The organism is Allobosea sp. GW822-FHT03F07, from assembly GCF_058801345.1.
In genome coordinates this window covers 277,525-499,275 of the sequence record NZ_JBXAND010000003.1, presented here as the reverse complement: position 1 = coordinate 499,275, position 221,751 = coordinate 277,525, and the positions used below count along the sequence as shown (strand labels likewise).

208 protein-coding genes and 1 pseudogene (2 of these 209 cut by a window edge) are annotated in these 221,751 nt (G+C 67.1%); 93 read left to right on the top strand and 116 right to left on the bottom strand.

The features are described from left to right. The 4 genes in view from AC1RMY_RS13735 to AC1RMY_RS13720 are tightly spaced (at most 32 nt apart) and all read right to left on the bottom strand, a layout consistent with a single transcriptional unit that may run on beyond the window. A protein-coding gene (locus AC1RMY_RS13735) for a phage major tail protein, TP901-1 family (protein WP_492865268.1) crosses the window boundary here: on the bottom strand, positions 1-233 show its 5' portion. It extends 178 nt beyond the left edge of the window; only the first 233 of its 411 coding nucleotides appear in the window; its start codon is at positions 231-233; its stop codon lies off the left edge, out of view. Positions 234-265: 32 nt separating this feature from the next. Further along, positions 266-676 carry a DUF3168 domain-containing protein gene (locus AC1RMY_RS13730; protein WP_492865267.1) on the bottom strand — a complete coding sequence of 137 codons (411 nt, stop codon included), beginning with the start codon at positions 674-676 and terminating at the stop codon, positions 266-268. Next, positions 673-1,017, bottom strand: coding sequence for a phage head closure protein (locus AC1RMY_RS13725; RefSeq protein WP_492865266.1), 345 nt, complete (start codon positions 1,015-1,017; stop codon positions 673-675). The genes AC1RMY_RS13730 and AC1RMY_RS13725 overlap by 4 nt, the downstream gene beginning before the upstream one ends. Before the next feature lie 3 nt (positions 1,018-1,020). Beyond that, entirely contained in the window at positions 1,021-1,590 is a 570-nt protein-coding gene (locus AC1RMY_RS13720) for a head-tail connector protein (protein ID WP_492865265.1), read from the bottom strand. A gap of 72 nt (positions 1,591-1,662) precedes the next feature. Between AC1RMY_RS13720 and AC1RMY_RS13715 the strand changes: the two genes are divergently transcribed. Further along, positions 1,663-2,433: a S1 family peptidase gene (locus tag AC1RMY_RS13715; RefSeq protein WP_492865263.1), complete on the top strand. Its 771-nt coding sequence runs from the start codon at positions 1,663-1,665 to the stop codon at positions 2,431-2,433. A 66-nt stretch (positions 2,434-2,499) separates the two neighbouring features. Then, complete coding sequence (locus AC1RMY_RS13710) at positions 2,500-3,342, top strand: S1 family peptidase (protein WP_492865261.1); 843 nt, start codon at positions 2,500-2,502, stop codon at positions 3,340-3,342. A 51-nt stretch (positions 3,343-3,393) separates the two neighbouring features. Here AC1RMY_RS13710 and AC1RMY_RS13705 read toward each other — a convergent pair whose 3' ends face one another. The 10 genes from AC1RMY_RS13705 to AC1RMY_RS13660 all read right to left on the bottom strand — a co-directional run bounded on the left by AC1RMY_RS13705 (position 3,394) and on the right by AC1RMY_RS13660 (position 12,449). Next, on the bottom strand, positions 3,394-4,638 hold the full coding sequence (locus tag AC1RMY_RS13705) for a phage major capsid protein (RefSeq protein WP_492865259.1): 1,245 nt from the start codon (positions 4,636-4,638) through the stop codon (positions 3,394-3,396). 29 nt (positions 4,639-4,667) lie between these two features. Continuing rightward, positions 4,668-5,183, bottom strand: coding sequence for an HK97 family phage prohead protease (locus AC1RMY_RS13700; protein WP_492865257.1), 516 nt, complete (start codon positions 5,181-5,183; stop codon positions 4,668-4,670). Next, complete coding sequence (locus AC1RMY_RS13695) at positions 5,180-5,377, bottom strand: hypothetical protein (protein WP_492865255.1); 198 nt, start codon at positions 5,375-5,377, stop codon at positions 5,180-5,182. Before AC1RMY_RS13695 ends, AC1RMY_RS13700 begins: the two co-directional genes overlap by 4 nt. Beyond that, positions 5,374-5,574, bottom strand: a complete 201-nt coding sequence (locus AC1RMY_RS13690) for a hypothetical protein (RefSeq protein WP_492865253.1) — start codon at positions 5,572-5,574, stop codon at positions 5,374-5,376. The genes AC1RMY_RS13695 and AC1RMY_RS13690 overlap by 4 nt, the downstream gene beginning before the upstream one ends. After that, positions 5,571-6,755, bottom strand: a complete 1,185-nt coding sequence (locus tag AC1RMY_RS13685; RefSeq protein WP_492865252.1) for a phage portal protein — start codon at positions 6,753-6,755, stop codon at positions 5,571-5,573. The genes AC1RMY_RS13690 and AC1RMY_RS13685 overlap by 4 nt, the downstream gene beginning before the upstream one ends. 108 nt (positions 6,756-6,863) lie before the next feature. Next, complete coding sequence (locus AC1RMY_RS13680; protein ID WP_492865250.1) at positions 6,864-8,150, bottom strand: DNA-packaging protein; 1,287 nt, start codon at positions 8,148-8,150, stop codon at positions 6,864-6,866. After that, a complete protein-coding gene (locus AC1RMY_RS13675) occupies positions 8,110-8,505 on the bottom strand; it encodes a hypothetical protein (RefSeq protein ID WP_492865248.1) in 396 nt (131 codons plus the stop codon). The genes AC1RMY_RS13680 and AC1RMY_RS13675 overlap by 41 nt, the downstream gene beginning before the upstream one ends. Positions 8,506-8,663: 158 nt before the next feature. Continuing rightward, the gene (locus AC1RMY_RS13670; RefSeq protein ID WP_492865246.1) at positions 8,664-9,245 is read right to left on the bottom strand and encodes an LOG family protein; all 582 of its coding nucleotides are present in this window, start codon (positions 9,243-9,245) and stop codon (positions 8,664-8,666) included. Beyond that, complete coding sequence (locus AC1RMY_RS13665) at positions 9,242-10,639, bottom strand: M20/M25/M40 family metallo-hydrolase (RefSeq protein WP_492865245.1); 1,398 nt, start codon at positions 10,637-10,639, stop codon at positions 9,242-9,244. The genes AC1RMY_RS13670 and AC1RMY_RS13665 overlap by 4 nt, the downstream gene beginning before the upstream one ends. A gap of 274 nt (positions 10,640-10,913) precedes the next feature. Continuing rightward, complete coding sequence (locus AC1RMY_RS13660) at positions 10,914-12,449, bottom strand: helicase HerA-like domain-containing protein (protein WP_492865243.1); 1,536 nt, start codon at positions 12,447-12,449, stop codon at positions 10,914-10,916. 157 nt (positions 12,450-12,606) lie between these two features. Between AC1RMY_RS13660 and AC1RMY_RS13655 the strand changes: the two genes are divergently transcribed. From AC1RMY_RS13655 to AC1RMY_RS13635, 5 genes are all read left to right on the top strand, one after another. Then, positions 12,607-12,993: a DUF2267 domain-containing protein gene (locus AC1RMY_RS13655; protein ID WP_492865241.1), complete on the top strand. Its 387-nt coding sequence runs from the start codon at positions 12,607-12,609 to the stop codon at positions 12,991-12,993. Between the two features lie 196 nt (positions 12,994-13,189). Beyond that, positions 13,190-15,169: a methylmalonyl-CoA mutase subunit beta gene (locus AC1RMY_RS13650; protein ID WP_492865239.1), complete on the top strand. Its 1,980-nt coding sequence runs from the start codon at positions 13,190-13,192 to the stop codon at positions 15,167-15,169. A 29-nt stretch (positions 15,170-15,198) separates the two neighbouring features. Then, positions 15,199-16,023 (top strand): bifunctional hydroxymethylpyrimidine kinase/phosphomethylpyrimidine kinase, encoded by an 825-nt coding sequence (gene thiD, locus AC1RMY_RS13645; protein ID WP_492865237.1) that lies wholly within the window; start codon positions 15,199-15,201, stop codon positions 16,021-16,023. Continuing rightward, on the top strand, positions 16,020-18,185 hold the full coding sequence (scpA, locus tag AC1RMY_RS13640; RefSeq protein ID WP_492865235.1) for a methylmalonyl-CoA mutase: 2,166 nt from the start codon (positions 16,020-16,022) through the stop codon (positions 18,183-18,185). The genes thiD and scpA overlap by 4 nt, the downstream gene beginning before the upstream one ends. Then, positions 18,160-18,741, top strand: a complete 582-nt coding sequence (locus tag AC1RMY_RS13635) for a DUF2199 domain-containing protein (RefSeq protein ID WP_492865234.1) — start codon at positions 18,160-18,162, stop codon at positions 18,739-18,741. Before scpA ends, AC1RMY_RS13635 begins: the two co-directional genes overlap by 26 nt. 49 nt (positions 18,742-18,790) lie before the next feature. On the opposite strand, the gene AC1RMY_RS13630 is transcribed toward AC1RMY_RS13635, so the two are convergent. The 5 genes from AC1RMY_RS13630 to AC1RMY_RS13610 all read right to left on the bottom strand — a co-directional run bounded on the left by AC1RMY_RS13630 (position 18,791) and on the right by AC1RMY_RS13610 (position 23,142). Continuing rightward, on the bottom strand, positions 18,791-19,060 hold the full coding sequence (locus AC1RMY_RS13630; protein ID WP_492865233.1) for a hypothetical protein: 270 nt from the start codon (positions 19,058-19,060) through the stop codon (positions 18,791-18,793). 101 nt (positions 19,061-19,161) lie between these two features. Next, positions 19,162-19,950: an ABC transporter permease gene (locus AC1RMY_RS13625; RefSeq protein ID WP_492865231.1), complete on the bottom strand. Its 789-nt coding sequence runs from the start codon at positions 19,948-19,950 to the stop codon at positions 19,162-19,164. Continuing rightward, on the bottom strand, positions 19,947-20,852 hold the full coding sequence (locus AC1RMY_RS13620) for an ABC transporter permease (RefSeq protein WP_492865229.1): 906 nt from the start codon (positions 20,850-20,852) through the stop codon (positions 19,947-19,949). The genes AC1RMY_RS13625 and AC1RMY_RS13620 overlap by 4 nt, the downstream gene beginning before the upstream one ends. Further along, positions 20,849-22,003, bottom strand: coding sequence for an ABC transporter ATP-binding protein (locus AC1RMY_RS13615; RefSeq protein ID WP_492865323.1), 1,155 nt, complete (start codon positions 22,001-22,003; stop codon positions 20,849-20,851). Before AC1RMY_RS13615 ends, AC1RMY_RS13620 begins: the two co-directional genes overlap by 4 nt. 26 nt (positions 22,004-22,029) lie before the next feature. Then, positions 22,030-23,142 (bottom strand): polyamine ABC transporter substrate-binding protein, encoded by a 1,113-nt coding sequence (locus tag AC1RMY_RS13610; protein WP_492865227.1) that lies wholly within the window; start codon positions 23,140-23,142, stop codon positions 22,030-22,032. Between the two features lie 131 nt (positions 23,143-23,273). On the opposite strand from AC1RMY_RS13610, the gene AC1RMY_RS13605 reads away from it, so the two are divergent. Continuing rightward, on the top strand, positions 23,274-24,032 hold the full coding sequence (locus AC1RMY_RS13605) for a DUF3750 domain-containing protein (protein WP_492865225.1): 759 nt from the start codon (positions 23,274-23,276) through the stop codon (positions 24,030-24,032). 216 nt (positions 24,033-24,248) lie between these two features. Further along, positions 24,249-25,190 (top strand): glycine reductase, encoded by a 942-nt coding sequence (locus AC1RMY_RS13600; RefSeq protein WP_492865224.1) that lies wholly within the window; start codon positions 24,249-24,251, stop codon positions 25,188-25,190. Positions 25,191-25,208: 18 nt separating this feature from the next. Here AC1RMY_RS13600 and AC1RMY_RS13595 read toward each other — a convergent pair whose 3' ends face one another. After that, positions 25,209-26,048, bottom strand: coding sequence for a lytic transglycosylase domain-containing protein (locus tag AC1RMY_RS13595; protein ID WP_492865222.1), 840 nt, complete (start codon positions 26,046-26,048; stop codon positions 25,209-25,211). Then, complete coding sequence (locus AC1RMY_RS13590; protein ID WP_492865220.1) at positions 26,045-27,328, bottom strand: cystathionine gamma-synthase family protein; 1,284 nt, start codon at positions 27,326-27,328, stop codon at positions 26,045-26,047. The genes AC1RMY_RS13595 and AC1RMY_RS13590 overlap by 4 nt, the downstream gene beginning before the upstream one ends. A gap of 144 nt (positions 27,329-27,472) precedes the next feature. Between AC1RMY_RS13590 and AC1RMY_RS13585 the strand changes: the two genes are divergently transcribed. Then, positions 27,473-27,931, top strand: a complete 459-nt coding sequence (locus AC1RMY_RS13585) for an Lrp/AsnC family transcriptional regulator (RefSeq protein ID WP_492865218.1) — start codon at positions 27,473-27,475, stop codon at positions 27,929-27,931. 3 nt (positions 27,932-27,934) lie between these two features. Here the strand turns inward: AC1RMY_RS13585 and AC1RMY_RS13580 are convergent, their stop codons facing one another. The 3 genes from AC1RMY_RS13580 to AC1RMY_RS13570 form a co-directional block, all read right to left on the bottom strand. Further along, positions 27,935-28,828 carry an alpha/beta hydrolase family protein gene (locus AC1RMY_RS13580; protein WP_492865217.1) on the bottom strand — a complete coding sequence of 298 codons (894 nt, stop codon included), beginning with the start codon at positions 28,826-28,828 and terminating at the stop codon, positions 27,935-27,937. Positions 28,829-28,895: 67 nt separating this feature from the next. Further along, a complete protein-coding gene (locus tag AC1RMY_RS13575) occupies positions 28,896-29,906 on the bottom strand; it encodes an alpha/beta hydrolase (RefSeq protein ID WP_492865215.1) in 1,011 nt (336 codons plus the stop codon). A gap of 127 nt (positions 29,907-30,033) precedes the next feature. Continuing rightward, positions 30,034-31,200, bottom strand: coding sequence for an alpha/beta hydrolase (locus tag AC1RMY_RS13570; protein ID WP_492865213.1), 1,167 nt, complete (start codon positions 31,198-31,200; stop codon positions 30,034-30,036). 118 nt (positions 31,201-31,318) lie between these two features. Between AC1RMY_RS13570 and meaB the strand changes: the two genes are divergently transcribed. From meaB to AC1RMY_RS13555, 3 genes are all read left to right on the top strand, one after another. Next, positions 31,319-32,305: a methylmalonyl Co-A mutase-associated GTPase MeaB gene (gene meaB / locus AC1RMY_RS13565; protein ID WP_492865211.1), complete on the top strand. Its 987-nt coding sequence runs from the start codon at positions 31,319-31,321 to the stop codon at positions 32,303-32,305. A gap of 34 nt (positions 32,306-32,339) precedes the next feature. After that, a complete protein-coding gene (locus tag AC1RMY_RS13560; RefSeq protein ID WP_492865209.1) occupies positions 32,340-32,960 on the top strand; it encodes a pyroglutamyl-peptidase I family protein in 621 nt (206 codons plus the stop codon). A gap of 66 nt (positions 32,961-33,026) precedes the next feature. Then, positions 33,027-34,418, top strand: coding sequence for a TIGR03808 family TAT-translocated repetitive protein (locus AC1RMY_RS13555; protein ID WP_492865208.1), 1,392 nt, complete (start codon positions 33,027-33,029; stop codon positions 34,416-34,418). Positions 34,419-34,421: 3 nt separating this feature from the next. Here the strand turns inward: AC1RMY_RS13555 and AC1RMY_RS13550 are convergent, their stop codons facing one another. Further along, the gene (locus tag AC1RMY_RS13550; protein ID WP_492865206.1) at positions 34,422-35,417 is read right to left on the bottom strand and encodes an asparaginase; all 996 of its coding nucleotides are present in this window, start codon (positions 35,415-35,417) and stop codon (positions 34,422-34,424) included. Positions 35,418-35,594: 177 nt separating this feature from the next. Between AC1RMY_RS13550 and AC1RMY_RS13545 the strand changes: the two genes are divergently transcribed. The 5 genes from AC1RMY_RS13545 to AC1RMY_RS13525 all read left to right on the top strand — a co-directional run bounded on the left by AC1RMY_RS13545 (position 35,595) and on the right by AC1RMY_RS13525 (position 41,996). Then, positions 35,595-36,419, top strand: coding sequence for an alpha/beta hydrolase (locus tag AC1RMY_RS13545; RefSeq protein ID WP_492865205.1), 825 nt, complete (start codon positions 35,595-35,597; stop codon positions 36,417-36,419). A 119-nt stretch (positions 36,420-36,538) separates the two neighbouring features. Next, complete coding sequence (locus AC1RMY_RS13540) at positions 36,539-36,775, top strand: Lrp/AsnC ligand binding domain-containing protein (RefSeq protein ID WP_492865321.1); 237 nt, start codon at positions 36,539-36,541, stop codon at positions 36,773-36,775. A gap of 229 nt (positions 36,776-37,004) precedes the next feature. Next, the gene (locus AC1RMY_RS13535) at positions 37,005-39,302 is read left to right on the top strand and encodes an NADP-dependent malic enzyme (RefSeq protein ID WP_492865203.1); all 2,298 of its coding nucleotides are present in this window, start codon (positions 37,005-37,007) and stop codon (positions 39,300-39,302) included. 130 nt (positions 39,303-39,432) lie between these two features. Beyond that, a complete protein-coding gene (locus AC1RMY_RS13530; protein ID WP_492865202.1) occupies positions 39,433-41,034 on the top strand; it encodes a peptide ABC transporter substrate-binding protein in 1,602 nt (533 codons plus the stop codon). 104 nt (positions 41,035-41,138) lie between these two features. Continuing rightward, positions 41,139-41,996, top strand: coding sequence for a D-amino-acid transaminase (locus AC1RMY_RS13525; protein WP_492865200.1), 858 nt, complete (start codon positions 41,139-41,141; stop codon positions 41,994-41,996). Positions 41,997-42,055: 59 nt separating this feature from the next. On the opposite strand, the gene guaD is transcribed toward AC1RMY_RS13525, so the two are convergent. After that, entirely contained in the window at positions 42,056-43,381 is a 1,326-nt protein-coding gene (gene guaD, locus AC1RMY_RS13520; protein ID WP_492865198.1) for a guanine deaminase, read from the bottom strand. Between the two features lie 117 nt (positions 43,382-43,498). Between guaD and xdhA the strand changes: the two genes are divergently transcribed. The 15 genes from xdhA to AC1RMY_RS13445 all read left to right on the top strand — a co-directional run bounded on the left by xdhA (position 43,499) and on the right by AC1RMY_RS13445 (position 59,733). Then, entirely contained in the window at positions 43,499-44,971 is a 1,473-nt protein-coding gene (gene xdhA / locus AC1RMY_RS13515; protein WP_492865196.1) for a xanthine dehydrogenase small subunit, read from the top strand. After that, positions 44,964-47,306: a xanthine dehydrogenase molybdopterin binding subunit gene (xdhB, locus tag AC1RMY_RS13510; protein WP_492865194.1), complete on the top strand. Its 2,343-nt coding sequence runs from the start codon at positions 44,964-44,966 to the stop codon at positions 47,304-47,306. The genes xdhA and xdhB overlap by 8 nt, the downstream gene beginning before the upstream one ends. Positions 47,307-47,544: 238 nt before the next feature. Next, the gene (gene xdhC / locus AC1RMY_RS13505) at positions 47,545-48,399 is read left to right on the top strand and encodes a xanthine dehydrogenase accessory protein XdhC (RefSeq protein ID WP_492865192.1); all 855 of its coding nucleotides are present in this window, start codon (positions 47,545-47,547) and stop codon (positions 48,397-48,399) included. Beyond that, positions 48,383-49,954, top strand: coding sequence for an ABC transporter ATP-binding protein (locus AC1RMY_RS13500; RefSeq protein ID WP_492865191.1), 1,572 nt, complete (start codon positions 48,383-48,385; stop codon positions 49,952-49,954). The genes xdhC and AC1RMY_RS13500 overlap by 17 nt, the downstream gene beginning before the upstream one ends. Then, complete coding sequence (locus AC1RMY_RS13495) at positions 49,947-51,011, top strand: ABC transporter permease (protein WP_492865189.1); 1,065 nt, start codon at positions 49,947-49,949, stop codon at positions 51,009-51,011. The genes AC1RMY_RS13500 and AC1RMY_RS13495 overlap by 8 nt, the downstream gene beginning before the upstream one ends. Before the next feature lie 193 nt (positions 51,012-51,204). Then, entirely contained in the window at positions 51,205-52,128 is a 924-nt protein-coding gene (locus tag AC1RMY_RS13490; protein WP_492865187.1) for an ABC transporter permease, read from the top strand. Between the two features lie 30 nt (positions 52,129-52,158). Beyond that, the gene (locus AC1RMY_RS13485) at positions 52,159-53,241 is read left to right on the top strand and encodes a BMP family ABC transporter substrate-binding protein (RefSeq protein ID WP_492865185.1); all 1,083 of its coding nucleotides are present in this window, start codon (positions 52,159-52,161) and stop codon (positions 53,239-53,241) included. Positions 53,242-53,527: 286 nt separating this feature from the next. Beyond that, positions 53,528-54,697, top strand: coding sequence for an ABC transporter substrate-binding protein (locus tag AC1RMY_RS13480; protein ID WP_492865183.1), 1,170 nt, complete (start codon positions 53,528-53,530; stop codon positions 54,695-54,697). A 207-nt stretch (positions 54,698-54,904) separates the two neighbouring features. Then, entirely contained in the window at positions 54,905-55,831 is a 927-nt protein-coding gene (locus AC1RMY_RS13475) for a branched-chain amino acid ABC transporter permease (RefSeq protein ID WP_492865181.1), read from the top strand. Continuing rightward, complete coding sequence (locus AC1RMY_RS13470) at positions 55,828-56,823, top strand: branched-chain amino acid ABC transporter permease (protein WP_492865179.1); 996 nt, start codon at positions 55,828-55,830, stop codon at positions 56,821-56,823. The genes AC1RMY_RS13475 and AC1RMY_RS13470 overlap by 4 nt, the downstream gene beginning before the upstream one ends. A 7-nt stretch (positions 56,824-56,830) precedes the next feature. Then, positions 56,831-57,580: an ABC transporter ATP-binding protein gene (locus AC1RMY_RS13465; RefSeq protein ID WP_492865320.1), complete on the top strand. Its 750-nt coding sequence runs from the start codon at positions 56,831-56,833 to the stop codon at positions 57,578-57,580. A 2-nt stretch (positions 57,581-57,582) separates the two neighbouring features. Further along, positions 57,583-58,281, top strand: a complete 699-nt coding sequence (locus AC1RMY_RS13460; protein WP_492865177.1) for an ABC transporter ATP-binding protein — start codon at positions 57,583-57,585, stop codon at positions 58,279-58,281. Positions 58,282-58,300: 19 nt separating this feature from the next. Beyond that, entirely contained in the window at positions 58,301-58,759 is a 459-nt protein-coding gene (locus tag AC1RMY_RS13455; protein ID WP_492865176.1) for a cupin domain-containing protein, read from the top strand. Positions 58,760-58,877: 118 nt separating this feature from the next. Beyond that, positions 58,878-59,189 carry a PilZ domain-containing protein gene (locus tag AC1RMY_RS13450; RefSeq protein WP_492865174.1) on the top strand — a complete coding sequence of 104 codons (312 nt, stop codon included), beginning with the start codon at positions 58,878-58,880 and terminating at the stop codon, positions 59,187-59,189. A gap of 181 nt (positions 59,190-59,370) precedes the next feature. Next, positions 59,371-59,733: a PilZ domain-containing protein gene (locus tag AC1RMY_RS13445; protein ID WP_492865172.1), complete on the top strand. Its 363-nt coding sequence runs from the start codon at positions 59,371-59,373 to the stop codon at positions 59,731-59,733. On the opposite strand, the gene AC1RMY_RS13440 is transcribed toward AC1RMY_RS13445, so the two are convergent. Continuing rightward, positions 59,734-60,978 (bottom strand): flavin-dependent oxidoreductase, encoded by a 1,245-nt coding sequence (locus tag AC1RMY_RS13440; protein ID WP_492865170.1) that lies wholly within the window; start codon positions 60,976-60,978, stop codon positions 59,734-59,736. It abuts the gene before it with no gap. Positions 60,979-61,267: 289 nt separating this feature from the next. On the opposite strand from AC1RMY_RS13440, the gene AC1RMY_RS13435 reads away from it, so the two are divergent. Further along, positions 61,268-61,540 (top strand): HU family DNA-binding protein, encoded by a 273-nt coding sequence (locus AC1RMY_RS13435; RefSeq protein WP_492865169.1) that lies wholly within the window; start codon positions 61,268-61,270, stop codon positions 61,538-61,540. Between the two features lie 83 nt (positions 61,541-61,623). Further along, positions 61,624-62,799 carry a vWA domain-containing protein gene (locus AC1RMY_RS13430; protein WP_492865167.1) on the top strand — a complete coding sequence of 392 codons (1,176 nt, stop codon included), beginning with the start codon at positions 61,624-61,626 and terminating at the stop codon, positions 62,797-62,799. 25 nt (positions 62,800-62,824) lie between these two features. Here the strand turns inward: AC1RMY_RS13430 and AC1RMY_RS13425 are convergent, their stop codons facing one another. Then, complete coding sequence (locus AC1RMY_RS13425; protein WP_492865165.1) at positions 62,825-63,220, bottom strand: nuclear transport factor 2 family protein; 396 nt, start codon at positions 63,218-63,220, stop codon at positions 62,825-62,827. 91 nt (positions 63,221-63,311) lie between these two features. On the opposite strand from AC1RMY_RS13425, the gene AC1RMY_RS13420 reads away from it, so the two are divergent. Beyond that, positions 63,312-63,914, top strand: coding sequence for a hypothetical protein (locus AC1RMY_RS13420; protein ID WP_492865163.1), 603 nt, complete (start codon positions 63,312-63,314; stop codon positions 63,912-63,914). A gap of 6 nt (positions 63,915-63,920) precedes the next feature. On the opposite strand, the gene AC1RMY_RS13415 is transcribed toward AC1RMY_RS13420, so the two are convergent. Beyond that, positions 63,921-64,343 (bottom strand): universal stress protein, encoded by a 423-nt coding sequence (locus AC1RMY_RS13415; protein WP_492865161.1) that lies wholly within the window; start codon positions 64,341-64,343, stop codon positions 63,921-63,923. Between the two features lie 228 nt (positions 64,344-64,571). Here AC1RMY_RS13415 and AC1RMY_RS13410 point away from each other — a divergent pair, with 228 nt between their 5' ends. Continuing rightward, entirely contained in the window at positions 64,572-65,810 is a 1,239-nt protein-coding gene (locus AC1RMY_RS13410; protein WP_492865159.1) for an MFS transporter, read from the top strand. A 7-nt stretch (positions 65,811-65,817) separates the two neighbouring features. On the opposite strand, the gene AC1RMY_RS13405 is transcribed toward AC1RMY_RS13410, so the two are convergent. Continuing rightward, positions 65,818-66,138: a 2Fe-2S iron-sulfur cluster-binding protein gene (locus AC1RMY_RS13405; protein ID WP_492865157.1), complete on the bottom strand. Its 321-nt coding sequence runs from the start codon at positions 66,136-66,138 to the stop codon at positions 65,818-65,820. A gap of 119 nt (positions 66,139-66,257) precedes the next feature. After that, positions 66,258-66,596 carry an Hpt domain-containing protein gene (locus AC1RMY_RS13400; RefSeq protein ID WP_492865155.1) on the bottom strand — a complete coding sequence of 113 codons (339 nt, stop codon included), beginning with the start codon at positions 66,594-66,596 and terminating at the stop codon, positions 66,258-66,260. Between the two features lie 265 nt (positions 66,597-66,861). Here AC1RMY_RS13400 and AC1RMY_RS13395 point away from each other — a divergent pair, with 265 nt between their 5' ends. After that, complete coding sequence (locus AC1RMY_RS13395; RefSeq protein WP_492865153.1) at positions 66,862-72,636, top strand: apolipoprotein A-IV repeat region-like domain-containing protein; 5,775 nt, start codon at positions 66,862-66,864, stop codon at positions 72,634-72,636. Between the two features lie 77 nt (positions 72,637-72,713). On the opposite strand, the gene AC1RMY_RS13390 is transcribed toward AC1RMY_RS13395, so the two are convergent. The 6 genes from AC1RMY_RS13390 to AC1RMY_RS13365 form a co-directional block, all read right to left on the bottom strand. Then, positions 72,714-73,112 (bottom strand): carboxymuconolactone decarboxylase family protein, encoded by a 399-nt coding sequence (locus tag AC1RMY_RS13390; RefSeq protein ID WP_492865151.1) that lies wholly within the window; start codon positions 73,110-73,112, stop codon positions 72,714-72,716. After that, entirely contained in the window at positions 73,048-73,476 is a 429-nt protein-coding gene (locus tag AC1RMY_RS13385; RefSeq protein WP_492865149.1) for a MerR family transcriptional regulator, read from the bottom strand. Before AC1RMY_RS13385 ends, AC1RMY_RS13390 begins: the two co-directional genes overlap by 65 nt. Before the next feature lie 145 nt (positions 73,477-73,621). Next, positions 73,622-74,227, bottom strand: a complete 606-nt coding sequence (locus AC1RMY_RS13380) for an ABC-type transport auxiliary lipoprotein family protein (protein ID WP_492865148.1) — start codon at positions 74,225-74,227, stop codon at positions 73,622-73,624. A 4-nt stretch (positions 74,228-74,231) separates the two neighbouring features. Beyond that, complete coding sequence (locus AC1RMY_RS13375; RefSeq protein ID WP_492865146.1) at positions 74,232-75,377, bottom strand: MlaD family protein; 1,146 nt, start codon at positions 75,375-75,377, stop codon at positions 74,232-74,234. A gap of 11 nt (positions 75,378-75,388) precedes the next feature. Then, entirely contained in the window at positions 75,389-76,216 is an 828-nt protein-coding gene (locus AC1RMY_RS13370; protein ID WP_492865144.1) for an ABC transporter ATP-binding protein, read from the bottom strand. Between the two features lie 16 nt (positions 76,217-76,232). Next, positions 76,233-77,381 carry an ABC transporter permease gene (locus tag AC1RMY_RS13365; protein WP_492865142.1) on the bottom strand — a complete coding sequence of 383 codons (1,149 nt, stop codon included), beginning with the start codon at positions 77,379-77,381 and terminating at the stop codon, positions 76,233-76,235. A gap of 310 nt (positions 77,382-77,691) precedes the next feature. Between AC1RMY_RS13365 and AC1RMY_RS13360 the strand changes: the two genes are divergently transcribed. Then, positions 77,692-78,639 (top strand): hypothetical protein, encoded by a 948-nt coding sequence (locus AC1RMY_RS13360; protein ID WP_492865141.1) that lies wholly within the window; start codon positions 77,692-77,694, stop codon positions 78,637-78,639. Positions 78,640-78,642: 3 nt separating this feature from the next. Here the strand turns inward: AC1RMY_RS13360 and AC1RMY_RS13355 are convergent, their stop codons facing one another. The 4 genes from AC1RMY_RS13355 to AC1RMY_RS13340 form a co-directional block, all read right to left on the bottom strand. Continuing rightward, on the bottom strand, positions 78,643-80,034 hold the full coding sequence (locus AC1RMY_RS13355; protein WP_492865140.1) for an FAD-binding oxidoreductase: 1,392 nt from the start codon (positions 80,032-80,034) through the stop codon (positions 78,643-78,645). 1 nt (position 80,035) lies between these two features. Next, complete coding sequence (locus tag AC1RMY_RS13350; protein WP_492865138.1) at positions 80,036-80,920, bottom strand: ABC transporter permease; 885 nt, start codon at positions 80,918-80,920, stop codon at positions 80,036-80,038. Then, the gene (locus tag AC1RMY_RS13345; protein WP_492865136.1) at positions 80,917-81,732 is read right to left on the bottom strand and encodes an ABC transporter ATP-binding protein; all 816 of its coding nucleotides are present in this window, start codon (positions 81,730-81,732) and stop codon (positions 80,917-80,919) included. Before AC1RMY_RS13345 ends, AC1RMY_RS13350 begins: the two co-directional genes overlap by 4 nt. A gap of 168 nt (positions 81,733-81,900) precedes the next feature. Further along, entirely contained in the window at positions 81,901-82,926 is a 1,026-nt protein-coding gene (locus tag AC1RMY_RS13340) for an ABC transporter substrate-binding protein (protein WP_492865134.1), read from the bottom strand. A 207-nt stretch (positions 82,927-83,133) separates the two neighbouring features. Here AC1RMY_RS13340 and AC1RMY_RS13335 point away from each other — a divergent pair, with 207 nt between their 5' ends. Both AC1RMY_RS13335 and AC1RMY_RS13330 read left to right on the top strand, forming a co-directional pair. Beyond that, positions 83,134-83,934, top strand: coding sequence for a creatininase family protein (locus tag AC1RMY_RS13335; RefSeq protein WP_492865132.1), 801 nt, complete (start codon positions 83,134-83,136; stop codon positions 83,932-83,934). A gap of 114 nt (positions 83,935-84,048) precedes the next feature. Further along, positions 84,049-84,813 carry an MBL fold metallo-hydrolase gene (locus AC1RMY_RS13330; RefSeq protein WP_492865130.1) on the top strand — a complete coding sequence of 255 codons (765 nt, stop codon included), beginning with the start codon at positions 84,049-84,051 and terminating at the stop codon, positions 84,811-84,813. A 14-nt stretch (positions 84,814-84,827) separates the two neighbouring features. Here the strand turns inward: AC1RMY_RS13330 and AC1RMY_RS13325 are convergent, their stop codons facing one another. Genes AC1RMY_RS13325 through otnK form a run of 3 tightly spaced genes read right to left on the bottom strand, consistent with a single transcriptional unit; the run spans position 84,828 to position 89,087 of the window. Continuing rightward, a complete protein-coding gene (locus tag AC1RMY_RS13325) occupies positions 84,828-86,375 on the bottom strand; it encodes a malonate--CoA ligase (protein ID WP_492865129.1) in 1,548 nt (515 codons plus the stop codon). 40 nt (positions 86,376-86,415) lie between these two features. Beyond that, positions 86,416-87,774, bottom strand: coding sequence for a malonyl-CoA decarboxylase (locus AC1RMY_RS13320; RefSeq protein ID WP_492865127.1), 1,359 nt, complete (start codon positions 87,772-87,774; stop codon positions 86,416-86,418). A 47-nt stretch (positions 87,775-87,821) separates the two neighbouring features. Beyond that, positions 87,822-89,087, bottom strand: a complete 1,266-nt coding sequence (gene otnK / locus AC1RMY_RS13315) for a 3-oxo-tetronate kinase (protein WP_492865125.1) — start codon at positions 89,085-89,087, stop codon at positions 87,822-87,824. Positions 89,088-89,362: 275 nt separating this feature from the next. Here otnK and AC1RMY_RS13310 point away from each other — a divergent pair, with 275 nt between their 5' ends. From AC1RMY_RS13310 to AC1RMY_RS13285, 6 genes are all read left to right on the top strand, one after another. Then, positions 89,363-90,868 carry an ABC transporter substrate-binding protein gene (locus AC1RMY_RS13310; protein WP_492865123.1) on the top strand — a complete coding sequence of 502 codons (1,506 nt, stop codon included), beginning with the start codon at positions 89,363-89,365 and terminating at the stop codon, positions 90,866-90,868. A 211-nt stretch (positions 90,869-91,079) separates the two neighbouring features. Beyond that, the gene (locus AC1RMY_RS13305) at positions 91,080-92,024 is read left to right on the top strand and encodes an ABC transporter permease (protein ID WP_492865122.1); all 945 of its coding nucleotides are present in this window, start codon (positions 91,080-91,082) and stop codon (positions 92,022-92,024) included. After that, positions 92,024-92,908 (top strand): ABC transporter permease, encoded by an 885-nt coding sequence (locus AC1RMY_RS13300; protein WP_492865120.1) that lies wholly within the window; start codon positions 92,024-92,026, stop codon positions 92,906-92,908. The genes AC1RMY_RS13305 and AC1RMY_RS13300 overlap by 1 nt, the downstream gene beginning before the upstream one ends. A gap of 169 nt (positions 92,909-93,077) precedes the next feature. Further along, the gene (locus tag AC1RMY_RS13295; RefSeq protein ID WP_492865118.1) at positions 93,078-94,877 is read left to right on the top strand and encodes a gamma-glutamyltransferase family protein; all 1,800 of its coding nucleotides are present in this window, start codon (positions 93,078-93,080) and stop codon (positions 94,875-94,877) included. A 28-nt stretch (positions 94,878-94,905) separates the two neighbouring features. After that, positions 94,906-95,634, top strand: a complete 729-nt coding sequence (locus AC1RMY_RS13290) for a DUF1028 domain-containing protein (RefSeq protein WP_492865116.1) — start codon at positions 94,906-94,908, stop codon at positions 95,632-95,634. A 31-nt stretch (positions 95,635-95,665) separates the two neighbouring features. Further along, positions 95,666-96,205, top strand: coding sequence for a hypothetical protein (locus tag AC1RMY_RS13285; protein ID WP_492865114.1), 540 nt, complete (start codon positions 95,666-95,668; stop codon positions 96,203-96,205). Positions 96,206-96,397: 192 nt separating this feature from the next. On the opposite strand, the gene AC1RMY_RS13280 is transcribed toward AC1RMY_RS13285, so the two are convergent. The 5 genes from AC1RMY_RS13280 to AC1RMY_RS13260 form a co-directional block, all read right to left on the bottom strand. Continuing rightward, positions 96,398-97,486: an alanine racemase gene (locus AC1RMY_RS13280; RefSeq protein ID WP_492865112.1), complete on the bottom strand. Its 1,089-nt coding sequence runs from the start codon at positions 97,484-97,486 to the stop codon at positions 96,398-96,400. Beyond that, positions 97,483-97,941, bottom strand: a complete 459-nt coding sequence (locus AC1RMY_RS13275; RefSeq protein ID WP_492865110.1) for a RidA family protein — start codon at positions 97,939-97,941, stop codon at positions 97,483-97,485. The genes AC1RMY_RS13280 and AC1RMY_RS13275 overlap by 4 nt, the downstream gene beginning before the upstream one ends. Before the next feature lie 32 nt (positions 97,942-97,973). Next, positions 97,974-98,507: a GNAT family N-acetyltransferase gene (locus AC1RMY_RS13270; RefSeq protein ID WP_492865108.1), complete on the bottom strand. Its 534-nt coding sequence runs from the start codon at positions 98,505-98,507 to the stop codon at positions 97,974-97,976. A gap of 179 nt (positions 98,508-98,686) precedes the next feature. Continuing rightward, positions 98,687-99,850 carry an amidohydrolase/deacetylase family metallohydrolase gene (locus AC1RMY_RS13265; RefSeq protein WP_492865106.1) on the bottom strand — a complete coding sequence of 388 codons (1,164 nt, stop codon included), beginning with the start codon at positions 99,848-99,850 and terminating at the stop codon, positions 98,687-98,689. A 22-nt stretch (positions 99,851-99,872) separates the two neighbouring features. Beyond that, entirely contained in the window at positions 99,873-100,808 is a 936-nt protein-coding gene (locus AC1RMY_RS13260; protein ID WP_492865104.1) for an N-carbamoyl-D-amino-acid hydrolase, read from the bottom strand. Positions 100,809-100,975: 167 nt separating this feature from the next. Between AC1RMY_RS13260 and AC1RMY_RS13255 the strand changes: the two genes are divergently transcribed. After that, complete coding sequence (locus AC1RMY_RS13255; RefSeq protein WP_492865102.1) at positions 100,976-101,275, top strand: antibiotic biosynthesis monooxygenase family protein; 300 nt, start codon at positions 100,976-100,978, stop codon at positions 101,273-101,275. Positions 101,276-101,295: 20 nt separating this feature from the next. Here AC1RMY_RS13255 and AC1RMY_RS13250 read toward each other — a convergent pair whose 3' ends face one another. From AC1RMY_RS13250 to AC1RMY_RS13230, 5 genes are all read right to left on the bottom strand, one after another. Then, entirely contained in the window at positions 101,296-102,204 is a 909-nt protein-coding gene (locus tag AC1RMY_RS13250; protein WP_492865100.1) for an ABC transporter permease, read from the bottom strand. Between the two features lie 2 nt (positions 102,205-102,206). Then, on the bottom strand, positions 102,207-103,148 hold the full coding sequence (locus AC1RMY_RS13245; RefSeq protein ID WP_158485966.1) for an ABC transporter permease: 942 nt from the start codon (positions 103,146-103,148) through the stop codon (positions 102,207-102,209). A 152-nt stretch (positions 103,149-103,300) separates the two neighbouring features. Continuing rightward, positions 103,301-104,899 carry an ABC transporter substrate-binding protein gene (locus AC1RMY_RS13240; RefSeq protein ID WP_492865098.1) on the bottom strand — a complete coding sequence of 533 codons (1,599 nt, stop codon included), beginning with the start codon at positions 104,897-104,899 and terminating at the stop codon, positions 103,301-103,303. Positions 104,900-105,170: 271 nt separating this feature from the next. After that, entirely contained in the window at positions 105,171-106,583 is a 1,413-nt protein-coding gene (locus AC1RMY_RS13235; RefSeq protein ID WP_492865096.1) for an amidase, read from the bottom strand. 124 nt (positions 106,584-106,707) lie between these two features. Beyond that, a complete protein-coding gene (locus tag AC1RMY_RS13230) occupies positions 106,708-107,937 on the bottom strand; it encodes a M20 family metallo-hydrolase (RefSeq protein ID WP_492865094.1) in 1,230 nt (409 codons plus the stop codon). Positions 107,938-108,180: 243 nt separating this feature from the next. Here AC1RMY_RS13230 and AC1RMY_RS13225 point away from each other — a divergent pair, with 243 nt between their 5' ends. Continuing rightward, positions 108,181-108,591 carry a globin family protein gene (locus tag AC1RMY_RS13225; protein ID WP_492865092.1) on the top strand — a complete coding sequence of 137 codons (411 nt, stop codon included), beginning with the start codon at positions 108,181-108,183 and terminating at the stop codon, positions 108,589-108,591. A 21-nt stretch (positions 108,592-108,612) separates the two neighbouring features. On the opposite strand, the gene AC1RMY_RS13220 is transcribed toward AC1RMY_RS13225, so the two are convergent. Further along, positions 108,613-110,628, bottom strand: coding sequence for a methyl-accepting chemotaxis protein (locus tag AC1RMY_RS13220; protein WP_492865090.1), 2,016 nt, complete (start codon positions 110,626-110,628; stop codon positions 108,613-108,615). A gap of 479 nt (positions 110,629-111,107) precedes the next feature. Here AC1RMY_RS13220 and AC1RMY_RS13215 point away from each other — a divergent pair, with 479 nt between their 5' ends. The 3 genes from AC1RMY_RS13215 to AC1RMY_RS13205 all read left to right on the top strand — a co-directional run bounded on the left by AC1RMY_RS13215 (position 111,108) and on the right by AC1RMY_RS13205 (position 114,260). Then, positions 111,108-111,878: a L,D-transpeptidase gene (locus tag AC1RMY_RS13215; RefSeq protein ID WP_492865088.1), complete on the top strand. Its 771-nt coding sequence runs from the start codon at positions 111,108-111,110 to the stop codon at positions 111,876-111,878. Between the two features lie 182 nt (positions 111,879-112,060). Further along, positions 112,061-113,365 (top strand): UDP-glucose dehydrogenase family protein, encoded by a 1,305-nt coding sequence (locus AC1RMY_RS13210; RefSeq protein ID WP_492865086.1) that lies wholly within the window; start codon positions 112,061-112,063, stop codon positions 113,363-113,365. 115 nt (positions 113,366-113,480) lie between these two features. Then, a complete protein-coding gene (locus AC1RMY_RS13205; protein ID WP_492865084.1) occupies positions 113,481-114,260 on the top strand; it encodes a DUF2076 domain-containing protein in 780 nt (259 codons plus the stop codon). 93 nt (positions 114,261-114,353) lie between these two features. On the opposite strand, the gene AC1RMY_RS13200 is transcribed toward AC1RMY_RS13205, so the two are convergent. Continuing rightward, positions 114,354-115,166, bottom strand: a complete 813-nt coding sequence (locus AC1RMY_RS13200) for a L,D-transpeptidase (protein WP_492865082.1) — start codon at positions 115,164-115,166, stop codon at positions 114,354-114,356. A 196-nt stretch (positions 115,167-115,362) separates the two neighbouring features. After that, positions 115,363-116,790: a lipopolysaccharide biosynthesis protein gene (locus AC1RMY_RS13195; protein ID WP_492865080.1), complete on the bottom strand. Its 1,428-nt coding sequence runs from the start codon at positions 116,788-116,790 to the stop codon at positions 115,363-115,365. 266 nt (positions 116,791-117,056) lie between these two features. Here AC1RMY_RS13195 and AC1RMY_RS13190 point away from each other — a divergent pair, with 266 nt between their 5' ends. Together AC1RMY_RS13190 and AC1RMY_RS13185 are read left to right on the top strand one after the other, a co-directional pair. Beyond that, complete coding sequence (locus AC1RMY_RS13190) at positions 117,057-117,557, top strand: GNAT family N-acetyltransferase (protein ID WP_492865078.1); 501 nt, start codon at positions 117,057-117,059, stop codon at positions 117,555-117,557. Further along, positions 117,554-118,396, top strand: coding sequence for a DMT family transporter (locus AC1RMY_RS13185; protein WP_492865076.1), 843 nt, complete (start codon positions 117,554-117,556; stop codon positions 118,394-118,396). The genes AC1RMY_RS13190 and AC1RMY_RS13185 overlap by 4 nt, the downstream gene beginning before the upstream one ends. Here the strand turns inward: AC1RMY_RS13185 and AC1RMY_RS13180 are convergent. Beyond that, entirely contained in the window at positions 118,393-118,872 is a 480-nt protein-coding gene (locus tag AC1RMY_RS13180) for a PaaI family thioesterase (RefSeq protein WP_492865074.1), read from the bottom strand. The genes AC1RMY_RS13185 and AC1RMY_RS13180 overlap by 4 nt on opposite strands. A gap of 68 nt (positions 118,873-118,940) precedes the next feature. Further along, a complete protein-coding gene (locus AC1RMY_RS13175) occupies positions 118,941-119,441 on the bottom strand; it encodes a MarR family winged helix-turn-helix transcriptional regulator (protein ID WP_492865072.1) in 501 nt (166 codons plus the stop codon). Positions 119,442-119,653: 212 nt separating this feature from the next. On the opposite strand from AC1RMY_RS13175, the gene groES reads away from it, so the two are divergent. The 3 genes from groES to AC1RMY_RS13160 all read left to right on the top strand — a co-directional run bounded on the left by groES (position 119,654) and on the right by AC1RMY_RS13160 (position 123,944). Beyond that, complete coding sequence (gene groES, locus AC1RMY_RS13170) at positions 119,654-119,941, top strand: co-chaperone GroES (protein ID WP_492865070.1); 288 nt, start codon at positions 119,654-119,656, stop codon at positions 119,939-119,941. Between the two features lie 45 nt (positions 119,942-119,986). Next, a complete protein-coding gene (groL, locus tag AC1RMY_RS13165; RefSeq protein WP_492865068.1) occupies positions 119,987-121,624 on the top strand; it encodes a chaperonin GroEL in 1,638 nt (545 codons plus the stop codon). Between the two features lie 223 nt (positions 121,625-121,847). Then, positions 121,848-123,944 carry an ABC transporter ATP-binding protein/permease gene (locus AC1RMY_RS13160; RefSeq protein WP_492865066.1) on the top strand — a complete coding sequence of 699 codons (2,097 nt, stop codon included), beginning with the start codon at positions 121,848-121,850 and terminating at the stop codon, positions 123,942-123,944. A 158-nt stretch (positions 123,945-124,102) separates the two neighbouring features. Here AC1RMY_RS13160 and AC1RMY_RS13155 read toward each other — a convergent pair whose 3' ends face one another. The 8 genes from AC1RMY_RS13155 to AC1RMY_RS13120 all read right to left on the bottom strand — a co-directional run bounded on the left by AC1RMY_RS13155 (position 124,103) and on the right by AC1RMY_RS13120 (position 133,674). After that, positions 124,103-124,588, bottom strand: a complete 486-nt coding sequence (locus tag AC1RMY_RS13155) for an META domain-containing protein (RefSeq protein WP_492865064.1) — start codon at positions 124,586-124,588, stop codon at positions 124,103-124,105. Between the two features lie 328 nt (positions 124,589-124,916). Then, on the bottom strand, positions 124,917-125,906 hold the full coding sequence (hisG, locus tag AC1RMY_RS13150) for an ATP phosphoribosyltransferase (RefSeq protein ID WP_492865062.1): 990 nt from the start codon (positions 125,904-125,906) through the stop codon (positions 124,917-124,919). Continuing rightward, the gene (locus AC1RMY_RS13145; RefSeq protein ID WP_492865060.1) at positions 125,903-127,027 is read right to left on the bottom strand and encodes an ATP phosphoribosyltransferase regulatory subunit; all 1,125 of its coding nucleotides are present in this window, start codon (positions 127,025-127,027) and stop codon (positions 125,903-125,905) included. Before AC1RMY_RS13145 ends, hisG begins: the two co-directional genes overlap by 4 nt. A 257-nt stretch (positions 127,028-127,284) precedes the next feature. Next, positions 127,285-128,835 carry a histidine--tRNA ligase gene (gene hisS, locus AC1RMY_RS13140; protein ID WP_492865059.1) on the bottom strand — a complete coding sequence of 517 codons (1,551 nt, stop codon included), beginning with the start codon at positions 128,833-128,835 and terminating at the stop codon, positions 127,285-127,287. Positions 128,836-129,027: 192 nt separating this feature from the next. After that, entirely contained in the window at positions 129,028-130,407 is a 1,380-nt protein-coding gene (glcF, locus tag AC1RMY_RS13135) for a glycolate oxidase subunit GlcF (RefSeq protein WP_492865058.1), read from the bottom strand. Positions 130,408-130,412: 5 nt separating this feature from the next. Next, a complete protein-coding gene (locus tag AC1RMY_RS13130) occupies positions 130,413-131,054 on the bottom strand; it encodes a DUF2585 domain-containing protein (protein ID WP_492865319.1) in 642 nt (213 codons plus the stop codon). Further along, positions 131,054-132,241 (bottom strand): FAD-binding protein, encoded by a 1,188-nt coding sequence (locus AC1RMY_RS13125; protein ID WP_492865056.1) that lies wholly within the window; start codon positions 132,239-132,241, stop codon positions 131,054-131,056. Before AC1RMY_RS13125 ends, AC1RMY_RS13130 begins: the two co-directional genes overlap by 1 nt. Beyond that, the gene (locus AC1RMY_RS13120; protein ID WP_492865054.1) at positions 132,238-133,674 is read right to left on the bottom strand and encodes an FAD-linked oxidase C-terminal domain-containing protein; all 1,437 of its coding nucleotides are present in this window, start codon (positions 133,672-133,674) and stop codon (positions 132,238-132,240) included. Before AC1RMY_RS13120 ends, AC1RMY_RS13125 begins: the two co-directional genes overlap by 4 nt. A gap of 117 nt (positions 133,675-133,791) precedes the next feature. Here AC1RMY_RS13120 and AC1RMY_RS13115 point away from each other — a divergent pair, with 117 nt between their 5' ends. Next, the gene (locus AC1RMY_RS13115; protein WP_492865052.1) at positions 133,792-134,697 is read left to right on the top strand and encodes a LysR family transcriptional regulator; all 906 of its coding nucleotides are present in this window, start codon (positions 133,792-133,794) and stop codon (positions 134,695-134,697) included. Here AC1RMY_RS13115 and AC1RMY_RS13110 read toward each other — a convergent pair. Further along, the gene (locus tag AC1RMY_RS13110; protein ID WP_492865330.1) at positions 134,670-135,203 is read right to left on the bottom strand and encodes a hypothetical protein; all 534 of its coding nucleotides are present in this window, start codon (positions 135,201-135,203) and stop codon (positions 134,670-134,672) included. The two genes, AC1RMY_RS13115 and AC1RMY_RS13110, sit on opposite strands and share 28 nt — an antisense overlap. A 77-nt stretch (positions 135,204-135,280) precedes the next feature. Beyond that, a pseudogene (locus AC1RMY_RS13105) lies at positions 135,281-135,625 on the bottom strand (DUF3313 domain-containing protein); the annotation flags it as partial. Positions 135,626-135,838: 213 nt separating this feature from the next. On the opposite strand from AC1RMY_RS13105, the gene AC1RMY_RS13100 reads away from it, so the two are divergent. Then, on the top strand, positions 135,839-136,777 hold the full coding sequence (locus AC1RMY_RS13100) for an SMP-30/gluconolactonase/LRE family protein (protein WP_492865050.1): 939 nt from the start codon (positions 135,839-135,841) through the stop codon (positions 136,775-136,777). A 97-nt stretch (positions 136,778-136,874) separates the two neighbouring features. Next, a complete protein-coding gene (locus AC1RMY_RS13095) occupies positions 136,875-138,464 on the top strand; it encodes an ABC transporter substrate-binding protein (RefSeq protein ID WP_492865048.1) in 1,590 nt (529 codons plus the stop codon). A 21-nt stretch (positions 138,465-138,485) separates the two neighbouring features. Here AC1RMY_RS13095 and AC1RMY_RS13090 read toward each other — a convergent pair whose 3' ends face one another. The 3 genes from AC1RMY_RS13090 to mscL all read right to left on the bottom strand — a co-directional run bounded on the left by AC1RMY_RS13090 (position 138,486) and on the right by mscL (position 141,555). Beyond that, complete coding sequence (locus AC1RMY_RS13090; RefSeq protein WP_492865046.1) at positions 138,486-139,550, bottom strand: AbrB family transcriptional regulator; 1,065 nt, start codon at positions 139,548-139,550, stop codon at positions 138,486-138,488. A 114-nt stretch (positions 139,551-139,664) separates the two neighbouring features. Beyond that, entirely contained in the window at positions 139,665-140,855 is a 1,191-nt protein-coding gene (locus AC1RMY_RS13085; RefSeq protein WP_492865044.1) for a pyridoxal phosphate-dependent aminotransferase, read from the bottom strand. Between the two features lie 280 nt (positions 140,856-141,135). After that, positions 141,136-141,555: a large conductance mechanosensitive channel protein MscL gene (mscL, locus tag AC1RMY_RS13080; protein WP_492865042.1), complete on the bottom strand. Its 420-nt coding sequence runs from the start codon at positions 141,553-141,555 to the stop codon at positions 141,136-141,138. Between the two features lie 154 nt (positions 141,556-141,709). On the opposite strand from mscL, the gene AC1RMY_RS13075 reads away from it, so the two are divergent. After that, complete coding sequence (locus AC1RMY_RS13075) at positions 141,710-145,279, top strand: hybrid sensor histidine kinase/response regulator (RefSeq protein WP_492865040.1); 3,570 nt, start codon at positions 141,710-141,712, stop codon at positions 145,277-145,279. 10 nt (positions 145,280-145,289) lie between these two features. Here AC1RMY_RS13075 and AC1RMY_RS13070 read toward each other — a convergent pair whose 3' ends face one another. Continuing rightward, on the bottom strand, positions 145,290-145,586 hold the full coding sequence (locus tag AC1RMY_RS13070) for a YciI family protein (RefSeq protein WP_492865039.1): 297 nt from the start codon (positions 145,584-145,586) through the stop codon (positions 145,290-145,292). Between the two features lie 68 nt (positions 145,587-145,654). Then, positions 145,655-146,461, bottom strand: coding sequence for an SDR family NAD(P)-dependent oxidoreductase (locus tag AC1RMY_RS13065; protein WP_492865037.1), 807 nt, complete (start codon positions 146,459-146,461; stop codon positions 145,655-145,657). A gap of 235 nt (positions 146,462-146,696) precedes the next feature. Here AC1RMY_RS13065 and AC1RMY_RS13060 point away from each other — a divergent pair, with 235 nt between their 5' ends. Beyond that, positions 146,697-147,839, top strand: coding sequence for an AraC family transcriptional regulator (locus AC1RMY_RS13060; RefSeq protein ID WP_492865035.1), 1,143 nt, complete (start codon positions 146,697-146,699; stop codon positions 147,837-147,839). 296 nt (positions 147,840-148,135) lie between these two features. On the opposite strand, the gene AC1RMY_RS13055 is transcribed toward AC1RMY_RS13060, so the two are convergent. Continuing rightward, complete coding sequence (locus tag AC1RMY_RS13055) at positions 148,136-148,738, bottom strand: thioesterase family protein (protein WP_492865034.1); 603 nt, start codon at positions 148,736-148,738, stop codon at positions 148,136-148,138. Between the two features lie 257 nt (positions 148,739-148,995). On the opposite strand from AC1RMY_RS13055, the gene AC1RMY_RS13050 reads away from it, so the two are divergent. The 6 genes from AC1RMY_RS13050 (at position 148,996) to AC1RMY_RS13025 (ending at position 153,442) form a co-directional block, all read left to right on the top strand. Further along, positions 148,996-149,508, top strand: coding sequence for a tyrosine phosphatase family protein (locus tag AC1RMY_RS13050; protein WP_492865032.1), 513 nt, complete (start codon positions 148,996-148,998; stop codon positions 149,506-149,508). Between the two features lie 147 nt (positions 149,509-149,655). Further along, positions 149,656-150,120, top strand: a complete 465-nt coding sequence (locus AC1RMY_RS13045) for an Lrp/AsnC family transcriptional regulator (RefSeq protein ID WP_066724416.1) — start codon at positions 149,656-149,658, stop codon at positions 150,118-150,120. A gap of 90 nt (positions 150,121-150,210) precedes the next feature. After that, positions 150,211-150,468, top strand: a complete 258-nt coding sequence (locus AC1RMY_RS13040) for an exodeoxyribonuclease VII small subunit (RefSeq protein ID WP_492865030.1) — start codon at positions 150,211-150,213, stop codon at positions 150,466-150,468. A gap of 258 nt (positions 150,469-150,726) precedes the next feature. Beyond that, on the top strand, positions 150,727-151,647 hold the full coding sequence (locus AC1RMY_RS13035) for a pirin family protein (protein ID WP_492865029.1): 921 nt from the start codon (positions 150,727-150,729) through the stop codon (positions 151,645-151,647). A gap of 20 nt (positions 151,648-151,667) precedes the next feature. Continuing rightward, a complete protein-coding gene (locus AC1RMY_RS13030; RefSeq protein ID WP_492865028.1) occupies positions 151,668-152,963 on the top strand; it encodes an SDR family oxidoreductase in 1,296 nt (431 codons plus the stop codon). Next, positions 152,963-153,442 carry a DUF2269 family protein gene (locus tag AC1RMY_RS13025; RefSeq protein ID WP_492865026.1) on the top strand — a complete coding sequence of 160 codons (480 nt, stop codon included), beginning with the start codon at positions 152,963-152,965 and terminating at the stop codon, positions 153,440-153,442. Before AC1RMY_RS13030 ends, AC1RMY_RS13025 begins: the two co-directional genes overlap by 1 nt. On the opposite strand, the gene AC1RMY_RS13020 is transcribed toward AC1RMY_RS13025, so the two are convergent. The 3 genes from AC1RMY_RS13020 to AC1RMY_RS13010 form a co-directional block, all read right to left on the bottom strand. Next, positions 153,429-154,643 carry an MFS transporter gene (locus AC1RMY_RS13020; protein ID WP_492865024.1) on the bottom strand — a complete coding sequence of 405 codons (1,215 nt, stop codon included), beginning with the start codon at positions 154,641-154,643 and terminating at the stop codon, positions 153,429-153,431. The two genes, AC1RMY_RS13025 and AC1RMY_RS13020, sit on opposite strands and share 14 nt — an antisense overlap. Positions 154,644-154,773: 130 nt before the next feature. Further along, complete coding sequence (locus AC1RMY_RS13015) at positions 154,774-156,186, bottom strand: amidase (RefSeq protein ID WP_492865022.1); 1,413 nt, start codon at positions 156,184-156,186, stop codon at positions 154,774-154,776. Positions 156,187-156,190: 4 nt separating this feature from the next. Continuing rightward, the gene (locus AC1RMY_RS13010; protein ID WP_492865020.1) at positions 156,191-157,831 is read right to left on the bottom strand and encodes an ABC transporter substrate-binding protein; all 1,641 of its coding nucleotides are present in this window, start codon (positions 157,829-157,831) and stop codon (positions 156,191-156,193) included. Between the two features lie 243 nt (positions 157,832-158,074). Between AC1RMY_RS13010 and dxs the strand changes: the two genes are divergently transcribed. Beyond that, entirely contained in the window at positions 158,075-159,988 is a 1,914-nt protein-coding gene (dxs, locus tag AC1RMY_RS13005) for a 1-deoxy-D-xylulose-5-phosphate synthase (protein WP_492865019.1), read from the top strand. Positions 159,989-160,007: 19 nt separating this feature from the next. Next, positions 160,008-160,733 carry a TlyA family RNA methyltransferase gene (locus AC1RMY_RS13000; RefSeq protein WP_492865018.1) on the top strand — a complete coding sequence of 242 codons (726 nt, stop codon included), beginning with the start codon at positions 160,008-160,010 and terminating at the stop codon, positions 160,731-160,733. Here the strand turns inward: AC1RMY_RS13000 and AC1RMY_RS12995 are convergent, their stop codons facing one another. Further along, the gene (locus AC1RMY_RS12995; RefSeq protein ID WP_492865016.1) at positions 160,734-161,237 is read right to left on the bottom strand and encodes a hypothetical protein; all 504 of its coding nucleotides are present in this window, start codon (positions 161,235-161,237) and stop codon (positions 160,734-160,736) included. Positions 161,238-161,322: 85 nt separating this feature from the next. On the opposite strand from AC1RMY_RS12995, the gene AC1RMY_RS12990 reads away from it, so the two are divergent. Beyond that, positions 161,323-162,084, top strand: coding sequence for an SOS response-associated peptidase (locus tag AC1RMY_RS12990; protein ID WP_492865014.1), 762 nt, complete (start codon positions 161,323-161,325; stop codon positions 162,082-162,084). A gap of 56 nt (positions 162,085-162,140) precedes the next feature. Here the strand turns inward: AC1RMY_RS12990 and AC1RMY_RS12985 are convergent, their stop codons facing one another. Together AC1RMY_RS12985 and AC1RMY_RS12980 are read right to left on the bottom strand one after the other, a co-directional pair. Further along, positions 162,141-163,529 carry an FAD-binding oxidoreductase gene (locus AC1RMY_RS12985; protein ID WP_492865317.1) on the bottom strand — a complete coding sequence of 463 codons (1,389 nt, stop codon included), beginning with the start codon at positions 163,527-163,529 and terminating at the stop codon, positions 162,141-162,143. Between the two features lie 39 nt (positions 163,530-163,568). After that, positions 163,569-164,849: a class I SAM-dependent RNA methyltransferase gene (locus AC1RMY_RS12980; protein ID WP_492865012.1), complete on the bottom strand. Its 1,281-nt coding sequence runs from the start codon at positions 164,847-164,849 to the stop codon at positions 163,569-163,571. Between the two features lie 101 nt (positions 164,850-164,950). On the opposite strand from AC1RMY_RS12980, the gene AC1RMY_RS12975 reads away from it, so the two are divergent. Both AC1RMY_RS12975 and AC1RMY_RS12970 read left to right on the top strand, forming a co-directional pair. Further along, positions 164,951-165,997: a cysteine synthase A gene (locus AC1RMY_RS12975; protein ID WP_492865010.1), complete on the top strand. Its 1,047-nt coding sequence runs from the start codon at positions 164,951-164,953 to the stop codon at positions 165,995-165,997. Positions 165,998-166,003: 6 nt separating this feature from the next. Further along, positions 166,004-166,507, top strand: coding sequence for an MOSC domain-containing protein (locus AC1RMY_RS12970; RefSeq protein ID WP_492865008.1), 504 nt, complete (start codon positions 166,004-166,006; stop codon positions 166,505-166,507). Positions 166,508-166,574: 67 nt separating this feature from the next. On the opposite strand, the gene AC1RMY_RS12965 is transcribed toward AC1RMY_RS12970, so the two are convergent. The 7 genes from AC1RMY_RS12965 to AC1RMY_RS12935 form a co-directional block, all read right to left on the bottom strand. Next, positions 166,575-166,715, bottom strand: a complete 141-nt coding sequence (locus AC1RMY_RS12965) for a hypothetical protein (protein WP_492865006.1) — start codon at positions 166,713-166,715, stop codon at positions 166,575-166,577. Between the two features lie 147 nt (positions 166,716-166,862). Then, positions 166,863-167,219 carry an HdeA/HdeB family chaperone gene (locus AC1RMY_RS12960; RefSeq protein WP_492865005.1) on the bottom strand — a complete coding sequence of 119 codons (357 nt, stop codon included), beginning with the start codon at positions 167,217-167,219 and terminating at the stop codon, positions 166,863-166,865. A 528-nt stretch (positions 167,220-167,747) separates the two neighbouring features. Next, positions 167,748-168,677: a lipid kinase gene (locus tag AC1RMY_RS12955; RefSeq protein ID WP_492865003.1), complete on the bottom strand. Its 930-nt coding sequence runs from the start codon at positions 168,675-168,677 to the stop codon at positions 167,748-167,750. A 22-nt stretch (positions 168,678-168,699) separates the two neighbouring features. Continuing rightward, a complete protein-coding gene (locus tag AC1RMY_RS12950) occupies positions 168,700-169,611 on the bottom strand; it encodes a dihydrodipicolinate synthase family protein (protein ID WP_492865001.1) in 912 nt (303 codons plus the stop codon). 355 nt (positions 169,612-169,966) lie between these two features. Continuing rightward, entirely contained in the window at positions 169,967-170,956 is a 990-nt protein-coding gene (locus AC1RMY_RS12945) for a magnesium transporter CorA family protein (RefSeq protein ID WP_492865000.1), read from the bottom strand. Between the two features lie 83 nt (positions 170,957-171,039). After that, positions 171,040-171,891, bottom strand: coding sequence for an SDR family NAD(P)-dependent oxidoreductase (locus tag AC1RMY_RS12940; RefSeq protein WP_492864999.1), 852 nt, complete (start codon positions 171,889-171,891; stop codon positions 171,040-171,042). After that, positions 171,888-173,663, bottom strand: coding sequence for an acyl-CoA dehydrogenase family protein (locus tag AC1RMY_RS12935; protein WP_492864997.1), 1,776 nt, complete (start codon positions 173,661-173,663; stop codon positions 171,888-171,890). Before AC1RMY_RS12935 ends, AC1RMY_RS12940 begins: the two co-directional genes overlap by 4 nt. Positions 173,664-173,883: 220 nt before the next feature. On the opposite strand from AC1RMY_RS12935, the gene AC1RMY_RS12930 reads away from it, so the two are divergent. Continuing rightward, a complete protein-coding gene (locus AC1RMY_RS12930) occupies positions 173,884-174,864 on the top strand; it encodes an L-threonylcarbamoyladenylate synthase (RefSeq protein WP_492864995.1) in 981 nt (326 codons plus the stop codon). 93 nt (positions 174,865-174,957) lie between these two features. Beyond that, a complete protein-coding gene (locus AC1RMY_RS12925; protein WP_492864993.1) occupies positions 174,958-175,863 on the top strand; it encodes a LysR family transcriptional regulator in 906 nt (301 codons plus the stop codon). A gap of 7 nt (positions 175,864-175,870) precedes the next feature. On the opposite strand, the gene acuI is transcribed toward AC1RMY_RS12925, so the two are convergent. Next, on the bottom strand, positions 175,871-176,857 hold the full coding sequence (gene acuI, locus AC1RMY_RS12920; RefSeq protein WP_492864991.1) for an acrylyl-CoA reductase (NADPH): 987 nt from the start codon (positions 176,855-176,857) through the stop codon (positions 175,871-175,873). A 91-nt stretch (positions 176,858-176,948) separates the two neighbouring features. Then, positions 176,949-178,193: an MFS transporter gene (locus AC1RMY_RS12915; protein ID WP_492864989.1), complete on the bottom strand. Its 1,245-nt coding sequence runs from the start codon at positions 178,191-178,193 to the stop codon at positions 176,949-176,951. A gap of 271 nt (positions 178,194-178,464) precedes the next feature. Here AC1RMY_RS12915 and AC1RMY_RS12910 point away from each other — a divergent pair, with 271 nt between their 5' ends. The 3 genes from AC1RMY_RS12910 (at position 178,465) to AC1RMY_RS12900 (ending at position 181,429) form a co-directional block, all read left to right on the top strand. Beyond that, on the top strand, positions 178,465-179,751 hold the full coding sequence (locus AC1RMY_RS12910) for a cell wall hydrolase (protein WP_492864987.1): 1,287 nt from the start codon (positions 178,465-178,467) through the stop codon (positions 179,749-179,751). A 131-nt stretch (positions 179,752-179,882) separates the two neighbouring features. After that, positions 179,883-180,476 carry a hypothetical protein gene (locus AC1RMY_RS12905; RefSeq protein ID WP_492864985.1) on the top strand — a complete coding sequence of 198 codons (594 nt, stop codon included), beginning with the start codon at positions 179,883-179,885 and terminating at the stop codon, positions 180,474-180,476. A gap of 359 nt (positions 180,477-180,835) precedes the next feature. Beyond that, entirely contained in the window at positions 180,836-181,429 is a 594-nt protein-coding gene (locus AC1RMY_RS12900; protein WP_492864983.1) for a hypothetical protein, read from the top strand. 307 nt (positions 181,430-181,736) lie between these two features. Here AC1RMY_RS12900 and AC1RMY_RS12895 read toward each other — a convergent pair whose 3' ends face one another. From AC1RMY_RS12895 to AC1RMY_RS12865, 7 genes are all read right to left on the bottom strand, one after another. Next, positions 181,737-182,006, bottom strand: coding sequence for a hypothetical protein (locus tag AC1RMY_RS12895; protein ID WP_492864981.1), 270 nt, complete (start codon positions 182,004-182,006; stop codon positions 181,737-181,739). An 8-nt stretch (positions 182,007-182,014) separates the two neighbouring features. Next, positions 182,015-182,287, bottom strand: a complete 273-nt coding sequence (gene infA / locus AC1RMY_RS12890) for a translation initiation factor IF-1 (protein WP_219185902.1) — start codon at positions 182,285-182,287, stop codon at positions 182,015-182,017. A gap of 75 nt (positions 182,288-182,362) precedes the next feature. After that, positions 182,363-183,829, bottom strand: coding sequence for a DEAD/DEAH box helicase (locus tag AC1RMY_RS12885; RefSeq protein ID WP_492864978.1), 1,467 nt, complete (start codon positions 183,827-183,829; stop codon positions 182,363-182,365). Between the two features lie 185 nt (positions 183,830-184,014). Beyond that, the gene (locus AC1RMY_RS12880; protein WP_066724499.1) at positions 184,015-184,224 is read right to left on the bottom strand and encodes a cold-shock protein; all 210 of its coding nucleotides are present in this window, start codon (positions 184,222-184,224) and stop codon (positions 184,015-184,017) included. Between the two features lie 274 nt (positions 184,225-184,498). Next, positions 184,499-185,116, bottom strand: a complete 618-nt coding sequence (locus AC1RMY_RS12875; RefSeq protein ID WP_492864976.1) for an Isoquinoline 1-oxidoreductase subunit — start codon at positions 185,114-185,116, stop codon at positions 184,499-184,501. Then, a complete protein-coding gene (locus tag AC1RMY_RS12870) occupies positions 185,116-187,269 on the bottom strand; it encodes a xanthine dehydrogenase family protein molybdopterin-binding subunit (RefSeq protein ID WP_492864974.1) in 2,154 nt (717 codons plus the stop codon). Before AC1RMY_RS12870 ends, AC1RMY_RS12875 begins: the two co-directional genes overlap by 1 nt. Positions 187,270-187,271: 2 nt before the next feature. Next, entirely contained in the window at positions 187,272-187,730 is a 459-nt protein-coding gene (locus AC1RMY_RS12865; protein ID WP_492864972.1) for a (2Fe-2S)-binding protein, read from the bottom strand. A 195-nt stretch (positions 187,731-187,925) separates the two neighbouring features. Here AC1RMY_RS12865 and AC1RMY_RS12860 point away from each other — a divergent pair, with 195 nt between their 5' ends. The 3 genes from AC1RMY_RS12860 (at position 187,926) to AC1RMY_RS12850 (ending at position 189,322) form a co-directional block, all read left to right on the top strand. Further along, positions 187,926-188,540, top strand: a complete 615-nt coding sequence (locus AC1RMY_RS12860; protein ID WP_492864970.1) for a TetR/AcrR family transcriptional regulator — start codon at positions 187,926-187,928, stop codon at positions 188,538-188,540. Positions 188,541-188,645: 105 nt separating this feature from the next. Continuing rightward, positions 188,646-188,942: a type II toxin-antitoxin system HigB family toxin gene (locus tag AC1RMY_RS12855; RefSeq protein WP_492865315.1), complete on the top strand. Its 297-nt coding sequence runs from the start codon at positions 188,646-188,648 to the stop codon at positions 188,940-188,942. Further along, entirely contained in the window at positions 188,942-189,322 is a 381-nt protein-coding gene (locus tag AC1RMY_RS12850) for a helix-turn-helix domain-containing protein (RefSeq protein WP_492864968.1), read from the top strand. Before AC1RMY_RS12855 ends, AC1RMY_RS12850 begins: the two co-directional genes overlap by 1 nt. A 29-nt stretch (positions 189,323-189,351) precedes the next feature. Here the strand turns inward: AC1RMY_RS12850 and ppdK are convergent, their stop codons facing one another. After that, positions 189,352-192,039 (bottom strand): pyruvate, phosphate dikinase, encoded by a 2,688-nt coding sequence (gene ppdK, locus AC1RMY_RS12845; protein WP_492864966.1) that lies wholly within the window; start codon positions 192,037-192,039, stop codon positions 189,352-189,354. Positions 192,040-192,363: 324 nt separating this feature from the next. On the opposite strand from ppdK, the gene AC1RMY_RS12840 reads away from it, so the two are divergent. Then, the gene (locus AC1RMY_RS12840) at positions 192,364-193,926 is read left to right on the top strand and encodes an ankyrin repeat domain-containing protein (RefSeq protein WP_492864964.1); all 1,563 of its coding nucleotides are present in this window, start codon (positions 192,364-192,366) and stop codon (positions 193,924-193,926) included. 27 nt (positions 193,927-193,953) lie between these two features. On the opposite strand, the gene AC1RMY_RS12835 is transcribed toward AC1RMY_RS12840, so the two are convergent. Then, positions 193,954-194,454 carry a YcgN family cysteine cluster protein gene (locus AC1RMY_RS12835; RefSeq protein WP_492864962.1) on the bottom strand — a complete coding sequence of 167 codons (501 nt, stop codon included), beginning with the start codon at positions 194,452-194,454 and terminating at the stop codon, positions 193,954-193,956. A 295-nt stretch (positions 194,455-194,749) separates the two neighbouring features. Here AC1RMY_RS12835 and AC1RMY_RS12830 point away from each other — a divergent pair, with 295 nt between their 5' ends. The 3 genes from AC1RMY_RS12830 (at position 194,750) to AC1RMY_RS12820 (ending at position 198,301) form a co-directional block, all read left to right on the top strand. Further along, entirely contained in the window at positions 194,750-196,978 is a 2,229-nt protein-coding gene (locus AC1RMY_RS12830; RefSeq protein WP_492864960.1) for a transglycosylase domain-containing protein, read from the top strand. A gap of 66 nt (positions 196,979-197,044) precedes the next feature. After that, positions 197,045-197,644: a DUF1214 domain-containing protein gene (locus AC1RMY_RS12825; RefSeq protein ID WP_492864958.1), complete on the top strand. Its 600-nt coding sequence runs from the start codon at positions 197,045-197,047 to the stop codon at positions 197,642-197,644. A 24-nt stretch (positions 197,645-197,668) separates the two neighbouring features. After that, positions 197,669-198,301: a DUF1254 domain-containing protein gene (locus AC1RMY_RS12820; RefSeq protein ID WP_492864956.1), complete on the top strand. Its 633-nt coding sequence runs from the start codon at positions 197,669-197,671 to the stop codon at positions 198,299-198,301. A gap of 4 nt (positions 198,302-198,305) precedes the next feature. On the opposite strand, the gene AC1RMY_RS12815 is transcribed toward AC1RMY_RS12820, so the two are convergent. Together AC1RMY_RS12815 and AC1RMY_RS12810 are read right to left on the bottom strand one after the other, a co-directional pair. Further along, positions 198,306-199,082: a hypothetical protein gene (locus tag AC1RMY_RS12815; RefSeq protein WP_492864954.1), complete on the bottom strand. Its 777-nt coding sequence runs from the start codon at positions 199,080-199,082 to the stop codon at positions 198,306-198,308. Further along, the gene (locus AC1RMY_RS12810; RefSeq protein ID WP_492864952.1) at positions 199,079-199,315 is read right to left on the bottom strand and encodes a hypothetical protein; all 237 of its coding nucleotides are present in this window, start codon (positions 199,313-199,315) and stop codon (positions 199,079-199,081) included. Before AC1RMY_RS12810 ends, AC1RMY_RS12815 begins: the two co-directional genes overlap by 4 nt. A 144-nt stretch (positions 199,316-199,459) precedes the next feature. Between AC1RMY_RS12810 and AC1RMY_RS12805 the strand changes: the two genes are divergently transcribed. Beyond that, the gene (locus AC1RMY_RS12805; protein ID WP_492864950.1) at positions 199,460-200,593 is read left to right on the top strand and encodes a hypothetical protein; all 1,134 of its coding nucleotides are present in this window, start codon (positions 199,460-199,462) and stop codon (positions 200,591-200,593) included. 23 nt (positions 200,594-200,616) lie between these two features. Here AC1RMY_RS12805 and AC1RMY_RS12800 read toward each other — a convergent pair whose 3' ends face one another. From AC1RMY_RS12800 to AC1RMY_RS12790, 3 genes are read right to left on the bottom strand one after another with little or no spacing between them, the layout of a single operon-like run. After that, a complete protein-coding gene (locus AC1RMY_RS12800) occupies positions 200,617-200,952 on the bottom strand; it encodes a DUF1491 family protein (RefSeq protein WP_492864948.1) in 336 nt (111 codons plus the stop codon). A 28-nt stretch (positions 200,953-200,980) separates the two neighbouring features. Continuing rightward, positions 200,981-201,571, bottom strand: a complete 591-nt coding sequence (locus AC1RMY_RS12795; RefSeq protein ID WP_492864946.1) for a hypothetical protein — start codon at positions 201,569-201,571, stop codon at positions 200,981-200,983. A gap of 15 nt (positions 201,572-201,586) precedes the next feature. Then, positions 201,587-203,392: a PAS domain-containing sensor histidine kinase gene (locus AC1RMY_RS12790; RefSeq protein WP_492864944.1), complete on the bottom strand. Its 1,806-nt coding sequence runs from the start codon at positions 203,390-203,392 to the stop codon at positions 201,587-201,589. Positions 203,393-203,731: 339 nt separating this feature from the next. On the opposite strand from AC1RMY_RS12790, the gene AC1RMY_RS12785 reads away from it, so the two are divergent. After that, positions 203,732-204,031 carry a hypothetical protein gene (locus tag AC1RMY_RS12785; protein WP_492864942.1) on the top strand — a complete coding sequence of 100 codons (300 nt, stop codon included), beginning with the start codon at positions 203,732-203,734 and terminating at the stop codon, positions 204,029-204,031. Positions 204,032-204,095: 64 nt separating this feature from the next. Further along, entirely contained in the window at positions 204,096-204,530 is a 435-nt protein-coding gene (locus AC1RMY_RS12780; protein ID WP_492864940.1) for a SufE family protein, read from the top strand. Between the two features lie 9 nt (positions 204,531-204,539). Here AC1RMY_RS12780 and AC1RMY_RS12775 read toward each other — a convergent pair whose 3' ends face one another. The 3 genes from AC1RMY_RS12775 to AC1RMY_RS12765 all read right to left on the bottom strand — a co-directional run bounded on the left by AC1RMY_RS12775 (position 204,540) and on the right by AC1RMY_RS12765 (position 206,325). Continuing rightward, the gene (locus AC1RMY_RS12775) at positions 204,540-205,352 is read right to left on the bottom strand and encodes a DUF6456 domain-containing protein (protein ID WP_492864938.1); all 813 of its coding nucleotides are present in this window, start codon (positions 205,350-205,352) and stop codon (positions 204,540-204,542) included. After that, on the bottom strand, positions 205,349-205,720 hold the full coding sequence (locus AC1RMY_RS12770) for a helix-turn-helix domain-containing protein (protein WP_492864936.1): 372 nt from the start codon (positions 205,718-205,720) through the stop codon (positions 205,349-205,351). The genes AC1RMY_RS12775 and AC1RMY_RS12770 overlap by 4 nt, the downstream gene beginning before the upstream one ends. Before the next feature lie 188 nt (positions 205,721-205,908). Next, positions 205,909-206,325, bottom strand: coding sequence for a Ros/MucR family transcriptional regulator (locus AC1RMY_RS12765; protein WP_492864934.1), 417 nt, complete (start codon positions 206,323-206,325; stop codon positions 205,909-205,911). Positions 206,326-206,666: 341 nt separating this feature from the next. Between AC1RMY_RS12765 and AC1RMY_RS12760 the strand changes: the two genes are divergently transcribed. Further along, positions 206,667-208,826, top strand: coding sequence for a S9 family peptidase (locus AC1RMY_RS12760; protein ID WP_492864932.1), 2,160 nt, complete (start codon positions 206,667-206,669; stop codon positions 208,824-208,826). A gap of 17 nt (positions 208,827-208,843) precedes the next feature. Here AC1RMY_RS12760 and AC1RMY_RS12755 read toward each other — a convergent pair whose 3' ends face one another. After that, positions 208,844-210,415, bottom strand: coding sequence for a hypothetical protein (locus AC1RMY_RS12755; protein ID WP_492864930.1), 1,572 nt, complete (start codon positions 210,413-210,415; stop codon positions 208,844-208,846). 320 nt (positions 210,416-210,735) lie between these two features. Here AC1RMY_RS12755 and AC1RMY_RS12750 point away from each other — a divergent pair, with 320 nt between their 5' ends. Beyond that, the gene (locus tag AC1RMY_RS12750) at positions 210,736-211,335 is read left to right on the top strand and encodes a superoxide dismutase (RefSeq protein ID WP_492864928.1); all 600 of its coding nucleotides are present in this window, start codon (positions 210,736-210,738) and stop codon (positions 211,333-211,335) included. A gap of 72 nt (positions 211,336-211,407) precedes the next feature. Here AC1RMY_RS12750 and AC1RMY_RS12745 read toward each other — a convergent pair whose 3' ends face one another. Further along, positions 211,408-213,102: a methyl-accepting chemotaxis protein gene (locus AC1RMY_RS12745; RefSeq protein ID WP_492864926.1), complete on the bottom strand. Its 1,695-nt coding sequence runs from the start codon at positions 213,100-213,102 to the stop codon at positions 211,408-211,410. 111 nt (positions 213,103-213,213) lie between these two features. Beyond that, the gene (locus AC1RMY_RS12740; RefSeq protein ID WP_492864924.1) at positions 213,214-214,041 is read right to left on the bottom strand and encodes a ChbG/HpnK family deacetylase; all 828 of its coding nucleotides are present in this window, start codon (positions 214,039-214,041) and stop codon (positions 213,214-213,216) included. A 162-nt stretch (positions 214,042-214,203) separates the two neighbouring features. Here AC1RMY_RS12740 and AC1RMY_RS12735 point away from each other — a divergent pair, with 162 nt between their 5' ends. Further along, complete coding sequence (locus AC1RMY_RS12735; RefSeq protein ID WP_492864922.1) at positions 214,204-215,229, top strand: glycosyltransferase family 2 protein; 1,026 nt, start codon at positions 214,204-214,206, stop codon at positions 215,227-215,229. Between the two features lie 142 nt (positions 215,230-215,371). Next, positions 215,372-216,898, top strand: coding sequence for a murein biosynthesis integral membrane protein MurJ (gene murJ / locus AC1RMY_RS12730; RefSeq protein ID WP_492864920.1), 1,527 nt, complete (start codon positions 215,372-215,374; stop codon positions 216,896-216,898). Positions 216,899-216,902: 4 nt separating this feature from the next. On the opposite strand, the gene AC1RMY_RS12725 is transcribed toward murJ, so the two are convergent. The 4 genes from AC1RMY_RS12725 to AC1RMY_RS12710 all read right to left on the bottom strand — a co-directional run bounded on the left by AC1RMY_RS12725 (position 216,903) and on the right by AC1RMY_RS12710 (position 219,906). Then, entirely contained in the window at positions 216,903-217,883 is a 981-nt protein-coding gene (locus tag AC1RMY_RS12725; RefSeq protein ID WP_492864918.1) for an NAD(P)H-dependent flavin oxidoreductase, read from the bottom strand. 6 nt (positions 217,884-217,889) lie between these two features. Continuing rightward, positions 217,890-218,756: a branched-chain amino acid aminotransferase gene (locus tag AC1RMY_RS12720; protein WP_492864916.1), complete on the bottom strand. Its 867-nt coding sequence runs from the start codon at positions 218,754-218,756 to the stop codon at positions 217,890-217,892. A 138-nt stretch (positions 218,757-218,894) separates the two neighbouring features. After that, the gene (locus AC1RMY_RS12715) at positions 218,895-219,212 is read right to left on the bottom strand and encodes an AzlD family protein (RefSeq protein WP_492864914.1); all 318 of its coding nucleotides are present in this window, start codon (positions 219,210-219,212) and stop codon (positions 218,895-218,897) included. Beyond that, positions 219,199-219,906 (bottom strand): AzlC family ABC transporter permease, encoded by a 708-nt coding sequence (locus AC1RMY_RS12710; protein ID WP_492864912.1) that lies wholly within the window; start codon positions 219,904-219,906, stop codon positions 219,199-219,201. Before AC1RMY_RS12710 ends, AC1RMY_RS12715 begins: the two co-directional genes overlap by 14 nt. A gap of 238 nt (positions 219,907-220,144) precedes the next feature. Here AC1RMY_RS12710 and AC1RMY_RS12705 point away from each other — a divergent pair, with 238 nt between their 5' ends. Next, positions 220,145-220,729 carry a 4'-phosphopantetheinyl transferase family protein gene (locus AC1RMY_RS12705; protein WP_492864910.1) on the top strand — a complete coding sequence of 195 codons (585 nt, stop codon included), beginning with the start codon at positions 220,145-220,147 and terminating at the stop codon, positions 220,727-220,729. An 11-nt stretch (positions 220,730-220,740) separates the two neighbouring features. On the opposite strand, the gene AC1RMY_RS12700 is transcribed toward AC1RMY_RS12705, so the two are convergent. Together AC1RMY_RS12700 and AC1RMY_RS12695 are read right to left on the bottom strand one after the other, a co-directional pair. Then, a complete protein-coding gene (locus tag AC1RMY_RS12700; RefSeq protein WP_492864908.1) occupies positions 220,741-221,481 on the bottom strand; it encodes a TerC family protein in 741 nt (246 codons plus the stop codon). A gap of 19 nt (positions 221,482-221,500) precedes the next feature. Further along, a protein-coding gene (locus tag AC1RMY_RS12695) for a TerC family protein (RefSeq protein ID WP_492864906.1) crosses the window boundary here: on the bottom strand, positions 221,501-221,751 show its 3' portion. 454 nt of this gene lie beyond the right edge of the window; 251 of the gene's 705 nt are visible here — the last part of the coding sequence; its start codon lies beyond the right edge, outside the window; it ends in the stop codon at positions 221,501-221,503.

The window sequence follows — 221,751 nt, the reverse complement described above, 5'->3', positions numbered from 1 at the left end:
ACCAGAGCATCCGACGCGTCGTCCTTGAAGATCCCGGCGCCGCTGATCGCCGCGCGCCGCATGCCTGCGCCAGCCAGCAATTCGCGCCAGCGGCCGACGGACTCCGAGTGGGTCACATCCACCGTTTCCGCATTGAAAGCGATCTGCCGGGCGCGCAGCCCCGCGACTGTGACGAAATCGCCCTCCGCATCCGCCGCCTTGAGCAGCAGATCCTTGCCTTTCTGAGCCGACATCCGGCGCCTCCCTGGTTCAGCGTTGACGAAATTCAGACAGTTTCGGTCACGGCGCGGAAGCGGATCGCGACGAAGGCGAGCCCCGTCATGCCGTCCCGCGCCAACCGGCTGGAACTCCAGCGCAGGTTGATGAGGCCGTGCCCGGCCGGCGCAAGCGGCGCCTCGTCCAGCGCCGCGACGACCAGCGCCGCCGCCTCCAGAGCCCGACGCGACGAAGAGCTCTCGCCGGCCCAGACGGTCAGGCCGAGATCCTGTTCGCAGCCGCGGTCGCTGCCGGTCGACCAGTCGCGCGCCTCGACATCGCCATGCACGACATAGACGCCGCTCGCCGCGCGAGGCGCCTCGTCATAGATGCGGCCGGAGCCGATCAGCGCGCTCAGCTCGGCGTCGGCCTCGAGTCGCACCTGGATCGCGGCGCGCAAGCTGAGGATCGCGTCGCTCATGGCGTGACCTCCAGAGCGTGACAGACGAGGCGGCGCCGGCTACCGTCGGGGTCGGCGACGGTGCGGATATCGAAGAGGCGCTCGCCATCGCGCAGGCGCTGGCCGGCATCGACTCCGTCGCGCCAGCGCATGGTGATGCGATGCGTCGCCGCCTGTTCCGGCCGCCCCCGACGCCAATGCTCGCTGCCCGCGAGCCATTCGACCTGTGCCCACAGCGCCGCAACGGTCTCATAGACCTGCGTCGTGCCCCCGACCCCGTCCGGCGTCGCGACGGTTGCCTCGAGTATGAGCCGGCGACGCAAGGTGCCGACGGGAGCGCGGCCTTGTTCCATGGACGCCATGGCTCAGAGCCTCGCGCGGCGGAACGGCGCGACCAGCGTCATGATCTCCGCCGGCAGCACCTGAGCATCGCGTCCGACGACATCGCCGCGCTGCTCGAACCAACGCGCCGCCAGCCGCAGGACCGCCTGTCGCAAGAGTGCCGGCACGGCCGCCGCCGTCGCGCCGAAGCCGGCGACGACGTCGATCTCGATGGCGCCACGGGCGCGGCCGATCTCGGGCACCTCTCCCACCAATCGAATGACCGGAGGATCGGCTGCCGCATCGAGTTGCAGCGCAGCCGGCGCCACAGGCTGCGCCGTTCCCAGCACGTCGTAGACGCGTGCAGAGGTAACCGCACTGACCGGCGAGAGCGGCAGGCGGATCTCGCCGCCGTCGGGCCAGCGATCGATGACGATGCGCCAGGCTTGATCGACCAGTAGCCGGCCGGACGCCGCCTCGACCATCAGGCGCGCTGCGGTGATCAGCGTGCCCAGCAGGTCGTCTTCCGCATGCTGTTCGAGGCGCAGGAACATCTTCGCTTCAGCCAGCGAAACCGGCTCCTGCGCCGGCGGGGTCAAGGCAAGCGGCGTCATGGTCGCTCCGATCTGGGGTTCAATTGCGGAGGCCGACGCGCTATCCAGCGCCTCCTGCCGTGGAGGAGCGCGATGCGCATCGGACGTTTGATCGGCCTGGCCGGTGGCCTGGCGCTGGCTGCGAGTTCAGCGGGCGCAGTGGTCGGCGGCCGCGATGGCGGGCCGGCTGCCGGCTCGACGCTGATGGTTCTCAATGCGCGCGGCGGCGTTTGTACCGGCATCGTGCTGTCGGCACGCGCGATCCTGACGGCAGCCCATTGCGCGGCCGGCGGCACCGAGCTGCGCATCCACTGGAAGGATGGTGGCGGCGAACCCGTGCTGATCGCACCGGCCTCCGTCGTCCTCCATCCCGAGTTCAAGGCCAACGCGGTCGCGGCGCGGCAGCGCTCCATCGACCTGGCGCTGGTGCGGCTGTCCGAGCCGCTTCCCGCGCGGTTCGCGCCCGCCATACTGATCGATGGCGCGCAGCCGCGCGCCGGCGCCCCGGTGGTTCTCGCCGGCTACGGCGTGTCGCGCGAGGGCGAGGCCCGCACCACCGGCGTCTATCGTTCCACGGAGCTGTCCGTGGTCGAGCCATACGGACCCGGTCGCGTCCTGCTGTGGGCGGCAAGTGATGCCGGTGGCGGCAAGCGTCCAGGCCCCGGCGCCTGCCAGGGCGATTCCGGCGGCCCGATGACCTCAGCCGATGGCGGCATCGTCGCGGTGACGAGCTGGTCGACCGGGCCTTCCGGCAAGAGCTGCGGCCTGCTGAGCCAAGGCGTCCTGGTCTCGCCGCAGCGCAACTGGATCGACGGCACGCTCGCGAAATGGGCCGAGCGCGTCTCCTGGACGAGCGGTCGCTGACGGAAAGGCTGGACTGCGCCGCCGCAGCCCATAGATTGAGGTGCCTTGGTTCACTTGGTCTGCATCATGACATTGCGTCGTCTCGCCCTGGTTCTCGCCACCGCCCTTGCCGTCGGTGCTTCGCCGGCGCTTGCCGTCGTCGGCGGCACGACATCGCAGGACGTCCGCGGGGCGCGCGCCTCCACGCTGCGTGTCGAGACCAGCCGCGGCGAGCTCTGTTCCGGAGCGGCGATCGCGCCGGAACTGGTGCTGACCGCGGCGCATTGCCTGATGGGCGGCGGCTCGGTCAGCGTGGTCAGCCTCGATTCACGCTTCCGGCCGCGCCGGCATGCCGTCATCGCCGTGCTGCCGCATCCGACCTTCGTGCCCGGCACTACGCCGCGGACCCAGCCCGGCACTGATCTGGCGATGCTGCGCCTGGGGGCCCCATTGCCGTCCGACATCCTGCCCGTGACGCTCGGCGGCGGGCTCTGGCAGGGCGAAGGCGTGACGATGGCCGGCTTCGGCCTGTCCATCGAGAACAACAAGAGCACGGCGCGGCGCCTGCGCGAGACCAGGCTGGTCAATGCCGGCAACTACACCACCCAGAACACCGTGAAGGTCGCCGTCGATGCCGATTCGCGCGGCGAGACCCCGGGCGCAGGCGCCTGCCGCGGCGATTCCGGTGGCCCTGTCCTGCGCGGCGACGTCCGCTCGCGTGACCTCGTCGGCATCGTCAGCTGGTCGAGCGGCCCGCTGAATGCGCGCGAGCGCCGCATCTGCGGCGGCTTCACCGCGATCACGCCGGTCGCCGAACATCGAAGCTGGATCTCGGAAAGCGCAGCGCGGCTGCTTGCTATGGGGCCGAATCCGCGCCCGCTCGAACCACAGCAGCCGTCGACCGGCTACAGTTGGTGGTTCTCACGCTGAGGACAGGGCACCAACGCCCCGTCCTCCGACCTCACTCACTCCCGGCGCGGGTCAGACCGCGAATCTCAGCCCCTTGATCGCGGCGAAATCCTGGACGCCGCCGCCGACGCGCTTGGTCGTGTAGAACAGCACATAGGGCTTGGCGGAGTAGGGATCGCGCAGGATGCGAACGCCCGCCCGGTCGACGACGAGATAGCCGCGCCGGAAATCGCCGAAGGCGAGCGAGACGGCGTTGTTGGCGATATTGGGCATGTCCTCCGCCTCGACCAGCGGGAAGCCGAGCAGTGTCGCAGGCGCCCCGACCGAAGCCGGCGGCTGCCACAGATACTGGCCGGTCGAATCCTTGAACTTGCGCACCGCGGCCTGTGTCTTGCGGTTCATCACGAAGGAGGCGTTCTGGCGATAGCCGGCCTTCAGCGCATAGACCAGATCGACCAGGACGTCGGAGGGGTTGGACGCGGTAAAGGCGCCGGCGACGCCCGTGTTCAGGACACCGATATTGCCCCAGCTCCAGCTCGCCTCGGCAACCGTCGGATAGGCCAGGAAGCCCTTGGGCTTGTCGATGCCGTCACCATTGACGAAGGCGGCGCCCTCCTGTTCGGCGAAGGCACTCTCCACCTCCTCGGCGATCCACTGGTCGATGTTGACGATGGCGTCGTCGAGCAGGGTCTGCGTCGCCGCAGGCATGGCGTAGAGTTCCATGGCCGGGAAGGAGAGTTCCGCCAGTGTCGGCGAGCCGGTCTGCGGGCGGGCGGCGGCTTCCGCGACCCAGCCGGAAGCGGGACCGGTCGTCGAGAAGGCCTTCTTGTAGGTGCCGGCCGAGATTGTTCTGACGGTGGCGATGGCGCGGATCGGGGAGACATTCGCCAGCCGGCGCAGGATTTCGGTCTCGACGCCGGAAGGGGCGAGATAGCCGCCATCGGGGCCGGATCCGGCCGACAGAGCCTTGCCTTCCAGCCGCTTCAGCCCGCCGGCCTCGCCACTGCGAATGTAAGATGCGAAGGCGGCCTTGTGCTCGCCGACCAGCGGGTCGCGCGGTTCGTCGCGACCGAGCGCCGGGCGGCCGCGATCGAGCGTCAGCCGGTCGATGCGGCGCATCGCATCGTCCAGCGCAGCGTCCATCCGCGCCATCTTCTCCTCGGTCAGCGGATCGGCGCCGCGCCGGGTCTCGATCTCGGCCAGGCGCTCGTCATTGCTGGCGCGATAGCTGTCCAGCATGTAGCGGAGGTCGTCGAAGGCCAGCGACAGGTCGGCGCCGGCCGCCTTGCTCTCGGGAGCGTGGTTGGCAGTGGTCATGGTCTCTCCTCGGGTGGAACGGTTCAGATTCAGGCGAAAGCCGGCGCGCAGCGCAGCGCCTTGACGGCGGAGACACGCGCCTGCGGCAGCATCGGGAAGGTGACGATCGAGATCTCCCAGAGATCGACCCGCTCCAGGCGGCGCAGGCCGCTGCGCGGTTCAGTCCGGGCCTTCTCGGAACGGAAGCCGATGGAGAGCCCGTCCACGGCGCCCTCGCGCATCAGCGCGTGGATTTCGCGGGCGCGAGCGACGGCCAGCGAGAGCTGCCCCCGCACGAAAAGCCCGCGCGCATCCTCGGCCAGGCGGATCCAGCGGCCGATCGGTTCGGCCGGGTCGTGCTGCCACAGCAGCTTGACCCCGCCCGGACCGCGCCGAACAAGGCTATCGCGGAAGGCGCCGGGCTCGACCACGTCCTTGCCGAGATCGGCGATGCCGAAGAGGCTGGCATAGCCCTCGAACAGGCCGTCGGGCCTGATCCGGGCCGGCGGCAGGGCCAGGAACTTGGATTCGCGCGCGAAGGGTCCCGTCGCGAAAGCGTTCCTCATCGGCCGCTCTCCGCGCCTTTTTCGGCTCCGGCCTTGCCGAGGCGGCCCGCGCCGACTTCCAGCCGGGCGAGGTTGCGGACGAAGCGACCGAAGGTCTCAGCGTTCGCCGACCCACGCCCCGGCTTCTGCGGCTGGGCCCGGCGCGCACCGGAGGATGGCGGCGGCGATGGCTTCTTCTCGCCGGAACGTGTCATGGCTGGTCCCCCTCGTGACGGGCATTGAAGCGGTTGAGCTCGCGCACGAACTCGTCGAAGCGCCGGTTGGCGGCGGTCAGTTCGCGCAGCACGAGCCAGGTGAAGGCCGACGCGCAGGCCGCCCAGAGCAGCAGGCCGAGATGGCCGACATCGGCGCGCCCGACGAAGGCGGTGACGATCTGTTCGAGCAGGTTCATGGGGCTCCTCCACCACCGGTCGGCGCCCGGCCGTAACCGACCGCCTCACGCTTCTCGTCCTCGCTGAGGAAGGTCGCGGCCGAGAGTCGGCGCCAGAGCGATTCCCGCTCCTCGGCGAGCGCCTCGATGGCATCGAGATCGGGTTTCAGCGTCAGCTCATCGCCGAAGGCGGGCCCCAACCATTGCGCCAGCGACTGCGCCGTGCGCCTGACCAGCGGAATCGCTGTCTGGCGCCAGAAGGCGCGGTTGGCCTCGGCGAAATTGGCGTGGGTGTTGTCGCCGGGCAGGCCGAGCAGCAGCGGCGGCACGCCGAAGGCGAGCGCAATCTCGCGGGCCGCCACGCCCTTGGCCGCGACGAAGTCGAGTTCCGCCGGCGTCAGCGACAGCGGCTTCCAATCGAGGCCACCCTCAAGCAGCATCGGCCGGCCGGCATTGCGGGCGCCCTGGAAGCTGTCCTCGAGTTCCTGCTTCAGCCGCTCAAACTGCGCATCGCTCAGGCTCGATCCGTCCGGGCCGTCATAGACCAGTGCGCCCGAGGGCCTCGCAGCATTGTCGAGAAGCGCCTTGTGCCAGTGGCTGGCGGCGTTGTGGATGTCGAGCGAACAGGCGGCGGCCTCGATCGGTGACAGGCCGTAATGATCGTCGACGGGATGAAACAGGGTCAGATGCAGGATCGGCGGCAGCCCGCCCTCGTCCTGCCGGAAGCGGATGGTGTCGCCGCCGACAGTGTAGTCGTAGGCTTCGGGCCAGCCGTCGCGTCCGGGCACGATCCGCATCCGGTCCGGCCGCAGCGCGTAGAGTTCACGCGGCTCGCGGCCTGCGCTCGCGGCCTCGACATAGGCGTTGCCGGCGACCAGCAGATGGCCGAACAGCATCTCTCGGAAGGCGATGCCGCCCTGGCGCGGATTGGGCCGGTCGATCAGCGCGAGCGCCGGATGCTCCGGCATCTCGCGCGCCCCGACCTTGGCGATGAGCGGCGTCTGCGCCGCAGCTTCCGCGATCAGCCTGATGCAGCGATGCACCACCGGGTTGCGCTCATAGCCCTCGCGGGCGAGCGCCGCGTAATCGCGGGGCGTCCAGACCGGACGACCGGCCTCGTGCAGCGCGATCAGCGGCCCGACGCGCGAGCGCTTGCGTTCCGGCGCGGCGAGGCCGCGCAGGTGGCGTAGGAGATTGAGCATGAAGGTCTCGCTGTTCGAATGATCCGCGCGTCATGCTCGGGCTCGACCCGAGCATCTCTGGAAAGAGATTCTCGGGTCTGCGCTTCGCTTCGTCCGAGAATGACGTCCTTAGATTCCCCTCACCCGCGGCCGGCCCTTCGGGCCCAGCATCAGATGGGTCAGCGCCCAGACCAGCGCGTCGAGCCGGTCCGGCGAGCGGCCGGAGCTGAGGCCGCCCGGCCCGAAGTCGCACATCTCGTCTTCCAGCGCCGGGAAGGCGCCGGCATGGCGCACCCTCCCCTGCGCATAGAGCGCCGCCACCGGCTCGGCCCTGAGATATTTGCCGCGCGTCGCCCGGACCGCCGTCACCGGCACGCCCGGATCGACCTCGCGGATCACGCTCTCGGCCATCTCGCCGCCCTGGTTCACCTCGACGACCAGCGCATCGGCCTCGAAGCGTTGGTAAAGCGCCACGGCCTTTGCGGCCCATTCATGCGGGCGGGCGCCCGAGACCGTGCCGTCCTCCAGCACATGGCCAGTGCCGTCGCGATCGACACCGGCAACCACAAGGCCGCAGGAATCGGCCCGCTGCGAGGACGAGGCCGGCGGATCGATTGCGACGACGATCCGCGCCAGAGCGGGCGCCGCCGGCTCGCGGCAGGCCTCGATCATGGCGCGCGTCCAGAGCGCGTCCGCGCTTTCCTCGACGAGTTCGCCGTCGAGTTCCTGCCGGCCGAGCCGCGTGCCGCCATAGGTCTGCGTCACGCTGCGAATGAAGTCGGAGGCGAGGTTGAGGCGGTTCGCGCTCGTGGCCGCCCGGCTGATCGCGACATGCGGATCGGCCAGAAGGCGCTTGATCAAGGGCACCGGGCGCGGCGTCGTCGTGACGATCTGGCGCGGCCTGTCGCCGAGGCGAAGCCCGAATTGCAGCATGTCCCAGCACTCCTGAAGATTCGGCCATTTCGCCAGTTCGTCGGACCAGGCGGCGCCGAATTGCGGGCCGCGCAGCCCTTCGGGGTCCTCCGCCGAGAAGGCCTGCGCGATCGCGCCATTGGGCCATTCGAGACGCCGCCGGGACGGATACCAGCTCGGCCGTTCCCATCGGGTATGGATCGAAAGCAATCCGGAGACGCCCTCGATCATCACGTCGCGAACCTGTCCTTGGGTCTCGCCGACGAGAGCGATGCGCTCCGTCCGGGCATCGGCATAGGGAGGATGGCCCAGCGCCATGCCCTTGACCCATTCCGCGCCGCTGCGGGTCTTCCCGGCGCCGCGCCCGCCGAGAACGAGCCAGACGGCCCATTGCGCCCGCGTCGGCGGCTCCTGATCCGGTCTGGCCCAGATGACCCACTCGGCGACGATGACCTCGTACTGGTCAGGCGTCGCCGTCGCCAGCAGTTGCCGGAGGAGCGGCACCCGCCTCTCTGGCGGCAAGGACTTCAAGACGTCGTGCAAGCTCCTTTCGGAGTTCGGCGACGTGACGCAATCCATCGGCAGGCGAGAGATCATCGTTCGACTTTTCCTCCCGGCCAGCCGTCGTCGCTTCGAGTGCCACGAGTTCGCGGACGGTGCGGGCGAGCACGGCCAGCGCCTTGGCGTCGGACTCGCTCGCCGCCACGCCCTTCGGTAGTTCGTCGAGACGCGCCTCGTGCGCATCGAGCTGGCGCTGCGCCGCGCGCCAAAGCTTCGTCACCACGACCTTGCGGCCAACAGACAAGCGCCTGGCCTTCGCGACCGGCAGCGCCGGCGCGTCGTCTTCGTCATCGGTCATGAAAACCTCCAAGCGGGCCGGACATGCGAAAGCCGCCGGCTGGGGGCGCGGCGGCTTCGTTTCGGTCACACTTCGTGAGCGTTCCTGATGTCTACCCGATCAGCGTCACGATGTCAAGGACTAATTTCCTACACGTATGAGAGGCAGACCAGGAGCGATCACACCTGTTCCTTCTCGACCCATTTGATCGTCTGGGCCGGGACATACTGCTCCATGCGGTCGAGCAGCGTCGACGGTTCCGTATCCGTCATCGCCATGGCGCGGTGGGTCTGCTTCAGGAAGCCGGCCTCCACAGTGTTGTCGAGGAAGGCCGCCAGCGGGTCGTAGAAGCCGGCGACGTTGAGGAAGGCCAGCGGCTTCTGGTGGATGCCGAGCTGGCCCCAGGTCCAGATCTCGAACAGCTCCTCGAAGGTGCCGATGCCCCCGGGCATGGCGATGAACCCGTCGGAGAGTTCGGCCATGCGCGCCTTGCGGATATGCATGGTCTCGACGATCTCAAGCCGCGTCAGCCCGTAATGCCCGACTTCCTTCTCGCGCAGCGCACGGGGGATGATGCCGTGGACCTCGCCGCCAGCCGCAAGCGCCGCGTCGGCGACGATGCCCATCAGCCCGACCGCGCCGCCGCCATAGACCAGCACCATGCCGCGCCGGGCGATCTCGGCGCCCATGGCGCGCGCCGCATCGGCATAGACCGGATCGTTGCCGGGATTGGACCCGCAGAAGACGCAAACCGATTTCATGAGGATGCCTTTTCCGTCCCCAGAGCCTGCAAGATGCGCGCCCAGGAGCGCTGGCCCTTGTGGAAGGAGGACAGGTCGTATTTCTCATTGGGCGAGTGGACACGGTCATCGTCGAGGCCGAAGCCGACGAGCAGCGTGTCCATGCCGAGCAGGCGCTTGAAATCGCCGACCACAGGCACCGAGCCGCCCGAGCCGATGGTCACGGCCTTGCGGCCCCATTCCTCGGTCAGCGCCGCGCGCGCCTTGGTCAGCGCCGGCGAATCCAGCGGCACCGCGATCGCGGGCGAAGCGCCGTGCTCGATGAACTCAGCGGTGGCATCGGCCGGCAGCCGCTCACGGACGAAGGCCTGGAAGGTGGCTGCGATCTTCTGCGGGTCCTGCTTGCCGACGAGGCGGAACGAGATCTTGGCCGAGGCCTTGCCGGCGATCACGGTCTTGGTGCCCTCCCCGGTATAGCCACCCCAGATGCCATTGACGTCGCAGGTCGGGCGCGACTGGATCTGCTCGATCAGCATGCGGCCCTTCTCGCCGATGGAATGTTTCAGGCCGATCTGGCCGAGGAACTCCTGCTCGGTGAGGTTGAGGTCGGCCCAGTCGGCCTTCTGCTGGTTGGTCGGCTCCTCGACGCCCTCATAGAAGCCGGGCAGTGTGATCCTACCGGTGTCGTCGTGCAGTGCGGCGACGATCTTCGCGAGAACATGGACGGGGTTCGCGGCGGCGCCGCCGAACAGCCCCGAATGCAGGTCGCGATCGGCGCAGGTGATCGTGACCTCCTGATAGACCATCCCGCGCAGCGAGGAGGTGATCGCGGGCGTCTCGCGGTCCCACATGCCGGTGTCGCAGACCAGCGCGAAATCGGCCTTCAATTCCTCCGCATTCTCGCGGACGAAGGCCGGCAGGTTGACCGAGCCCGATTCCTCCTCGCCCTCGACCATGATGGTGACGCCGATCGGCAGATCGCCCGTCTCGGCGATCGTCGCGCGCATCGCCTCGATGAAGGTCATGACCTGGCCCTTGTCGTCGCAGGCCCCGCGACCGGTGATCACCTTGCGGCCGGGCTCGATCTCCTTGACCGTCGGCTTGAATGGCTCGCTGTCCCAAAGCTCCAGCGGATCGACCGGCTGCACGTCGTAGTGGCCGTAGAACAGCACATGCGGAGCGCCTGGCTTGGGGCGATGGCCAAGCACGATCGGCTGCCCGGGCGTCTCGCGCAGGCCGGCGGTGAAGCCGAGCGTTTCGAGATCCTTCGCCAGCCATTCCGCGGCGCGGCGCGTGTCGGCATTGAAGGCCGGATCGGTGCCGATCGAGGGAAATTCGAGCCAGGAGGAAAGCCGCTCCAACGAGGCGTCTAGATCGGCGTCGAGGCGGGCGAGGATGGCGGGGAGCTTGGTCATGGCACTCGGCAAGGCTGGGCTCACGTGCGAAGGGGAGCCGATTCAGGTAGCGCCATCATGGCAAGGCTTAGCGGCGGCGTCAGCACCCGAACGCGCACACGATGCCTGCTCAGCAATCTTGGCAGTCAGCACAACCCACATCCTGAGGAGCCATTTCGCCAGAAATGGCGTCTCGAAGGATGGTCCAGGGGGCTCCATTTATATCTGGCGCATCCTACGAGACGCCGCTTCGCGGCTCCTCAGGATGAGGGCTGTGACGAGCCGCCGCCGTTTCCTACCGCTTGCCGCCCATCATCGAGCCGAGCACGCCGCGCAGGATCGCGCTGCCGACCTGGCGGCCGATCGTCGTCGCGGCCGAACGCGCTGCCGAGGTCAGGACCTTCTCCGCCATGCTGGGCGGGATCCGTCCGCCGCGGCTGCCCGGCCCTGTCTTCGGACGCTCTGTCGTGCCGCCGAGCCAGCCGCCGATCGTGTCGAGAATGCCGCCATCGCCCGTGGTCGAGGCCTCGACCGGCTCGCCCTCGGGCGTCAGGTTCTTGCGGTTCATCAGCTCTTCATAGGCCGACTCGCGGTCGACCATCGTGTCGTACTTGCCCTTGAAGCCGGACTCGACCAGCGCCTGCTGGCGGATCTGCGGCGAGCAGGGGCCAACCTGCGCCATCGGCGGCGCGATCAGCGAACGCTCGACCACTTCCGGCGAGCCCTTGCCTTCCAGCATCGAAACCAGCGCCTCGCCGACCGCGAGCTGCATGATCGCCTCGGCGGTGTTGATCTTCGGGTTCTGGCGGAAAGTCTCGGCTGCGGCCTTGACCGCCTTCTGGTCGCGCGGCGTAAAGGCGCGCAGCGCGTGCTGGACGCGGTTGCCGAGCTGGGCGAGCACGGTATCGGGGATGTCGAGCGGGTTCTGCGTGACGAAATAGACGCCGACGCCCTTGGAGCGGATCAGGCGCACGACCTGTTCGACCGCCGTCAGCAGCGCCTTGGGCGCGCCGTTGAAGAGCAGATGCGCTTCGTCGAAGAAGAAGACCAGCTTGGGCTTGTCGAGATCGCCGACCTCGGGAAGCTGCTCGAACAGCTCGGACAGCAACCAGAGCAGGAAGGTCGCGTAGAGGCGCGGATTGGCCATCAGCTTGTCGGCGGCCATGATGTTGACGATGCCGCGGCCATAGCGGTCCGTCTTCATCAGGTCGGCGATGTCGAGCGCCGGCTCACCGAAGAAGATGTCGCCCCTCTGATTCTCCAGCACGAGCAGCGCGCGCTGGATCGTGCCGACCGTCTGCGAGGTGACGTTGCCGTATTTCGTCGTCAGATCCTTGGCGTTCTCGGCGATGAAACCGAGGATCGCGCGCAGATCCTTGAGGTCGAGCAACAGGAGCTTCTGCTCGTCGGCGATGCGGAAGGCGATGTTGAGCACGCCCTCCTGCGTCTCGTTGAGATCGAGCAGCCTCGCCAGCAGCAGCGGGCCCATCTCCGAGATGGTGGCGCGGACGGGGTGGCCCTGCTCGCCGAACACGTCCCAAAATACGGTGGTGAACTGGTCGGGCTCGTATTTGACGCCGATCTCCTCGGCGCGCTTGACGAAGGGCGGCTTTGAATCGCCCGGCGCAGCGATGCCCGAGAGGTCGCCCTTGATGTCGGCGGCGAAGACGGGAACGCCGTTGCGGGCGAAGCCTTCGGCCAGCACCTGCAGCGTCACGGTCTTGCCGGTTCCGGTCGCCCCCGTCACGAGACCGTGGCGGTTGGCGAGCTTGAGAAGGAGGTTTTCCGCCTTCCAGCTCTTGCCGATCAGAATCGCGCCGTCATCCGCCATGAGCCTGCCTGTTGTGCTATCGATGGGTCAGGGCAAGGGTGTAGCGAAAGGTGCTCGCGGGCGGAAGCCCGATCGCTGCTCGCTCTATGCGCTTGATCCAATCGTTGATATGTGAACTATCTCGCCGCGATCCGCCGCAAGCAACAGGACAAGCACCATGGATGAACTGATTTCCCGCGTGATTGCGGCCTCGGGCCTCAACGAAGAGCTCGCCCGCAAGGCGATCGGCATCATCCTCGCCTTCCTGCAGAAGGAAGGCCCTGCGACAGAGATCAACGAGCTGATGGCGGCGCTGCCGGGCGCACAGGAGCTCGCCAATGCCGAAGGCGGCGCCAAGGGCGGCCTGATGGGCATGGTCGGCGGCCTGATGGGCGGCAATGGCGGCGTCATGGCCCTGGGCGGCCAGCTGATGGGCGCAGGCCTCTCGATGGGCCAGATCCAGTCGGTCTCGAAGGAGATGTTCGCGGTCGGCCGCGAGAAGGCCGGCGAGGACGCCATGGGTGCGATCGTCGGCGCCATTCCGGGCCTCGGCCAGTTCGTCTGATCTGCAATCGCATAAACCAAGAACACGCCGCCGCGAGGCGGCGTCGTCGTTTCAGGCCTCGCGCGAACAGCGCGCGTTTGCGCAGGCCCGTTGCGACGAAGTAGGAATGGCGATGCGTCGCCGGCCGTGGCAATGACCCCTCGCGACTGCACAGCGGCAAGACTGCACAAGTGGCAAGAGACGAGGACCGGCGCGCATGGACTCTGCCCCAGCATCCGACCTGCCCTTCATGGACGCCTTTCCGGCGCCTGCGCAGGAAGCCTGGCGCGCGGCGGTCGACAAGGTTCTGAAGGGTGCCGATTTCGAGAAGAAGCTGGTCGGCAAGACGTCCGACGGCATCCGCATCGAGCCGCTCTATGACGCCGCCTCCCCGGCGCTTCGGCCGCTTCGCGGTGAATCCGGGCGTTGGCATGTCGCCGCGCGAGTCGATCATCCCGAGCCGGGCGAGGCGCAGAAGCTCGCGCTAGCCGACCTCGAAGGGGGCGCGGATACGCTGACGATCGCCTTCGCCGGCGCCCGTGCCGCGCGAGGTTACGGCCTCGTCGCGGATGATGTCGGCGCACTCGACGCCAGCCTCGACGGCGCGATGCTCGACTTGATCCGGCTCAGGCTCGATCCGGCGCCACAGGGCCGCGTCAACGCCTTGATGCTGGCGGCACTCGTCGAGAAGCGCGGGCAGTCTCCAGCCAGCGTCGCGGTCGATTTCGGCCTCGACCCGATCGGGCTTCTCGCCAGCAGCGGCTCCTTCGCGGCCCCCTGGCCGGAGATCGGCCGCAGACTCGCCGCAACGATCCGGGCGCTGAAGGCGCGCAGCTTCGCCGGGCCATTTATCACCACCGATACGCGCCCGTATCACGAAGCCGGTGCGAGCGAGGGGCAAGAACTCGGCGCAGCGATGGCGACGGCGATCGCCTATCTGCGCGCGCTGCAGGCCGAGGGCTTCTCGCTCGACGAGGCGCGCGATGCGATCTCCTTCGTCCTGGTCGCCGACACCGACGAATTCCTGACCATCGCCAAGTTCCGCGCCGCCCGCCTGCTCTGGCAGCGCGTGCAGGAGGCTTGCGGCCTGACGCCCAGGCCGATGATCCTGCATGCCGAAACCGCCTGGCGCTCGCTGACCCGGCGCGACCCTTGGGTCAATCTGCTGCGCGGCACGATCGCGACCTTCTCGGCTGGCGTCGGCGGCGCGGATTCGCTCGTGGTGCAGCCTTTCACCGCCGCGCTCGGCCTGCCCGACGCCTTCGCCCGCCGCATCGCCCGCAACACCCAGCTCGTGCTGCTGGAAGAGGCCAATCTATGGCGCGTCGCCGACCCGGCCGCCGGTGCCGGCAGCTTCGAGGCGCTGACGCTGGCGCTGTGCGAGCAGGCCTGGAGCGTGCTGCAGGGGCTCGAGCGCGAAGCCCGGGACGGCCTACCCGGCATCGTCTCGGCACTCGCCAGCGGCACGATCCAGGCCAGCCTTGCCAGGCAACGCGAGATGCGCGCCAAGGCGGTTGCGACATGCCGCGAGCCGATCACCGGCACGAGCGAGTTTCCCAATCTCAAGGAAGCGCCGGTTTCCGTACTCGGTGTCGTGCCAGTCGCGCGCCGCAAGCCTGCTCAACCGCTCCGCAAGGCGTCGGAGCAGGATCAGGGCAAGCTGATCGACGCGTTGGCCGCAGGTGCATCGCGCGATGTGGCGCTGAGCGCAGCGGAAGACGGACTGCGTGCCGACCCCCTGCCTTCGCAGCGTCTGGCCGATCCGTTCGAGGCGCTGCGCGACACGGCGGATGCCGCTGCCGAGCGCCCGGTGGTCTTCCTGGCAACGCTGGGGCCGATTGCCGATTTCACGGCACGCGCCGGCTTCGCGCGCAACCTGTTCGAGGCTGGCGGACTCTCGGCCCCGAGCGGCGACGGCTTTGCCAGGGATGGCGGCACCGACGTTGCGGCCCTCGTCGCCGCCTGCCAGGCATCCGGCGCACGCCTCGCCTGTCTCTGCGGTTCGGACTCGGCCTATGCGGCCGAGGGAGCAGCAGTTGCGCAGGCGCTGTCGGCAAGCGGCGCGACCGTCTGGCTCGCGGGACGCCCCGGTGAATTGGAGGCCGAGTTGAACAAGGCGGGCGTCACCTCGTTCATCTCCGCGGGAGGCGATGCCATCGAGGCGCTGACGCGCGCTCACGCGATCGCCTTCGCCTGAGATCACCTTGGCTTGAGACGGAGGACGCCTTGACCGCCATCGCCCTGACCATCGCCGGCTCGGATTCCAGCGGCGGCGCCGGCATCCAGGCCGACCTCAAGACCTTCGCGGCGCATCAGGTCTATGGCGCTAGCGTCATCGTCGCGCTGACAGCGCAGAATACCAGGGGCGTCAGCGCGATCCATGCCGTGCCGGCGGGCTTCGTCGCCAAGCAGATGGACGCGGTCTTCGAGGATCTCGACGTCGCCGCCGTGAAGATCGGGATGCTCGCGACGGCCGAGCTGATCGAAACCGTCGCCGCCGGGCTGAAGCGGCATGGCGCGCGCAATATCGTGCTCGACCCGGTCATGGTCGCGGCATCCGGCGCGCGACTGCTCGAACCCGATGCGGTCGATGCAATCCGGCGCCACATCTTCCCGCTCGCGACGCTGATTACGCCGAACCTGCCGGAAGCGGCCGCCCTGCTCGGTACCAGCGTCGCCGAAACCGAGGCCGCAATCGACAAGCAGGCCGACAAGCTGGCGGCGCTCGGCGCCGCCAATGTCCTGATCAAGGGAGGTCATGGCAGCGGCGACCGCAGCAGCGACCTGTTGCTGCTCGCCGGCGGCAGCCGCCAGCGCTTCGACGCGCCCCGTACGGCGACCCGCAACACCCATGGCACGGGCTGCACGCTGTCCTCGGCCATCGCGTCCGGGCTGGCGAAAGGGCTGGCGTTGCCGGAGGCGGTCGGCCGGGCCAAGAGCTACATCTCGGCCGCCATCGCAGCCGCCGACGAGGTTCCTGTTGGCCATGGCCACGGGCCGGTGCATCATTTCTACCATTGGTGGGATCGAACGGGCGGGAGACAGCCATGACAGCCATCCCCGATTTCACGAAGCTGGCCTTCTCCGAAGAGCGTGCTGCGCCTTCCGGCACCCAACCGGCGGGCGAGGATTGGCTGACGCCCGAGGGCATCCCGGTGAGGCCGGTCTACGGCCCGCAGGATCGCGACGGCCTGCCCTTCGTCGACACGCTGCCGGGCATCGCGCCCTATCTGCGCGGCCCCTACCCGACCATGTATGTCAACCAGCCCTGGACGATCCGGCAATATGCCGGCTTCTCCACGGCGGAAGATTCCAACGCCTTCTACCGGCGCAACCTCGCCGCCGGGCAGAAGGGGCTCTCGGTCGCCTTCGATCTCGCCACCCATCGCGGCTATGACAGCGACCACCCTCGCGTCGGCGGCGATGTCGGCATGGCCGGCGTCGCGATCGACTCGATCTACGACATGCGCACGCTGTTCTCCGGCATCCCGCTCGACCAGATGAGCGTCTCGATGACGATGAACGGGGCGGTGCTGCCGGTTCTCGCGCTCTACATCGTCGCGGCCGAGGAACAGGGCGTGCCGGCGGCCAAGCTCTCGGGGACCATCCAGAACGACATCCTCAAGGAGTTCATGGTCCGCAACACCTATATCTATCCGCCCTCGCCCTCGATGCGGATCATCGGCGACATCTTCTCCTACACCTCGGCCAATATGCCGAAGTTCAACTCGATCTCGATCTCCGGCTACCACATGCAGGAGGCGGGAGCGACGCAGGACCTCGAGCTCGGCTATACGCTCGCCGACGGCGTCGAATACATCCGCGCCGGCCAGCGCGCGAGCCTGGGAGTCGATGTCTTCGCGCCGCGCCTGTCCTTCTTCTGGGCGATCGGCATGAACTTCTTCATGGAGGTGGCGAAGCTGCGCGCCGGGCGGCTGATCTGGGCCAAACTGGTCAAGGATTTCGGCGCGCAAAGCGAAAAGTCGCTGCCGCTGCGCACCCATTGCCAGACCTCCGGCTGGTCGCTGACCGCGCAGGACGTGTTCAACAACGTGCCGCGCACCATGATCGAGGCGATGGCGGCGACGCAGGGCCACACCCAGTCGCTGCATACCAACGCGCTCGACGAGGCGCTGGCGCTGCCGACGGACTTCTCCGCCCGCATCGCCCGCAACACGCAGATCGTGCTGCAGCAGGAGAGCGGCACCACCCGGATCATCGATCCCTGGGGCGGCTCCTACTATGTCGAGCGCCTGACCGCCGAGCTTGCGAAGAAGGCCTGGGCGCATATCCAGGAGGTCGAGGCGCTCGGCGGCATGGCCAAGGCGATCGAGGCCGGCATCCCGAAGCTGCGCATCGAGGAGGCCGCCGCCAAGACGCAGGCGCGCATCGATGGCGGCCAGCAGGCGATCATCGGCGTCAACTGCTTCAAGCCGGACAACGAGGCCTCGATCGACGTGCTCAAGGTCGACAACGCCTCAGTCCGGGCCCAGCAGCTCGACAAGCTGCGCAGGCTCAAGGCCGAGCGCAATGAGGCCGATGTCCAGTCCGCGCTGACCGCCCTGACCAACGGTGCGCAGGGCGACGCCAACCTGCTCGACCTCGCGGTCAAGGCGGCGCGCGCCAAGGCGACCGTCGGCGAAATTTCCATGGCGATGGAGCAGGTCTTCGGGCGTCACCGGGCCGAAATCAAGTCGATCTCGGGCGTCTACAAGCGGGAGGTCGGCACGATGAACCCTGCGGTCACGCGCGTGCAGATGATGACGGAGGCTTTCGAGGAGGCCGATGGCCGCCGCCCGCGCATCCTCGTCGCCAAGATGGGGCAGGACGGGCATGACCGCGGCCAGAAGGTGATTGCCTCGGCCTTCGCCGATCTCGGCTTCGACGTCGATATCGGGCCGCTCTTCGCCACGCCGGACGAGGCGGCGCGCCAGGGCGTCGAGAACGATGTCCACATCATCGGGGTCTCGTCGCTCGCCGCGGGACATCTGACGCTGGTGCCGGAGCTCAAGGCGGCGCTCGCCAAGGCCGGCCGGCCCGATATCATGATCGTCGTCGGCGGCGTCATCCCGCCGCAGGATTTCGAGGCGCTGATCGAAGCCGGCGCCTCGGCGATCTTCCCGCCCGGCACGGTCATCGCCGACGCCGCCGAGAAGCTGCTCGAAGACCTCAACGCCCGGCTGGGATATGTCCAGCGGGACGCAGCGGAGTGACTGTCATATCGGCGGATTGAGCGAGAGTCAGATCGTCGATTTCAGGGCGCCGATGTTCCGCTTCAAATGCACAAGTTGCGATCAGTGGCATGAGGGCCTGCCTGCCTTCGGCCCGCCCGCACCCGCGCGCTATTTCGGCCTGACCGAGGAGGATCGGAAGACGCGCGCCTTGCTGGGCAGCGACCAATGCATCATCGACGATCGTGAATTCTATGTGCTGGCTCGGCTGGAAATTCCGGTCGTAGGGCTCGACGAGCGCTTCGCCTGGCTGATGTGGGTTTCGCTGAGCGAGGCCAGCTATGCAGCCTATGAGCAATCCTACGAATGGGCGCAGCGTGACCATATCGGCCCGTTGTTGGCCTGGATCGTTGACGACCTGCCGCTCTATCCGGCCACGGCAGGGCTCAAATCCATGATCCATTTGCGGAATCACGGAATGAGACCTCGTGTTGAACTCGAACCCAACGGCCACCCGCTGGCGCTGGATCAAGCCAACGGCATCTCTCACGAGCGGGTCGCGGAAATCGTCGCCTTCTGTCTGCATGGCGACGATTGACCCGGCAGGCCGCGCAGGATGAATTCCGCGCGCCTGCCGCTGCCTTGGTTCACCTCCAGCCGTGACCATAGCCGTAACCGTATCGCGGAGGCGGCGGCCGGAAGCCGTAGCCGTCATTGTAGCGCTGCCAGCGGCGATGGCCCCAGTAGCCATGGACGGCGGGCGGCGGCGGGCGCCAGCCATAGGCCGGCGGCGGACCCCGCTCATAGCGCGGACCGAAGGCAACGGCGGCGCTCGGCGTCATGAAGCTGGCGGCGGCCAGGGCGACAGCGCCGATGGCTAGGCTGGCCAGGCTGGTCGCGGCGAATGTGCGGAACATGGTCCTCGTCCTGTGTGGTGGCCCGGGGACATCCCGTTGCCTGACACGGACATTCGCATCTCGCGTCTGAACGGCGCTTGAGGTCGCCATTCACCGCTCGTTTAGCTGCCGGCGGCCTCGCGGCGCTTGAGCAACAGGGACGCCGCGATCACCACCAGAGCGACCATGCCGATCAGAAGCGTGCAGGCGGCGTTGATCTCCGGGGAGACGCCGAGCTTGACCGCCGAGTAGAGCCGCATCGGCAGGGTGGTCGCGCCCGGCCCGGTGGTGAAGCTCGCGATGACGAGATCGTCCAGCGAAAGCGTGAAGGCCAGCATCCAGGCGGCCGCTACGGCCGGCCAGATCAGCGGCAGCGTGACCGTCCAGAACGTCACCAGCGGCGTCGCGCCGAGATCGCGCGCCGCCTCTTCCAGCGAGCGGTCGAAGCCTGCCAGCCGCGCCTGAACGACGATGCAGGCGAAGCCGAGGCCGAAGGTCGCGTGGGCGGCCGTCACCGTCCAGAAGCCGCGCTCGACATCCGCCGCCACGAACAGCAGCAGCAGGGAGAGGCCGGTGATCACCTCGGGCATGACCAGCGGCGCCAGCACCATGCCGGAGAAGAGCATGCGGCCACGGAAGCGTCCGTGCCGCGCCAGCGCCAGCGCCGCCAGCGTGCCGAGGCCGGTCGCCAGCGTGGCCGAGACGAAGGCCAGCCGGATGCTGAGCCAGGCCGCGTCGAGCAAGGGCTGGTTCGACAAGAGCGCGCCATACCAGTGGGTCGAGAAGCCGCCCCAGACCGTGACCAGCCGGGAGGCGTTGAAGGAATAGGCGACGAGCGCCAGGATCGGCAGATAGAGGAAGGCGAAGCCGGCGACGAGCGCCAGGATGAGGCCGGGGCCGAGCCGCGTCATGCCGCCCGTCCGCGCGCCAGCCGAGCGCGCTGCAGCAAGGCGAGCGGCAGCACCAGCACCAACAGCAAGACGATCGCGACGGCGGAGGCGAGGGGCCAGTCGCGGTTGGAGAAGAACTCCGTCCACAAAAGCTTGCCGATCATCGTCGTGTCAGGTCCGCCTAAGAGATCGGGAATGACGAATTCGCCAATGGCCGGAATGAACACCAGCGCCGAGCCCGCGAAGATGCCCGGCAGGGACAGCGGCAAGGTGACCGTCAGGAAGGCCATCAGCGGCGTCGCGCCGAGATCGGCCGCAGCTTCGAGCAGGCTGCGATCGAGTTTTTCCAGCGTCGAGTAGAGCGGCAGCACCATGAAAGGCAGATAGGAATAGACCATGCCGATCAGCACGGCGGCTTCGGTGTTCAGGAGGCGCAAGGGCTCTGTCGTCAGACCGAGCATGCCGAGCGCCATGTCGAGCAGGCCTTCTGGCCGCAGAATGCCGATCCAGGCATAGACCCGGATCAAGAACGAGGTCCAGAACGGCAGCACGACGAGAACCAGCAGGATCGGCCGCCAGCCTCGCGGGGCCGCTGCCATGGCGCAGGCGAGCGGATAGCCGATCGCGAGGGCGATCAGCGTCGTCAGTGCTGCCATACGCAGCGAATAGAGATAGCTCTGCCAGTAGAGCGAATCCTCGGCGAGCAGGCGGAAATTCTCGAGGTCGAGCCCGGCGAGAAACTCGCCGAGCTTCGCCAGGCCTTCAAAATGCGGCGTGTAGGGCGGCAGCGCTATGTCCGCATCGGACAATGCGATGCGCAGCACCATCGCGAAAGGCACGAGGAAGAACAGCAGCAGCCAGAGATAGGGGACCACCACAACGAGGCGGCCTTTGCGAGCCGCAAGCGAAACAGACGCGCTCATGGCGGCAGCAGCAGGCCGGCCTCGACGCCCCAGGCAAGCCAGACCTCGTCTTCCCAGGCGAAGGGCCGGGCGATGCGGCGCGTCCGGTTGGCGAGCGCGACCTTGACCAGCTGCCCGGTTTCGCCGCCGACCATGACCTGGACCATGGTGAAATCGCCGAGATAGCCGATGTCCCAGATCTCGCCGCGGACCTTGTTGGCGACGCCCTGAGGCTCATCATGTGAGAGGTCGATCTTCTCCGGCCTCAAGCCCACAAGCGCCGCCGCGGCCACCGCGAGCGCCGTATCCTCCTCGTCGAGCACGACAGGCCCGACAAAGGGCGTCTCGACGGTGATCAGTTCGCCGTCGACGGCAGAGACCCGACCTTCGAAGATGTTGATGTCGCCGACGAACTCGGCGACGTAGCGATTGGCCGGCGCCTCGTAGATCACGTCGGGCGGGCCGATCTGGACGAGCCGGCCGTGATCCATCACCGCCATGCGGTCGGCCATGGTCATGGCCTCGTCCTGGTCGTGCGTGACCACCATGAATGTCGTGCCGAGTTCGCTCTGCAGGTCCATCAATTCGAACTGCGTCGCCTCGCGCAGCTTGCGGTCGAGCGCCGCCATCGGCTCGTCGAGCAGGAGAAGCTTCGGCCGCTTGGCGAGGGCTCGCGCGAGCGCGACACGCTGGCGCTGCCCGCCCGAAAGCTGCTCCGGCCTGCGCCGCCCGAGCTCCTCCAGCTTGACCAGCGCCAGCATCTCCTCGACGCGGCGGGCGATCTCGGCGCTCGGCAACCCCTCGCGCTTCAGTCCGTAGGCGACATTGTCGGCAACGCTGAGATGCGGAAACAGCGCATAGGACTGGAACATCATGTTGACCGGCCGCAGATGCGGCGGCACGGCGGTGATGTCGACGCCGTCGAGCAGGATCTCGCCGGCATCGGGCGTCTCGAAGCCCGCGAGCATCCGCATCAGCGTGGTCTTGCCGCAGCCGGACGGCCCGAGCAGCGCGAAGAACTCGCGCGGATAGAGCGCGAGCGAGAGATCCGAGACGGCCGTCACCGTGCCGTATCGCTTCGTCACCTTGCGGAACTCGACCAGCGGCTTCGCAGCCGGATCGTTCCAGGGCTGGAACGCCCGGCGCACGCTGCCCGGCGAGGCCTTGCGCATGGTGCCTGCGCCCCGTCCCTGGCTGCTCACTTGCCCGTCTTCACCCGCGTCCAGAGCCGGTTGACCAGGCGCTGCGACTTCTGGTCGTAGGGTGTGATCGTGTAGAGGCGCCCCATCACCGCTTCGGACGGGTAGATGCCGGGATTGTCGCGCACTGAGGCCGAGAGCAGCGGTTTCGAGGCGATGTTGCCGTTGGCGTACTGGATGAAGTCGGAGTTCTTCGCCGCCATCGCCGGGCGGTTGACGAAGTCGATGAAGGCGCGCGCAGCGTCCGGATTGGCCGCGTCCTTTGGAATGACGAAGGAATCGAACCACATCAGCGCGCCTTCCTTCGGGATCGCATAGGCGATCTCGACCTTGTTCTTGGCTTCCTCGGCCCGCTTCCTGGCCTGAAGCACGTCGCCGGAATAGCCGACAGCGAGGCAGATATCTCCGTTGGCGAGCGCGTTGATGTATTCCGAGGAGTGGAATTTCTGGATGTGCGGGCGGATCTTACGCAGCAGCTCGCCGGCCTTGTTCAGGTCCGCCTCGGCCTTGGAATCGGGGTTCAGGCCGAGATAGCGCAGCGCCGCCGGGAACATCTCCTCGACGGCATCGAGGACATGGACGCCGCAATTGGAGAGCTTCTTGAGCTGGTCCGGTTCGAACAGGATCTTCCAGCTATCGATGACCGCATCGGGTCCAAGCCGTTCCTTGATCTTGGCGACGTTGTAGCCGATGCCGGTGGTGCCCCACATGTAGTTGGCAGCGTAGACGTTGCCGGGATCGTATTTGGCCAGCCGCCCCTGAATCTCGGGCCAGGCGTTCTTGAGGTTTGGAACCTTGGCGGCATCGATCGGTGCGTAGAGGCCGAGCGGGATATGGCGCGGCAGGAAGGACGCCGTAACGACGATCAGGTCGTAGCCCGTCTTGCCGGCAAGGAGCTTGGTCTCGACCGTCTCCATCTGGTCGAAGGTGTCGTAGACGACCGTGATCCCGGTTTCCTTCTTGAAGGCATCCAGAACCTCGGGATCGACATAGTCGGACCAGTTATAGATCCGCAGTTCCTTGTTCTGCGCGCCGGCGGTGCCGGTCGCCAGCAGCGCGAGCCCCAGCACAGCGCCCGATACGATCCCCTTCAGCCAGCTCCGCGCCGTCATGATCCGTCCGATTCCCCCTTTGATAGACGGCGCCGAAGCTATCAGCTTACCGCCGCGCCTCAAGCCGTTGTGATCCGGCAGCGCCGGCGAACGACCTTGCGATGCAACATGGCTGCCACATATCATGGCCCATGCGCCCCGCCCGGCTTGTCTCCCTGCTCTTCCTGCTGCTGTTCGTCCTGCCACTGCTCACGCATGCGGCCTGGTGGTCGATGCAGGTCAGCGCGGATGACTGGCGGCGGGCCGACTGGTCGAGCGCGAAGCTCCTGCCGGCGGCCTCGATCGAACCCGAAGCGACCGTCCATGTCTTCGCCGCCCGCGTCGGCCGCTGGCGCGGCGTCTTCGCACATCACTCCTGGGTGGTGGTGAAGGAGGCCGGCGCCAGCGCCTATACGCGTTTCGACGTGGTGGGCTGGGGCACGCCCGTGCGCGTCAACCATCGCGAGGCGGACGGGCGCTGGTACGGCAACCTGCCCGAACTCGTCACCGAGATCCGGGGCGAGGCGGCGGAACGGTTGATTCCCCGCATCCGCGAAGCGGTGAAAGCTTACGCCTATGCCACGCCCGGCACCTATCAGGCGTGGCCGGGACCGAACTCCAACAGCTTCGTCCAGCACGTCATGGCCGAGGTGCCCGAACTCGCGCAGGCGCTCCCGCCGACGGCGATCGGCAAGGATTTTCGCCATGACGGCCTCTTCGCCGGGCTCACCCCCAGCCGTACCGGCGTCCAGGCCTCGCTCTATGGGCTGGCCGGCCTGACGATCGGGTGGGTCGAAGGGATCGAGATCAACCTGCTCGGGTTGGTCGCGGGCTTCGATCTGCGCCACCCGGCGCTGAAGCTGCCGGGCTGGGGGCGGATCGGCGCGCTGGCGTCAACCCAGGCGTCCTAGCCGGGGATGGCGGCGGTGACGCCGCCTCCGGCCCGGAGCGATGCTGCTCGACGCGTAGCCCGGATTCCATCGCCGACCCGCGCGGCTGAATTCCCATCGAAACATGCTGTCGACCGGCCATCGAACGGTTAGCGTAGGCAACTGTGGGCTTGCGGAACGCCGCGCTCGTGGGTCCGGCAGACAGGCCTTTCGGCGCCGAACCTGGAGCGATCTGCGATGGACAGTGCCAGAGACGAGGCCTTTGGATTTGCCCCGGCTCACGACGCGCCGATCCCCTATCTGCAACGCGTCCGCACGTACTATCAGGCTCTCGGCTACGGCGCTCCCTATGAATGGGCGCATTACGCAGCCGTGCCGTTCCAGCCGCTGGAGAAATCGCTGGCGCGGAGCCGCGTCGCGCTCATCACCACGGCCGCGCCCTACCAGCCCGACAAGGGCGATCAAGGCCCCGGGGCCGCCTATAATGCCGCGGCTAAGTTTTACTCGGTCTATTCGGGCGACACGGCGAGGGAGCATGACCTGCGGATCTCGCATGTCGCGATCGACCGCGTGCATACGACGGCGGAAGACCTGGCGGCCTATTTTCCCCTGGCCGCGCTGCGCAACGCACAGGCTGCCGGACGGATCGGCGCTCTCGCCCCGCGCTTCCACGGCCTTCCGACCAATCGCAGCCATCGCACGACGATCGAGATCGATTGCCCGGACATCGTCGCGCGATGCAAGGCTGACAGCGTCGATGCCGCCATCCTCGTGCCGAACTGCCCCGTCTGCCACCAGAGCGTCAGCCTCGCCGCGCGGGCGCTCGAAGCCAGTGGAATCGCAACCATCGTCATGGGCTGCGCCAAGGACATCGTCGAATATGTCGGCGTGCCGCGCCTGCTCTTCTCGGATTTTCCGCTCGGCAATGCCGCGGGACGGCCGAACGACACGGCCTCGCAGCTGGCGACGCTCGAATTGGCGCTGGCTACGCTGGAACGGGCGCCGGCGCCGCGGACGACGGTTCAATCACCCCTGATCTGGGCCCCGAGCCCGGATTGGAAGCTCGACTATTGCAACATCGATCGCCTCTCACCCGAAGAGATCGAACGACGGCGCTCGAATTTCGATGCGCAGAAGGAGACGGCAAAGGCACTGAGAGAGCAGATCCGGAACTCATGAGCCCGCGACCTGACCCAGCTAGTTCCGCAACACCGCACAGCTGCCGCCGGCGCGCCTGAGCCGGTCGCAGAAGGCGCTCGCCTCACGCACGGTCTGCATCGGCAGGCGGACGCGGTAGAAGGGCGCACGGCCCCGCCCCGCGATGCGCGAGCCGAGGATCAGCGTCGGGCGGTCGGCGAGGAGCGAGGCGAAGCGCTGCACCACAGTCTGATAGGAGCGGATCGCGCGAGCCTTCGAGACGTTGCCGGCGAGTTGCACGCCGAAGGGCGCATAGACGCCTTCCATCAGGGCAGGCGGTGAATATCGGCGGATCGCGGCCACGGTCGGCAGGCAATCGGTCTTGTCGGTCGTCGGATCGGGTGGGGTTTCGCCTGCGCCCGGCCGCCACTCCTCGACACTGCGGCCGGTGATGAAGCGGACATAGGCTTGCGTCTCCAGCGGCAGAAAGCCGCCCTGCCCCAGCCATCGGGAAACCCGCGCCGGCCCGGCATTATAGGCCGCAGCGGCAAGGCCCAGATTGCCGAACTGCGCCTTCAGCGCGGCGAGATAGGCGGCAGATGCCGGGATCGCGGCTTCCGGATCGAAGGGGTCGGCAAGGCCGCGTTCGCTGGCCGTGCCGGGCATGAACTGGGCGATGCCCTGCGCGCCGACGGGGCTGGTGACATGCGGCCGGAAGCTGCTTTCGCGCCAGATCAGCCGCGTGAAGAAGGCGACCGGCAGCTTGCTCTCGCCCGCCGCTCGTTCGATCAGCCGGCAGACCGTCTCCGCGACGCTTTCCTGCGGCTCGGCCGCAAAAACCGGCTGAGCCGCGCAGAACGCGGCCCAGATCAGCGCTCCGAAAAGCGCCGCCCCCCTCACACCGCGTCCAGCGCCTGCGCCAGATCGGAAATCAAATCCTCGATGTTCTCGATGCCGACCGAAATGCGGATCAACGCGTCGGTCAGGCCGATCTCCTCTCGCAGTTCGCGCGCCACGCCCGAATGCGTCATCGCCGCCGGATGCGAGACCAGGGTCTCAGTGCCGCCGAGCGAGACTGCGAGCTTCATGATCTGGAGGTTATCGAGCAGCGCGAAGGCCTCCTTCTCCCCGCCCTTCACGTCGAAGGCAAAGGTGGAGCCAGCCGCCGTGCACTGCCGGTCGAAGACAGGCTTGCGGGGGTCGTCGGCCGCGAGCGCGCCGAGATAATGGACACGTGCGATCTTCGGATGCGCGGCGAGGTATTCCGCCACCAGCTTGGCGTTCTCATTGGCGCGGCTCATGCGGATGTCGAGCGTCTCGAGCGAGCGCATCAGCATCCAACAGGAGTTCGGGTCGAGCTGCGTGCCGAGCGAGCCGCGCCAGCCCTTGACCTGTCGGACAAGGGCGTCCGAGCCGCTGATCGAGCCGCCGACGAGATCGGAATGGCCGCCGACATATTTCGTCAGCGAGAGCAGCGAGAGGTCGGCGCCGTGCTTCAGCGGCTTCTGGTATTTCGGGCCGAGCATGGTGTTGTCGACCACGACCGGCGGGCGATGGCCCTGCGATTTCTCCAATTCGTCGGCGATCATCGCGCAAGCGGCGAGATCGACCAGCCCATTGGTCGGGTTGGCCGGCGTCTCGACCAGGATCATGCCGACACGCCCCTTGGCGGCCGCTGCCTTCGCGGTCGCGCGCATCTGCGCCACGTCGAGCCCGTCGGTGAAACCGAAGGGCGTCACGCCGAAGGCGCCCATCTGGTTCTTCAGCAGGGTTTCCGTGCCGCCATAGAGCGGGCGCGAGTGGATGATGGTGTCGCCCGGCCGCAGGAATGCGAAGCAGGTCGTGGCGATCGCAGCCATGCCGCTGGCGAAGACGGCACAGCGCTCCGCCTCGTCCCAGATGGCGAGGCGGTCCTCAAGGATTTCCATGTTGGGATGGTTGAAGCGGGAATAGACCAGGCCGGGCTTCTCTCCGGGCTTCGGCTGGCGGCGGCCCGATGTGAAGTCGAAGAAATCCTTGCCCTGCTGGGCATTCGCGAAAACGAAGGTCGAGGTGAGGAAGACCGGCGGCTTGAGCGAACCTTCCGACATCGCAGGCGAATAGCCGAAGCCCATCATCAGGGTCTCGGGGTGCAGCTTGCGATTGGCGATCCGGTCCTTGTGATAGCTGTCGTTGCTCATGATGGCCTCGCTGTCTGGACGCTGGCGGGTTCGCTCTGACAATCAGGATAATCCCACAGCATGACGATTGCTTGGATTCATCCAACTCCCTATGAGACCATTTTGGCAACTTACTGCCAATGATCAAAGTATGGGGAGCAGATCATGCTCGACAGCGTCGATCGCCGCATGCTCGCCGTCCTGCAGGAGGATGGCCGCATCACCAATCAGGACCTGTCGCAGAAGGTCGGCCTGTCGCCGACGCCCTGCCTGCGCCGGCTGAAGCGGCTCGAGGAAACCGGCGTGATCCAGGGCTATTCGGCGACGGTCGATCCCAAGGCCTATGGGCTGCCGTTCAGCGTCTTCGTCTCGGTCAGGCTGTCGCAGCAGACGCAGGAGCACATCGCCGAGTTCGAGAAAGCCGTCGATGGCTGGAGCGAGGTGACCGAATGCTACCTGATGACCGGTTCGCAGGACTATCTCCTGCGCGTGCTGACCGACGGCATCGAGGGCTATGAGCGCTTCCTGAAGCAGAAGATGACACGGCTCAAATGCATCCAGTCGGTCGAATCCAACTTCGCGCTCGCCACCGTCAAGAAGCGCGTCGGCCTGCCGCCGATCTGAAGTCTACCGGCCGCCGAACAGGGCATCGGCCGCCGCATTCGCCATCTGGCGCGGCTGATGGGCCACCCCCGGCACGACGATGTCGCGCCAGCGGCTTTCGACACCGAGACGCTTCGCCTCGCCGGCCGCCACCGACAGGAAGCGCTCGCCCCGCGCCAGTCGGTTCGGCCCTTGCGCCTCTGCGCCCCTGCTCTTGTTGAGCTGGGGATGGTCGGGGTCGATGTCCCGTTCGCCCAGCATCACCCAGAGCGGCTTGGCCAAGGCAGCCATCAGAGTGGCTTCCGTCGCCGGGGTGCCGTCGAGGGAATAAGGATATCCGAAGCCACCCGCGCCGTCGCGCCAGACCGGCAATGTATAAAAGCCCGCATTGGCGCTCACGGCCGTCGAGTACCGGGCCTCGGGCAGCAGCAGCGCCATGCGGTGGACGAACTGGGCGCCGGCGGAATGACCGAAGAGCACATAGCTCGTGCCAGAGATTCGACCGCTTTTCAGCGCCCGGTCGAAGAAGCGCTCGATGACAGCATAGACCCACCGGGCGCGATCCGGCTCGCCACGCACGCCGCCCTGCTGGAACAACCGCGTCGGGAACCTCTCCTTGTCGAAATGCGGAGCGGCGATCACGAGCGCGTAACGCTCGGCCGCCTCCACCCAGTTCTCCCGCGCGGCCTCGGCATCGCGATTGAGCCCATGCAGCGAAATCACGAGCGGGCAAGGCCTGGCCGCACAGGCCCTCGGCAGGTAGGTCTCGACATTGATCATCTCCGCGCCGGAAGCGGAAACATCCTCGTGCAGCACATGGCTGCGCCCGACCTCCTGAAACGGCGTCAGATCATGGGCCCCGGCGCCGTGAAGCCCGAGCCATGCCAGCAGCGCGAAAGCCGTCGCACGCCTGATCATCGCTGTTTCGTTTCCTGCCGCACGATCGCAGCGATCCTGCGCGCGAGGAGGCCTTCCCGCAAGCGCGTCAGGCGCCCTTGCCGCGATCCATCGCGCGCCGAACCACCTGCGTGACCTCGCTGTCCGACAGGAAGAGATCGTGCCGCAGCATGCTCCAGCCGCGGCCGGAGGTGTCGGCGACACGCACGCCCAGCGCTTCCAGGCGGGTGCGGTCGGCCGCACCGGCGCGGGCGACGCCGCCGGCGATACGCGCCGACACCGCCAGCGCGCGGTCGCCCGGATCGATGATCAGCGTCATGCGGCGGGCGAGCGGCCCGAGCTTAGAAACAGTCTGCTCGAAGGCGTCGATGTCGATGTCCGGAGAAGCGAAGACGACCGAGCCGATGCGGGAATAGACGTCGGCCTGATCGCGCAGCTCGCGCAGGCCTTCCAGCGTCAGGAAGGTGCCCATCGAATGCGCGACGATATGGATGCGGCCGACGGTCGGGTTCGCGACCAGCGCCTGCAGCGCCTTGACGAAGCCGTCGCGCGACCAGAGCGCGCTTTCGCGGTCATAGGCATAGTCGAAGAGCTTGCCGCCCGACGGCCAGGAGAAGATCGCGGTGCGACCCTGGAATTCGAGCGAATGCGAAAGCTGGCCGGCGCTGCGGGCCGCCGATTCGAAGGTCTCGTTGTAGCCGTGCACGTAGAGCAGCACGTCGCGCCCGGTGGCTGCCTGGGCGAAGGCACGTCCGGCATCCGACGATGTCTGGCTGTCGATGCCGAGCACGGCCCAGTCGCCGCTGACGGCGGAGGAGACGCGGCCAGCGATGCCGTTGCCGGGCGGGGCGAGGCGCGCCTCGGCGAAGGTCAGCGAGCCGCGATCGGAGCCGAAGAAGGGCTGGCGCCCGCCGACCGACTTGCGCGTGGTGACGACGAGCAGTTCCGGCTCCTTGCCGAGCGCCGAGGCATCCGCGCGGGTCGGCTCTGAGAAGGGCGAGACGGCAGCCTCCGTCTGCGCGCAGGCCGAGAGGGCGAGCGAGAGCAGCGCGGCGAAAGCCGCCATACGACAGAAGGGCGCGTGCCGCGAGACTGGCATCGTGTCAGGCATCCAGTGATTTGTGATCGGCCGAGTTGGCCAGCAGCGCCTTAACGACAGGCTAACGCGGCCAGAATGCGGCGGCACGAATGCTGCGACGCAATTCGCGCGAAGCTGTGGCCGGGAATCAACGGCCGCCGGAGATGATCGTGAGCGGCGCGCCGACGACGAGCCCGACGGTCGATCCCACCGTGCCGACCACGCCGCCAGCGACATCGCCTAACCGCTCGCCGAAACGCGGGCCATCGGTCGCGATTCCCCTGTCGGCCTGCAGGCGCTGGCCGATCAATTGGACAACCTTCGGGGACGATGCGAACTTGCCATGATTCAGGCTGTCGCCGGACGACACCTCGGACAGGTCGACGATGCTGGCGCCGAGCTTGGCGAGTTCGGCGATGATCTCCGTGTCCTTGGCCGAGACGGTGCCGAGGCGAGTCTTGTCGCCGGCGAAGCGGCGCGAGAAGTCCAGAGCCTTGTCGTCCGCCGAGACGAAGACGGTGACCGGCCGCTTGATCTGGCGCATCTGCGTCTTGAACACGTCGAGATCGACATCGGGCGCAGCCAGCATGACGTCGCGCAGCTTGCCGCCGAAGCTGCCGTCGCCGCGGATCGAGGCCTGCCGCAGCGCTTCCAGCGTCAGCAGCGTGCCCATCGAATGCGCGAGGATGTCCATGCGCGTCGTCCCGAGATCGCGCGAGATCGCCCTCAGATTGAGTTCGAGGAAATCGCGCGAGTAATAGGCGCTCTCGCGATCATAGGGATAGGCGATGACCTGCCCGCGCGAGGGCCAGGTGAACAGCACCGGCACGCCTTTGAAGCCGGAATCATGGACGATCTGGGCGAAGCGGTAGGCGGCATCGGCGAAATTCGTGTTGAAGCCGTGCACGAAGACCAGCACGTCGCGCTCGGAAGCCGGCCGGCGCTGGATCTCGCGGCGGACATCGGCGACGATCGGTGCGAGATCGAGCCGCTGCACATTCGTGACGGTGAAATGCTTGGCCGGATCACCCGGGCCGGAATCCGGTAGTTCCAGTTCGCCTGGCTTGTGACTGCGCGGGACGGTGAAATCGAGCTTGGCGAAGGCGAGCTTCGGACCGCGTTCGCCGTTGAAATAGACCGGCTCGGCCGAGGCCTCGCGCGTCGTAGCCACGAAGATCTCGACCTTGCCGGCAATCTCGGTCGCGGGGGCCGTATTCACTGCCAGCACGCGCGGTGTCCCGCAGGCGCCAAGCGCCAGCGGTGCGAGCAATGCCCACACAAGAACCCGAAGCCGCAACGCCTTGAACGCCGTCATGCCGGCACTGCTCTCACCGAACCGATGCAGGATCAAGATGCGTGGATGACACAGCGACGTGGGGACCGAGCGAAAGCCCCGTCTTGTCGCACGGCGGCCGGCCTTGCTAGGTGGAATCATGGCCGATCTCCCTGCATCCGTCGCCGCCCTCGCCGACGCCCTGCTCGCCGGCGAGCGGGCGGCGCTGGCGCGCGCCATCACGCTTGCGGAATCGCGCCGGGCCGACCACCGCGAGCAGGCGCAGGCGCTGATCCAGCACCTGCTGCCGAACACCGGCAAGGCGATCCGCGTCGGCATCACCGGGGTTCCCGGCGTCGGCAAATCGACGACGATCGACGCGCTCGGCAGCTTCCTGACGGCGAAAGGGCACAAGGTCGCGGTGCTCGCCGTCGATCCGTCCTCGACCCGCACCGGCGGCTCGATCCTCGGCGACAAGACCCGCATGGCCCGCCTCGCCATTGATCCCAACGCCTATATCCGCCCCTCGCCGTCCTCGGGCACGCTGGGCGGCGTCGCGGCCAAAACGCGCGAGACCATGCTGCTCTGCGAGGCGGCAGGCTTCGACGTCATCCTGGTCGAGACCGTCGGCGTCGGGCAGTCGGAGACGGCCGTCGCCGAGCTGACGGATTTCTTCCTCGTGCTGATGCTGCCCAATGCCGGCGACGAATTGCAGGGCATCAAGAAGGGCATCATCGAGCTCGCCGACATGATCGCCGTGAACAAGGCGGATGGCACTGGGGCGACCGCCGCGCGCGCCGCGGCGGCCCAGTATCAGGCCGCCCTGCACATCCTCGCGCCGGCCTCGGCGCTCTGGTCGACGCCCGTCGTCACGATTTCCGGCCTGACGGGCGAAGGGCTCGACGCCTTGTGGACGAAGATCGAGGACCACCGGGCCCGCCATGAGGCGAAGGGGCTGATCGCCGAGAAGCGCCACCGCCAGGACGTGAAGTGGATGTGGGCGATGGTCGAGGATCGCCTGCGGGCGAAGCTGCGCCACGATCCCGCCCTCAAGGCACGGACGCCCGCGCTTGAGGCCGCCGTCGCGACCGGCACGCTGGCGCCCACGCTGGCGGCGGAGGAAATCGCCCGGGCATTGGGGCTTTGAGACGGGAATGGGCGACGTGAGGCACTTGCGACCGATGGACATTCTCGTCACGGGTTTCGGCCCCTTTCCGCGCGTCCGCATCAACCCCACGATGCGGCTGGCGCAAGCCGTCGCGGCCCGGCTGAAGCGTTCCGGCCTCGATGCGCAGGCACTGGTCGTCGAGACCAGCTATGGCGCAGGCCTGCCGGCGCTTCGGACGCATGTCGCCGAGCGTCGTCCAAAGGCGGTCCTGATGCTCGGTCTGGCCGCACGGGCCCGCAACGTCCGGGTCGAGCTGTTCGCGCGCGGCCATGCCAGCCCGCTGCACCCAGACGCCACCGGCGGCACACCCGGGGCGGGAACAGGCCGCGGCCGTGCCCTGCCGCTGCGAACGACGGCCAATGCGGAAGGGGCGCTCGCGGCCCTGAGGCAACGCGGCATCCGCAGCCGCCTGTCGCCGTCGGCCGGGCGCTATCTCTGCGACGCCTGCTATGCGGCCGCTCTCACCGCAACAAGGGACGCGTCAACGCCGGTGCTGTTCGTGCATGTGCCCTGGCTGCGCCCGGCTGCCGGGCTGCGCCCGAAGCCCCGCGTCGCCTCGTTCCGGCCGGGCGCCGAGGCCCTGATCCGCAGCCTCGCTGCGACGGGAGCCGCGCTGGCGCGACAGGGGCGGTAGACGCGCTGAGCCCTCGTGCCGGAACGGCACAGCCAGACCCGGCACGGCGCTTGAACGCAGCCGCGCATGATGATGGATTCGAGGGTCTTGTCCCGGCGCCGGCTGTTGAGGGCGGCCCTTTTCGGCACAGCCGGCTTGGCGGCCACACCCGCGCTCGGGCAAGCTCCCGCGCGCAACATGGCCGGCCCGCTCGGGCAATGGGGGCTCGATGCGGGGAATTTCGGCCTCCGGCCGGGCTCGCCCGACGACCAGTCGCGCCTGCTGCAGAAGGCTCTCGGCGAGGCCGCGAAGCGCGACGCACCGCTGCTGATCGCGCCGGGGCGCTATCGCATCTCCCGTATCGCCCTACCCGACGGCGCGCGCCTGATCGGCATTCCCGGTGCGACGCAGTTCGTCGCGGCACAGGCCGGCCCTCTCCTCGTCGCCCGAGGCCTCGGGCGCGCCGCGCTCTCGGGCGTGACGCTGGACGGGCTCGGCATCCGCATCGCCGGACGCGAAGGCCTGCTGAATGCCGAGGACGTCGGCGATCTCGACATCCGCGACTGCAGCTTCGCCAATGCGGGCGCAATCGGGCTCGTCCTGAACCGGACCGGCGGCAGCGTCGAGACCAGCGCATTCCGAAACATGGCCGAATCGGCCCTGTTCTCGCTGGATTCGCGTGGCCTCCAGATCGAAAGCAACCGGGTCGAGGATTGCGGCAACAACGGCATCCAGCTCTGGCGCAGCCAGCCCGGCGACGACCGCTCGATCGTCCGCGGCAACCGGATCGAACGCATCCGGGCGGATGCCGGCGGCGACGGCCCCAACGGCAACGGCATCAGCCTCTACAAGGCCGGAGGCACGATCATCGAAGGCAACACGCTGCGCGACTGCGCCCTGACCTTCATCCGCAACAATTCCGGCTCCGGCGTGCAGATCCTCGGCAACCAGGGCAAGCGCTGCGGCGAGTGCGGGATCTATTCCGAATTTGCCTTCGAAGGCGCGATCATCACCAGCAACCTCGTCGAGGATTGCGCCCAGGGCGCCAACATCACCAATCTCGACCATGGCGGCAGGCTCTCGGTCTTCGCCAACAACATCGTCCGCAACGCCCGCAAGGGTCTCTACCCGGGCGTGAAGGAGCCGATCGGGGGCATCGGCGTCCATGTCGAGGCGGAGGCGGCGGTCACCGGCAACGTCATCGAGGGCGCCAGCGACATCGGCATCTCGCTCGGCTGGTCCTGGGGCATGCGCAACCTCGTCGCGACCGGCAACATGGTGCGCAAGACCGGCATCGGCATCTCGGTCTCGCTGGTGCCCAAGCAGCGCAACGCCTTGATCGCCAGCAACGTCATTGCTGAGGCGACAAGAGGCGCCGTCCTTGGCACGGAATACGGGAAGATCGTTACCGGCGATCTGACCAAGGCGCCCGATGCGCGGGCCGCCGGGGTCAGGGTCGAGAACAACGCTGTCGGGTGAGGTTCAGCCAGCCGCCCTGACGCGCCCGACCTCGATGCCGTTCCAGTTCTTCATCACGCTCTCGCGCAGCGGCGCAAAGGCCGCCTGCTCCGCCTCGCTCATCGGCAGGAAGCGCGCGATCAGCGCCGCCATGGCGACCTCGGCCGCCCGGCCGGCGCCATCATCGCATTTCAGCGCGATGCCGTAGCCCAGTTCGGGCAGCGAGCCGCAATAGACGCCCTCGGCGCCGGTCTTGATGAAGATGCGCTCGCGCAGCAGTTCCATGGCGCGGGTGTCGAAGCGACCCGTGCCGGCGACCATGAAGGGATGGGCTGCAGCGGCCTTGCGGATGCGGGCGGCGGCCCTGGCGCGCTCCGTCCCGAAGCCGTGGCCGGTGCCGAAGCGGGCGAAGCCGAGCGCCAGCGCCTTCAGCGGCACGGCATAGGTCGGGATCGAGCAGCCGTCCGTGCCCATCAGATCCGCGGAATGGACCACGCCCGTCACCTCCTCGAGCGCGCCGCGCACCGCCTGCTGAACCGCGTGTCCGGCCTTGACGTAACCCGCGGGGTCCTCGTCGAGCGCGCAGGCGAGGCAGACGAAGCCGGCATGCTTGCCGGAGCAATTGTTGTTGAGCGCGCTCGGCTCAGCCCCGGCCTTGGCGATGGCGCGCGCGGCGGCCTCATTCATCGGCCAATGCGCGCCGCATTCGAGGCAGCCGGCCTCCCGCCCGGCCTTTCTGAGCATGGCGAGCGAAGTCTCGGCATGGAGAGGCTCGCCGGAATGCGAGGAGACGGCGAGCGCGATTTCAGCCTCGCTGAGCCCGTAGCGATCGGCGGCGCCGCTCTCCAGCAGGGGCAGCGCCTGGATCGCCTTCACCGCCGAGCGAGGGAAGACCGGCCGGTCGATGTCGCCGGCCGAGAACACGACCGCACCGTCGGCGTCGATCACGAGCGCGGAGCCCCGATGGCGCGACTCGACCGTGTCGCTACGCGTCACCTCGGCGAGGATCGGGTTTTCCATCGTCGTCTCCATCGGCTGCGCCAAAGATGCGGATGCGCCCTGCGCCCAACGCGCAGCCTTGTGACGCCGGGTGCTCGACCTGTCAAAAGCCATGGCGCAGACTGGCAGCAACTGCCATGAGCATTGCCTCCCCCAATATAGGAAGCCTGCGAGCGGCAGGCAGGCCGGAGCCAGAGAATGTCGCCCGACTACGAGACCGAGTACAACAACCGCGCCCGCGTGCCGGAGCATCCGGAGATCATTGCCGGCTGGGCGCGCGATGCAACCGCCTATCGCTTGGAGGCGCTTTGCGAACTCGGCGTCTCCTATGGTGAAGGCGAGCGCCAGCGCTACGATCTGTTCAAGCCAGAGACGGTTCGCGGCAATGCGATCGTGATGTTCATCCATGGCGGCTATTGGCAGGCGCTAGATCCGAGCTTCTTCTCCCACATGGCGCGCGGGCTGAACCGGCTGGGCGTGCCGGTGGCGGTGGTGGGCTATGATCTCTGCCCGCAGGTCGAGCTCGGCCACATTGTCTGGGAGATTCAACAGGCGGCCGCATCGCTTTGGCAACGCTTCCGTTTGCCGGTCGTAGCGGCAGGGCATTCCGCCGGCGGGCATCTCTCGGCTTGCGCGCTCGCCACAGACTGGAAGAATGTCGACCCCGAGCTGCCGGACCAACTCGTGCCGGCGGCCTATGGCATCTCCGGCCTCTACAACCTCAAGCCGTTGACCGAAACCAGCGTCAACGGCGCGCTGAATCTGACGATGGAAGCGGCCGAGCTCGAAAGCCCGCTGTTCTGGCCGGCGCCGGCGCGGCTCACCATGGATGCGGTCGTCGGCGGTGCCGAGAGTGCCGAGTATCTCAGGCAGAGCCGGCAGATCACCGATGTCTGGGGGCTGGAGGGCGTGCGCACCCGCTATGATGAGATCCCCGGCGCCAACCATTTCACGGTGATCGCCGGCCTCGCCGATCCGGAGAGCGCGATGACGCGCCGGGTCGCCGAACTCGCAGGCGCCTGACCTGACCGCGCTTGATCTCATCATGCCGGAGGTTCTATCCAGAGCCTCAAAGCATCGGTCCGAAAAGTGCCCCCCGGTTTTCGGGAAAGCCGATGCGGCAGAACCTCCCGGAGTTCCTGATGCAGACCTTCTTCGTCGAGATCAAATGCAAGCTCGGCAAGACCTACGAGGTCGCCAGCGAACTCGCCGACCGCGAGATCGCCTCCGAGATCTACTCGACCGCGGGCAACTACGACATCCTGGCGAAGTTCCATGTCGCGACGGATGTCGATATCGGCCATTTCGTCGCGCAGAAGGTGCAGTCGATCCCCGAGATCGCCGACACGCACACGATCATCACGTTCAAGGCGTTCTGAGGCGGGAATTCGCGAGTCGCCGGAATCGCTTGGCGGCTTTTGCTAAGGCATCGATTCAGGTCCTTCACAGCCTGATTCAGCCGAACGGCCCAGCGCCATCACCTGACCAAGCGCAGCGGATCGACATCCCTGCCTGCGATTAATGCATGTTCTGCGCTTGACGACCTCCCCTCATTCGCGCGACCTCGGCTGCTCCTGACATTGAGCCGACGCCGCTGGAGCCGCCGCGATGAAGAGCAACCTGTCCCCCGATCTCCGCTCGGGCGCGCTCGTCTATCACCGTGTTCCCCGCCCCGGTAAGATCGAGATCCAGGCGACCAAGCCGCTGGGCAATCAGCGTGACCTCGCCCTGGCCTATTCGCCAGGCGTCGCCGCCGCCTGCGAGGCGATCGTCGACGATCCCGGCCAGGCCGCCGAACTGACCTCGCGGCAGAACCTCGTCGCCGTCATCACCAACGGCACGGCCGTGCTCGGCCTCGGCGACATCGGCCCGCTGGCCTCGAAGCCGGTGATGGAGGGCAAGGCGGTCCTGTTCAAGAAATTCGCCGGGATCGACTGCTTCGACATCGAGGTCGAGCAGAAGAACATCGAGAAATTCGTCGAGGTGGTCGCGGCGCTGGAGCCGACCTTCGGCGGCATCAATCTCGAGGACATCAAGGGCCCCGAATGCTTCGAGATCGAGGAGCAGCTGAAGGCCCGGATGCAGATCCCGGTCTTCCATGACGACCAGCACGGCACCGCGATCATCGTCTCGGCGGCGATCCTCAACGGGCTCGATCTCGCCGGCAAGAAGATCGGCGAGGTCAAGATCGTCGTCTCTGGCGCAGGTGCAGCAGCGCTCGCCTGCCTCAACCTCCTGGTCGAGCTCGGCGCGCAGCGTAAGAACATCTGGGTCACGGACCTCGAAGGCGTCGTCCACAAGGGCCGCAACACCCTGATGGACCGCTGGAAGGAGGTCTATGCGCAGGAGACCGATGCGCGCACGCTCGCCGAGGTGATCCCCGGCGCGGACGTCTTCCTCGGCCTGTCGGCCGCCGGGGTGCTGAAGCCCGAGATGGCCAAGGCCATGGGCGAGAAGCCGCTGATCCTGGCGCTGGCCAACCCCAACCCCGAGATCACCCCGGAGGACGCGCTGGCTGCGCGGCCGGACGCGATGATCTGCACCGGGCGCTCGGACTATCCCAATCAGGTCAACAACGTCCTGTGCTTCCCTTACATCTTCCGCGGCGCGCTCGACGTGCAGGCGACGACGATCAACGAGGCGATGAAGCTCGCGGCCGTGCGCGCCATCGCAGCGCTCGCCCGCGAGGCGACCTCCGACATCGCGGCGCGCGCCTATGGCGGCGAATCCTCGACCTTCGGCGCGACCTCGCTGATCCCGAATCCGTTCGATCCGCGCCTGATCATCCGCATCGCGCCCGCGGTCGCGCAGGCGGCGATGGCGACCGGCGTCGCGCGCAAGCCGCTTGCCGACATCGAGGCCTATCGCGAGGAATTGTCGCGCTTCGTCTTCCGTTCGGGCTTCATCATGAAGCCGCTCTTCGCCCAGGCAAAGGCGGATCCCAAACGCGTGATCTACGCGGAGGGCGAGGATGAACGCGTGCTGCGCGCCGCCCAGGTCGCGCTGGAGGAAGGGCTCGCGACCCCGATCCTGATCGGCCGGCCGAGCGTGATCGAAACCCGCGTCAAGCGCTTCGGCCTGTCGCTGCGGCCGGGCGTCGATTTCGAGGTGATCAACCCCGAGGACGACCCGCGCTACCGCGACTACGTCCAGACCTATCTCGACATCGCCGGCCGGCGCGGCGTCACGCCCGAGGCCGCGCGCGTGCTGGTGCGCACCAACAACACCGTGATCGCCTCGCTCGCCGTCGCGCGCGGCGAAGCGGATGCGATGATCACCGGCCTCGAAGGCCGGTTCATGTCGCGGCTGCGGCACATCAAGGACATCATCGGACTGGCTCCCGGCGTGTCCGACATCTCCGCGATGACGCTGATCATCACCAACAAGGGCGCCTTCTTCCTCGCCGACACCCACATCAAGAACGACCCGACCGCCGAGGAAATCGCCGAGATGACGGTGCTGGCGGCGAGCCATGTCGCGCGCTTCGGCATCGAGCCCAAGATCGCGCTCTTGTCGCATTCCGATTTCGGTGCCGCCGATACGCCCTCCGCGCTCAAGATGCGCAAGGCGCTCGCCCTGATCCGCGAGCGCGCGCCGTCGCTCGAATGCGATGGCGAGATGGAGGCTGACACCGCGCTGGTCGCGATGGTGCGCGATCGCGTGCTGCCCTCGTCCACGCTCAAGGGCGTCGCCAACGTCCTGATCTTCCCCAATCTCGACGCCGCCAACATCGCCTACCAGTTCGCCAAGGTGCTGGCCGATGCACTGCCGGTCGGACCGATCCTGATCGGTGCGGCCAAGCCGGTGCATATCCTGACCGGCTCGGTTACGGCGCGCGGCGTGGTCAACATGACGGCGGTGGCGGTAGTGGAAGCACAGGAGCGGGCGGCGGCAGCGGCAGGCTGACGGGGAACGCTCGCCGGGCGCGGACTGCGGAGACTGTTTTTCGCGCTTGGCAGGTCCCCAAAGCCGGGCTCTACTTCCTCTCGGCGCCTCCCCGTCTCACGGGTGAGTCGCCGCCAAAGGGGAGGTTTCGATGTTCGACCTCACGCGCCGCGCAGCGCCCCTCATACTGGCTGCAACGCTGCTGTTCGGCGGCGCCGGCGAAGCCCTCGCCCAGGGCGTTTTCCACCGCGGCAACGACGCCGATCCGGAGACGCTGGATCCCCACAGAACCTCCACGGTGGCGGAGGCGCATTTGCTGCGCGACCTGTCGGAAGGGCTGGTGATCCACAGCATGAAAGGCGAGGTCGTCCCCGGCGCCGCCGAAAGCTGGACGACGAGCGAGGATGGCAGGACCTGGCGCTTCGTACTGCGCGAGACGGCCCGGTGGTCGAATGGCGATCCGGTCACGGCGACGGATTTCGTCTACTCGTTCAGGCGCATGCTCGATCCGCGAACCGGGGCGAAGTACGCCAGCCTTCTCTACCCCATCCTGAACGCCGAGAAGATTCATAAGGGCAGCGATGGCGCCAGGCCCGAAGATCTCGGCGTCCGGGCGATCGATCCGCGCCATCTCGAAATCGCGCTGGAGCGGCCAACGCCCTATTTCCTCGAATTGCTGACGCATCAGACCGGGCTGCCGGTGCATCCCGCCTCGGTCGAGAGGTACGGCCGGAACTTCGTCAGGCCGGAGAACTGGGTGTCCAACGGCGCCTATGTGCTGAAGGAATGGGTTCCGAACTCGCATATCAGGCTGGATCGGAACAAGGCCTTCCACGACGCCGCCCATGTCAAGATCGACACGGTTATCTACTATCCGACGTCCGATCTCGCAGCGGCGGCAAGGCGCTTCCAGGCGGGCGAGCTGCACCTGACGACCGACATCCCCGCCGATCAGATCAAGGCCCTGCGCGCCAAGCTCGGCACGCAGGTCAGGGTCGCTCCCTCCCTGGGAACCTATTTCCTCGTCCTCAACACGCAGAAGGCGCCCTTCGACGATGCGCGCGTGCGCCGGGCGCTCTCGCTGGCGATCGACCGCGAGTTCATCGCCGAGACGGTCTGGGCCGGCACGATGCTGCCGGCCTATGGCGTGATCCCGCCCCAGATCGGCAATTACGGCGAGCGTGCCGAACTCGACTTCAAGATGGCCTCCCCCCTCGACCGGGAAGACGAGGCCCGGCGTCTGCTCGCGGCAGCGGGCTTCGGGCCCGGCGTGCCGCTGCGGCTGGAACTGCGCTACAATAGAAGCGACAACAACCGCCGCACCGTCATCGCCATCGCCGAGCAGTGGAAGGCGATCGGCGTCGAGACTTCCCTGTTCGAAACCGACAGCCCGAGCCATTTCGCCCATCTGCGCGACGGCGGCGAGTTCGACGTCGCGCGCTATGGTTGGATCGGCGACTATTCCGATCCGCAGGATTTCCTCTTCCTGTTCCAGAGCGACAATGCCGGCTTCAACTTCGGCAAGTTCTCCGACCCGCAGTTCGACATGCTGATGAAGCTCGCCGCCGAGCAGACCGATCTCGCGCAACGCGCCGCTATCCTGCGCGAGGCGGACAGCATCATCGCCCGCGAACAACCCTGGATTCCGGTTCTGTACTACTCGACGAAGAATCTGGTCTCGCCAAAGCTCGCCGGTTTCGAGTCCAATCTGCGTGGCGCCATCCCGACGCGGTTCCTCAGTCTGAAGCCGTAAAAAACGCGGGGGCGGCCCGCGTCGCCGGAGGGCATTCGCGCTCGCGCCCGCAACATGTCTCGTCTAGTAAGGGCTGCTTCCAACCCGCTGACGAGACCTGATCGATGAGCCGCATTGTCTATGTGAATGGCGACTACCTGCCGGAAGAGGACGCTAAGATCTCGATCTTCGACCGCGGCTTCATTTTCGGCGACGGCATCTACGAGGTTTCGGCGGTGATCGGCGGCAAGCTCGTCGATTGCGAGGCCCATCTCGCCCGGCTGGAGCGCTCCTGCGGCGAGATCAGACTCCCCTTGCCGTGGTCAAAGGCCGAGCTGGTCGCCATCCACGAGGAGCTGATCGAGCGCAACAACCTCGACGAGGGCGGCATCTATCTGCAGGTCTCGCGCGGCGCAGCCGACCGCGACTTCGCCTTCCCGAAGGATGTGCCGCCGACGCTGATCATGTTCACGCAGGCCCGCAGCTTCGTGAGCGCGCCGACCGTCAAGACCGGCATCAAGGTCGTGTCCACGCCAGACCTGCGCTGGGCACGCCGCGACATCAAGAGCGTCAACCTGCTGGCGCCGGTCCTCGCCAAGCAGTTCGCGGCCGAAAACGGCGCGCAGGAGGCCTGGCTGGTCGAGGACGGCGTCGTCACCGAAGGCGCCTCCTCGACCGCCTGGATCGTCAAGGGCAAGACGCTGATCTCGCGGCCTTTGTCGAACAAGGTGCTGCCCGGCATCACCCGCAAGGCTGTCCTCGCTTATATCGCCGAAGCCGGTTTCACCTTCGAGGAGCGCGAGTTCACGCTTGCCGAGGCGCTCGACGCCGAGGAGGCCTTCATCACCTCCGCCACCAGCCTCGTCATGCCGGTGACGACGATCGACGGCCACACGATCCACAACGGCGCGCCGGGGCCAACGGCGCTGCGCCTGCGCGAGATCTACATCGATTTCGCCCGCAAGGGCGGCGTGCTGGGGTGAGTGCGCGTCATGCTCGGGCTCGACCCGAGCATCTCTTTCCCGAGATTCTCGGGCCGACGCTAAACGTCGCCCGAGAATGACGGAGCAACCACCCGCTCCCCCATCACATAGGTCGCGACGACATTGCGCTCGTCGCCGAGCGTGACCAACACGAAGAGCTCCTCGGCGAGATCGCGCGCCGTCTCCAGCCGGTGCGCCATGGCGCGCTGGGCGGCGGGGTCGAGCACGACGATGTCGGCCTCGTGGCCGGGCTCCAGCGAACCGATCAGGTGGTCGAGCTTGAGCGCCCGTGCATTGCCGAGCGTGATCGCATGCAGGGCGGCGAAAGCCGACAGTGACTGCCCCTGCAACTGCAGCACCTTGTAAGCCTCCGACATCGTTCTGAGCATCGAGTAGGAGGTGCCGCCGCCGATATCGGTCGCGACCGCGACCGGCACGCCCTCTGCCCGCGACCGCGCCCAGTCGAATAGCCCCGAGCCGAGGAAGAGGTTCGAGGTCGGGCAGAACACCGCGACCGCGCCGGTCTCGGCGAAGCGCCGCCATTCCCGGTCGGTCATGTGAATGCAGTGGCCGAGCAGGCTCTTGCCGCCGAGCAGGCCGTAATGCTGGTAGATGCCGGCATAGTCGCCTGCTTCAGGATAGAGTTCGTTGGCGAAGGCGATCTCGCCCCGGTTCTCGTTGATATGGGTCTGGACATGACAGTCCGGATACTCGGCAGCCAAGCGCCCGGCTGCCTCCATCTGCTCCGGCGTCGAGGTCACGGCAAAGCGCGGGCTGATGGCGTAGAGCTGCCGGCCCTTGCCGTGCCAGCGCTCGATCAGCCCCTTCGAGTCGGCATAGCCGCTCTGCGCCGTATCGGTCAGCGCTTCCGGCGCGTTGCGGTCCATCATCACCTTGCCCGCGATCATGCGGGTGTTGCGGCGCTCGGATTCCCGGAACAGCGCCTCGGCCGACTGAGGATGGACCGAACAATAGATCACCGCCGTCGTCGTACCGTTGGCCAGCAATTCGTCGAGCAGGAAGGTGACGAGTTTCTCGGGATGCCCCTGCTGGCTGAGTTTCTGCTCCTCGACGAAGGTGTAGCGGTTGAGCCAGTCCATCAGTTGCGCGCCATAGGAGGCAATCACCTGGGTCTGCGGCATATGAAGATGCGCGTCGATGAAGCCCGGCATGATCAGATGCGGGCGATGATCGACGATCTCGGCCTCTGGCGGCAGCGTGGCCAGAAGGTCTGCCGCCTCGCCGACCGCGCGGATGATGCCGCCCTCGATGACGACCAGCCCGTCCTCGACATAGTGATGGGCGGCCTCGCCCACCTCATGCGGATCGGCGACGAACCACAAAAGGCGGCCCCGCAAGGCGCGAATGACGGCGGTTTCGCTCACTGACGCGGACTCCGGCTTAAATTCAGATCACATCTGCACCAAATCAAAGCTTCCGGCCAAGCGGCGAACATGCCTAATCTGCGGGCATGATGGATGTTCTTGAACGGGGTGGACTGGATGCGTGACACCCTGCGCTTCCTGCTCGGCGACGAACGGGTCGAGATCTCCTCCTGCGATCCGACGCTGACGGTGCTCGACTGGTTGCGCCTCGACAAGCGCATGACCGGCAGCAAGGAAGGCTGCGCGGAAGGCGATTGCGGCGCCTGCACCGTCGTCGTCGGCCGGCTCGATCGCGGCCGGCTGCGCTATGAGGCGATCAATGCCTGCATCCGCTTCCTGCCGACGCTGGATGGCTGCCATCTGCTGACCGTCGAGCATCTCAAGGGCGAGGACGATGTGCTGCATCCGGTGCAGCAGGCACTGGTCGATTGCCATGGCTCTCAATGCGGCTTCTGCACGCCGGGTTTCGTGATGTCGCTGTTCGCGCTCTGGCTCAACGAGGACGCACCGACCGTCGCCCGGATCGAAGACGCGCTGGCGGGCAATCTCTGCCGCTGCACCGGCTACGAGCCGATCGTCGCGGCCGCGCAGCGCATGTACCGGCTCGGAGATCGCGATCATTTCGCGCCCCGCCGCGATGGGATCATGGCCCAATTGCGTGAGTTCGCAGATCAGGAAACGCTCGCGCTGTCGGGACCTGCCAGCCGCTTCCTCGCCCCGGCGACCGTCGAGGCGCTGGCCGATCTCGTCATCGCCCTTCCGCGGGCGACCCTGGTCGCGGGCGCGACGGATGTCGGGCTCTGGGTCACCAAGGGCATGCGCCGGCTCGATCCCGTCATCTATCTCGGCCGCATCGAGACGCTGCGAGCCATCGAGGACCGGGGGGACCATCTGCGGATCGGCGCGATGGCGACGCATGCGGAGGTCCGCCCCGCGCTCGCGGCCCTCTCGCCCCAGCTCGACGAGCTAATGCGCCGTTTCGGCGGCGAGCAGGTGCGCAATGCCGGCACGGTCGGAGGCAACATCGCCAATGGCTCGCCGATCGGGGATCTGCCGCCGGCCCTGATTGCGCTGGGGGCGGAGCTCGTGCTGCGTCGAGGCCTGAGCACGCGCACCCTTCCGCTCGAAAGCTTCTTCATCGACTACCGCAAGCAGGACCGGCGCGAAGGCGAGTTCGTCGAAGCCGTGATCGTGCCCAAGCTTCCTCCGGGCGCGCTGTTCCACGTCTCGAAGATCTCGAAGCGCTTCGACGAGGACATCTCCGCCGTCTGCGGCGCCTTCCTGCTGCGGATCGGCGACGATGGGCGGATTACTGAGGCACGCCTCGCCTATGGCGGCATGGCCGGCATCCCGAAGCGTGCGGCGGCGGCCGACGCGGCACTGACCGGCCGGGCATGGGATGAAACGGCGGTCGCCGAGGCCGTCGCCGCGCTGCCCCGCGACTTCACACCGCTCACCGACATGCGCGCCTCGGCGGGCTATCGTCTCACCGTCGCCGGCAATCTGCTGCGGCGGTTCCTGATCGAGACGACGCAGCCACGGGTCGAGACCCGTATTGCCGGCCTGCTGGCGGAGGCGAGCCATGGCTGACGCACGCAAACGACTTGAAATCGAGACGGTGACCGGGCCGGTCGGCGCGGCGCGCATCCATGATTCCGCCGCGCGGCATGTCGCGGGCGAGGCCGTCTATATCGACGACATCGCCGCGCCTGCCGGCTTGCTGCACGCCTATCTGGGCCTCAGCCGCATCGCACACGGCAAGCTGATCTCGCTCGATCTCGATGCAGTGCGGACGGCACCTGGTGTGCTATCCGTGCTGACGGCGGCCGATATTCCCGGCGTCAACGACATCTCCTCGACGCATCGGCATGACGAGCCGGTCTTCGCGACCGAGACGATCTTGCATCACGGCCAGCCGCTCTTCGCCGTGATCGCCGAGACGCGCGATGCGGCGCGACAGGCGGCCGCTCTGGCGAAAGCCGTCTATGACGAGGCGAAGCCGCTGCTCGACGTGGCCTCGGCCCGGGCGGCCGGTGGCGCGCTCGTCACCGACCCGCTGAAGCTCGAACGCGGCGATGTCGCAGTTGCGCTCGCCGCCAGCCCGCGCCGGCTGAAAGGTTCGATGGAGATCGGCGGGCAGGAGCACTTCTACCTCGAAAGCCAGATTGCCCTCGCCATCCCCGGCGAAGAGGAAGACGTCCAAGTGTTCTCCTCGACGCAGCACCCGAGCGAAGTCCAGCACATGGTGGCGCAGGTTCTCGGCGTCGGCTCGCATGCGGTCACCGTCGAGGTCCGGCGCATGGGCGGCGGCTTCGGCGGCAAGGAGACGCAGTCGAACCTCTTCGCCTGCGTCGCCGCGCTCGCCGCCCGCAAGCTGAAGCGGCCGGTGAAGCTCCGGCCCGACCGCGACGACGACATGGCCGTCACCGGCAAGCGCCACGACTTCGTCTGCGATTACGAGATCGGTTTCGACGAGGAGGGCCGTATCCATGCCGTCGATGCCGTCTACGCGGCGCGCTGCGGCTGGAACGCCGATCTGTCGGGGCCGGTAACCGACCGCGCGCTGTTCCACATGGACAATTGCTATTTCTACCCGGCGGTGCGCGCCCGTTCGGAGCCCTTGCGTACGCATACGGTCTCCAACACCGCCTTCCGGGGCTTCGGCGGGCCGCAAGGCATGGTCGGGGCCGAGCGCTTCATCGAGGAGGTCGCCTTCGCGACCGGGCTCGATCCGCTGGAGGTGCGCAAGCGCAATCTCTATGGCGGGCCGGGCTTTGACATCACGCCCTATCACCAGACCGTCGAGGACAACATCGCGGCCGAGGTGATCGCGCGACTGGAGCGCGCTTGCGACTATCGCGCTCGACAGGCGGCGATCCGAGAAGCGAACCGGCTGAGCCCCGTCATCAAGCGCGGCATCGCGCTGACGCCGGTCAAGTTCGGCATCTCGTTCACCGCGACCTGGTACAATCAGGCCGGCGCGCTGGTGCATGTCTACACCGACGGCACGGTCGCGCTGAACCATGGCGGGACCGAGATGGGCCAGGGGCTCTACGTCAAGGTCGCGCAGGTCGTCGCGCAAGCCTTCGGCATCGGCCTCGACCAGATCAAGATCACCGCGACCACCACGGGCAAGGTGCCCAACACCTCGGCGACGGCCGCCTCCTCCGGCTCCGATCTCAACGGCATGGCCGCCCTCGACGCCTGCGAGACGATCAAGGCGCGGCTCGTCGCCTTCGCGGCAGCGAAATGGAGCGTCGATCCGGCGGAGATCGCCTTCCTGCCGGGCCGCGTGCGGATCGGCGCGCAGGAGATCGGCTTTCCCGAACTGGTCGGTGCCGCCTATATGGGCCGGGTCCAGCTCTCGGCGACCGGCTTCTACGCGACACCGAAGATCCATTGGGACCGCAAGGCCGGGCGCGGCCATCCCTTCTACTACTTCGCCTATGGCGCGGCGGCGGCCGAGGTCGCGATCGATACGCTGACCGGCGAATACAAAATCGAGCGCGTCGACATCCTGCATGATTGCGGCCAGTCGCTGAACCCGGCGATAGACAGGGGGCAAATCGAGGGTGGCTTCGTCCAGGGCATGGGCTGGCTGACCACCGAAGAGCTGGTCTGGGACGAGAAGGGCGTGCTCAGGACGCATGCGCCCTCGACCTACAAGATCCCCGTCGCCTCCGACCGGCCGCGCATCTTCAATGTCGCGCTGCTGGAAGGTGCTCCCAACCGCGAGCCGACGATCCATCGCTCCAAGGCCGTCGGCGAGCCGCCGCTGATGCTGGCGATCTCGGTGCTGCATGCGCTGTCCGATGCGGTTGCGAGCGTCGGCGGGCACAGGATCTGCCCGCGGCTCGATGCGCCCGCGACACCGGAGCGCGTGCTGGCGGCCGTCGAACGAGTGCGGGTGGAGGTGGGGCGATGAGTTCCCGCGCCATAGACTTCGCCGTTATCCGCTCGGGGCGCGGGGAACCCCTCTCCTGTAAGGGGAGGGGTAGGGGTGAGGTGTCGGCCCCTCGTCCAGCGAAGCGCTCAGCCGACAGCGAGGAAGCGGTTAGGGCTCGGCCAAGGCGTCAAACGGCCGACCCCTCACCCTACCCTCTCCCTACGGGAGAGGGTTCCCCGCGTCTCACCGTGGTCGTCGCGGCAAAAGGAAGCGCGGTATGACCCTCTCCGCTTTCCTCGACCAGAACCTTTGCTATGGCGTCATCCTCGTCACCATCACCCGCGCCGCCGGCTCGACCCCGCGCGAGGCCGGGGCGGCGATGGGCGTGACGGCGACCGACATCGCCGGCACGATCGGCGGCGGGCAGCTCGAATTCCACTGCATCGACGTCGCCCGCGAGATGCTGGCAGTGCAGACACTGGAACGCGAACTCGACATCCCCCTCGGCCCCCAGATGGGCCAGTGCTGCGGCGGGCGGGTGACCTTGTCGCTGAAGCGCGCGACCATGGCTGACCTGTCGATGATCGCTGCGCACGAGCGAGCCGAGGCCGCCGCCCGGCCAGCCGTGCTGATCTTCGGCGCCGGCCATACCGGACGGGCGCTGGCTCACGCCCTGGCCGCCCTGCCCTTCGCGACGACGCTGATCGACGACCGTGACGGCGTGCTGGACGGGCTCCCCGCCAGCATCACCTGCGTGCGCATGGCGGACCCGGTTCGTGCCATCGAGATCACGGCGTCGGGCGGCGCCTTCGTGATCCTGAGCCACAGCCACGCGCTGGACTATCGCCTCGCGGAGGCTGCGCTGGCGCGCGGCGATGCGACTTACGTCGGCATGATCGGCTCGAAGACGAAGCGCGCGCGTTTCGAGGCCGGTTTCCTGCGCGATGGCGGCAAGCGAGAGGCATTGCGACATCTCACTTGTCCGATCGGCGGCAGCGATGTGGACGACAAGCGCCCGGAGGTGATCGCGGCCTTGACGGCGGCGGAGCTGGTGCGGAGTTTGCTTCGCAAGTCAAAGGCTTCGGGGGAAGCCGGGGTGGAGGAACGAGCCGGCCATGACGCAACCGCCTGACCAGACGGTTCGCCCGCGGCTTGCGCTTTCGCGCATCTCCAAGAGCTTTCCCGGCGTCAAGGCGAACGAGGACATCAGCCTCAGCGTCCGGCCCGGCGAGATTCATGCGTTGCTGGGGGAGAACGGCGCCGGCAAGTCGACCCTGGTGAAGATCATCTATGGCGTCCAGCAGGCCGACGAGGGCACCATCGCCTGGGACGGAGCACCGGTCGCGATAGCTTCGCCCAAAGCGGCGCGCCGCCTCGGCATCGGCATGGTCTTCCAGCATTTCTCGCTCTTCGACGCGATGACAGTGATCGAGAACATCGCGCTCGGGCTCGACGAGGCGTGCGACACCGAGGAACTCAAGGGCCGCGTCAAGTCGATCCTCGACAGCTACTCGCTGCCGCTCGATCCCGAGCGCGAGGTGCATACGCTGTCGGTCGGTGAGCGTCAGCGCATCGAGATCGTGCGCTGCTTGCTGCAGCGGCCCAAGCTCTTGATCATGGACGAGCCGACCTCGGTGCTGACTCCACAGGAGGTCGAGAAGCTCTTCGGCACGCTACGCCAGATCGCCGCCGAGGGCTGTGCGATCCTCTACATCTCGCACAAGCTGGATGAGATCAAAGCGCTCTGCGAGGCCGCGACGATCCTGCGGGCTGGCCGGGTCGTCGCGACCTGCGATCCGCGGGTCGAGAGCACCAAGCGCATGGCCGAGCTGATGATCGGCGCCGAACTGCGCCAGATCGAGCATGGCGAAAGCGGCGGAGCGGGTCCGGTGCGGCTCTCCGTTGCCGGCTTGACGCTCGCTGGCGAGCCGCCTTTCGGCACCGCCCTCGAAGCCATCACCTTCGAAGCCCGCGCTGGCGAAATCCTTGGAATCGCGGGCGTCGCCGGCAATGGCCAGTCGGAGCTGTTGACGGCGCTCTCGGGCGAGCGACCGTCAGCCAAGCCGGACGCGATCCTGCTCGACGGCAAGCCGATCGGAACGATGATGGCGGGTCCGCGCAGGGCTCTCGGTCTCGCCTGCGTCCCGGAGGAGCGTAACGGCCATGCCGCCGTGCCGGATTTCTCGCTCGCCGACAACGCCATCCTGACCGCTCGCCACCGGCTGCCGCTGACGCCGCTCGGCATCATCAGCATGGGGGATGTCAAACGCTTCGCCGACGGTGTGATCAAGCGCTTCGACGTCCGCACGACAGGCACGGCGGCGCTCGCCCGCTCGCTCTCGGGCGGCAATCTGCAGAAGTTCATCATGGGCCGCGAGATCGGGCAGACGCCCTCCGTGCTCGTCGTCTGCCAGCCGACCTGGGGGGTGGATGCGGGCGCCGCCGCCGCGATCCGGCAGGAACTGGTCGATCTCGCTGCGAAGGGCTCGGCCGTGGTGGTGATCTCGCAAGATCTCGACGAGCTGCTGGAGCTGGCCGACCGACTCTGCGTCATCAACGAGGGCCGGTTGTCGGCACCGCGTGACGTCGCGAGCCTCGGCATCGACGAGATCGGGCTGATGATGGGCGGGGTTCACGGTGAAGCTAGAGCTGGCGAAGCCGGAACTGGCGAGGCCGCCCATGCTTGAATGGCGCCGCCGCCGCGAGCCGAGCGCGCCGATGCTCTGGCTGAGCCCCCTGATCGCGATCGGGCTGACGATGCTGCTCGGCATGATCGTCTTCACGGCGATGGGCTACGACGGTTTCCACGCCGTCGAGAGCATTTTCCTGACGCCCTTCCTCGAACCCCAGCGCTGGCCGGATCTCGGCGTGAAGGCTGCGCCGCTCGTGATGATCGCGCTCGGCCTCGCCATCGGCTTCCGAGCCAATGTCTGGAACATCGGCGCCGAGGGGCAGTACATCATGGGCGCGATCGCGGGCACAGGCGTGGCGCTCGCGACCCATGACATGACCGGCTGGTGGATCCTGCCCGCCATGGCGCTGGCCGGCGTGCTCGGCGGCATGGCCTGGGCGGCGGTGCCGGCTTTCCTGCGCGTCCGGCTGCAGGTCAGCGAGATCCTGACCAGCCTGATGCTGACCTATGTCGCGGTGCAGGCGCTCTACTATCTCGTGCGCGGCCCGTGGAAGGACCCGGACGGCTTCAATTTCCCGCAGACCAAGATGTTCAGCGCCGACCAGACGCTGCCGGCGATGATTGAGGGCTCGCTGGTCCATCTCGGCATTCCCGCCGCCGTGCTGATCGCGCTCGTCGCCTGGCTCCTGATGGAGAAGACCACGGCCGGCTACGCGGTGAAGGTCGTGGGTCTGGCACCGGCGGCCGCACGCCATGGCGGTTTCAGCGCCGACAAGGTGACCTGGGCGACGCTTCTGGCGAGCGGCGGGCTGGCCGGCCTCGCCGGGCTGTTCGAGGCCGCCGGCCCCTTCGGCCAGCTCACCCCGCAATTCCCCGTCGGCTACGGCTTCACCGCGATCATCGTCGCGTTTCTCGGCCGGCTGAACCCGCTCGGCATCGTCTTCGGCGGCGTCGTGCTGGCGGCGACCTATGTCGGCGGCGAGATCGCGCAGACGACGGTTCGGCTGCCGCAGGCCGCGACCGGCATGTTCCAGGCGTTGCTGCTCTTCGTGCTGCTCGCGACGGATGTGCTGGTGAAGTACCGGATCACGTGGAAGGCGCGGGCGGTATGAGCAGCGTTTCCGGTTTTCCCGTTTCCCTCCCCCTCCCCGCCTCGTCATCCCGGACAAGCGGCGTAGCCGCGCCGCTCCGGAATCCATCGGAGGACTCCGGAGCTCTACGATGGATCCCGCAGCTCCGCTGCGCAGCGTCCGGGACGACGGAGAGGATGATGAGCGCGGGAGCGCCCCCTATGGAAGCGGCGCCATGACGACCGCCATCCTCGTCTCGATCTTTATGACCCTCGTCGCGGCCTCGACGCCGATCCTGCTGGCAGCTCTGGGCGAGCTCGTCACGGAGAAGGCTGGCGTGCTCAATCTCGGCGTCGAGGGCATGATGCTGTGTGGCGCGGTCGCAGGCTTCGCCGTCGCCTTCAGCACCGGCAGCACGGGGCTCGGCCTCGTCGCCGCCGTCGCTGCCGGAATCATCACCGCCATGGTCTTCGCTGTGCTGACGCTGTCGCTGACCGCCAACCAGGTCGCGACGGGTCTGGCGCTAACGATCTTCGGCGTCGGCGCCTCGTCGTTGATCGGGGCCGGCTTCGTCGGGCGCACGATCGCGCGGCTCGGGCCGGTGTTTCCGGCGGCGCTGTCGGAACACCCGATCCTGAGGGCGGTCTTCGGCCACGACATCGTCGTCTATCTCTCGCTGGTACTGGTGCTCGGCGTCAGCCTGTTCCTGCGCAAGACGCGAGCCGGGCTGATCCTGCGCGCCGTCGGCGAGAACGACGCCTCGGCCCATGCGATCGGCTATCCCGTCATCGCCATCCGCTATGCCGCCATCGCCTTCGGCGGGGCGCTGGCGGGGCTGGGTGGGGCCTATTTCTCGCTGGCGCTGACACCGATGTGGGCGGACAGGCTGACCGCCGGGCGCGGCTGGATCGCGCTGGCGCTCGTCGTCTTCGCCGCCTGGCGGCCGGGCCGTCTGCTGCTGGGGGCCTATCTGTTCGGCGCGGTGATGACGCTGGAGCTACAGGCCAAGGCAGCGGGCATCAGCTGGCTCGCGCCTGAACTATTGGCGATGGCGCCCTATCTTGCGACCGTCGCGGTTCTGACCATGATGTCACTAGGCCGAAGGACCGGCCGGCTCGATGCGCCGGCCTGCCTCGGCAAACCATTCTCGGCGTCCTGACGCCGCGACCATAACGGGGAGATTCAGACCATGACCTCGATCATCACGCGCCGCCGTTTCAATTTCGGCGCCGGCGCCAGCGCCGCGGCCCTGCCCCTGATCGGCAGCGGAGCGCGCGCCCAGGCCCCGCTCGGCGTCGGCTTCATCTATGTCGGCCCGGTCGGCGACCATGGCTGGACCTGGACCCATGACCAGGGCCGGCTGGCCCTCGAGAAGGAGTTCGGAGCCAAGATCAAGACGAGCTTCATCGAGAACGTTGCCGAAGGCCCGGATGCCGCGCGCGCCATCCGCCAGCTCGCCCAGGCCGGCAACCAGATCATCTTCACGACCTCGTTCGGCTTCATGAACCCGACGATCCAGGTCGCCAAGCAGTTCCCGAAGCTCAAGTTCGAGCACGCCACCGGCTATCAGCGCGCCGAGAACGTCGCGACCTATAACGCTCGTTTTTATGAAGGGCGTGCCGTGATCGGCACCATCGCCGGGCACATGTCAAAATCCGGCCAGGCCGGCTACATCGCCTCCTTCCCGATTCCGGAGGTGGTGATGGGCATCAACGCGTTCCATCTCGCCGCCAAGAAGGTGAACCCCAATTTCAAGACCAAGGTGATCTGGGCCTCGACCTGGTACGACCCGGCCAAGGAAGCCGACGCCGCCAAGGCGCTGATCGACCAGGGCGCCGACATGATCACCCAGCACACCGACTCCGCGGCGGCCCTGCAGGCTGCCGAGCAGCGCGGCGTCTTCGCCTTCGGCCAGGCTTCCGACATGAAGGCCTTCGCGCCCAAGGCGCATCTGACCGCGATCGTCGACGACTGGTCGGGCTACTACATCAAGCGCGTCAAGGAGGTGCTGGACGGCTCCTGGAAGAGCGGCGACGTCTGGGGCGGCATCAAGGACGGCATGGTCAAGATCGCGCCCTATAACGATGCCGTGACGCCAGCGGCCCGCACGGCGGCCGACGCGGTGCTCAAGGGCATCGTCGCGGGCACGCTCCACCCCTTCACCGGCGAGCTGAAGGACCAGAAGGGCGTCGTACGCCTGAAGGGCGGCGAGACCGCCTCCGACGAGATGCTGTCCAAGATGGACTGGTATGTCGACGGCGTGCAGGCTTGAGCTACGCGTGACGCTGACGACATCCTCCGCGTCATCCCGGACGTAGCGAAGCGAAGCTCCGGGATCCATCGTAGGGAACTGCGCTCTATCATGGATCCCGAAGCGGCGCTGCTCCGCAGCTTGTCCGCGATGACGGGAGCTTTGTCGAACGGTCAAAATCTCCGGCAAGAACCCTCTTGCAGATATTTTAAGCTTGAAACAATATGCCTTCATCGCGCGGCCAAGGAGGTCGAGGGGACCCCTGCTGCGCTGTCGCTTTCTCGCTCGTCCCGGGAGGACATCCGACATGACACTCAAGCTCACGCTTTCGCTCGGCGCCGGCCTCTTCGCCCTCGGCATCGCGACCGCCCAGGCGCAGGAGCCGATCAAGATCGGCGTCGTCAGCGTGCTGACCGGCCCGGCGGCCGCGCTCGGCCAGCAGGTCCGTGACGGCTTCCAGCTCGCGGTCGACCAGAACGGCGGCAAGCTCGGCGGCGTGCCGGTGCAGATCACCGTGATCGACGACGAGCTGAAGCCGGACGTCGCCGTCGCCAAGGTCAAGGGCTATGTCGAGGCCGCCAAGGCGGACTTCGTCGTCGGCCCGGTCTTCTCCAACATCCTTGGCGCGATCGCCAAGCCGGTGCTGGACTCCGGCGCCTTCCTGATCTCGCCCAATGCCGGCCCCTCGACCATGGCCGGCAAGGCCTGCAACCAGAACTTCTTCGTCACCTCCTATCAGAACGACCAGGTCCATGAGGTGCTGGGCAAATACGCGCAGGACCAGGGCTACAAGCGCGCCTACATCATCGCGCCGAACTATCAGGCCGGTAAGGACTCGCTCGCGGGCTTCAAGCGCTATTTCAAGGGCGAGGTCGTCGACGAGGTCTATGCTCCGCTGACCTCGATGGACTTCGCCTCCGACCTCGCCAAGATCGCCTCGACCAAGCCCGACGTGGTCTTCGCCTTCCTGCCAGGCGGCCTCGGCGTGAACTTCGTCAAGCAGTGGTCGCAGGCCGGGCTGCAGGGCAAGATCCCGTTCCTCTCCGCCTTCACGGTCGATGAATCGACCCTGCCGGCGCAGCAGGATGCGGCGGTCGGCCTGTTCGGTGGCATGACTTGGGCCCCGAACATGGACAACCCGCAGACCAAGAAGTTCGTCGCGGACTATGAGGCGGCCTACAAGATCGTGCCGGGCTCCTATGCACAGCAGGCTTATGACGCCGCCATGCTGATCGACTCGGCCGTCAAGGCCGCGGGCGGTACGGCTGACAAGGACAAGCTGCGGGCCGCGCTCAAGAAGGCGGACTTCACCTCGCTGCGCGGCAAGTTCAAGTTCAACACCAACGGCTACCCGATCCAGGACTTCTACCTGGTCAAGGCGGCCAAGCGGCCGGACGGCAAGTTCCAGACCGAGATCGTCCAGAAGGTGTTCTCGGACTATGCCGATCCGCACGCCAAGGATTGCGCGCTGAAGTGATGCTCGCGGACCTCCGCGCAAACTCCCCTCTCCCGTAGGGAGAGGGGCTGGGGGTAAGGGGCCGGCCGTTTGATGCCGATGCTCCAACCTCACCGCTGGCAGCGGTTGGCTAGTCGGCAAACGTCCAAGGGCCGACCCCTCACCCTGCCCTCTCCCTCGGGAAGAGGGTTCCCCGCGCCCTTTCGGCATAGTCGCGGCTTAACTCAAATGACCACCGGCCTCCTCATCGTCCAGATCCTGAACGGCCTCCAGCTCGGCGTCCTGCTGTTCCTGGTGGCCGCCGGACTGACGCTCGTCTTCGGGGTGATGGACTTCATCAACCTGGCGCATGGCGTGCAGTACATGCTCGGCGCCTATCTCGCCGTCACCTTCGTCGGCCTTACGGGCAGCTTCGTACTCGGGCTCGTGCTGGCGCTGGGGGCGGCGCTGGTGATCGGGCTCGCGCTCGAATTCCTCGTCTTCAGGCATCTCTACGAGCGCGACCATCTCGACCAGGTGCTGGCGACCTTCGGACTCATCCTGCTCCTCAATCAGGGGGTGAAGATGGTCTGGGGCGCGGCACCGCTCTCCGTGCCGGTCCCGGCCTTCCTCGCCGGCAACGTCGCGCTGATGGAGGGCATCCTCTACCCGACCTATCGCTTCGCGCTGATCGGCGCCGGGCTGGCCGTCGGCGCCCTGCTCTGGTTTATCGTCGAGAAGACGCGCACCGGCATGCTGCTGCGGGCGGGCGCCTCGAACGCGCCGATGGTCTCGGCGCTCGGCGTCGACATCAACAAGCTCTTCATGATCGTCTTCGCCTTCGGGACGATGCTGGCGGCCTTTGCCGGCGCGATGGCGGCGCCGATCCTCTCGGTCGAACCCGGCATGGGCGACAACATCCTGATCCTCGCCTTCGTCGTCATCGTCGTCGGCGGCATCGGCTCGATCCGCGGCGCCTTCGTCGGCGCACTGATCGTCGGCCTCGTCGATACGCTCGGCCGCTCCTTCATGAACGACCTGCTGCGCCTGTTCATGAGCGCCCCGTCGGCTCGGGCGGCCGGCGCCGCGCTGTCCTCGATGCTGATCTATCTGGTGATGGCGGTCGTGCTGTTCGTACGGCCCGAGGGCCTGCTGCCCGCCAAGGGGCGCGCATGAGCGTCGCCAGCCCATCGGCCCCGATGCCAGCGGCTGCCGCCGGTCCCGCGACGCGGCGGCCGGTCGTAGCGATCGTGCTGTTCGCCCTGCTGGCGTTGCTGCCCGTCGCCGTCTCGCTCGGCCTGCCCTCGCACTGGCTGACGCTGGTGACGCGGGCGATGATCTTCGCCATCGCCGCGCTCTCGCTCGACCTGATCCTTGGCGTCGGCGGGCTGGTCTCCTTCGGCCATGCCGCCTTCGTCGGGATCGGCGCCTATGCCACCGGCATCATGATCACCGAGGGCCAGACGGAGGCACTGCTGATCCTGCCGGTCGTGCTCGGCCTGTGCGCACTCTTCGGCGCGGTGACTGGCTTCGTCTCGCTGCGCACGCGCGGCGTCACCTTCATCATGATCACGCTCGCCTTCGGCCAGATGGTCTATTTCCTCGCGCAGGCGCTCTCCGCCTATGGCGGCGATGACGGGCTGACGCTGTATGAGCGCAGCACGGTGCTCGGCTTCGACCCGTTCAAGAACCGCATCGGCTTCTTCTATGTCGTGCTGGGCGTGCTCGTGGCCTGCTACGCCTTGATCAGCGTCATCGTCGCCTCGCGCTTCGGGCGCGTGCTGCGCGCCGCCCGCGAGAACGCGACCCGCGTCGCCGTCACCGGCTTCCATGTCGGGCGCATCCGCCTTGTCGCCTATGTGATCAGCGGCATGATCGCGGGCCTGTCGGGCTTCCTTCTCGCCAACCAGACCGAGTTCGTCAGCCCGGCCTACATGTCCTGGCCGCGCTCGGGCGAGCTGATCTTCATGGTCGTGCTCGGCGGCGTCGGCTCGCTCCATGGCGCAATCATCGGCGCGCTCGCCTTCCTGTTTGCGGAAGACGTGCTCTCGGGCCTCACCGAGCACTGGAAGGTGATCTTCGGCCCGATGATCGTGCTCTTCGTGCTGTTCACGCGCGGCGGGCTGGTCGGGCTGATGCGCAAGCTCGGGGCGAGCCGCCATGACTGAGCCCGTCATGACTGAGCCCGTGCTGGTCCTGACCGGACTGCAGAAGGCCTTCGGAGCGCTGAAGGTGACCGACGGCGTCAACCTGTCCGTGGCGCCGGGGGAGCTTCACGCGCTGATCGGCCCCAATGGCGCAGGCAAGACCACGCTGGTGCACCAGATTTCCGGCATGCTGCGGCCGGACACCGGCAGCATCCGCTTCAGGGGACAGGACATCATCGCGCTGCCGCCGGAGAAGCGCGCTCGCGCCGGCCTCGCTCGGACCTTCCAGATCACCTCGACGATCCCTTCCCTGTCCGTGCTGGAGAACGTCGCGCTCGGCGTGCAGGCGCGCGCGAACCATCCGCTCGCGCTGTTCCGCAACGCGGCGCGCGACGAGAGCCTGAACGGCCCCGCCTGGGCCGCGGTCGAAGCCGTCGGCTTGGCCGAGCGCGCGCATGTGCTGGCGGGGCGTCTCTCGCATGGCGAGAAGCGCGCGCTCGAGATCGCGATGGCACTGACGCTCGAGCCGGCCGCCATCCTGCTCGACGAGCCCCTGGCCGGCGTCGGTCGCGAGGAAGGCGAGCGGCTGATCGCGCTGCTGCGCAGCCTTAAGGGCCGCTACGCCATGCTGCTGGTCGAGCACGACATGGAGGCCGTCTTCGCGCTCGCCGACACGGTGAGCGTCCTCGTCTATGGCCGCGTCATCGCCTCGGGCGATCCGGCGACCGTGCGGGCGGACCCTGCCGTGCGCGAAGCCTATCTCGGCGAGGAGGGCTGACGATGCTCGTCGTCGAAGGGCTCGATGCCGGCTATGGCGAGGCGCAGATCCTGTTCGGGGTCGATCTTGCGATCGGCGAGGGCGAGGTGGTGACGCTCCTCGGCCGCAACGGCATGGGCAAGACCACGACGATCCGCGCCATCATGGGGCTGATTCCGCCCAAAGCCGGCCGGGTCAGTGTCGGGGGCAAGGATCTGACGGGTGCACCGGCCTTCCGGATCGCGCAGGCTGGCATCGGGCTCGTGCCCGAAGGGCGCATGATCTTCCCGACGCTCTCCGTCGAGGAGAACCTGATCGCGACCGCCGCCAGCCGTTTCGGCAAGGCACGCTGGGACATCGGCCGCATCTACGCCTTCTTCCCGCGCCTGAAGGAACGCCGCACCAATCGCGGCAACCAGCTTTCGGGCGGCGAGCAGCAGATGCTGGCGATCGGCCGCGCGCTGATGACCAACCCCCGGCTGATCATCCTGGACGAGGCGACCGAGGGGCTGGCGCCGATCATCCGGCAGGAGATCTGGTCCTGCCTCTCTGCCCTCAAGGCCGAGGGCGAGTCGATCCTGGTGATCGACAAGAACGTCGATGCGTTGGCGAGGATCGCCGACCGTCATATCGTGCTGGAAAAGGGCCGCGTCGTCTGGCGGGGCTCGAGCGACGACCTGCGCAGCGACCACGCGGTCAAGGACCGCTTCCTGCACTTCTAATCTGCAATGGGGAAACGCGATGAAGCCGCTGACAGCCGGAGTGACCCGGGCCAATGAAGGTCTGGACCAGATCAGTTGGAACATCCTCGGCCAGACCTATGTGCCGAAGTCGCTGAGCGAAGATTCCTTCTCCTGGCACGCCACCTTCCCGCCCGGCACCTTCGTGCCGCCGCATATCCACACGACGCAGGACGAGTTCATCTACATGCTCGAGGGCCGGCTCGACCTTGTCCTCGACGGCCAGGAGAGCTTCGCTACCGCCGGCGACCTGATCCGCCTGCCGCGCAACGTCCCGCACGGGCTGTTCAACAAGAGCGAAACGACGGTGAAGTGCCTGTTCTGGGTCTCACCGACCGCCCGCCTCTACGACCTGTTCTGGGGCATCCATTCGATGGCGGAGCAGAACCCGGCGGATGTCGTGGCCCTGTCGGCTAAGCACGAGGTCGACTTCCTGCCGCCTCCGCCCGAGGGCGCCTGACCGCCGCAGGTTAAGGTTAAACCGACGCGGAAGCTGCACCGGAGCCGCGTTTCCGGCATTTTCTCTGGAAAGGGCTGCGAACCGGGCAATCCGGACGCCGCCCGCCAGGGAGCGGACCATGATCGCCAATCGTCGCGATGCCCAGCGCAGCCGGGGCTTCCAGGGCGCGAGCGTGGTGTTCAACGGCCGTCAATCGGTCCTGGCCTGCACGATCCGCAACTGGTCGGATACCGGCGCGATGGTCCGCATGAGCGACTGGATCGCCCTGCCCGAGACTTTCGAACTCGACATCGCCAACGAGGAAGGGGGTGTGCGCGTGCGCCAGTGCTGGCGGCGTGGCGACGATGTCGGCGTCGTCTTCCTGACGCAGGCCGACGAGGTCCCCTGCGAGGTCATCTCGCTGGCGCAGATGCGGGCACGCCGCTCGTAAGGCTTGCCGCGGCCGGTCGCTGAGCTTTCGCCACTGCAGAACGATCGCGGGTCGATGACGCGGGCGTTGCCCCGGTTAAGGTTAACCAAGGGTTCAAGCTGTTTTCCGCGCAGTTTTCGGCCACAGTCGCGCTCAGGTTGTAACGCGCCTAAGCGCATTGATATGACGGGCCTGCAGAACCATGACGACCGAGCGCCGCAAGACCCCTCGCCAGCGCGGTTTCCTGGGCGCTCGCGTGACCTTCAACCACCAGAATTCGACGCTGGACTGTCTGGTTCGCAACCTATCGGAGAATGGCGCTCTGCTTCAGCTCTCCGACACCGTTGCATTGCCGAGCAGCTTCGATCTCGAAATCGCCAAGCAGCAGCGATCCTACAGCGCCCAGATCCGCTGGCGCGCGGGCGAGCGCATCGGCGTCACCTTCGCGGTGGAGCCAGGGGCGGCCGAGGTTGTGCCGCTCGATCTGGCGCGCCGCCTCAAGCATTGCGAACAGACCAACGCCCGGCTCAAGGCGCGGATTTCGCAGTTGACCGAGGCCGGCTGATCAGCTTCGCCTCGCGAGCTGCTCCTGCGAAAAGCCCGCCTTGCCGGCATAGGACTTCACAATCGCCTCGCGCCTGGCATAGCTCAGCACGCGCTCGACATCGTCGAAGCCGTTGGGCGCGAGTTGTTCGACCGCATCGATGACGCGCTCAGGCCCGCCGGTCCGGTTCAGCGCGACGATCTCCGCCGTCGCCGGAAGACGCTGCGCCTCATAGGCGCTAAGCGCGTGGCGCGGATGCTCGGAGCGCAGCAGCAGATCGGCGAGGCAACGCGCATCGAGGATCGCCTGGGAGGCGCCGTTCGAGCCGACCGGATACATCGGATGGGCGGCGTCGCCGAGCAACGTCACGCGGCCATGGGTCCAGCGCGGCAGCGGATCGCGATCGCACATCGGATAGTCCCAGAAGCCGGGGCTGGCCTGGATCAGCGCGAGAATGTCGACGCCCGGAACGGTGAAGCGCTTGGCGAAGGGCAGCACGTCCTCGAGACGGCCAGGCTTCGACCAGGCTTCCTTCGGCGGCGGCTTGGCCGGATCGCCGGTGCGGATGTTGACGACCCAGTTGGTCAGCCGCGTCTGCGGCGTCGCGCCCTTCGCGATCGGATAGAGCACGAGCTTCCCCTTCATGCCGCCGGCGATGATCATGCTCTCGCCATCGAGGAAGGCCGGCCAGTCGCAGGCGCCGCGCCACATCTGCACGCCGTTCCAGCGCGGCGGCCCCTGATCGGGGAAATAATGCGAGCGCACCATGGAATGGATGCCGTCGGCGGCCACCAGGATGTCGGCACGAGCGGTTTCGCCGGCTTCGCCGCGGCGGGAATCGGCGAAATGGGCGGTGACGCCGCCCTCGTCCTGCACGAAGCCCTGCAGCCTTCGGCCGGTGCGCAACGCACCCTCGCCCAGCCGGGCGACGACTGCATCCCGGATCACGCCTTGCAGGCGCCCGCGATGGATCGAGAACTGCGGCGTCGGCGATCCCGCGTGCAGGCCGCGCGGCTCGCGCCAGACGGTCTGGCCGAAGCGGTTCATGTAGATGAGTTCGCGCGTCCTGATCGCGACCGCATCCAGCGCCGGCAGCAATCCGAGATCGGCCAGTTCGCGAATGGCGTGGGGCAGCGTGTTGATGCCGACGCCGACCTCGCGAATCTCGCCGGACTGCTCGTAGACGGTGGCGGCGATCCCGCGCGCATGCAGCATGAGCGCGAGCGTCAGCCCCCCGATCCCGCCTCCGACGATGATGACCTTCATGCCGATCCCCCAGCGCAGACTTATTATTTCAAGCTTGAAATAATCGGATTGGCTTTGTCAATCGTGCCACGAAATGGCACCAAACGGTTGCATCTTAGCTCTTGCACGCGGGAACGAACGCGATTTCTGTGCGTATCTTCCACCGCGGCCATCGCCTTTTGACGGCGACCGTGGCAACTGCCGCAGTCGCGCCATGCGATCTGCGGCAATGGTGCTTCGTGAGACGAGACTGCCACGAACAGCCGACCCTACGCGTGACGACCCACAACACTCTCCTAAGGAGGATCCGATGACCAAGAACGAACTGATCGCCGCCATCGCCGACGAGACCGGCAAGTCGAAGACGGACGTCTCCGCCGTCCTGGCCTCGCTGGGCACCATCGTCGCCAAGACCCTGAAGTCCGGCGACGACATCACGCTCGGCGGCGTCGGCAAGCTCTCGGCCGCCAAGCGCGAGGCCCGCGAGGCCCGCAACCCCTCGACCGGCGCCACGATCAAGGTTCCGGCCAAGACCGTGGTCAAGTTCAAGGTGACCAAGGATCTGGCCGACGCCGTGGCTTAAAGCCAGCGATCCGGAACAAGCAGCCCCTCGCACGATGCGGGGGTGCTGCTTGACCGGGACCGCATTGCCCGCACAGTAGTGCGATGTTCCTGCGCCTTTTCACCGATCTGCGCGCCGCCAAGGTCCCCGTCACGCTGCGGGAGTATCTCGCGCTGCTCGAAGGCGTCGATGCCGATCTGGCCGAGCACCGGGTCGATGAATTCTACTATCTCGCCCGCACCTGCCTGGTGAAGGACGAGCGCCATCTCGACCGTTTCGACCAGGTCTTCGCCCAAGTCTTCAAGGGCATGGAGACGCTCGGACAGGCCGTCGAGGAGGCCGCCATTCCCGAAGAATGGCTGCGCCGTCTCGCCGAGAAATTCCTGACAGACGAGGAAAAAGCCCAGATCGAGGCGCTCGGCTGGGACAAGCTGTTCGAGACGCTGAAACAGCGCCTCGACGAGCAGAAGGGTCGCCATCAGGGCGGCAACAAGTGGATCGGCACCGCCGGCACCTCCCCCTACGGCGCCTATGGCTATAACCCCGAGGGCGTGCGGATCGGCCAGGACGGCAACCGCAACTTCCGGGCGGTCAAGGTCTGGGACAAGCGCGAGTTCAAGGATTTCGACGACAGCCGCGAACTCGGCGTGCGCAATCTCCGCATCGCCTTGCGCCGCCTGCGCAAATTCGCGCGCACCGGGCTGGCCGAGGAACTCGACCTCGACTCAACGATCAGCGAGACGGCCAAGCACGGCTATCTCGACGTGCAGCTGCGGCCGGAACGGCACAATGCGGTCAAGGTGCTGCTCTTCCTCGATGTCGGCGGCTCGATGGACTGGCATGTCGAGCTGGCCGAGGAGCTGTTTTCGGCGGCGCGGGCCGAGTTCAAGCATTTTGAGCACTTCTACTTCCACAATTGCCCCTATGAGCGGGTCTGGCGCGAGAACCGGCGCAGGCACGACCAGATGATCCCGACCTGGGACGTGCTGCGGACCTATCCGGCCGACTACCGCGTCGTCTTCGTCGGCGACGCCTCGATGAGCCCATACGAGATCGCGATGCCGGGCGGCTCGGTCGAACACTGGAACGAGGAGGCCGGCGAGGTCTGGATGGAGAGGCTGACTGGCAAATTCTCGAAATCGGTTTGGCTGAACCCCGTGCAGCAGCATCTGTGGAGCTACACCCAGTCGATCCGCCAGATCGGCTCCCTGATGGGCGGTCGGATGTTTCCGCTGACGCTCGACGGACTGGACGGCGCTATGAAGGTGCTGGCACGGTAGCCTGAAATTGGAAGGAACGGGCTAGCTAGCGGATCGGCGTGCCTTGGTGAAAGCGCATCCGCCAACGTCCCCCAACCCGCATCCAGATCGAACTCCGCAACGCGTGTTGTTCTTCCAGGTCGGCGGCTGATTGCCGTGTGGAGCGATAAGTCAGAAGAGCGACCCCTTCGCCAAGCAAGCTCATCTCGAAATTGAACGCTTTCCTGACGTGGGCAGGCCCTTCATCAGCAAGCGCGGCGATCGTCTGGTCGCGATCATAGATGCCGCCGGATCGTGCGAATTCCACGAAATCGTCGGCAAGCAGTTCAGCGACGGCCTCGGGTGACGCGCGCTGATCTGTGGATAGGAGCTTTTCCTCCTGCGTTCTGAGCAAGGTCAACAAAGCCACGCCTTCCGCGCTGGCATCATTCGCTTCGCTCATCGCCGCCTCGTCTTGGCCACTACAACTGAACAAGCAATCGCGGCTTTGATAGCCAGAGACAAGTGTAAGGCAAGCCGCTAAGGCTCCCCGCATGCAGCCCCATCACCCCGACGACACCCCTCCCCCGTCCTGGCGCCAGCGCCCGAGGCCTGTCGGCTTCGAAATCACCTACCGAATTGACGGCGATACGCTCGAGATCGACACCACCCGCAAGATCAGCCACGTCCGGCTGGCGGCTGTCGAGCAGGTCCGCTTCGTCTATGCTCCGAGCAATGTCAGTTCGAAGGGCTTCAAGACGCAGTTGAGGCTGAGCGACGGGAAGAGCGTCAGTTTCGGCAACCTGTCCTGGCGCTCGCTGACCGACATGGACCGCAACGACGCCGGCTACCACGCCTTCGTCTCGGCGCTGGCGGCCGCGATCGCGCGGGCCAATCCGCGTGCCCGCTTCGTTGCCGGCAAGCCCTTTGCGTTCTGGCTGGCGCTGGCCGCGGTCAGCACCCTGTCGATGCTGATGCTCTTCTTCTTCACCGGGCGCGCCTTCCTGCAAGGCACGCACGCGACCGGGCTGCTCGGGCTGCTGCTCACGGCGGCATCGTTCTGGCAGGTCCGGCCGATGGTCATGCTCAACCGTCCGCGCGAGCTTGCCAGTGGCGAGGTGCCCGACGATCTCGTGCCGGGGCGCCCCGCCGCCTGACTTCGTCTACCGGACGACGAGCACCGAACATTTGGCGCGCCGCACGATCGCCGAGGCGTTCGAGCCGATGACATAGGCGAGCATGCCGGGCTCATGCGAACCGATGACGATCAAGTCGGCGCCGCTGGCATCGGCCTCGGCCAGCACCTCGCCATGCACCGAACCGATCAGGACCTTCGCCGAGACCTGCGATTCCGGCAGGTCGATCTTGGCGGCGATGGCGGCGAGCTTGGCTTCCGCATCCTCCTGCTGCTCGGCGTCGAAATCGGCCGGCACGAATTCCATGTAGGTGATCGGCACGAGCGAGCGGACATAGACCAGCCTTACGGTGCCGCCGGAAATCTTGGCGAAGGAGACGGCAGCGGCAATCGCGGGTTCGGCCAGTTCGGCCTCGGCGAGATCGACGGGAACCAGAATCGACTTGTACATCGTGCTCTCCCTCGTAGCGTGGCAGCGTTACCTTATGATGTGTCGTCCCTGGCGCGATGATCCAGCGCAAACGGCGTGTCGGCGCGCGCCTCATTATAGCTCAGATTGCTGTTTGCGCCGCGCCCGCCGCTATACCGGCGCGTTCCTCTGCTCTAAGAGGGGCGGCGCACGAATATCCCTCGTGCGTCGAAGCGCCCGGCCGGGTCGCATATTCCGCTAGGTCTCCCGATGACGGACACCGCCTCCAGCCCGCGCGGTTTCACCGCGCTCCTGCGCTCGCCGACCACCTTCCTGATGGCCTTGGCCTTCATCAACTGGCTCGGCTATGCGAGCTGGAGCGCGCTGCTCAACAATTTCGCCAAGGAAGCGGCCGGCTTTACCGGGGCCGATATCGGCATCCTGCAATCGGTGCGCGAGATCCCCGGCTTCCTCGCCTTCACCGCGATCGTCCTATTCTGGATCATGCGGGAGCAGCTCCTGGCTTATCTCAGCCTCGTCACGCTCGGCGTCGGCGTCGCCATCACCGGCTTCTATCCGACGCTCGGCGGCCTGCTGCTGACGACCACGATCATGTCGCTCGGCTTCCACTATTATGAGACCGCCCAGCAATCGCTGCAGCTCCAGCTCCTGCCCAAGGCGGAGGCTCCGCGCCTGCTCGGCCGGATCGCGGGAGCCTCGGCCACGGCGCAACTGCTCGCCTTCGGTGCGATCGCGGTGATCTGGCGGGTCTTCCAGCCCGGCTATGTGGCACTCTTCCTGGCGTCCGGCATTCTGGTGGTCGCGCTCTCGCTGCTGGCCTGGCTGGCGTTCCCGCGCTTCCAGGGCGCGGTGCCGCAGAACAAGGGCTTCGTGCTGCGCAAGCGCTACTGGCTCTATTACGCGCTGACCTTCATGTCGGGCGCGCGCCGGCAGATCTTCATGGCCTTCGGCGGCTTCCTCCTGGTCGAGCGCTTCGGCTACGACGTCTCCGCGACGGCCATGCTGCTACTCGCGACCTATGGCATCAACACCTTCATGGGGCCGATGCTGGGGCATCTCGTCGGCCGGATCGGCGAACGCGCCACCATCCAGATCGAGAATGTCTCGCTGATCGTCGTCTTCGTCGGCTACGCGCTGGCGAGCCACGGCCATTTCGCCGGCTGGGGCGTCTATGTCGCAGGCGCCCTCTTCGTGGTCGATGGCGTATTCTTCACGCTGACCCTGGCGCAGCGGACCTATTTCCAGAAGATCGCCGACCCCGCCGACATCGCGCCGACCTCGGCCGTCGCCTTCACGATCAACCACATCGCGGCGGTCGCCCTGCCCGTCACCTTCGGCCTGATCTGGCTGAAGGACCCGGCGATCGTCTTCTATATCGGCTCGGCGGTGGCGAGCGTATCGCTGGTGCTGGCCTTCCTCGTGCCGCGCCATCCGGTGCCGGGCCACGAGACGGTGATGGCGCCGCCGGTCGCGGCTGCAGCCGAATAGCGGATCGTCAGCCCTGGCGCGCCGGCGTGCGGACCACGAGCCCGTCGAGTTCGGCGCGCAGCTTGATCTGGCAGGAGAGCCGCGAGGTGGGCTTCACGTCGAAGGCGAAGTCGAGCATGTCCTCCTCCATCGGCTCCGGCGTGCCCGTCTTCTCCGCCCAGGCGTCGTCGACATAGACATGGCAGGTGGCGCAGGCGCAGGCGCCGCCGCATTCCGCCTCGATGCCCGGAACGCCGTTGCGGATGGCGACCTCCATCACCGTCGCTCCGGCTTCGCCCTCGACGGTCCGGCTTTCGCCCCGGGCGTCGATGAAGGTGATCTGCGGCATCATGAACTCCAGGGGCGCGCAAAGGTCGGCGACGGCGTTTCGCCTTAGATCATTTCCAACCGCTCGGGAAAGGGCTTTTGGCCGCAGTCGCCAGCGTCCGGATCAAACCGGCGCTACGCTCAGGCGGCGTAGTCTTGCCGGGAGATGACGGCACGCGCCTCGGCGGCGGCCAGCGCGAGCGTGTCCATGGCGGCCTCAGTGCCGCGGGGATTCGGCTCGGCGAGCTGGCGCTCGATGGCGTCGGCAGCGTCGGCGACCTGCCAGGCGCCCACGGCCCGCGCTGCGCCCTTGAGCGTGTGGGCGGCGTCCATCCGGGCCCTGGCGTCCTCGGCCTGATGGATCGTGCGAAGATGCCGCACGCATTGCTGGGCGAAGAGAGCGAGTATCTCGCGTTCAAGTTCAAGGTCGCCGCCGGTCTGGCGGGCGAGATGGTCGAGATCGATGGCGGTCTGGGGCATTGTCGGCTCGGTATTGAAGGATCTGCCGGCACCGCAGAGATGGCGCGGCCAGCCTCTACCAAGCGCCTTCATGGTGAATGAGGCGTTAACGACGTTTGTGAATCGGCGCCTTAAACGGGTTCCCAAGGCTTAGAGCGTCCACTACCCTTCCAATTGGTAAACGATGGGCGCAGTGTTTCTCCCCTTGCAAGGACCAGAGGCGGTCCGCGCGGGCGCGGCGATCACGATCAGGCTCCTGTCCCAGTAGCGTGGCGAGGCGGTACCCATGAATCGGCCCAAGAAGCTCCAAGACCCGACCGAAGCCGCCATGTCGGCGATCGAAGAGGCTCTCCGGCTCGATCAGCCGAAGTCCGAGACCGACGGCGATCCTGCTTTCGAGCCGAAGCTGCCCGCCGCCACCGAGAACGATCTCAAGCTCGACCTGCCTCGCGTCGAGCCGGCCGCGCCTCAGACCGCCGCATCGTCCCCGGCCGCCCAGCCGACCCCGCCGCGCGCCACGATCGCGCCCGACACCAGCCGCGTCGCCAATGACGACCGGCGTGATTCCAGCTCGCTCGTCCAGGCCTTTTCGGTTCGCCCCTCCGCCAAGCCCTACTGGTTCGCAGCACTCGCCTCGCTCGCCTGGCTCGGCGGTGCCGCCTTCGTGTTGCTCAACCGCTTCGGCTCGGTCGATGGCGGTCTGCGCGAGCGTCTTTCTGCCTTCGGCGTCGGCGAATGGACCTTGCTGGCGCTCGCCGTCGGCGCGCCCGTCGTCTTCTTCTTCGTGCTCGCAGCGCTCTATCGCCGCACACAGGAGATGCGCCTTGTCTCGCGCGCGATGACCGAGGTCGCCCTGCGGCTGGCCGAGCCCGAGGTGGTCGGCGCGGATTCCGTGCTGTCGCTGAGCCAGACCATCCGCCGCGAGGTCGCCGCCATGGGCGACGGCATCGAGCGCGCGGTGGCGCGCGCCGGCGAGCTGGAGACGATCGTGCGCGGCGAGATCGCCACGCTCGAGCGAGCCTATGCCGACAACGAGATCCGGCTCCGCTCGCTGATCGACGAACTGGTGACCCAGCGCGAGGCCGTGGTCGGCAACGCCGAGCGCGTCAAATTCGCGATCAGCGGCGCGCATGAAGGCCTGTCCAAGGATCTCGATCTCGCCAGCCGCACGATCGCCGAGGCGGTCGCGCAGGCCGGCGACCGGGTCACCGGCTCGCTCGGCGAGAAGGGCGACCAGATCACCCTGGCGCTCGGCCGCGCCGGCGAGCGCATGATCGACGAGATCAGCGGCCGCGGCAGCGAACTGGTCGAGCGTCTGCAGGTGACGTCGGGCGAGGTCAGCGAGCGCCTGTCCGGCGCCAGCGAGAGCCTGTCGACCCTGCTCGACGGGCGTGCCCGCGACATCGCGTCCTCGCTCGAGCGCACCGGCGCCGCGCTGACCGAAGGCCTCGCCATCGGCGCTCGCGACGTCACGCGCGCCATCACGGAAACCGGCTCGCAGGTCGTCGACAACCTGGCCGCCCGCGTCGACGGCGTGAACGAGAGCCTGCGGGCGACCGGCGAGGCGCTCGCGCAGGACATTTCGGCGCGCGGCAACGAGGCCGCCGAGCGCTTCGAGTCCAGCAGCCGCAACATGGTCGCGCTGATCGAGAGCCAGAGCGAGGCGCTGAGCACGCGCCTGGCGGAGACCGGCGAGAGCTTGCGCAGTTCCCTCGCCGCGGAAGGCGATAGCGTCACCACCCGCCTCGCCGAGGTCGGGCGCGGCGTCAACGGCCTGCTCACCCGCCAGAACGAGATGCTGGCCTCGCGCCTCCTGGAGGTCGGCGAGAGCGTCAACACGCTGATCGGAACACAGAGCGAGGCGCTCGTCTCGCGCCTGAACGATACCGCCCGCACGGTCGACGACGTCCTGCGCGAACGCAGCGATGCCATCATCCTGCGCGTCGACGACGCCGGCCGTTCGCTCGGCGAGACCGTCGGACGTCATGGCGAGGTTCTGGCGACGCGCGTGGCCTCCGTCACCGAGGGCCTGCAGACCGTGATCGACGATCATGGCGGCAAGCTGGTGACGCGCCTGTCGGAAACGGGCGAAACCGTCCAGACGCTGCTCGGCCAGCAGGCCGAGAGCCTGGTCTCGCGGGTTTCGGACACGGGCTCGGAAGTGGCCAAGCTGCTCGCGGACCAGAGTGAAACGCTGGTTTCGCGTCTCTCGGGCACGGGCACGGATGTCGTCCGGATGCTCGCGGATCAGAGCGAGACGCTGGTCACCCGGGTTTCCGGCACCGGCGCCGATGTCGCCAGATTGCTGGCCGAGCAGGGCGACACGCTCGTCTCGCGCGTCTCCGGCACCGGCGCGAACGTCGCCAACCTCCTGGTCGGGCAGAGCGAGGCCCTCGTCTCGCGCGTGTCAGGAGCCGGCGCGGATGTCGCCAAGCTTCTCGACGGCCAGAGCGAGACACTCGTGCTGCGCATCGGCGCTGCCGGCGATCAGGCCCAGGGCCTGATCGGGGCGCAGACCGATGCGCTGGCATCGAGCCTGTCCGAGACCGGAGCGCGTGTCGGCGCCCTGCTCGACGAGCAGGCTGCTGCACTGACCGTGAAGCTGTCGCAGACCGGGCTCGAGGTGAAGGATCTGCTCGGCAATGAGAGCCAGGCGCTGGTGACACGCGTCGCGGATGTCGGCCGCTCGGTGCATAGCGTGCTGGCGGAGCGCAGCGGCGCCCTGATCAGCCGCCTGGCCGAGACCGGCGAGAGTCTGGACCAGCGGCTCGACGAGCGCGGCGCTGCATTGGCGGCCCGGCTCACGAGCGCCAGCGAAGCCGCGCAGGCAGCGCTGGAGCAGCAGCAGAGCGGCTTCCTGACCCGCCTGAACGAAACCGGGGACCAGGTCGGGACGCTGCTCGGCGAGCAGCGCGAGACGCTGCTGCGCGACCTCGTCAGTGCCGGCCGCGAGGTCCACACCCTGCTCGGCGAGCAGAGCGAGGAGCTGGCGCGCCGCATGAACGACGCCACCCGCGCCCTGACCGAGACGATCAACGTCGACGGCCGCGAGGTCGCGGACCGGGTGACGGAAGCGACGCAAGGGTTGCGCGAGACCTTCACGGTCCATGCCGAGGAGGCGCGCACCCTCCTTGCCGGCACTGGCAAGGAAATCGTGCTGGCACTGACGCAGCAGGGCGGACGCGTGAACGAGGCGCTCTCGGCCAATGCCGAGTCGATGCTGCGTTCGGTGGAAGGCCGCGCCCAGGCGTTGACGGAAGCGCTCGCCCATCGTCACGACGCGCTGAACAAGCTCTTCGACGAGCAGGGTCGCGAGATCGAGACATCGATCGGCAACCGCCTCAGCGCCTTCGCGGAGCTGTTCGACAATCAGGGCCGCCACGTCGAAACGGCGCTCGGCTCGCGCCTCGCCGCATTCGAGGACGTCATCCTCCACAAGGGCGGGGAACTCACGGATCGCCTGTCCAACGACACCCAGGCTCTGACCAACGCAGTGACGACCGGCATCGCAAGCGTCGAGAGGCTGATCGGCGAGGACGGCATGGCGCTGGCCGACCGGGTCGGAGCCCGCGCGACGGAGGCTGCCGAGATCCTGGCCGAGCGCACGCGCGAAGCGACCGACGCCATGGAGAGCCAGATCAAGCTCTTCGAGGAACGTTCCGGCGCCAAGAGCGCCGAGATCGCCTCTTCGCTCGACGGCCTGATCGCCCGCATCGACGGCAATCTCGGTTCGCGCGCCACGGCGCTGAACGAGGCCCTGGTCGAGCGCACGGTCGACATCGCCCGGGTGCTCGCGGAGGGCGGCCGCGAGGTCACCCGCGCGCTGGCGGCCAAGGCGGACGAGATCGGCGAGGTCGTGACCTCCAAGAGCGAGTCGCTGACCCGCACACTCAGCGACAAGGCCGACACGATCAACGCCACGCTCGGCGGCCGTGCCCTCCAGATCGCCGATACGCTCGACCGCAGCGTTGCGCGCTTCGAGGAGCGCGTCGTCAACCGGCTCGACACCGTCTCCGGCACGCTCGATACGCGCGGCCAGCAGATCGCCGACACGCTCCAGACCAAGTCGGACGCGATTTCGGCCTCGCTCGGCGAGCGGGCGGAAGAACTGCGCGTGCTGTTCGACGACAAGGGCGGTGGCATGGTCACGGCGCTCGGCGAACGCGGCGACGCCATCGCAACCGCACTCGGCGACCGGGCGGAAGCCCTGCGCCTGCTGTTCGAGGACAAGGGCGGCGGCATGGTCGCCGCGCTCGGCCAGCGCGGCGAGTCGATCGCCAACGAAGTCGCCATGGTCGGCGAGACGGTCGTGCGGGCGATCGAGAGCCGCGGTTCCTCGATCATCGAGGGGCTGCGCGAACGCGGCAGCGAGATCACGACGGCGCTCGACACCTCGTCGAGCGGACTGCGCGAGACGCTCGAACACGGTACGCGACAGTCGGTCGATGCCCTGGTCAGCACCAACGAGCAGCTTCGCGGCGAGCTCGGCAGCATGCTCAGCCGCCTCGGCGAGGCCAACAAGCTCATGCAGCAGATCGTCAACGGCGCGAACAAGAACCTGGCCGCCGTCGAGGGCGGGCTCTCGGCTCGCCTCGGCGATCTGCAGAGCGTGATCGCCACAGTGATGGACGAGACCGGTAAGGCCTCACAGCAGATCGCGGCGCAGGTCACCGAGCTGAAGACCTTCTCCGAGGGCACGCTGCGCGAAACCGCCACGCTCGTCGGCCAGCTCGACGAGAAGGGCCATTCGCTGGGCGAGGTCACCCAGGCCAGCACGGCCGCCCTGCACTCGGTCGCGACCCGCCTGGAGCAGGTCGAGGCGCGCGTCGGTAAGGCGCTCGCCGAGCGCAAGGACTCGCTCGAGGAACTGCACGGCCTGATCGCCCACCGGACCGACGAGGTCGAATCCGTCACGCGCTCCTTCGCGGCGCTGTTGGACGAGTCGCTCAGCACCGCGGAAGCCAGGGCGCGCCAGATCGGCGGCGTGCTCAGCGATTCCGCCGAAGCCACCACCAGCGCGATCGCGCAGCAGTTCGAGCTGATCCGCAGCACGACCGGCAAGGAACGCGAGCGTACGGCCCAGGCCCTGCGCCAGGCCTATGAGCAGGTCTCGAACGAAGTCGGCAGCGAACTCGCCAAGGTGACCGAGCGCTTCCAGGGCGCGGCGCAGGAGATGCGCGGCGTCGCGGCCGAGATCCAGCGCGAGTTGGAGGAGACGCGGGCCGAGCTGAAGCGCGGCGTGCTCGACCTGCCGCGCGAGACGCAGGAATCGACCTCGGCCATGCGCCGTGTCGTCGCCGAGCAGATCAAGGCGCTGAACGAGCTCACCGAGATCGTGACCCGCTCGGGCCGGCGCAGCGACGTCTCCCTGCCGGTCGACGCCGGCCAGAGCCGGCGCTCGGCCCCGGCGGCGGCCCTGCCCCGACACGAGCCGGCCTACACCACCGTGACCCAGCCTCGTCCTCCGGCCGCAGAGCCGCAGCTGCGGCCTTCGCTCGACGCAGCGCCAGAGCCAACCGCACCTGCGCAACGTGCCGAGGCACGGCCGGCGGCTCCCGCCGCGCGCCCTGCCCCGACCCCGGCGCCGGCACCCGAAAACGCACGCCGCCAGCCTGCGCCGGAGGCCCAGCAGCCCGCCAAGAGCGGTTGGCTCTCGGACCTGCTCAATCGCGCCTCGCGCGAGGACAAGGCTCCGGAGGCCCCCAAGCCGACGGCGCATTCGATCGAGCGGCTCGATTCGCTCTCGGTCGATATCGCCCGGATGATCGACCATGACGCTGCGGTCGAGCTGTGGGACCGCTACAAGCGCGGCGAGCGCAATGTCTTTACGCGCCGCCTCTACACGCTGCAGGGCCAGCAGACCTTCGACGAGATCCGCCGGAAGTATCGGCGCGATGCCGAGTTCAAGGAAACCGTCGACCGCTATATCGACGAGTTCGAGCGCCTGCTGGCGGAAGCCGCCAAGGACGACCGCGACTCGCTGGTCGCCAAGACCTACCTGACCTCGGAGACCGGCAAGGTCTACACGATGCTCGCCCATGCGAGCGGGCGCTTCGAGTGAGGTGAGCGCCAACGTCACATGACGACGAAGGGCCGTCCGTCTCGGGCGGCCCTTTTGTTTTCGAAAGTGTCCCAGCCTCAGGCCGGTTCGGCCGCGAACACCTCGCGCGCGGCGAAGAGGCCGTTCAACGCCGCGGGAAACCCGGCATAGACGGCCATCTGGATCAGGACCTCGATGATCTCCGCCTGCGTCAGGCCGACGTTCAAACCGGCGCGGATATGGACCTTGAGCTGTGGCGCGGCATGGCCCAGCGCCGCCAGCGCGGCGATGGTCGCGATCTCGCGACTGCGCAGATCAAGGCCCGGTCGCGAATAGATGTCGCCGAAGGGAAATTCGAGCACATACCGGGCGAAATCGGGAGCGATATCGGCCAACGCGTCGATGACGGCCTGCCCGGCAGCGCCGTCTATCTCAGCGAGCGCGCGCTGTCCGCGCGTGTAACGGTCGTCTGGGTTCGGATTCGATGGATGGAGCATGCGTGGAGAGCCTTCGTTCCGCTTCGCCATAGCCGGCGATCTTGGCATCGAGGACGGAGAGGGAATCGTGAAGGCTGGCGATCCGGGCTGCGACGACCACGCGATGTGCCTCGAGCAACAGCCGGCGCTCGCGATCGGTCGTGTCGCCCGCTTCGCGCAGCGCGGCATACCGTAGCATGTCGCGGATCGGCATTCCCGTCGTCTTCAGACGATGGAGAAATTCGATCCAGACCAGGATGGACGCATCGTAGTCACGCTGCCGCCCGCCATCGCGATCGGCATAGGGCAGGAGCCCGATCCGCTCATAATAGCGGATGGTATGGGCACTCAATCCGCAGCGCCTGGCCAGTTCGCCGATCTTCATGACGGCCTCTTCCGTTTTCGACGCCGGAACAGGTACCGCTTCGAGCGCACTCCAAGTCAAGCCCGTGCCAAGTCAAGCCCGTGCCAAGTCAAGCCCGTGCCAAGCCAAGCCGTAAGAACCGCCCTGCCGATGGGCGCCTGCGGGATCAGCGCGCCCAGCGCGCGATCTCGATCAGCACCTTCGATAGCGCCAGGTCGAGCGCCTGCGCGGCGCCAGCCCCATCCACCGCACCCGCCGGGACACGGGCGGAGAATAGCTTCGCGCGACGGATGTCGCCGGTACGGTCGCCGACGAGCTTGGCGGTGATCTCGACGACGGCCATGCCGCTGGCGGTGTCGATATTGAAGCTGCGGATGTCGGTGAGCAGTTGCACCTCGGGCGTAACGCGATCGCCGGGGCGCGCCACCGAGCCCAGCCTGCTGCCGTTCTCGAAGGTCTGGATCAGCCGGACCTGCACCAGCTTGGGCACGCGGTCGGCCCATTGCGCCCCTCCAAGGAAGGACAGCGCGCCGCTCGAATCCCGGACGATGACACGGTCGGAATCGAGCGCCTGGACGGTGGTCGGCTCCTGCACCATCAAAGTCGCGCGCGAGCCGCCGATGCGGCCGAAGTCACGCGGCGCGGTGAGGTCATATGTGGTGGGCGCACTGCCGCCGCCACAACCCGAAAGCAACACGCCGGCGGCGAACGCCAGCGCGACGACAGCAGGTTTGCGGAGACGGGGCTTCGGCGCGGGCGGAACCTGGGTCATCGGTCTAGCGGGATCCACCATATTGAGGCAGCGGCGGCTTGCCGCCGAAGATGAACTGCTGCGGGTTGCGCTCCAAACTCCGCAAGGTGCGGTTCAGATCCCCCAGCGTGCGCCGGCCGTCGCTCGCCAGCGTTTCGATGTCGCGCAGGCCCGGCCCGGTGAAGCGGCTGATGCCTGTGGTAATTTCGGCGGTTCGCTTGTCGAGGTTGTCGGCGAGCACGCGGATCGACTTCGCGGCATCGCTGACCTCCGAGAAGGCGCTGCGGCCGTCCTGGCCGGCCGCCGTGTTGAGGAAGGCCTGCGCGCTCTTGAGCACGCCCTCGACCTGGTCGGCCGCCTTGTTGAGCTTCTCGGTGATCGAGGCGACCTCCTTGACCGCCTTGCCGACATCGCCGCTGGTGCCGCCCAGTGCCGTCGTGAACCTGTCGACGTTGTCGACGATCGCCGCGACCTTCTTCTGGTCGACCGAACGGACGATCTCGGTCAGCTCCTGGCTGAGCACGCCGAGCTTCTCCGACAGCGGGGCGATGGTCTCAGCGATCGTGCCGAAGCTCTTCATCAGCTTGTCGATGCCGTCCGAATTGTCGCCGAGCGCCGCCGAGAATCTTTCGACGTTCCTGACGGTATTGTTGACCGAGCCGGCATTGTCCTTGACCAGCTTGTTCAGCCCGGTGAGCGTGTCGTCCGCCTTCGCGGCGATGTTGCGGACGGTCTCGACGATGTCCTGCAATTCCGAGCGGTCCGCGACGATCACGGGCAACCCCTGCCCTTCCGCCGCCTTTAGAGGCGGCGAGGTCGGATCGCCTCCGACGAGTTGCACCGCGACGATGCCGGTCGCCAGGCCGACGGTCTCGAGCCGGGCGCGCGTATCGACGCGCAAGGGCGTGTTGGCGTCGACCGAGATCACCGCATAGATTCGACTCGGATCGTTCGGCCGCAGCTCGATCCGGGTGACCTCGCCGACGCGAAAGCCGTTGAAGAGCACGCTCGAACCGCGCCCGAGCCCGGTGACGGTGCCGCTGAAGATGACGCGGACATCCTGCCGGCCGCCGGCATTGCCGCTGTTGAACCAGTAGACGAATCCAAACAGCGCAGCGAGCACCGCAAGTGTGAACAGCCCGACCAGCGCGTAGTTCGCCCGCGATTCCATTAGCTAGCGTCTCATCCTCGCATATGGGCGGGCTGCCTTGCCAAGGCACGCTCGCCGCCGAAATAGGCCTTCAGCCAGGGGTGATCCGACGCCAGCATCGTGGCGAGCGAACCGACCGCAATCACCCGCTTGTCCGCGAGCGCGGCGATTCGGTCGCAGGCAGAATAAAGGCTGTCGAGATCGTGGGTTACCATGAAGACGGTCAGACCCAAAGTCTGCTTGAGCGTCATGATCAGCTCGTCGAATTCGGCGGCGCCGATCGGGTCCAGTCCGGATGTCGGCTCGTCCAGAAAAACGATCTCCGGGTCGAGCGCCAAGGCACGGGCGAGCGCCGCCCGCTTGATCATGCCGCCCGAGAGTTCAGAGGGCGCCTTGTCAGCGGCATCAGGACTGAGGCCGACCAGATCGAGCTTCACCATCGCCAGTTCGTCGAGCAGATCCGGAGACAGCTTCAGATATTCCCGCATCGGCAGCTGAATGTTCTGCTTCACGGTGAGCGCCGAAAACAGGGCACCCTGCTGGAACATGACGCCGAAACGCCGTTCCAGGACGCGGCGCTGCGCCGAGCTCAGCGTATCGACATCCTCGCCGAAGACCTCGATCTTGCCGCGCGATTTCTGCACCAGTCCCAGGATGGTCCTCGTCAGCACCGACTTGCCCTGGCCGGAGCCGCCGACGAACCCAAGAATCTCGCCACGCATCACGTCGAGATCGAGCCCCTCCATGATGACCTTCTCCCCGAACGCGACTTTGAGGTCGCGCACGCGGATCACGGCCTCGGGCTGCGGCGCCTGGCGCGGGCTCGTCTGATCGACCTGCTGTACCGCCTGCTCGCTCATCTCCGGGATATGCCCCTCAAAACTCGATGGATGCGAAAAACATGGCGAAGAGGCCATCGACGAGAATGACCATGAAGATCGCCTTCACCACCGAAGCGGTGACCTGACGCCCGAGCGACTCGGCCGAACCCTTCACCGCCAATCCCTCGATCGAGGCGATCAGGCCGATCACGAAGGCCATGAACGGCGCCTTCGTCAGGCCGACGGCGAAGTGCTTCCAGGTGATGACCGATTGCAGCCGGTCCAGGAAGGTGTCGATGCCGATGCCGCCATAGAGCCAGGAGACCAGCGCCGCGCCCGCGAGACCCGACATCGAGGCGATGAAGGTCAGGATGGGCAACGAGATGACGAGCGCAAGGATGCGCGGGACGATCAGGACCTCGATCGGGTCGAGCCCCATGACCCGCAAAGCGTCGATCTCCTCGCGCATCTTCATCGAGCCGATCTCGGCGGTGAAGGCGGAGCCGGAGCGACCGGCGATCATGATCGAGGTCAGAAGTACCCCGAGCTCCCGCAGAATCAGAATGCCCGTCAGGTCCACGACGAAGGCCGCCGCACCGAATTTCTGGAGCTGGAAGATGCCCTGCTGGGCGACGATGCAGCCGACCAGGAACGAGATGAGCATGATGATCGGCGCGCCGTTGAAGGCGATCAGCTCGATCTGGTTGACCAGCGAAGGGCCGCGAAACCGGCGTGGGCCGAGCACGACGCTGGTCGAGCTGACCACGACCTCCCCCAGGAACATCGCCCCGCCGACCATGTCGCGGCCGAAGCGCACCACGGCGGCCCCAATTCTCACGAGAATGTCGACGACGCTGAAATGACCGTTTCTCGGAGGCTGGCGATGGTGATCATGCGCCGCGACCTCGCGCAGCAGCACCCCATGCTCCGGCTGCTTGCTGACGATCTCGATATGTGCGCCCGCCTCCTCCTGCTGTTGCTTGAGGCGGTTGAGAACATAGGCGCCGAGCGTGTCGAGACGGACCACGGCCGACAGGTCAAGCCGTGCGCGCGACGCCCCGGCGACGCGCCCGGCGATCTCGGTCAAGAGGCCTTCGATGCGCGGGGCGCGGTCAGCGCTCCAAGAGCCGGCCAGCGCCACCGCCAGCGTGCCGGCGTCGTCACGGAAGACCGCTTGCGGTTCGGCGGTATCAGGGCTCGCCATGGTCTGCGTGATGTCCCTCGCCCGCCGTGGCGGTCCTGCATCAATCCGCGACACCTGCTGAAGGCGTCAACCTACCCCTTTTGCCTGTATCGCCAAGCCAATTGCGCTTGGCAAGGGCAGGGATGCAACAGCGGGCGAACTCTCGCAGGCACTGCGTCGGCTTCCCGAAGGCGGACCTGGGACGCCGGTCTGCCGCGCCTCCGCATTCCCTGCGGGAACGCTTCGTTAAACAATGCGGTGGCAGGGTCGGCAATGGTGCATCATGGCTGGCGAAATCCGATTCGGCCGGTCCTTCAAGAGCAGATTGGTCATGAGCGAAGCGCGTTCGCTGACACCGCTGAGCGAAACGGACTACGAGGCGATCGAGGCCGCGGTGATGGAGACCGCCCGTGGCCGCTGGTTCATGGCCGAGTTCACCAAGCGCAACCGTCAGGCCGACACGCTGCAACTGCTCGGCGCCATCAATCGGATCGAGCGCGTCGTCGGCCTCGGGCTGCCCGCACCGGAACCTGAGCCGGACGTCAGCGAAGCGGCGGCGCTGATCGCCGACCTGCGGATCGACCTGGAACGCATCAGCGGCAAGGGCGAGGACCGCGCCTCGGGTCTCGCGACGCGCATCGAGACCGCAGCAGGCACAATCGTGCGGGCTACGGAGAGCATGCAGGAGGCCGCCTGGAGCCTGCGCGAGGCCGGCGCCAACGAGGCGCTCTGCGACATGCTCGACCAGCGCGCCGCTGAAATCTCGGCCGCGACGATGATCGTCGAGGGCACGGTGCAGCGGATCGACAAGATCGCCGACACCATCGCGATGCTCGACAGCAGCCTGCGCGCCGTCACCGGCCTGGGCCCGGCCGCCCCGATGCATGCCGAGCCCTTCAAGGCGGAAACCGCGCGGAGTCTGGACCTGCAGTTGCCCCCGGCCACGCCCCCGAGCGGCTATGACGACATCGAGATCATCGAGATCGACGACCTCCCTGCCCCCACCGTCGCCAGCAAGCTGTCGGCGGCGGACCTGCTGGGTGTGGAGCCCCGGATCGGCTCGATGCAGTTGCTCGACGACGACATCGTCTTCAGCGAAACGCCTGACGAATTGCTGCCCGACATGATGGACCGGCCCTCGCCGCTCGCGGCGTTTCAGCAGCGTCTGGCCGGGCATGAAGCGCCAGCCATGACCGGCGCGCCGGGCTCGAGCTCCGAGGCGGGCCTGCGCGATCTCGACGCGCTGCCCGCCGACAAGAAGGTCGCCTATTTCGCCTGATCCCTAGCTGGTGGGCTTCTGGGCGACGAAGCTCGTCATCTTTCCGGGATTGAGCAGCCCCTGCGGATCGACCTCGCGCTTGAAGCCGAGCTGGTCTGCATCGGCCCGCTTGTGCCGGCTGCCCTCTTCAAGCGAGACGACATGGGGATTGGCGATGAAGACGCCTGACGCCTCGTGTTGCGCGATGATGTCGTTCAGGCGCTCGGGTGTCGAATAGCGCAGGATCGGCAGCGCGCTCGCCGTGACCCGTCCGCCGAATCGGATGAACTCGTGATGCGGCAGCAGTTCGTCGCCGAAGCTGGCGATCGTCTCGCGGGCGCTGTCGACGAGCCGGTCATGCGGGAACAGGCATTGCAGATAGGTGATCGAGCGGTCGCTCTTCAGCCACTGAAGCGTCGTGTGGTTCCAGGTGTATTCGTAGAGCGGGACGGTGCCCGGCCCCTCCTCGGAGGGCGCCTCGTAGGTGATCGCGCCGCGCTTGCCGACGATCGCCTTGAACGGGCCGAGCGAGCCTTCGGCGATCATGCAGATCAGGATGCTCTTGCCTTCAGGGCAATGCTGCTTCAGCGCGCCGAAATAGGGGGTGATCTCCGACGAGATCGGCGTCACCAGCTTCTTGACGATGCCGTCGGCCAGGGCGACCTCGTAACCGGCCTGGAAGGCTTCCATGTAGTCGTCGAAGGCGACGATGACGTCGATCCAGGGCCAGGCCGGCGCCAGCGGCATCTCGAGCGCCGTGATGATGCCGGTCGTGCCATAGGCGCGGTTGACCTTCTGGGCCGCGTCGTCGCGTAGCTCAATGATCCGCGGCTCCTCCTCGACCGTGACGATGCGCGCAGCGAGGATGTTACCGGGCTCGCGCAGGCCGCCATAGGTGACCGAGCCGACACCGCCCGAACCACCGGCGACGAAGCCGCCGACGGTTGCGCTGCGCTTGGTCGAGGGGTGCATGCGCTGCTCGTAGCCGACTTCCCGCATCGCGATGTCGATGTCGAGCATGCGCGCTCCGGCTGCCGTGCGGACGATGCCGGGCTTCTGCCATTCGATCCCGGTGAGTCCGGTGATGTCGAGCAGCAGGCCGCCTTCGAGCGGCACTGCCTGGCCGTAATTGCCGGTGCCGGCAGCGCGCACCGTCAACGGGATGCGGCGCCTGGCGCAGGCCGCTGCGATGCGGACGACCTCGGCCTCGTCGCGAGGCGTCGCGATGATGTCGGCCGACTTGTCGGCAAGCTGCTTGTTGAGGATCGGCGAATACCAGAAGAAGTCGCGTGAGCGCTTGCGGACGACCTGCGGCTCGTCGATCAGCGAAACGCCGTCGAGATCCTGCTTCAATGCGGCGATGTCGTAGCGCGAAGGCTGGACCGGCCTCGGCTTGCGTTCCGGAACGGCGCTCATCTCAATTCTCCCGCTTCAGGGCGCTTTCGTGCCAGCGTCGCAGCAGCATATGCGAGACCCAGCTCGTGGCGAGGAAGATCGCGATGCCCGACAGCGAGATCATCAGCAGCGCCGCGAAGACGCGCGGGATCTTGAGCTGGTAGCCGGCTTCGAGGATGCGATAGGCCAGGCCCGAGGCGCTGCCGCCCGTGCCGGCGACAAACTCCGCCACGACCGCGCCGATGAGCGCCAGCCCGCCCGAAATCTTCAGCCCCGCCAGGAAGTATGGCAGAGCGGCCGGCAACTTGAGATGGCGCATGGTCTGCCAGCGGCTCGCGCCATACAGCTGGAACAGGTTGACGAGGTTGTGGTCGGCCGAGTTGAGGCCGAGGATCGTGTTGGACAGGATCGGGAAGAAGGCGACGATCCAGGCACAGATCAGCAGCGACAGATTGACGTCGCCGGCCCAGATGATGATCAGCGGCGCGATCGCGACGATCGGCGTCACCTGCAGGATCACCGCATAGGGCAGAAGCGACATCTCCAGCCATTTCGACTGGGTGAAGAGAACCGCCAGCGCGACGCCGACGATCACGGCCGCCGCCAGCGCCATGAAGGTGATGCGCAGCGTGATCCAGAGCGAGGCCGAGAGCGTGCCCCAATCGGCGACCAGCGTCTGGCCGATCAGCAGCGGCCCGGGCAGGATATAGGGGGGGATGCCGTTCCAGCGGACGGCGAACTCCCACAGCGCGAGCGTCAGCACGCCGATCACGATCGGAGCGAGGATGCGCGGCCAAGCGCTGGCGGGCAGGCCGAGCACGCGCTGCTCGGTCGCGAAGATCGGCCGCGCCTCGGCGTCGGTGCCGTCATGGGCAGGGGCAGGCGTGTCGAAGGACGAGGTGCTCATGAGCCGATCGCCTCCTTCAGCTTGCCCGAGACGACGCGGCAGAGATGGGCGTATTCTGGCGAGGTGCGGAACAGGTCGTCGCGCGGATAAGGAGCGTCCACATCCAGATCGGCCATGACGCGGCCGGGACGCGCCGCCATCACCACGATCCGCTTCGAGAGATAGACCGACTCGAAGACCGAATGGGTGACGAAGACCGCGGTGAACTTCTCTTTCCACCACAGTTCCAGCAGGTCGTCGTTGAGGCGGTGACGTGTGATCTCGTCGAGCGCGGCGAAGGGCTCGTCCATCAGCAGGATCTTGGGCCGCAGCACCAGTCCGCGTGCGATTGAGACGCGCATCTTCATGCCGCCGGAGAGCTCGCGCGGATAGGATTTCTCGAAGCCCGCGAGGCCGACCAGCGCCAGCATCGCCGCCGCCCGCTCGCGCGCCTCGCTCTTGCGGACGCCTTTCAAGGTCAGCGGCATCATGACGTTGGCGAGCGCGGTCGCCCAGGGCATCAGCGTCGGATCCTGGAAGACGAAGCCAAGATCGCGCTGCGGCTCGCCGGCCGCGTCATGGCTGGTGGTCGGCCATTCGATCGTCCCGCTCGACGGAGCGCCGAGGCCGGCTATCATCCGCAGCAGCGTCGATTTTCCGCAGCCGGAGGGGCCGAGCAGGCTGACGAACTCGCCGGCGCCAAGGCTCAGATTGACATCGCGGACGGCCAGCGTGCCGTTGCCGAACTGCTTCGAGACATGGCGCACGCAGACCAGGGGCTTCTGGCCCTCGGGGCGAACGGCATGGGGTGTGCTCAGATAGGCCGTGTCCAAAGCCTGATGATCCGTTGGTTGGCGCGCCGCCTCGTCATTCCGGGGCAAGCCCTAGGGCTTGAACCCGGAACCCACGGTGGGGCGCGCGTTGGCGATGTTGCCAGACCAGGCGCTCACCCGGTCGTGGGTTCCGGGGTCGGCGCTGCGCGCTGCCCCAAATGACAGGGCTCACGCCTTGCCAACGCCCTTGTTGATGAACTCCAGGCTGTAGGCCTTCTTCAGGTCGATGCCGGCCGGGAAGACGCCCGCCTCCGTCATCGTCTTGTAGAAGCTCGCCCAGCGCGCATCGGTCATCGCGCCGATGCCGAGCGTCAGCGCGTCGCCCGAGAGCACGATGCCCTTCTCGTTCATCACCTTGACCGCGTAGTCGATCTTCTCCTGATCCATGTCGGGATTGTCCTTCAGGATCTGGGCGTTGGCGGCAGCGACGGCAGGGCCACCCTTCATGTATTCGGCCCAGCCCTCGAGCGAGGCGGTGACGAAGCGCTGGACCAGGTCCTTCTTCTCGTCGACCATCTTCCGGGAAATGTTGATCGTGGTGTTGTAGTTCTCGAAGCCGGCATCGGCGATGAGGTGGACCACCGGCGTGACGCCGCCCTGCTTCTGGATGGCGAAGGGCTCCGACGACAGGAAGCCCTGCTGCGAGATCGTCTTGTCGGCCAGGAACGGCGCCATGTTGAAGGTGTAGGGCCGGATCTGCTCGTCGGTATAGCCGAACTTCGCCTTCAGGAACGGCCAGTAGCTGTTGCGGCCGGCGGCGCCGACGAGGATCGGCTTGCCCTTGAGCGCCGCCAGCGAGTCGTTGCCGACACCCGGATGCGAGATGATGACCTGAGGGTCCTTCTGGAAGATGGAGGCGATGCAGAGGAAGGGGATGTTCTCCTGTGCGTAGCGGATCGCCTCGAAGGAGTTCGACATGATCATGTCGACACGACCGCCGAGCAGGAGCTGCGAGGGATTCTGCTGTGGCCCGCCTGGACGGATCTCGGCGTCGATGCCGTATTTCTTGTAGATGCCATTGGCGGCGGCGAGGTAGAAGCCACCGTGCTCGGCCTGGGCTCTCCAGTTGGTCTGGTAGGACACCTTGTCGAGGGTCTGGGCGCTGACGCGAGCGCCGGGCACGGCCACGAGCGCGGAGCCGCCAATCAGGCCGAGCGCCCCACGGCGCGTCAGGCGATATTTCGTCATCGTCATGTTCGTGACCTCCCTGTAGCAGTCCGGCGAAAGCCTTCGGCCGCGAGCGAGCAACATGTATGCCATGTGCCGCTGGCGGCCGAAACCGCAACGCACTCCGCAGCCCGACAGGGATCGGGCTTGCCCACAGGCGATCCGTCGAAACGGCATCCCACACGGCGGCCGATGGTCTAGGATGACGACCTCGACGACGGGGACCATGAGACGATGAGCGCGCGCTTCTGGGGCGATCTGAAGACCACCGACTTCGTCGGGCTCAAGCCGGATAGCTCCGTCGCGGTGCTGCCGCTGGCGGCCATCGAGCAGCACGGCCCGCATCTGCCGGTCTCGGTCGACACGACGATCATGAACGCGATGCTGGCAGAGGCGATGCCGCTGGTGCCGGAGAGCCTCGACGTGCTCGTGCTGCCGACACAGGCGATCTGCAAGTCGAATGAACACCTGCACTCACCGGGAACGCTCACGCTCTCATGGGAGAGCGCGACGCAAGGCTGGATCGAGATCGGTGAAAGCGTCAAGCGGGCCGGCCTGCGCAAGCTGGTGATCGTGACCTCGCATGGCGGCAATATCGACCCGATGAAGGTCGTCGCCCGCGAGCTGCGCGTCCGCCACGGCATGATGGCGGTGACGACGGCCTGGCGCGCCTTCGGCCTGCCGCCCGGCGTCTTCGCCGATCTCGACGCCCATCATGGCATTCATGCCGGCGACATCGAGACCTCGCTGATGCTGCATTTCCGACCCGACCTCGTCGATATGAGCAAGGCTGCGGCCTTCAACCCGCTGACGGTCGAGATGGCGGCTGAAGGCTACAGATGGCTGCGCCCCACCGGCCTGCATGCGATGGCCTGGATGGCGCAGGACGTCCACCCGTCAGGTGCGGCGGGCGACGCCTCGCTCGCCACGGCCGCGAAGGGCAAGGCGACGGCGGCCCTGCAAGCGAAGGGCTTCGTCGAACTGCTGGCGGATGTGGCGCAGTTCCCGCTGGAGCGCCTGCACGAGGCCCGCTGACGCGGGCTTTCGGCCCGATTCTTCACGCCGGAGTGGCGCCTCGTTCACAAAATCGAACTGGTGGCCGGGTGCAAAGCCCGGCAGGCTCACGAGCTGTCACGGAACCCGACGACCATGCAGCTTCAGCTTCTCCGCAACGCCACGCTCAAGCTCCGCTATGGCGGCCTGACGATCCTCGTCGATCCGGATTTCAGCCCGCGGCACAGCCGGCGTTCCTTCACCGGGCGATCGCAGAATCCGATGGTCGAGCTGCCGGCTCCAATCGACGACATCCTGGCCGGCGTCGATCGCGTCATCGTCTCTCATCTCCACGCCGACCATTTCGACGAGGTCGCCAAGGCAAGCGTGCCCAAGCATCTGCCCATGATCTGCCAGCCCGGCAACGAGCAGGCCATCCGGGAGGCCGGCTTCGAATCGGTGACGCCGCTCGACTCCTTCCTCCAGTTCGGATCAATCGTGCTCAAGCGCCATCCCGCACAGCATGGAACCGGCGCCGTGGTCGAGACGATGGGGCCGGTGATGGGCTTCAGCCTGGAAGCGCCGGGCGAGCCGACGCTTTACTGGTGCGGCGACAGCGTGCTCTACCCGCCGCTGCGCGAAGCAATATCAGCCACCGTTCCGGACGTGATCGTGACGCATTCCTGTGGCGCGCTCTGGGACGGAACGCTGATCGTAATGGACGACGCGCAGACCGTCGAACTCTCCGAGGCCTGGCCAGGCGCCACCGTGATCGCGACGCATATGGAGGCGCTCGACCATGCCACCGTCAGCCGCGAGACGCTTCGGCAGGCGGCCGACGCGCATGGCATCGCGCCCGCGCGCCTGCTGATCCCGCTCGACGGCGAAACCCTCGAGCTGCCGGCTCGCGCCGCCGGCTAGGTTCGCGATCCGGTCTACTCCCCCGCCTTCATCTGCCGGGCGTAGATATCCTTGTACTGCTCGCGCAGCAGGTTCTTCTGGACCTTGCCCATAGTGTTGCGCGGCAGGTCGGCCACGACGAAGACCTGCTTGGGCTGCTTGAACTTGGCGAGGCGCTGTTCGAGCGCGGCCACGATGGAGGCTGCGGTGATCGTCGCGCCGGGCTTCACCACCACGACGGCGGTGACGCCCTCGCCGAAATCGGGATGCGGACAGCCGATAACGGCGCTCTCGACGACGCCGGGCATCTCGTCGATCTCGGTCTCGACCTCCTTGGGATAGACGTTGTAGCCGCCGGTGATGATCAGGTCCTTGCCGCGCCCGACAATGTGGACATAGCCGGCGCCATCTATCTTGCCGAGATCGCCGGTGATGAAGAAGCCGTCCGGCTTGAATTCGGCGGCGGTCTTCTCGGGGTTGCGCCAATAGCCCTTGAAGACGTTGGGTCCCTTGACCTCGATCATGCCGATCTCATCGGCTGCAAGCGGTTTGCCGTTCTCCGGATCGACGACGCGCGCCGTAACGCCCGGCAACGGGAAGCCGACCGTGCCCGCGACCCGCTCCCCTTCATAGGGGTTCGACGTGTTCATGTTGGTCTCGGTCATGCCGTAGCGTTCGAGAATGGCGTGGCCGGTGCGCTCGCGCCAGTCACGATGCGTGTCGGCGAGCAGCGGCGCCGAGCCCGAGACGAAGAGGCGCATGTGCTTTGTCGCCTCCTTCGTCAGCCTCGCATCCTGGAGCAAGCGGACATAGAAGGTCGGCACGCCCATCATGCAGGTCGCCTGCGGCAGGTACTTGAAGATCTGCTCCGGATCGAATTTCGGCAGCAGGATCATCGAGGCACCGGAGAACAGCACGCAGTTCGTGGCGACGAAGAGGCCGTGCGTGTGGAAGATCGGCAGCGCGTGCAGCAGCACGTCGTCCTTGGTGAAGCGCCAGTAATCGACCAACGCCAGCGCGTTGGAGGCGAGGTTGTCGTGGGAGAGCATCGCGCCCTTGGAGCGGCCGGTCGTGCCCGAGGTGTAGAGGATAGCGGCGAGATCGTCCGGGCCGCGCGCCACATCGGCAAAGCTCGTCGACGCAGCCAGAGCCTTGTCGGACAAGCTGCCGGCCGAAACCTCCGGAGAGCGCCAGACGCCGAGCGTTTCCAGCTTCGCGCCCGCCTTCTCGGCATAGGGCTTCAGGGCCTCCGCCTTCGACGGATCGCAGACGAAGACGGCGGGCTCGGCGTCACCAAGGAAATACTCGATCTCGGCAGGCGTATAGGCCGTGTTCAGCGGCAGGAAGATCGCGCCGGCACGGACCGCACCGAGATAGAGCATCAGCGCCTCGATCGACTTCTCGACCTGCACCGCGACGCGATCGCCAGGCTTTACCCCGAGCGCCACCAGCGCGTTGGCGAAGCGGGCGGAGACATCGACCATGTCGGCATAGGAATAGTGCCGGCCGTCATCGAGCAACGCGAAGCGCGCGTCGGGCGCAGGGATGCGCGCCCGGACGAGGTCGAACAGGTGGTTGCCCATGATTTCGGGTCCTTTCAGGCGTTTTTCGTAGAGCGTGAGATCAGGCTGCGGCCGGCCGCAGCAGCTTGCGCACGCCCGAGGACGCGACCACCGTGTTGCGGGTGGCGAAGGCCTCGTGGTTGGTCTCGATGTCGTCGAGGTCGTAGCGGTAGTTGACCATCACGCCATGCGACTCGCGCAGGCCCCGCGCCGACATGTTGCCGCCGACATTGATGCGTTCGAGCCTAGCGCCATTGCCGAGATGGAAACGGGCGACGGGATCGATCACGCGGCCGGAATTGGTGCGGGCGCGCAGCATGTACTGCGCCGTCATCTGGGCGAGCAGCTTGTCGCGGCGCGCCTTGGCCGGCTCGTCGAGCGAGATTGCCTCGACGGCGGGCCGGGCGAGTTCCGAGCGCTCCTCGTTGCTGAGGGCAAACTCGCCGGGATCGGCGACGATGCCCTCCAGCCAGCGCGCGAAACCCGGCACCGGCGAGAGCGTGACGAAGGTGTCGAGCCCCGGCAGTTCGCGCTTCAGATCCTCGGCGACCTGCTTGATCAGGAAGTTGCCGAAGGAAATGCCGCGCAGCCCCTCCTGGCAGTTCGAGATCGAATAGAACACCGCCGTCGTCGCCGACTGGGCCGGCAGCACCTCGCGCTCGCCGCTAAGCACCTCGCCGATGCTGCGCGGGATCTCGCCGGTCAGCGCGACCTCGACGAAGATCAGCGGCTCGTCGACGAGTTGCGGATGGAAAAAGGCAAAGCAGCGCCGATCGGCCGGTTCGAGCCGCCGACGCAGATCGTCCCAGCCCTGGATCTCGTGCACCGCCTCGTAGCGGATGATCTTCTCCAGCACATTGGCCGGGCTGCGCCAGTCGATGCGGCGCAGGACGAGGAAGCCGCGATTGAACCAGGAGCCGAAGAGGTGACGGAAATCGGCGTCGACGGCGATGAGGTCGCGATCACTCTCCATCGCCTCGAACAGCGCCTCGCGCATGCGCACCAGCACATGGGTGCCGCCGGGCGCAAGGTTGAGCCGGCGCAGGAGTTCCTGCCGGCGCGGCTCGGAGGCAAGATGCAGGGCTGAGATGGCGGCCGCACTCGGCTCCTTGCGATAAGCGTCGATCGCCTTGCCGAGCCTGTCATGGTCCGGCCCGAAGCGCTCCTGCAGCATGGCGAAGAAGGCCTGGCGGCCCGGCCGGTCGAGCCGCTCCCAGGCATCGAGAACGCCCTGGGCGAGCGCCATCCCCGAAGCCTCGCCGCGACCGGAAAGGAGGTCCTCGCAGAGGCGGTCGATCGGCCGGTTGCGCTGACCAATGAAGCGCTCGAACCCAATCAGGGCCCGGCCGCGGCCAGCCACATTGGTCAACAGATCGCCGAGAAACGCCATGTCCATCCGGCCCTCCAGGAGAGGCATCATGCCCTGCCCGACATCCTACACAAGTCAGGCCTTGGTCGCACGATGCCTCAGCGCAGCAGCGTCCAAGCCTTGATGAAGAAATCGGGCGCACCGAAATTGCCAGATTTGAGCGCAATCACCATCTCCTGCCCGTCCGCGACACGCGTCCAGGGCACGCCCGGATCGATTTCGGGGCCGATTTCGAGCATGCCGATGCCGAGCCCCTGCACGACCGCCCCGGAGGTCTCGCCGCCCGCGACCAGCAGCCGCGAGATGCCGCCCTTGGCGAGCAAGGCGGCCGTCTGCGCGAACGTGTGCTCGACGGCCTCGCCCGCCCTCTCGCGGCCGAGCTTGTCCTGAATCGCGGCGACCTCCTCGGGATCGTCGCTGGAATAAAGCAGGAAGGGCTTGTCCGGAGATTGCGCCAGCGCCCAGGTGGCGAGCTTTCCGGCATCCTGAGTGCCGGAGACGAGTTCCATCGGATCGACCTTGAGCGCCGGATAGCCCGCCTCGATCGCCGCTTTGATTTGCCCGCGCGTCGCGGTGGAGCAACTGCCGGAGATGATGCCGGCGCGTCCCTCGGGCGCGCTCAGGCTGGCGGCGATCTCGCGCTCCGGCAGAAGGCCCGCCTTGCGGAAATTCTGGGCTAAGCCCATCGCGATGCCCGAGCCGCCGGTCAGCAGGACGTGGTTGGCGACGGCCTCGCCCAGCACCATAAGGTCGGCATTGGTCAGCGCGTCGGTGACGACGTAGCGCACCCCCTGCCCTGTCAGTTCGGCGAAGCGCGCCTTGACCGCGTCAGCGCCGGCGAGAACGGTCGCATAGTCGACGAGCCCGACCGCGGCCTTCGTCTGGGCGCCCATCAGACGCATCAGGTTGGAATCCCGCATCGGTGTCAGCGGGTGATCCTTCATCGAGCTCTCGTGCAGCGGCACTGCACCGACGAAGAGATAGCCCTGATAGATCGAGCGGCCATTGGCCGGGAAGGCCGGGCAGACGATGGCCATCCCGGCGTCCAGCCGCTGCGCCAGCGCATCGGCGACGGGCCCGATATTGCCCTCGGCCGTCGAATCGAAGGTCGAGCAGTATTTGAACAGGATCTGCCTCGCGCCAGCGGCCAACAGCGCCTCGCAGGCGGAAAGCGAATCCGCCACCGCCTCGGTCACAGGGTTGGTGCGCGATTTCAGCGCGACGACCACGGCGTCCGCCTCCGGCAGCACCTGACCCGGACGCGGCGCGCCGATGACCTGGACCGTCCGCATGCCGCTGCGGTTCAGCATCAGGGCGACGTCGGTCGCGCCGGTCATGTCGTCGGCGATTACACCCAGCAGCATCCGCGCCTCCAATCCCGCGCCTCGTGCGAGCGCTTGTCCCTCTCGTCTTGTAGCCACAGGCCGCGGTCAAGGCGACAGGGGCAGGCGCATGGGCCTCCCCCGCACGTTGCCCAGCTGGCCGCCGACTTGCATGCAGATGCACGCCGCAAAGGCATGCAGGAAGACGTGGACGCCGGCGCGAAGCGCCATCGACGCCGGGCCGATTTTGCAGCAGGCTAGTACCAATCGGGACGATCCTGCGCGATCATCACCGCAATCGTAAAAGGGGACATTCGATGAAGCTGCTCACCGTCCTGGCCTCGGCCACGTTCCTGTCGCTGGCCGCGCTGCCCGCCCTCGCGCAGGCTCCCTCGACCCTGCGCATCGGCCTGCAGGAAGACCCGGACATGCTCGATCCACACAAGGCCCGCACCTTCGTCGGCCGCATCGTCTTCAAGGGGCTTTGCGACAAGCTGCTCGACATCACGCCCGACCTCAAGATCGTGCCGCGACTGGCGACGGAATGGTCGTTCTCAGGCGATGGCCTGACATTGACGATGAAGCTGCGCACCGACGCCAAATTCCACGATGGCGATGCGTTCAACGCCGAAGCGGCCAAGGCCAATATCGAGCGCGCCCGTACGCTGCCCGACTCGCTGCGCAAGTCGGAGCTCGCCTCGGTCGACAGCGTCGAGACGCCCGACGCCTCGACGCTCGTGCTGAAGCTGAAGCGCCCCGATGCGACGCTTCTGGCGCAGCTCACCGACCGGGCCGGCATGATGCTGGCGCCGAAGAGCCTTGCGGGCGACGTCGCCGCCAAGCCGGTCTGCTCGGGCCCCTATAAATTCGTCGAGCGGGTGCAGAACGACCGCATCGTGCTGGAGCGTTTCAAGGAGCATTGGGAGGCGCAGAACTACCATTTCGACCGCGTGCTCTACCGCTCGATCCCCGACACCACCGTGCGGCTCGCCAATCTGCGCGCCGGCGAGCTCGATATGATCGAGCGTCTGGCCGCAACGGACGTCAAATCCGCGCAGGCCGACAAAAGCCTCAAGGTCGAGCCGATGCCCAATCTCGGTTATCAGGGCATCACGGTAAACACCGCCAATGGCGAGGCCGCCAACCAGCCTATGGGCAAGGACAAGCGCGTGCGGCAGGCGCTCTCTCTGTCGATCGACCGCAAGGTGCTGACGCAGGTGGTATTCGACGGTCTCTACGCGCCGGTGGTGCAACCCTTCCCGCCTACCAGCCCCTATGTCAGCGCGGCCTTTCCGGTGCCGGCGCGTGACGTCGCCAAGGCCAAGGCACTGCTCAAGGAAGCCGGCCACGCCAAGGTTTCGGTCGAGGTGTTCATCACCAACAACCCCGTCCACGCCCAGATCGGCCAGGTGATCCAGGCGATGGCGCAGGAAGCCGGCATCGACGTCCAGATCAAGTCGACCGAATTCGCCAGCCAGTTGCGCGACCAGCAGCAGGGCAAGTTCCAGCTCAGCCGCGTCGGCTGGTCCGGCCGCATCGACCCGGACGGCAACCTGCACCAGTTCGTCACCAGCAAGGGCAATCAGAACGACGGCAAGTACTCGAACGCCGAGGTCGACCGCCTGCTCGATCTGGCGCGGACCATCTACGATCCGGCCGAGCGCAAGAAGCTCTACGACGCCGCGCAGGTCATCCTGCAGGACGAGCTGCCGCTGATCTATCTCTACAACGAGACCGTCTTCTTCGCGATGCGCTCCAACATCAGCGGCTTCGTGATCAGCCCCGACGGCATGATCCGGCTGGCGGGGATGAAGCGGTCTTGATGTATTGCTTGCTTGTTCGGAGTGATGCGCTTCCCGTCCCCCTTGTGGGGAAGGGAGAGGGATGGGCGGCGAGCGACCGGGCGAGAGTTGGCCAAAAAAAGCCGATGGCACTCGCCGCGCAGCCCAACCTCGAAGCCGATCTCCTCAGCTTTCCGCCCCCCACCCCTCTCCCCTCCCCACAAGGGGGCGGGGAATCGCGTCGAGCCGCATCATGCTCGCCCTGATCGGCCGACGGGCCCTCATCGCCTTGCCGACGCTGTTCCTGGTGTCGCTGTTCGTGTTCGCCCTGCAGCGCGCGCTGCCGGGCGATCCGTTCCTCGTCATCGCCGGCGAGGAGCGCGATCCCGAGGTGATCGCCCGCTTACGCGAGATCTACCGCATGGACGACCCCATCGTGGTGCAGTTCTTCGCCTGGCTCGGCCAGGTGGTGCAGGGCGATTTCGGCCGCTCGTTGCGCACGGGCGAGCCGGTGCTCGCTCTGATCCTGCAGAAACTCCCGGTGACGCTGCAGCTCGCCATCGCCTCGATCATTGTCGCCATCAGCATCGGCATCCCCGCCGGCATTATCGCCGCACGGCGCAAGGACACCGTGATCGACTATTCCGCGAGCGCATTGGCGCTGTCGGGCCTGTCGATCCCGAATTTCTGGCTCGGGATCATGCTAATTCTTGTGATCTCGGTCGAATTGAGATGGCTGCCGGCTTCCGGCTACGAGCCCTTCTTCAGCGACCCGAAGGGGGCGATCGAGCGGCTTATCATGCCGGCCTTCGTGCTGGGTTCGGGGCTTGCCGCCTTCCTGATGCGCCATACCCGCTCGGCCATGCTGGAGGTCCTGCGCTCGGACTATGTCCGCACCGCCCGCGCCAAGGGGCTCGACGAGGATGCGGTCGTCAATCGTCACGCGCTGCGCAACGCGCTGGTGCCGATCATCACGCTGTCGACGATTCTGTTCGGTGAGCTGCTCGGCGGCGCTGTGCTGACCGAGCAGATCTTCACGATCCCCGGCTTCGGCAAGCTGATCGTCGATGCCGTCTTCAACCGCGACTACGGCGTGGTGCAGGGCGTCGTGCTGTGCACTGCCATCGGCTTCATCCTGATGAACCTGCTGGCGGACGTGCTCTACATCCTCGTCAATCCGCGGCTGAGGGCGCAGTGATGGCGGCGACCGGAACCGAAGCCCTGACCGGGCTGGCCGAGCCGCGCTTCCGCCCGCGCCCCAGCGTGCTGGCGCGCCTGGCCCGCAACCGCTCGGCGCTGATCGGCGGCACGATCGTGCTCGCCTTCGTGCTGATGGCGGTGCTCGCGCCGATCCTGCCGCTGGCCGACCCGATCAAGTCGAACTTCCTTGCCATCCGCAAGCCGCCCTCCGAACTCTACTGGTTCGGCACGGACGAACTCGGGCGCGACCAGGTCTCGCGGCTGTTCTTCGGCGCGCAGGCCTCGCTGCTGGCGGGCATCATGTCGGTGCTGATCGCGCTCGCCATCGGCGTGCCGTTCGGGCTGCTCGCCGGCTGGTATGGCGGCTGGATCGATGCCGCGATCTCGCGCGTGACCGAGGCGATGCTGGCCTGCCCCTTCCTGATCCTGGCGATCGCGTTTGCAGCCGTGCTCGGCCCGTCGCTGACCAATGCGATGATCGCGATCGGGCTTTCGGCGGTGCCGATCTTCGTGCGGCTGGTGCGCGCCCAGGTCATGAGCGTCAAGGCCGAGGATTTCGTCGAGGGTGCGCGAGCGGTCGGCGCGCGCGATCTCAGGATCGTGCTCCGCCACATCCTGCCCAACATCCTGTCGCCGATCGTGGTGCAATCCACCCTGTTCATGGCGCAGGCCATCATTCTGGAAGCTTCGCTGTCCTTCCTCGGGCTCGGCCAGCAGCCGCCTGCTCCCTCATGGGGCCAGATGCTGAACGTCGCCAAGAACTTCATGGACCAGGCGCCCTGGATGTCGGTCGCACCCGGTGTCTGCATCTTCCTCGCCGTGCTGGGCTTCAACCTGCTCGGCGACGGGCTGCGCGACGTCCTCGATCCGAAGGAAGGTTGAGTTGCTCCCATCGCGCGCCGGTCATTCCGGACACAGCGCGACGAAGATGAGGAATCCGTCGTAAAGATCGATGGCCTCCGATGCATTCCGGGCCGGCGCTCCTCCACGGCTTGCCCGGATTGACGACCGTTCTCGTTTCCAGCTTTGCCGGCCCAAGGAATACCGCTTCATGTTCACGACCCGCCCGGAAATCCTCGGCACCTTCGGTGTCTGCACTTCGACGCATTGGCTCGCCACGGCGACAGGGATGGCCATGCTGGAGAAGGGCGGCAATGCCTTCGACGCCTGCGCTGCGGCAGCCTTCGTGCTGCAGGTTGTCGAGCCGCATCTCGTCGGCCCCGGCGGTGAGATGCCGGCCGTGTTCTATTCGGCCGAAACGAAGAAGGTCGAGGTCATCTGCGGACAGGGCAACGCGCCGCAGGCGGCGACGATCGGGGCGTTCAAGGCGCTCGGCCTCGATCTCGTGCCGGGCTCCGGCCTGCTCGCGGCCGTCGTGCCCGGCGCCTTCGGGGCCTGGATGACCCTGCTGCGCGACCATGGCCGCCTGCCGCTGCGCGAAATCCTCGAACCCGCGATCGGCTATTTCGAGAACGGCCATCCGATGCTGCCGCGCGTCTCGGACACGATCGCCGGGCTGACCGACCTCTTCACCAAGGAGTGGCCGACCTCCGGCGCGGTCTATCTCCCGGACGGGCAGGTTCCCAAGGCCAAGGCCCTGTTCCGGAACCAGGCCGCTGCCGACACCTACAAGCGAATCCTGAACGAGGCCGAGTCCGCCGGCGGCAGCCGCGAGAAGCAGATCCAGGCGGCCTACGACGCCTGGTACAAGGGCTTCGTCGCCGAGGCGATCGACACATTCTGCCGCACGACGGAAGTGATCGATTCCTCCGGCCGCCGTCACAAGGGCCTGCTCACCGCCGACGACATGGCGCGCTGGCAACCGACCTATGAGACGCCGGCGAGCGTGACCTATCACGGCTGGGAGGTCTTCAAGATCGGCCCCTGGGGTCAGGGCCCGGTGTTCCTGCAGACGCTGAAGATCCTCGAAGGCATCGACATCGCCGGCATGGGCCCCGACAGCGCCGCCTTCGTGCATCATGTCGCGGAAGCGATGAAGCTCGCCTTCGCCGATCGCGAGGCCTATTACGGCGATCCGGATTTCGTGAAGGTGCCGCTGGCGACGCTGCTCTCCGAGGATTATGCGCGCGGGCGCCGCAGCCTGATCGGCGACAAGGCCTCGCACGAATTGCGGCCCGGTATCATCCCCGGCTTCGAGGACCAGGTCGCGCGCGCCATGGCCGGCGTCCGCTATGCCGGCCATGCGGGCAAGAGCGACGCGACGGTCGGCGAGCCGACCACGGCCTCCATGGTCGCGGCCGGCCGGCGCGGCGACACCGTGCATATCGACGTCATCGACAAATGGGGCAACATGATCGCGGCGACGCCGTCGGGCGGCTGGTTCCAGTCCTCGCCGGTAATCCCGGCGCTCGGCTTCCCGCTGAACGCGCGGGCGCAGGCCTTCTTCCTTGAGGAAGGACTGCCCTCCTCGCTCGCTCCGTTCAAGCGCCCACGCACGACGCTGACGCCCTCGCTCGCCTTCGAGAACGGCGAGCCGCGCCTCGTCTTCGGCACGCCCGGTGGCGACCAACAGGAGCAATGGCAGCTCGGGCTGTTCCTGCGCCGCGTCCACCACGGCCTGAACCTGCAGGAGGCGATCGACCTGCCGCTGTTCCACACCCAGCATTTCCCCTCGACCTTCTATCCGCGCGAGGCCAATCCCGGGCATCTCGCCGTTGAGGAGAGCATCGGGGAGGCCGTGCTGGCCGATCTCGTCGCACGCGGCCACAAGCTCGAGCGCGCCCCGGCCTGGACGATCGGGCGCCTGACGGCAGCAGAGACAGGCGCCGACGGCCTCTTGCGCGCCGCCGCGACGCCGCGTCTGATGCAGGCCTATGCCGCCGGCCGCTGAGGATTGATCGCATGAGGAATCCGACCAGATGACTTGGTCCATCGTCGCCCGCGACGCCGCCACCGGCGCCTATGGCGTCGCCGTCTCGACCTGCGCCTTCGCGGTGGGCTCGCGCGTGCCCTATGGCGGCGGGCGCATCGGCGCGATCGCGACGCAGGCCTTCGTCAATCCGCTCTACGGCGTCGATGGTTTGCGCCTGCTTCAGGAAGGCCGCTCGGCCGTCGAGATCGTGGCGACGCTGATTGCGGCGGATGAAGGCCGGGCACACCGGCAGCTCCATGTCATCGACCGCGAGGGGCGGATCGCGGCCCATACCGGCGCGGCCTGCATCGAGTGGGCGGGGGCGGTCGATGGGCCGCAGGTCTCCGTCGCCGGCAATATGCTCGCCGGCCCGGAGGTGATCCAGCAGACGCTGAAGGCTTATATCGCGGCCTCCGCACTCGATTTCGACGAGCGGCTGCTGGTGGCGCTCGAAGCCGGCGAGAAGGCCGGCGGCGACAAGCGCGGCCGGCAATCCGCCGCGATCCGGATCTGGTCAGGCGAGCCGGTGCCGAGCTTCGACATCCGCGTCGACGACCATGCCGATCCGCTGGCGGAACTGCGCCGGCTCTGGCGCGTCGCGCATCAGCGCTATGTCCCGTTCCAGCAGGCCTCGCCATCGCGGGGCCGACCGGCAGGGATCACTGACCGGGAGGAACTGGACCGGCTTTGCAGCGACTATGCGGCCGCCTGGAACGCGCGCCACCCGGAGGTGTAACCAAACCAACGCGGCAACGCGGGAGGAAGCCATGGCCGAAAGCGATAATGACGTGCTGCTGCGCCGGATCGCGGCACTCGAAGCCAGGCTTGCCGCGCTGACGCAGATGATCTCCGCGAGCGGCGGCTCGCTCACCATCACCGCGCCTGCGGGGCTTAGCATTTCCTGCGGCGGGGCGATGTCGATCCAGACCGGCACCGCGTTGTCCATCGCATCGGGCACCAATGTCGCCGTCACCGCCGGAAGCCGGATCAAGCTGGCGGGCGGGCAGGAGATCGCGCTCGCCAGCCGTCAGTGCAATCTCTCGGCGACGGTTTCGATGACGCTGGACAGCGACAAGGCGCTCGCGATCGAAGCCGGCAGGGACATGACGGTCAAGGTCGCCAAGACGCTGACCGTGGAGGCCGCCGATGCCATGAAGCTGGACAGCGGTGACGCCGAGCTGACGCTGAAGAAGGACGGCACGGTCCTGCTGACGGGCCGCGACGTCACGATCGACGCGTCCGGCCGGCTGACCGCGAAATCGAGCCGCGACCTCGTGCTCAAGGGCTCGAAGATCAGCCAGAATTGAGGTTCACCTCGTTCCGGAGGACCCTTCGTTTTTGATTGAAACGCGGGTCATCCCGGACGAAGCGAAGCGGAGATCCGGAATCCATGCCGGAGCGCTGATCGGCGCCGCTCCGGCATGGGGCCCGGGTCAAGCCCGGGACGACACCGTGTTTCCGAGAACAATCAACGCGTTCCAGGCGCTGCCTCGCCGGGCTCAGCCGAGCTTGCCGCGCGCCGCGACCGGCAGTTCCCCGATCAGCTTGTCGCCGCGCACCGTCACCAGGCGGTCGACCATGTTGACGACGACGCAGACATGGTTGGGCACCACGCGGACGATCTCGCCGACGCCCGGCCTATCGTTGCTGGCGGACAGATCGAGGAATCCGTGCTCCTCGGCGAACCTCGCGATTTTCGCCGCCGGATATTCGAGGATGTAACCGTGGCCTTCGAGCCCGCCTGAATCGCTCGTCAGCGTCTTCGAGCCGGAATCGAGGATGCCGCGCTCGGGCCCCGCTCGGCTGACGACCGTGGCGTAGACGGTCAGCGCGCAATCGTCGAGCGTCGCCACGCCGGCCGCAACCTGCATGCGATCGTTGAAGATCGAGGTACCGGCGCGGTGCTCGGTGGCTCCCTTCAGCTTGCCGATGTTCGGGATGTTCGGGGAACCGCCGGTCGAGACGATGCCGGCTTCGAGCCCGGCGTCGCGCAGGCCCGCATTGGCCGTATCGAGGAAGGTCTGCGTGCGAGCCCAGCCATCCTCGGGCGGATACATCAGGAAGCCCGCGAACGTGAGCCCCTTCGAGGCCGCGATCAGCTTCGCCAGTTCGACGGCCTCGGCGGGCGTCTCGACGCCGGCGCGCTGGCGGCCGGTGTCGCATTCGACCACGACCTCCAGATCGCGCCCGGCGATCTCGGCCGCGTCGGGAAGGCCGGCGATGGTGACGGGGTTGTCGGCGGCCACGATCATCCTGACGCGGCGCTGGAGATGGCCGAGCCGGCCGAGCTTCTGCTCGCCGAGGATGTTGTAGCTGATCAGAATGTCGTCGATGCCGCCATCGGCCATCACCTCGGCCTCGCCGAGCTTCTGGCAGGTGATGCCGCGCGCGCCGGCCTCGATCTGGAGGCGGGCGAGTTCGGGCGACTTATGCGTCTTGATATGCGGGCGGTTGGCGACGCCGGCTGCATCGCAGACCGCCTGAAGGCGGGCGATGTTGGCCTCGACCTTGTCGAGATCGATGACGACGGCCGGCGTGCCGTAGATGCGGGCAATCTCTTCTTTCAACGCATCATGTGTAGCAGTCACGGCAGCACCTTGATGATCGCTTCGATCTCGACCGGCATGTTACCCGGCAGCGAGCCCATGCCGACGGCCGAACGGGCATGGCGGCCGTTCTCGCCGAGCACCGCGACGAGCAGGTCCGAGCAGCCATTGATGACCTTGGGCTGGTCGCCAAATTCAGGCACGCCGTTGACCATGCCGAGCAGCTTGATGACCTCGACCTTGTCGAGCGAGCCCGCCGCCTCCTTCATCGCCGCCAACAGACCGAGGCCGGTGTTCTTCGCGAACTCATAGGCCTGTTCGGTGGTGAACTCCTTGCCGACCTTGCCGTTCGGGATCGAGCCATCGGGATTGCGCGGCCCCTGCCCCGATAGGAAGACGAGATCGCCCGCCTTCTTGAAGCGGACATAGTTCGCCATCGGCGCGGCGAGCGTGGGCAGGGTCAGGCCCAGATCCTTGAGTTTCTGTTCGGCGCTCATCGCGATTCCTCCATTCGTCAGGCTTGCTTGGTTCAGGTTGGCTTGGTTTCGGTGCTGCTGGCGCCGAGGCCGAGATCACGCTCCATATAGCGGGCGGCATCGTCATAGCTCGCGAGCTTCGCGGCAAGGGCGGGGTCATGCAGTTCGTGAAAGCCCTGGCGTCGCCAGAAGCCGGACGAGCCGTCGATGGCGACCAGCGACAGGCGTGACAATCGCTCCCGCGCCGCGATCTCCGCCAATCCGGCGACGACCATGCCTCCCGCCCCGCTGCCTCGCGCCGCCGGCAGCAATGCGAGATCGTGGATGTAGAAGGAGCCCGGTTGCGCCGGCAGCCCACCCAGCAGGCTGTTCAGGGCCGGCGGAGCGGCACGATGCCAGGGATGGCCCACGACATAACCGCGCAGGCCGTCATCTCCCGGGAGCACGAGGCAACCGGCCGGGAACAGGCGCAGCCGCTCGGCGAAGACGGCTTCATCCTCCGGATAGTCCGGATGCACCACCGCCGCGGCCGCCAGCACGGCCGGCAGGTCGGCGGCGGTCATGGGACGCCAACTGGCCTTCAGCATCACGGCTCCCGGCATAGGCTGGCGGCTCGTCAAGGTGCTCGCGTCATCCCGGACGTAGCGAAGCGGAGCTCCGGGATCCATCATGGAGCTCGGGAGCCCTCCGATGGATCCCGGAGCTGCGCCGCTGCGCGGCTTGGCCGGGATGACGACGGTGTTTCAGAACCCATGCTCTCGCCGGATCAGGCCGCGACCTTCTTGAACTTGTTCGTCCGCTTCGGATGCCACCAGGCGCCCTTGAGCACGACGCCTTCGGAGACGATCTTCTTGTCGCCGGTCATGTGCTCGCCGGTGACGTCGGCATAGTCGAACTTGCCTTCCTTCACCGTCAAGATGGTGGCGTCGCCGAGCGAGCCGACCTTGAGCGAGCCGTATTCCGGGCGCTTCAGCGCCATCGCCGCGTTCACGGTCGAGGCCGCGATGACATTGTTCAGGCTCATGCCCATCAGCAGGAACTTCGACATCGTCGTGACCTGGTCATAGGCCGGGCCGTCGATGCAGAGCTTGTGGACGTCCGACGAGATCACATCGGGCTCGAAGCCATTGGCGAGCATGGCGCGCGTCGTCTTGAACGAGAACGAGCCCTTGCCATGGCCGATGTCGAAGATGACGCCGCGCTTGCGGGCGGCCTGGACCTCGGGCTTCACCGTGCCCTGCGCCGTGCAGGGCGCGTTCGGGAAGGGGCGGAAGGCGTGGGTGAGGACATCGCCCGGCCGCAGCATGTTCACCACCTCCTCATAGGACGGCGGCGGATGGTCGATATGGCACATCAGCGGCATGCCGACCTCGTTGGCGACCTGCAGCGCGATGTTGAGCGGCACGGTGCCGGAGTTGCCGGAGGCGTGCAAGCCGACGCGGACCTTGATGCCGACGATCAGGTCGCGGTTCTTGTCCGCGACCTCGACGGCGTCGATCGGGTTCATCATCCGCAGGTCGCCACTCTCGCCGACCATGACGCGGTGGTCGAAGCCGTAGATGCCGGCGTGGCTGACATGGAGATAGGCGAGGATGCGGGCCTGGCTCTTCTCGATGACGTGCTTGCGGAAGCCCGGCCAGTTGCCGGGGCCGGCCGAGCCGGTATCGACCGAGGTGGTCACGCCGGACGCCCGGCAGAACTCGTCGGCATCGATCCCGAGCGAGGTGCCGCCCCAGTAGACATGGGTGTGCAGATCGATCAGGCCGGGCGTGACGATGTAGCCGGAAACGTCGCGGATCTCCTTGGCGCCCTTCAGATCCTTGCCGAAGCCGGAGACCTTGCCGTCGGTGAAGGCGACGTCGAGCACGCCGTCATGGTTCTGCGAAGGGTCAATGACCCGGCCGCCCTTGAGGATGAGATCGTGGGTCATGTCGTACTTCCTTGGTAGCCAATCAGACAGGTGAGACAGCGCCCTTGCGCTCGACGATCAGGCCATAGGCCTGCGGCTCGCGGTGCCTGGCGAAGTTGAAGGTCGAGGCCTTGTAGCTCTTGCCGAGGTCCATGTCGCAGCGGGCGACCACCAGCTCGTCGCCCTCGGTCACGGCCTGCGCCACGACCTCGCCGGTCGGGGCGATGATGCAGGAGCCGCCGATCTGGTCGACGCCGGCCTCGGGGCCCGCCTTGGCGACGCCGACGACCCAGGTGGCGTTCTGATAGGCGCCGGCCTGCATCACGAGTTGGTTGTGGAAATTGCCGAGCCGGTCATGGTCGGGCGCCGGCGGGTTATGCTTGGGCGTATTGTAGCCGAGCACGATCAATTCGACATCCTGGAGGCCCATCGAGCGGTAGCTCTCGGGCCAGCGCCGGTCGTTGCAGATCATCATGCCGATATTGGCGTCCATCGTGCGCCAGACCGGCCAGCCGAGATTGCCGGTCTCGAAATAGCGCTTCTCCAGATTCTGGAACGGCGCCTCGGGACGATGCTCGGGATGACCCGGCAGATGGATCTTGCGGTACTTGCCGACGATAGAGCCGGACTTGTCGACGAGGATCGCGGTGTTAAAGCGGCGCTTGCGGCCATCCTCGTTGGCGAGTTCGCAGTAGCCGAGATGGAAGCCGACGCCGAGGCGCTTGCTCTCCTCGAACAGCGGCGCGGTCTCGTTGCCCGGCATCACGCTCTCGAAATGGCTGTCGATCTCGTCCTCGTCGTCGATCCACCAATGCGGGAAAAAAGCGGTCAGCGCGGCTTCCGGATAGACGACGAGATCGGCGCCATGGCTCTTGGCCTGGCGCATCAGTTCGATCATGCGGGCGACGGCGGACGCCCTGCTCTCGTCGCGCTGGATCGGGCCGAGCTGTGCAGCGGCAACGGTCAGAATTCGGCTCATGGTGTCAGTGCTTTCGCCCCATCGCTCTGGCCGAGCGGGAATACGGAAATGATGGCATCACGGCCGCGCATATTGCACCGGCCCGGGCGTGGCGGTAGCCTCCTGCCGCTGCCCGCCCATGCGGCTCGCACCCGCCGTATGGCGCTCGTGCGGCGGGGGGGAAAGCCATGACCACGTTCAACGTCGTCCGCTTCCGCATCAAGCCCGACCGGGAAGAAGCGTTTCTCGCGGCCCATCGCGACGGCAAGGCGCGATGGCCCGGACTGGTCGCCGGACATATCATCAAGACGGGCGAACGATCCTATTGCCTGATCGGCGAGTGGGCCGACGCCGCGGCTATCAAGGGCGCACGCGTCCAGATGATCGCTACGCTCGACAGCTTCCGCGACACGCTGGAGGATCTGGGCGGCGGTCTCGGCGTCACCGATGCCGTGTCCGGCGAGAAGGTGGTCGACCTCCTCGCCTGAACGGGCATTACACGGCCCGGTCACAGGCTCTTGGCCAGCCGCGGATCGAGGGAATCGCGCAGGCCGTCGCCGAGCAGGTTCACCGCGAGCACGGTGATCGAGAGGAAGATCGCCGGGAACAGGATGATGTGCGGCTTGACCTGCCAGAGCGCGCGGCCCTCCGCCATGATGTTCCCCCAGGACGGCGTCGCCGGCGGAATACCGGCGCCGATGAAGGACAGGATCGCCTCGATGATCATGGCGCTGGCGCAGATATAGGTCGCCTGCACGCTCATCGGTGCGAAGGTGTTGGGCAGGATGTGGCGCAGGATGATGCGCGGCGTGCGGGCGCCGTTAGCGATAGCCGCCTCGACATAGGGCTGCTCGCGCAGCGACAGCACGACGCCGCGCACGAGGCGGGCGACACGCGGAATCTCCGCGACGGTGATCGCGATGATGACGTTCTGAATCGAGCCGCGCGTCAGCGCCATCAAGGCGATGGCGAGCAGGATCGGCGGGATCGACATCATGCCGTCGATGATGCGCATGACGATGCCGTCGGCCCAGCGCACGAAACCGGCGAAGAGCCCGATGGAGAGGCCGATCACCGAGGACAGGATCGCGACGCTGAAGCCGACGACCAGGGAGACCCGCGCGCCGTAGACCACGCGGGAGTAGATGTCGCGGCCGAGCATGTCGGTGCCGAACCAGTACAGTTCGGAGGGCACTCGGGTGCGCCGGGAGGTGGCGATGGCGGTCGGGTCGACCGTCCAGAGCAGCGGCGCAAGGATGCCGATCAGCGCCATCAGCGCGAGCAGCGAACCGCCGATCAGCACGGAGGGATGGCGGCGCAGATAGCGCCGGAAGCGGAACCAGCGGCCCGGCAGCGGCGCGACGCCGGGCTCGGGCAACGTGGCCAGGGCGGAGGGCGCCGGGAGGGAGCTTTGCATCGTCAATAGCGTATCCTCGGATCGACGAGGGTGTAGGTCAGGTCGATGAGCAGGTTCACCAGCACGTAGACGAGGCTGAACATCAGCACGACGCCCTGGATCACCGGATAGTCGCGCCGCAGGATGGCATCGACGGTGAGCCGGCCAAGGCCGGGAATCGCGAAGACGCTCTCGGTGACGACCGCGCCGCCGATCAGGAGCGCGATGCCGATGCCGATGATCGTGACGATCGGCACGGCGGCGTTCTTGAGCGCATGGAGGAAGAGCACCTCGCGCTGGCCGACGCCCTTGGCCTGCGCCGTGCGGACATAGTCCTGCTGCAGCACTTCGAGCATCGTCGCCCGAGTGATGCGTGCGATCAGCGCGATATAGACCAGCCCCAGCGTCACCGCCGGCAGGATCAGGTTCTTGAACCAGGGCCAGAACCCCTGCGACAGCGGCGTGTAGCCCTGCACCGGCACCCAGTCGAGCTGGAGCGCGAAGACATAGGCCAGCAGGTAGCCGACGACGAAGACCGGCACCGAGAAGCCGAACACGGCGAAGGCCATGGCGCCGCGATCGATCCAGCTTCCGGCCTTCCAGGCGGCGATGACGCCCATCGGCACCGCGATGGTCACGGCGAAGATTAGCGTCAGCACCATCAAGGACAGGGTCGGCTCGATGCGCTGCGCGATGAGCTGCGTCACCGGCAGCGAGGTGAAGATCGAGGTGCCGAGATCGCCCTGCAACACGCGGAAGGACCATTCGGCGAAGCGCACGAGATAGGGCCTGTCGAGACCCAGGCTGGCGCGGATGCGCTCGACGTCCGCAGGCGAGGCCTGGTCGCCGGCGATGACCGCGGCCGGGTCGCCCGGCGCGATATAGAGAAGCGAGAAGACGAACAAGGCCACGAATGCCATCACTGGGATGGTCGTGATGATCCGTCTGACGATGAAGGCTAACATTGCGGCTTTCCAGCCCTTTTTCGTTCGATCCGGTGTCTGGCTGCGCCGGGCCCGTCGTCGGCCCGGCGAGGTGAAAGAGCGGGATCGCAGCACGTGACGCGCGCGACCCCGGGATTGTCATGGGGGCGACAACGCGCCCCCATTCCGAGATGTCAGGCCTTCGACACGCCCCAGAGGACCGGGAAAGGCCCACTGCTGACGCCCGTGAGGTTCTTCCGCCAGGCCTGGTAGCCGAGATAGAAGCCGGTCGGGCAATAGACGACGTTTGCGACCGCCGCCGTGTTGAGCCGCCCCATGACCGCTTTTTCCTCGGCGACGTCCTTGGCGTTGAACCAGTTCGCCACCTCGGTCTCGACCGCCGGCACGTCGGGCCAGCCGAACCAGGCCTTCTCGCCGTTGGCGCGCACGGCCGTATAGGAGGCGGGGTTCACGCAGTCGGCGCCGGCATGCCAGGTGTGGAACATGTTCCAGCCGCCCTGGCCGGGCGGGGTCTTCTGGGCGCGGCGGGCGCCGGTGGTGCCCCAGTCGGTCGCGACGAAATCGACCTTCAGGCCGATGCTCTTCAGCAGTTCGGCCGTGACGTCGCCCATCGACTTGGTAGCGGCCATGTCCTGCGCCACGACGCAGACCACGGGCTCGTCCTTGTAGCCCGACTCCGCCAGCAGCTTCTTGGCGGCGGCGAGGTTCTTCGCCTTCATCATCTCGCCGCCGACTTCCGTATAGAGCGGCGTGCCCGGCGTGAAGAATCCGCCCATCTCCTTCCAGAGCTTGTCGTCGTCGCCGACGATCGAGCGCATGTAGTCTTCCTGGTTCAGCGCCGTCATGACGGCCTGGCGAACCTTCAGATTGTTGAAGGGCGGGTGCAGGTGGTTCATGCGGAAGGCGCCGATATTGCCGAGCGGATCGCCGATATCGACGTTGATGTTGGCGTTCTTCTTGAGGATCGGCACGAGATCGGAGAGCGCGGTCTCCCACCAGTCGACTTCGCCGTTCTGGAGCGCGGCGGCAGCCGTCGCGGCATCGGGCATGATGACCCATTCGATGCGGTCGAACATCATCTTCTTGCCACCCGAGAGCCAGGAGGCGGGCTCGTCGCGCGGGACGTAGTCGGCGAACTTCTCGAACACCGCCTTGGCGCCCGGCACCCATTCGTTGCGCACGAACTTCATCGGGCCGGAGCCGATATATTCGGTGATCTGGGTGAAAGGATCGGTCTTGGCGATGCGCTCGGGCATGATGAACGTGCACGGCGAGTTGTTCTTGCCGAGCGCGAACAGCATCTTGGGATAGGGCTGCTTCAGCGACCATTTGAACGTCGTGTCGTCGACGGCGACGAGTTCGTTCTCGATTGCCTTGATCATCAGGCCCATCGGGTCGCGGGCCTGCCAGCGCTTGAGGCTCTGGACCACGTCCTTGGAGGTCACCGGCGCGCCGTCATGGAACTTGAGGCCGGGACGCAGCTTGAAGGTCCAGACCAGACCGTCGGCGGAAACCTCTTCGCTGCCGACCATCTGACGCTTCGGCTGGAAGTTCGAATCGATGCCGTAGAGCGTGTCCCAAACCAGAAGGGCCGCGTTGCGGACGACGTATTGCGTGCCCCAGATCGGGTCGAAATTGGCAAGGTTGGCCTGGGGCACGAAGCGCAGGGTCTTGGCCGCGGCCCCTTGCGCCAGGGCCGGCATGGCCAGACCGCCGGCCGCAGCAAGTGCGCCCGTTCCCGCGGCGGTCTTCAGAAATGTTCTGCGGTCCATCAATCTCTCCCCTGAAACGGTAACCTCTTGCGGGCGACCCTGGCGCGAGTTTGGGCAGAAAAATCTGCCGTGACAACTCGTCTGACGGGCTGCCCGAAGGCGCCGAGCCGCCTGCACGCATCGTGCCAAACGGAACCGGTTGAAAGTTTGCCGCTCGATTGGGGCTGCTGGGCCGGATTGGGGTGCAGAAAAAATTCGCGGGGTTGGAGAAGCGCGATTGGGTGGCAGCGCCGACGCCTACTCAATCAGCAGGCGTCGGCACGAGCGATCGTCAGAGCGTGCCGACCGGTGCATCGATCCGGGCGAAGGGCCTCGCCGCCTCGAAGGCCGACGCAGCGCGCAGCACCAGGGCGTCGCGGCCGAAGGCGCCAACGACCTGAAGGCCCGCCGGGAGGCCCGCGCTCGTCAGCCCGCAGGGCAGCGAGATCGCCGGAGCCTGCGTGATGTTGAACGGGTAGGTGAAGGGCGTCCAGCGCGTCCAGTCATCGCCATAGCCACCATGGGCCGGCGTGTTGGCGCCGACGGCAAAGGCCGGTAGCGGCAAGGTCGGCGTCAGCAGCAGATCGAAACGTGCATGAAATTGCGCCATCTTGTGCGCGAGCGCATTGCGCCGGTTCAGCAGCGCATCGACATAGGCGGCACCCGTGACGCGCTCGCCCTGTTCGGCCACGGCGACAAGGCCCGGATCCATGCGCGCCCGCTCGGCCGGGCCGGCATTGCGCAATGCGAGGGCGGCGCCTGCCGACCAGATCGCCATCAGCGTCTCGATCGGGTCCTCGAAGCTAGGGTCGACCTCCTCGACGCTCGCGCCGAGTTCGCGGAAGGCCATCGCGGCCGATTCGGTCAGCGCCGCGATCTCGGGATCGACCGGCACATTCCCGCCGAGCTTCGGCGACCAAGCGACGCGCAAGCCCTTCACGCCGCCCTTGAGCCCGTCGACATAGTCGGGCGGGCGCGTGATCATCGCGGTCATGTCGCGGTTGTCGGGCTGGCCGATCGCGTTCATGGCGAGCGCCGTGTCGGCGACGGTGCGGGTCAGCGGGCCGAGATGGGCGAGGAAGCCCATGGTCGAGACCGGCCAGGCCGGGACGCGGCCATAGGTCGGCTTCAGCCCGACGACGCCGGTGAAGGCGGCGGGGATGCGGACCGAACCGGCGCCATCGGTGCCGATATGGATGCAGCCGAGATTGAGCGCCGCGCAGGAGGCAGCGCCCGCCGAGGAGCCGCCGGGGCCGGTGGCGATGTCCCAAGGATTGCGGGTTATCCCCGAGAGCGGGGAATCGCCGACACCCTTCCAGCCATATTCCGGCATGGTGGTCTTGCCTAGGAAGACCGTGCCCGCCTCGCGCAGCCGGGCCGTCGCCGGCGCGTCTTCCGGGAACGGCGCATCCGACGCCACGGCCGAGCCCCGGCGCATCGGCCAGCCGGCGATGCCGATATTGTCCTTGATGGTGACGGGCACCCCGTCGAGGGGACCGAGCGGTTCGCCCTTCAGCCAGCGCGCCTGCGACTCCTCCGCCATGGCGAGGGTGATCTCGGCATCGCGGACCACGAAGGCGTTGATCTGCGGCTCGAAACGCTCGATCCGCTCGAGCACGTCCTGCGCGACCTCCACCGGCGAGAGCTCGCGGCTGGCGAAGAGAGGGCCGAGTTCGGCGGCCGAAAGCGATGCGATTGTCGTCATGGGTCAATCCTGTCTGCGTCGTCCGGGAACGCCTCGCCGTCATTGCGAGCGCAGCGAAGCAATCCAGGGGCCGTCGAGCGAACCTTCCTGGATTGCTTCGCTGCGCTCGCAATGACGATCCGACCTAGGCATTCGCGACGCGCCAGGCCGCGCTCAGCAGGACATTCGCACCCGCCGCCATGTCCTCGTCGGTGCTGAATTCGGCCGGGTTGTGCGAGAGACCGCCGATCGAGGGGATGAAGACCATCGCGGTCGGGCAGAGCCGCGACATCATCTGCGCGTCATGCCCTGCGCCGGAGATCATGCGGCGGATCGGCAGCCCGAGTTCGGCGGCGCTCTGCTCGACGCCCACGATCAGTTCCTCCGCGAAGGGCGTCGCCGGGAAACGGGCGAGATCGCGGAAGGCGATCTCGATGCCGTCGCGGGCCGAAAGCTCGGCGCAGAAGGTCCGGATCGCGGCCTCTGCCTCGGCCAGCGGCGCGTCCAGCGGGTTGCGCAGGTCCAGCGTCATTATGACCGTCTCTGGAACGACATTGACGTTGGCCGGCTGCACGCGGATGACGCCGCAATTGGCGAGCTGGCCCGGTATCGTCTTCGTCAGTTCGTTGGCGAAGATGTTGATGCGCGCAGCCGCCAGCCCCGGATCCTTGCGATAGAGCATCGGCGTCGTGCCGGCATGGCTCGGCCGACCCTTGAGCGTCAGCTCAAGCCAGCAGATGCCCTGGATGCCGGTGACGGCCCCAAGCCCGCCGCCTTCGCTCTCCAGCACCGGCCCCTGCTCGATATGCATTTCGAGATAGGCATGCGCGGGCAGGAAGCCCGGCTGTTCGGGCCCTTCATAGCCGATGCGCTTCAATTCCGTGCCGAGCACCGCGCCGTCGGCGTCCAGCTCGGCATGGGCCGCCGCGACGCTCATCCCGCCGGCCCAGACATAGGAGCCGAGCATGTCGGGGTGGAAGCGTGCGCCCTCCTCGTTGGTGAAGGCGATCACGGCCATGTCGCGCTTCGGCGTCAGTCCGGCGTCGCGCAGCGTCGCCAGCACCTCGACGCCGGCGACGACGCCGAGCGCGCCATCGAAGCGGCCGCCGGTGCCGACGGTGTCGATATGGGAGCCCATGATGACAGCGGGCCCATCCTCCCGGCCCTTGAGGATGCCCACGATGTTGCCGATCGCGTCGATCTTCACCTCGAGGCCGAGCGCATTCATCTCGCCGACCAGCCAGTCACGGCCCTGCCTGTCCTCATCGCTCAGGGCGAGACGGCGGCAGCCGCCTTCCGGCGTCGCGCCGATGGCGGAGAGTGCCGTGAGCCGCGACACCAGCCTGGCGCCGTCGATCCTCAGATTGCTGCTCATCCGTCATCTCCATGGCAAGGCTCGTCAGGGCCGGCGCGCACGCATTATGCAGGCCGCCGGCCCCGTCAGACATCCCTCCATAGTCGGGCCGCCCTGCGCCTGTCGATGCCTGCACGGTCAACGGGCGACCAGCTTCGGCGTTTAGCGAACCGGTTGGTTCATGCTAAAATTGCACGAATGAAAATCTACGGACCGGCAGCGACGGGCGCCCAGCGACCCGGAGTTCGAACAGCGGAGGGCGCCATGACCGACGCGGACATCGAACTGGTCAGGGAGAGCTTCGCGCATCTCCATCGGCGCAAGGGCGAGACCGCCCAGCTCTTCTATGCACGGCTGTTCGAGATCGATCCCGAGGTCAGGCCGCTGTTCAAGGGCGACGTCGCTGCCCAGGGCGTCAAGCTGATGGAGACGCTGACGGTCGCCATCGCGACGCTGCGCGATCCCGGCGGCCTCACCGCCTTGCTGAACAAGCTCGGCCGGGGGCATCGCGGCTACGGCGTCGAGGAGCGGCATTACGACAGTGTCGGCGCCGCCCTGATCTGGACGCTGCAGACATCGCTGGGGCCCGCCTTCACGCCTGAGGTCGAACGTGCCTGGACATCGCTCTATGGCGAAATCGCCGGCACGATGATCGCGGCGGGCCGCAGCGCCTGAGCGGGGGCCCGCCGCGCTTTCTCAGAACTCCTCCCAGCCGGTGTCGTCATGTCCATTGGCGACCTTTTTGGCGGGGGTGCGGGGCAAGGGCGCCTTGGCTTGAACGAAGGCAGCCTCCGCGATCTGGCGCAGGCGGGCGGGCTCGGTCGCCGGCGGCGCGGCGCGGACCGGAGCCGGTGCCGGGGCATGCGCCGGTGCGGGTGGACGGTAGGCCAGAACGGTGCCGCCCGCGTCATGCCCGGTGCGGAAGGTCGCGACGAGATCGTTGAGCTGGCCGATGCGCCCGGTGAGCGAGCCGGCCGAGGCGGCGCTCTGCTCGGCGAGCGCGGCATTGGCCTGCGTCATCTCGTCGAGATGGGCGACGGCCTGGCTCATCTCGTCGATGCCGCTGGCCTGCTCGCCCGAGGCCGCCGAGATCTCGGCGATGGTCGCCGCGACCTTCTGCGAGGCGCTGAGGATCTGGCTCAGCTGCTCGCCGGCCTGGCGGACGAGCTTCACCCCCTCGCCGACCTCGCTGTTCGAGGAGGAGATCAGCGCTGAGATGTCCTTGGCCGCCTCGCTCGAACGCTGGGCGAGGGTGCGCACCTCCGAGGCGACGACGGCGAAGCCCTTGCCGGCGTCGCCGGCGCGCGCCGCCTCGACCGCGGCGTTGAGCGCCAGCAGGTTGGTCTGGAAGGCGATGTCGTCGATGACGCGGATGATGTCGGAGATCTTGGTCGAGGCGGTCTCGATCCGCGCCATGGCGTCGACCGCCTGGCCGGCGATGGCGCCGCCCGACTGCGCCGCCTGCATCGCCTCGTCGGCGACGGAGGCCGCCTGGCGCGAGGCCTGGGCGGTGGCCTTCACGGAAGCCGCGAGCTGTTCGGTCGTGGCGGCGGTCTCCTCGAGCGAAGAGGCCTGCTCCTCGGTGCGCTTCGACAGGTCGTCGGCGCCCATGTTGATCTCGCGGGCCGCCAGCCCGACATCCGCCGTCGTCGTCTGGATCGTCTTCACCGTCGACGACAGGCGATCCACTGTCGCGTTGAAATCGTCGCGCAGCTTGGCGTAGTCGGCCGGCAGATCGATATCGATCCGGTGGGTCAGGTTGCCGTGCGACAGCTCCGCCAGACCAGCCGCGAGCGCGCTGACGACCTTCTCCAACTCCTGCGCCTGCTGGAGCCGCTGCTGGGCAGAGAGCTGGCGCTGCTCCTCGGTCGAGCGGCGCGTTTCATCCATCAGGCTGGCCTGGGACGCCGCCTCGACTTCGAGCCGCTCCTTCTCGATCGCGGCGTTGCGCAGCACGTTGACGGCTCCCGCCATGTCGGCGAATTCGCCGCTGCGGAAGGTCGGGACGACGGAAGCGAGATCGCCGGCGGCCAGGCGCTCCATCGCCCCCTTGAGGCTGGCGAGAGGCTTCATCATCCGGCGCACGAGCAGGAAGAGCGCCACGCCGGCGACGACGGCAATCACCAGACCAGCGATGACGTTGCGGGTGATCATCTCGCTGATGACCGCCAGGAAATCCTGCTGCTTGATGCCAACATAAAGGACGCCGATGACGCTGTTGTCGGATTTCTGGATGATCGGCTCGTAGATCGTGAAATAGGGCGTGCCGAGAATGTCGGCGGCGCCGGAATAGGTGGCGCGCTGCTTGAAGACGGCGTCATAGGCCGCGCCGGGCGCGAGCTTCGTGCCGATGGCGCGTGAACCGTCGGGTTTTTGCACGTTGGTCGCGACCCGTACGTCGCCCATGAAGACCGTCGCCGTGCTGCCCGCCAGCGTCTTGACCTTGTCTACCGCAGCGAAATTGCCGTTCACCAGTTCGTTACCGAAGAACAGCTTGTCGCCCTCGAGCCTGGGCTCGCCCTTCGTCGCGAGCAGATCGCGCAGCAGGTTGATGTTGACCGAGAGGCTGGCCTGGGCTCGCTCCCGCATCGCCTTTTCGGCGGCCTGCAGAGAGACCAGAACGGATGCGGCGACCGCGATGCCGACGAAAAAGACACCAACCATGGCGAGGCGGGTGGCGATCGGGAGGCGAATGGTCAACAGTTTCTTCATGGGGACCCATTCCGGAAGGGGCGCCCGTGCAGTCATCGAGGTCTCTTACAAGACCTTCGAAGATGTACAACCGACGCCCGGGTTTTGTGATTTATAGGTAGGCAGCGCTCCTCAAAGAGGCGCGAATATAGGCACCGACAAGTCTGATCTGTTCGTGCCTCGTCGCCGAAATTCGTGATCGAACGGCTGCGACAGCCACTCAGACTCAGATTAGACTTAATCAAAGGCGTGAAGAATGATTTAACCTTGGGGAGCCTTGCTCGGGCCGTCTGCCGGCATTCCCGATATACCCGGCGGCACCGGCGCCTGTTGCCCATCCGCCACAACGGCTGACCGCCACATTTTCGCCATATCGCGCTCACCCCACGGCCATGACCGACGCCTTGAACGGTTCGTGCGGCGTTTTGCGATGGAACGCCGCCGCTTCTCCGCCGTTGATGATCCGCGCCCGCAAGACCAATACAGCAGAGCCAAACTTCATGCCCGCCGACACGACCGCCGACCGCCTGTCCCCTACCCTGTCCAAGCACCTTCTGAAGCGTCTCTCGGCTCTGCTGATGCCACTGCTTCTGGCGGCCTGCGTGTCAGGACCGCAGCAGCCCTACGAGATGGCGCATGCGCCCCGCTCCAATGTCAGCGCGGAGTACCTCGCGATGTATGGCGAGCGCCCGGACGAGCAGTTCCCGCTGCCGGCGACGGACATCTCGGAGGTCGACCCGCGCTTCCTGCGCCGCGAAGTTGCCTACCCGACGCGCGAGCAGCCCGGCACGATCGTGGTCGATACCGACAACAAGTATCTCTATCTCGTGCGCGAGAATGGCCGGGCGATCCGCTACGGCATCGGCGTGGGCAAGCAGGGGATGTCCTGGCGCGGTCGCGCCAAGGTCGGCCGCAAGGCGGCGTGGCCGCGCTGGACACCGACGGCCGCGATGATCGCGCGCGACCCCGGGAAGAACGGCCCATGGGCCGGCGGCATGCAGGCCGGCCTCGAAAACCCGCTCGGCGCGCGCGCGCTCTATCTCTACCAGGGCGACCGCGACACGATGTACCGCATCCACGGCACGACGGAGCCCTGGTCGATCGGTGAATCGGTCTCGAGCGGCTGCATCCGCATGTTCAACCAGGACGTGATCGACCTCCATAGCCGCGTCCCGACCGGCACGACGGTGGTCGTGCTGAACCGCGGGCAGCTGCTCGCGCCGGAGCCCGGCGAGAGCTTCGACGAGTTCACCTCCGAAGGCAGCATCTGACGAAGCCGCAGAGCGCGTCACGAGCCTGACAACTGCACCCTTCACCAAGCCTGGGTGCAGTGCGATCCGATCTGTTGTGCAGGTGCAGCAATTTGGTGTAGGCGGGTAGTGCTGGCCGCGCCCGCCACCCTCTTGCCACCCGTGGCAGGGATCGCGCCCAGCGAGTCGGGAGAGGCGAGCCTATGCGCGTGACGATGATCGGTTCAGGCTATGTCGGCCTTGTATCGGGTGCCTGTTTCGCCGATTTCGGCCATATCGTGACTTGCGTCGATACCGACGCTTCCAAGATCGACGCGCTGAACCGCGGCGAAATCCCTATCTTCGAGCCGGGCCTCGACGACCTCGTCGCCAAGAACGTTCGCGAAGGCCGCCTGAGCTTCACCACGGAACTGGCAGGGCCTGTCCGCAGCGCCGATGCCGTGTTCATCGCGGTCGGCACGCCGACACGGCGCGGCGACGGCCATGCCGACCTTTCCTACGTCTATCAGGCCGCTCGGGACGTCGTCGCCGAGATCGACGGCTTCACCGTGATCGTGACCAAGTCGACCGTACCGGTGGGCACCGGCGACGAGGTCGAACGCATCATGCGCGAAACCCGGCCCGATGCCGATTTCGCTGTCGTTTCGAACCCCGAATTCCTGCGCGAAGGCGCCGCCATCGGCGATTTCAAGCGCCCCGACCGTATCGTCATCGGCACCGATGACGAGCGTGCCCGCAAAGCCATGGAAGAGCTTTACCGTCCGCTCTACCTCAATGCCGCGCCGCTGCTGTTCACCCAGCGCCGGACCTCCGAGGTCATCAAATACGCCGCCAACGCCTATCTCGCGACCAAGATCACCTTCATCAACGAGATGGCCGATCTCTGCGAGGCGGTCGGCGCCAATGTCCAGGAAGTGGCGCGCGGCATCGGCCTCGACAACCGGATCGGGGCTAAGTTCCTGCATGCGGGCCCCGGCTTCGGCGGCTCATGCTTCCCGAAGGATACGCTGGCGCTGATGAAGACGGCGCAGGATCTCGGCAGCCCCTTGCGGATCGTCGAGACGGTCGTCGCCGTCAACGACCAGCGCAAGCGTGCCATGGCGCGCAAGGTCATCGCCGCCTGCGGCGGCGGCGTGCGCGGCAAGCGGATCGCCGTGCTCGGGCTCGCCTTCAAGCCCAACACCGACGACATGCGCGAGGCGCCTTCGCTCGCGATCATCGCCGCGCTGCAAGATGGCGGCGCCGAGATCGTCGCCTACGATCCCGAAAGCATGGAGCCGGCCAAGGCGCTGCTCAGCGGCGTCAGCTTCGCCGCCGATCCCTATTCCTGCATCGACGGGGCCGATGCGCTGGTGATCGTGACGGAGTGGGACGCGTTCCGCGCGCTCGACCTCGACCGAATCAAGAGCAGCCTGCGCGCGCCTGTCGTCGTCGATCTCCGCAACATCTACCGCTCGGACGACATGCGCCGCCGCGGCTTCACCTACAGCAATGTCGGCAATGCCTGATTCCGTGGCGTGACCCATCGTCACGAGCCGTCGCCAGCGCCTTGATACCGTCACATGCAGGCACCACCTCTTGAGCGGCGATGCATCCGCGCCGCCCGAATGAGAGGAGATGACGATGACGCCGCAAGAACGCGACGTGATCGCCGGGATTTTCGACCGCCTGAAGCAGGCGGCCAACCAGCCCCGCGACCCCGAGGCTGAGACTTACATCGCACAGCGCCTGCGCGAGCAACCCTATGCGCCCTACGCCATGGCGCAGGCGGTCTATGTCCAGGAAACCGCGCTGACCAACCTGCAGGCGCAGGTCGAGGATCTGCAGGCGCAACTGCGCGAACTGCAGAGCCGTCCGGCCGAGGCCCCGGCTCAGTCCGGCGGCTTCCTGTCGGGCATCTTCGGCGGCGGCGCCCAGCCTGCCGCGCGTGCCGGTTCGGTGCCGTCCTTCCCGCAGCGCTCTCAGGAGACGCCCTCCTCGGCCTGGACACGGCAGCAGCCCGGTGCGATGGCGGCTCCGGCCGCCCCGCAGCCAGGCCCCGGCGCGCCGCAGCCCGGCCCCTGGTCCAACCAGGCGGCGCAGGCTCCCGGACGCGGCGGCGGCTTCATGGCGAGCGCGCTGACGACGGCGGCCGGCGTCGCCGGCGGCATGATGCTCGGCAACGTGCTGACCAATGCCTTCGGCGGCGGCTCGGCCAAGGCCGCTGAGGCCAAGCCGGCGGAAGCGGGCGCGAGCACGCCGGCGCAGGACGCGTCGGCGAACACCAACCAGGCCGGCTACAACGACGGCTCGTCGAACGAGGCCAATTATCAGCAGGCCGCCCATGAGGAGCCCGTCGATGCAGGCTACGACGACGGCTCCAGCATGTTCGACGGCGGCGACGACGACGATAGCTGGACCTGAACGGCGCGGCCTTTCGGTCTGCTGTCCGAAATGAAGAACCCGCCCGGCGCGAGCCGGGCGGGTTCTCTCGTCAGGGTCTCAAGCCGCGCGATCTCAGATCACCAGCACCTTCGCGCCGACGCGCACGCGCTGGTACAGATCGGTGACGTCATCATTGGTCATGCGGATGCAGCCAGAGGATACGGCCTGACCGATCGTATGCGGCTCGTTGGTGCCGTGGATGCGGTAGAGCGATGAGCCGAGATAGAGGGCGCGCGCACCCATCGGGTTCTCCGGACCGCCCGGCATGAAGCGCGGCAGGTCGGGCCGGCGTTTCAGCATCTCGGGCGGCGGCGTCCAGTTCGGCCATTCGGCCTTGCGGCTGACGCTCTTCATGCCGGCCCAGGAAAAGCCGGGGCGGCCGACGCCGATGCCGTAGCGCAGGGCGCGGCCGCCCGGCTGGACCAGAAAGAGGAAACGCTGCGGCGTGTCGATGATGATCGTGCCGGGCTTCTGGGGGCCGTCATAGGCGACCTCCTGCTTATGGAAACGGGGATCGATCACCCGCTCGATCGGCCGTTCCATCTCGATCGGCTGGCCCAGCGCTGCGACGCGCCGACCCGCCCTCTGCCCCGCCGCCTGCTCGAAGGGGTCTGTCTCGTAACCGGCCTGCGGCCGGACGTTGCGGCCATAGGCGGAGTAGCCGCCCGGCCGGTTGTAGACGGCCGCGCCCCGGCCCTGCGGACCCGGATCGCGGCCGGTCATCAGCATCTCGATGAAACCGCCGCCGTAGTTGCGGCGCGCCGTAGAGGCCGTCGCCATCGGATCGACCTGAGCGGGATAGGCATAGCTCTGGGCGAGCGCCGCTCCGGGCACGGCAGCCGCTCCCGACAGCACGAGCAACGAAACCAGGAGGACTGGACGCATGACGCAACTCTCTCGACATCAACTGCGGAAAGCCTGAGGGGGCGTCTTAAAAGGAATGGTGAATTGTTGACTCTGGCCGGACTTCAGAGCCGTCAAACCAGCGAAATCAACGAATTAACCTTATCGTCGTGGAAAAAGACAAGGTGAAGGAAGCGTTGCGCAAGCAAAAGCTCCTGTCCCGCCATCGCCCGCCTGATCAGGACTGTCGGCTGCGCCGCGTTGCCCACCAGAGCAGCAGCAGGGTGCGCCAGCGCGCGACATCGCAGGCGAGGATGACGGCGCCATAGACAAGAGCCCCAAGGACGAGCTGCAAGACGAGTTCCGGCATGGCGGCGAAACGGTCTCGCAGCGGCCAGATCGCAGCCGCCATAGCCGCCACGGCGAGCAGAACCGCGCCGCAGTCGCGCCATGGCGGTAACACCGGCAGCAGTCGCAGCGCCGCCACCGCAGTGATGACGAGCACGGCCAGGAAGGCCGCCGTCTGCGCCGCGGCATAGAAGATGGGGGACGACGACGCGAACACCACGACGATGGCGACGTTGGCGCCAAGTCCGATGATCGCCGCGAGCGTTGCGACAAGGGTGCGCTTCTCGATCAGGAAGGCCGGATAGAGACCCGCCTGAAAGATCGCGATCGCGACGAAGCCCGGCAGCAGCGGCGCCATATAGGTCGAGAAGCGGCCCTGGAAACTCGGCGGCACCAGCAGGCGGTCGAAGGCCGGTAGCGCCAGTGCGAAACCGATGACGGCCGGCAGCGCCACGGCGAGCACGATGACGATGTTGGCCGCGATCCGTTTCTGCGCCGCACGCCGTCCCCGCGTCTCGTCGAGGCGGATCACCTGGCGTAGCAGCACGATCTCGAGCGCCGCACCGAGCGTCCCGAACAGACGCAGGCCCATGTCGGAGGCCAGAGAGAAGTAGCCAGCCTCGGCAAAGCCATGCCCACCGGCCAGCAGCGAGCGGTTGAGCAGGGGAATCAGGGAATAGATCGCGTTGCCGGCGACGATGGGCAGGGCATATTTCGCGAAGGTCCAGGCCACATCGCGGCGCGCCATCGCGACGGAAAGCGGCGCATCGGCCAGGGTGCGGCGCACCGAGACGAGCGCCACAACCGCGCTAAGAAGTCCGCCCAGCAGCACGACAGTCGGATTACCCGTCAACCAGGCGCCACCGACCATCAGGATCAGTGCCAGCACGTTCTTGACGATCACCAGCCGGGCATAGGCGGCATCGAGGAAGCGCGCCCGTGCGATCGCACCGTGGTAGTCGAAAAGGCCGGCGCCGATGCCTGCCAGAACGGACGCGGCGAGCATCGTCGCGGGCATGCGGAAATCTACGCCCGCGACGATCGCCGCCAGCAGGAGAGCGCACAGGGCCATGCTGACGCCGGCGACGAGGAGATCGAGCGTCGAGCGGATCTCGGGCTGCGTCTCGCGCGCACTCAACGAATAGAAGCGCACCGTCGAGAGCCTGATCCAGTCGAGCATCGCGGTGTTGACGAGGACGATGATGGCCGCGCCGATGGCATAGCGGCCGAACTCCGCCGGGCCGAGGAAAAACGCGATCAGCAGGCCGAGGACGAAGTTCAGCCCGGCATTGACGACGAAGGGCAGCAGGACCGTCATCTCGTCTCTGTCATGTCGTACGAAGCATGGCGCCGATGCGGCGGGTGGCTATATGCGACTCAGGCGCGCGGTGTGAACCTGCCGCCACCATGGCCTAGTCGGCCCTCCGGCGTTTTCCAAGGGGAACCACCTGCGCTGTGCCTGGCGCCGCGCTGCGCAGGGCGGAACCGGCGGTCGATGCTGCACTTGCTCTGCTGCGTTGACCGCATGGGCAGATCGCGGCCTGGCCCTATCGCGCGGCCGGGATTGGCCCTAATCGATCGGCCATGACCAGCCCACAGCTTCCGCTCCGCCCGGCCCGCGACAACGACTCGGAACCGCTCGCGACCCTGATCGCGGCGAGTTTCGCCGAATATCCGAACTGCCATTTCGTCTGGGACGAGTTCCCGGAGTTGCGGAAGCCTGCGAGTGCGTTCACCGCGAAGGGAGGGCGGCTCTGGGTCGCGGATGCGCCGAATGGCGGCATCGCCGGTTCGCTCGGCGTCGCGCCTGTCATTGGCCAGAACGCGGTCGAGATCACCAAGGTCTATGCCGACCCGGCCTTTCGCGGGACCGGGCTGGCACAGGCGCTCTTCGCGAAAGCCGTCGCCTTCGCGCAGGCAGGCGGCTTCGCCGAGATGATGCTCTGGTCGGATACGCGCTTCGCCCGCGGCCATCGCTTCTACGAGAAGCTCGGCTTCCGGCGCTGGCCGGGCGAGCGCTACCTCGCGGACGTCTCCGCGACCTGGGAATATCACTTCCGCCTGAACCTGCCGCCGCGAGGATGACCATCGGCCCGGCCTTCCGCGCGGTGCTCGGCATCGCGCTGCTCACCGCCATGGATGCGGTGGTGAAGGCGCAGATGCAGGCGCATCCCTTCATCGTCACGCTCTTCATGCGCTTCGCCATGGGCGGGCTCTGCGCGCTCGTCGTGCTCGCCTTCGTGCGCCCGCCGGCACCGACGCGCGCCAGCCTGATCGGCAATGCCATCCGGGTTCCGGTGGTGGTGCTGACGGCCGGCAGCTTCTTCTATTCGTTGTCGGTCCTGCCGCTGGCGGAGGCGCTGACGCTCGCCTTCCTCGCGCCGGTTTTCGTCGCGCTGCTCGGCGGCATCCTGCTCAAGGAGCGGATGGACGGGCGCATCTTCCAGGCGCTCGCTTTCGGCGTCGCCGGCATGCTGGTGATGGTCTGGCCGCGCCTGCAGGGCCATGTCAGCGGAGCCGGCCTCGGCGTCGCCGCCGCGCTGTTCTCGGCGGTCGCCTATGCCTTCAACCTGATCCTGCTGCGGCGGATCGCGATGAAAGAGCATCCGGCGATCATCGTCGTCTTCCAGAATTGCGGACCAGCGCTGCTGCTCGCCATCCCCGCCGCGCTGAGCTTCGTGCCGATGACGGCGAAGGACCTAATGGTCTATCTCGCGGCGGGCGCGCTCGGCGTCGCCGGGCACCTGACGCTGACCTCGGCCTTCGCCCGCGCAGAGGCCTCGCGGCTCGCCCCGCTGGAATACACCGCGCTGATCTGGGCGAGCCTGCTCGGCTATTTCGTCTTCGAGGAGGTGCCGCTGATCACTACCTATGCCGGTGCGGTGCTGATCGTCGCGGGGGCGATCGCGATCAGCCGGCGTTAGCCTGCCGCCTTCACCGGGAAGATCATGCAGGTCTCGGTGCCATGCGCGAGCAGCTTGCCGCGCTCGTCGACGAGGCGGCCCTCGCTGGTCGCCACAGTGCCGCCGCGATGGATCAGCTTGCCCTCGCAGCGCACCGTGCCGCTGCCCGGCATGACCGGGCGGACATAGTTCACCTTCATCTCCAGCGTGGTGTAGCCCTCGCCGGCTTTCAGCGTCGCATGGGTCGCGCAGGCCATGGCGGAATCGAGGATCGTCGCGGTCCAGCCGCCATGGATCGTCCCGAGCGGGTTGAAGAAGCGCGCCGAGGGGCGGCCGACGAAGACCACCCTGCCCTCCTCGACCTCGACGAGGTCGAAATCCATCGCATCAGCGAACGGCGGGCCGGGATGTTGGCCCTCGATCATCCCGCGCAGGAAATCGAGACCGCTGCCGGCCAACAGCGTTTCCCGCGTGACCACTCCGACTTCGCGCGCCATCTCTCCTCCACTTCACTCGATGTGTAGATACACGATAAGAGGCAGGCGGAGGAGCGGTCAAGCCGGTGTCATGATGTCCCGCGGGCGACCCGACGCAGCGCCTTCAGCCGGTCGCGCGTCTCGGCCCAACTGTCCTTGCCGAGCCCGCCTTCGATGCGATCCTGCGCCTTCCGCCAATGCGGGATCGCGGCCTCGATCGCGGCCCGCCCCTTGGCGGTCACGGCATAGATCGAGGCGCGCCCCTTGCACTCGACCGGCTCGATCAAACCGGCCGTCACGAGCAGTTGCAGGTTGCGCGTCAGCGAGGTCCGCTCCAGCGCGAAGCGGTCGGCGAGTTCGGTCACGGAGCGCCAGGCGCCGGTACTGAGGGCCGAGAGCAGCACGAACTGCGTGATCTTGAGCCCGGTTGGCCGCATCGCCTCGTCGTAGGCGCGCGTCACCGCGCGCGCCGTCATGCGGACATGCAGCGCGACGCAGGCGCGGGCGATGTCATCCAACTGCGGGCCAGGGCCGGAGGGGTCGGAGCCGGCCAGATCGGACCTGGCATGAGCGGGCGCATCTGTCGTCATTCCGCCATGCTAGCGTGTTCGAACGCCGACGCCAGCCAGCACCGCCACGGCTGACGGATTCACCTTTCGTGGGGATCGTTTCTTGACTCACGGCGGGCACGCGCCTATCTCCCGCCCATCCGTTGGCACTCGCATGACGAGACTGCTAACAGATGCCCATCGCGGGTCCTTCAGAGGCCTGCATCGAATTCTACCGAGAGGAAGACAGAACCATGAAGTTCCGTCCTTTGCATGACCGCGTCGTGGTCCGCCGCCTTGATGGCGAAGAGAAGACCAAGGGTGGCATCATCATCCCTGACACCGCCAAGGAAAAGCCCCAGGAGGGCGAGGTGATCTCCGTCGGCCCCGGCGCTCGTGACGACGCCGGCAAGCTCGTCGCGCTGGACGTCAAGAAGGGCGATCGCGTCCTCTTCGGCAAGTGGTCCGGCACCGAGGTCAAGATCGACGGCCAGGATCTCCTGATCATGAAGGAATCCGACATCATGGGCGTCATCGGCTGAACGCCTGAGACCCCCTTTCCCGACATCTCATAAGGAGTTGCTCTCATGGCAGCCAAAGACGTCAAGTTCTCCACCGATGCGCGCGACCGGATGCTGCGCGGCGTCGAAATCCTCGCCAACGCCGTCAAGGTCACGCTGGGTCCCAAGGGCCGCAACGTCGTGATCGACAAGTCGTTCGGCGCTCCGCGCATCACCAAGGACGGCGTCACCGTCGCCAAGGAGATCGAGCTCGCCGACAAGTTCGAGAACATGGGCGCCCAGATGGTGCGCGAAGTGGCCTCGAAGCAGAACGACGCCGCCGGCGACGGCACCACGACCGCGACCGTCCTCGCCGCCGCCATCATGCGCGAAGGCCTGAAGTCGGTTGCCGCCGGCATGAACCCGATGGACCTGAAGCGCGGCATCGATCTGGCCGTCGAGGCCATCGTCGCCGACCTCAAGAAGAACTCCAAGAAGGTCACGTCCAACGCGGAAGTCGCGCAGGTCGGCACCATCTCGGCCAATGGCGACGAGTCGGTCGGCAAGATGATCTCGACCGCCATGCAGAAGGTCGGCAACGAGGGTGTCATCACCGTCGAGGAGGCCAAGACCGCCGAGACCGAACTTGACGTCGTCGAGGGCATGCAGTTCGACCGCGGCTATCTCTCCCCCTACTTCATCACCAACTCCGAGAAGATGGTGGCGGAGCTCGAGGACCCCTACATCCTGATCTTCGAGAAGAAGCTGTCGTCGCTCCAGGCGATGCTGCCGATCCTCGAGGCCGTCGTGCAGACCGGCAAGCCGCTGCTCATCATCGCCGAGGACGTTGAGGGCGAGGCTCTCGCCACCCTCGTCGTCAACAAGCTCCGTGGCGGCCTGAAGGTCGCGGCCGTCAAGGCTCCGGGCTTCGGCGATCGCCGCAAGGCCATGCTCGAGGACATCTCGATCCTGACCGCCGGCCAGATGATCTCGGAAGACCTCGGCATCAAGCTCGAGACCGTGACCCTCCAGATGCTCGGCCGCGCCAAGAAGGTGCGCATCGAGAAGGAGAACACCACGATCATCGACGGCGCCGGCAAGAAGAAGGACATCGAGGCACGCGTTTCGCAGATCAAGGCGCAGATCGAGGAGACCACCTCGGACTACGACCGTGAGAAGCTGCAGGAGCGCCTGGCCAAGCTCGCCGGCGGCGTCGCGGTGATCCGCGTCGGCGGCGCGACCGAGGTCGAGGTCAAGGAGAAGAAGGACCGCGTCGACGACGCCCTGAACGCGACCCGCGCTGCGGTCGAAGAAGGCATCCTGCCGGGCGGCGGCGTCGCCCTCCTGCGCGCCCTGTCGACCGTCAAGTCGATCAAGACCGCCAATGACGACCAGAAGACCGGCATCGAGATCGTCCGCAAGGCGATCATGGCCCCGGCCAAGCAGATCGTCGACAACGCCGGCGATGACGGCGCGGTCGTGGTCGGCAAGCTGCTCGAGTCCAAGGACTACGCCTTCGGCTACAACGCCCAGACCGGCGAATACGGCGATCTGGTCAAGGCCGGCATCATCGACCCGACCAAGGTCGTGCGCACGGCGATCCAGGACGCGGCTTCGATCGCCGGCCTGCTCATCACCACCGAGGCGATGATCGCGGAGCTGCCGAAGAAGGACGCCCCGATGCCCCCGATGGGCGGCGGCGGCATGGGCGGCATGGACTTCTGATCCAGCCACCCTTCGCTCCTGCGAAGACATGGGAAGGCCCGGCGCAAGCCGGGCCTTTTCCGTTTTGGACCTCGTTACCGAGTGCGGGCGGGTCCGCTCACGGCCTATCCCACGGATGACAATTTGCTCATCTTGACGGCTTGCCATTGAACGGCCGCATCCGGTGCGACATGGTCGCGCTCGCGGCCATCGCCGCGATTCAAGATCTGATCAGGAACTGCCGATGCGCCCGTTGAGTTTCGCCGTCGCCGCGCTCGCCCTCATTGCCCTCATCGCCGGACAGCAGAGCGGAGCCGCCGGTACGATCGGCATGGGCGTGGTCGGCGTCCTGCTGGCGCTGGCTCTCTACCGCTCGACCGAGATCGACTTCTTCCTGAAGATTTTCTCCGGCATCTTCGGCACGGAATATGTCGTCTTCGGCGCCGGCGCTCTGCTGGCGCAGGGCGGCTACTGGCCGCAGGACTGGGCGGCGGCTGCGCCGCCGACGAGCCTCGCCACCACCGTCGCCGTGTTCGGCATCCTGATCTATGCGATCTCCTTCGTGCCGGTGGTGCAGCGCATCGCGCGCATCTCCTCGCCCTATTTCCTCTCCGGCGACGCGACCGAGGCCAATCTCTGGCTGCTGGGCCGCTACCGGGTGAAGCTCGGCCATTTCGCGATCGCGCTGATCGTCTTCCTAGTCGTGCTGAATCAGGCGCAGGTCGGCATCTCGCTGCGGCTGAACTTCTTCTATCGCGACTTCTACAACGCCCTGCAGGAGAAGAACGCCGCGGCGTTCTGGGAGCAGTTGCTCTGGGTCTTCTGCATCTGGGCCGCGATCTCGGCCATCTCGAGCCTGATCGAGATCGTCGCCCAGTCCGTGCTGCTGATCCGCTGGCGCGAATGGATGGCCGACGAGTACAGCCGGCGCTGGCTGCAGAGCGGCACGCATTATCGCATCTCGCTGGCCGGAACCGCCGACAACCCCGACCAGCGCATCTCGGAGGACACGCGCTCTTTCCTGAACCAGACCTATTCCTTCTCGCTGACCATGCTGACGCAGGTCTCGACGCTGGTTTCGTTCTCGATCATCCTCTGGAACATCCCAGTCGCGATCACCGTTCCGGGCACGGATCTGGTCATCCCCGGCTTCATCTTCTGGGCCACGCTGATCTATGCGGCGGTGGCGACCTGGATCACCCATCTCATCGGCAAGCCGTTGATCGCGCTCGATTTCGAACAGGAGAAGCGCGAGGCGAACTTCCGCTTCTCGCTGGCGCGCCTGCGCGAATATTCCGAGCAGATCGCGCTGATGCATGGTGAGCCGGCCGAGCGGCAGCATCTGGCGCGCAGCTTCCACGCGATCGTCTCGAACTTCTACCAGTTGATGTGGCGCAAGCTGAAGCTGACGACCTTCACCCTGTCCTACAACCAGGCGAACGTGGTCATCCCCTTCGTGCTGCTGGCGCCCTACTACTTCGCCGGCGCCATCACCTTCGGCGTGCTGACGCAGGTGTCCTCGGCCTTCGGGCGGGTCGAGACGGCGATGTCCTTCTTCATCAACAGCTACCAGTCGATCGCCTCCTACCTCGCCTCGATCAACCGTCTCACCACCTTCGAGACCGCGATCGCCCAGGCGCAGGCGGCGAGCGTCGGCGACAAGACGATCCATCGCGACCCCGCTGACGACCGCGACGTGCATGTCGGCGGCGTCACGCTGACGCTGCCGAACGGCGCGCCGATCGTGCGGGTGGACGATCTCGACCTCGGCCAGGTCAGGCGGACGCTGGTGGTCGGCCCCTCGGGCTCCGGCAAGTCGACGCTGTTTCGCGCCATCGCCGGCATCTGGCCTTTCGGCGAGGGCAAGGTCGGCATTCCCGCCAATGCCGAGATCATGCTGCTGCCGCAGCGGCCCTATCTGCCGCAGGGCAGCTTGCGTGCGGCGCTGGCCTATCCGTCCGAGGCCGATGCCTATGACGATGCCGAGATCCAGGAGGCCATGGACAAGGTCAAGCTCGGCCATCTGCGCGACCGGCTCGACGAGGTCGACCTCTGGGGCCAGCGCCTTTCGGGCGGCGAGCAGCAGCGGCTGGCGGTGGCGCGCGCCCTGCTCGCCCGGCCGGACTGGCTGTTCCTGGACGAGGCGACCGCCTCGCTCGACGAGAAGCTGGAAGGCGAGCTCTACGCCGCCATCGACAAGGCCCTGCCGCAGACGCGCGTGGTCTCGATCGGACATCGCGGCACGCTGCGCGAGATGCATGATGCGGTGGTGACGATGGAGCCGAATGCGGACGGCACCTTCAGCCCGCGCATGCCCGTGAAGGTTCCGGCGGAGGCCTGAGGGGCCTTGCCCGTCAAGGCACCGAGAACGCGCCGTCATCCCGGACAAGCTGCAAAGCAGCGTAGCTCCGGGATCCATCGAAGGGCGTTGCGCTCCAAGATGGATCCCGGGTCAAACCGGGATGACGACGGTGTTTCTGAGGGAAATATCCGGACGCCTCAGAGCGCCCGGTCGAAGTGAATTTCACCGGCGCCGCCCTTGAGCACGAGCTTGCCGCCGACGAGATCCCAGTTGCGCGCCGCACGCAGCGCCGTCAGGAAGCTGCGCTCGAACTCCGACAGGCCCTTGTCGCAGGTGCGCTTGGTCAGGGCGAGCGGGCCGACAGCGAAGCCCTGCTGACGCAAGGGATAGGTCGAGGCCGAGAAGGTGTTGCAGCCGCCGAAGCCCGTGCCGCGCAGGCTCTTGTCCACCATCAAGGTGGCGCGGCGATCCGCGATCGGCTTGCCATTCAGCGACACCGCGCTCCAGGAGGCTCCAAGCGGAAAATCCTTTTCCTGCTTCTGGTCGATCGGCGGGGCTTGCGGCGTCCCCAACTGCTCGCGCGACGGCATCTGCTGGCGTCGCTGCGCGAGCGCTTCCGTCGGCATCAGCATGGGCGCGGCCATGACGGCGAGAGCGGCGGCGTAGCCAAGGCGTCGAATCATTATCGTCTTACCCGGTCGTGCAATCGGAATTCACTGAAAGCTAGCGCATCGGCCCGCCCCTGTGAAAGCGCGTAGCGGCCTATCGTCCCGCAATCAACCGCGAAGCTGACCAGCCGGCAACTTCACGCTGCGCTCCCCGGACAACGAAGCGCGGATTTTTCTGCCCGCACCTGCATCCGGATCGTCATCGCGTTCGTAACCAGCAAATGCGTCGGAAACACGAGGTCCGGCCAGATGAGGTCCAGCAGCCGGCCCATCCCCCCGGGATCGGCTGTGACCGGCGAGGCCGCCTGCCCCCCAGCGGCGGCCTCGCTTGCCGTCGCCGGAATCAGATCCGCGCCTGGAGCCGCTCGATCAGAGGGTTGGCCTTGCGGAAGACATAGGCCGGCGCGCTGACGGTGATGTCGTCCGCCCCCGCCTTCGCCAGACGGTCGACCAGCGAGAACACCGCCTTCTCGGGGCAATGGATCGTCACGACCGCGCCCGCCGCTGTGGCGCCGAAGGGCAGCCGCGCACCGAACAGCGCGGCGAGATCGCCGAGCGTATCGGAGGGAGTTTCGAGCCTGGCGCGGATCTCGCGCACCGAGCGCGCTTCTTCTTCCGCCGCTATCCGCGAGAGGATCGCATTGGCCGCCGCCTTCGCCCGCTCGCCCCAGGACGCGCGCACCGAGGCGACGAGATTGGCTTCGGAGGCGAGCATCACGCCGTCGTCGAGGATCTTGAGCGCATTGGCCGAAAGCGTCGCGCCGGTGGTGGTGATGTCGACGACGATCTCGGCCGTGCCGGCCGCCGGCGCGCCCTCGGTCGCGCCCAGGCTCTCGACGATGCGATAGTCGGCAAGGCCGTGGCTGGCGAAGTAGCGGCGGGTCAGGTTGACGTACTTGGTGGCGACGCGGAGCTTGCGACCCTGGCGGATGCGCATGGTCGAGGCGACGTCGTCGAGATCGGCCATCGTGCGCACGTCGATCCAGGCCTGCGGCACGGCGACGACGACATTGGCGTGGCCGAAGCCGAGTGGAGTGAGCATCTCGACAGCGGCGTCGGCATCGGCGACCTGCTCGCGCACCAGATCCTCTCCGGTGATGCCGAGATGGGCCGCGCCCGAGGCAAGCTGCGAGACGATCTCGGAAGCCGAGAGGAAGGCGACCTCGGCGCCCTCGACGCCGGCGATCGTGCCGCGATAGTCGCGCTCGCCGCGTGACTTGACGAATTTCAGCCCGGCGCGACCGAAGAAGGCGGTGGCATTCTCCTGCAGCCGGCCCTTGGAGGGCACGGCCAGGACCAGCGGGGCGTCGTCGATGGGAGCAGTGTCGGTCATGCGGCGTCTCCCGCCAGGCGTTCGAGCCAGATCGAGGCGCCGACGGCCGGGATCGGGGCGGCAGCGCCAAGACGGCCGAGGACCTGATCGTAGCGGCCGCCGCCAGCGACCGGCTTGCCGTCGCTTCGGCCTGCATCGTGAAGCTCGAAGATGAAGCCGGTGTAGTAGTCGAGATTGCGCGCGAAGGCGGCCTGGAAGGCGATCGCCCCGACATCGACGCCGCGCACGGCGAGGAAGCCGGTGCGCTCGTCAAAGGCGTCGAGCTCACGGCCGAGATCGAGCGAGGCCTGGTCGGCGAGCGCGCGCAGCGCGGCCGAGGCCGTGTCGGGATCGCCCTTGATCGCCAGCACCTGCGCCAGCAGCGCCTTCACATCGCCATTGACGGGGTTCTCGCGCTCAGCGGCGTGGGCCAAGAAGCGCTCGGCGATGTCGCCCGCGCTGCGGCCGCCGACCGTCGAGATGCCGGCGATCGAGAGCACGTCCTCGACGAAGGCTTTCGCCGCCTTGGGGTCCTGCCCCTCCAGCGCCTTGAGCAGGCCGGCATGGGCCGTTTCGCCATCGGCGGCAGGCGGATCGAGCGCATCCACCGCCTGCGCGCCCTTGCCCTGCACGACCGCGCGCATCAGGCGGCGGCGGGCGCCGGCGGGAACCGAGAGGCCGTCCAGCAGAGCGCCAAGCAGCGCGACATCGCCCATCAGGATCTTTGGGCTAGCGAGGCCGAGGGCTGCGGTTGTCTCGACGGTCAGCGCCATGATCTCGGCATCGGTCGCGGCGAAATCGTCGCGGCCGAAGGATTCGAGGCCCGCTTGCGCGAATTCGCCGGGCTCTCCGCTGCGCATGCGGAAGACCGGGCCGGCATACGCATAGGCGGCGGGCTCGGTGCGTTTCGAGGCGATGTGATCGAGCGCGACGGGAATGGTGTATTCGGGCCGCAGGCACCAGTCGCGGCCATCGGCGTCCTGCGTCATGAAGATGCGGCGGCGGATGTCCTCGCCGGAGAGATCGAGGAAGACGTCGGCCGGCTGCAGGATCGCCGGCTCAGCGCGGGCATAGCCCTCGCGCGCGAACAGCGCGATCACGGTCTCGATGCTAGCTGCGATAGCGGGCACGGCTGGGTTCATCCTGTTGCGGGCGCTGTCCTAGCAGCGGCGGGTCGCATTTTCGAGGCATTTGAGGGAAATGGGTGAACGGGAATCGAAAGACGCGCGGGAGCCGCGACGCCCGCTTCCCTTCTCCCGGATGGGAGAAGGTGGCGCGGAGCGCCGGATGAGGGCCTGCCCTTTCAGATGAAGGCGCATCGGCTCCGTCGCGCCCTCTTGATCGGCGGCGGGCCCTCATCCCTGCCCTTCTCCCATACGGGAGAAGGGTTCCCCGCGCTTCACGAATGTCGCGAGAGTACCTTCTTCACGCCCTCGACCAGCTCCTCGACCTTGACGGCGAACTGCGCCTCGGCCTGCTTGGCCTTGTGCTCGGCTGAATCCTTCACGTCGCGCGAAGCGGCGGCGAGTTCGGCGCCGAGGATCAGGTCCTTGATCACGACCGTGCCGGCCTCGCGCTCGGAGGAGCCCTGAATGATGGCGCAGATCGCGCCGCGGCGGTCGGCATATTTCATCTGGGCGTTGAAGCCCGACGCGCCGAGATAGAGATCGGCGCGGCAGAGCGGCTTGTCGTTCTCGCCCTTGGCCTGGCGCAGCGCCGAAACGAAGGCCTGATAGCCCGGCATGAACTCCGGCGACTTGTTGTCCATCGCGGTGACGACGACGAGGGGCAGCTCGTTCTTCGCATCGACGATGGGCGACTTCACCGCCTTCAGCGCCGAATAGAGGCGGGAGACACCGATCGAGAAGCCGGTCGCCGGCACGGGCTCGGGCCGGAAGCGGCCGACCAACCCGTCATAGCGCCCGCCGCCCGCGACCGAGCCGAAGCGCACGACCTGACCGTCATCATTGGTGACCGGAAAGGTCAGCTCCACCTCGTAGACCGGGCCGGTGTAGTATTCGAGGCCACGGACGACGGAGGGGTCGATGCGGATGCGATCGGGGCCGTAGCCGGCGGCCCGACACAAGCTTTGGATGCTTGCTAGCTCACCCGAACCTTCGCTCAAGGTTTTGAAGCCACTTTCGACAGGCTTGATAGAGCCAAGCGCGAAATTTCCTGACACATTGCGGTTGTTGTCGAGAGAACCGACAGTAATGGACAGGACGCCTTCAATCTGCTCGCCACTCAAACCCGCGCCCTTGGTAAAGTCGCCGCTCTCGTCCTTGCGTCCCTCACCAAGCAGCAAGCGCACGCCCTCGGGCCCGAACTTGTCGAGCTTATCGATCGCACGCAGCACAGTCAGCCTACGCCCGGCATTCTCCTCGCCGCCCAGCCCGATCGCCTCCATCACCCCGTCGAGCACCTTGCGGTTGTTGACCTTGACGACATAGTCGCCGCGCTTGATGCCGAGCGCCTCCATCGTGTCGGCCGCGAGCATGCAGATCTCGGCGTCCGCCGCGACGCTGCCTGCGCCAACGATATCGGCATCGAACTGCATGAACTGGCGGAAGCGGCCCGGCCCCGGCTTCTCGTTGCGGAAGACATAGCCGGCGCGATAGCTGCGATAGGGCTTCGGCAACGCGTCGTAATTCTCGGCGACATAGCGGGCGAGCGGCGCGGTCAGGTCGTATCGCAGCGAGAGCCACTGCTCGTCATCGTCCTGGAAGGAGAAGACGCCCTCGTTCGGCCGGTCCTGATCGGGCAGGAACTTGCCGAGCGCGTCGGTGTATTCGACGAAGGGCGTCTCGACCGGATCGAAGCCATAGCGCGAAAAGCTCTCGCGGATGACGGCGAGCATGCGCTCGGTGGCCGCGACATCGGCCGGGCCGCGATCGACGAAGCCGCGCGGCTGGCGGGCTTTCAGCTTGGGGGCGGGCTTTTCGGCGGACATGGGCGTTCGTTTCGTTGTCTGGCGCGTTGCGGCGTTCGGTAGACCGCGCAAGCGCGGGGGGCAAGGGCCTGTGCCGCGCAAGCCTCCACCGTCATGGTCGGGCTTGTCCCGACCATCCACGTCCTCACTGGTCGAGCGTCGTGTTCAAGACGTGGATGCCCGCCACAAGGGCGAGCATGACGGCGCTTCTCGTCACTCCGCAGCCTGCATCACACTCGCCCGCAACGCTCGATCCGCGATCCCCGCCCGCGCCAGCTTGTCCGGCAACGGGCCGCCGGTCGCCCAGTCGAGCAGTTCGGCGGTGTGGACGACCGGGGTGGTCGCACCCTTGTCGGCGAAGCCTTTCGCGAGCTGGGTCATGCAGCCGATATTGCCGGTCGCGACCAGCACCGGCTTCGTCTTCTCGATATTGCCGACCTTGCGATCACGCAGGCGCCCGGCGATCTCAGGCTGCAGGATGTTGTAGACGCCGGCCGAGCCGCAGCAGATATGCCCCTCCGGCACTTCCTTCACCTTGAAGCCGGCGGCCGAGAGCAGACGCTTGGGACCGTCCTTGAGCTGCTGGCCGTGCTGCATCGAGCAGGCCGAGTGATAGGCGATCGGCATCGCGACGTCGCGGACAGGCGCGATCTCGATCGTCTCGAGGAATTCGGTGACGTCCTTCGCCAGCGCCGAGACCCGCGCCGCCTTGTCGGCATAGGCCGGCTCGTTGCGGAACATGAAACCGTAATCCTTGATCGTGGTGCCGCAGCCCGAAGCCGTGATCAGGATCGCGTCCAGCCCCTCGCCCTCGATCTCGGCCATCCAGGCGTCGATGTTGCGGCGGGCGAAATCGAGCGCGTCATGCTCGCGGCCCATATGGTGGACGAGCGCGCCGCAGCAGCCCTCGCCCTTCGGCAGCACGACCTCGACGCCATGGCGGGTCAGGAGCCGGATCGTCGCCTCGTTGATAGCGGGGTCGAGCACGGGCTGGGCGCAGCCGGAGAGGATCGCGACGCGCTTGGCCAGCGACGGCGCGACAACCGGCGCGAAGCGCTGCGGCCCCTCCATATGCGAACGCGTCGGAAGCCTGGACGGCGCCAGCGCCAGCATCGCCTTCAGCCGCTCGCCGACCAGCGGCAATGCGCCGAGCGCTGGCCCCAGAGGTTTCGCCAGCATCGCGCCGAGCATGGCGAGCCGGAAGCGCTCCGGATAGGGCAGGATCGCCGAGAGCACGCGGCGCAGCAGCTTGTCGTGCCAGGAGCGCTCATAGGTCTCCTCGATATGGGCGCGGGCATGGTCGACGAGGTGCATGTAGTGCACGCCGGAGGGGCAGGTCGACATGCAGGAAAGGCAGGAGAGGCAGCGGTCGACATGCTTCACAACCTCTTCGGTCGCCGGCTTGCCGTTCTCCAGCATGTCCTTGATCAGGTAGATGCGCCCGCGCGGGGAATCGAGCTCGTCGCCTAGCAAGAGATAGGTCGGGCAGGTCGCGGTGCAGAAGCCGCAATGCACGCAGGTGCGGAGAATCTTCTCCGAGGCAGGCAGCCTGGGGTCGGAGGCGAGATGGGCGGGGGTGAAGTTGGTCTGCATGTCTCTCAGGCCCCACCCTGCCAGGCTTTGATCCAGTCGAGCGGATACAGCAGCATGATCACGTTCAAGGTCAGGTTGTCGCGGATCAGCCAGCCGACCACCAGTTCCATCGCCAGAGCGGATGCGACCGTCACCCAGACCGGCAGCAGGCGCGCCGCGAGGAAGCCCACGATCATCGCCAGGATGTCGCAGACCGAGTTCAGGACGCTGTCGCCATAATAGTCGAGCGAGATCGTCGTCGCGCGATAATGCTCGATCACGGCATTGGTGTTCTCGGCGATCTCCCAGGAGGCCTCCAGCAGAATCGACAGGATCAGCGCCAGGCCGAGCGAGATCGGCAGGCCGGTGACGCGCCTGATCAGCCAGAACAGCCCGTAGAACAGGAAGCCGTGGATGATGTGCGAGAAGGTGTACCAGTCGGCGATGTGCTGCGAGTTCTCCGACGACATCACCTGACCGTGCCATGGCTTGACGAAGCCGCATTTGCAGATCGGCTCGCGCCCCATGGCAGTGAGGATCGCCGCCGTCGCGACGATCAGCAGCAGCGCGATCAGGGCAATGGTCCAGGGCGCCAGCCGGTTCGGGGCCCAGGCGGCACGCGGGTGGGGCGCGCGCGCCGCCGGGTTCAGCGTCTCAGCGAACGTCATCATATCCCCGCATACATCCGGCCCGGCTCGAACAGCCCCGCCGCGTCGAAGCTCGTCTTGATGCCGGCCGTGACCCGCATCAGCGGCTCCGCCAGAGGCTCGAAGACCGGAACGCTGGCGCGGATCGCGGCGGGCGCGCGCACCAGCGTCGCATGGCCGCCGAGCGGCTTCAGCGCGGCGCGGATCGCCCCGGCCGCCGCGTCCTCGCCGGCGGGAAGCGCGAGCCAGACCAGCCCGCCGCCCCAATCGTAGAACCAGCGCGCGCCCGGCACATGTGCCGCGATCGCCGCCGTCGAGCGCGGGCCGTTGCCGGGCGCCACAGACAGTCGCCAGACCGCCTCGTCCGTGCCGGCGAAGAAGCTGATGTCGCGGACATCGCCCCAGAGTTCGGCCGAGGCCTGGCCCTCCACCATCTCGGGCGTGCCGTGCTGGCGCAGCAGTTCGCTCAGTTCATGGCTGCGATAGGCGATCGAATCGGAAAAGTTCTCCAGTCGCAGCAGGGTGCGGGCCTGATCGGCGCCGATGCCCTCCGGCAGATGCGCAGCGGCCATCGGCTCGAAGGGTGAACCCAGTGCCGCCGAAAGCAGCGCGATGGCGGCATGGTCGGAGAGGCCACGCCAGACCAGCGTGACGATGCGCTCAGGCTTGGGCAGCACGCGGAAGGTCACCTCGGTCAGGAAGCCGAGCGTGCCGTGGCTGCCGGCGACGAGCTTCACGAGGTCGAGCCCGGTGACGTTCTTCATCACCCGCCCGCCCGACTTGATCGCCTCGCCACGGCCATTGACCATGCGAATGCCGATCAGCGAGTCGCGGGCCGCCCCCGCATTGATCCGGCGCGGTCCGGAGATATTGGCGGCCGCGACCGCGCCGATGGTCGGCTCGCCCTCGCTGCCGAGGAGCGCGCGATGGTCCATTGGCTCGAAGGGCAGCATCTGGCCGCGCTCGGCCAAGGTCTCCTGCACGAGCGCGAGCGGCGTGCCGGCGCGCGCGCCGATCACCATCTCGGCGGGCTCGTAGAGCGTGATGCCGGTCAAGCCCGCGCTGGAGAGCGTGCTGTGCGTCTGCGTCGGGCGGCCGAGCCCGGCACGCGTGTTGCCGCCGATGATCGAAAGCGGCGTGGCGCCGTCGATCAGGGATTTGACGACGGCGCAGGCCTGCGCCTCGGTGGTGGGGATGTGGAGGGTCACGCCGCCACCCTTCCCTCGAGCGGGAACACCTTGGCGGGATTGAGCAGCCAAGCCTGATCGAACACCGCCCTCACCCGCATCTGCTGGGCGAGGTCCTCGGGGTTGAACTGGAAGCTCATCAGGTCGCGCTTCTCGATGCCGACCCCATGCTCCCCGGTGAGGCAGCCACCCACTTCCACACAGAGCTTGAGGATGTCCATGCCGGCATCCTCGGCCTTCTGCGCCTCGACCGGGTCGTTGCAGTTGTAGAGGATCAGCGGGTGGAGATTGCCATCGCCGGCGTGGAAGACATTGGCGACGCGCAGGCCGTAGCCCTTCACGATCTCATCCATGCGGCGCAGCACATGCGGCAATTGCCCGGTCGGGATCGTGCCGTCCATGCAGATGTAGTCGGCGATACGCCCAGTGGCGCCGAAGGCGGATTTGCGGCCCTTCCAGATCGCGGCCGACTCCATCGCCGACTGGCTTTCCTTCACGGTCTTGACGCCGTGCTCCCTAGCGATGGCGACGATGCGGGCGAGCTGAGCGTCCATCTCGGCGTCCGAGCCCTCGACCTCGATGATCAGCAGCGCCTCGACATCCATCGGGTAACCGGCATGGGCGAAGGCCTCGCAGATCTCGATCGCCGGCTTGTCCATGAACTCCATCGCGACCGGGATGATGCCGGCTCCGATGATGGCAGCGACCGCCGCACCGGCCTGCTCGCTGGTCGGAAAGCCGAAAAGGACGGGCCGCGCGCCCTCCGCCGAGCGCAGGATGCGCACCGTCGCCTCGGTGACGATGCCGAGCTGCCCCTCGGAGCCGTTGATCAGGCCGAGCAGGTCGTAGCCGGGCGAATCGAGATGCTCCCCGCCGATCTCGACGATGCTGCCATCCAGCATCACCAGCGTCACGCCGAGCACATTATTGGTGGTGACGCCGTATTTCAGGCAATGCGCGCCGCCGGAATTCATCCCGATATTGCCGCCGATCGAGCAGGCGAGTTGCGAGGACGGATCGGGCGCGTAGAAGAAGCCTTCCGCCATGACCTCGCCGGTGACGGCGAGGTTGGTGACGCCGGCCTGCACCTTTGCGATCCGGTTGGCGTAGTCGATCTCGAGGATGCGGTTCATCTTGGAGACGCCGATGACGACCGCGTCCTCCTGCGGGATCGCGCCGCCGGCGAGCGAAGTCCCCGCCCCGCGCGGCACCACCGGCACGCCCTGCTCGCCGCAATAGCGCAGCACCGCCGCCACCTCCTGCGTCGACGATGGCAGCACGACCGCGAGCGGCAGCCGGCGATAGGCGGTCAGAGCGTCGGTTTCGTAAGGCCGGCGCTCGTCCTCGGCAACGATCAACGCAGCCGGAGCAACCAGTTTGGAAAGGCCTGCAATAATCTGCTCGCGGCGGGCGAGGATGGTCGGATCGGGAGCGGGAAAAGCGATGGCGGACATGACGCGGATTCCTGAGCGGCAGAGCAGACCCTAGACGAAATCGAAACTGCTTGCAGCGCGACCAACGCGCATGATTATTTCCAATTTGGAAAAGATCGCGAGAGGACGACCCTTCGCATGGACCGCTTCGGGGATCTCGATGTCTTCGCGCATGTGGTGACGGCGCACAGCATGTCGGCGGCGGGCCGGCAGCTCAACCTGTCCCCGGCCGTCATCTCCAAGCGCATCCGCCGGCTCGAGGAGAGGCTGGGCGTCAGGCTGCTGCAGCGCACAACGCGGCAGCTCTCGCTGACCGAGGCCGGACAAGGCTTCTACGAGCGCGTCGTCTCGATCCTGTCCTCGATCGAGGATGCGGAGGCCTGGGTCGCGAGCGGGGCCGGTCAGGCGCGCGGCACGCTGCGCGCCTCGGCGCCGACCTCCTTCGGCCGGCTGCACATCGCACCGCATCTCAAGCCCTTCCTCGACGCGCATCCGCTGGTTACGGTCGATCTCGTGCTGAGTGACGCCTTCATCGACATCGTCGGCGAGGGCTTCGACCTCGCGATCCGGATCGCAGACCTGCGCGATTCGAGCCTCGTTGCGAAGCGGCTCGCGCCCAATCACCGCGTGCTCTGCGCGGCACCGGATTATCTAACCGCTGCCGGCATGCCTGCCGATATCGCCGATCTGCAGCGGCACACGCTGATCGCGCACAATGCCGACCACTGGCGCCTCGACGGGCCGGAGGGGCCGGTGACGGTGCGGGTCAACGGGCCGCTGCGGACGAATTCGAGCGAGGTCGTGCGCGAGGCATTGCTGGCCGGACTCGGCATCGCCCTACGCTCGACCTGGGATGTCGGGCCGGAGCTGAAATCGGGCGCGCTGCAGCGGGTGCTGCCGGACTATTCCGTGGGCAGCCGCGTCGCCGTCCACGCCGTCTATCCGAGCCGCCGGCATATGGAGCAGAAGGTCCGCGCCTTCGTCGACTATCTCGGCGAGCTTTACGGGCAAACGCCCTATTGGGACGAAGGGCTGGAGTTGTAGGCACGCGGTTTTTCGGACGATGGCGCAACGGCGATCACAGCCTGGTCCGCGGCTCCCTTGTCCGTCCATTCGGGTGGTGCCCCGACGATGCCACCAAGAAAACCAGAGACTCCCGGCGCCCGCCCGAAGGCTTCGCAAGCGACCTGGCTGGGCGCTCCCCCGCTCATTGCCTGGACACGCTGGGCCGAGGGAAGGCCCGGCATTTTGCCGAACGGAGTCTCGCCGGTGACGAGCAGTGAACTGAAGTCGTCCCCGAATGCGCTGGCAAACTCGTAGGCGTCCCCCGCCGCGGAGACGCGCGTCGTCCCAAACAAGACATTGGCCCCGCGCCCCCAGATCATCGCAGCCCGCTGCTCGCCGGCCGCGCCGCGCGCCTCGGCCTCAACCGAGAGGCTGCCGTGGCCGATCGGGAGGCGCAGGCTCGGACCGGGAATATCGGGCAGGACCACCGATTTTGCGATCGCCGCTGCTTTCGACGCCGCCGCCGCGTATTCGTTGGTGGGCACGATGTCGGAGACAAAGCCTGAACGATAAGATCGGCATGCTTCGATCCAACCACCGTGAAACGTTCGCTGAGGCCGACACAGAGCGAGCGGTCGATGGCGTTGGCGATCAAGCGGCGTTGCTCGGCCGACACCGGCGCACCCCGCGCCTTGTCGGTGAACGATGTCGGCAAGATGCGAACCGTCCGCGCCGTGAGAAGGCCGGCCTTGTCAACGGAGAGCCTCGACTGGGTCAACAGACCATCCGACCGCGTCAGCCCTGCGTAGGAGGATAGCGAGCCCGCATGGTCCAACGAGGCAGCAGCGCAGCCCGCGAGCCCCCCGGCCAACAGCAGGACAGCGGCCCTGCCGGTGGCGCTGATGGCGGGTTGCGCACGCGCGCACCCCCGCCCGATCTCCGACCTATCGGTGAGATTGCCCAGCATCGCGTTCCCCGCCCACCTTGAAACAATGGCTCGCGGTCACGAGTGGCAGATGGATTAAGGCGTTTATCGAGCGACTCCCATGTCTGGAAACATGAAGAAACAAAATCTTCGAAACCGCCGCATGCCCCATATTCAGTGCGAATGCTGCGGTGATCGGCTTGCCGCCGACGGCGCGATCTCCGATTGTCCCGCCACGGCAGGGAGAAACATTTCATGTTCGGCGTCATCGAAGGCACAGGCTCCACCGTCGTCGACCCGCGCTTCCACCGCGTCATTCCCGGTTCGGCGCGAGTCGAGCGACTGTGGAGCGGCTCGCGCTGGGCCGAGGGACCGGCCTGGTTCCGGGCTCACAACACGCTGGTCTGGTCCGACATCCCCAATGACCGGATGCTGCGCTACGACGCAGCTTCCGGCCAGATGAGCGTGTTCCGCCAGCCGGCACGGAACTCCAACGGCAACACGGTCGATCCCCGCGGGCGTCTCGTCACCTGCGAGCATGGCGGGCGGCAGGTGACGCGCACCGAGCATGACGGCTCGATCACGGTGCTCGCCAGCCACTGGCAGGGCAAGCGGCTGAATTCGCCGAACGATCTCGTGGTGAAGTCGGACGGCTCGATCTGGTTCACCGATCCCGACTACGGCATCCTCAGCGACTATGAAGGCAACAAGGCCGAGAGCGAGATCGGAGCGTGCCATGTCTACCGCATCGATGGACAGAGCGGCGCACTGACGATCGTCGCGGACGATTTCGTCAAGCCCAATGGCCTCGCCTTCTCGCCGGACGAGCGCCTCCTCTACATCGCCGACACCGGCGCCAGCCACGATCCTGTGAATGGCCCACGCCATATCCGAGCCTGCGAGGTCACACCGGATGGGACCGGACTTGCGCGCTCCACCGTCTTCGCGACCTGCACGGCTGGGCTGTTCGACGGGTTTCGGCTCGATGTCGAAGGGCGCATCTGGACCAGCGCCGCCGACGGCGTCCACATCTACCATCAGGACGGCACACTGATCGGCAAGATCGCGATCCCCGAGGTCGTCGCCAATGTCTGCTGGGGCGGTCCCCGGCTCAACCGCCTCTTCATCTGCGGCACGAGTTCACTCTATGCCGTGCTGACCAATACGAACGGTGCGAGCTGGCCGAGCGGCTGACATCAGATTTTACCCAACCTCCGGCCCTCATCCGGGGCACGGCTGCTGGCACAGCCCTTGCTGAACTGCATGCACCTTCTCCCGCGGAGCTGCATGCATGTTCAAACGTCTGGCTATTTCAGCCGCACTCGCCTTTTCCCTCGCCACCGCGGCGCAGGCGGAATCGGTGATACGCTACGGCATCTCGATGGCGGATATCCCGCTGACCTCCGGCCAGCCCGATCGCGGCGCCGGTGCGTACAAGTTCACTGGCTATACGCTGTACGACCCGCTCGTCGCCTGGGAGATGGATGTCGCGGACCGGCCGGGCAAGCTCGTGCCGGGCCTCGCGACCGAATGGAAGGTCGATCCGGCCGACCAGAAGAAGTGGCTGTTCACATTGCGCGACGGCGTGAAGTTCCATGACGGCTCGGCGCTCGACGCCGCCGCCGTGGTCTGGAACCTCGACAAGGTGCTGGACGAGAAGGCTGCTCATTACGACCGCCGCCAGGCCGCTCAGGTCAAGCCGCGCCTCCCCTCGGTCGCGAGCTACCGCGTGGTCGATGCGAAGACGGTCGAGATCACCACCAAGGCGGTCGATTCCTTCTTCCCCTACCAGATGCTCTGGTTCCTGGTCTCATCGCCGGCGCAGTACGAGAAGGTCGGCAAGGACTGGGACAAGTTCGCGCTGACGCCCTCGGGCACCGGGCCGTTCAAGCTCGACAAGCTGGTCCCGCGCGAACGCGCCGAGCTCGTCAGGAACGCCGAGTACTGGGACAAGAAGCGCCTCGCCAAGGTCGATCGCCTGATCCTGCTGCCGATGCCGGAGGTGCTGGCGCGCACCAACGCGCTGATCACCGGCCAGGTCGACATGATCGAGACGCCGGCGCCCGACACCGTGCCGCAGCTCAAGGCGGCGAAGATGCGGATCGTCGAGAACGTCACCCCGCATGTCTGGAACTATCATCTCTCGGTCGCGCCGGGCTCGCCCTGGGCCGACGTGCGCCTGCGCAAGGCGCTCAACCTCGCCATCGATCGCGAGGGCGTCGTCGCGTTGATGAACGGGCTTGCGCGGCCCGCTGTCGGCCAGGTCGACCCGACCAGCCCCTGGTTCGGCAAGCCGTCCTTCCAGATCAAGCACGATCCGGAAGCCGCCAAGAAGCTGCTCGCCGAGGCCGGCTACTCCAAGCAGAAGCCGCTCAAGACCACCTTCGTGATCGCGCAGGGGGGCTCCGGCCAGATGCAGTCGCTGCCGATGAACGAGTTCATCCAGCAGAACCTCAAGGATGTCGGCATCGAGGTCGAGTTCAAGGTCGTCGAACTCGAGGTTCTCTACACACGCTGGCGCAAGGGTGCGAAGGACGAGATGAACGCCGACGTCACCTCGAACAACATCGCCTATGTCACCTCGGACCCGCTCTACGCGATCATTCGCTTCTTTCATTCCAGCCAGGTCGCGCCGGTCGGCGTGAACTGGGGGACGTGGTCGAGCCCGGCGGTGGATGCGCTGCTCGACGAAGCGGCCAAGAGCTTCGACGTCGCCAAGCAGGACGAGCTTCTGGCCAAGGCGCACAGTCTGATCGTCGACGACGCCGTGCTCGGCTGGGTCGTGCACGACACCAACCCGCATGCGCTCTCGCCGAAAGTAACGAAATTCGTGCTGGCGCAGCACTGGTTCCAGGACCTGACCACGGTCGGCGTCGACTGATCGAAGCCAGCCGCCGGGGCGTCAGCGCTCCGGCGGATCGGCCTTCATCCGGTCGATGACGAGCGGCATCACGAAGCCGATCACCAGGAAGCGCATCAGATGGTGGGAGCCGACATAGAGCGTGTCGAGCCCCATCGCGAAGGCGAGCATGGCCATGGCCTCCAGCCCTCCCGGCGCGAAGGCCGTCATCGCGTCGGCATAGGAGACCCCGGCCAGGCGAGCGGCTGGCCAGGCAAAGGCGAAGGCGACGGCGAGTGAGACGAAGAGGCCGCCCACCGCCAGCGGAAACAGGTCGAGCAGTTCGTTGCGGGGGATATGGGCTATGCGGCCGCCCATGGTCGAGCCCAGCATCACCAGCACCGCCGTCTGGATCGGCTGCGGCAGGCTGCCCTCGATCACACCCGTGCCATGCAGGACGGCGCTGGCCAAGGTCGCGCCGAACATCATCGGCGCGGCGATGCCCATGCGCTCGAAGACCAGCCCGACGGCAAAGCCACACAGCAACACGAACAGCATCGTCCCCGCGCCGAGGATCACCGAGGCCGAGGCCGGCACGTCGGGGTGGAGCCCGGTCATCTGCATGGCGCTCGGCAACAGAGCCACGAGAACGAGCAGTCGGAACAGCTGGACAACGGAGATCCGCCCGATATTTGCGCCCTTGGCCTGCGCGACCGCGAGGATCGTCGCCAGCGCACCGGGTGTGGCGCCGAGCAGCGCGTCCACCCAGGACCAGCGCGCGACGTAGCGCAAATAGGCGCCGGTCAGCCCCATGATCGCCGCCATGCCCACGAGAAGGACGAGAAGCGAGGCCGGATAGCGGGCGGCAGCGGCCAGGGCGTCGGGCGTCGCTGCCGAACCGATGATCGTGCCGGACAGCAAGACCGTCGAATCGAACCATGAACGGCGCAGGACCGGCAGCGGCCGGATGAGCGCGACGACGGCGCTCAGGATCATCGAACCCGAGAGCCATGCAGCCGGCGCGCCAACAAGCGAGAACAGCAAGCCGCCGATCGCGGCGATGCCGATGACGACCGCCTCTCGCGACCAGATCGCGAGCCTCGTCGAAGGATAATCGAAGCGTACCATGCATCCCTGCCGCGCTGCCGCAACGCGGCAGGCGCGTTCATGACCGCATAGCCAGGCGGGGTCAATTTCCCGTGCGGCAAGCCTTTCGCAGGGCGGACCTGCGCTGGGTGCGGCTCAGCCCGCGAGCGCGCGCTGCAGCCGCTTCACGACTTCCACCAGATCCGAGGATTTGCGGGCGAAGCACAGGCGCAGGCCCGCCTCGCCGCCAGGCCCGAAGGCCGTCCCGGGCGCAAGGCCGACATTGGCCTTGTCGACGAGTTCGATGGCGAGCGCGCGCGAATCCTCGCGGCCATCGACCGAGAAGAACTGGTAGAAAGCGCCGTCCGGCGGGGCCAGCGTGACGCGGTTGGTGGCCTTCAGCCCCTCGGAGATGATCTTGCGCCCTTCCCTCGCCCGCGCGATCTGTTCGGCGACGAAGGGCTCGCCCTCGTCGAGCGCCGCGATGGCGGCGCGCTGGACGAAGACCGGTGAGCCCGAGGTCGAATACTGGATCAGATTCTCGATGATCTGGCCGAAGGCCGGCGGGGCCTCGATCCAACCGATGCGCCAGCCGGTCATGGCCCAGTTCTTCGAGAAGGTCTGGACGAAGAGGACGCGATCCTCCGGCTCCATCACGTCGTGGAAGGAGGCGGCGCGGGCCGAGCCGTCATAAACGAAGCGTGCATAGATCTCGTCGGCGATGATCCAGAGCCCGTGCTTGCGCGCCAGCGCCAGGATTGCGGCGAGCTCATCCCTGGTAGCGGTCCAGCCGGTTGGGTTGGCCGGCGAGTTGATCGCGATCGCGCGGGTCTTCGGCGTGATCGCGGCGGCAAGCCGGTCGAGATCGAGCGTGAAGCGGCCATGGACGTAGTCCATCGGCACATTGACCGGGATCGCGCCGGCGATGCCGATCGCGGCGGCGACGTTCGGCCAGGCCGGCGTCGGGATCGCCACCTCGTCACCTGGGCCGGTGATCATGCGCACGACGATCTGGACCGACTGCATGCCCGAGCCGGTGACGAAGAAGCGGTCCATCGCGAAGGGCTGGCCGTAGAGCGCCGTGTGATAGCGCGCCAGCGCCTCGCGCAGATCGGGAATGCCGCGCTGCCAGGTGTAGAAGGTCTCGCCATCGGCCAGCGACTTGTTGGCGGCGCGCGCGATGAAAGCGGGCGTCGGCAAATCGCCCTCGCCGACCCAGAGCGGGATCAGCCCCTCCTTCAGCCGGCCGTGATTGACGACCTCGACGATGCCGCTCTCAGGGGCATTGCGGGCCTCTGGGCGCAGCCCGGAAATCAGGCTGGAGCCCGCAAGCGTGACAGTGGACATGCGTTTCGACCTCGCGACTGGGAGCAGCCACCTTTAGCCGATGACGGCGCGGGCGGGCATGAAATGACGAGATCGGGTCGATCGGTCGCGGTGATGAATCAGCGCGACCGGGAGAGTCGACTCTATAGGCCGTACGCCCTCTCAGCCCTCATCCTGAGGAGCCATTTCGTCAGAAATAGCGTCTCGAAGGATGCTTTGGATGTGTCCCGAACCTCCTGGAGCATCCTTTGAGACGCCGCTGCGCGGCTCCTCAGGATGAGGGCTGGAGGTTCCGGCCAGATCAGACGGTCTTCTGCTTCAGCAGGTCGCGGATCTCGGTAAGGAGGACGACATCGGCGGCCGGCGGAGGCGGCTCCGCGGGCTTCGACTCCTCCTTGTAGCGGAGCTTGTTGATGCCCTTCACCACCAGGAACAGGACGAAGGCGATGATCAGGAAGTTGAGCGCCGCCGTAGCGAAGGAGCCATAGGCCAGCACGGCGCCCTGCTTCTTCGCCTCTTCGAGGACGGGGGCAGTCACGGCCTTGTTCAGGCCGATGTAATAGTTCGAGAAATCGAGGCCGCCGAGCGCTCCGAAGAACGGCATGATGACGTCGCCGACGAGCGAATCGACGATTTTGCTGAACGCCGCCCCGATGATGACGCCGATCGCGAGATCGACGACATTGCCCTTGAGCGCGAACTTCTTGAATTCCTCGAGCATGCTTTAGCCCCTTCTTCGGTCTGGCGCCCCAGTCCGGCCACGCCGCGTCGCGCAACTGAGGGTAGAGAAGAATGCCAGATGTGGAAACCAGTTCCCACCTGTCGGCATGGTCCTCTAATGTCTTGCCAGCGCAGCGCCCGACGATGGAGGCAGCATGATCCCGGCATGGTCCGTCGTCCTGGTGGCGCTGGCCTATCTGTGCGCGCTGTTCGCGATCGCCCATGCGGCCGACACCTCGGGCCGCCGGCTGGTCAGCGGCAAGGCGCGGGCGACGATCTATGCGCTGGCGCTCGCCGTCTACTGCACCTCCTGGACCTTCTATGGCTCGGTCGGTTTCGCCAGCCGCGCGGGGCTCGATTTCCTCGGTATCTATGTCGGCCCTATCCTGGTGATCGGCTTGGGCCACCGCTTCGTCGGCCGCATCGTCGGCATCGCGAAATCGCAGAACATTACCTCGATCGCGGATTTCGTCGGCGCCCGCTACGGCAAGAGCGAGCGCGTCGCGGCGCTGGTCTGCCTCGTCGCCGTCATCGGCGCGCTGCCCTACATCGCGCTGCAGCTCAAGGCCGTGGCGAATTCGCTGTCCGTGCTGCTCACGGCGACCGGCGGGCACCCGATCACGGCCGACGTGCCGTTCCTCACCGACCTTGCTTTCCTCGTGGCGCTGGTGCTGGCCGGGTTCGCCTGCGCCTTCGGCACGAGGCATATCGACGCCACCGAGCACCAGGACGGCCTTGTGCTGGCGATCGCGGTCGAATCGCTGGTCAAGCTCGTCGCCTTCCTCGTGCTCGGCGTCTTTGTCGTCTACGGGCTCTATGATGGCGCCGGCGATCTCTTCGCCCAGGCGGCGACGCTTCCGGACGGCATGGCGCCGATCTGGGAACGCACCTCGAGCTGGCCGACCTTCCTGACTCTGACCCTGCTCTCGTCCTGCGCCGCGCTGCTGCTGGCGCGCCAGTTCCACATGACGATCGTCGAGAATCGCGACGTGCGCGACGTGCGCCGTGCCGCCTGGATGTTCCCGGTCTATCTCGTCCTGATCAACCTGTTCGTGCTGCCGCTCGCGATGGCGGGCGAATTGCTGATGCCGGGCTCAGGCGTCGACCGCGACATGACGGTGCTGCTGCTGCCGCTGCAGAAGGAGGCCGGGCTGCTCGCCCTGCTGGTCTTCGTCGGCGGGCTGTCGGCCGCGACCGCGATGGTCATCGTCGCCTCGGTCGCGCTCGCGATCATGATCTCCAACCATCTGGTCATGCCCCTGCTGCTGCGCGGGCGGCGCGGGCTCAGCGACCCCGCCGGCTCCGCGGCCCAGCTCGAAACGCAGGGCGCCGGCAATGGCACGATGGGGGGCGATCTCGGCTCGCAGGTCGTGATCATCCGGCGCATCGCGATCCTCGTCGTGATCCTGCTCGGCTATGCCTATTACCGTGCGGCGGGCGAAGCGGCTCTGGTTTCGATCGGCCTGCTCTCCTTCGCCGCAACGGCGCAGATCGCGCCGGCCTTCTTCGGTGGTCTGGTCTGGCGCCGCGGCACGGCGCTCGGCGCCGCAGCCGGGCTGATCATCGGCATCGCGACCTGGGCCTATACGCTGCTGATGCCGAGCGTCGCCCATCCCGGCAGCTACTGGAGCGAAATCGTCGCGCTCGGGCCGTTCGGCAAGGCGGCGCTGCGGCCGGAGTCCCTGTTCGGTCTCGATCTGCCGGCCCTGGCCCATGGCGTGTTCTGGAGCCTCGGGCTCAATGTCCTCGCCTATATCGGCTTCTCGCTGCTGCGACCGGCGACCGCGATGGAACGGCTCCAGGCCAACGCCTTCGTCGAGTCGGACCGAGCGACGATGGCGCAGTCCTTCTCGCTCTGGCGCTCCAGCGTCACCGAATCGGAGCTGCAATCGACGATCGGGCGCTATCTCGGCCAGGAGCGGACGCAGCGCGCCTTCGAGGGCTTCGCCAGCAGCCGCGGCGAGGAACCCAATCCCGGCCGAGACGCTGACATCCATCTCTTGCGCTTCGGCGAGCATCTTCTGTCCTCGGCGATCGGCGCGGCCTCCTCGCGGCTCGTGCTGTCGCTGCTGCTGCGGCGGAGGAACCTGACCACCGAAGCCGCCTTCAAGCTGCTCGACGACGCCTCGGCGGCGCTGCAATACAACCGCGACATCCTGCAGCACGGCCTCGACCATGCCGGCCAGGGCATCACCGTGCTCGATCGCGACCTGCGGCTGCTCGCCTGGAACCAGGCCTTCATCCAGCTCTACGACCTGCCGCCCGCGATGGTGCGGTTCGGCACGGGGCTCGACGAGATCGTGCGCTACAATGCGGCACGCGGCGCCTATGGCGACGGCCAGCAGGACGAGCTGATGGCCGCCCGGCTGCAGAGCTTCGTGCGCGACCGCGAGCCGGTACGCCTCAAGCTCTATCCTTCCAAGAAGGTCATCGAGATCCGCACCAACCCGCTGCCCGATGGCGGCTTCGTCACGACCTATACCGACATCACGGAAGCCGTCGAAGCGCAGGAGGAACTGGAACGCACCAATGAGAGCCTGGAGCGGCGCGTCGTCGAGCGCACCGAGGAGATTCTGCGCGTCAACGCCGAGCTGCAGCGCGCCAAGGCGGAAGCCGAGGAGGCCAATGCATCGAAGACGCGCTTTCTCGCCGCTGCAAGCCACGACATCCTCCAGCCGCTGAACGCCGCGCGGCTCTATGCGACCTCGCTGGTCGAGCGCGACCGGGCGGCGGGCAGCCCCGACCTCGCCGAGAACATCGACGCCTCGCTCGACGCGGTCGAGGAAATCCTGACCGCGCTGCTCGAAATCTCGCGCCTCGACGGCGGCGCGCTGAAGCCCGAGTTGACCTCTTTCCGGCTCGACGAACTGATGCGCCAGCTCCAACGCGAGTTCGAGCCGAGCGCGCAGGAGAAAGGTCTCAAGCTGGTCTTCATGCCGACGAGCCTCGCCGTACGCTCCGACAGGCGGCTGCTGCGGCGGCTGTTGCAGAACCTCGTCTCCAACGCGATCAAATACACCCCCAGCGGCAAGGTGCTGATCGGCTTCCGCCGGCGCGGACCGCAGATCTCGGTCGAAGTCCTGGATACCGGCCTCGGCATTCCCCAGGGAAAGCAGAAGACCGTGTTCCGCGAATTCCAGCGTCTCGACCAGGGCGCGCGGGTGGCGCGCGGGCTGGGCCTCGGCCTCTCGATCGTCCAGCGCATCGCACGTACGCTCGACCACCGGCTGACGCTGGATTCGGCGCCGGGTCGCGGCAGCCGCTTCGCGATTCTGGTGCCGCGCGCTTCGCCTCTGCCGGAGATGAGCACGAGCGCCGCGCCTCGCCAGATCCCGGCCGGGCAACTCGCCGGGCTCAAGCTCCTCGTCATCGACAACGAGCCTGCGATCCTGGACGGGATGAAGCGGCTGCTCGAGGGCTGGGGCTGCGTCGTCACCACCGCCGCCGGGCTCGACGAGGCGCTGATCCTGCTGAAGCGTGGCGAGCCGGACGTCGTCATCGCGGACTACCATCTCGACCATGGCAACGGCCTGACCGCGATCAGCACCCTGCGCGAGCGGGCGCGGGCGCCGATGCCGGCGATCCTGCTGACGGCCGACAGGACGCCGCATGTGCGCGAGGCCGCGAGCGCGCTCGACGTACACCTGCTGAACAAGCCGCTGAAGCCGGGAGCGCTTCGTGCGCTGCTGGCGCAATGGCGCGCGACGCGGGTGGCGGCAGAGTAGGGATCAAACCCTAGTCGCGCGTCCGCAGTTGCATCATCGGGAAGTGCTCATAATAGCCGACACCAGCCTTCACGATTGGGTCTTCGGCGGTGAGCGCGGCGATGTCGGCATCATCCTCGACCTCCCACAAAGCGACGCCATAAGGGCCTGCGGGGTCGACGACGGGGCCATGCGCTACGATCTGGCGAGTTTCGCGCAGCTTGGTTTGCCAGTCGCCATGCTGCTGAAACAGCGCCTTCTCTTCATGAGTGATGGTCTGAAGGAAATCTGCACGAGGCGGAATCCACTTGGTCAGATAGGCTTTCATAGGGGTACTCCTTGGTGATCGGGAACGGCGTGCGGCTTGCGCCGTCCGCTGAGAGCGCCCCGCCGCCTTCAGGCCGCATTCGCCACGCTTTTGAGGATCGATCCCTCGAACATCTTCGGCGCATAGCTTTGCAGGAAGAGGAACATGCCGGTCATCTTGCCCACCGGATTGCTGAATTTCGGGTCCTTTGCCGCGATCAGCTCGGCGATCTTCTTGACGACGGCATCCGGGCTTTCCGCATCGTCGATACCCTTTTTCGTCGCGGCATCGGCCTTGCGGCGATACGCGTCGTAGTCGCTTATCGTCCCGGCCGTCGCCTTTACGGCATTGGCACCGAGGTTGGTCTTGAACCACACCGGCTCGACCATGCTGACCTTGATGTTGAACGGGTTCAGCTCAAAGCGCAGCGACTTGAAATAGCCCTCAACCGCATGCTTCGACGCCGTGTAGAATGACAGATTGGGCGGGCCGATCAGGGCAACGATCGAGCTGACCGTGACGATTTTGCCGGACTTCTGCCGCCGGAAATAGGGCAGGATCGCATTGGTGACCTTCACGGTCCCCCAGAAGTTGGTCTCGAACTGCTGACGAGCCACGTCGAGCGGGGTCTCTTCGGCCAGGCCGGTCACCATGTAACCGGCATTGTTGACCAGGACATCCAGCTTCTTGGCGTGCCGAAATAGTTCATTCGGGAACGCCTGGATGGAAGCATCGTCATCGATGTCGAGGCGCAGGAGCTTGAAAGGGACTTTCCCGGCGTATTTTTCGGGATCACGGCTGGTGCCGATGACGGCGAAGCCCTGCTTGTGAAGCTTGTTTGCGAGCATCAAGCCAAAACCTGACGAAGCGCCAGTGATCAGAACAGTCTGTGTCATGTCATTGCATCCGTCGCATCAATGCGGTGAAAGTAATGGGGTGAGACGACATATGCCTCGCCCTGCCCCCGCTTGCACTAGCGGAACATGCCAACGCAAATTCCGATTGCGTCAATCTCAAGCTCGACGCCACGTTGACGCTTTGGTCGCGAGCTTTGGGCACCTGTAAGGCATCTGCCCAAGATTGGCGCCATCCGCGATTGTTCTGGCATGATCTGCAAGATACCATTGTGCGATGATGAAAGCGGATGCTGGTTTGGCCGGGCGATCGGTTGCCACCTTGGATTATGCCATCTGGCCGGGCTGGCGCTTGCTGATGCAGGATGCGGGATTGGCCACGGCGCCGGTTTTGCGCCGCGCCGATCTACCTGGCGATCTGTTTGCTCGTGATCACGTTCGCCTGACGTCTCAAGATTTCTTCAATCTATGGGTAGCGATCGAGGAAGAGGCCAGATCTCTGGACTTGACGCTACCTGCGCCCTTACGAATTGCAAGGGTGATGACCAGCGACTGGTTCGATCCGGAACTGTTCGCCGCCCTGTGCAGCGCCAATCTCGGCAGTGCGGTAGAGCGCATGGCCAAGTACGCAAGGCTGATCGCACCGATGACGTTCAGCGTCGCACGAACGTCGTTGAACGCCACCCTCACGATCGACTTTCTCGATCACACCAAGACGCCGCCGGGCGTATTCCTCGCTTTCAAGCTCGTTTTCTTTGTCCAGCTCGCACGTCTCGCCACGCGCACTGCGATCAAGCCCCTGAAAGTGGCCTGGCCGTCCGCCGCAGATGCAGACGAAGGCGATGCCGTATTGTACAGAGACTTTTTTGGCGTTTCGGTTGAAGAGGCGCCGTCTGCAACAATTGTCTTTCGTGCAGAGGACTTTGATCGCCGGTTCCTAACTGAAAACCACAAGCTGTGGCAGTTTTTTGAACCGTCCTTGCGTCAACGGCTGGCGCATCTTGATCGCACGGCCAGCATGGTCGAGCGGGTGAGGAGCGCTTTGCTTGAAGCTTTGCCTGCCGGTGATGTCTCCATGCAATCGGTGGGAAAGCGGCTGGGCGTAGGGACGCGCACACTTCAGCGCAGGCTTCAGCAAGAGGGTACGTCGTTTCAGCTCACCCTTGACGCCGTCCGATCTTCATTGGCCGAGCACTACTTGCGCAAGACAATGATGTCGAGCGCTGAGATCACTCTGTTGCTTGGCTTCGAGGATGCGAATTCCTTCGTTCGTGCCTTCCGTGGATGGACCGGGACAACGCCTCAAGCTGTTCGACGGGGGGCTTCTCAATCGCATCGTGCTGGTACGAATGGGGGCGGAGCTTCGACCGAAAAAGGCTCGGAAGAACCAATCGCAGAGGAAGCGCGCCACTTGCGCTAACTACGGACAACCAAAAGAGCCTCAGTCAGCCCATGCGCAGCAGTTCTTTTTGATCGAAGCATGGGGCGAGAAGGCGATTGCCCTTCCCACGTCGGTAGGTCATCGCTTGGCGCACGATCGCCACGATCAATTTCGTAAAGCAGGACCGCCGCTGCCGTCGTGGCGCTCCCATGGTGAACCTGGTCCATAGTGCATCCCTCCAGCTCTCCGAAAACACTGCACCATCATAATCCGGGATCAAACACCTAGATCATCGCACGTCCTGCCGGACGCGATAACGATGATCCGTCCATCTGTCATCGCATCGGATTTGTCCGAAAAGTGGAATCCACTTTTCGGTCCGATGCTATAGTCGCGCTCTCGCGCATCGCCTCCTCGGAGGCGAGGAAGGCCTCAACCTCAGGGCCTTGTGGCGGGCTTTCCTGCAATGTCCCGATTTCGGCCATCAGGCGCGCGACAGGGACGTAAGCGCGCCCGGCCCGGTCATACAGAGCCGCGCGCACGAGCGCATGGGCCGCAACGATCTCCGAACCGTCGCTGGCCCGGCTGAGCACGCGATGCTGGATCACCAGCCAGGATTCGGTCCAGCACAGGATCGCGGTCTCGATCCGGAAGTGCCGGAACGGGCGCAGTTCGCGGCGGAAGCGGATCATACCGGCGTTGACCACCGGCACCCAGCGATGCTTCAGCACCGCGCGCCACAGCCCCGTGCGCAGCATCAGGTCGGTGCGCCCGAGATCCATCAGCGACCAGTAGCGACCATTGTTCATGTGCAGGCTGGTGTCGAGGTCGTGGGGCCAGACGCGGAAGTCCAGCAGCGATGGATCGGCCAACGGCTCGAGGCGCGGGCGGAACGGGCTGGTCAGCAGCAGCCAGATCAGGCGGAACCAGAGATTCATGGAGGCCTCGCGCAGTGGGCGGGGGCGCCCGCCGACGCTTCTAACGGGCAATGGTTTATATTGAAACCATTCCATTTGCATCGGAACCGCCGCGTCAGCCCGGACACGTCGCGAAGCGGCGCAGCTCCGGGATCCATCATAGGGCAGCGACGAAACCCTATGATGGATCCCGGCACTCCGCTGCGCTTCGGCCGGGATGACGTCACGGTTCGTGTGCACTATTCGCTTCTGACCAGCCCCGACGGGATGCCCCGACCATGTCGACCCTGCATGTCTCCCCCTTGTCGAAGCTCCACGAAACTGTGGCCCGCGTCGGCGCGAGCCATCTGGTCACGCTGATCAACGTCAACACTGTGGTCGAGCGCCCGGCCAGCATCGCCGAAAGCCGCCATCTCTTCCTCGGCATGTCCGACATCGGCGCCCCGATGGAGGGTCATGTCGTGCCGGCAGAGGATCATGTCGAACGCTTCCTCGCCTTCGTCCGGGATTGGGACCGCACCGCGCCGCTCGTCATCCATTGCTGGGCCGGGATCAGCCGCTCGACGGCGGCAGCCTATATCGCTGCCTGCGCTCTGGGGCCCCGGCGCGACGAGGAGGAAATCGCGGCGGAGCTACGGGCAGCCTCCCCTTCTGCGACCCCCAATGCCCGCCTGGTCGCGATCGCGGACTGGATCCTGTGCCGCGAGGGCCGGATGAGCGCGGCGATCGAGCGGATCGGGCGCGGAGCGGACGCTTTCGAGGGCATGCCCTTTGCCCTACGGCTCGGCTGACGGAAGCGCGCAGCCGATGCCCGCAGCTTCGTGCGGCCTTTGAGCAGGACGCCGCGGATATCGGCGCTCCGATCCAAAATCGATGCAGAAAATTGCTTGCGTGGCGCGGAATTTGCGACAATGCATCGCGCAGGGGATACCGGCATCATGACCATCGAACTCGATTCACGCGACCGCGCCATCCTGCGCATCCTGCAGGCCGATGGGCGCATCACGAACTCGGATCTCGCCGAGAAGGTGCATCTGTCGCCCTCGGCCTGCCTTCGCCGCGTCCGGCAGCTCGAGGAGAGCGGACTGATTCGCGGCTACGCGATGATCCTGGACGACAAGATCGCGGGGTTTCCGGGCACCGCCTTCGTCTTCGTCACGCTAGACCAGCAGGGCCGCGCCTCGCTCGAAGGCTTCGAGCAGGCGGTACAGAACCTGCCGGAGATCCTGGAATGCCATCTGCTCGCCGGCGCCCACGACTATCTGATGCGGGTGATCTATCGCGACAGCGCCGATTTCGAGCGCATCCACACCGACATCATCACGCAGCTTCCGGGCGTCACCCGCGTGCAGTCGACGCTGACGCTGCGCAGCATCAAGAAAAGCTCGGCGCTGCCGGTCTGAGATTGTCAGGAGCGCTGCCGCGACCCGGCTCTCGGGGTTGCGAGGCAGGCCGCTCCAGCCGATAAGCATCCCGCAAACGGGAATCACGCTGTGAGCGAAGCCACATCCAATGACGACGTCGCGGCCCTGCCCTTCGAGGCGGCGCTGAAGCAGCTCGAGGACATCGTCGCGCGACTGGAGCGAGGCGACGTGCCGCTCGAGGAATCGATCGCGATCTACACCCGCGGCGAGGCGCTGAAGGCGCGCTGCGACGCGCTGCTGAAGCAGGCCGAGGCCCGCATCGAGCGCATCACGCTCTCCGCCGATGGCAAGCCGACCGGCACCGCGCCGCTCGACGTCGACAAGTAGGTATTTTCGGAAGCGAGTCCGGCCTCTCTCTTGCGAGCGGGCGACGGAAGGGCCAATCTTCGCTGCGTGATCCTGGAGCCTGCCGCCTATTCCCGGAACCACCCCGTCATCCCGTGCTTGCCACGGGATCCATCGGAGGGCTCCGGAACTCTACGATGGATCCCGGAGCAGCGCTGCTTCGCAGCTTGTCCGGGATGACGCCGCGGTTCCGGCGATAAAGTCAGCATCCTCGAGCCGACCGTATCAGGAGCCCCCGCCATGTCCCAGCTTCCCGCCGAAGACCCTATTCCCGGCGATGCTCGCTCCTGCGCGGCGATCGAACAGGTCATCGTGCCGCGCGCGCATGATCTCGGCGGCTTCTCGGTCCGGCGCGCCCTGCCGTCGATCGGGCGCAAGATGGTCGGGCCCTTCATCTTCTTCGACCAGATGGGCCCGGCCGAGTTCCATCTCGGCGAAGGGCTCGACGTGCGGCCGCACCCGCATATCGGGCTCTCGACCCTGACCTATCTGTTCGACGGCGAGATCATGCATCGCGACTCGCTCGGCACCGAGCTCGCTATCAGGCCGGGCGCGGTCAATCTGATGACGGCCGGGCGCGGCATCGTCCATTCCGAGCGCACGGGGCTGGAAGCGCGCGCCAGCGGGCCGAAGCTCTACGGCATCCAGGCCTGGCTCGCCCTGCCGCAGACGCATGAGGAGATCGCGCCCGCGTTCAAGCACCATACTGCGCCGGAGCTGCCGCGCATCGTCGAGGGCGGCAAGCGCATCAGCCTTATCATGGGTTCGGCCTATGGCCAGACCTCGCCGGTCCAGTTCCCCTGGGACGCGCTCTATGCCGAGGCCGTGCTGTCGCCGGGCGCGATCCTGCCGCTCGACCCCGATTACGACGAGCGCGCGATCTACATCGTCTCGGGCAAGGTCGACATCGCCGGCGACGAGTTCGGTGCCGGACAATTGCTCGTGTTCAAGCCTGGCGACCGCATCTCGATCCTCGGCGTCGACCAGACCCGCCTGATGATCGTCGGCGGCGAGCCGATGGACAGCAAGCGCTACATCTGGTGGAACTTCGTCTCCTCCTCGAAGGAGCGCATCGAGCAGGCCAAGGCGGAATGGAAAGCCGGCCGCTTCGACACCGTGCCCGGCGACGAGACGGAGTTCATTCCGCTGCCTGAGGGCTGAGAGAGCTCGCTGCCCCAACGATGCTCATCCTGGTTCTCGGCGGCTATGGCTTCATCGGCGGCGAGATCGCTCGCGCGCTCCACGCAGCAGGCCACAACGTGGTTGGACTCGGCCGTGATGCCGCTTTCGGCCGGCGCTTGCTACCGGTCATCACGTGGATCGGCGCGGATCTTGCCGATCTGACGACTGCGGAAGCATGGGCGCCGCATCTCGTCGGGGTCGAGGCGGTCGTGAATGCGTCGGGCGCCTTGCAGGACGGAGCGCGCGACAATGTCGTCACAACGCAGCAGAGCGCGATCGAGGCGCTGATCACGGCATGTGAGGCGCAGTCCATCCGCTATTTCGTACAGATCTCGGCACCGGGCGCGACGCCGGAGGCGAACACCGACTTCCTGCGAACGAAGGGCAACGCCGATCAAGTGCTGATGCACAGCAACCTCGATTGGACCGTGCTGAAGCCCGGGCTCGTCATCGGCCCAAACGCCTATGGCGGCACCGCGCTCCTGCGCATGCTGGCCGGTCTACCGTTTTCAGAAGTGCTAGTCCTGGCCGACCGTGAGATTCAGACCGTCGCGTCGTGTGACGTCGCAAATACAGTCGTCATGGTGATCGCCGGCGACATGCCGAAGCGATCGACATTCGATCTGGTCGCTCCCGACACCTACACGCTGCGGACGATCGTCCGCCGCTTTCGCGCCTGGCTCGGCCTGCCGCCTGCCAAGTTGGTTATGACTCTGCCCGAATGGGCCGGTTCCGGTGTGGCCGTGTTCGCCGATATTGCGGGCCGGTTCGGGTGGCGCTCGCCCCTGCGCAGCACCGCGCTCACCGTTCTCGCTGCGCATGTCCGAGGCGACGGCACGGCCTTCGAGCGCGCAACCGGCCGACGTCTGTTGAGCTTGGACGAAACGCTTGCGGCCATGCCGTCGACGCGACAGGAGCGCGTCTTCGCCAAGGCGCAACTCGTCTTCCCCATCCTCGTCGTTACGTTGTCCCTCTTCTGGCTGCTGTCGGGGCTGATCGGACTTTGGCGATGGCCGACAGCGGCGGCGATGCTTCCGGACACCGTGCCAGATGCAATCGGCGCGGCAGCCGTCATCAGCGGATCTCTGGTCGATCTCCTGATCGGAGCAGGGCTCATGGTGCGCCGCTGGTTCCCGCGCGCTGCGCTGGCGTCCATTGCGGTTTCTGCGCTCTATCTGGCCGGCGGAACGCTGCTGAAGCCGGAACTCTGGGCCGATCCTCTCGGGCCCCTGGTCAAGGTCCTGCCCGCGATCGCTCTGGCGCTCGCGGCGCTCGCCATGTCGGACGAACGCTGATGGACTGGCTGATCTTTCTGCGCTGGCTTCACGTCATTGGTGCCACGGTGTTGCTTGGCACCGGGGCGGGTATCGCATTCTTCATGGTCATGGCTCATCGCACACGCGAACCGGCGCTGATCGCCCATGTTGCCGGCACAGTCGTGATCGCCGACTGGCTCTTTACCGGACTTGCCGTGCTGTTGCAGCCGGTGACGGGGGTGTTGCTCGCGCTCGAAATCGGCTGGCCGCTGTCGGAAGGCTGGATCGTCCTGTCGCTAGCGCTCTACGTCGTTGCGGGCATGTTTTGGCTGCCTGTAGTCTGGATTCAGAAGCGCCTACGCGACCTTGCGCGTATGGCGGCGAACTCCGGCGAGGCGCTGCCGACGGCCTATCAGAGGCTCTACTGGATCTGGTTCGCCTGTGGCTTTCCGGCCTTCGCTGCCGTGCTCGCGATCATCTGGCTCATGTTGGCCAGGCCAACGATCACGCTGGGCTGAGTTCTCCATCCGGCATCTGCCTCAGCCGTGGCATGCTCGAAGCCAGGATCGCCAGCGTCGAGAGGCCGAAGAGCACGACCGGCAGCCAGATCGCGACGCTAAGCCCGAACCATTCCCCCGCCATCCCACCAGCGAGTGCGCCGATCGGGCGCATGCCGTACATCGCCGTGGTCAGCGTCGCACTGACGCGGCCCAGCAGAGGCTGGGGCGTCACGGCCTGGCGCAGGCTGGTCTGGGTGATGAACCAGAGGATCGGCCCGAAACCGAACAGGAAAAAGGCGAACGCGAGCGCGAGCCAACCGAATGTCGTCGGCGCCAAGGCCAGAAGAGCGGCTCCGACGAGGGACGAGGCGGGTCCGAAGACCAGCAGCAGCCCCGTCGGCAATCGCGCGATCAAGGCCGCACCGCTGAGCGCGCCAGCGATCAGCCCCGCGCCATAGACCGAGGAGGCCAGGCCGATCGTTTCCGGCGCGAGCAGCAGGATGCGGGCGGCATAGGGTGCGGCCATGGCCGTGAAGGCGAAGAAGGCGAGGTTCCAGGCGATGGCGCAGAGCGCGATCGGCCGGAGATAAGGATGGCGCGCGACGAACAGACCCCCCTCCGCGATGGCGCGATGCAGTGGCTGGCGCGGCTGTGCCGCTGGCCGTTCGCCCGGCAGCATCGCAGCGGCCGCCAGCACCAGCACACCCGCCAGAGCGCATAGCAGGAGGCCGAGCCAGCCCTGCCCGCGGGCCACCGCCCAGCCGGCGATCAGCGGCGCGGCGAGGCTGAAGCAGGCGCGGCCGAGTTCCAGCCGGCCATTGGCACGCGGCAGAGCCGCGACCTCGACCGCGCGCGGCATCAGCACGAAGATCGACAGCGCGATCACGACCGGCCCCGTCGCCGCGACGAAGGTCGAGCCGGCCAGCATCCAGCCAGCCTCGGCCATCGCCAGCAGCGCCGCGCCAGCCAGTGCGCCGACGATCATCACCACGCCGCCGATGCGGATCAGGCCGCGCGGCGCGACGCGATCAGCGAAGACGCCGGCCGGCAACGAGACCAGCAGCCAGGCGGCCGATTGCGCCGCGACCAAGAGGCCGACCAAGCGTGGGCTCGCACCGGCCTGCGTCGCCGCCAGCGTGATCGTATCGAGCGCCAGCCTGTCGGCGAACTGGGCCATGACGCCTGCGAGCAGGAGGGCCGGCAGAAACGGGGAGGACATCGCGCAATCTCCTGCTTAAACGTCAGCAGGTCTTCTCAGGGATACGCGACTGCTCCCACCCGATTCCTGTCGAGCTGGCGTGGAACATCCCAGATGACGCGCATCGAGCCACGGCTTCACCCGGCCGCGTTCACGCCACGAGCGGCGGAACCTTCAGATGATAGTCCGTCGCCTGCTGCAGCGCATAGCCGATGCGCAGCGCCGTCGCCTCCTCGTAGCCCTGGCAGCAGATCTGTAGGGACAGCGGCAGCCCCGTCGCGGTGAAGCCGTTGGGCAGCGACAGCGCACACATCTCGAGGAAATTGCCGAAACGCGTGAAACGGGAGGGCAGCACGTTCTGATCGACCTCGTCGAGGCGGATCGCCGGCGTCGCCGTGCTCGGCGTCAGCAAGGCATCCGTACCGGCGAGCGCGGCCGCCATCGCCCGCTTCGCTTCCACCTGGCGAAGCTTGGTCGCGAGATAGTCCTGAGCTGACAATCGGGCGCCGTCGAGCAGCCGGGCACGCACGCTCTCGTCGAGCACGGCCGATGGGTCTGCGGCCAGGACACCATCGTTGAACCAGGCCTCCGCCTGCACGATGGCGGAGGTGCCCAGGAAATCGGCGAACGCATAGGGCAACTTCACATCGACGATCTCGGCGCCGAGACCGGCCAATGTCTCCAGCGAACGGTCATAGGCGGCGAGCATCTCGCCATCGACTCCCTCGCGCTCTGCATCCGGCATGCGTGCCAGCCGCAGGCCGCGAACGCCGCGCTTCAGGATCGGCGTCGGATCGGCCGGGAGAATGCCGCGCGTATTCGGATCGAGCGGGTCCGGCCCTTGCAGCACATTATAGAGCAAAGCGACGTCCTCGACGTTGCGGGCCATCGGGCCGGGCGTGTCGAGCGAGGCCGAGAGCGGGACGACGCCATGGGTCGAGATACGGCCGATCGTGACCTTGAGCCCGGTCAAACCGCAGAACGACGCCGGCAGCCTGACCGAGCCTCCGGTGTCCGTGCCGATTGCCCATGGCGCGAGCCTGGCGGCGACCGCGACACCCGAACCGCTGCTGGAGCCGCCCGGCGTGCGGGGGTGGGTTGCGTCCCACGGATTCCAGGGCGTGCCCATATGCTGGTTCGTGCCCCAGCCGCCATAGGCGAATTCGACGGTATGGGTCTTGCCGAGCATGATCATGCCCTGCGCGACCATGCGCCGCGCGATCGTGGCGGTCACCGTCGAGCGGCGCTCGCGCCAATGCATCGAGCCGCCGGTCGTGATCCGGCCTTCCAGATCGACGAGGTCCTTCAACGCGACCGGCACGCCATGCAGCGGGCCGACGGCATGGCCCGAACGGATCGCCTTGTCGGCGCCCTCCGCGGCAAGGCGAGCATCGGCAGCGTAGACCTCGACGAAGGCCCGCAGCTGCGGCTCGAAGCGCTCGATCCGTTGCAGCAGCGCATCGACGACATCAACCGGCGACAAGCGCCGCGCCGCGATCTCGCGCGCCAGAACATGCGCCGGCAGCAAAGCGGGGTCGGATGTGGCGGGACCTGCGTCGTTCATCGGCTCACTGCATGCTGATGCGGGCGAGATCGACGAACCAGGACTGCGGCGAGATGAAGCCCTGAACCTTCTTCGACATGGCGCGCGGGTTGAGATCATGGACGATGTAGAGCCAGGGCGGGTCGTCCACCAGGCGCTCATGCGCGATGGCGGTCTGCTCGGCGATGGTTTTCGGATCGCTCGCCACGGCAAGCTTCGCCAGCGCCGCCTCGAAGGCCTCGTCCTTCCATTGCGGAAAGTTGAAGCCGTTGGGCGGGGCGCTGGCCACTGCGAAATAGCGCGCCATCACGCTCGGATCGCTCGAAGGCGACGAGATGTTCAGGGCAAGAGAGCCGTTCAGCGAGGCGGCATCGGGCAGCGCCCGCATGCTGTTCAGCAGGAGCTGCCATTCCGTGACGTTGAAATCGACCTGGATGCCGCAGGCCTCCTTGAGGCTGGCCTGCAGGAACTCGTTCATCGGCAAGGGCGACATCTGGCCGGAACCCGAGGTCGAGATCATCACCTTGAACGACAGCGGCTTCTGCGCGCCGAAGCCTGCCTCCGCGAGCAACGCCTTGCCCTTCGCAGGATCGAAACGATAGCGGTTCGCCGGCTTGCCGAAATCGGGGTCGCTGGCCTTCAGCCAACCGACGGCCGGTTCGGCGGTGCCGTTCAGCAGAGCGACGATGCCCTCGCGATCGACGCAATAATTCAGCGCCTGACGCACGCGCACATCCTTGAGGGGGCTGCCTGTCGCCCCGGTGTTGAGCAGCCAGGGCCAGACATGAGGGTAGGAGCCGGTGGTGATGGCGAAGCCGGCCTGCCTGAGCGAAGGGATGCCGTCTGCGGGCGGCACCTCGATCCAATCGACCTGGCCCGTGCGTAGCGCGGCGAGGCGGGCATTGGCTTCCGGCATCGGCAGAAGCACGACCTTGTCGAGCTTCGCCTTGCCGGCCGCATCCCAATAGCCGTCGTGGCGCAGGAGTTCGACCCGCTCACGCGGCGCGACGCTGCCGATCTTGAACGGCCCTGTGCCAGCGGAAGGCAGCAGCGCGGCCCTGGCCCAGTCCCGCCCCGCTTTCTCGAAGGAGGCCGGCGATGAAAAGAGGATCAGCGCGGTCATATAGGGGAAATAGGAGGCGGCCGTGGTCGTGGTGATCGCCACCGTCGCATCGTCGACCTTGCGATAGCCGTTCATGATCGACGCGCGAGCCCGGACGATCGCCGAGGCCGGCGCCTCGAACTGCGGCGCGTCCTTGTTGAAGTAGCGCTCCAGGTTCCAGATCACGGCATCGGCGTCGAACGGCGTGCCGTCATGGAAGGTGACGCCGCGCCGCAGGTGGAAGAGCCAGGTCTTGGGATCTCCCGGCGCCTGCTCCCAGCGCTCCGCGAGGCCCGGGCGCAGCGGCGCGAGGCGGTCCGTGGTGGTCAGATCCCACAGGGAGAGGCTTTCGAACACCGGATAGCCGAGAAAGCGCATGCCCTCGAAGCCGTTGTTCGGCAGGCCCGTCGCGGTCGGGATGTCGGAGGCCGTCATCGCGATGCGAAGCGTGCCCTGCGCCTGCAGCGGGCCGGTCAGTCCGGCACACGCCAGGCTTGCGAGCGCTGCGACCCTGAGACCGGCCCGCAGCCGGCCGAGCATGGTTTTCGAGCAATCTGTGCGCATCGTATCAGTCCCCCCGTTCCTCAACGTCGCCCGCTTCTTTGCAGCAAGTTGCAGGCCAACGCACAAGCCCGCCCTGCTTGCACGGCGGCATTTTCCATGCGCTGCGGCCGGTACGGTAAACGCATCCTTCCATGCCGGAGCCGCCCCTGACGCTTTCGCGACGCTTGCCATGCATCACCGCTCCTCCTCTGCGACGCTGCCGCGCCCTTGTGCCACCCTGTCGGGATGCGATAGACCGTGCGCGTGACCCAGCGCCCTGCCACGCCGATCCTCGACCGCGTCCTAACGCCGGAGGATCTTCGCACATTGCCGGATAGCGACCTGCGGCAACTCGCCGAAGAGTTGCGCCAGGAAACGATCAATGCCGTCTCCGTCACCGGCGGGCATCTCGGTGCGGGGCTCGGCGTCGTCGAGCTGACGGTCGCCCTGCATCACGTCTTCGACACGCCGCGCGACCGATTGATCTGGGATGTCGGGCATCAGGCCTATCCCCACAAGATCCTGACCGGACGGCGCGACCGCATCCGCACGCTGCGACAGCCCGGGGGTCTCTCCGGCTTCACCCGTCGGGCCGAGAGCGAATATGATCCGTTCGGGGCGGCGCATTCCTCGACCTCGATCTCGGCCGGGCTCGGGATGGCGGTCGCCCGCGACCTCTCCGGCGGCACGAACAACGTCGTAGCCGTGATCGGCGACGGGGCGATGTCGGCGGGCATGGCCTATGAGGCGATGAACAATGCGGGCGCGCTCGGCTCGCGCCTCGTCGTCATCCTCAACGACAACGACATGTCGATCGCCCCACCGGTCGGCGCGATGTCGGCCTATCTGGCCCGGCTGGTCTCGGGCCGGACCTATCGCTCCCTGCGCGAGATCGGCAAGCACCTCGCCGAGCGCCTGCCGCGCTTCTTCCATGAGAAGGCGAAGCGGACCGAGGAGTTCGCACGTGGTTTCTTCACCGGCGGCACGCTGTTCGAGGAACTGGGCTTCTACTATGTCGGCCCGATCGACGGACATAATCTCGACCATCTGCTGCCCGTGCTGCGCAATGTGCGGGACTCGCAGACGGGGCCGATCCTCGTCCATGTCGTGACGCAGAAGGGCAAGGGCTATGCCCCGGCCGAAGCCAGCGCCGACAAATATCACGGCGTGGTCCGTTTCGACCCCGTCACAGGCCTCCAGGCCAAGGCACCGGCCAACGCGCCGAGCTATACCTCGGTCTTCGGCAATGCGCTGATCAAGGAAGCGCGCAACGACAGCAGGATCGTCGCCGTCACCGCCGCCATGCCGTCCGGCACCGGGATCGACGCCTTCGGCAAGGAGTTTCCGGGCCGGACCTTCGATGTCGGCATCGCCGAGCAGCATGCGGTGACCTTCGCGGCGGGCATGGCGACCGAAGGCTACAAGCCGTTCTGCGCGATCTACTCGACCTTCCTGCAGCGCGCCTATGACCAGGTCGTCCACGACGTGGCGATCCAAAAGCTGCCCGTCCGTTTCGCGCTCGATCGGGCCGGCCTCGTCGGCGCGGATGGCGCGACCCATGCCGGGGCCTTCGACATCGCCTATCTCTCCTGCCTGCCCGACATGGTGGTGATGGCGGCGGCCGACGAAGCGGAACTGACCCATATGGTCGCCACCGCGGCTGCCTTCGACGAGGGGCCGATCGCCTTCCGCTATCCGCGCGGCGAGGGCGTGGGCGTCGAGATTCCCGATATTGGCATGCCCCTGGAGATCGGCCGCGGCCGCGTCGTTCGCGAGGGATCGCGCGTCGCATTGCTGTCGCTCGGGACGCGGCTGGCAGAATGCCTCGCAGCAGCGGAACTGCTCGGCCAGCGGGGCCTGTCGACCACCGTCGCCGATGCCCGCTTCGCCAAGCCGCTCGACGAGGCCCTGATCCTGCGGCTCGCCCGCGAGCACGAGATCCTGGTCACGGTCGAGGAAGGCTCGGTCGGCGGCTTCGGCAGCCATGTCCTGCACCTGCTCGCCCGCAGTGGCCTGCTCGATGGCGGTCTGAAGGTCAGGACGCTAACCTTGCCGGACATCTACCAGGATCAGGACAAGCCCGAGGCGATGTATGCCAGGGCCGGGCTCGACGCCGCCGGTATCGTCCGCACCGTCGAGGGCGCGCTCGGGGTACCGAGCGCGATCAAGCGCGCCTGAAAGGGCGAGGGCCGGTGCCATGAAGAGCCGCGCCGACCAGTTGCTCGTCGAACGGGGGCTGTGCGAAAGCCGCGCCCGCGCCCAGGCCGCGATCGCGGCAGGCCTCGTCACCGCAGATGGCCGCCCCGTCCGCAAGGCTTCCGCAATGCTGGCGAAGGATGCCGCCCTGACGGCACAGGCGCCGCACCCTTACGTCTCGCGCGGCGGGTTGAAGCTGGCGGAGGCGCTCGATGCCTTCGGCTTCGACCCCGCCGGGCGCGTCTGTCTCGATGTCGGCGCCTCGACCGGCGGCTTCACCGATCTGTTGCTGAAGCGCGGCGCGCGCCACGTGATCGCGGTGGATGTCGGCCGCGACCAGCTCCATGCCTCGCTGCGCGGCGATCCGAGCGTCACGAGCCTGGAAGCGCGCGACATCCGGACTTTGCAGCTGAGCGAGCTGCCGGAGGCACCCTCGCTGGCTGCGATCGACGTCAGCTTCATCTCGCTGCGGCTGATCCTGCCAGCGGTCGCCGCATTGCTGGCGCCGGCCGCCCAGATCGCTGCCCTGATCAAGCCGCAGTTCGAGGCGGGGCGCGCCGCGCTGAAGAAGGGCATTGTCCGGGACGAGTCGGTGCATGACAGCGTCTGCGCCGGGATCGCGGACGTGCTGGCGGGGCTGGGCTTCGAGATCGACGGACCTGTCCCCTCGCCCATCGACGGCGGCGACGGCAACCGCGAATTCCTGATCGGCGGCCGACGCGGCTGATCAGCGCGCCAGCATGGCGTCGATCTCGGCCTGGAGGGAGCGGCTTTCGACATGGCCGATGTCGAGCTTGCCATCGGCGTTGATGAACTGCGTCGCGCGGCTGATCTGGCGGCGTAGCGCCTCGCTGGCGACCTCGGCGATGGTCGTCGTATCGAGGCCCTCCGGCCTTTCGGCCAGCAGCGCCGTCGCTGTCGAGACGAGCCGCGTCATGGCCCTGCAGAGCTCCTCGAATCCCGCCCGGCGCGCCGGCACAACGCCATCATAGGCTGCAAGCGCGGAGGCGGCGCAGCGCAGCGACGAGGTTTCGAAATGCTCGCGATAGGTGAGGCTGCGCCAGGCCTGCAGATCCTGGACCGCGTCATCATCGTCGGCGGCCATCTCGATCAGCATCAGGGCTTCGCTGTAGCGGTTGAGGAAATCCGTCGAGAGGCGCGGCGCTCTGGACGTTTCCGTCTTGCCGTCCCCCGCATCAGCCAGCGATTTCATCGCGGAGACGGTCATCATGAACCCCAAACCGGCGCGACTATGCTTGGGCAAACCCAAATAAAGTGTTGCTCGGAAAGGGTCTCGTCGTCACATCTGCCGGATCATGTGTGGTCGCTACGCCATTACCCTGCCGCCGGAGGCGATGCGGACGACATTCGGCTATCGCGAGCAGCCGAATTTCCCGCCGCGCTACAACATCGCACCGACGCTGCCGGTGCCGGTCGTGCGCCTGAATGAAGGCGCGCGGCAGTTCATGCTGATGCGCTGGGGCTTCATCCCCGGCTGGGTCAAGGACGCCAGGGAGTTCCCGCTCGTCGTCAACATCCGCGGCGAAAGCGCGGCGACGAAACCCTCGTTCCGTGCCGCGCTCGCGAGGCGGCGCTGCCTTATGCCGGCCGACGCGTTCTATGAGTGGCATCGGCTCGGCCAGGGGCGGCAGGCTGAAAGCCGCGCCTATCTGTTCCGGCGCCCCGATCGCGGCATGTTCGCCTTCGCTGCGTTGTGGGAGACATGGCATTCGCCTGATGGCTCCGAGATCGACACGGTCGCGCCGATCACCGGCGCCGCCAACGGGCTGATGGCTGCGATCCACGACCGCTGCCCGGTCATCATCGAGCCCCGGGATTTCGATGGATGGCTCGATCCGGCGGCAGAACCTCGCGCTACCGCCGCCCTGCTTCGGCCGCCCCCGGACGATCTGCTGGAGATGATTCGGATCGGCAACGCCGTGAACAGGGTCGCCAATGACGGGCCAGAGGTGCAGGCGCCGTTCGATCCGGCGACAGTCGAGCCTACCGCGTCAAAATCCAAGCCCCCTGCCCGCGCAGAGCGCCCCAAGGACGATTCCCAAGGCAGCCTGTTCTGAGCCGTGGCGCTCGGGTTCCAAAAGTTCGAGCCAATTCCGGCCCGAACCGTTGGAACTCACATCGCCAGAACGGCGCCGGGATTCAGGATGCCTTGCGGGTCTAGCGTCGTCTTCAGCGTCTTCATCAGGGAGAGTTCGACCGGGTCCTTAACGCCGGGCAGAAGGTCGCGCTTGAGGCGGCCGATGCCGTGCTCGGCCGAAATCGAGCCGTGCATCTCGCTGACGATGGCGTGAACCGCCGCATTCATCTCTTCCCAGCGCGCGAGGAAGGCGGCCTTGTCACCGCCGACCGGCTGGCTAATGTTGAAGTGGATATTGCCGTCGCCCATGTGGCCGAAGGGCAGCGGCCGGCAGCCCGGCACCATCCGCGTCACCACCTCCGAGGCCCTGGCGATGAAGGCCGGCACCGCGTGGAGCGGCACCGAGACGTCGTGCTTGATCGAACCGCCCTCATAGGTCTGCACCTCGGAAAGCATCTCGCGCAGCTTCCAGAAATCGGCGCGCTGGGTCAGCGATCCCGCCAGCGCCGCATCCGTGACGAGCCCCCGCTCCAGCGCCTCGCCGAGGAAAGCCTCGACCGCCTCGTCGAGCCCAGTTGTCGACTGGGCCGAAACCTCCATCAGCACGTACCAGGGCGACGGGCCCGACAGCGGGTCGCGCGTGCCCGAAGCATGTTTCAGAACGAAATCGAGCCCGGTACGCGGCAGGATCTCGAAGGTCGTGAGCGTGCCGCCGGCACCGGCCTTGGCCGTGTTCAACAGCGCGAGCGCCTCTTCGGGGCCGGGCACGGCGAGGAAGGCGGTGGCGCGCGCGGCCGGCTGCGGGAAGAGCTTGAGCACGGCGGCGGTGATGATGCCGAGCGTGCCCTCGGCGCCGATGAAGAGGTTCTTCAGATCGTAGCCGGTGTTGTCCTTGCGGAGCTGGCGCAGCCCGTTCCAGATGCGCCCATCCGCCAGCACCACCTCGAGCCCCATGCAGAGTTCGCGTGCGTTGCCGTAGGCGAGGACGGCCGTGCCGCCGGCATTGGTCGAGAGATTGCCGCCGATGGTGCAGGAACCTTCGGAAGCGAGCGAGAGCGGGAACAGGCGCCCTGCCCCCTCTGCCGCCTCCTGCGCCTTCTGCAGGGTCAGCCCAGCCTCGACCGTCATCGTGTCGCTCTGCGCGTCGATCGCGCGGATCTTGTCCATGCGCTGCAGCGACAGGATGATCTCGCGCCCATCCGCGATCGGAATCTGGCCGCCGACGAGGCCGGTGTTTCCGCCCTGCGGCACAAGCTTCGTGCCCGTCCTGGCGGCCAGCTTGACGAGTTCTGAGACCTCCAGCGTCGAGCCCGGCCGGACGATGGCTTGCGCCTTGCCGCGGAACAGGTCCCGCCACTCCTTGAGATATGGCATCATCGCATCGGCGTCGGTGACAACGTTCTTGGCGCCGACGATTCCCGCCATGTCGTCCAGGATGGATGCGCTCAAGGATGCCTCCGGAAGCTACTTCCTCGGCCGGCGGAAGACGCCGACGAGCTCGATATGAGCGGAATAGCGGAACTGGTCGACGGGCGTGACACCCTCCAGCGCATAACCGCCCGCGATCAGGATCGCGGCGTCGCGCGCGAAGGTCGCGACATCGCAGGAGACATAGACGACCGTGCCGGTCTTCGCCGCCGCGAGCCGCCGCGCCTGAGCCTCTGCACCGGCGCGCGGCGGATCGAGCACCACCGCGTCGAAGGCGTTGAGTTCATGCTCCAGCAGCGGACGCCGGAACAGGTCGCGGACCTCGCTCGTGATCGGCTTCAGCCCTTGCGTCGCGCCGGCGGCGCGGGTCAGCGCCAGGACGGCCGCCTTGTCGCTCTCGACCGCATGGACCTGCGCGCGCTCGGCCAGCCGGAAGGAAATCGGACCGCAGCCGGCGAAGAGATCGGCGATCCGCTTCGCCTTGCCGGGCAGGCCCGCCAGCACAAGCGCCGCGATCGCCTCCTCGCCCGCGGCCGTCGCCTGCAGGAAACCGCCGGGAGCCGGCGCAACCATCGCCTTGCCCATGCGCTGCTGCGGCGGCAGCCGCTCGACGACGATCTCGCCATGCATGGACAGCCGCGCCAGATCGAGCCGCTCGGCGGCCTCGGTCAGGGAGAGCCTGAGCTTTTCGCCGGCCGGGCCGTGGCCACGGATGTCAATGTCGAGCCCGGCCTCCGAAGCGGTGATCTGGATGTCGAGCGGCTTGTTCGAACCGCCAAGCCGGTTGGCGACGAGCTGGGCCGCGGCCGGTGCGCGCGAAAGGCCCGGCGCCAGTACCGGACAGGTCGGGATGGCGATCAGATCATGGCTGCGGGCGACCATGAAGCCGACGAGCATGCCGGGCCCCTCGCGGCGCGCGTGGAAGGTAACGCGGCGACGCCCGACCCCATGCGCGTCGACGATCTCGTCAACGGGAGCCGCGACCCCGGCGCGCGACAGCGCCGTCTCGACCTGCCGGCGCTTCCATTCGCGGTAGAGGCCAGGCGCCATGTGCTGGGCCGCGCAGCCGCCGCAGCGGGTGAAGAGCGGGCAGATCGCGGCAATGCGCGAATCGGCCGGCGTGATGATCTCGACGAGTTGCGCCCGGTCGCCGTCGCGCACGGCCCGCACGGTCTCGCCGGGCAATGCGTAGGGCACGAAGACATCCTGGCCTTGCGTCTCCGCGATGCCGTCGCCGCGCTGGCCCAGCCGGACCACGACAAGAATTTCGTTCATGGCGAGCGTCATCGTGGTCGAATTGTCTCCTGCCGATGCCATCGCCAACCGCATCCTTCCGAGCGCGTGCCGGATCGCGAGTTGCTGATGACCTGTTCCCAGCTTTCGCCTATCAGGTTGGGAGCAAACAGGGAAATCTCCGCATGAGCACCCGCGACGGCGTCATCGAAGCCATCGGCAACACGCCCCTGATCAAGCTGAAGCGCGCCTCGCAGGCGACCGGCTGCACCATTCTCGGCAAGGCCGAGTTCATGAACCCCGGCCAATCGGTCAAGGACCGCGCCGCGCTCGCGATCATCCGCGACGCGGAAGCGCGCGGCCAGTTGCGACCGGGCGGCGTCATCGTCGAGGGCACGGCCGGCAATACCGGCATCGGCATCGCGCTCGTCGGCAATGCGCTGGGCTATCGCTCCGTCATCGTGATCCCCGAGACGCAGAGCCAGGAGAAGAAGGACATGCTGCGGCTGGCCGGCGCGACGCTGGTCGAGGTTCCCGCCGTCGGCTACGTCAACCCGAACAACTATGTGAAGGTTTCGGGCCGCCTCGCCGAGGAACTGGCGAAAACCGAGCCGAACGGTGCGATCTGGGCCAACCAGTTCGACAATGTGGCGAACCGCCAGGGCCATATCGATACGACCGGCCCCGAGATCTGGGAACAGACCGGCGGCAAGGTCGACGGCTTCATCTGCGCCGTCGGCACCGGCGGCACGCTCGCCGGCGTGGGCATGGCGCTCAAGGCCTTCAACCCGAAGATCACGATCGGGCTCGCCGACCCGCTGGGCGCGGCGCTGCACTCCTTCTACACCACCGGCGTGCTCAAGGCCGAGGGTTCCTCCATTACCGAAGGCATCGGCCAGGGCCGCATCACCGCCAATCTGGTCGACGCACCGATCGACGTCTCCTTCCAAATCCCCGACGAGGAAGCGGTGCCTGTCGTCTTCGACCTGCTGGAACATGAGGGCCTCTGCCTCGGCGGCTCGTCGGGCATCAATGTCGCGGGAGCCATCCGACTGGCGAAGCAGATGGGGTCCGGCCACACCATCGTGACCATCCTCTGCGACTACGGCACGCGCTATCAGTCGAAGCTGTTCAACCCCGAGTTCCTGCGCTCGAAGGGCCTCCCGGTGCCCGGCTGGCTGGAGCGGGACAGCTCGGACCTGAAGGCGGTGGTGGGGCGGGTGATGGCTTGACGGCCCATGCCGCTCGACCCCGCCTCGCCGCTGGCGCGGCTGATCGATGCGCCCATGCGGCCAGGACTTGTGACGTGGATCGGCCTGCGCCCGGTGCGGAGGGCTGCGATGCAGCCAGTCGATGAAGCAATGCTCGATTCAGGCCAAGGGCTCGTCGGCGACCATTACAGCAGCCGCACCGGCGGCGCCCGCCACGTCACGCTGATCCAGGCCGAGCATCTTTCCGCCGTCGCCGCCCATCTCGGGCGCGAGATTGTCGCGCCGGATGAGCTTCGTCGCAACATCGTCGTGTCCGGCATCAATCTGGCGGCGCTGAAGGGCCGGCGCTTCAGGCTGGGCGACGCGCTGCTGGAGGCCACAGGCGAGTGCCATCCCTGCTCGCGGATGGAAGAGATCCTGGGCACCGGCGGCTACAACGCCGTGCGCGGCCATGGCGGCATCACGGCGCGGGTCGTCGGGAATGGCGTCGTTCGGCTGGGAGATGCGGTGGCGCGGGCGGAACAGGTTTAACAGGAGCCGACACCCGCCTTCCGGGGGCGGAGGGCGCAAACGCAGCCCTCCGCCAGAACGGTTCTCGTCAGTTCGGCGGGCTCCAGAAGCCGGCCTGGTAGTCGCGATCCGAAACCTTGTCGGCGTCTTCCTGCTCGCTCGTCTCGGGTTTTTCCGGGTGGTCGCACTCGTCCTCGAGCACGCAATCCACATCATGCCGTTCCAGCATCGTTTCTCCTTTCGTGGGTTGGGAGGGTTTGCGGAGGCAGATGTGAAATAGGCTGGAATGGTGCAGCGCACAAGGAGCGCTGCCGCGATGGGCCGGCGAAGGGTCGCTTGCGGTCCGCTGTGGAGCACGGCCGGAGTTCGCCGCGCGTCATTTGGCAAGGATAATGCCGCGCTCCTTACGCATCTTGTCGAACACCAAGCCAATCGCCTTGATGACTGTTACTTTTGGGTTGGCCTTGCAGTAGACGATGATTTCGTGCTCGGCCTCCTTTGCGCGCGCGATGTTGATGACATGCTTTTTGCCAAGGCCGTTATACCAGCCACTATACCACGTCGTCAGGAGATTAGCGTCTTCTTGAAACGTTCCGGCCAGCTGAGCACAGGTCAGCTTCTGGACATCGAGGTATCCGTTGGCGTCGGCGTAGGTTTTCAGTTCAACCTGCGCATTCGCGCCGGATGTGGAGCAACCGATGAAGACCACGGTAGCAAAAATGATTGTGCGCATGGTTCATTCCTTTATTTCCCGGAGGTTGAGGGCGGGTCTTACGCTAATTTAGATGTAACGATCCGTGCCGATTATCGAATGACATAGTCAGACGTTCTTATCGACGAAGGGTCGTCTGGGCGCAGCGTAAGCGTACGAGCATCGGTGCGACACGGAACGCGCGCCATATGACGAACTCCATCCGCTTCATCGGTCTCCGCCGCCAATCGTATCGAATGGAAGCGAAGCGTGGACGCTAGCCGGCGGTGTCGGCGGGCGATACTGGCCCTAAGGCCAGTAGACAATCACCGACAGCCAAGAAGCGGACCGCCGGGATCTCACTCGAAGGTGGCGGCCCAGACGTTCAGCCCATTGCAAGAACTTCGGGTCTTCACCCTCTTGCATGCCCAACCCCTCCCGCTCGCAACGGCCGGACGATCAGGAATGCAGTCGGCACGAACGGCGGGGCGATGCGGTGATGTCGGCTGAGCTAGGTTGTCGCGTCGGCCGCTGAGCCAGCGACCCTGGCCGCCGGAAACCACGACCTCGCTAGCGATGATACATCTGCCAGCGATGCGCCTGTGAACCAGCGCCGGCGGGCGGAGCGAAGATCGAAACGGCCTTCGGGTGGACCTTGAAATGGGCCGGCGTCGCGGTGACGATCTCGCCATCCGCGTTGATCGGCATGGGCTTCCTCGTCTCGATGTCAAACTCGATGCACTTGGCCGTGCGCACTTCCTGCCAGGCACCATGCGTTCCCGACCGGAACGAGCGCAGCATCAGCGCCAACTTCCAGACGTTCTTCAGCTCGAGGCTGTAGAGGTCGAGATGCCCGTCATCGATCTCGGCAGTCTCCGCGACGACATTGCCGCCGCCATAGTGCCGCCCATTGCCGATCGCGATCTGGAAGGTGTCGACGCTGGTCGTCTGCCCCTTCTCGGTGATGGTCGCGCCGAAGGTCGATGCGCGCGTCAGCACCTTGAGCGCCGCCAGCGCGTAGCCAAGGCGCCCGAAGCGCTTCTTCAGCGCCGGATCGAGGCCCTGGGCCAGTTCGCTGCTCAAGCCGATGCTGGCGACGTTGAAGAAGGCATGGCCATTGACGGTGCCGACGTCGATCGGGCGCGTCTCGCCTTGCGCGATGACGCCCGCCGCCCCGACCGGGCTCATCGGCAGGTCGAGCGTTCGGGCGAGGTCGTTGGCGGTGCCCATCGGGATGATGCCGAGCGGCAGGCCGCTCTCCATCGCCGCCAGGGCCGCGGACGAGACCGAGCCGTCGCCGCCGCAGACGATGACGAGGTCGGCCCGGTCTCGCAGCCGGACGATGTCGCGGGCGATTTCGGGCAGCGCCTCGAAGGTCTCGATGGTGATGTCGATCCCGCCCTGCTCCAAGCGTTGCAGGACGGGCTCGATCGGCTCGCCGCCCCGGCGCGATTTCGGATTGCGCAGCAGTAATGCTCGCCGGTTCGTCGATAGGCTCATGATGTCCGCTTGTCCTGCAGGGCTACCGCAGGTGGGCAACACGGCTCGACTTTTCAAGCTCGAAGGCCGGCAGGACATCGGCGAGGTCCTCGACGAAATCCGGCCGGGGAGCGCATGTCGCATGCCGGCAATCCGCCTTCACGCCGAGCTTCATCAGCGACAGCGCGAATTTGACCTCGCCCGGGTCGCTCTGGCCGCGCAGCAGATCGTGCAGAGGGATCAGGCGCCGCTGCAGCATCTGCGCCTGCTCGTAGGACGCGCTCCTGATGGCGGCCTGAATGCGCGACAGAAGCTGCGGCGCGAGATTGCCGAGCCCGGTGATCGCCCCGCAGCCGCCGGTCAGGAAATAGGCCGGCAGATTGTCGGATGAGCCGGTCAGCCGCATGAACTGGCGGCTGCAGGCGCGCGCGATGCGATCGCAGCGCACCAGGTCGCCCCGCCGCTCCAGCACGCCGACGATGTTCGGGGTCTGGCACAGCTCGGCCAGCGCCGGGATCGACAGCTCGACGGCACAACGATCGGGATCATTGTCGAGCACGATGTCGAGATGCGTCGCAGCCGCAGCCGCCCGCGCATGTTCCACGAGCCCGGCCTGGGTCGGCCGGCTGTAATAGGGCGTGCGGAGCAGGATCCCGCTCGCGCCCCATCCCGTCGCCTCCTCGACCTCTTCGACGGTCGCTCCCGTGGCATTGGTGCCCACGGCGATGAGGATGGGGACGGCTGGCCCGGCCACTTCCCGAATGGTCGCGACGATGCCCGCCCGCTCCTGCCGAGACAGCGTCGAGCCTTCGCCGGTGGCCGTGCCGACCGCGAAACCGTCGGCATGCTGGTTCATCTGCCAGACGATCAGCCTTGCCAGGGCGTCCCGATCGACGCCGCTGCCTTCGAACGGCGTCACCAGCTCGGTGAAGATGCCATGCAGCCAGTGGTTCACGAGGCCAGCCCCGACCATTTGAACCGGATGGGCTGACGGCTGACGCGCACCGCATGGGGGCGATGGCCGGTTTCGAATGCGGCATATCGCACTGCCGCTTCCCTGCTGGCGAAGAATCCGCCGCCGCGACCATGCGTCTCGACGGCGATCCAGTGACCTTCAGGATCCAGGCCCACCACGAAAGCGGAGGGCAAACGATGGCTGGAATTGTGGGCTCGACCCATGATCGATGTTTCCGAGCGGCCATGACGACCGCACTCCGGAATCTAGGAACGGGGGCCGTAACGCCGCCATCAGGAAAAGACGGCCCGCCAATAATGCGAGCGTAACGGACGGCCGCTAGCCCGGGCAGCCGTTACAGCCATTTCTTCCAGCGGAAGAACGTATAGGGCAGCACGGCGAAGAGGATCATCAGGCCGATCGCCATGGGATAGCCCCACTGCCACTCCAACTCAGGCATCGTCTTGAAGTTCATGCCGTAGATCGAGGCGATCAGCGTCGGCGGCATCAGCGCGACCGCGACGACCGAGAACAGCTTGATGATCTTGTTCTGCTCGATCGAGACGAGACCGAGCGTGGCGTCGAGCATGAACTGCAGCTTGTTCGACAGGAAGGTGGCGTGTTCCTCGATCGCCTGGACGTCGCGGACGGCCGCTCGCCATTCCGCAGAAAAGCCGGTCTGCGCCTTCTTTGGGCGGGTGTAATTGGCCGAGAGGAAGAGCAGCACGCGCTCGACCGAGACCATGCTCTCGCGGACATTCGAGATGATGTGCTCGTACTGGCCGATCTTCTGGATGACGCCCTGATAGGCGCTGCCCTGCTCGACGTCCTGGCCGCGGCCGGCGAAGATCCGGCGCGAGGCGACGTCGATCTGGTCGCCGACGCCGCGCAGGACCTCGGCCGCGCGATCGACGATCGCCTCGATCAGCCCGTCCAGCACCGCTTCCGGCTGGGTGCCGCAGCCACCGGGTTTGGTGGCGCGATTGAGGAAGATGTTGAAGGCGCCAGGCTCGTCATAGCGCACCGTCACCAGCGCCTTCTCGGTGAGGATGAAGGTGACGTCGGCGAGCTTGGGGACGATCGTCTCGGACTGGCAGATGATGCGCGCCGTCATGTAATGCGCGCCGTTCTCGGTGTAGATGATCTCGGAGGGTTCGAGATCATGCATCTCCTCGCGCGTCGGGATCGAGATCCCGAGATGCCTCTCGACCCTGGCGTCTTCCTGCGGCGTCGGGTTGAGCAGGTCGATCCAGATCGATTCGGGCGGAAATCCACTGTCGTCCACCGTAGCGCCCGGGAGCAGCTTGTCGCGCGAGGCGGGGCAGATGCCGTGGATCTGGAGCATGGGTAACCTTTGGCAGTGGGCGCTGGTCGGTAGCGCGGCAGGAACTCCGATCCCACCGCGATGTCAAACCGATGACGCGAATTTCAGGACGGAATCGTGAAGCGCTCCGGGCGGCTGCCGTCCCGATCCGTGAAGCCATAAGCGCGGGCGAGATCGGCAACCTGCAGCACCTGCCCGGCATGGCGGGCGACCTCGGCATCGGCGAGCAGCGCCGCGACGGCGCGACCGGCATAGAGCGGCGTCTCGGTGGTCTCGGCGGCCATGCCGGCATCGCGGACGCGTTCAGTCAGGACATGACCGGGCGAGAGGCCAAGCGCGGTGACGCCGAAAGGCTTCAGCTCGGCCGCCATGGCCAGCGTCAGCCGGTTCATCGCCGCCTTGGCGAGATCGTAGAAGACATCGCCGAGATAGCCGGAGCCCGTGTCGAAACTTACCGTGACGATCAGGCCCTTGCGCGCCTGCACCATGGCGGGAGCGACCGCGCGAGCCAGCAGGAGCTGCGCATAGACGCCGCTCTCGAAGCTTTGGCCGAGCCGCGCCACGGGCCGGCGCCAGAACGGCGCGCCGAAGGCCGAACCATCGGGATAGCGCTCGCCGTCATACCCCTCATTGCCGCCCCAGACGGCGTCCACGACGCCGTCGAGCCGGCCGAAGCGGCGCAGGGCCCAGGAGACGAGCTGATCGACATCGCGCTCGCTGGTGTGGTCGCAGCGATAGGGATGGCCACGTCCGCCGGCGGCCTCGACCTCGCGCGCCGTGTCCTCGAAGGTCTCGGGACGCTGGTCGGTGCGCGGACCGGCCTCGCTGGATCGGCCGGTGACGATGACCGTCGCCCCCGCCTCGCCCAAGGCCCGGGCGATGCCGCGGCCGAGGCCGCGCGAAGCGCCCGCGACGAGGCAGATGCGGTTCGCAAGCGGGCGCTCCGGCTCGCTCACGCAGCGAAGACCGCTGCCGCGTCCTCGACGGCGCCTGCGCCTTCCGTGACCGCCAGTTCGAGCGCCAGCGCCTCGGTCGCGAGGCATTCGGCGTAGAAGCGGACAGTGGCGAGATCGGCGGTGCTCTGCGGCTCGGCCCGCGTCGCCAGCGCCTTGCGCGCCAGGCCGGTGCCGCCCTGGGCCAGCGCGAAGAGCTTCAGATAGGGCGTCGCGCCAGCGAGCGCATCGCCCTGCCGCTCGCCCATCGTCGCCAGCATCCACAGCGTCGCGCGCTCCAGCGCATCGACGGCGGCGCGCAGGCGTAGCGCGCTATGGCCGAAGCCCGGCGTGTTGGCCGCCTCGACCTCTGCGACGACGGCGCGCATCTCCGCGATCAGCGCCTTCACCGCCTTGCCGTCCGAGAGCGGCAGCTTGCGCAGCACGAGGTCGATCGCCTGGATGCCGTTGGTGCCCTCGTAGATCGTCGCGATGCGAGCATCGCGCAGATGCTGGGCCGCTCCAGTCTCCTCGATATAGCCCATGCCGCCATGGACCTGGACGCCGGTCGAGGCGACCTCGACGCCGATATCGGTGGCATAGGCCTTGGCGATGGGCGTCAGGATCGCGGTGCGCTCGGTCGCGGCCTTGCGCTTCGCCTCGTCCGGCTCGCGGCGCGAACGGTCCAGCGCCTCGGCGACCTGATAGGCAATGGCGCGCGCGGCTTGCGTCTTGGCGCGCATCTCCATCAGCATGCGGCGGATGTCGGGATGCACCACGATCGGGCTCATCGGCGCCCCCTTGGGCGCATCGAGCGCGACGCCCTGCCGGCGCTCCCTGGCGAAGCCGAGCGCCTGCTGATAGGCGCGCTCGGCGATAGCGACGCCCTGTAGCGCAACGTTCAGGCGGGCATTGTTCATCATCGTGAACATGCAGGCGAGGCCACGGTTCTCCTCGCCGATCAGCCAGCCGATGGCACCGCCCTTGTCGCCAAACGCCATCGAGCAGGTCGGCGAGGCGTGGATGCCGAGCTTGTGCTCGATGCCGGAGCAGCGCAGGTCGTTGTGCTCGCCGAGCGAGCCATCGGCATTGACGAGATATTTCGGCACGAGGAAGAGCGAGATGCCGCGCGTGCCGGCGGGTGCATCGGGCAGGCGCGCCAGCACGAGATGCACGATGTTCTCGGTCAGGTCGTGCTCGCCATAGGTGATGAAGATCTTCTGGCCGGTGATGCGGTAGGTGCCGTCGCCGACGGGCTCAGCCTTCGACCGCAGCGCGTTGAGATCGGAACCGGCCTGCGGCTCGGTCAGGTTCATCGTGCCCATCCACTCGCCCGCGACGAGCTTGGCGAGATAGGTTTCCTTGAGATGCTCCGAGCCATGGGCATGCAGCGCCTCGATGGCACCGACCGTCAGCAGCGGCCCGAGCGCGAAGGCGAAGGCGGCCGAGTTCCACATTTCGGTGCAGGCCGATTGCAGCAGCGCCGGCAGCCCCTGCCCGCCATGCTCCTCGGGCGCCGGCAGCGCGTTCCAGCCGGCTTGCGCCCAGGCGGTGTAGGCGTCCTTCCAGCCCGGCGGGGTCGTCACGGTGCCGTCCTTCAGGGTCGAACCGTGCTGGTCCCCGATGCGATTGAGGGGTGCGATCACATCGGCTGCGAACTTCGCGGCTTCGTCGAGCACGGCCTGCGTCATGTCGCCATCGAGCTCGGGAGCGAGCCCGTCCGCGATCAGGCGGTCGAGACCCGCGACATGGCGCATCGTAGCGAGGATGTCCTCGACCGGGGCGCGATAGCTCATCTTCGTTTCTCCCTGGGCGCCGGGTCCGGTTCTACTCGCGAACCCGCCGGTTCCGGCTTCGGCTGCTTTTGGCGTTGCCGCGATGGTAGCGAGGAACTATCCCCGATGCCACGCGCCGGCGAGGGCGACTTTGGTCAGGCGCCGGACATAGTTTAGTTGTAAACGATCTTCGGTCAATCGGGCGAGAACGCCTGACGATGGGTGTATCTTGAGCCACGATTTGACGTCCAGCCACGTGACCGAGCAGCTCGGCGCCGATGCCCAGGGCATCGCGCGCGCGGCCAATCTGCTGCGACAGGGCCGGCTCGTCGCGCTGCCGACCGAAACGGTCTATGGCCTCGCGGCCGATGCGACCTCCGGCGCGGCTGTCGCCGGCATCTATGCGGCGAAGGAGCGGCCGAGCTTCAACCCGCTGATCGCGCATCTGCCGGATCTCGCCGCGGCGCGCCGGCAAGGCCTGTTCGACGCCAACGCGCTCGCCTTGGCCAAGGCGTTCTGGCCCGGGCCGCTGACACTGGTCGTGCCGGTCTCGGCCGGCTGCGAGGTCAGCGAACTGGCGAGGGCCGGGCTGGCTTCGGTCGCACTGCGCGTCCCCGCGCATCCGGTCGCGCATGCGATCCTGCAAGCGGCGGGACGGCCGATCGCCGCGCCCTCGGCCAACCGCTCCGGCCGCGTCAGCGCGACCAGCGCCGCCCATGTCCTGGCCGATCTCGACGGCCGGATCGACGCCGTGGTCGATTGCGGTCCGACCGAGGTCGGCGTCGAATCGACGATCGTCGCCTGCCTCGACGGCGCGCCGAAGCTCTTGCGACCGGGCGGCGTGCCGCGCAGCGCCATCGAAGGGGTGATCGGGCGGCCGCTGGTGCTGGCAGGTGAGGCCGGCATGGCGCCGATCTCGCCGGGGCTGCTCGCCTCCCACTATGCCCCGGCGGCGCGCGTGCGGCTCCACGCCGATGCGCCACTCCCCGGCGAGGCTTGGCTCGGTTTCGGGCCCGATCCCATCGGAGGTCTCTCCGGCGATGCCCCGTCGCTCAATCTAAGCCCGAGCGGCGACCTGACGGAGGCGGCGGCGAACCTCTTCGGCCATCTGCGCGCGCTCGATGCGCTGGGCCCGGCGACGATCGCGATCGCCGCGATCCCGCAGCACGGTCTGGGCGAGGCGATCAACGACCGGCTTCGCCGAGCCGCAGCGCCACGCTGAACGAACGTCGTAAGTCGGAGAGATTTGCCAAGTCCGCCTTGCATCGCCGCAAGATTTCGGCTTGCCTGTCCGGGCTCGAGGACATGGCCGCCGATGAACGTCAATCTCGCCTGGGACGATTTCCGACTGGTCAAGGCGATCGCCGATCATGACGGGCTGACGGGCGCGGCCGCAGCACTGGGCGTCAACCATTCGACCGTGTTCCGCCGCCTCGGCCAGATCGAGGAGCATGTCGGCCTGCAGCTCTTCGAGCGCCGCAAGACCGGCTATGTCGCGACCGCCGCCGGCGTCGAAATGGCGGCGCTGGCCGGACGTGTCGAGGAGGATGTCGCGGCCTTCAGCCGGCGCCTCGCCGGGCGCGACGTCGCACCATCCGGCGAATTGCGCGTGACCACGACCGACACGCTCTATCTCAACCTGCTGCTGCCGATCTTCGCCGCGTTCCGGGCCCTGCATCCGGCGATCCGGCTCGATGTGGTGATCGGCAACCAGGCGCTCAATCTCTCGAAGCGCGACGCCGACGTCGCCATCCGCGCGAGCGATGCCCCCGGCGAGACGCTGGTCGGGCGACGGCTCGCGACGTTGAGCTGGGCGATCTATGGCCGTGCGACCGAGGCTCCGAACCCGGCCGACGGCAATGGCCCGGCGAGCCTGTTCGCGCGCGACTGGGTCGCGCTCGGCGACCAGCTCGGCCATGTCAAAGCCGCGCGCTATGTCCGCGACAAGGTGGCGCCCGAGCGCATCGCGCTCAAGAGTTCCGCCGTGCTCGGCCTGGCCGAGGCAGTCGAGCAGGGCCTCGGCATCGGCCCCCTGCCCTGCTTCATCGCCGATCAGCGACCGACACTGGTCCGCCTGCTGCCTCCCGATCCGGATTTCTCCACCGGCCTGTGGATCCTGACCCACCCCGACATCCGCAACGCGCCGCGCGTGCGCGCCTTCATGGATTTCGTCGGCGGCGAACTGGCGAAGCTGCGCGGGCTGATCGAGGGGACGGGGTGAGCTGGGGCTAGCCGATCTCCACCACCACCCGCCCGCGGACTTTGCCGTCGAGGATGGCCCTGCCGGTCTCGATGACATCGGCCAGCGGGATCGTGGTGGTCATCAAGGCGAGGCTCGCCCGGTCGAGATCGGCAGCGAGGCGCGCCCAGGCTTCGAGGCGGCGCGGTTTCGGGCACATCACGGAATCGATGCCGAGCAGCGAGACGCCGCGCAGGATGAAGGGCGCGACCGAGGCCGGCAGGTCCATGCCCTGCGCCAGGCCGCAAGCGGCGACGGCGCCGCCATAGCGCGTCATCGACAGGACATTGGCGAGCGTGTGCGAGCCGACCGCATCGACGCCGGCGATCCAGCGTTCCTTGCCGAGCGGCCGACCGGGCGCCGACAACTCATTGCGGTCGATGATCTCGGCAGCGCCGAGGCTCTTCAGATACTCCGCTTCCTCGGCCCGCCCGGTCGAGGCGACGACATGCCAGCCGGCCTTCGCCAGCAGCGCGACCGCAACGGAACCGACGCCGCCGGCCGCGCCCGTGACCACGACCGGGCCATCGCTAGGCTTCAGGCCGTGCTTCTCCAGCGCCAGCACGCAGAGCATCGCGGTGTAGCCGGCGGTGCCGATCGCCATCGCCTCGTCCGGGTTGAGGCCGGCCGGCAGCGGCACCAGCCAGTCGCCCTTGACCCTGGCTTTCTGGGCATAGGCACCGAGATGCGTCTCGCCCGTGCCCCAGCCATTGAGGACGACGAGATCGCCCGGCCTGAAATCGGGATGCTCCGAGGTCTCGACGCGGCCGGCGAAATCGATGCCGGGGATCATCGGCCAACGCCGGATCACCGGCGCGCGGCCAGTGAGTGCGAGGCCGTCCTTGTAGTTCACCGTCGAATGCGTGACGCGGACGGTGACGTCGCCCTCCATCAACTCGCTCTCGTCGAGTTCCGTGAAGGCGAGATTCGGGCCGGTCTCGCCCTTGGTGGCGACGAGGGCTTTGAAGGTGGTCATGCGCATCCTCCTGACGACTCTTGCCAGCAGGAGATACGCAGCCGGGCCGGCGCGGCAAGCCCGCGCCCCTCCGCCTTTCGTCAGTGCTATCTCACGCCGGCTGCGCGGCCGTCCGCGCCACCGGCTTCTCGACGATCGGCAGGTTGATCAGCGCCGAGGCGATGCCGAGCGCGACCGAGAGCCACCAGACGATGATGTAGGAGCCCGAGGCCTCGTAGAGGAGGCCGCCGAGCCAGACGCCGAGGAAGCCGCCGACCTGATGCGAGAAGAAGGCGAAGCCATAGAGCATCGCCATGTATTTCGTGCCGAACATCAGCATGACCAGCGAGGAGGTCGGCGGCACGGTCGAGAGCCAGAACAGGCCGATGACGATGCCGAAGGCGATCGACGTCACGGGGCTTGCCGGCAGCATGATGAAGGCGGCGATCGCGACGGAACGGCCGAAATAGATCCAAGCGAGCAGATGGCGCTTGGGCATCCGCGTCGAGAGCCAGCCCGAGGAGAGCGAGCCGACGGCGTTCGCCAGCCCGATGACGGCGAGCGTCCAGCCGCCGACCCAGGCCGGCAGGCCCATATCCTTGAGATAGGCGGGCATGTGGACCGTGATGAAGGCGAGCTGGAAGCCGCAGGTGAAGAAGCCGAGCACGAGGAAGACATAGCTCCTGTGCTTGAACGCTTCGGCGAGCGCCTGGGCGATGGACTGGTTCGGCAGGTTCGCCGCGGAGGCCTGATTTGTGCCGCCGAGCTTGCGCGTCGACAGGAAGATCGAGATCGGCAGGATCGGCAGCAGGGTCAGCGCGAAGACGACCAGCGCCTGGTTCCAGCCGATCTGCTCGATCAGGATGTTGCCGATCGGCGGATAGAGAAACTGGCCGAAGGATCCGGCGGCCGTACCGGCGCCGAAGGCCATCGGCCGCCAGGATTCCGGGAGAAGCTTGCCGAAGGCAGCCAGCACGAGGTTGAAGGAACAGGCCGAAAGCCCGAAGCCAATCAGCACGCCGGCGCCGAGATGAAGCTCCAGCGGGCTCGTGGCATAGGCCATCACGACGAGGCCGGCGGCGTAGAGCAGCGCGCCGGTGCAGAACACCTTGACGATGCCGAAACGGTCGGCGATGGCGCCGGCAAAAGGAGCGCCCAGACCCCAGAGCAGGTTCTGGATGGCGAGCGCGAGGCCGAAGGTGTCGCGCCCCCAGCCGAACTGCACGGTCATCGGGATCTGGAACAGGCCGGCGCTGGCGCGCGGGCCGAAGGTGATCAGCGCGATCAGGCAGCCGGCCGCGACGATGATCTCCGGGGCATAGCTGCGCCCCGGGGCGGCACTCGGCGCGACACTCATGGCGAATCTCCGGAGACCTGATGGGGACGTGTGGCTGCACGTTACCGTCGTTTCCACGGCTCCGACAACGCGAATTCGTGGCGTCGCGCATCACGCGTTTGCATGGGAGGAACCGCGGCTGGCCTGTAGCCGACACCCGTTACCAGCTTGGAACACCACCCCTCCGCCGCGTTAACCGCCGCTCAACCCTACCGGGGTGATAACGGAGCGATGCGAAAGCGCGTCGTTCACGCGCCGGTCGCACCCCTCGTGTTCAAAGCGGGTGAGCGGGTTGAGTCATTTGCGTTTGCGCCGGCGTACGAGACGCATCGGGTCGCTCGGGCTGAAATGGGCCCTGGCGACGGTCGCGCCCTGGGCGCTCTCGGTCGGCATGCTGGTCTCCTTCACGGCATCCGCCGGCCAGAATTTCAGCATCGACGCCCTGCCCACCACCTCCTTCTCGCGCACCCTGCCAGGCCCGGATTCCGAGCTCGAGGAAGGCCCGTCGATGCTGATCGCGGCCAGCGCCTTCCGCCTGCCCGGCCTGTCGCTGACCTCGGCGATACGGCAGGCGCATCTGTCCTTCAACGATCCTGAGCGGCGCGTCGCCATCGATCCCCGCCAGCCGCGCGAGGAGATGAAGCGCGCCGTCGCCGGTTTCCCGGAAGTCGATCGCACGGCCAAGGGCGACGCGCTGCCGCGCCTGCGCCCGAGCATCTCCGCGAAGGCGCCGCGCGAACTCGAACGCGTCGTCTTCGGCGACAACCAGCCCGGCCTGATCTCGGGCGGCTTCTCGATGGACGCGTTGCGCGAGGCCGAGGCTCTGACCGGCCCGCAGATCGGCTTCGAGCCCTATGCAGACGATCAGGGCCTGACCGACCCGGCCCTCTCCGACGCCTCGCCCGACGCGCTGAAATCCGCGAACCCCTATGGCGCGGTGCCGCGCACGATCGACGGCGCGACGCCCGGCGTCGCTGCCGCGACCGCGCAGGGCTCGTCGACGCCGGCGGTCAATTACAGCGTGACGACGCTGGTCCCGGCCTTGAGCCCCCCGGCCGCGCCGGAGCGTCCGAGCCTGCTCGCGCGTGCGCCCTCCTCGCCGGAGCGCCGCGGCGCCGGAGCCGAGCCCGGCCAGCGCGAAATCTATACCGGGCTGATCGCGGCCGGCGACATGGCGCGCCAGCAGCGCTGCCTGGCGGAAGCGGTCTATTTCGAGGCGCGCTCGGAATCCGACGAGGGCCGCGCGGCCGTCGCCCAGGTCGTGCTCAACCGGGTCAAGAGCGGGCTCTATCCCGACAGCGTCTGCGGCGTCGTCTACCAGAACAGCAACCGCTACCTCGCCTGCCAGTTCACCTTCACCTGCGAAGGCAAGTCGCTGCGCATCACCGAGCCAGGCCCCTGGCGCGACGCGGTCCGCATCGCCCGCGAGGTCTATGAGGGCACGACCTACATGCCCGAAGTCGGCGCCTCCACGCATTACCACGCGCAGTACGTCCGGCCCTATTGGGCCAAGAAGCTCAAGAAGATGGACACAATCGGCCAGCACGTCTTCTACACGCTGCGGCCGGGGCAGACCTGACGGCGCATGACGCGCCGAATGTAATCCCGTCGATTGGCACCGGGGACGTCGGCTCGCTCGAGGGAAGCCCTGTCCCCCCTGTCGACAAGCCACGCAAGCGCCACGCAAGGCCGGCGAGGCAGCTTGTCGACATGATACACCGCGCCTTCGCCATTGCGGGACTCGCAGCTTCGGCCTTCTCGGCTGCGCTGTTGCTGGCCTCCACCGCCGCCCAGGCCGATGGCTGCCAGGGCACAGCCTGCTACAACCTCGTCAAAACGCCGCCGACCTACGCCACGGTCGCGGAGCGGAAACTGGTGCGGAAGACGCAGACGCGCCGCCGCGTGGTCCCGGCCCGCTACGCCACCGTCACCGAAAAGGTGATGATCCAGCCGGCGCGGCAGATTCCCCACCACGTCGAGGGACAGTACTATTCGATCTCCGAGAAGGTGCTGATCGCTCCCGGCGGCCCGCGCTGGGAGATCACGACCGACATCCATGGTCGCACGACGGGTTGCTGGATCGAGGACGAGCCGCAATACGGATTTCGCCAGCGCCTCGTCGAATCCGCACCGGCCCGAATCGAGTACGAAACCATTCCCGCTGTCTACACGCAGCGGCAACGCCGGGTCTTGGTGCGGCCGGGCCGGGTCGTGAACGAGACCATTCGCGCGGGATATAAAACCCGCTATCGCAAGGTGCTGGTCAGCCCCGGCTCGGAGCACTGGCAGCGGGCCGGCCGCTGAGTTTCACGCGCCGCCCCTTTGACGTCGGAACAACTCACTTCATTCTGGCGCGCCGGCCTCCGACGGAGATCTGCGGGGGGTCAGGACCGCGTCCGGGGCGGCACCACCCCGCCGCTCGTGCCGAATGACGGCACGCATGGGAGACCGGGCGACCGCACGTTCGATCCCCGCAAAACCCGCTCAAATGCGAGCGATTCGCTTCACGCAAACGCAAACTGCGTGAATCCACAGCCCGCGCTCAGGCTGGTTAATTTTACCTTGTTTCCGCGTTTACCTTGCGTTCATCACTGTTTCCCGGCTTTCTCCGGCCAATGAGCGGCGCGCGACGTCGCACAGGGCTGGCGGGGCAGGTTCTCGGCATGATGCACAAGGTTCTCACCGTTTCGGCGCTCGCAGCCTCGGCCGTCTCGGTCGCGCTGCTGCTGGGCGCCACGGCCGCCCAGGCCGGCGGTTGCCGCGGCACGGCCTGCTACAATCTGGTCCAGACGCCGGCGGTCTACGACACCATCGCGGAGACGCAGCTGGTCCGAGAGGCGCAGACGCAGCGCCAGGTCATCCCGGCGCAGTACGATTACGTGACCGAAAACGTCGTGATCCAACCGGCCCGGCAGATCCCGCGTCACATTCCGGCAAGCTATTCCACGATTTCCGAGAAGGTGCTGATCGCGCCAGGCGGCAAGCGCTGGGAAGTCACCACCGACGCCTATGGCCGCACCACCGGCTGCTGGGTTTATGACCGGCCGCAATACGGCTTCCGCCAGCGCACCGTCGAGGTCACGCCGGCCACCGTCGAGTACGAGACCATTCCCGCTGTCTACACGCAGCGGCAGCGCCGGGTGATGGTGCGGCCGACCCAGGTCGTCCGCCACACCGCCCCGGCCGTCTACGAGACCCGGCATCGCAAGGTGCTGGTGAGCCCGCCCTCTCAGCACTGGCAGCGGGCAGGCTACTGAGCCTTACACACCAAGTTTTACTTGTAGACCCTTTGACTACGGAAAAGACCACTCATACCCCGGCTCACGCCGGGGTTTTTTTATGTTCAGGGCCCTGATGGGCTGACTCGAAAAGCCACCGCCGTCATCCTGGGCTTCGCGCAGCGAAGTCCCGGAATCGATTGTAAAGCCAACTCCTTCGAAAGGATCGGCCCTACGATGGATCCCGGAGTTGCGACGCTTGCGCGGCTTGTCCAGGACGACAGTAGAGGTCCGGAAGAAAAAGGCTGATGGGCCCCGCGACGATTGCCGCGCGATCTGCCTCGCCCTATCCTAGCCCGCCCATCAGCAGCGCGAGGACGCCGACGCCCAGCAGGAAGGCCAGCATGCGGGCGGGCATGCCGATCAGGACGCCCGGCGAGCGGCCGAGCGCGAAGCCGGCGACGATTTCGGAGAGGCCCAGCCCCAGCAGCACGATGACGAAAGGCGGGAAGCTGGCCGAGGGCGCGAGCCACCCCGCCTTGAACACGGCAGAGACGATCGCCCCGAGCGCGGCGCCGAACGCGACGAAAACCAGTTCGGCGCGCGAAAACCGCATGACGCCGATCAGCGCCGACGGAAGTTCTGGTTGCGCGGCGGGCCGCTCGGAGCGGGGCCGGCGGTCTTCTGGCGGAAGTTGATGCGGCCGCGATCGAGATCGTAGGGCGACATCTCCACGACGACGCGGTCGCCCGCGATGGTGCGGATGCGGTTCTTCTTCATCTTGCCGGCCGCATAGGCCAGGATCACATGCTCGTTGTCGAGCTTCACGCGGTAATTGCCGTCCGGCAGCACTTCGACCACCGTGCCGTCGAATTCGAGGAGTTCTTCTTTAGCCATCCCGTTGTCCTTCGTGTGCCCTTTGGCGCGGGGAGCGAACCATCTCTGGTCCGCTCCGGCTCTGGCGTCGCTGCGTCAGTTCGCGCGCCGCCGGGCGCCGTTGGTGCGTGGTTGCTGTGTTCTTTGCTGCAAGAACGCGACGCCGCCAAGCCCTTCCTTGGCCGAACCACCGTCTTTTCGCTGCGCAGGCTGTTCGCTGCGCTGCGGCCGATCGTTGCGCGGTGCATCATGGCGCTGGCCGCCGGCATGCTGGCCGTTGCCGCCATTGCCGGGCTTGCCACCATGACGCTGACCGGAGCGTTCGCCGTGCCGCTCCCCTTGGGGTCGGCCATGGTCGCGACCGCCGCCGCCCTGCTGGCCACGTCCGCCGCGACCCTGGTTCTGGGGCGGCTTCTTCGGCGTGCGTCCGTCCCAATAGGGCACCTCGCCGATCGGCGTGATGGCGACGCGGGTCAGCTTCTCGATCGCCGCGAGATCGCCGCGCTCTTCCGGCGTGCAGAAGGCGATGGCCTGGCCGGAGGCGCCGGCGCGCGCGGTGCGGCCGATGCGATGGACATAGGTTTCGGGCACGTTCGGAAGGTCGAAGTTCACGACATGGCTGATGCCGTCGACATCGATGCCGCGCGCCGCGATGTCGGTGGCGACGAGGATGCGCAGCTCGCCGTCGCGGAAGGCGCCGAGCGCCCGCTCGCGCTGGCCCTGGCTTTTGTTGCCATGGATCGCCGCCGCCTTGATGCCGGAGACCTCGAGTTGGCGGACGACCTTGTCGGCGCCATGCTTGGTGCGGGTGAAGACGATGGCACGCTCCATTTCCGGAACGCTCAGCGTTTTCGCCAGCAAGGCCGGCTTGTCGCCGGGATTGGTGAAGATGACTCGCTGGTCGATCTTTTCAGCCGTCGTCGCCACGGGGGCGACGGACACCTCGACCGGATCGGTCAGATAGGCCGAGGCGATCTCGCGGATCGGCTTCGGCATGGTCGCCGAGAAGAGCAGCGTCTGGCGCTCCTTCGGGATCAGCGTCGCGATCCGGCGCAGCGCGTGGATGAAGCCGAGATCCAGCATCTGGTCGGCCTCGTCGAGAACGAGGAACTCGATCTCGCGCAGCGAGACGGCGCGCTGGTCGACGAGGTCGAGCAGGCGGCCCGGCGTCGCGACGAGGATGTCGACATGCTGGCCGAGCGCACGGATCTGCTTGCCGACGGGCACGCCGCCGAAGATCACGGTCGACTTGATCGTGGTGAACTGCGCGTAGGTGCGGATCGAGGTCTCGATCTGCGCGGCGAGCTCGCGCGTCGGCGACAGGATCAGCGCGCGCACAGAGCGCGGCTGCACCCGGCGCGGGTTGTTGAGCAGGCGGTGCAGCAGCGGCAGCGAGAAGGCCGCCGTCTTGCCGGTGCCGGTCTGGGCAGCGCCGAGAAGGTCACGGCCCTTGAGAATCGGAGGGATAGCCTGCGCCTGGATCGGCGTGGGCGTGGTGTAACCTTCGGAGGCGAGCGCCTTGAGAAGCTGCTCGGCCAAGCCGAGGTCGGTGAATTGAGTCAAAACAGGTCTTTCCGGACGCCGCGACGCAAGGGGCACATGTGGGTATCGGCTGTGCCGCCGGATTGCGCCCGGCCTTGAATATTTGCTCTTTCCCGCCGGCGAACCGCTAAGCCACAGCGCCGGAAGGTGTCTCTTGTAAAGCCGGGCGGGCGCGAGGCGCCTGCCCGGTCAATGGTCGCTTCGTCTCAGGCGACGGCGAGGTTGCCGGCCGAGGACTTGCCGGTCTTGCGATCGGCAACGAGCTCGAACGACACGACCTGGCCTTCGACCAGTTCGCGCAGACCGGCGCGCTCGACGGCGGAGATATGGACGAACACGTCCTGGCCGCCGTTCTCAGGGGTGATGAAGCCGTAGCCCTTGGTGGCGTTGAACCACTTGACGGTGCCCTTGTTCATGGAAGGTAGTCCTTACGTTTCAGATCCGCGTATGTGGTGAAGACACGGCGCGGCGCGCGGACGCCTGCCGTGGTCTTGTAGTCGATGTGTGGTGGATCTGATTCGTGCCCGCCGACCGGGAGAACCCGCGCGGAGGATGGCCAGAACCCGGCCGCATCTCGTCTTACATGGGTGGAGCTAGCACAAATTGCAATGCGGGTCCAGCGACCCACTCAAACGCGAGTGACGGCGGGCTCGCAGGAGCCCGCCGTCCCGTCGTTTCGAAGCTCCCCGCTCAGCGCGGGCAGACGGCGCCGGTTTCGGTCCAGGCCTTGAGCAGCGCGCCGAACTGATCCTGCGTGCCGGGCGCGGGCTGACGCCCCGGACCCGGGCGCCAGGCCCAGCCGACCAGCGTATCCTCGGCGACATGCTTGATCAGCGCCGCGAAATCGCGGCTGCCGTTGCGGTTGGGGTCCTTGATCTGCTCGCAGATCTGGCCCAGCGTCTTGCCCTCCCAGGCCATCGAAGCTGGCGCCAGCGCCCAGTGGCCGTCGCCCGGCACGCGCGCCGGATCGAAGTTCTCCTTGCCGTGACAGGTCGAGCAGGCCATGCCCGGCGCGCCATGCCCATCCTTGCCGCGCACGACGAGCGGCTGGTGCAGGCGCTGCGCATCGGTCTGACGCGGGCGCTCGGTCGCCGGATGGCAGTTCACGCAGCGCGGATGCTGCAGGACCTTGCCCATCTCAGTGAAGAGCGCGGCCGAGCGCGCCTCGCGCTGGGCGATCGACTGGAAGCTCTCGACCGAGCGCAGCGTGCCAGCGGGCGGGGTCGGTGTCTGGGCCGTGGTGATGGCCGTGCCGGCTAGCGCGAGCCCGAGGCCCGCGACAGCGGCAAGAGCAGACTGTCGCAGCATCAGACCATCCCTCCGACCATCGGCAGCTGGCGCGGCCGGCCCTGACCGAGGCGGGCCAGCGCGTTGGCGACGGCGGGTCCGATCGGCGGCACGCCGGGCTCGCCGACGCCGGTCGGCTTCTCCGTGGAGGCGATGATCGCGACCTCGACCTCCGGCATCTCGTGGATGCGCAGCGAACGATAGCTGTCGAAATTGGTCTGGACCGGCTTGCCCTTGTCGAGCGTGAGCTCGCCATAGAGAGCATGGCCGAGGCCGAAGCCGATGCCGCCCTCCATCTGCGCGCGGATGACGTCGGGGTTGACGGCGATGCCGCAATCGATCGCGCACCAGACCTTGTGGACCTTCGGCTCGCCATCGGGGCCGACCGAAACCTCGGCGATCTGGGCCACATATGATCCGAAGCTCTCCGCCACGGCGACACCGCGCGCCCGGCCGTTGCCCGCATCGGGGCCGGTCCATTTCGCCAACTCGGCGACGGCCTTGAGCACACCGGCGAGGCGCGGCTCCTTGCCCATCAGGGCGAGGCGGCCGGCGACCGGATCCTGCCCCGCCGCCTGGAGCAGTTCATCCATGAAACACTCGACCGCATAGGCGGTGTGGGTATGACCGACCGAGCGCCACCAAAGAGTCGGTACACCGACCTTGGTCGCATGCACCTCGCAGCGGAAATCCGAGACCTCGTAAGGCAGCTCGTTCGCACCTTCGAACATGGTCGAATCGAGACCGTTCTTCGCGATCATCGGCTCGAAGAACGTGCCCAGGATGAAGGATTGCCCGACGATGCTGTTGGTCCAGGCTGTGATCTTGCCATCCTTCACGGCGCCGCGCATGCGATGGACGAAGAGCGGGCGATAATAGCCTCCCGTCAGATCGTCCTCGCGGGTCCAGACCAGCTTGACCGGCCGGTTCGGGCCGATCGCCTTGGCGACCATGGCGAGTTCGGCCGCCAGATGCTGGCTGACCTGGGCGCGCCGGCCGAAGGAGCCGCCGGCCAGCATGGTTTCAAGTTGCACCTTTTCGGGCGGGAGCCCGAGAATGGTGGCGATGGTCTGGTGTTCCGTCGTCTGGAACTGGCTGCCGAAGCGGGCGAGCGCGCCTTGCGCATTCCATTCGAGATAGCCGTCGAGCGGCTCCATCGGCGCGTGTGCCAGATAGGGAAAAACGTATTCCGCCTCGATCACCCGCTCCGCCTTGGCGAGCACCGCCTCGGCATCGCCATGGCTACCGGCAACCCTGCCCGGCGTGCGGACGAGCGCGCGGTACTCCGCGACGAGCTCGGCGCTGCCGCGCTTTTCGGCCTCGCTCTCGTCCCAGGTGACCTTCAGCGCCTCGCGGCCCTTCAGCGCCGGCCACATTCCCTGCGCATAGACGGCGACGCCCGAGCCGATCTGCTTGACGTCGATGACGCCCTTGACCTTGAGCGCCTCGGCCGCATCGAAGCTCGCGACCTTGCCGCCGAAGCGCGGCGGGCGCGCCACCACGACGGTCAGCATGTTCGGCGCGCTGATGTCGATCGTGAACTGGGTCTTGCCGCGGGCCTTGTCGGCGCCGTCGATGCGCTTCACAGCGCCTTCCTTGCCGATCAGCTTGAACTGGGACGGCTGCTTCAGCGGTGCGTCGGCGGGCGCCGGCAGCTTCGATGCGGCCTCGGCGAACTCACCGAAGCGGCCCTGCTTGCCGGAAGCATGCTTCAGCACGCCCTTGTCGATGGTAATTTCGCCGGCCGGCACCTTCCAGGCCTGAGCGGCGGCCTGAACGAGCATGGCGCGAGCGGTCGCGGCGGCCTTGCGGGTCTGTTCGAAAGAGTTGGCGATGGCGGTCGATCCGCCCGTGCCCTGCACGCCGAAGGCGAGATTGGCGTAGAGCTTGACGTCGGCGGGCGCATGCTCGGCCCGCATCTGGGCCCAATCGGCATCCATCTCCTCGGCGACGAGCGTCGCGAGCCCCGTGAACGGGCCCTGCCCGAACTCGATATGCTTGACCAGTACGGTGACGCTGTTGTCGGCAGCGACGCGGATGAAGGCGTTCGGCGCGAAGGTCACCGGACCGGTCGATTGGGCGCGAGCCGTCTTCGGCAGATGCATGGCGACGATGAGACCGCCGGCACCGGCGAGCAGCGAACGGCGCGAGAGATTGAGATCGTGCGCGGTCATGATCAGCCCTCCAGCGTGCGGGCGGCGGTGTGGATCGCCGTGCGGATGCGGGCATAGGTGGCGCAGCGACAGATATTACCGTTCATCGCGAGGTCGATGTCGCGGTCGCTCGGCCTGCGGTTCTCCTTGAGCAGGGCGACGGCGCTCATCACCTGGCCAGACTGGCAATAGCCGCATTGCGGCACGTCGAGCTTGTCCCAGGCGGCCTGCACGGCCTGCGCCTCCCTGCCGTCAATAGCCTCGATGGTGGTGACCTTGCCCTCAACCGCCGAGACCGGCGTGACGCAGGAGCGCACGGGCTGACCGTCGATCCAGACGGTGCAGGCGCCGCATTGCGCGACGCCGCAGCCGAATTTGGTCCCGGTCAGGCCGAGATTGTCGCGGATCGCCCAGAGCAGGGGCGTGTCGGCGTCGACATCGACGCTATGGGTGCGTCCATTGACGGTGAGCGTATGGGCCATGGCTGCCTCGCGGATATGAAAAGCCGTGTGAAGAACCGGAACGTCGCCCTGCCGCGGGGGTTACCTGGTAACCCGATCCGGCATAGCGTCGGCAGCGACCGCGAACATGGTCCGCGACCGCCAAAATAGACTGATTGGATCAATACAGTCTATTTGGTATGGTCGCGCAGAGTCTGGAATTCGTCAAGACTGAGAATGAGCACCTCACGAGATTGTTCCCCGGCTGCGCCGGACGAGGCGAGGACCCGCATCGAGCAGATCGCGGATGCGGCCTTAAGGCGTTTCGCGCGCTACGGCTTCAAGCGCAGCTCGATGGAGGATGTGGCGCGTGAGGCCGGCCTCGCCAAGGCGACGCTCTACCTGCATTTCAAGGGCAAGGACGACGTCTTCCGAGCGATGATGGAGCGTTGTGGCGCCCGGATCGCGGCGCTCTGCGATGCCGTGATGGCGCAGCCCTTGCCCTTCCCCGAAAAGCTGGAAGCGTTGATGCTGGCGCAGTTCGGCGCGAGCTATGCCGCCTTCGGCGACGGCGAGCACCTCGCCGAGCTCAAGGCCGTTATGGCGAGCATCGCACTGCGCGAGATCCAGGCCTTCGAAAGCATCTTCACCACCAATGCGACGAAGCTGCTGTCGGAGGCTGCAGGCAAGGGCGAGATCGTACTGGGATCACTGGCGCCCGAGGCGATCGTCGAGACGCTGTCCCAGGCCGCGATCGGCGCGAAGATGGGCCCGCCGCCTTCGCTGGAGACCTATGAGGCGAGGCTGCGGCAGATTGCGGCGCTCGCCGCACAGGCGGTGGCGAAGCGGTAGATTCGCCTTTATTCAAGCCGGACCATCGGCAGAGCACCCGAATGCAAATTTCCTAACTTGGGAAAATCCTTGTTCCCATTTTGGGAATACACTATTCTGACCGTCATGCAGGTGATCGCGCGCCGGACGCTTAGGGAATTCTGGGAGCGCGAGCCTCATGCCGAGATGCCGCTGCGGGTCTGGTACACGATCGCCGACAAGGCGAGTTGGGCGAGCCCGTCAGACATCAAGGCCCAGTTCGGCGCCAACGTCGATTTTGTCGCCGACAACCGTGTCATCTTCGACATCGGCGGCAACAAGTATCGGCTGATCGTCCACATCGCCTACGCCTATCAGCGTGTGCTCATCAAGTTTGTCGGAACCCACAAGGAATACGATCGAATCGACGCGGAGACTGTGTGATGCAGATGGATATGCGAGCGATCCGCACCGAAGCGGACTATGATTGGGCACTCGGCGAAATCGAGCGCTACTTCGAGCAGGAGCCGGCGCCCGGCACGCCGGAGGCCGAGCGCTTCGACGTGCTTGCAGGGCTCATCAAGCTCTACGAGGACGTGCATCATCCGATCGCCGCTCCCGACCCCATCGAAACGATCCGGCAATGGATGGCGACACGCGGCTTTAGCCAGGGCGATCTGGCCACGCTGATCGGTTCGAAGCCGCGAGCCTCGGAGATCCTCAACAGAAAGCGCGCGCTGACCATGGACATGGTGTTCAAGCTCAGCAGTTCATGGGGCATCCCCGCGGATGCGCTGGTCGCGCCTTACCCTCTGGCGGCCTGACCAGCGATCGGCGGCGGAACGCGCGCGCCTTAGCCTTCCTTGGCCCTGACAGCCCCCAGCGCCGCCTGCGCCGCCGCGAGCCGCGCGATCGGCACGCGGAAGGGCGAGCAGGAGACGTAGTCGAGGCCGACGCTCTCGCAGAAGCCGATCGAGGCCGGATCGCCGCCATGCTCGCCGCAGATGCCGAGCTTAATGCCGGGGCGAGCCTTGCGGCCGCGCTCGGCCGCAAGCTTGACCAGTTCGCCGACGCCTTCCTGGTCGATGGTGACGAAGGGGTCGGCTGCCAGGATGCCCTTACCGGTATAGGCGCCGAGGAAGGAGGCGGCGTCGTCGCGGGAGATGCCGAGCGTGGTCTGGGTCAGGTCGTTGGTGCCGAAAGAGAAGAACTCGGCGCTCTTGGCGATCTCCTCGGCCCGCAATGCGGCACGCGGCAGCTCGATCATGGTGCCGACCTGATAGGTCAGCTCGACCTTGCTCTCGGCGATCACCTCCTTCGCCATGGCGTCGATGCGCGCCTTGACGAGGTCGAGTTCGGCCACACCCATCACCAGCGGCACCATCACCTCCGGGATCACCGCCTTACCGGTTTCCTTGGCGGCGATCACTGCCGCCTCGAAGATGGCGCGGGCCTGCATCTCCGCGATCTCGGGATAGGCGATGGCGAGGCGCACGCCACGGAATCCGAGCATCGGGTTGAACTCGTGGAGTTCGGCGGCGCGGTGCTTCAGCGCATCCGCCGTGACGCCGAGTGCGCTCGCGACCTCCGCGATCTCCTTCTCGCCATGCGGCAGGAATTCATGCAGCGGCGGGTCGAGCAGGCGGATGGTGACCGGCAGCCCGCTCATGATGGTGAAGAGCTGGACGAAGTCCTGGCGCTGCATCGGCAGGAGCTTGGCGAGCGCGGCGCGCCGGCCCTTGTCGTCCTGGGCGAGGATCATCTCGCGCACCGACTGGATGCGGCCTTCGTCGAAGAACATGTGCTCGGTGCGGCAGAGCCCGATGCCCTCGGCGCCGAATTCGCGCGCGGTGCGGGCATCCTCCGGCGTTTCGGCGTTGGAGCGCACCTTGAGGCGGCGGACCTTGTCGGCCCAGCCCATCAGCGTCGCGAACTCGCCGGAAAGCTCCGGCTTCTGCATCTTGACCTCGCCGAGCAGCACCTGGCCGGTGCCGCCGTCGACGGTGAGGAAATCGCCGGCCTTGAGCGTGGTCGGGCCCACCGTGAGCGTGCCCTTGGCATAGTCGACGCGGATCTGGCCCGCGCCGGAGACGCAGGGCTTGCCCATGCCGCGCGCCACGACCGCCGCATGCGAGGTCATGCCGCCGCGCGTGGTCAGGATGCCCTCGGCAGCGTGCATGCCGTGGATGTCCTCAGGGCTCGTCTCGACGCGCACCAAGATGACCTTGCGGCCGCCCTTCTTGGCGGCCTCCGCATCGTCGGAGTTGAAGACGATCTCGCCGGCGGCGGCGCCGGGAGAGGCCGGCAGGCCGGTCGTCAAGATGCGGCGCTCGGCCTTGGGATCGATCATCGGGTGCAGAAGCTGGTCGAGCGCACCGGGCTCGACGCGCTGAACAGCCTCCTCCTGCGAGATCAGCCCTTCCGTGGCGAGTTCGACGGCGATCCGCAGCGCGGCCTTGGCGGTGCGCTTGCCGGAGCGGGTCTGCAGCATCCAGAGCTTGCCCTCCTGGATGGTGAACTCCATGTCCTGCATGTCGCGGTAATGCTTCTCGAGGATGCCGTAGATGCGACAAAGCTCGGCATAGGCCTCCGGCATCACCTTCTCCATCGAAGGCTTGTCGGAGCCGGCTTCCTTGCGGGCGGCCTCGGTGATGTCCTGCGGCGTGCGGATGCCGGCGACGACGTCCTCGCCCTGGGCGTTGATCAGGAACTCGCCATAGAGCGCGTTCTCGCCGGTCGACGGGTTGCGGGTGAAGGCGACGCCGGTCGCCGAGGTGTCGCCCATGTTGCCGAACACCATCGACTGAACGTTGACCGCCGTGCCCCAGGCGGCGGGGATGTTGTTCAGCTCGCGATACTTGATCGCGCGCGCATTCATCCAGGAGGAGAAGACCGCGCCGACCGCGCCCCAGAGCTGGGCCTGCGGGTCCTGCGGGAAGTCGGTGCCGAGCGCCTTCTTGACGATGTCCTTGTACTTGCCGACCAGCACCTTCCAGTCCTCGGCGCCGAGATCGGTGTCGAGATGCAGGCCCTTGCGCTCCTTATAGTCCTCGAGCGCCTCCTCGAAATGGCCGTGGTCGACGTCGAGCACGACGTTGGAATACATCGTGATGAAGCGGCGGTAGCTGTCCCAGGCGAAACGGGCATCGCCGGAGGCCTTCGCCACGGCCTCGACGGTTATGTCGTTCAGGCCGAGATTGAGGACCGTGTCCATCATGCCCGGCATCGAGGCGCGGGCGCCGGAGCGGACCGAGACCAGCAGCGGATTGGCTGGATCGCCGAAGGTCTTGCCGGTCAGCGCGGCCATCCCGTCGAGCGCCGCCTTGGCCTGTGTCTCCAACTCGGGCGGGAATTGCTTACCGTTGTCGTAGTACCAGGTGCAGACCTCGGTGGTGATCGTGAAGCCGGGCGGCACCGGCAGGCCCAGATTGCTCATCTCGGCGAGGTTCGCACCTTTGCCGCCGAGCAGGTTCTTCATGCCCGCCTCGCCCTCGGCCTTACCGTCGCCGAAGGTGTAGACCCACTTGCTGCCAGCCATCATCCCAGCCCTTTCACGTCTTCCAAGCCGAGCGCGAAACGCTTCGGCCAGAGAATGGTTCGTGTGCGCCGCAACAAAGTCGCCGCGCGGAGGTCATGCCGAAAAGCGCATGAACAATCAATGAGCGCTCGGCAAGAGGCGCACTTCGCCTCGGGTCCGCCCCGGCGACTTGAACAGCACGGATGCGACCCATATGATTGCGCCCAGGCGAGACGAGACGCCTCCGGACCCGCGGAAAAGGTCTAACCTGCTCGGACAGCGATGAACTGACGCGTCTGCCCCCGTGCAGCCGATTGCGGGTCTTCGGCCTCATGCACTGGAGGCGTCATGTCGCAACTTCCCGCATCCCCCGATCTCGAACATCTGCGCAAGCAGGCCAAACGCCTGCTGCGCGCCGCCCGCGCCGGCACGAGCGACGCGCTGGAACGCTTCGTCGCGAACCTGCCGGCGGTCCGCGATCTCCCCATCGCCGCGCTGGCGCAACGCCCGCTGCGATTGCACGACGCACAATCCGTGGTCGCACGCGAACACGGCTTCCGCTCCTGGATCGAGCTCAAGCGCTATGTCGAATGGGCCCGCAGCGCCGCCGCAGAGCGGCTGGAGCGCTGGCTGGCCTGCGTCTTCGAGGGTCAGGCGCGCGAGCGTGCGCTGGCGCTGAGGATGCTGCGCACCGAGCCCGGGCTGGTCGCCGGAGATCCCTGGCTCGCCTGTCCGGTCGGCGACGTCGCCCGTCTCGAACGGGCGCTCGCGGCCGATCCGGATTTCGCCAACCGGCCAGGCGGCCCCTTCGCGATGCCGCCGCTGGCCGCCGTGACCTCGTCCGCACTGATCCGCGAGCCGGAATTCGAGGAGAGGCTGCTGGCGAGCGCACGCCTGCTGATCGCCCATGGCGCGAATGTCGATGGCCGCTGGATCGATCCGCGCTTCCCGAACGATCCGCTCTCGGTGCTCTACGGCGCGGCCGGGCGGACGCATCACGCCGGCATGGTCAAGCTCCTGCTCGACGCGGGGGCGAACCCTGATGACAACGAGTCTGTCTATCATGCCGTCGAGAGTGCCGACCTTTCCTGCCTGCGCCTGTTGCTGGCGGCAGGAGCGCGGGTATCGGGTACGAATGCGATCGCGCGGGCGCTCGACTACGACCGGCCCGAGGCGCTGGAGCTGCTGCTGGCGCAGGGTGGGACCGCTCCCGAGCGGCACTGGCTGCACCATGCGCTGCTGCGCGGCCGCTCGCTCGCACATATCCACACGCTGGTTTCTGCGGGAGCCGATCTGACGGCGCAGGATCGAAGCGGTGCGAGCGTGCTGTGCTTTGCCGAACGCCTTGGCCGAGCGGATGTCGCCGTGCTGCTGCGCGAGCATGGCGTCAACGAGGAGCTACCGACAGAAGAGCGCTTCATCGCCGCCTGCGCACGCGGCAATGAAGCGGCAGCGCGGAAGCTACTCGCGGCGACACCGGACATCGTCTCGCGCCTGAGCGAGGCCCAGCTCCAGGCCATGCCGCAGCTCGCCGCGCTGGGGCGGATCAAGGCGGTGCGCACGATGCTCGCGTTCGGCTGGCCGCGCGAGGTCAAGACGGCCTGGCGTGCCACCGCGCTCAATCTCGCGATCTTCGCCGGCGATGCGGCAATGACGCGGCTCCTGCTCGACGAAGGCGCGGATTGGCGCACGATGCATGGCTATGGCGACAACGCGCTGGGCACGCTCTCCTTCGCGTCACAGGCAGACGATGTCGGCGACCATGCCCCGCGCGATCATGCCGGCTGCGCCGCCGCCCTCCTCGCCCAAGGCGTGCCGACGGAGGCCTTCCGGAAATACTCTTTCTCGGAAGAGATCAGCGATCTGCTCGAAGGCAAGCCCGCGGACGAGCGGAAGGAGGCCGTCGGGTAAGGCTTCCGAGAACAGGCGCTGGTGCGCTCAGCGCGCCCTCGCCTGCTCTCTCGCCTTTTTGGGCCAGCGCAGCGGCCAGTTGACGATGCGTTCCTGCACATCCTCTTCCGGCACATCATCCTCGCTGGCGAAGACACGGTCACGCACCGCGACACCGGCCTCGACCACGGTTTCCGGATCGCCTGAGACCAGGGGATGCCACCAGGGCAGATCCCTGCCCTCGGCCACGAGCCGATAGGCGCAGGTCGGCGGCAGCCAGGGCAGGGTGCGGACGTCATCGGGCGTCAGCGTCACGCAATCAGGCACCTTGGTCGAGCGATTGACGTAGTCCTTGCAGCGGCAAGTCTTCGCATCGAAGAGGCGACAGCCGATATCGGTCGCCAGGATGGTGCCGGTATCCTCGTCCTCAAGCTTGACGAGGCAGCAGCGGCCGCAGCCGTCGCAGAGCGACTCCCATTGTTCACTGCTCATCGCCTCCAGCGCCGTGGTGCGCCAAAACGGATCATCGGGAATGCGGTCGCGGGTCATGCCGCCTTATGCTCTGCCAGGCCCATAGATGGAAGCGGGCGAATGGAAGCAGGCCGCCCGCATCCGCACGCCGAACCACCGCGTATCCGCTCCAGCCGTGCCGAAACGGGACAATGCTGCTGGCCCGGAATCTGCTGTTTCAGCAGAGACTGTGACCCGGATCACTTACACTTCCGCCGGGACGGAATATGTATCTTCGACGCGGCCGGAATATGTTGCCAAGACGGCCGGGGCGCGGCAGGACAATGCCGTCGCCTTTCAAGACAGTGGCTCGCCTCGGGACCCTGGGACTGCGATGGAGTTCAGGAAGACAGGCTGGACGACCCGACTGAAGCGCTTCGCGCTGGCAGTCGATTCGTGGGTCGACGCCGGGCTGTGGGGCGCGGCGCGACGCGCCGGCGACACCTATGAGCGCATCCGCAGCTTCACCGATCGCCTCACCGTCACGGGCGGGCAGCGGCTGGCGGCCGAGTTCGCCAGCGAAGGGCTGAATCTCGGCATCGCCGGCTCGTTGATCATGCTTTCGCTCGCCATTCCCTCATTCCACGAGGGCCGCGAGGAGGCGCTGAAGCACCAGGTCTTCGCCGTCACCTTCCTCGATCGCTACGGCGCCGAACTCGGGCATCGCGGAGCAAGGCACGACGACTCGCTGCGTCTCGAGGAAATGCCCGATCACCTGCTCAAGGCGGTGCTCGCGACCGAAGACCGGCGCTTCTACGATCATTTCGGGATCGACATCTTCGGCACGCTGCGGGCCGTGACAGTGAATGCGCGGGCATCGGGCGTGGTCCAGGGCGGCTCTTCACTGACGCAGCAGCTCGCCAAGAACCTCTTCCTGACCAATGAGCGCTCGCTCGACCGCAAGATCAAGGAAGCCTTCCTGGCGATCTGGCTGGAGCAGAGGCTGACCAAGAACGAGATCCTCAAGCTCTATCTCGACCGCGCCTATATGGGCGGCGGCACCTTCGGCGTCGCGGCGGCCGCGGAGTATTATTTCGGCAAGTCGGTCCGCGACGTGTCGCTGGCCGAGGCCGCGATGCTGGCCGGCCTGTTCAAGGCGCCGACGAAATTCGCCCCGCATGTCAACCTGCCGGCGGCCCGCGCGCGCGCCAACGACGTGCTGAACGCCATGGTCGATGCCGGCTTCATGACGGCGGGCCAGGTCGACAGCGCCAAGCGCAACCCGGCCACGCCGGTCGACCGGAGGCGCGATTCCAGCCCCGACTACTATCTCGACTGGGCCTTCGAGCAGGTGAAGAGCCTCGCCGACGACGGCAAGATTGGCCCCGACCGGGTGCTGACGGTGAAGACGCCGCATGACCCCGCGATCCAGGACAGGGCCGACGAGGCGATCGAGGCGATCCTGCGCCAACATGGGCCGGCCTATCGCGCCAAACAGGCCGCGACGGCGGTGATGGACCCTGACGGCGCTGTTCGCGCCATTGTCGGCGGGCGCGATTATGGCGCGAGCCAGTTCAACCGCGCGACGGCGAGCCTCAGGCAACCCGGCTCGTCCTTCAAGCCCTTCGTCTACGCAACGGCGCTGCAGGCGGGGCTCTACAAGCCCAACACCGTCGTCACCGACCGCCCGGTCTGCATCGGCAATTGGTGCCCCAATAATTACGGCCGCTCCTATGCCGGCTCGATGCCGCTGACGGTGGCGCTGGCCAAGTCGATCAATACGATCCCGGTGCAGATGTCGATCGCGATCGGCAAGGCCACCGGCGAGACGCATGAGGCGCGCGCCGCCCGCATCGGCCGGCTGAAGATCATCGAGACCAGCCGGGCCATGGGCCTGAACTCGCCGCTGATCGACACCGTTTCGCTGCCGATCGGTGCGGCCGAGGTAACGGTGATAGACATGGCCGCCGGCTACGCCGTCTTCGCCAATGGCGGCAAGCGGGCCAAGCCCTATGCCGCGATCGAGATCCACAATTCGCAGGGCGAGCCGATCTATCGCCACGACCGGGACGAGCCGCCGCCCGCGCAGGTGCTGAGCACAGGCGTCGCCCAAGACATGAACTTCATGCTGTCGAAGGTTCCGACGGAAGGGACCGGCCGACGCGCCGCGCTCGACGGCGTCGTCGCCGCCGGCAAGACCGGCACGACCAATGGCTACAAGGATGCCTGGTATGTCGGCTATTCCGGCAACCTGGTCGGCGCGGTCTGGTTCGGCAACGACGATTCCTCCGAGACGAACAACATGACCGGCGGCTCGCTGCCGGCCATGACCTGGAAGGAGATCATGCAGTTCGCCCATCAGGGGCTCGAACTGAAGCCGATCCCGGGCGTCGCGCCGCCCGATCCGAAGGCCGCGACGATCGCGAAGGCACAGGCGCCGGCCGCCACGATCGCTGCGGCATCGGGCCCCGGCGCCGGCCATATGCCGCGCCAGTCCTTCGAGGTGCTCTCGGCCGTCGGGGCGATGTTCAAGACGATCGAGCCCGCGCGCCCCACCGGCCAGCGCGTGCAGATCGGCATTCGCGACGTCTCCGCGACGGGCAGCGTGACGCAGATTCGCTGATGACGGCTCAGGGTCGGTTGACGGCCTGCCGCGGGCTGGTTCAACTCGCGCCGCCGGCCGCCTGCGATGGCCGGTCTTGAAAGCAGGGCCGTGCGCGTCTTCCATCTCGCCTATCTGATCGCGATCGGCGCAGGGCTCGGACTGGCCTCCGCGCACTTCGCCGTCGCTGGCCGGCCGCTGCTCGGCATGGTCGAGATCGGAGCCTGGAAGGCTTGGCCGCGCAGCGGCGGTCGCGACATCGACCCCTATATGCGCGCCTATCTCGCCCGGGGCGTGCATCTGCCGCTGGGAGCCGGCGAAGGCCTCGAGCTGATCGCCGAGCGCGACGAGCAGGGCTTCGGGCTCGACGGCCGCTGCCGCTATGCGCTGACCGGCGCCACACCGACGACGCGGGGCTGGACGCTCAGCGTCACCGATGCCGACGGGCGCGCCTTCCGGCTGCCGCTGAACCGGAACGGCTTCACCGATGCCGAGATCGTGCGCGGCGAGAGCGGCTCCCTACGCATCGTCGCCGCTTCATGGCCGCAGGCCGGCAACTGGCTGCCGCTGCCGTCGAGCGGGCGCTTCCAGTTCCGCCTGCGGCTGTACGACACGCCGATCGCGACCCAGGCTGGAGAGACCCGTCCCGAGAGCTTGCCGCGCATCGAGCGGATCGATTGCCCATGAGCCCGCTGCCATGAGTCGACTGCCATGAGCGTGAGGGATCACGAGATCGGCGACGCCGCCGCTGCGCTGCCGAGGCCGCTGCCGCGTCGGACGCGCTTCGCCGCGGCCATCCGGCGCCTGCTGCTGACGACGCTCGCAGGGCTCGTGCTCGCTGCAATCGTCCATATCGTGACGATCCTGCTGATCCCTGTGCTCTCCCTGAGCGACGCTGCCCATGCCTATCGTGCGCTCGGTTCGGGCGGGCGGGCAGAGCTGATCGCGTCGGCCGATCGCAGCCTGCCCCTGCCCCGCGAGGACGACGCCGCCACCGTCACAGCGATCTGCAGCTACGATCTGACCGGCGGGCCGATGCGCGTCGTGGCGCGTACCGGAACACTGCCGCTGGGCCTGACGCTGCATCGTCGCGGCGGCGGCGTCATCTATGCGATTACCGACCGCGCCGCGATCCGTGGCGTCGTCGAGTTCGTGGTGATGACCGAGGAGCAGCGCGATGAACGGATCGCGCGCGATGAGGAGGGCGAGGCGGCGCGCGAGTTGCGGGTGGTTTCCGACACCGATCAGGGCCTGATCGTGGCGCGCGTCCTCGTGAGGCATCCTTCCGACCGCGCCGACGGCGAGGCGTTGGCGAGCGGCGTCGCCTGCGGCATGGCGGATTGAGATCTCAACCCTTGGCGACGATCGGCTTGAAGGTTCCGATCAGTTGCATCTTGCAGAGCGGGCCGGCCTCCGCCTCCAGCGCCATGATGGCGCGCTCGGCGCGGATCGCCTCGCGCGACGGCATCTCGACGACGAGGTTGGCGAGCGCATAGTGGTAGCTCTTCAGCCGGAAGCCGATGCGTTCGCAGACCCAGAGGATCAGTCCCTCGTTCTCGACGACGCGGGCCTGGGCTGGATCGATCTGTTCCGGCGCGACGTAGGGCGAGCCCTCCGCCGTGCGCATCCGCACCCGGTCGGCCGAGACCACGCGCATCGCGTTGGCGCGGAAAGGCCCGATCAGCAGACGGTCGGCATTCACGTCCTCAGCCAGTCGCGAATATCGCGAGACCTGGGACGAATAGGTGCCGGAGGTCAGCGCAACGAAATAGTCCGACACGATGCTCGACTGGGCCTCTACGGGCAGGATCCTGTAGTGCGCGAGGTCCGAGACGCGCCCTTGGAAGACGCTGCGTTCATGGCCGGGCATGATGAAGCGCCAGGCGCGGTCGCGCAGTTGTTCCTCGTCATCGGTCAGGCGGAAATAGGAGGCGGCCTCGCCGCGCGCGGTAGCTGCCCAGAAGCCTTTCTGGGGTGCGATGACCTGGCTCCAGACGTCCGGCCGCGGACGGCCGAGATCGCCAGGGCCGGCACAGGCGCCAACCGAGAGGCCGATCAGGAGCGCGGCCAGGCGGCAGCGCCGCCGCTGGACGGCGCGCTGGTGATCGGCAGGTTCGAAGGTCACGCCGGCTGCCTGGCGTTGGTCGCCTTCTTCGTCCGTTTTGGACTGCCGGCCGGCAGCGTGCCCACCGCGCGCCGTCGACGACGGACCACCGGCTCGGGGGCCACGGGTTCCGCCTGCCGCTCGTAACGAACCCCGGTGAAGAAAAGAATCGCTGCCGGCTCCTGCCTTGTGGCGGCTGAAGTTTCCGAGGGTTGCGTCCGGCGGAGCGGCGCAAGGGGGATGACGACAGCCATGACGCGCCTCCGTTTCTTGGCGCCTGAGTTGTGGTCGCGGGAGAACCTCTCTCCGTTCCGCATCAGGCCCTGACATGGTTAACGCCCTCTTAAAGCCTCGGGGATTACTCTCGCGTGGAGCCAAGAATCACATCCGAGCGCCCCATGCCGTCGCGAATTTCCGCCGAAATCGCCCATCTAGCCCGCCTCGCGCGCGATGGCGGGCTCGATCTCAGCCAGGTTTCGCTGCGGGTGAAGGCGGACCTGCTGATGTCGACGCCCCAGCCCGCGCCGGATGACCTTGCGGCCTTCAGCGAGATGGCGACGGCCCTGGTTCCCGGCATCGACGAAGCCACTGCCGTCATCCTCGCCCGGAAGCTCGCAGGCTGGCGGCACACGCCGGCGCCGGTGCTCGCGGCTCTCAAGGCACGCAGCGGCGCCGTACTGGCGGCCCTCCTGCGCCACGGGATGCCGGCAACTTCCGTGGAGATCGAAGAACTTGCCGGCCATGACGATGCGAACATCGCCGGCGCCCTCGCTGAACGGACTGACCTGACGGCCACGGCCATGCTGATACTCGTCGAGCGCGGCGACCGGTCCATCGACTTCGCGCTGATGAACAACGCCTCCATCCGCCTGCCGCGCGCCGCGCTCGACCTGGTGCTCGCCCGTTCGCGCAAGGATGCAGGCTATGCCGCGCCCTTGCTGGCCCGCCGCGACCTCTCCAGCGCCGAGCTGGCGCCATTGTTCCTGTTCGCCGGGCCCGAGCGGCGCCTTGCCATGCTCGATTCGCTGGCGGCGCTGGAGGCACTCGGCCCCTCCGAACGACGCCAGCCGGTTTCTGGCGAGATGTTTGCGGGCTGGCTGGCCTTGGCCGCGGACGACCCGGCAGCCGCCTTCACGGCCCTGGCGAGCCATCTCGGCGGTGGCCTTGCCCTAGCGCAGGCGATCGAGGCCGATGGCTCGCGTGATCTTGCCGCGCTCGCGCTGACGGCAGCCGGCGCCAGTGTCGAGGATGCGACGCGCTTTCTGATCAGGCTCGGCGACGAGGCGGCCCATTCGGTCGAGCGCATCTTCGCCGTCGTCGCCCTGATGCGCTCGGTGCGGCCTACGGTAGCGCTGCGGCTGGTGATGCAGGTCAGTGGCACGCCGATGCCATCGGCGTCGCGCAGGGGCCAGCATCAGCCGGCGATGGATCCAAGCGGCACGCCCGCGCGGATTGGGCCTGCACGCCCGGAGAGCGCGATCAGTGTCGGCGACCTGTTGCGCAAGCACGGTTCCAGACGCGATCAGGGCTGAGCGCCTTCCCGGCGGCGCAACACCTATTCCCCGACGAGTTCGAGCCTGGGATCGCCCTGCGGGTTCTCGATCTCGACCAGCCAGAGATCGGAATCGAAGCGCAACTCGCGCGCGACGCGCTCCTCGACGCTGCCGGGATCGCTGTCGAGAATGAGCTGGAAGCGGCGGACGCCATCGTCTGCGGCCATCGATTGGGGAGCCGGCCCGTAGAGTGCGGCCGTGCGGTCGAGCCGGTCGAGCTTGACGAAGATGGCGCCGGCCTCGGCCGCACCGCGCCGCCGGAGCACGGCGACGAGCCCGTCATGCGCGGCCTGGCGCAGATAGGCCGAAACCCAGAAATCGCTGGTGAGACGCGCCATCGGCGCCGCTCCCTCTTGCGCGCCGGCGTCAGTTTTCGGCGCTGCGGCGCGGCGTGGGCGGTTTCACCTGTGCGACGCCGCGAATCTCGGCCGGCGGACGGATGTCGGCTCCGTTGATCAGGTCGGCGATCGGATCGCGCGGAGCGGCGGCGCGCGCAGCGGGCGCCGGCGCGGCGGCCGAACGCGGAACGTTGGTCACGCCGGCCGGCGGCCGCACGACGGCCTCACGCGAGGAGGTTTCGCGCGACTGCTGCGACAGGTCGGTAGGTCTGGATGGTGGCAGGGGTGCCGCGGCCGCGTTCGTGGCCGGAAACGGCGCGGCTGGCGGATTGGCGGCTGGCTGCTCGGCACGGATCGCCTGACGGGCGGGCGGCGTCTGCGAAGGCGCCGAGATCATCGGCGCGGGATGGCGCGCCTTCTGCAGCATCAGCGCATTGGCCAGGATCGCGGCGGAGACGCCGGCAAAAACCAGCAGCACGAAGGCACGGCCGGGGCGATGGGCGGCCATCCGGGCCATGCGGCCGAGCCATGTCGTCTTGCGACGCGGCTGCGGCGCCGCGCGCCTGACCGGGGCGGAAAGCGAAGCGCTGGAATGGGCGCGGGCAGCGATCGTGGACATGCGACTGGCTCGTGATCAGGCGGTCAGACGGAAAGGCGTCTTGGTTTCGAGGCCGCGGCGCGGGGCGCGCGCGAAGGTGGCGATCCTGGCGGGCTGCGCGGCCTCCTCGACGCCGCCGACCGGCAGCCGGACGGCGACCCGCGTGCCGACGCCGGGCGCGCTCTCGATGGTCAGGCGCCCGCCATGCAGGCCGACGAGCCCGCGCACCACCGACAGGCCGAGACCCGTGCCCTCATAGGCTCGGTCATAGGAGCCCTTGGCCTGGAAGAAGGGGTCGCCCAGACGCGGCAGGTCGTTGGCGGCGATGCCGATACCTGTGTCCGAGACCGACAGATCGACCATATCGCCGTCGCGCACGGCGGCCAGCACGACGCGGCCATAGGCCGGGGTGAACTTGATGGCGTTAGAGAGCAGGTTGATGATGACCTGCTTCAGCGCACGGCGATCGCCCAGCACCGGCGGCAGGTCCGGCCCGACGACGCGATCGAGCACGATGTCGCCGGCTTCGGCGCGCAGCGCCATCAGCGCGCAGCAATCGCGTGTCATCTCGCCCAGATCGAGCGGCTCCTGCTCGATCGTCATGGTGCCGCTCTCGATCTTGGAGATGTCGAGCAGCGTATTGACGACGTCGAGCAGATGCTGGCCTGAGCTGTGGATGATGCGGGCGTATTCGAGCCGCTTCTGGTCGTCGAGCCAAGCCTGATCATCCGCCGTCAGCATCTCGGAGAAACCGATGATGGCGTTGAGCGGCGTGCGCAATTCGTGGCTGACGGTCGCGAGGAAGCGGCCCTTGATGTCGCTCGCCTTGACCGCCTCGGCATGGTCGCGCGCCTGTGCGTCCTCCGCGGCGCGGCGGGCGGTGATGTCGCGCATCACGCAGACGACGGCGGCGCTGTCGCCGGGGCCGGCCGTCTCGATGCGATGCGCGTGCATCTCGAGCCAGACCGAGACGGGGTGCGGATGCGCCTGTCCGCCGCGGGGCACGAACAGCGTGCGGAAGCAGGCGGTGGCCGAGCCCGTACCGTGAGCCGCGTCGCTCAGGGCCTTGAGGAAGAGCGGGCGATCGGCGACGTGCACGCGCTCGAACAGGCCGCGCCCGTGCAGATCGTGCGGTTCGGCGCCGGCCAGCGAGCGGGCCGCGTCATTGGCGAAGACCACGGCGCCGCTGGCATCGTGCCAAGTGACGAGGTCGCCGACATGGTCGAGCAGAAGCTGGGCGCGCTGGTCGGAGGCGCGATGCTCGCGCAACTCCTCGCGCCGCCGCCGCAAAAAGCCGACGGCGACGACCATCACCTGCAGGATCGCGATCATCACCAGGATCGGCATCAAGCCTGCCCCCCAGGGCGCCTGGACCGAGAAGAAGCCGTAATGGTCTAGCGACATCACACCGAAGAGCGCCGTGGCGGCGATGACGCTGGCGCGCGCCACATAGGGCTTGGCACCGAAGAACATCGCCTCGGCCGGAACGGCCGCGAGCCAGAGCAGGAGCGGCGACGCGGCACCACCCGTCATGCCGGAGAGCGCGCCGATGAAAAGCGCAAGAGCAGCGGCGGAAATGCAATGTGCGATGTCGAGCCGGCCGGTGCGGGCGAGCGTCACCACCGCGAGCAAGGGTAGAGCCGCCGCCACGATCACCGCAGACTCGAGAGCGCCGAGCGTGCCGCGCCAGGCGATATAGGCCGGCGCAAACCCGAGCGCGATGCCACCAACCAACAGGCGGGTCATGATGAAGCGCTCGTGGCGCATGCGCTCGAGCGAATTGGGCAGCACCGATGCGTGCACCATCGCCGCTAGCTGCGTCCTGACCGCCTGCATCTTCATGAGCAACGCAACGCCTAACCTCGTGCGGACGACACGCCCGCTTGCCTTCAATCTCGCCCGGAGCGATTTAAGCGGGGCTTAAGGCAGGCCCCGCCACATCTGGGCGAGATTGAGGCGCCGAAAAGATTTTTATCGAGGAAACAACGGCTTGCTGGAGTTCTGGCCCTCTCGTCGAGACCTCCTCGATGTTGCAAGCAGGGTGAACGGATACTGAAGATCGCCGATCGCCTTTGACTCGTATTTGAGGTTTCGGAATGACGCGATTTTTCCGGATCCCGCGTTAGCGTCGACGCAGGGTGAGGTCTCGACGACCTCACCCATCCGACGACGGGGATCGGCATGGCATATATCCTGCGAAGCTTGGCGGTGATCGGCGTGATCGCGCTGTACTCGCCCATCCATGGTGAAAAGCCGGACGAGAGCGGCGTGGTCGCGACGGCGCGCAACGTCGCCAAAGCCGCGGCGCAGATCGACACTCATGGCAGCCTGTCGGGCATGACGACGTCCAGCATTACGGCCGCGCGCGAGGCGGCGCAGATTCTCGCCGGCCTTGACCCCGAGACGCGCCAGCGCCTGCTCGCCATAACGGCAGCAGCGGCAGGCCGGGGCGAGCGCGGCGCCGCAACGCCGACGCGCTGACCGACACTGGCCTGCGACAAGGACCACGCTTGACGCAAGGCGCGGACGCGCCGAAGACGCCGACATGAGCACAAGCCTCGACGAGATCATTGCCAATTTCGACCTGCTCGACGAGTGGGACGACCGCTATCGCTATCTCATCGAGCTCGGCAAGGACCTCGAGACTCTGCCTGAGGACGCGCATAACGACGCCAACAAGGTGCGCGGCTGCGCCAGCCAGGTCTGGCTCGATGCGAGGCGCGAGGGCGGGCCGGGGCCGCAGACGCTGCTGCATTTCCGTGGCGACAGCGACGCTCATATCGTGCGCGGCCTGGTGGCGCTGGCACTGGCGATCTATTCCGGCCGCAGCGCCGCCGACATCATCGCAACCGACGCCTTCGCGATCTACGAGAAGCTCGGCCTCGCCGCCCATCTGACGCCGCAGCGCTCGAACGGCGTGCGCTCGATGATCGAGCGCATCAAGACCGACGCACGCGCAGCAGCGGCGGAAGCCGCCTGATCCCAGCCCTCACCCGGCTCGTTCCGGCATCAGATGCGGGCGCGCATCCTCGCCATGCCAGACTGACGTCGGCCGCTTGCCGGCCGGGGATGCTGCGGCGATGCCATAATGGGTCGCCAGCGCCTTGAGGGCCAGGCGCAGCACGACCTTGGCCGAGCGCGCCGGCCAGCCGCGCTCGCGCTCGACGAGATCGAGCCCCTTCAGGAAGCCGCAGACGTCGATGGCGAGACCCGACAAATCCGGCCCGAGACGATCGCAGGCGAGCCTGACGCGCTGACGTGCGGCAAGGGAGGCGTCCGAAGCCGTGGCCAGCCCCCGACTACCCGCTCCGCGGCCGTCCGGTGCGAGCGAGGCATCCCAGTTCATCGTCATGCGCGGCATCATCCGCGCCAGCGTCAGTTCCGACCGGAAGCGCTCGCCGGCCGCGAATTCCTCGGCCGATATCTGGGGCTTGCCGTCCTTGCCCAGCCGGCGATGCAGCCAGAGCAAAGGGCTTTCGCGCTCGTCCAGCATCACATCCTGGCGACCGCCGTCGGTCTCGATGACGGCCGGCACGGCGCCACTTCCGGAAGTGGTCGCGAGGAGACGTCGGGAGTTGCCGTCTCCGCTCCAGACAGCCAGGCCATCGGCAACCAGGCCCTCGGCCGCCTCGGACGTGACGTAGCCGGCCCCGAGGCTGGTATTCCCGGTCGTCCGGTAGAGTGCGATGCGCCCGCAGCCCAGCGGCGAGAGGCGGGCGAAGGCGCCGGGCTGTGCGAGATGGCGCAGCAATCGCGCGTTCGCCTCGCGGACCGGCCGGTGATCGTCCCTTGCCCCGTTCATGCGCGCATCTCCGCGCCGGTCGTTGCCGCGAGAGAGCGGGTCAAGGCTCGCAGCCCGGCTTCGAGCGCGGACAAGCCGAATTCCAGCGCCGGGTCGTCGCGGCGATCCTCGATCATGGCGCAGGCGTGGCGGACTGTCGTCCGGTCGCGCCCGAAGCAGATGCCGACGCGGGTGAGGGGCAGGCCGAAGGCGACATGGGCGAGATACATCGCCGTCTGCCGGGCCTGCGCGATTGGGCGCCGCCCCCGACATGGGCTGCGCAGCTTCGCTGTCGGGACCTGCGCAACCGCCGCCACGGCTACTTCGGCCAGCCGCGCCAACGCGGCGTGGAGGACGGGGTCGTCCGTTTCTCGATTGGAAATGTTCATGATATGTTCCTTTCGCTTACTCGCCAGAGCTGGCGAGACCGGCGCACAGGATGCATGAAAATATTCCTATATCAAGACCATCGAAACACGGGGCCGATTTATCCCCGCGCGACGCCGCACATGAAAAAGGCCGCCGGGGTGCCGGCGGCCTCTCGAATGTCGAAAGTGATGACGCCGAAGCCCCAGCCTCAGCGGCGCTTGCGACGCTGCTGCCCCAGGCCCATCTTCTTGGCCAGCTGCGAGCGCGCTTCGGCGTAGTTCGGCGCGACCATCGGGTAATCCGGCGGCAGGCCCCACTTCTCGCGGTACTGCTCGGGCGACATATTGTACTGCGTACGCAGATGGCGCTTCAGCGACTTGAACTTCTTGCCGTCCTCGAGGCAGACGAGATAGTCGGCCGTGATCGACTTCTTGACCGGTATGGCCGGCTTGGGGGCCTCGGCCGGCGCAACCGGAGCCGCCCCGCTGATGACGCGGCTCAAGGCGGAGTGAACATCCCCGATCAGCGCAGGCAGATCGGCAGCGGGAACAGAATTGTTCGAGACATAAGCGGAAACGATGTCCGCAGTCAGCTCGATAAAATCCGATCCGTCATTGTCGGCCATGATGGCGTCACTCCCTGAGATATATTTCGCGAGAAAATACGATTACCGAGGGCACCATCTTGCATAGATGCCTTGCGCGATCCTGACCAAGAGCAACGAGCGCTTTCGACTCAGACGCAACTCCGGCGGACCGTTGTCGATCGTTTAGTCGATGGCTTACATCACCGCAAGTGATGATGCCGGCGCGAATACGATTGTCCGGCGGAAATATTGCAGTGTCCGCCAGATGATCATGGTAACTGAAATTTTCCAGAGGGTGCATCTGCCTTTGCCGTAGCGGTCTTGCCAGCCCGGGCCCTGCTCTCTACCTGTCTGAGCGCTTTCTGCTGGAGACCTCGTCGATGCGCTCAAATCCCGTTCCCGGCGCTACGACGCCCCGCCGACGCAAGGTCACGCCACCGCGCCCCGAGATCCGTACCAAGACGACAATCGTCCATGGCGTCGACCTGCACGACGACTACGACTGGCTGCGTGCGCCGAACTGGAAGGAGGTGTTGCGCGAGCCGAACGTGCTGCCCGCCGACATCCGCGCCCATCTCGAGGCCGAGAACGCCTGGTGCAAGGCGCTGATGGCGCCGACCCGCACGCTGCAGCGTGACCTCGTCAAGGAAATGCGCGGCCGGATCAAGGAGGACGATTCCAGCGTCCCACAGCCTGACGGGCCGTTCCTCTACTATTCGCGCTATCGCAAGGGCGGCGAACATCCGCTGATCTGCCGCAAGCCCCGCAATGCCGCCTCGCCCGGCGCGAAAGCCCGCGAGCAGATCATGCTCGATGCCGACGCGCTGGCCGACGGCAAGGACTTCTTCGATCTCGGCGACACCGCCCACAGCCCCGACCATCGCCTGCTCGCCTGGAGCGCCGACGAGGCAGGCTCCGAGCTGCACCTGATCCGGGTCCGCGACCTTGCCAGCGGCAAAGATCTGCCGGACGTCATCCCGGACACGACGGGCGACATCGTCTGGGCGGCCGACAGCCGCTCCTTCTTCTATGTCGGCGTCGATGCCGATCACCGCCCCTCCAAGATCTTCAGGCATCGCCTGGGCGACGAGCCGGGCCAGGACACGCTCCTGCATGACGAGGACGATGCCGGCATGTTCGTCGATATCGACGAGACGCAGTCCGGGCGCTTCCTGCTGATCTCGATCAGCGATCACGAGACCTCCGAGATCCGGATCGTCGATCTGTCACAGCCCGACGCGCAGCCCGTCACGATCGCGGCGCGCGAGGTCGGCCGGCAATATGATGTCGAGCATCATGGCGAGGACTTGCTGATCCTGACCAACGCCGACGGAGCCGAGGACTTCAAGATCGTCACCGCGCCGGTGGCCGATCCCTCGCCCACGAACTGGCGCGACCTGATCCCGCACAAGGCTGGCCGGCTGATCCTGAGCCATCTCTGCCTGAAGGGCCGGCTGATCCGGCTGGAGCGCGAAGACGGCCTGCCGCGCATCGTCATCCGCGAGTTGGCTTCGGGCGCGGAAAGCAGCATCGCCTTCGACGAGGAGGCCTATGGGCTCGGCCTCGACGCCGGCTACGAGTTCGACACCGACACGCTGCGCTTCATCTACGCCTCGATGGCGCGCCCGGCCGAAACCTATGACTACGACATGGCAAAGGCTGAGCGCGTGCTGCTGAAGCGCCAGGAAATCCCGTCCGGGCACGATCCGGCGGCCTATCGCGTGCGGCGCATCTTCGCCACGGCCAAGGACGGCGAGCAGGTGCCGGTTTCGATCCTTCACCGAGCCGACACGCCGCTCGACGGCTCGGCGCCCTGCCTGCTCTACGGCTATGGCTCCTATGGCTCGGCGATGTCGGCCTCGTTCCGGACGCGCCCGCTGAGCCTGGTCGACCGCGGCTTCGTCTACGCCATTGCCCATGTCCGTGGTGGCACCGACAAGGGCCGGCGCTGGTATCTCGACGGCAAGCGCGAGAAGAAGCGGAATACCTTCACGGACTTCATCGCGGCGGCCGAGACGCTGGCTGACGCTGGCTTCACGGCGCGCGGGCGTATCGTGGCGGAGGGCGGCAGCGCCGGCGGCATGCTGATGGGCGCCGTCGCCAACATGGCCCCGCACCTCTTCGCCGGCATCATCGCCGAGGTCCCCTTCGTCGACGTGCTCAACACCATCCTCGACGACACATTGCCGCTGACTCCGCCCGAATGGCCGGAATGGGGCGACCCGATCCGCGACGTTGCGGCCTTCGAGACGATCCGGAGCTATTCGCCCTATGACAACGTCTCGGCGCAGAGCTATCCGCCGATCCTGGCGATGGGCGGGCTGACCGATCCGCGCGTGACCTATTGGGAGCCGGCGAAATGGGTGGCGCGCCTGCGGGCGACCATGACCGGCGGCGGGCCGATTCTGCTGCATACCAACATGGACGCGGGTCATGCCGGCTCGGCCGGCCGCTTCGACTCGCTGAAGGAGACCGCCCTGGCCTATGCTTTCGCCATCACGGCAGTCGGCAAAGGCTGGCCGGAGGCGAGCCAAGCCTGAACCAGCGCGCGCTTCGTTCAGACGCCAAGCCGGCTCTTCTCGCTGGCGAGGTAGATCTTCAGCTCGTCCATCGAGGCGAAGCTGTAGTCGCCATCGGGCGTCCGCGCCTGGATCGAGCCGTCGGCATAGATGGTGAAATGCGCCTCGCCGACCTGATAGGCGCCGACAATGCCCTCGTCGGAGGCGGCAGGGGCGGCATCGCTCCCAGTGTCGGCCAGCGCCGGAGGGGCCGGCTCGACGTCAGGCTCGCTGGAGGTCTCATCCTCCGGTTCGGGCGACGGCGTATCTTTCGGACCGCCCAGCTCGCCGGCAGCATCGTCCGGGGTCCGCTCCTGCGGCAAGGGCGTTTCCGGCTCGAACGGAGCGGCCTCCCGTGCATGCGGCGGCCATTGCGGCAAGACGGAAGCGCGGACGTCGAGGTCCGGCGTGGCCGGCTGCGATGGAGCCGACTCCGGCATATCCAGCTTGGGCCACGGGATTTCGGGCAGGGGCGCAGGTTCATCGGCGGTCGATGGCGCGACGGGCTCGGGCGCGGCAGGCGCCGCCTTCTCGAACCAAGGCGCGCGGCGCGGCCCGGCCGGCTCCATCCAGTTTGCGGCTGCGGCCAGATCTTCGGCGCGCTTGCGTTCCTGCTCGGCGACGGCTTCGCGCAGGCGGAAGGATTCCGCGAAGGAAGGCTCGACGCGTCCGCCGGACTGCGCAGTGCCCGGACCCAACCCCGCCAGGCTCTCGCGCAGCATCCCGAACTCGTCGACCTCCTGAGCAGTGGCAGGCGCGGCTTCGGGCGTCAGCGGATCCTCGATATCGGAAGGAGCGTTCTGGACGGCCAGGGCCTCGGGCAGCTCGTCATCCGCCGTGGCCGCGTGTACGGCCTCCGGCGCCTCCGAGACATCGGCCGCCGGCTCGGCGTCGAGCTCGATTGCTGGCTCGGCGGTGACAGCCGGCAGCGGCGCAGCTTCCGGCCCAGGCTCATGCTCAGCCGGCTCTTCGACCTCCGGCTCGGGCATTGGCTCCGGCTCGCCCTGCGGATCCACCGGGCGGAACGGATCGAAAGCCGGGAGCGCATCGACATCGGCCGTGTGGCTCTCGTCCAGGGTGTCCCTCTCCAGATCGCGCTCGGACCTGACGACCTCCGCCAGACGAGCACCGAAGGGATCAGGCTCGGCAGCCTTGTCCTCGGGCTGCTCCGACGTGCCTGCTGCCGGACGATGCGTCGCGGCGAGGACAGCCCCGGCGCCGGCGAGCGCGCCTGCCCCCGCAACGGCCATGTCCGGGCGCCGTGCTGCAGCCCTATCATCGGGCTCCAGCGGCAGGGGCGGCAACGGAAAGGCGCTTTCCGGCGCGGCGCCGCCCGCCATCGATGCGACGGACATCGCCATCGCGGCATTGGACACCGTCGTCCTGATCCGCCGCAACTCGACCAGGACCCATGACAAGGCCAGCATCACGACGCCCGCCACTGCCACCACCGTGCCGATGATGACCTGCGTGAAGCCGCGCTCCAACACCATATAGGGCAGCCCGTCGACGATGGCCGCGATGCCACCGCCGAGAAAACCGAGGCCGAGCAGGATGAAGATGGTGATCAACGTCGGGTCCTCGAAAACAATCCGGGCAGTCCGCGCGCCGGATCGGCCTCAGCCACCCCGCCCCGCCATATCATGTAACGCATTGAATAAGAGAGCGTTTCAAATTGTGCCTTTCGATAAGGCAACGATTCAGGCGGGAGTGAGGCGCATCGTCCGCCATGACATGGACGCTTCGCCGGTGCGGCGGTTGCCGGAGCGCCACCATAGGCTTAACTAACGAAGCGGATGGCGGGCGCCCCCTGCGGCAATCACCCGGCCCAGCCGCCCAGCGGCAAGCCATTCTCAGTTCAAGCGATTTTGCCAGCCCAAGGAGAGGCCCCATGACCTTCACCCTTCCCGACCTGCCCTACGCTCATGATGCGCTCCAGCCCTTCATGTCGAAGGAAACGCTCGAGTTCCACCACGACAAGCACCATCTCGCCTATGTCACCAACGGCAATAACGCGATCAAGGGCACGGAGTTCGAGGGCAAATCGCTCGAAGAGATCGTCAAGGCCTCGCACGGCAAGAATCCGGCCGTGTTCAACAATGCCGGCCAGCACTACAACCACCTGCATTTCTGGAAGTGGATGAAGCCGAACGGCGGCGGCAAGATCCCCGGCTCCCTGGAGAAGGCGATCGTCGATTCCTTCGGCTCTGTCGACAAGTTCAAAGAAGACTTCGTAGCCGCCGGCGTCGGCCAGTTCGGCTCGGGCTGGGCCTGGCTCGAGGTCAAGGGCGGCAAGCTCGCCGTCTCCAAGACCCCGAACGGCGAGAGCCCGCTCGTCACCGGCGGAAGCCCGATCCTCGGCTGCGACGTCTGGGAGCATTCCTACTACATCGACTACCGCAACCGCCGTCCCGACTATCTCAAGGCCTTCCTCGAGAGCCTGGTGAACTGGGAATACGTCGCCGAGATGTACGACGCGGCCAAGGCTTGAGGCCTGGCGATCACGCCACAAACGGAAACGGGGCCTCGCGGCCCCGTTTTTTGTTGGTTCAGCCTGAGGGCTTCAAGCGGCGACGCTGTGCAGGAACTGGTCCACCGTCGAGCGCAGCCGCAGCGCCTGGGCCGCGACTTCGCCGGCTGCGCCGCGCACATCCTCCGCCGAGCGCCCGGTCTCCTCGACGCTGTCGGCCAGCACGCTGAGATCGCTCGACACCGACAGCGCCGAAGAACTCGCCATGGCGACGCCGCTGGCGATCTCGCCGGTGGCGATCGCCTGCTGTTCGATCGAGACCGCAACGGAGTTGGCGAAATTCTCGATCGCGCTCATGCGTTCGGCGATGTTCTGGATCGAGCCGACGACCTCGCCCGTGGCGGACTGGATCGCGCCGACCTGGGCGACGATGCGATCGGTCGCATCGGCCGTCTGCGAGGCCAGGCTCTTGACCTCGGAGGCGACCACCGCAAAGCCGCGCCCGGCCTCGCCTGCACGGGCGGCCTCGATGGTCGCATTGAGCGCGAGCAAATTGGTCTGGGCCGCGATATCGCGGATCAGGTTGACGACCTCGCCGATGGCGCGCGCCGTCTCGTCGAGCGCATGCACCGACGTCGCGGTGTCGCGCGAGATCGAGGCGGCCTCGACGATCTCGGTGCGGACGCGGCGGACCTGGAACTCGACCTCGCGGATGGCGGCGCCCATCTGCTCGGCCGCCTGGGCGGCGCTCTCGACATTGCCCGACGCGCCATGAGCGTTATGGGCGGCGCGCGCGGCGCGGCTGGACGATTCGGCGGCGACGCGGGCCAGGCCGACGGAGGCCTCGCTCATGCGGTCGGCATTGCTCTTGAAGGCCTCGAGCGCGACACCGACCTCGCCACGGAAGAGCGCGATCGCCTCGTCGACGCGCTGCTGGTGCAGGCGGCGCTCGGCCTCGGTGACATGCTGCTTTTCCTGCAACGCCGCGCGCTCGGCCAGGCGGAGCTTGAGAACACCCAGAGCATGGGCGATGGCGCCGATCTCGTCGCGCCGCGCCAGCGCATCGATCGGCGTGTCGAGCTTGCCGTCCGAAATGCTGACGATGGCCTGCGTCATGTTCTTCAGCGGCTTCATCGTCCGCGACAGCGAGAACCAAAGCAGCGGCCCGAGGACCAGCAGGATCAGGACGCCGAAACCGATGGTCGCCATCTGCTCGAAGGAGGCACGCGCGAGCAGGCGGGTCTTGTCGAAGCGCAGCGCGATGTAGCCGATCTGCTTCTGGTGGCCACCGACCCGCACGACATGGAGCTTTGTGACGAACTTGTCGTCCTCGATCTCGGTCGAGACAACGTCCTTCAGGATCTCCCAGGGCTCGCGACCGAGTTGGGTCGCCACCGTGCGCGGCGTGAACGCCAGCCGCGCCTGCTCGGTCCGGCCCGAGCTCGCCAGCGCCGAGAGGTCGTCGGCGACGAAACCCGCCTCGAAATCGGGATCGCGGCGCAGCGATTCCAGGATGTAGCCGAGCGTGTTGGTGTCGCGCGCCAGGATCAGCGACGGCGAGGCGTTGACGACCATCAGGACCAGCGCCGTCATCTTCTGTTCGAGATCGTCGCGCGTCTTGGCGTCGTTGTAACGCGCCGCCGCGAACACCACGAGCATGATGGCGAGCGCGACGATGGCGACCGCCGCGGCCGCGATCTGGCTGCTCAGGGAACGGCCCGGCTTGCGCGCCGGGGTCAGCGCCTGCGCAGCGGTCTCTGTCCTGGCCGCTCGCTTGAACCACGTCATCGCGCTGAAAATCCCCGAAAGATGGGCTCGGATATGCAACCGTTGCCGGGCATAAGCATCGACGGGGAAAATGACAGAGCAAGGTAAACAATCGATTGCTCCGGTCGCCGCTCACCGCAACTGCGAAAAGCGCACCATCGCCAGCCCCATCGGTACGAAAGAGGCGAGCGCAGCATGCTCGATCGGGCGCGTCGCTATCACCGGATCGAGCCGCGCCAGTTCGTCGTCGATGAAGCCGGGGTGGCACATCACGAGATGGGCCGGGCCGGGCCTCAGCAGGAAGCGCTGCAGATCCGCGCCGAAATCGCGAGCCGGATCGAAGGGGGAAAAGCCTGAGAAGCCACGATTGACCCGAATGCCCCGTCGCAGGGCTGCTCGCCGGAAGCCGAGCGCCAGCGCCGAGACGGTGAGGGCCTTGCCGACTGCGACGCCGCGCGCCCGGATCGCCGCCGGCGCATCTGCCGGGTCGCGCAGGTAGACCCGGCCGGCCGCATAGCGGTGCGTGACGGCATCCAGGAGGCTACGACGCACGCCCGGCAGCACATGGACATGCTGGTGGCCGTCGATGAAATCCGGCGGGCGGCCGAGCCTGTCCTCGAAGGCATCGAGCTGGCGGGCGATCTCCGCCACAATCTCCCGGCGTGCCGCGGGCGAGGTCGCGGCCATCCGCGCCAGATCTCGCAGAGCCGGGAATTCCCCTCCGGGCGCGAGCCTCGGCATGGCGCCAAGCGGCGCGGCGCAGGTCAGGTTGAGATGCAGACCGAGATCAGCCCGCTCGCCCAAGTCGCCGAAGGCCGCGGCGAAGGTCTTCCAATGCGGGCGGTTGGTCATCGCGCCGGCGGCCGAGAGCTTGCCGGCCTCGACCAGGGCGAGGATCGAGCGGCTGACGCCTTCGGTCAGGGCGAAATCATCCGCACACAGAATAAATCCGCTCGCCATTCTGGTCTGTTGTCCCCCGTTCAGCCGGCATGCGGTAAAGGCTCAGCCGAGCTTGTGAGCGTGCAAGCTTTACGGTTCTGTGCGGGTCGCGTCACCCGCGACGATCAGGTCCTCGGGCCGGACGTCGCAAGACGCGCCAAGAGGTCAATCGCTGTGTCCGAGATGTCGCCCCCCTCCACCGCGCCGGCGCCACGGCCTTCCCCCGGCCGGCCCGAACTCTCACTCGTCGTGCCCGTTTACAACGAGGCCGACAACCTGCCCGTGCTGGTCGAGCGCCTGAAGCAGGTGCTGGACAGGGCGGTCGCCTCCTGGGAGCTGGTCTGCGTCGACGACGGCAGCCGCGACGGCACGCTGGCCGTACTCAAGCTGCTCAGCGCCCAGGACAGCCGGATCAGCGCCGTCTCCTTCAGCCGCAATTTCGGCAAGGAGATCGCGATCGCAGCCGGGCTCGACCACGCCTCGGGCGATGCCGTCGTGATCATGGACGCCGACCTGCAGCATCCGCCGGAGACGATCCTCGTCTTCCTGCAGAAATGGCGCGAGGGCTTCCTCAACGTCTACGGGCAGCGCTCGGATCGCGCGGGCGAAAGCCGGCTTAAGCGCAATTTCGCCAAGCTGTTCTACCGGCTCTTCGCCCATTTCGGCGAAACCGAGCTGCCCGAGGGCGCCGGCGATTTCCGCCTGCTCGACCGCAAGGTGGTCGACGCGCTGCGTGCCCTGCCGGAGCGCGCGCGCTTCTCCAAGGGCCTCTATGCCTGGGTCGGTTTCCCCTCGACGGGCGTGACCTTCGACGTCGCCGAGCGCGAGCACGGCGTCTCGAAATTCCGATACCGCAAACTGTTCAGCTTCGCCTTCGACGGGTTGTCCTCGTTCTCGACCGTGCCGCTGAAGATCGCGACCTGGACCGGGGCCGTGATCGCGCTGATCTCGACGCTGACTGCCGCATTCTTCCTGCTGCGCACGCTGTTGTTCGGCACCGACCTACCCGGCTTCCCGTCGCTGATCGTCTCGATCATGTTCTTCTCGGGCATCCAGCTCGTTTCGCTCGGGCTGATCGGGGAATATGTCGGGCGCATCTTCGCCGAGGTGAAGCGCCGGCCGCTCTACCTGATTGGCGAGCGCGTCGGCTTCGACGCCCGCACCGTCGATCATCCGCGCGGAGACGCGCTGCCGCCGCTGATCCGTTGACGGGTCCCGCCCCCTGCGTCATTGCGAGCGAAGCGAAGCAATCCAGGGGGGCTGGGCAAGGCGTTCGGCCTCGTCTCCCTGGATTGCTTCGCTTCGCTCCTCGCAATGACGGCGTGGTTCCCCGCGAACCGGACGGGTCCTGATGCTCAAGAACATCCTGTCGGTCGGCGGCTTCACCCTTGTCTCCCGTGTGGCGGGCTTCGCGCGCGACGTCGTGCTCGCCGCCGTGCTCGGCGCCGGCGCAATGATGGACGCTTTCTCGGTCGCGTTGCGCCTGCCTAACCATTTCCGGGCGATCTTCGGCGAAGGCGCCTTCAACCAGGCCTATGTGCCGGCCTATTCGCGGATCAGCGAGCAGGAAGGCCCGGCCGTCGCCTCACTGTTCGCGAACCGGCTGTTCACGCTGCTGCTCGTGGTGCAGCTCGTGCTGCTGGCGCTGGCCCTGCCCTTCATGCCGGCGATGGTGACGCTGCTGGCGCCGGGGCTGACAGGCGATCCGGCGCGGTTCGAACTGGCGGTGACGCTGACGCGGATCACCTTCCCCTATCTGCTGTTCGTGACGATGGTCACCTTCCTCGGCGCGACGCTGAGCGCGGTAGATCGCTTCGCGGCCTTTGCGGCAGCGCCGATCCTGCTCAGCGCCAGCATCGTCACGGCGCTGGCGGTCGCCTTCCTGTTCCCGAGCGCGGCCCATGCCGCGGCCTGGGGCGTGGCGGTCGCCGGCATCCTCGAATGGCTCCTGCTCTACGTCGCCGCGCGTCGGGCCGGTGTCGCGAGCCGTCTCGCCAGGCCGCGCCTCGACGCCAATATCCGCAGCTTTCTGCGCAAGTTCGGTCCCGCGGTGATCGGCTCGGCAGGGGTCCAGATCGCGCTCTTCGCCGACACGATCATCGCCTCGCTGCTGCCGCGGGGCGCCTATGCCGCGCTCTATTATGCCGAGCGCCTGTATCAGCTCCCGCTCGGGCTGATCGCGATCGCGGTCGGGACGGTTGCGCTCTCCGCGATGAGCCGCCACATCGCCCGCGGCGACGAGGCCGGCGCCAACCGCGCGCAGAACCAGGCCGTTGCGATCGCGCTCTTTGCCAGCGCACCCTTCGTCGCCGCCTTCGTCGCCGTGCCGGAACTCGTCGTCGCCGCCCTGTTCCAACGCGGTGCCTTCGACGCGCAGGCGAGCCAGGCCGCCGGCATGGTGCTGCTCGCCTATTCGCTGGGGTTGCCGGCCATGGTGCTGGTGCGGACGCAGGTCTCGGCCTTCCAAGCGCGCGGCGACACAACCACTCCGATGATCGTCTCGCTCGCCTCGATCGCTGCCAACCTCGCGCTGAAGCTCGTGCTCTGGCGCGACTGGGGGGCGCAGGGGCTGGCGTTGGCAACCGCTGCGGGCGCCTGGATCAATGTCGGGACATTGTTCGTCCTGGCTCTGCGGCGCGGCCTGACCACGCCGCATCCGCGCCTGCCGCAATTCGTAGCGGTGATCGCGGGCGCCGCCGCGCTCTCCGCCGGCCTCGCCTGGTGGCTGGCGCCGCGCGCGCTGGCGGCGATGGCCGGCTTGCCCTTCGAGCCGCGCCTCTTCGCGCTGGCTTTCGTGGCGGCCGGTGCCGCCGTGGCCTACGCCACGATCGCAGGGTTGGCGCTGAAGGTCTCGCGCCTGCTGCGGCTGCTGCGCTGAGGGCTCAGGCCAGGAAGCCCCTCGCCTTTTCGCCGAGCAGCCTCGCCGCCTCGTCGATCATGCGCGTGACGATCTCGCCGGCGGGCGGGACATCGGCGACCAGCCCGGCAGCCTCTCCGAAGATCACGGCGGCGTTTTGCGCATCGCCGGCCGCAAAGGCGGCGCGATAAGCCGGCGCTTCCTGCTCGATCGCGGCCCTCAGCTCTTCGTCACGGCCGGCCCAGCGTCGGGTGAAGCCGTTGTCGGCAACACGAATGTCGAAGGGCTTCGGCCAGTCGAGCCGGCGCGCGATGTCGGGCAGCGAGGTCCGCACCGTGCCATCGCCCGTTGCGGCGATCGCCGCCGCATGGTGGCCGGCATGGACGAGGGCCTCGCGGCTCGCCCAGAAGCGGGTTCCGACCAGCACGCCATCGGCGCCGAGCATCAGCGAGGCCGCAAGCCCGCGCCCGTCGGCGATGCCGCCTGCCGCCAGCAGCAGCGTATCGGGACTCTGGCGGGCGAGCAGGTCGGCAACCTCGGGCACGAAGGGCAAGGTCGCGCGGCGATGGCCGTGGCCGCCCGCCTCGCCGCCCTGGGCGACGATGATCGCCGCGCCGGCATCCAGTGCCTGCCGGACATGGTCGAGCGACTGGCACTGGCAGATCAGCGGCACCTCGGCCTCCGCGATTTCCGCGTAGAAGGGCTGCGGATCGCCGAAGGAGAGCATCAGCGCGGCAGGGCGATGTGCCAGCGCTGCCCCGAGCAGGTGCGGCTGCTTTGCCAGCGACCAGGTGATGAAGCCGCAGCCGACACGGGTGTTGCCGGCCTGGCCGAACTCGTGCTCGAGCCAGGTTCCGTCACCATAGCCGCCGCCGATCAAGCCGAGCCCGCCGGCCCGCGTGACGGCAGCCGCCAGCGCCCCCCCGGCCGCCAGCGCCATCGGCGCCGACAGGACGGGGTGCTCGATGCCGAGCCGCTGCGTCAGCCGGGTGACGAGCCGGGCCATGGCTGCTCAGGCGTCCTTGCTTTTGGCGAAGTCCATGTAGAGCTCGCGCGCCTTGCGATAGAGCGGGCCGGGCTGAAGCTGGCGGTCGTCGATGCGGCCGACCGGAACGACCTTCGAGTAGTTGCCGGAGGAGAAGATCTCGTCGGCCTGCTCGAAATCGCTGTAGCGCAGGCTGGTCTCCTCGACCGTGACGCCATCCTGCCGCAGCAGGCCTATGACGCGCTGGCGGGTGATGCCGTTCAGGAAGGTGCCGTTGGGAACCGGCGTTTTCACGACGCCATCCTTGGCGAGGAAGATGTTGGAAGTCGCGGTCTCCGCGACGTTTCCGAGCATGTCGAGCACCAACGCGTTGTCGAAGCCGGCGGCCTTGGCGGCGCGGAGCGTGCGGGCGTTGTTGGGATAGAGGCAGCCGGCCTTGGCGTCGGTCGGAGCCGTCTCGACCGTGGGACGGCGGAACGTGCCTTGCGTCACCGACATGCCGGTGCCCGGCTCGCCCATCGGCGCCTCGAACAGGCACAGGCAGAAGCGCGTCGAATCCTCGTCCGGGATGATGGTCGAGACGCCGTCCGCCTCGGCCCAGTACATCGGCTTGACGTAGAGCGCGACGTCGCCGCTGAACTTCTTGAAGCCCTCGCGCGCCTTGGCGATGATCGCCTCGGGGGTCTCGGTCGGCTTCAGCCCCAACGCCTTGGCCGAGCGGTTCACGCGGGCGGCATGCGCAGCGAGATCGGGCGCGACGCCGTCGAAATAGCGAGCGCCGTCGAAGACGGTGGACCCCTGCCAGCTGGCGTGGCTGCGCGGACCCATGATCGGCGGGTTGCCCTCGCGCCACTCTCCCTCGAACCAGGTCCAAGTCTGCGAATACCAGGCCATTCCGTGCTCCCGCGCGATCGGTTTTTGATGGGCGCCACCGTCTGCCGCGCGCCCCCTCACGTCAACATGCAGCCCTGCACATCCCGATGACGGGATGTGATGGAAGCGATCGGAAGGTGTGATGGATGACGTGAGTGATCAGAAACCCAGCGCGCGCAAGGCCGCGATGACGCTCATGCCGACGACCAGTGCGAGCAGTTCGCTGCGCCGGAGCACCATGCTGCCGATCGCCGCGAGCAGCGCGACCGCTGCCGCGAGCCCGAGCCGCTCGATCAACGGCAGCACGGTCGCGGCGATGATCGAGCCCGGCAGTGCGGCGAGCCCGCGCCGGGCATGCGGCGTCAGCGGGATGAAGCCCATCAGGACCACGCCGGAGATGCGGCAGAGATAGGTCGCAAGCGCCATGGCGAGGATGGCGAGGATCGCGCCCCAGCTTCCGGGATCAGGCAGCGTCATCGCGAAACGCTCCCACGAAGGCGCCCGAGAGCGAGCCCACGATGATGAAGGCGTAGCCGTCGACGAGCTTGGCCGTGACGAGCGCGACGAGGCCGGCGACGACCCAGGGCACGGCGGCGCGCCGACCGCGCCAGAGCGGCACGATCATCGCCGCGAAGAAGATCGGCATGACCAGATCGATGCCGTATTTGCGCGGATCGGTGACGAGCGCGCCGAGCAGATGGCCCAAACCGCTGAAGGCGATCCAGACGATCCAAAGAGCGAGCCCCGCTCCGACCAGCAAGCCGAGATCGCGGCCGCCTTCCGCGCGATAGCGCGTACCGATCAGCCAGTTGGCATCGGTGAAGAAGAACAGGTGCCAGGCGTTCAGCGTCTTCGAATAGGACGCGAACCAGGGCTGCAGCGAGGCGCCCTGCAGGATCATCCGGGCGTTGACGGTGGCGGTCACGACAGCGAGGCCGGCGATCGCCCCCCAACTCCATTCCGGCCGCCAAACCTCCAGCGCCACCAGCTGGGAGACACCGCCATAGACGAGGCCGCTCATCAGCAATGTCTCAAGCAGGCTCAGCCCCTTGGCCGAAGCCGCTGCGCCGAAGGCGACAGCGAAGACGACGATGCCCGGAATGAGCACCCCGACCTTGCGAATGCCAAGCAACGCACCCGCAGCAGTGGCCGGAGCCGCAGCCTTATCCATCGCCTCGGTCCTCCCTTGCGGCCGTCATTCTTGAGTTGGGCCTGCGGCTCGTTCCACCCTGGCGGGCGCGCACGGCACGCTTCTTTCCAAGGCCGAAGCCGGCGCGAGGTCAACGGCCCGGCGCGGGCAGGCCTCATGCCCCTGACACAGGACAGAGACGAAGGATGGCGGGAATTGGTTCCGGCAATGGGGCGATTGCTCTAACCTGCGCGCGATGATCTGGCTGACCTCTCCCGACATGACTGCCACCGCCCTGCCGGCCGCTTGGCTGGTCGCAACGGGAGAGCGTCCTGGCAATCTGATCGAGCGCTCCCGGCTGCGGCGGGACATGGCGCAGCGGATCATCGCGCGACAGCTCGGGCTGCCCGCCACCGACGTGGCGATTGGGCATGACGCGCAGGGGCGCCCCCTGCTTGAACCGCCGGTGGACAAGAAACTGCATCTCTCGCTGGCGACTCGCGCCGGGCTGGTCGGCGTGGCTCTCGCCAGGCAGCCCGTCGGTATCGATGTCGAGCTTGTCGACGTGGCTCGGCCGCTGCCGCTGGCGACTCTCCATCAAGAGGAAGCGGCGATGCTGCTCGGACTGCCGGAGAGCGCCCGGCCGCTGGCCTTCGCCCGGCTCTGGAGCGCCAAGGAGGCTTATGTGAAGGCGCTCGGCACCGGCTTCGTCCGTGCTCCCGAGAGCTTTGCCGTCGCATTGCCGACGCCGGAGCGCTTCGTGGTTGCCGATGCCCTGCGCGGCTCCAGTACGGAGGGAAGCAGCCGCACCATCGAAAACGGCGGCCAGGAGATCCTGGCCGCCGCGATGATCGTTCTGGATTGAAGCGTGAAGGATCAGCCCGGCTGATCTGCCGACCTCTTCTTCAGGGCGTAGCCGACGGCGCAAACCAGCGCAGCGCCGAGGGCCGAGCTGACATAGTGAGGCAGCGAAGCCGGCCCGATGCCGATGGCGCTGACTTCGGTCGGCACGGGCTTGACCCAGGTCGGCATATTGACCTCGAGCCAACGCAGCACGGCGATATCGCCCAGGATCATCTCCGCCGCGATCCAGCCGAGCAGGCCCGCACCGAGCCAGATCAAGATCGGGAAGCGCTGGATGATCGTGGTCAGGAACTGAGCGCCCATGATGATCAGAGGGATCGAAAGCAGCAGGCCGAAAATGAACAGCTCGGGATGTCCGCGCGAGGCGGCCGCAATCGCGATGACGTTGTCGAGGCTCATGACCGCATCGGCGATCGCGATGGTGCGCACCGCCTGCCAGAGCGAGGTGCCGCCATCGATATCGGCATGGGACTCCTCCTCGCCGACCGCGAGCTTCACCGCGATCCAGAACAGCAGCAGGCCGCCGACGATCTTGAGGTAAGGCACCAGCAGCAGATAGGTCACGATCAGCGCGAAAACGATGCGCAGACCGATGGCCGCCGAAGCGCCGAGCCAGATGCCGACCTTGCGCTGCTTTTCAGGCAGTTGCCGGCAGGCGAGCGCGATAACCACCGCGTTGTCGCCCGAAAGCAGCAGGTCGATCCAGATGATCTGGAGCAACGAGACCCAGAATTGGGATGATGAGAAGTCCATAGGTCGGTCAGTCCCTGTGTCAGAGGGCCGGATCTGGCCGGCGGTTTTTCATGAGGTAGCCGAGGCCGAGCACGAGCAGTGCGCCGATCAGGGCTGCCGGGTATTCGAAGCGATGGAGCGTATCCGCGCCGAATTTGGTGACGAGCCAGGGGTCGCTGTCGAACATCTCGCCCGCGACCCAGCCGAGCAGGGCGGCGCCCGCCCAGACCAGGATGGGGAAGCGGCTCAGCAGGCTCGTGATCAGCGAGGCACCGAGCACGATCAGCGGAA

Excerpts from the sequence above, each read along its gene's own strand:
- AC1RMY_RS13730 (WP_492865267.1), bottom strand. The coding sequence starts at position 676 with ATGAGCGACGCGATCCTCAGCTTGCGCGCCGCGATCCAGGTGCGACTC.
- AC1RMY_RS13725 (WP_492865266.1), bottom strand. The coding sequence starts at position 1,017 with ATGGCGTCCATGGAACAAGGCCGCGCTCCCGTCGGCACCTTGCGTCGC.
- AC1RMY_RS13720 (WP_492865265.1), bottom strand. The coding sequence starts at position 1,590 with ATGACGCCGCTTGCCTTGACCCCGCCGGCGCAGGAGCCGGTTTCGCTG.
- AC1RMY_RS13715 (WP_492865263.1), top strand. The coding sequence starts at position 1,663 with ATGCGCATCGGACGTTTGATCGGCCTGGCCGGTGGCCTGGCGCTGGCT.
- AC1RMY_RS13710 (WP_492865261.1), top strand. The coding sequence starts at position 2,500 with ATGACATTGCGTCGTCTCGCCCTGGTTCTCGCCACCGCCCTTGCCGTC.
- AC1RMY_RS13705 (WP_492865259.1), bottom strand. The coding sequence starts at position 4,638 with ATGACCACTGCCAACCACGCTCCCGAGAGCAAGGCGGCCGGCGCCGAC.
- AC1RMY_RS13700 (WP_492865257.1), bottom strand. The coding sequence starts at position 5,183 with ATGAGGAACGCTTTCGCGACGGGACCCTTCGCGCGCGAATCCAAGTTC.
- AC1RMY_RS13695 (WP_492865255.1), bottom strand. The coding sequence starts at position 5,377 with ATGACACGTTCCGGCGAGAAGAAGCCATCGCCGCCGCCATCCTCCGGT.
- AC1RMY_RS13690 (WP_492865253.1), bottom strand. The coding sequence starts at position 5,574 with ATGAACCTGCTCGAACAGATCGTCACCGCCTTCGTCGGGCGCGCCGAT.
- AC1RMY_RS13685 (WP_492865252.1), bottom strand. The coding sequence starts at position 6,755 with ATGCTCAATCTCCTACGCCACCTGCGCGGCCTCGCCGCGCCGGAACGC.
- AC1RMY_RS13675 (WP_492865248.1), bottom strand. The coding sequence starts at position 8,505 with ATGACCGATGACGAAGACGACGCGCCGGCGCTGCCGGTCGCGAAGGCC.
- AC1RMY_RS13670 (WP_492865246.1), bottom strand. The coding sequence starts at position 9,245 with ATGAAATCGGTTTGCGTCTTCTGCGGGTCCAATCCCGGCAACGATCCG.
- AC1RMY_RS13665 (WP_492865245.1), bottom strand. The coding sequence starts at position 10,639 with ATGACCAAGCTCCCCGCCATCCTCGCCCGCCTCGACGCCGATCTAGAC.
- AC1RMY_RS13660 (WP_492865243.1), bottom strand. The coding sequence starts at position 12,449 with ATGGCGGATGACGGCGCGATTCTGATCGGCAAGAGCTGGAAGGCGGAA.
- AC1RMY_RS13655 (WP_492865241.1), top strand. The coding sequence starts at position 12,607 with ATGGATGAACTGATTTCCCGCGTGATTGCGGCCTCGGGCCTCAACGAA.
- AC1RMY_RS13650 (WP_492865239.1), top strand. The coding sequence starts at position 13,190 with ATGGACTCTGCCCCAGCATCCGACCTGCCCTTCATGGACGCCTTTCCG.
- scpA (WP_492865235.1), top strand. The coding sequence starts at position 16,020 with ATGACAGCCATCCCCGATTTCACGAAGCTGGCCTTCTCCGAAGAGCGT.
- AC1RMY_RS13635 (WP_492865234.1), top strand. The coding sequence starts at position 18,160 with ATGTCCAGCGGGACGCAGCGGAGTGACTGTCATATCGGCGGATTGAGC.
- AC1RMY_RS13630 (WP_492865233.1), bottom strand. The coding sequence starts at position 19,060 with ATGTTCCGCACATTCGCCGCGACCAGCCTGGCCAGCCTAGCCATCGGC.
- AC1RMY_RS13625 (WP_492865231.1), bottom strand. The coding sequence starts at position 19,950 with ATGACGCGGCTCGGCCCCGGCCTCATCCTGGCGCTCGTCGCCGGCTTC.
- AC1RMY_RS13620 (WP_492865229.1), bottom strand. The coding sequence starts at position 20,852 with ATGAGCGCGTCTGTTTCGCTTGCGGCTCGCAAAGGCCGCCTCGTTGTG.
- AC1RMY_RS13615 (WP_492865323.1), bottom strand. The coding sequence starts at position 22,003 with ATGCGCAAGGCCTCGCCGGGCAGCGTGCGCCGGGCGTTCCAGCCCTGG.
- AC1RMY_RS13610 (WP_492865227.1), bottom strand. The coding sequence starts at position 23,142 with ATGACGGCGCGGAGCTGGCTGAAGGGGATCGTATCGGGCGCTGTGCTG.
- AC1RMY_RS13605 (WP_492865225.1), top strand. The coding sequence starts at position 23,274 with ATGCGCCCCGCCCGGCTTGTCTCCCTGCTCTTCCTGCTGCTGTTCGTC.
- AC1RMY_RS13600 (WP_492865224.1), top strand. The coding sequence starts at position 24,249 with ATGGACAGTGCCAGAGACGAGGCCTTTGGATTTGCCCCGGCTCACGAC.
- AC1RMY_RS13590 (WP_492865220.1), bottom strand. The coding sequence starts at position 27,328 with ATGAGCAACGACAGCTATCACAAGGACCGGATCGCCAATCGCAAGCTG.
- AC1RMY_RS13585 (WP_492865218.1), top strand. The coding sequence starts at position 27,473 with ATGCTCGACAGCGTCGATCGCCGCATGCTCGCCGTCCTGCAGGAGGAT.
- AC1RMY_RS13580 (WP_492865217.1), bottom strand. The coding sequence starts at position 28,828 with ATGATCAGGCGTGCGACGGCTTTCGCGCTGCTGGCATGGCTCGGGCTT.
- AC1RMY_RS13575 (WP_492865215.1), bottom strand. The coding sequence starts at position 29,906 with ATGCCAGTCTCGCGGCACGCGCCCTTCTGTCGTATGGCGGCTTTCGCC.
- AC1RMY_RS13570 (WP_492865213.1), bottom strand. The coding sequence starts at position 31,200 with ATGACGGCGTTCAAGGCGTTGCGGCTTCGGGTTCTTGTGTGGGCATTG.
- meaB (WP_492865211.1), top strand. The coding sequence starts at position 31,319 with ATGGCCGATCTCCCTGCATCCGTCGCCGCCCTCGCCGACGCCCTGCTC.
- AC1RMY_RS13560 (WP_492865209.1), top strand. The coding sequence starts at position 32,340 with ATGGACATTCTCGTCACGGGTTTCGGCCCCTTTCCGCGCGTCCGCATC.
- AC1RMY_RS13555 (WP_492865208.1), top strand. The coding sequence starts at position 33,027 with ATGATGATGGATTCGAGGGTCTTGTCCCGGCGCCGGCTGTTGAGGGCG.
- AC1RMY_RS13550 (WP_492865206.1), bottom strand. The coding sequence starts at position 35,417 with ATGGAAAACCCGATCCTCGCCGAGGTGACGCGTAGCGACACGGTCGAG.
- AC1RMY_RS13545 (WP_492865205.1), top strand. The coding sequence starts at position 35,595 with ATGTCGCCCGACTACGAGACCGAGTACAACAACCGCGCCCGCGTGCCG.
- AC1RMY_RS13540 (WP_492865321.1), top strand. The coding sequence starts at position 36,539 with ATGCAGACCTTCTTCGTCGAGATCAAATGCAAGCTCGGCAAGACCTAC.
- AC1RMY_RS13535 (WP_492865203.1), top strand. The coding sequence starts at position 37,005 with ATGAAGAGCAACCTGTCCCCCGATCTCCGCTCGGGCGCGCTCGTCTAT.
- AC1RMY_RS13530 (WP_492865202.1), top strand. The coding sequence starts at position 39,433 with ATGTTCGACCTCACGCGCCGCGCAGCGCCCCTCATACTGGCTGCAACG.
- AC1RMY_RS13525 (WP_492865200.1), top strand. The coding sequence starts at position 41,139 with ATGAGCCGCATTGTCTATGTGAATGGCGACTACCTGCCGGAAGAGGAC.
- xdhA (WP_492865196.1), top strand. The coding sequence starts at position 43,499 with ATGCGTGACACCCTGCGCTTCCTGCTCGGCGACGAACGGGTCGAGATC.
- xdhB (WP_492865194.1), top strand. The coding sequence starts at position 44,964 with ATGGCTGACGCACGCAAACGACTTGAAATCGAGACGGTGACCGGGCCG.
- xdhC (WP_492865192.1), top strand. The coding sequence starts at position 47,545 with ATGACCCTCTCCGCTTTCCTCGACCAGAACCTTTGCTATGGCGTCATC.
- AC1RMY_RS13500 (WP_492865191.1), top strand. The coding sequence starts at position 48,383 with ATGACGCAACCGCCTGACCAGACGGTTCGCCCGCGGCTTGCGCTTTCG.
- AC1RMY_RS13495 (WP_492865189.1), top strand. The coding sequence starts at position 49,947 with ATGCTTGAATGGCGCCGCCGCCGCGAGCCGAGCGCGCCGATGCTCTGG.
- AC1RMY_RS13490 (WP_492865187.1), top strand. The coding sequence starts at position 51,205 with ATGACGACCGCCATCCTCGTCTCGATCTTTATGACCCTCGTCGCGGCC.
- AC1RMY_RS13485 (WP_492865185.1), top strand. The coding sequence starts at position 52,159 with ATGACCTCGATCATCACGCGCCGCCGTTTCAATTTCGGCGCCGGCGCC.
- AC1RMY_RS13480 (WP_492865183.1), top strand. The coding sequence starts at position 53,528 with ATGACACTCAAGCTCACGCTTTCGCTCGGCGCCGGCCTCTTCGCCCTC.
- AC1RMY_RS13475 (WP_492865181.1), top strand. The coding sequence starts at position 54,905 with ATGACCACCGGCCTCCTCATCGTCCAGATCCTGAACGGCCTCCAGCTC.
- AC1RMY_RS13470 (WP_492865179.1), top strand. The coding sequence starts at position 55,828 with ATGAGCGTCGCCAGCCCATCGGCCCCGATGCCAGCGGCTGCCGCCGGT.
- AC1RMY_RS13465 (WP_492865320.1), top strand. The coding sequence starts at position 56,831 with ATGACTGAGCCCGTGCTGGTCCTGACCGGACTGCAGAAGGCCTTCGGA.
- AC1RMY_RS13460 (WP_492865177.1), top strand. The coding sequence starts at position 57,583 with ATGCTCGTCGTCGAAGGGCTCGATGCCGGCTATGGCGAGGCGCAGATC.
- AC1RMY_RS13455 (WP_492865176.1), top strand. The coding sequence starts at position 58,301 with ATGAAGCCGCTGACAGCCGGAGTGACCCGGGCCAATGAAGGTCTGGAC.
- AC1RMY_RS13450 (WP_492865174.1), top strand. The coding sequence starts at position 58,878 with ATGATCGCCAATCGTCGCGATGCCCAGCGCAGCCGGGGCTTCCAGGGC.
- AC1RMY_RS13445 (WP_492865172.1), top strand. The coding sequence starts at position 59,371 with ATGACGACCGAGCGCCGCAAGACCCCTCGCCAGCGCGGTTTCCTGGGC.
- AC1RMY_RS13440 (WP_492865170.1), bottom strand. The coding sequence starts at position 60,978 with ATGAAGGTCATCATCGTCGGAGGCGGGATCGGGGGGCTGACGCTCGCG.
- AC1RMY_RS13435 (WP_492865169.1), top strand. The coding sequence starts at position 61,268 with ATGACCAAGAACGAACTGATCGCCGCCATCGCCGACGAGACCGGCAAG.
- AC1RMY_RS13430 (WP_492865167.1), top strand. The coding sequence starts at position 61,624 with ATGTTCCTGCGCCTTTTCACCGATCTGCGCGCCGCCAAGGTCCCCGTC.
- AC1RMY_RS13425 (WP_492865165.1), bottom strand. The coding sequence starts at position 63,220 with ATGAGCGAAGCGAATGATGCCAGCGCGGAAGGCGTGGCTTTGTTGACC.
- AC1RMY_RS13420 (WP_492865163.1), top strand. The coding sequence starts at position 63,312 with ATGCAGCCCCATCACCCCGACGACACCCCTCCCCCGTCCTGGCGCCAG.
- AC1RMY_RS13415 (WP_492865161.1), bottom strand. The coding sequence starts at position 64,343 with ATGTACAAGTCGATTCTGGTTCCCGTCGATCTCGCCGAGGCCGAACTG.
- AC1RMY_RS13410 (WP_492865159.1), top strand. The coding sequence starts at position 64,572 with ATGACGGACACCGCCTCCAGCCCGCGCGGTTTCACCGCGCTCCTGCGC.
- AC1RMY_RS13405 (WP_492865157.1), bottom strand. The coding sequence starts at position 66,138 with ATGCCGCAGATCACCTTCATCGACGCCCGGGGCGAAAGCCGGACCGTC.
- AC1RMY_RS13400 (WP_492865155.1), bottom strand. The coding sequence starts at position 66,596 with ATGCCCCAGACCGCCATCGATCTCGACCATCTCGCCCGCCAGACCGGC.
- AC1RMY_RS13395 (WP_492865153.1), top strand. The coding sequence starts at position 66,862 with ATGAATCGGCCCAAGAAGCTCCAAGACCCGACCGAAGCCGCCATGTCG.
- AC1RMY_RS13390 (WP_492865151.1), bottom strand. The coding sequence starts at position 73,112 with ATGCTCCATCCATCGAATCCGAACCCAGACGACCGTTACACGCGCGGA.
- AC1RMY_RS13385 (WP_492865149.1), bottom strand. The coding sequence starts at position 73,476 with ATGAAGATCGGCGAACTGGCCAGGCGCTGCGGATTGAGTGCCCATACC.
- AC1RMY_RS13380 (WP_492865148.1), bottom strand. The coding sequence starts at position 74,227 with ATGACCCAGGTTCCGCCCGCGCCGAAGCCCCGTCTCCGCAAACCTGCT.
- AC1RMY_RS13375 (WP_492865146.1), bottom strand. The coding sequence starts at position 75,377 with ATGGAATCGCGGGCGAACTACGCGCTGGTCGGGCTGTTCACACTTGCG.
- AC1RMY_RS13370 (WP_492865144.1), bottom strand. The coding sequence starts at position 76,216 with ATGAGCGAGCAGGCGGTACAGCAGGTCGATCAGACGAGCCCGCGCCAG.
- AC1RMY_RS13365 (WP_492865142.1), bottom strand. The coding sequence starts at position 77,381 with ATGGCGAGCCCTGATACCGCCGAACCGCAAGCGGTCTTCCGTGACGAC.
- AC1RMY_RS13360 (WP_492865141.1), top strand. The coding sequence starts at position 77,692 with ATGAGCGAAGCGCGTTCGCTGACACCGCTGAGCGAAACGGACTACGAG.
- AC1RMY_RS13355 (WP_492865140.1), bottom strand. The coding sequence starts at position 80,034 with ATGAGCGCCGTTCCGGAACGCAAGCCGAGGCCGGTCCAGCCTTCGCGC.
- AC1RMY_RS13350 (WP_492865138.1), bottom strand. The coding sequence starts at position 80,920 with ATGAGCACCTCGTCCTTCGACACGCCTGCCCCTGCCCATGACGGCACC.
- AC1RMY_RS13340 (WP_492865134.1), bottom strand. The coding sequence starts at position 82,926 with ATGACGATGACGAAATATCGCCTGACGCGCCGTGGGGCGCTCGGCCTG.
- AC1RMY_RS13335 (WP_492865132.1), top strand. The coding sequence starts at position 83,134 with ATGAGCGCGCGCTTCTGGGGCGATCTGAAGACCACCGACTTCGTCGGG.
- AC1RMY_RS13330 (WP_492865130.1), top strand. The coding sequence starts at position 84,049 with ATGCAGCTTCAGCTTCTCCGCAACGCCACGCTCAAGCTCCGCTATGGC.
- AC1RMY_RS13325 (WP_492865129.1), bottom strand. The coding sequence starts at position 86,375 with ATGGGCAACCACCTGTTCGACCTCGTCCGGGCGCGCATCCCTGCGCCC.
- AC1RMY_RS13320 (WP_492865127.1), bottom strand. The coding sequence starts at position 87,774 with ATGATGCCTCTCCTGGAGGGCCGGATGGACATGGCGTTTCTCGGCGAT.
- otnK (WP_492865125.1), bottom strand. The coding sequence starts at position 89,087 with ATGCTGCTGGGTGTAATCGCCGACGACATGACCGGCGCGACCGACGTC.
- AC1RMY_RS13310 (WP_492865123.1), top strand. The coding sequence starts at position 89,363 with ATGAAGCTGCTCACCGTCCTGGCCTCGGCCACGTTCCTGTCGCTGGCC.
- AC1RMY_RS13305 (WP_492865122.1), top strand. The coding sequence starts at position 91,080 with ATGCTCGCCCTGATCGGCCGACGGGCCCTCATCGCCTTGCCGACGCTG.
- AC1RMY_RS13300 (WP_492865120.1), top strand. The coding sequence starts at position 92,024 with ATGGCGGCGACCGGAACCGAAGCCCTGACCGGGCTGGCCGAGCCGCGC.
- AC1RMY_RS13295 (WP_492865118.1), top strand. The coding sequence starts at position 93,078 with ATGTTCACGACCCGCCCGGAAATCCTCGGCACCTTCGGTGTCTGCACT.
- AC1RMY_RS13290 (WP_492865116.1), top strand. The coding sequence starts at position 94,906 with ATGACTTGGTCCATCGTCGCCCGCGACGCCGCCACCGGCGCCTATGGC.
- AC1RMY_RS13285 (WP_492865114.1), top strand. The coding sequence starts at position 95,666 with ATGGCCGAAAGCGATAATGACGTGCTGCTGCGCCGGATCGCGGCACTC.
- AC1RMY_RS13275 (WP_492865110.1), bottom strand. The coding sequence starts at position 97,941 with ATGAGCGCCGAACAGAAACTCAAGGATCTGGGCCTGACCCTGCCCACG.
- AC1RMY_RS13270 (WP_492865108.1), bottom strand. The coding sequence starts at position 98,507 with ATGCTGAAGGCCAGTTGGCGTCCCATGACCGCCGCCGACCTGCCGGCC.
- AC1RMY_RS13265 (WP_492865106.1), bottom strand. The coding sequence starts at position 99,850 with ATGACCCACGATCTCATCCTCAAGGGCGGCCGGGTCATTGACCCTTCG.
- AC1RMY_RS13260 (WP_492865104.1), bottom strand. The coding sequence starts at position 100,808 with ATGAGCCGAATTCTGACCGTTGCCGCTGCACAGCTCGGCCCGATCCAG.
- AC1RMY_RS13255 (WP_492865102.1), top strand. The coding sequence starts at position 100,976 with ATGACCACGTTCAACGTCGTCCGCTTCCGCATCAAGCCCGACCGGGAA.
- AC1RMY_RS13250 (WP_492865100.1), bottom strand. The coding sequence starts at position 102,204 with ATGCAAAGCTCCCTCCCGGCGCCCTCCGCCCTGGCCACGTTGCCCGAG.
- AC1RMY_RS13245 (WP_158485966.1), bottom strand. The coding sequence starts at position 103,148 with ATGTTAGCCTTCATCGTCAGACGGATCATCACGACCATCCCAGTGATG.
- AC1RMY_RS13240 (WP_492865098.1), bottom strand. The coding sequence starts at position 104,899 with ATGGACCGCAGAACATTTCTGAAGACCGCCGCGGGAACGGGCGCACTT.
- AC1RMY_RS13235 (WP_492865096.1), bottom strand. The coding sequence starts at position 106,583 with ATGACGACAATCGCATCGCTTTCGGCCGCCGAACTCGGCCCTCTCTTC.
- AC1RMY_RS13230 (WP_492865094.1), bottom strand. The coding sequence starts at position 107,937 with ATGAGCAGCAATCTGAGGATCGACGGCGCCAGGCTGGTGTCGCGGCTC.
- AC1RMY_RS13225 (WP_492865092.1), top strand. The coding sequence starts at position 108,181 with ATGACCGACGCGGACATCGAACTGGTCAGGGAGAGCTTCGCGCATCTC.
- AC1RMY_RS13220 (WP_492865090.1), bottom strand. The coding sequence starts at position 110,628 with ATGAAGAAACTGTTGACCATTCGCCTCCCGATCGCCACCCGCCTCGCC.
- AC1RMY_RS13215 (WP_492865088.1), top strand. The coding sequence starts at position 111,108 with ATGCCCGCCGACACGACCGCCGACCGCCTGTCCCCTACCCTGTCCAAG.
- AC1RMY_RS13210 (WP_492865086.1), top strand. The coding sequence starts at position 112,061 with ATGCGCGTGACGATGATCGGTTCAGGCTATGTCGGCCTTGTATCGGGT.
- AC1RMY_RS13205 (WP_492865084.1), top strand. The coding sequence starts at position 113,481 with ATGACGCCGCAAGAACGCGACGTGATCGCCGGGATTTTCGACCGCCTG.
- AC1RMY_RS13200 (WP_492865082.1), bottom strand. The coding sequence starts at position 115,166 with ATGCGTCCAGTCCTCCTGGTTTCGTTGCTCGTGCTGTCGGGAGCGGCT.
- AC1RMY_RS13195 (WP_492865080.1), bottom strand. The coding sequence starts at position 116,790 with ATGACGGTCCTGCTGCCCTTCGTCGTCAATGCCGGGCTGAACTTCGTC.
- AC1RMY_RS13190 (WP_492865078.1), top strand. The coding sequence starts at position 117,057 with ATGACCAGCCCACAGCTTCCGCTCCGCCCGGCCCGCGACAACGACTCG.
- AC1RMY_RS13185 (WP_492865076.1), top strand. The coding sequence starts at position 117,554 with ATGACCATCGGCCCGGCCTTCCGCGCGGTGCTCGGCATCGCGCTGCTC.
- AC1RMY_RS13180 (WP_492865074.1), bottom strand. The coding sequence starts at position 118,872 with ATGGCGCGCGAAGTCGGAGTGGTCACGCGGGAAACGCTGTTGGCCGGC.
- AC1RMY_RS13175 (WP_492865072.1), bottom strand. The coding sequence starts at position 119,441 with ATGACGACAGATGCGCCCGCTCATGCCAGGTCCGATCTGGCCGGCTCC.
- groES (WP_492865070.1), top strand. The coding sequence starts at position 119,654 with ATGAAGTTCCGTCCTTTGCATGACCGCGTCGTGGTCCGCCGCCTTGAT.
- groL (WP_492865068.1), top strand. The coding sequence starts at position 119,987 with ATGGCAGCCAAAGACGTCAAGTTCTCCACCGATGCGCGCGACCGGATG.
- AC1RMY_RS13160 (WP_492865066.1), top strand. The coding sequence starts at position 121,848 with ATGCGCCCGTTGAGTTTCGCCGTCGCCGCGCTCGCCCTCATTGCCCTC.
- AC1RMY_RS13155 (WP_492865064.1), bottom strand. The coding sequence starts at position 124,588 with ATGATTCGACGCCTTGGCTACGCCGCCGCTCTCGCCGTCATGGCCGCG.
- hisG (WP_492865062.1), bottom strand. The coding sequence starts at position 125,906 with ATGACCGACACTGCTCCCATCGACGACGCCCCGCTGGTCCTGGCCGTG.
- AC1RMY_RS13145 (WP_492865060.1), bottom strand. The coding sequence starts at position 127,027 with ATGAACCCAGCCGTGCCCGCTATCGCAGCTAGCATCGAGACCGTGATC.
- hisS (WP_492865059.1), bottom strand. The coding sequence starts at position 128,835 with ATGTCCGCCGAAAAGCCCGCCCCCAAGCTGAAAGCCCGCCAGCCGCGC.
- glcF (WP_492865058.1), bottom strand. The coding sequence starts at position 130,407 with ATGCAGACCAACTTCACCCCCGCCCATCTCGCCTCCGACCCCAGGCTG.
- AC1RMY_RS13130 (WP_492865319.1), bottom strand. The coding sequence starts at position 131,054 with ATGACGTTCGCTGAGACGCTGAACCCGGCGGCGCGCGCGCCCCACCCG.
- AC1RMY_RS13120 (WP_492865054.1), bottom strand. The coding sequence starts at position 133,674 with ATGTCCGCCATCGCTTTTCCCGCTCCCGATCCGACCATCCTCGCCCGC.
- AC1RMY_RS13115 (WP_492865052.1), top strand. The coding sequence starts at position 133,792 with ATGGACCGCTTCGGGGATCTCGATGTCTTCGCGCATGTGGTGACGGCG.
- AC1RMY_RS13100 (WP_492865050.1), top strand. The coding sequence starts at position 135,839 with ATGTTCGGCGTCATCGAAGGCACAGGCTCCACCGTCGTCGACCCGCGC.
- AC1RMY_RS13095 (WP_492865048.1), top strand. The coding sequence starts at position 136,875 with ATGTTCAAACGTCTGGCTATTTCAGCCGCACTCGCCTTTTCCCTCGCC.
- AC1RMY_RS13090 (WP_492865046.1), bottom strand. The coding sequence starts at position 139,550 with ATGGTACGCTTCGATTATCCTTCGACGAGGCTCGCGATCTGGTCGCGA.
- AC1RMY_RS13085 (WP_492865044.1), bottom strand. The coding sequence starts at position 140,855 with ATGTCCACTGTCACGCTTGCGGGCTCCAGCCTGATTTCCGGGCTGCGC.
- mscL (WP_492865042.1), bottom strand. The coding sequence starts at position 141,555 with ATGCTCGAGGAATTCAAGAAGTTCGCGCTCAAGGGCAATGTCGTCGAT.
- AC1RMY_RS13075 (WP_492865040.1), top strand. The coding sequence starts at position 141,710 with ATGATCCCGGCATGGTCCGTCGTCCTGGTGGCGCTGGCCTATCTGTGC.
- AC1RMY_RS13070 (WP_492865039.1), bottom strand. The coding sequence starts at position 145,586 with ATGAAAGCCTATCTGACCAAGTGGATTCCGCCTCGTGCAGATTTCCTT.
- AC1RMY_RS13065 (WP_492865037.1), bottom strand. The coding sequence starts at position 146,461 with ATGACACAGACTGTTCTGATCACTGGCGCTTCGTCAGGTTTTGGCTTG.
- AC1RMY_RS13060 (WP_492865035.1), top strand. The coding sequence starts at position 146,697 with ATGATGAAAGCGGATGCTGGTTTGGCCGGGCGATCGGTTGCCACCTTG.
- AC1RMY_RS13055 (WP_492865034.1), bottom strand. The coding sequence starts at position 148,738 with ATGAATCTCTGGTTCCGCCTGATCTGGCTGCTGCTGACCAGCCCGTTC.
- AC1RMY_RS13050 (WP_492865032.1), top strand. The coding sequence starts at position 148,996 with ATGTCGACCCTGCATGTCTCCCCCTTGTCGAAGCTCCACGAAACTGTG.
- AC1RMY_RS13045 (WP_066724416.1), top strand. The coding sequence starts at position 149,656 with ATGACCATCGAACTCGATTCACGCGACCGCGCCATCCTGCGCATCCTG.
- AC1RMY_RS13035 (WP_492865029.1), top strand. The coding sequence starts at position 150,727 with ATGTCCCAGCTTCCCGCCGAAGACCCTATTCCCGGCGATGCTCGCTCC.
- AC1RMY_RS13030 (WP_492865028.1), top strand. The coding sequence starts at position 151,668 with ATGCTCATCCTGGTTCTCGGCGGCTATGGCTTCATCGGCGGCGAGATC.
- AC1RMY_RS13025 (WP_492865026.1), top strand. The coding sequence starts at position 152,963 with ATGGACTGGCTGATCTTTCTGCGCTGGCTTCACGTCATTGGTGCCACG.
- AC1RMY_RS13020 (WP_492865024.1), bottom strand. The coding sequence starts at position 154,643 with ATGTCCTCCCCGTTTCTGCCGGCCCTCCTGCTCGCAGGCGTCATGGCC.
- AC1RMY_RS13015 (WP_492865022.1), bottom strand. The coding sequence starts at position 156,186 with ATGAACGACGCAGGTCCCGCCACATCCGACCCCGCTTTGCTGCCGGCG.
- AC1RMY_RS13010 (WP_492865020.1), bottom strand. The coding sequence starts at position 157,831 with ATGCGCACAGATTGCTCGAAAACCATGCTCGGCCGGCTGCGGGCCGGT.
- AC1RMY_RS13000 (WP_492865018.1), top strand. The coding sequence starts at position 160,008 with ATGAAGAGCCGCGCCGACCAGTTGCTCGTCGAACGGGGGCTGTGCGAA.
- AC1RMY_RS12995 (WP_492865016.1), bottom strand. The coding sequence starts at position 161,237 with ATGATGACCGTCTCCGCGATGAAATCGCTGGCTGATGCGGGGGACGGC.
- AC1RMY_RS12990 (WP_492865014.1), top strand. The coding sequence starts at position 161,323 with ATGTGTGGTCGCTACGCCATTACCCTGCCGCCGGAGGCGATGCGGACG.
- AC1RMY_RS12985 (WP_492865317.1), bottom strand. The coding sequence starts at position 163,529 with ATGGCGGGAATCGTCGGCGCCAAGAACGTTGTCACCGACGCCGATGCG.
- AC1RMY_RS12980 (WP_492865012.1), bottom strand. The coding sequence starts at position 164,849 with ATGGCATCGGCAGGAGACAATTCGACCACGATGACGCTCGCCATGAAC.
- AC1RMY_RS12975 (WP_492865010.1), top strand. The coding sequence starts at position 164,951 with ATGAGCACCCGCGACGGCGTCATCGAAGCCATCGGCAACACGCCCCTG.
- AC1RMY_RS12970 (WP_492865008.1), top strand. The coding sequence starts at position 166,004 with ATGCCGCTCGACCCCGCCTCGCCGCTGGCGCGGCTGATCGATGCGCCC.
- AC1RMY_RS12965 (WP_492865006.1), bottom strand. The coding sequence starts at position 166,715 with ATGCTGGAACGGCATGATGTGGATTGCGTGCTCGAGGACGAGTGCGAC.
- AC1RMY_RS12960 (WP_492865005.1), bottom strand. The coding sequence starts at position 167,219 with ATGCGCACAATCATTTTTGCTACCGTGGTCTTCATCGGTTGCTCCACA.
- AC1RMY_RS12955 (WP_492865003.1), bottom strand. The coding sequence starts at position 168,677 with ATGAGCCTATCGACGAACCGGCGAGCATTACTGCTGCGCAATCCGAAA.
- AC1RMY_RS12945 (WP_492865000.1), bottom strand. The coding sequence starts at position 170,956 with ATGCTCCAGATCCACGGCATCTGCCCCGCCTCGCGCGACAAGCTGCTC.
- AC1RMY_RS12935 (WP_492864997.1), bottom strand. The coding sequence starts at position 173,663 with ATGAGCTATCGCGCCCCGGTCGAGGACATCCTCGCTACGATGCGCCAT.
- AC1RMY_RS12925 (WP_492864993.1), top strand. The coding sequence starts at position 174,958 with ATGAACGTCAATCTCGCCTGGGACGATTTCCGACTGGTCAAGGCGATC.
- acuI (WP_492864991.1), bottom strand. The coding sequence starts at position 176,857 with ATGACCACCTTCAAAGCCCTCGTCGCCACCAAGGGCGAGACCGGCCCG.
- AC1RMY_RS12915 (WP_492864989.1), bottom strand. The coding sequence starts at position 178,193 with ATGAGTGTCGCGCCGAGTGCCGCCCCGGGGCGCAGCTATGCCCCGGAG.
- AC1RMY_RS12905 (WP_492864985.1), top strand. The coding sequence starts at position 179,883 with ATGATACACCGCGCCTTCGCCATTGCGGGACTCGCAGCTTCGGCCTTC.
- AC1RMY_RS12900 (WP_492864983.1), top strand. The coding sequence starts at position 180,836 with ATGATGCACAAGGTTCTCACCGTTTCGGCGCTCGCAGCCTCGGCCGTC.
- AC1RMY_RS12895 (WP_492864981.1), bottom strand. The coding sequence starts at position 182,006 with ATGCGGTTTTCGCGCGCCGAACTGGTTTTCGTCGCGTTCGGCGCCGCG.
- infA (WP_219185902.1), bottom strand. The coding sequence starts at position 182,287 with ATGGCTAAAGAAGAACTCCTCGAATTCGACGGCACGGTGGTCGAAGTG.
- AC1RMY_RS12880 (WP_066724499.1), bottom strand. The coding sequence starts at position 184,224 with ATGAACAAGGGCACCGTCAAGTGGTTCAACGCCACCAAGGGCTACGGC.
- AC1RMY_RS12875 (WP_492864976.1), bottom strand. The coding sequence starts at position 185,116 with ATGCTGCGACAGTCTGCTCTTGCCGCTGTCGCGGGCCTCGGGCTCGCG.
- AC1RMY_RS12870 (WP_492864974.1), bottom strand. The coding sequence starts at position 187,269 with ATGACCGCGCACGATCTCAATCTCTCGCGCCGTTCGCTGCTCGCCGGT.
- AC1RMY_RS12865 (WP_492864972.1), bottom strand. The coding sequence starts at position 187,730 with ATGGCCCATACGCTCACCGTCAATGGACGCACCCATAGCGTCGATGTC.
- AC1RMY_RS12860 (WP_492864970.1), top strand. The coding sequence starts at position 187,926 with ATGAGCACCTCACGAGATTGTTCCCCGGCTGCGCCGGACGAGGCGAGG.
- AC1RMY_RS12855 (WP_492865315.1), top strand. The coding sequence starts at position 188,646 with ATGCAGGTGATCGCGCGCCGGACGCTTAGGGAATTCTGGGAGCGCGAG.
- AC1RMY_RS12850 (WP_492864968.1), top strand. The coding sequence starts at position 188,942 with ATGCAGATGGATATGCGAGCGATCCGCACCGAAGCGGACTATGATTGG.
- ppdK (WP_492864966.1), bottom strand. The coding sequence starts at position 192,039 with ATGATGGCTGGCAGCAAGTGGGTCTACACCTTCGGCGACGGTAAGGCC.
- AC1RMY_RS12840 (WP_492864964.1), top strand. The coding sequence starts at position 192,364 with ATGTCGCAACTTCCCGCATCCCCCGATCTCGAACATCTGCGCAAGCAG.
- AC1RMY_RS12835 (WP_492864962.1), bottom strand. The coding sequence starts at position 194,454 with ATGACCCGCGACCGCATTCCCGATGATCCGTTTTGGCGCACCACGGCG.
- AC1RMY_RS12830 (WP_492864960.1), top strand. The coding sequence starts at position 194,750 with ATGGAGTTCAGGAAGACAGGCTGGACGACCCGACTGAAGCGCTTCGCG.
- AC1RMY_RS12825 (WP_492864958.1), top strand. The coding sequence starts at position 197,045 with ATGGCCGGTCTTGAAAGCAGGGCCGTGCGCGTCTTCCATCTCGCCTAT.
- AC1RMY_RS12820 (WP_492864956.1), top strand. The coding sequence starts at position 197,669 with ATGAGCGTGAGGGATCACGAGATCGGCGACGCCGCCGCTGCGCTGCCG.
- AC1RMY_RS12810 (WP_492864952.1), bottom strand. The coding sequence starts at position 199,315 with ATGGCTGTCGTCATCCCCCTTGCGCCGCTCCGCCGGACGCAACCCTCG.
- AC1RMY_RS12805 (WP_492864950.1), top strand. The coding sequence starts at position 199,460 with ATGCCGTCGCGAATTTCCGCCGAAATCGCCCATCTAGCCCGCCTCGCG.
- AC1RMY_RS12800 (WP_492864948.1), bottom strand. The coding sequence starts at position 200,952 with ATGGCGCGTCTCACCAGCGATTTCTGGGTTTCGGCCTATCTGCGCCAG.
- AC1RMY_RS12795 (WP_492864946.1), bottom strand. The coding sequence starts at position 201,571 with ATGTCCACGATCGCTGCCCGCGCCCATTCCAGCGCTTCGCTTTCCGCC.
- AC1RMY_RS12790 (WP_492864944.1), bottom strand. The coding sequence starts at position 203,392 with ATGAAGATGCAGGCGGTCAGGACGCAGCTAGCGGCGATGGTGCACGCA.
- AC1RMY_RS12785 (WP_492864942.1), top strand. The coding sequence starts at position 203,732 with ATGGCATATATCCTGCGAAGCTTGGCGGTGATCGGCGTGATCGCGCTG.
- AC1RMY_RS12780 (WP_492864940.1), top strand. The coding sequence starts at position 204,096 with ATGAGCACAAGCCTCGACGAGATCATTGCCAATTTCGACCTGCTCGAC.
- AC1RMY_RS12775 (WP_492864938.1), bottom strand. The coding sequence starts at position 205,352 with ATGAACGGGGCAAGGGACGATCACCGGCCGGTCCGCGAGGCGAACGCG.
- AC1RMY_RS12770 (WP_492864936.1), bottom strand. The coding sequence starts at position 205,720 with ATGAACATTTCCAATCGAGAAACGGACGACCCCGTCCTCCACGCCGCG.
- AC1RMY_RS12765 (WP_492864934.1), bottom strand. The coding sequence starts at position 206,325 with ATGGCCGACAATGACGGATCGGATTTTATCGAGCTGACTGCGGACATC.
- AC1RMY_RS12760 (WP_492864932.1), top strand. The coding sequence starts at position 206,667 with ATGCGCTCAAATCCCGTTCCCGGCGCTACGACGCCCCGCCGACGCAAG.
- AC1RMY_RS12750 (WP_492864928.1), top strand. The coding sequence starts at position 210,736 with ATGACCTTCACCCTTCCCGACCTGCCCTACGCTCATGATGCGCTCCAG.
- AC1RMY_RS12745 (WP_492864926.1), bottom strand. The coding sequence starts at position 213,102 with ATGACGTGGTTCAAGCGAGCGGCCAGGACAGAGACCGCTGCGCAGGCG.
- AC1RMY_RS12740 (WP_492864924.1), bottom strand. The coding sequence starts at position 214,041 with ATGGCGAGCGGATTTATTCTGTGTGCGGATGATTTCGCCCTGACCGAA.
- AC1RMY_RS12735 (WP_492864922.1), top strand. The coding sequence starts at position 214,204 with ATGTCGCCCCCCTCCACCGCGCCGGCGCCACGGCCTTCCCCCGGCCGG.
- murJ (WP_492864920.1), top strand. The coding sequence starts at position 215,372 with ATGCTCAAGAACATCCTGTCGGTCGGCGGCTTCACCCTTGTCTCCCGT.
- AC1RMY_RS12725 (WP_492864918.1), bottom strand. The coding sequence starts at position 217,883 with ATGGCCCGGCTCGTCACCCGGCTGACGCAGCGGCTCGGCATCGAGCAC.
- AC1RMY_RS12720 (WP_492864916.1), bottom strand. The coding sequence starts at position 218,756 with ATGGCCTGGTATTCGCAGACTTGGACCTGGTTCGAGGGAGAGTGGCGC.
- AC1RMY_RS12715 (WP_492864914.1), bottom strand. The coding sequence starts at position 219,212 with ATGACGCTGCCTGATCCCGGAAGCTGGGGCGCGATCCTCGCCATCCTC.
- AC1RMY_RS12710 (WP_492864912.1), bottom strand. The coding sequence starts at position 219,906 with ATGGATAAGGCTGCGGCTCCGGCCACTGCTGCGGGTGCGTTGCTTGGC.
- AC1RMY_RS12705 (WP_492864910.1), top strand. The coding sequence starts at position 220,145 with ATGACTGCCACCGCCCTGCCGGCCGCTTGGCTGGTCGCAACGGGAGAG.
- AC1RMY_RS12700 (WP_492864908.1), bottom strand. The coding sequence starts at position 221,481 with ATGGACTTCTCATCATCCCAATTCTGGGTCTCGTTGCTCCAGATCATC.